Origin of the sequence: Streptomyces sp. NPDC051214 (assembly GCF_040682375.1) — a bacterium.
Lineage (GTDB): Bacteria > Actinomycetota > Actinomycetes > Streptomycetales > Streptomycetaceae > Streptomyces.
Genome location: NZ_JBFBAT010000003.1, coordinates 1 through 228,846 on the forward strand (window position 1 = coordinate 1; position 228,846 = coordinate 228,846).

At 71.4% G+C, this 228,846-nt stretch carries 197 protein-coding genes and 2 pseudogenes (1 of these 199 only partly in view); 119 read left to right on the forward strand and 80 right to left on the reverse strand.

Annotation, left to right across the window (positions count from 1 at the left end; all coding sequences use genetic code 11):
- Positions 1–600 precede the first annotated feature (600 nt).
- Positions 601–1,695: a DUF1152 domain-containing protein gene (locus AB0M70_RS08105; protein ID WP_365817631.1), complete on the reverse strand. Its 1,095-nt coding sequence runs from the start codon at positions 1,693–1,695 to the stop codon at positions 601–603.
- An 87-nt stretch (positions 1,696–1,782) separates the two neighbouring features.
- On the opposite strand from AB0M70_RS08105, the gene AB0M70_RS08110 reads away from it, so the two are divergent.
- The 3 genes and pseudogenes from AB0M70_RS08110 to AB0M70_RS08120 form a co-directional block, all read left to right on the forward strand.
- A complete protein-coding gene (locus AB0M70_RS08110; RefSeq protein ID WP_365817633.1) occupies positions 1,783–2,523 on the forward strand; it encodes a GntR family transcriptional regulator in 741 nt (246 codons plus the stop codon).
- Positions 2,524–2,620: 97 nt separating this feature from the next.
- The gene (locus AB0M70_RS08115; protein WP_365817635.1) at positions 2,621–3,064 is read left to right on the forward strand and encodes an ATP-binding protein; all 444 of its coding nucleotides are present in this window, start codon (positions 2,621–2,623) and stop codon (positions 3,062–3,064) included.
- A gap of 23 nt (positions 3,065–3,087) precedes the next feature.
- Positions 3,088–3,291: pseudogene (locus tag AB0M70_RS08120) on the forward strand (N-acetyltransferase); the annotation flags it as partial.
- Here AB0M70_RS08120 and AB0M70_RS08125 read toward each other — a convergent pair.
- Positions 3,288–4,268: a hypothetical protein gene (locus AB0M70_RS08125; protein WP_365817637.1), complete on the reverse strand. Its 981-nt coding sequence runs from the start codon at positions 4,266–4,268 to the stop codon at positions 3,288–3,290. The pseudogene AB0M70_RS08120 and the gene AB0M70_RS08125 overlap by 4 nt on opposite strands.
- A 276-nt stretch (positions 4,269–4,544) precedes the next feature.
- Between AB0M70_RS08125 and AB0M70_RS08130 the strand changes: the two genes are divergently transcribed.
- Entirely contained in the window at positions 4,545–5,723 is a 1,179-nt protein-coding gene (locus tag AB0M70_RS08130) for an acyl-CoA dehydrogenase family protein (protein ID WP_365817639.1), read from the forward strand.
- 16 nt (positions 5,724–5,739) lie between these two features.
- On the opposite strand, the gene AB0M70_RS08135 is transcribed toward AB0M70_RS08130, so the two are convergent.
- Positions 5,740–6,117: an ATP-binding protein gene (locus AB0M70_RS08135; protein WP_365817641.1), complete on the reverse strand. Its 378-nt coding sequence runs from the start codon at positions 6,115–6,117 to the stop codon at positions 5,740–5,742.
- A 385-nt stretch (positions 6,118–6,502) separates the two neighbouring features.
- Between AB0M70_RS08135 and AB0M70_RS08140 the strand changes: the two genes are divergently transcribed.
- Positions 6,503–6,880, forward strand: a complete 378-nt coding sequence (locus tag AB0M70_RS08140) for an STAS domain-containing protein (RefSeq protein ID WP_365817642.1) — start codon at positions 6,503–6,505, stop codon at positions 6,878–6,880.
- 29 nt (positions 6,881–6,909) lie between these two features.
- Here the strand turns inward: AB0M70_RS08140 and AB0M70_RS08145 are convergent, their stop codons facing one another.
- The 6 genes from AB0M70_RS08145 to AB0M70_RS08170 all read right to left on the reverse strand — a co-directional run bounded on the left by AB0M70_RS08145 (position 6,910) and on the right by AB0M70_RS08170 (position 12,686).
- Positions 6,910–8,517 (reverse strand): fused response regulator/phosphatase, encoded by a 1,608-nt coding sequence (locus AB0M70_RS08145; protein ID WP_365817644.1) that lies wholly within the window; start codon positions 8,515–8,517, stop codon positions 6,910–6,912.
- Positions 8,514–9,920 (reverse strand): HAMP domain-containing sensor histidine kinase, encoded by a 1,407-nt coding sequence (locus tag AB0M70_RS08150; RefSeq protein ID WP_365818733.1) that lies wholly within the window; start codon positions 9,918–9,920, stop codon positions 8,514–8,516. Before AB0M70_RS08150 ends, AB0M70_RS08145 begins: the two co-directional genes overlap by 4 nt.
- A 69-nt stretch (positions 9,921–9,989) precedes the next feature.
- On the reverse strand, positions 9,990–11,060 hold the full coding sequence (locus tag AB0M70_RS08155; protein ID WP_365817646.1) for an ATP-binding SpoIIE family protein phosphatase: 1,071 nt from the start codon (positions 11,058–11,060) through the stop codon (positions 9,990–9,992).
- Complete coding sequence (locus tag AB0M70_RS08160) at positions 11,048–11,470, reverse strand: ATP-binding protein (RefSeq protein WP_365817648.1); 423 nt, start codon at positions 11,468–11,470, stop codon at positions 11,048–11,050. Before AB0M70_RS08160 ends, AB0M70_RS08155 begins: the two co-directional genes overlap by 13 nt.
- Positions 11,467–11,838: an STAS domain-containing protein gene (locus tag AB0M70_RS08165; protein WP_365817650.1), complete on the reverse strand. Its 372-nt coding sequence runs from the start codon at positions 11,836–11,838 to the stop codon at positions 11,467–11,469. The genes AB0M70_RS08160 and AB0M70_RS08165 overlap by 4 nt, the downstream gene beginning before the upstream one ends.
- Positions 11,835–12,686: an STAS domain-containing protein gene (locus tag AB0M70_RS08170; protein WP_365817652.1), complete on the reverse strand. Its 852-nt coding sequence runs from the start codon at positions 12,684–12,686 to the stop codon at positions 11,835–11,837. The genes AB0M70_RS08165 and AB0M70_RS08170 overlap by 4 nt, the downstream gene beginning before the upstream one ends.
- A 267-nt stretch (positions 12,687–12,953) precedes the next feature.
- On the opposite strand from AB0M70_RS08170, the gene AB0M70_RS08175 reads away from it, so the two are divergent.
- The 4 genes from AB0M70_RS08175 to AB0M70_RS08190 all read left to right on the forward strand — a co-directional run bounded on the left by AB0M70_RS08175 (position 12,954) and on the right by AB0M70_RS08190 (position 17,787).
- Positions 12,954–14,327, forward strand: coding sequence for an MFS transporter (locus AB0M70_RS08175; RefSeq protein ID WP_365817654.1), 1,374 nt, complete (start codon positions 12,954–12,956; stop codon positions 14,325–14,327).
- 64 nt (positions 14,328–14,391) lie between these two features.
- Positions 14,392–15,252 carry a shikimate dehydrogenase gene (locus AB0M70_RS08180; RefSeq protein WP_365817656.1) on the forward strand — a complete coding sequence of 287 codons (861 nt, stop codon included), beginning with the start codon at positions 14,392–14,394 and terminating at the stop codon, positions 15,250–15,252.
- Positions 15,253–15,263: 11 nt separating this feature from the next.
- Entirely contained in the window at positions 15,264–17,072 is a 1,809-nt protein-coding gene (locus AB0M70_RS08185) for a TIM barrel protein (protein WP_365817658.1), read from the forward strand.
- Positions 17,073–17,109: 37 nt separating this feature from the next.
- Positions 17,110–17,787, forward strand: coding sequence for a TetR/AcrR family transcriptional regulator (locus AB0M70_RS08190; protein ID WP_365817660.1), 678 nt, complete (start codon positions 17,110–17,112; stop codon positions 17,785–17,787).
- 4 nt (positions 17,788–17,791) lie between these two features.
- Here the strand turns inward: AB0M70_RS08190 and AB0M70_RS08195 are convergent, their stop codons facing one another.
- Positions 17,792–18,577 (reverse strand): DeoR/GlpR family DNA-binding transcription regulator, encoded by a 786-nt coding sequence (locus AB0M70_RS08195; protein ID WP_365817662.1) that lies wholly within the window; start codon positions 18,575–18,577, stop codon positions 17,792–17,794.
- Positions 18,578–18,829: 252 nt separating this feature from the next.
- On the opposite strand from AB0M70_RS08195, the gene AB0M70_RS08200 reads away from it, so the two are divergent.
- The 8 genes from AB0M70_RS08200 to AB0M70_RS08235 all read left to right on the forward strand — a co-directional run bounded on the left by AB0M70_RS08200 (position 18,830) and on the right by AB0M70_RS08235 (position 29,819).
- Positions 18,830–20,164 (forward strand): MFS transporter, encoded by a 1,335-nt coding sequence (locus AB0M70_RS08200; protein ID WP_365817664.1) that lies wholly within the window; start codon positions 18,830–18,832, stop codon positions 20,162–20,164.
- Positions 20,165–20,177: 13 nt separating this feature from the next.
- Positions 20,178–21,740, forward strand: a complete 1,563-nt coding sequence (locus tag AB0M70_RS08205) for an FGGY-family carbohydrate kinase (protein WP_365817666.1) — start codon at positions 20,178–20,180, stop codon at positions 21,738–21,740.
- Positions 21,733–23,235: an FGGY family carbohydrate kinase gene (locus AB0M70_RS08210; RefSeq protein ID WP_365817668.1), complete on the forward strand. Its 1,503-nt coding sequence runs from the start codon at positions 21,733–21,735 to the stop codon at positions 23,233–23,235. The genes AB0M70_RS08205 and AB0M70_RS08210 overlap by 8 nt, the downstream gene beginning before the upstream one ends.
- On the forward strand, positions 23,232–23,840 hold the full coding sequence (locus AB0M70_RS08215) for a histidine phosphatase family protein (protein WP_365817670.1): 609 nt from the start codon (positions 23,232–23,234) through the stop codon (positions 23,838–23,840). The genes AB0M70_RS08210 and AB0M70_RS08215 overlap by 4 nt, the downstream gene beginning before the upstream one ends.
- Positions 23,841–23,890: 50 nt before the next feature.
- Positions 23,891–24,934, forward strand: a complete 1,044-nt coding sequence (locus tag AB0M70_RS08220; RefSeq protein WP_365817672.1) for a 2-hydroxyacid dehydrogenase — start codon at positions 23,891–23,893, stop codon at positions 24,932–24,934.
- A 42-nt stretch (positions 24,935–24,976) separates the two neighbouring features.
- Positions 24,977–25,933, forward strand: coding sequence for an oxygenase MpaB family protein (locus AB0M70_RS08225; protein WP_365817674.1), 957 nt, complete (start codon positions 24,977–24,979; stop codon positions 25,931–25,933).
- Entirely contained in the window at positions 25,915–28,152 is a 2,238-nt protein-coding gene (locus AB0M70_RS08230; protein WP_365817676.1) for a serine/threonine-protein kinase, read from the forward strand. Before AB0M70_RS08225 ends, AB0M70_RS08230 begins: the two co-directional genes overlap by 19 nt.
- A 116-nt stretch (positions 28,153–28,268) precedes the next feature.
- Positions 28,269–29,819, forward strand: a complete 1,551-nt coding sequence (locus AB0M70_RS08235; RefSeq protein ID WP_365817678.1) for an NAD(P)/FAD-dependent oxidoreductase — start codon at positions 28,269–28,271, stop codon at positions 29,817–29,819.
- Between the two features lie 25 nt (positions 29,820–29,844).
- Here AB0M70_RS08235 and AB0M70_RS08240 read toward each other — a convergent pair whose 3' ends face one another.
- Positions 29,845–31,653, reverse strand: a complete 1,809-nt coding sequence (locus AB0M70_RS08240) for a serine hydrolase (protein ID WP_365817680.1) — start codon at positions 31,651–31,653, stop codon at positions 29,845–29,847.
- A gap of 184 nt (positions 31,654–31,837) precedes the next feature.
- On the opposite strand from AB0M70_RS08240, the gene AB0M70_RS08245 reads away from it, so the two are divergent.
- Together AB0M70_RS08245 and AB0M70_RS08250 are read left to right on the forward strand one after the other, a co-directional pair.
- Positions 31,838–32,941, forward strand: a complete 1,104-nt coding sequence (locus AB0M70_RS08245) for a nitronate monooxygenase family protein (RefSeq protein ID WP_365817682.1) — start codon at positions 31,838–31,840, stop codon at positions 32,939–32,941.
- 51 nt (positions 32,942–32,992) lie between these two features.
- Complete coding sequence (locus tag AB0M70_RS08250) at positions 32,993–34,549, forward strand: acyl-CoA synthetase (RefSeq protein ID WP_365818735.1); 1,557 nt, start codon at positions 32,993–32,995, stop codon at positions 34,547–34,549.
- A gap of 54 nt (positions 34,550–34,603) precedes the next feature.
- Here the strand turns inward: AB0M70_RS08250 and AB0M70_RS08255 are convergent, their stop codons facing one another.
- Together AB0M70_RS08255 and AB0M70_RS08260 are read right to left on the reverse strand one after the other, a co-directional pair.
- Complete coding sequence (locus tag AB0M70_RS08255) at positions 34,604–35,170, reverse strand: EF-hand domain-containing protein (protein WP_365817683.1); 567 nt, start codon at positions 35,168–35,170, stop codon at positions 34,604–34,606.
- A gap of 119 nt (positions 35,171–35,289) precedes the next feature.
- Positions 35,290–37,710, reverse strand: coding sequence for a penicillin acylase family protein (locus tag AB0M70_RS08260; protein WP_365818737.1), 2,421 nt, complete (start codon positions 37,708–37,710; stop codon positions 35,290–35,292).
- A gap of 190 nt (positions 37,711–37,900) precedes the next feature.
- Here AB0M70_RS08260 and AB0M70_RS08265 point away from each other — a divergent pair, with 190 nt between their 5' ends.
- A complete protein-coding gene (locus AB0M70_RS08265; protein ID WP_365817685.1) occupies positions 37,901–39,418 on the forward strand; it encodes an acyl-CoA synthetase in 1,518 nt (505 codons plus the stop codon).
- Positions 39,419–39,436: 18 nt separating this feature from the next.
- Here the strand turns inward: AB0M70_RS08265 and paaK are convergent, their stop codons facing one another.
- Complete coding sequence (gene paaK, locus AB0M70_RS08270) at positions 39,437–40,723, reverse strand: phenylacetate--CoA ligase PaaK (RefSeq protein ID WP_365817687.1); 1,287 nt, start codon at positions 40,721–40,723, stop codon at positions 39,437–39,439.
- A gap of 228 nt (positions 40,724–40,951) precedes the next feature.
- Here paaK and AB0M70_RS08275 point away from each other — a divergent pair, with 228 nt between their 5' ends.
- On the forward strand, positions 40,952–41,542 hold the full coding sequence (locus AB0M70_RS08275) for a chorismate mutase (RefSeq protein WP_365818739.1): 591 nt from the start codon (positions 40,952–40,954) through the stop codon (positions 41,540–41,542).
- A 147-nt stretch (positions 41,543–41,689) separates the two neighbouring features.
- Here AB0M70_RS08275 and AB0M70_RS08280 read toward each other — a convergent pair whose 3' ends face one another.
- Positions 41,690–43,303, reverse strand: coding sequence for an acyl-CoA synthetase (locus AB0M70_RS08280; protein WP_365817689.1), 1,614 nt, complete (start codon positions 43,301–43,303; stop codon positions 41,690–41,692).
- A 205-nt stretch (positions 43,304–43,508) separates the two neighbouring features.
- On the opposite strand from AB0M70_RS08280, the gene AB0M70_RS08285 reads away from it, so the two are divergent.
- The 6 genes from AB0M70_RS08285 to AB0M70_RS08310 all read left to right on the forward strand — a co-directional run bounded on the left by AB0M70_RS08285 (position 43,509) and on the right by AB0M70_RS08310 (position 49,120).
- Entirely contained in the window at positions 43,509–44,309 is an 801-nt protein-coding gene (locus AB0M70_RS08285) for a crotonase/enoyl-CoA hydratase family protein (protein ID WP_365817691.1), read from the forward strand.
- A gap of 127 nt (positions 44,310–44,436) precedes the next feature.
- Complete coding sequence (locus AB0M70_RS08290) at positions 44,437–45,396, forward strand: OB-fold domain-containing protein (protein WP_365817693.1); 960 nt, start codon at positions 44,437–44,439, stop codon at positions 45,394–45,396.
- Entirely contained in the window at positions 45,397–46,476 is a 1,080-nt protein-coding gene (locus tag AB0M70_RS08295; protein WP_365817695.1) for a thiolase domain-containing protein, read from the forward strand. It abuts the gene before it with no gap.
- Between the two features lie 14 nt (positions 46,477–46,490).
- Entirely contained in the window at positions 46,491–47,657 is a 1,167-nt protein-coding gene (locus tag AB0M70_RS08300; RefSeq protein ID WP_365818741.1) for a thiolase domain-containing protein, read from the forward strand.
- Between the two features lie 107 nt (positions 47,658–47,764).
- Positions 47,765–48,028, forward strand: coding sequence for a DUF397 domain-containing protein (locus AB0M70_RS08305; protein ID WP_336605706.1), 264 nt, complete (start codon positions 47,765–47,767; stop codon positions 48,026–48,028).
- Positions 48,029–48,196: 168 nt separating this feature from the next.
- Positions 48,197–49,120, forward strand: coding sequence for a universal stress protein (locus AB0M70_RS08310; protein ID WP_365817697.1), 924 nt, complete (start codon positions 48,197–48,199; stop codon positions 49,118–49,120).
- A 61-nt stretch (positions 49,121–49,181) separates the two neighbouring features.
- Here AB0M70_RS08310 and AB0M70_RS08315 read toward each other — a convergent pair whose 3' ends face one another.
- Positions 49,182–49,913: a leucine-rich repeat domain-containing protein gene (locus AB0M70_RS08315; protein WP_365817699.1), complete on the reverse strand. Its 732-nt coding sequence runs from the start codon at positions 49,911–49,913 to the stop codon at positions 49,182–49,184.
- Positions 49,914–50,071: 158 nt separating this feature from the next.
- On the opposite strand from AB0M70_RS08315, the gene AB0M70_RS08320 reads away from it, so the two are divergent.
- The 3 genes from AB0M70_RS08320 (at position 50,072) to AB0M70_RS08330 (ending at position 56,037) form a co-directional block, all read left to right on the forward strand.
- Complete coding sequence (locus AB0M70_RS08320) at positions 50,072–52,963, forward strand: AAA family ATPase (protein ID WP_365817701.1); 2,892 nt, start codon at positions 50,072–50,074, stop codon at positions 52,961–52,963.
- A gap of 95 nt (positions 52,964–53,058) precedes the next feature.
- On the forward strand, positions 53,059–53,559 hold the full coding sequence (locus AB0M70_RS08325) for a hypothetical protein (protein ID WP_365817703.1): 501 nt from the start codon (positions 53,059–53,061) through the stop codon (positions 53,557–53,559).
- Positions 53,560–53,694: 135 nt separating this feature from the next.
- Positions 53,695–56,037, forward strand: coding sequence for a glycoside hydrolase family 95 protein (locus AB0M70_RS08330; RefSeq protein WP_365817705.1), 2,343 nt, complete (start codon positions 53,695–53,697; stop codon positions 56,035–56,037).
- Positions 56,038–56,111: 74 nt separating this feature from the next.
- On the opposite strand, the gene AB0M70_RS08335 is transcribed toward AB0M70_RS08330, so the two are convergent.
- Together AB0M70_RS08335 and AB0M70_RS08340 are read right to left on the reverse strand one after the other, a co-directional pair.
- The gene (locus AB0M70_RS08335; RefSeq protein WP_365817707.1) at positions 56,112–58,124 is read right to left on the reverse strand and encodes an N-acetylmuramoyl-L-alanine amidase; all 2,013 of its coding nucleotides are present in this window, start codon (positions 58,122–58,124) and stop codon (positions 56,112–56,114) included.
- A gap of 208 nt (positions 58,125–58,332) precedes the next feature.
- Complete coding sequence (locus AB0M70_RS08340; protein ID WP_365817709.1) at positions 58,333–59,526, reverse strand: ROK family transcriptional regulator; 1,194 nt, start codon at positions 59,524–59,526, stop codon at positions 58,333–58,335.
- 191 nt (positions 59,527–59,717) lie between these two features.
- On the opposite strand from AB0M70_RS08340, the gene AB0M70_RS08345 reads away from it, so the two are divergent.
- From AB0M70_RS08345 to AB0M70_RS08370, 6 genes are read left to right on the forward strand one after another with little or no spacing between them, the layout of a single operon-like run.
- Complete coding sequence (locus AB0M70_RS08345; RefSeq protein ID WP_365818743.1) at positions 59,718–61,226, forward strand: sugar ABC transporter ATP-binding protein; 1,509 nt, start codon at positions 59,718–59,720, stop codon at positions 61,224–61,226.
- A gap of 32 nt (positions 61,227–61,258) precedes the next feature.
- Positions 61,259–62,227: an ABC transporter permease gene (locus tag AB0M70_RS08350; RefSeq protein ID WP_365818745.1), complete on the forward strand. Its 969-nt coding sequence runs from the start codon at positions 61,259–61,261 to the stop codon at positions 62,225–62,227.
- Positions 62,224–63,234, forward strand: a complete 1,011-nt coding sequence (locus AB0M70_RS08355) for an ABC transporter permease (RefSeq protein WP_365817711.1) — start codon at positions 62,224–62,226, stop codon at positions 63,232–63,234. The genes AB0M70_RS08350 and AB0M70_RS08355 overlap by 4 nt, the downstream gene beginning before the upstream one ends.
- Complete coding sequence (locus tag AB0M70_RS08360; protein WP_365817713.1) at positions 63,234–64,457, forward strand: substrate-binding domain-containing protein; 1,224 nt, start codon at positions 63,234–63,236, stop codon at positions 64,455–64,457. Before AB0M70_RS08355 ends, AB0M70_RS08360 begins: the two co-directional genes overlap by 1 nt.
- On the forward strand, positions 64,454–65,326 hold the full coding sequence (locus AB0M70_RS08365) for a sugar phosphate isomerase/epimerase family protein (RefSeq protein WP_365817715.1): 873 nt from the start codon (positions 64,454–64,456) through the stop codon (positions 65,324–65,326). The genes AB0M70_RS08360 and AB0M70_RS08365 overlap by 4 nt, the downstream gene beginning before the upstream one ends.
- Before the next feature lie 53 nt (positions 65,327–65,379).
- Positions 65,380–68,523 carry a ThuA domain-containing protein gene (locus AB0M70_RS08370; RefSeq protein ID WP_365817717.1) on the forward strand — a complete coding sequence of 1,048 codons (3,144 nt, stop codon included), beginning with the start codon at positions 65,380–65,382 and terminating at the stop codon, positions 68,521–68,523.
- A gap of 106 nt (positions 68,524–68,629) precedes the next feature.
- Here AB0M70_RS08370 and AB0M70_RS08375 read toward each other — a convergent pair whose 3' ends face one another.
- The gene (locus AB0M70_RS08375) at positions 68,630–69,769 is read right to left on the reverse strand and encodes an aminoglycoside phosphotransferase family protein (RefSeq protein ID WP_365817719.1); all 1,140 of its coding nucleotides are present in this window, start codon (positions 69,767–69,769) and stop codon (positions 68,630–68,632) included.
- A 235-nt stretch (positions 69,770–70,004) separates the two neighbouring features.
- Between AB0M70_RS08375 and AB0M70_RS08380 the strand changes: the two genes are divergently transcribed.
- The gene (locus AB0M70_RS08380) at positions 70,005–71,504 is read left to right on the forward strand and encodes a hypothetical protein (RefSeq protein WP_365817721.1); all 1,500 of its coding nucleotides are present in this window, start codon (positions 70,005–70,007) and stop codon (positions 71,502–71,504) included.
- Between the two features lie 21 nt (positions 71,505–71,525).
- Here AB0M70_RS08380 and AB0M70_RS08385 read toward each other — a convergent pair whose 3' ends face one another.
- From AB0M70_RS08385 to AB0M70_RS08395, 3 genes are all read right to left on the reverse strand, one after another.
- Positions 71,526–72,950 (reverse strand): SpoIIE family protein phosphatase, encoded by a 1,425-nt coding sequence (locus AB0M70_RS08385; RefSeq protein ID WP_365817723.1) that lies wholly within the window; start codon positions 72,948–72,950, stop codon positions 71,526–71,528.
- A gap of 169 nt (positions 72,951–73,119) precedes the next feature.
- The gene (locus AB0M70_RS08390) at positions 73,120–73,764 is read right to left on the reverse strand and encodes a response regulator transcription factor (RefSeq protein WP_365817726.1); all 645 of its coding nucleotides are present in this window, start codon (positions 73,762–73,764) and stop codon (positions 73,120–73,122) included.
- Between the two features lie 12 nt (positions 73,765–73,776).
- Positions 73,777–75,114 carry a sensor domain-containing protein gene (locus AB0M70_RS08395; RefSeq protein ID WP_365817728.1) on the reverse strand — a complete coding sequence of 446 codons (1,338 nt, stop codon included), beginning with the start codon at positions 75,112–75,114 and terminating at the stop codon, positions 73,777–73,779.
- Between the two features lie 207 nt (positions 75,115–75,321).
- Here AB0M70_RS08395 and AB0M70_RS08400 point away from each other — a divergent pair, with 207 nt between their 5' ends.
- The 7 genes from AB0M70_RS08400 to AB0M70_RS08430 all read left to right on the forward strand — a co-directional run bounded on the left by AB0M70_RS08400 (position 75,322) and on the right by AB0M70_RS08430 (position 83,793).
- Entirely contained in the window at positions 75,322–76,191 is an 870-nt protein-coding gene (locus AB0M70_RS08400) for an AraC family transcriptional regulator (protein WP_365817730.1), read from the forward strand.
- 166 nt (positions 76,192–76,357) lie between these two features.
- Complete coding sequence (locus AB0M70_RS08405) at positions 76,358–77,260, forward strand: ABC transporter ATP-binding protein (RefSeq protein ID WP_365817732.1); 903 nt, start codon at positions 76,358–76,360, stop codon at positions 77,258–77,260.
- An 89-nt stretch (positions 77,261–77,349) separates the two neighbouring features.
- On the forward strand, positions 77,350–78,414 hold the full coding sequence (locus AB0M70_RS08410) for an iron-siderophore ABC transporter substrate-binding protein (protein WP_365817734.1): 1,065 nt from the start codon (positions 77,350–77,352) through the stop codon (positions 78,412–78,414).
- A complete protein-coding gene (locus tag AB0M70_RS08415; RefSeq protein WP_365817736.1) occupies positions 78,411–80,510 on the forward strand; it encodes an iron ABC transporter permease in 2,100 nt (699 codons plus the stop codon). The genes AB0M70_RS08410 and AB0M70_RS08415 overlap by 4 nt, the downstream gene beginning before the upstream one ends.
- Positions 80,511–80,612: 102 nt before the next feature.
- Positions 80,613–81,698, forward strand: coding sequence for a peptidase C39 family protein (locus AB0M70_RS08420; protein ID WP_365817738.1), 1,086 nt, complete (start codon positions 80,613–80,615; stop codon positions 81,696–81,698).
- 52 nt (positions 81,699–81,750) lie between these two features.
- Positions 81,751–82,989: a GNAT family N-acetyltransferase gene (locus tag AB0M70_RS08425; protein ID WP_365817740.1), complete on the forward strand. Its 1,239-nt coding sequence runs from the start codon at positions 81,751–81,753 to the stop codon at positions 82,987–82,989.
- Positions 82,990–83,310: 321 nt separating this feature from the next.
- Positions 83,311–83,793 (forward strand): hypothetical protein, encoded by a 483-nt coding sequence (locus AB0M70_RS08430; RefSeq protein WP_365817742.1) that lies wholly within the window; start codon positions 83,311–83,313, stop codon positions 83,791–83,793.
- Between the two features lie 21 nt (positions 83,794–83,814).
- On the opposite strand, the gene AB0M70_RS08435 is transcribed toward AB0M70_RS08430, so the two are convergent.
- From AB0M70_RS08435 to AB0M70_RS08480, 10 genes are all read right to left on the reverse strand, one after another.
- A complete protein-coding gene (locus AB0M70_RS08435) occupies positions 83,815–84,429 on the reverse strand; it encodes a hypothetical protein (protein ID WP_365817744.1) in 615 nt (204 codons plus the stop codon).
- Between the two features lie 69 nt (positions 84,430–84,498).
- Positions 84,499–85,068 (reverse strand): hypothetical protein, encoded by a 570-nt coding sequence (locus tag AB0M70_RS08440; protein WP_365817746.1) that lies wholly within the window; start codon positions 85,066–85,068, stop codon positions 84,499–84,501.
- A 227-nt stretch (positions 85,069–85,295) separates the two neighbouring features.
- Positions 85,296–86,150, reverse strand: a complete 855-nt coding sequence (locus AB0M70_RS08445) for an endo alpha-1,4 polygalactosaminidase (protein WP_365817748.1) — start codon at positions 86,148–86,150, stop codon at positions 85,296–85,298.
- 127 nt (positions 86,151–86,277) lie between these two features.
- Entirely contained in the window at positions 86,278–87,156 is an 879-nt protein-coding gene (locus tag AB0M70_RS08450) for an SIS domain-containing protein (protein WP_365817750.1), read from the reverse strand.
- Between the two features lie 60 nt (positions 87,157–87,216).
- Positions 87,217–88,527: an alpha-glucosidase/alpha-galactosidase gene (locus tag AB0M70_RS08455; protein ID WP_365817752.1), complete on the reverse strand. Its 1,311-nt coding sequence runs from the start codon at positions 88,525–88,527 to the stop codon at positions 87,217–87,219.
- Positions 88,524–89,483, reverse strand: a complete 960-nt coding sequence (locus tag AB0M70_RS08460; protein ID WP_365817754.1) for a carbohydrate kinase family protein — start codon at positions 89,481–89,483, stop codon at positions 88,524–88,526. Before AB0M70_RS08460 ends, AB0M70_RS08455 begins: the two co-directional genes overlap by 4 nt.
- 45 nt (positions 89,484–89,528) lie before the next feature.
- Entirely contained in the window at positions 89,529–90,419 is an 891-nt protein-coding gene (locus AB0M70_RS08465; protein WP_365817756.1) for a carbohydrate ABC transporter permease, read from the reverse strand.
- On the reverse strand, positions 90,419–91,381 hold the full coding sequence (locus AB0M70_RS08470) for a sugar ABC transporter permease (protein WP_365817759.1): 963 nt from the start codon (positions 91,379–91,381) through the stop codon (positions 90,419–90,421). Before AB0M70_RS08470 ends, AB0M70_RS08465 begins: the two co-directional genes overlap by 1 nt.
- Before the next feature lie 8 nt (positions 91,382–91,389).
- Positions 91,390–92,721, reverse strand: a complete 1,332-nt coding sequence (locus AB0M70_RS08475; RefSeq protein ID WP_365817761.1) for an ABC transporter substrate-binding protein — start codon at positions 92,719–92,721, stop codon at positions 91,390–91,392.
- A 115-nt stretch (positions 92,722–92,836) separates the two neighbouring features.
- On the reverse strand, positions 92,837–93,655 hold the full coding sequence (locus tag AB0M70_RS08480; protein ID WP_365817763.1) for an endo alpha-1,4 polygalactosaminidase: 819 nt from the start codon (positions 93,653–93,655) through the stop codon (positions 92,837–92,839).
- A 269-nt stretch (positions 93,656–93,924) separates the two neighbouring features.
- On the opposite strand from AB0M70_RS08480, the gene AB0M70_RS08485 reads away from it, so the two are divergent.
- Positions 93,925–94,683: a DeoR/GlpR family DNA-binding transcription regulator gene (locus AB0M70_RS08485; RefSeq protein WP_365817765.1), complete on the forward strand. Its 759-nt coding sequence runs from the start codon at positions 93,925–93,927 to the stop codon at positions 94,681–94,683.
- A gap of 20 nt (positions 94,684–94,703) precedes the next feature.
- On the opposite strand, the gene hemC is transcribed toward AB0M70_RS08485, so the two are convergent.
- Positions 94,704–95,639, reverse strand: coding sequence for a hydroxymethylbilane synthase (gene hemC, locus AB0M70_RS08490; RefSeq protein WP_365817767.1), 936 nt, complete (start codon positions 95,637–95,639; stop codon positions 94,704–94,706).
- Positions 95,640–95,828: 189 nt separating this feature from the next.
- Between hemC and AB0M70_RS08495 the strand changes: the two genes are divergently transcribed.
- Entirely contained in the window at positions 95,829–96,308 is a 480-nt protein-coding gene (locus AB0M70_RS08495; protein ID WP_365817770.1) for a GNAT family N-acetyltransferase, read from the forward strand.
- 29 nt (positions 96,309–96,337) lie between these two features.
- Here AB0M70_RS08495 and AB0M70_RS08500 read toward each other — a convergent pair whose 3' ends face one another.
- The 3 genes from AB0M70_RS08500 to AB0M70_RS08510 form a co-directional block, all read right to left on the reverse strand.
- Positions 96,338–97,855: an MFS transporter gene (locus tag AB0M70_RS08500; RefSeq protein ID WP_365817772.1), complete on the reverse strand. Its 1,518-nt coding sequence runs from the start codon at positions 97,853–97,855 to the stop codon at positions 96,338–96,340.
- 19 nt (positions 97,856–97,874) lie between these two features.
- Positions 97,875–99,401 (reverse strand): MFS transporter, encoded by a 1,527-nt coding sequence (locus AB0M70_RS08505; RefSeq protein ID WP_365817774.1) that lies wholly within the window; start codon positions 99,399–99,401, stop codon positions 97,875–97,877.
- Positions 99,402–99,528: 127 nt separating this feature from the next.
- Positions 99,529–99,942: a VOC family protein gene (locus AB0M70_RS08510; RefSeq protein ID WP_365817776.1), complete on the reverse strand. Its 414-nt coding sequence runs from the start codon at positions 99,940–99,942 to the stop codon at positions 99,529–99,531.
- Between the two features lie 326 nt (positions 99,943–100,268).
- Here AB0M70_RS08510 and AB0M70_RS08515 point away from each other — a divergent pair, with 326 nt between their 5' ends.
- The 6 genes from AB0M70_RS08515 to AB0M70_RS08540 are packed head-to-tail and all read left to right on the forward strand — an operon-like array spanning position 100,269 to position 107,691.
- Entirely contained in the window at positions 100,269–101,879 is a 1,611-nt protein-coding gene (locus tag AB0M70_RS08515; protein ID WP_365817778.1) for an ABC transporter substrate-binding protein, read from the forward strand.
- Between the two features lie 11 nt (positions 101,880–101,890).
- Positions 101,891–102,844 carry an ABC transporter permease gene (locus tag AB0M70_RS08520; protein ID WP_365817780.1) on the forward strand — a complete coding sequence of 318 codons (954 nt, stop codon included), beginning with the start codon at positions 101,891–101,893 and terminating at the stop codon, positions 102,842–102,844.
- Positions 102,845–102,852: 8 nt separating this feature from the next.
- Positions 102,853–103,731 carry an ABC transporter permease gene (locus AB0M70_RS08525; RefSeq protein WP_365818747.1) on the forward strand — a complete coding sequence of 293 codons (879 nt, stop codon included), beginning with the start codon at positions 102,853–102,855 and terminating at the stop codon, positions 103,729–103,731.
- Positions 103,728–104,765: an ABC transporter ATP-binding protein gene (locus tag AB0M70_RS08530; RefSeq protein ID WP_365817782.1), complete on the forward strand. Its 1,038-nt coding sequence runs from the start codon at positions 103,728–103,730 to the stop codon at positions 104,763–104,765. Before AB0M70_RS08525 ends, AB0M70_RS08530 begins: the two co-directional genes overlap by 4 nt.
- Positions 104,762–105,823: an oligopeptide/dipeptide ABC transporter ATP-binding protein gene (locus AB0M70_RS08535; RefSeq protein ID WP_365817784.1), complete on the forward strand. Its 1,062-nt coding sequence runs from the start codon at positions 104,762–104,764 to the stop codon at positions 105,821–105,823. Before AB0M70_RS08530 ends, AB0M70_RS08535 begins: the two co-directional genes overlap by 4 nt.
- Positions 105,824–105,834: 11 nt before the next feature.
- Positions 105,835–107,691 (forward strand): gamma-glutamyltransferase, encoded by a 1,857-nt coding sequence (locus AB0M70_RS08540; RefSeq protein WP_365817786.1) that lies wholly within the window; start codon positions 105,835–105,837, stop codon positions 107,689–107,691.
- Positions 107,692–107,828: 137 nt separating this feature from the next.
- On the opposite strand, the gene AB0M70_RS08545 is transcribed toward AB0M70_RS08540, so the two are convergent.
- The 3 genes from AB0M70_RS08545 to AB0M70_RS08555 form a co-directional block, all read right to left on the reverse strand.
- Positions 107,829–109,097, reverse strand: a complete 1,269-nt coding sequence (locus AB0M70_RS08545; RefSeq protein WP_365817788.1) for a cation:proton antiporter — start codon at positions 109,095–109,097, stop codon at positions 107,829–107,831.
- Between the two features lie 4 nt (positions 109,098–109,101).
- The gene (locus AB0M70_RS08550; RefSeq protein ID WP_365817790.1) at positions 109,102–109,587 is read right to left on the reverse strand and encodes a TrkA C-terminal domain-containing protein; all 486 of its coding nucleotides are present in this window, start codon (positions 109,585–109,587) and stop codon (positions 109,102–109,104) included.
- A 108-nt stretch (positions 109,588–109,695) separates the two neighbouring features.
- The gene (locus AB0M70_RS08555) at positions 109,696–111,237 is read right to left on the reverse strand and encodes an ATP-dependent DNA ligase (protein ID WP_365817792.1); all 1,542 of its coding nucleotides are present in this window, start codon (positions 111,235–111,237) and stop codon (positions 109,696–109,698) included.
- Positions 111,238–111,450: 213 nt separating this feature from the next.
- On the opposite strand from AB0M70_RS08555, the gene AB0M70_RS08560 reads away from it, so the two are divergent.
- Positions 111,451–111,864, forward strand: a complete 414-nt coding sequence (locus AB0M70_RS08560; protein ID WP_365817794.1) for an SsgA family sporulation/cell division regulator — start codon at positions 111,451–111,453, stop codon at positions 111,862–111,864.
- A gap of 14 nt (positions 111,865–111,878) precedes the next feature.
- Here AB0M70_RS08560 and AB0M70_RS08565 read toward each other — a convergent pair whose 3' ends face one another.
- Together AB0M70_RS08565 and AB0M70_RS08570 are read right to left on the reverse strand one after the other, a co-directional pair.
- Positions 111,879–113,066 carry a serine hydrolase gene (locus AB0M70_RS08565; RefSeq protein ID WP_365817796.1) on the reverse strand — a complete coding sequence of 396 codons (1,188 nt, stop codon included), beginning with the start codon at positions 113,064–113,066 and terminating at the stop codon, positions 111,879–111,881.
- A 98-nt stretch (positions 113,067–113,164) separates the two neighbouring features.
- Entirely contained in the window at positions 113,165–113,827 is a 663-nt protein-coding gene (locus tag AB0M70_RS08570; RefSeq protein WP_365817798.1) for a TetR/AcrR family transcriptional regulator, read from the reverse strand.
- A 157-nt stretch (positions 113,828–113,984) separates the two neighbouring features.
- Between AB0M70_RS08570 and AB0M70_RS08575 the strand changes: the two genes are divergently transcribed.
- Positions 113,985–114,626, forward strand: a complete 642-nt coding sequence (locus tag AB0M70_RS08575) for an SRPBCC family protein (RefSeq protein WP_365817800.1) — start codon at positions 113,985–113,987, stop codon at positions 114,624–114,626.
- Between the two features lie 64 nt (positions 114,627–114,690).
- On the opposite strand, the gene AB0M70_RS08580 is transcribed toward AB0M70_RS08575, so the two are convergent.
- From AB0M70_RS08580 to AB0M70_RS08590, 3 genes are read right to left on the reverse strand one after another with little or no spacing between them, the layout of a single operon-like run.
- Entirely contained in the window at positions 114,691–115,182 is a 492-nt protein-coding gene (locus AB0M70_RS08580) for a glutathione peroxidase (RefSeq protein ID WP_365817802.1), read from the reverse strand.
- Between the two features lie 58 nt (positions 115,183–115,240).
- On the reverse strand, positions 115,241–115,804 hold the full coding sequence (locus AB0M70_RS08585) for a hypothetical protein (protein ID WP_365817804.1): 564 nt from the start codon (positions 115,802–115,804) through the stop codon (positions 115,241–115,243).
- A gap of 13 nt (positions 115,805–115,817) precedes the next feature.
- Positions 115,818–116,606 (reverse strand): ABC transporter permease, encoded by a 789-nt coding sequence (locus tag AB0M70_RS08590; protein WP_365817806.1) that lies wholly within the window; start codon positions 116,604–116,606, stop codon positions 115,818–115,820.
- A gap of 168 nt (positions 116,607–116,774) precedes the next feature.
- Between AB0M70_RS08590 and AB0M70_RS08595 the strand changes: the two genes are divergently transcribed.
- From AB0M70_RS08595 to AB0M70_RS08605, 3 genes are all read left to right on the forward strand, one after another.
- On the forward strand, positions 116,775–117,860 hold the full coding sequence (locus AB0M70_RS08595; RefSeq protein ID WP_365817808.1) for an S-(hydroxymethyl)mycothiol dehydrogenase: 1,086 nt from the start codon (positions 116,775–116,777) through the stop codon (positions 117,858–117,860).
- Complete coding sequence (locus AB0M70_RS08600) at positions 117,860–118,489, forward strand: MBL fold metallo-hydrolase (RefSeq protein ID WP_365817810.1); 630 nt, start codon at positions 117,860–117,862, stop codon at positions 118,487–118,489. Before AB0M70_RS08595 ends, AB0M70_RS08600 begins: the two co-directional genes overlap by 1 nt.
- Before the next feature lie 118 nt (positions 118,490–118,607).
- Entirely contained in the window at positions 118,608–119,327 is a 720-nt protein-coding gene (locus AB0M70_RS08605; RefSeq protein ID WP_365817812.1) for a DUF2470 domain-containing protein, read from the forward strand.
- On the opposite strand, the gene AB0M70_RS08610 is transcribed toward AB0M70_RS08605, so the two are convergent.
- On the reverse strand, positions 119,298–119,588 hold the full coding sequence (locus tag AB0M70_RS08610) for a hypothetical protein (protein WP_365817814.1): 291 nt from the start codon (positions 119,586–119,588) through the stop codon (positions 119,298–119,300). The two genes, AB0M70_RS08605 and AB0M70_RS08610, sit on opposite strands and share 30 nt — an antisense overlap.
- A gap of 211 nt (positions 119,589–119,799) precedes the next feature.
- Between AB0M70_RS08610 and AB0M70_RS08615 the strand changes: the two genes are divergently transcribed.
- Both AB0M70_RS08615 and AB0M70_RS08620 read left to right on the forward strand, forming a co-directional pair.
- Entirely contained in the window at positions 119,800–120,990 is a 1,191-nt protein-coding gene (locus AB0M70_RS08615; RefSeq protein ID WP_365817816.1) for an amidohydrolase family protein, read from the forward strand.
- Positions 120,983–121,564, forward strand: a complete 582-nt coding sequence (locus AB0M70_RS08620; RefSeq protein ID WP_365817818.1) for an isochorismatase family protein — start codon at positions 120,983–120,985, stop codon at positions 121,562–121,564. The genes AB0M70_RS08615 and AB0M70_RS08620 overlap by 8 nt, the downstream gene beginning before the upstream one ends.
- Before the next feature lie 19 nt (positions 121,565–121,583).
- Here AB0M70_RS08620 and AB0M70_RS08625 read toward each other — a convergent pair whose 3' ends face one another.
- From AB0M70_RS08625 to AB0M70_RS08635, 3 genes are read right to left on the reverse strand one after another with little or no spacing between them, the layout of a single operon-like run.
- Positions 121,584–122,390, reverse strand: coding sequence for an SDR family NAD(P)-dependent oxidoreductase (locus tag AB0M70_RS08625; protein ID WP_365817820.1), 807 nt, complete (start codon positions 122,388–122,390; stop codon positions 121,584–121,586).
- A gap of 17 nt (positions 122,391–122,407) precedes the next feature.
- Positions 122,408–123,082, reverse strand: a complete 675-nt coding sequence (locus AB0M70_RS08630; protein WP_365817822.1) for a TetR/AcrR family transcriptional regulator — start codon at positions 123,080–123,082, stop codon at positions 122,408–122,410.
- A gap of 57 nt (positions 123,083–123,139) precedes the next feature.
- Entirely contained in the window at positions 123,140–124,327 is a 1,188-nt protein-coding gene (locus AB0M70_RS08635; protein ID WP_365817824.1) for a lactonase family protein, read from the reverse strand.
- Between the two features lie 781 nt (positions 124,328–125,108).
- Here AB0M70_RS08635 and AB0M70_RS08640 point away from each other — a divergent pair.
- The 3 genes from AB0M70_RS08640 (at position 125,109) to AB0M70_RS08650 (ending at position 126,601) form a co-directional block, all read left to right on the forward strand.
- Entirely contained in the window at positions 125,109–125,495 is a 387-nt protein-coding gene (locus tag AB0M70_RS08640; protein WP_365817826.1) for an STAS domain-containing protein, read from the forward strand.
- A gap of 144 nt (positions 125,496–125,639) precedes the next feature.
- Positions 125,640–126,329: a TNT domain-containing protein gene (locus AB0M70_RS08645; protein ID WP_365818749.1), complete on the forward strand. Its 690-nt coding sequence runs from the start codon at positions 125,640–125,642 to the stop codon at positions 126,327–126,329.
- A gap of 35 nt (positions 126,330–126,364) precedes the next feature.
- Positions 126,365–126,601, forward strand: coding sequence for a hypothetical protein (locus AB0M70_RS08650; protein WP_365817828.1), 237 nt, complete (start codon positions 126,365–126,367; stop codon positions 126,599–126,601).
- A gap of 28 nt (positions 126,602–126,629) precedes the next feature.
- Here AB0M70_RS08650 and rpmF read toward each other — a convergent pair whose 3' ends face one another.
- On the reverse strand, positions 126,630–126,800 hold the full coding sequence (gene rpmF, locus AB0M70_RS08655; protein ID WP_363206161.1) for a 50S ribosomal protein L32: 171 nt from the start codon (positions 126,798–126,800) through the stop codon (positions 126,630–126,632).
- Between the two features lie 121 nt (positions 126,801–126,921).
- On the opposite strand from rpmF, the gene AB0M70_RS08660 reads away from it, so the two are divergent.
- The 10 genes from AB0M70_RS08660 (at position 126,922) to AB0M70_RS08705 (ending at position 138,273) form a co-directional block, all read left to right on the forward strand.
- The gene (locus AB0M70_RS08660; protein ID WP_365817830.1) at positions 126,922–128,421 is read left to right on the forward strand and encodes a membrane-associated oxidoreductase; all 1,500 of its coding nucleotides are present in this window, start codon (positions 126,922–126,924) and stop codon (positions 128,419–128,421) included.
- Positions 128,422–128,522: 101 nt separating this feature from the next.
- A complete protein-coding gene (locus AB0M70_RS08665) occupies positions 128,523–129,617 on the forward strand; it encodes a substrate-binding domain-containing protein (protein WP_365817832.1) in 1,095 nt (364 codons plus the stop codon).
- A 91-nt stretch (positions 129,618–129,708) separates the two neighbouring features.
- Positions 129,709–131,040: an extracellular solute-binding protein gene (locus tag AB0M70_RS08670; protein ID WP_365817834.1), complete on the forward strand. Its 1,332-nt coding sequence runs from the start codon at positions 129,709–129,711 to the stop codon at positions 131,038–131,040.
- A 73-nt stretch (positions 131,041–131,113) separates the two neighbouring features.
- Positions 131,114–132,085: a sugar ABC transporter permease gene (locus AB0M70_RS08675; protein ID WP_365817836.1), complete on the forward strand. Its 972-nt coding sequence runs from the start codon at positions 131,114–131,116 to the stop codon at positions 132,083–132,085.
- Positions 132,082–132,945: a carbohydrate ABC transporter permease gene (locus AB0M70_RS08680; protein ID WP_363206156.1), complete on the forward strand. Its 864-nt coding sequence runs from the start codon at positions 132,082–132,084 to the stop codon at positions 132,943–132,945. Before AB0M70_RS08675 ends, AB0M70_RS08680 begins: the two co-directional genes overlap by 4 nt.
- Positions 132,946–133,022: 77 nt before the next feature.
- Positions 133,023–134,003: a hydroxyacid dehydrogenase gene (locus tag AB0M70_RS08685; RefSeq protein ID WP_365818751.1), complete on the forward strand. Its 981-nt coding sequence runs from the start codon at positions 133,023–133,025 to the stop codon at positions 134,001–134,003.
- On the forward strand, positions 134,000–135,883 hold the full coding sequence (locus tag AB0M70_RS08690; RefSeq protein WP_365817839.1) for a DUF2264 domain-containing protein: 1,884 nt from the start codon (positions 134,000–134,002) through the stop codon (positions 135,881–135,883). The genes AB0M70_RS08685 and AB0M70_RS08690 overlap by 4 nt, the downstream gene beginning before the upstream one ends.
- A 55-nt stretch (positions 135,884–135,938) precedes the next feature.
- The gene (locus AB0M70_RS08695) at positions 135,939–136,727 is read left to right on the forward strand and encodes a MerR family transcriptional regulator (protein ID WP_365817841.1); all 789 of its coding nucleotides are present in this window, start codon (positions 135,939–135,941) and stop codon (positions 136,725–136,727) included.
- A complete protein-coding gene (locus tag AB0M70_RS08700; protein ID WP_365817843.1) occupies positions 136,724–137,929 on the forward strand; it encodes a glycosyltransferase in 1,206 nt (401 codons plus the stop codon). Before AB0M70_RS08695 ends, AB0M70_RS08700 begins: the two co-directional genes overlap by 4 nt.
- 65 nt (positions 137,930–137,994) lie before the next feature.
- On the forward strand, positions 137,995–138,273 hold the full coding sequence (locus tag AB0M70_RS08705) for a hypothetical protein (RefSeq protein ID WP_365817845.1): 279 nt from the start codon (positions 137,995–137,997) through the stop codon (positions 138,271–138,273).
- A gap of 15 nt (positions 138,274–138,288) precedes the next feature.
- Here the strand turns inward: AB0M70_RS08705 and AB0M70_RS08710 are convergent, their stop codons facing one another.
- Together AB0M70_RS08710 and AB0M70_RS08715 are read right to left on the reverse strand one after the other, a co-directional pair.
- Positions 138,289–138,558 carry a hypothetical protein gene (locus AB0M70_RS08710; protein WP_365817847.1) on the reverse strand — a complete coding sequence of 90 codons (270 nt, stop codon included), beginning with the start codon at positions 138,556–138,558 and terminating at the stop codon, positions 138,289–138,291.
- A gap of 89 nt (positions 138,559–138,647) precedes the next feature.
- Positions 138,648–140,120 carry a cytochrome P450 gene (locus AB0M70_RS08715; RefSeq protein WP_365817849.1) on the reverse strand — a complete coding sequence of 491 codons (1,473 nt, stop codon included), beginning with the start codon at positions 140,118–140,120 and terminating at the stop codon, positions 138,648–138,650.
- A gap of 109 nt (positions 140,121–140,229) precedes the next feature.
- On the opposite strand from AB0M70_RS08715, the gene AB0M70_RS08720 reads away from it, so the two are divergent.
- A complete protein-coding gene (locus AB0M70_RS08720) occupies positions 140,230–140,841 on the forward strand; it encodes a helix-turn-helix domain-containing protein (protein ID WP_365817851.1) in 612 nt (203 codons plus the stop codon).
- A 12-nt stretch (positions 140,842–140,853) separates the two neighbouring features.
- Here the strand turns inward: AB0M70_RS08720 and AB0M70_RS08725 are convergent, their stop codons facing one another.
- The 5 genes from AB0M70_RS08725 to AB0M70_RS08745 form a co-directional block, all read right to left on the reverse strand.
- Positions 140,854–141,045, reverse strand: a complete 192-nt coding sequence (locus AB0M70_RS08725; protein WP_365817853.1) for a DUF5999 family protein — start codon at positions 141,043–141,045, stop codon at positions 140,854–140,856.
- 124 nt (positions 141,046–141,169) lie between these two features.
- Complete coding sequence (locus tag AB0M70_RS08730; protein WP_365817855.1) at positions 141,170–141,622, reverse strand: hypothetical protein; 453 nt, start codon at positions 141,620–141,622, stop codon at positions 141,170–141,172.
- Positions 141,623–141,635: 13 nt separating this feature from the next.
- A complete protein-coding gene (locus AB0M70_RS08735) occupies positions 141,636–142,283 on the reverse strand; it encodes a hypothetical protein (RefSeq protein ID WP_365817857.1) in 648 nt (215 codons plus the stop codon).
- Between the two features lie 142 nt (positions 142,284–142,425).
- Positions 142,426–143,703, reverse strand: coding sequence for a helix-turn-helix domain-containing protein (locus AB0M70_RS08740; RefSeq protein WP_365817859.1), 1,278 nt, complete (start codon positions 143,701–143,703; stop codon positions 142,426–142,428).
- A 139-nt stretch (positions 143,704–143,842) separates the two neighbouring features.
- A complete protein-coding gene (locus AB0M70_RS08745; RefSeq protein WP_365817861.1) occupies positions 143,843–145,156 on the reverse strand; it encodes a lipase family protein in 1,314 nt (437 codons plus the stop codon).
- Between the two features lie 177 nt (positions 145,157–145,333).
- Between AB0M70_RS08745 and AB0M70_RS08750 the strand changes: the two genes are divergently transcribed.
- Positions 145,334–146,659 (forward strand): AMP-binding protein, encoded by a 1,326-nt coding sequence (locus AB0M70_RS08750; RefSeq protein WP_365817863.1) that lies wholly within the window; start codon positions 145,334–145,336, stop codon positions 146,657–146,659.
- Here the strand turns inward: AB0M70_RS08750 and uvrA are convergent.
- Positions 146,630–149,209, reverse strand: a complete 2,580-nt coding sequence (gene uvrA, locus AB0M70_RS08755) for an excinuclease ABC subunit UvrA (protein ID WP_365817865.1) — start codon at positions 149,207–149,209, stop codon at positions 146,630–146,632. The two genes, AB0M70_RS08750 and uvrA, sit on opposite strands and share 30 nt — an antisense overlap.
- Before the next feature lie 123 nt (positions 149,210–149,332).
- On the opposite strand from uvrA, the gene AB0M70_RS08760 reads away from it, so the two are divergent.
- The gene (locus tag AB0M70_RS08760) at positions 149,333–150,106 is read left to right on the forward strand and encodes a MerR family transcriptional regulator (RefSeq protein ID WP_365817867.1); all 774 of its coding nucleotides are present in this window, start codon (positions 149,333–149,335) and stop codon (positions 150,104–150,106) included.
- Here AB0M70_RS08760 and AB0M70_RS08765 read toward each other — a convergent pair.
- A complete protein-coding gene (locus AB0M70_RS08765) occupies positions 150,075–151,523 on the reverse strand; it encodes an MFS transporter (protein WP_365817868.1) in 1,449 nt (482 codons plus the stop codon). The genes AB0M70_RS08760 and AB0M70_RS08765 overlap by 32 nt on opposite strands.
- A gap of 291 nt (positions 151,524–151,814) precedes the next feature.
- Here AB0M70_RS08765 and AB0M70_RS08770 point away from each other — a divergent pair, with 291 nt between their 5' ends.
- Genes AB0M70_RS08770 through AB0M70_RS08780 form a run of 3 tightly spaced genes read left to right on the forward strand, consistent with a single transcriptional unit; the run spans position 151,815 to position 158,762 of the window.
- Complete coding sequence (locus AB0M70_RS08770) at positions 151,815–153,617, forward strand: fatty acyl-AMP ligase (protein ID WP_365817870.1); 1,803 nt, start codon at positions 151,815–151,817, stop codon at positions 153,615–153,617.
- Positions 153,614–157,690 (forward strand): beta-ketoacyl synthase N-terminal-like domain-containing protein, encoded by a 4,077-nt coding sequence (locus tag AB0M70_RS08775; protein ID WP_365817872.1) that lies wholly within the window; start codon positions 153,614–153,616, stop codon positions 157,688–157,690. The genes AB0M70_RS08770 and AB0M70_RS08775 overlap by 4 nt, the downstream gene beginning before the upstream one ends.
- A gap of 49 nt (positions 157,691–157,739) precedes the next feature.
- A complete protein-coding gene (locus tag AB0M70_RS08780; protein WP_365817874.1) occupies positions 157,740–158,762 on the forward strand; it encodes an alpha/beta hydrolase family protein in 1,023 nt (340 codons plus the stop codon).
- On the opposite strand, the gene AB0M70_RS08785 is transcribed toward AB0M70_RS08780, so the two are convergent.
- The gene (locus tag AB0M70_RS08785) at positions 158,704–159,687 is read right to left on the reverse strand and encodes a fatty acid desaturase (protein WP_365817876.1); all 984 of its coding nucleotides are present in this window, start codon (positions 159,685–159,687) and stop codon (positions 158,704–158,706) included. The two genes, AB0M70_RS08780 and AB0M70_RS08785, sit on opposite strands and share 59 nt — an antisense overlap.
- A gap of 195 nt (positions 159,688–159,882) precedes the next feature.
- On the opposite strand from AB0M70_RS08785, the gene ccrA reads away from it, so the two are divergent.
- Entirely contained in the window at positions 159,883–161,163 is a 1,281-nt protein-coding gene (gene ccrA, locus AB0M70_RS08790) for a crotonyl-CoA carboxylase/reductase (RefSeq protein WP_365817878.1), read from the forward strand.
- Between the two features lie 54 nt (positions 161,164–161,217).
- Here the strand turns inward: ccrA and AB0M70_RS08795 are convergent, their stop codons facing one another.
- A complete protein-coding gene (locus tag AB0M70_RS08795; protein WP_365818753.1) occupies positions 161,218–161,646 on the reverse strand; it encodes a hypothetical protein in 429 nt (142 codons plus the stop codon).
- A gap of 162 nt (positions 161,647–161,808) precedes the next feature.
- A complete protein-coding gene (locus AB0M70_RS08800; RefSeq protein ID WP_365817880.1) occupies positions 161,809–163,809 on the reverse strand; it encodes an AAA family ATPase in 2,001 nt (666 codons plus the stop codon).
- Between the two features lie 186 nt (positions 163,810–163,995).
- Between AB0M70_RS08800 and AB0M70_RS08805 the strand changes: the two genes are divergently transcribed.
- The 3 genes from AB0M70_RS08805 (at position 163,996) to AB0M70_RS08815 (ending at position 167,076) form a co-directional block, all read left to right on the forward strand.
- Positions 163,996–165,777, forward strand: coding sequence for an ABC transporter ATP-binding protein (locus AB0M70_RS08805; RefSeq protein WP_365817882.1), 1,782 nt, complete (start codon positions 163,996–163,998; stop codon positions 165,775–165,777).
- 70 nt (positions 165,778–165,847) lie between these two features.
- Entirely contained in the window at positions 165,848–166,399 is a 552-nt protein-coding gene (locus AB0M70_RS08810; protein WP_365817884.1) for a DinB family protein, read from the forward strand.
- 20 nt (positions 166,400–166,419) lie between these two features.
- A complete protein-coding gene (locus AB0M70_RS08815; RefSeq protein ID WP_365818755.1) occupies positions 166,420–167,076 on the forward strand; it encodes a M15 family metallopeptidase in 657 nt (218 codons plus the stop codon).
- Here the strand turns inward: AB0M70_RS08815 and AB0M70_RS08820 are convergent.
- Positions 167,065–167,730: a TetR/AcrR family transcriptional regulator gene (locus AB0M70_RS08820; protein ID WP_365817886.1), complete on the reverse strand. Its 666-nt coding sequence runs from the start codon at positions 167,728–167,730 to the stop codon at positions 167,065–167,067. The genes AB0M70_RS08815 and AB0M70_RS08820 overlap by 12 nt on opposite strands.
- 133 nt (positions 167,731–167,863) lie before the next feature.
- Here AB0M70_RS08820 and AB0M70_RS08825 point away from each other — a divergent pair, with 133 nt between their 5' ends.
- Complete coding sequence (locus tag AB0M70_RS08825; RefSeq protein ID WP_365817888.1) at positions 167,864–168,424, forward strand: NAD(P)H-dependent oxidoreductase; 561 nt, start codon at positions 167,864–167,866, stop codon at positions 168,422–168,424.
- A gap of 51 nt (positions 168,425–168,475) precedes the next feature.
- Here the strand turns inward: AB0M70_RS08825 and AB0M70_RS08830 are convergent, their stop codons facing one another.
- Positions 168,476–169,297: a DUF1963 domain-containing protein gene (locus tag AB0M70_RS08830; RefSeq protein WP_365817890.1), complete on the reverse strand. Its 822-nt coding sequence runs from the start codon at positions 169,295–169,297 to the stop codon at positions 168,476–168,478.
- A 207-nt stretch (positions 169,298–169,504) separates the two neighbouring features.
- Here AB0M70_RS08830 and AB0M70_RS08835 point away from each other — a divergent pair, with 207 nt between their 5' ends.
- Entirely contained in the window at positions 169,505–170,827 is a 1,323-nt protein-coding gene (locus tag AB0M70_RS08835) for an MFS transporter (RefSeq protein WP_365817892.1), read from the forward strand.
- Positions 170,828–170,837: 10 nt separating this feature from the next.
- On the forward strand, positions 170,838–171,302 hold the full coding sequence (locus tag AB0M70_RS08840; protein WP_365817894.1) for an SRPBCC domain-containing protein: 465 nt from the start codon (positions 170,838–170,840) through the stop codon (positions 171,300–171,302).
- A 4-nt stretch (positions 171,303–171,306) separates the two neighbouring features.
- Here the strand turns inward: AB0M70_RS08840 and AB0M70_RS08845 are convergent, their stop codons facing one another.
- A complete protein-coding gene (locus AB0M70_RS08845) occupies positions 171,307–171,996 on the reverse strand; it encodes a YoaK family protein (RefSeq protein ID WP_365817896.1) in 690 nt (229 codons plus the stop codon).
- A gap of 117 nt (positions 171,997–172,113) precedes the next feature.
- On the opposite strand from AB0M70_RS08845, the pseudogene AB0M70_RS08850 reads away from it, so the two are divergent.
- A pseudogene (locus tag AB0M70_RS08850) lies at positions 172,114–172,476 on the forward strand (transcriptional regulator); the annotation flags it as partial.
- On the opposite strand, the gene AB0M70_RS08855 reads toward AB0M70_RS08850, so the two are convergent.
- Positions 172,473–173,777 carry an ROK family transcriptional regulator gene (locus AB0M70_RS08855; RefSeq protein WP_365817898.1) on the reverse strand — a complete coding sequence of 435 codons (1,305 nt, stop codon included), beginning with the start codon at positions 173,775–173,777 and terminating at the stop codon, positions 172,473–172,475. The pseudogene AB0M70_RS08850 and the gene AB0M70_RS08855 sit on opposite strands and share 4 nt — an antisense overlap.
- A 188-nt stretch (positions 173,778–173,965) precedes the next feature.
- Here AB0M70_RS08855 and AB0M70_RS08860 point away from each other — a divergent pair, with 188 nt between their 5' ends.
- From AB0M70_RS08860 to AB0M70_RS08875, 4 genes are read left to right on the forward strand one after another with little or no spacing between them, the layout of a single operon-like run.
- On the forward strand, positions 173,966–175,288 hold the full coding sequence (locus AB0M70_RS08860; RefSeq protein ID WP_365817900.1) for a sugar ABC transporter substrate-binding protein: 1,323 nt from the start codon (positions 173,966–173,968) through the stop codon (positions 175,286–175,288).
- A gap of 35 nt (positions 175,289–175,323) precedes the next feature.
- Positions 175,324–176,301 (forward strand): sugar ABC transporter permease, encoded by a 978-nt coding sequence (locus tag AB0M70_RS08865; RefSeq protein WP_365818757.1) that lies wholly within the window; start codon positions 175,324–175,326, stop codon positions 176,299–176,301.
- Positions 176,294–177,190 carry a carbohydrate ABC transporter permease gene (locus AB0M70_RS08870; RefSeq protein WP_365817902.1) on the forward strand — a complete coding sequence of 299 codons (897 nt, stop codon included), beginning with the start codon at positions 176,294–176,296 and terminating at the stop codon, positions 177,188–177,190. Before AB0M70_RS08865 ends, AB0M70_RS08870 begins: the two co-directional genes overlap by 8 nt.
- 44 nt (positions 177,191–177,234) lie before the next feature.
- The gene (locus tag AB0M70_RS08875; RefSeq protein WP_365817904.1) at positions 177,235–178,599 is read left to right on the forward strand and encodes a GH1 family beta-glucosidase; all 1,365 of its coding nucleotides are present in this window, start codon (positions 177,235–177,237) and stop codon (positions 178,597–178,599) included.
- A gap of 79 nt (positions 178,600–178,678) precedes the next feature.
- Here AB0M70_RS08875 and AB0M70_RS08880 read toward each other — a convergent pair whose 3' ends face one another.
- Positions 178,679–179,125 (reverse strand): SPW repeat protein, encoded by a 447-nt coding sequence (locus AB0M70_RS08880; RefSeq protein WP_365817906.1) that lies wholly within the window; start codon positions 179,123–179,125, stop codon positions 178,679–178,681.
- Positions 179,126–179,306: 181 nt separating this feature from the next.
- Here AB0M70_RS08880 and AB0M70_RS08885 point away from each other — a divergent pair, with 181 nt between their 5' ends.
- Genes AB0M70_RS08885 through AB0M70_RS08895 form a run of 3 tightly spaced genes read left to right on the forward strand, consistent with a single transcriptional unit; the run spans position 179,307 to position 181,611 of the window.
- Positions 179,307–179,987 carry an ABC transporter permease gene (locus tag AB0M70_RS08885; protein ID WP_249591883.1) on the forward strand — a complete coding sequence of 227 codons (681 nt, stop codon included), beginning with the start codon at positions 179,307–179,309 and terminating at the stop codon, positions 179,985–179,987.
- Positions 179,984–180,664 carry an ABC transporter permease gene (locus AB0M70_RS08890; protein WP_365818759.1) on the forward strand — a complete coding sequence of 227 codons (681 nt, stop codon included), beginning with the start codon at positions 179,984–179,986 and terminating at the stop codon, positions 180,662–180,664. The genes AB0M70_RS08885 and AB0M70_RS08890 overlap by 4 nt, the downstream gene beginning before the upstream one ends.
- Positions 180,661–181,611, forward strand: a complete 951-nt coding sequence (locus AB0M70_RS08895) for an ABC transporter substrate-binding protein (RefSeq protein WP_365817909.1) — start codon at positions 180,661–180,663, stop codon at positions 181,609–181,611. The genes AB0M70_RS08890 and AB0M70_RS08895 overlap by 4 nt, the downstream gene beginning before the upstream one ends.
- 39 nt (positions 181,612–181,650) lie before the next feature.
- Here AB0M70_RS08895 and AB0M70_RS08900 read toward each other — a convergent pair whose 3' ends face one another.
- The 8 genes from AB0M70_RS08900 to AB0M70_RS08935 all read right to left on the reverse strand — a co-directional run bounded on the left by AB0M70_RS08900 (position 181,651) and on the right by AB0M70_RS08935 (position 193,962).
- Entirely contained in the window at positions 181,651–182,814 is a 1,164-nt protein-coding gene (locus AB0M70_RS08900; RefSeq protein ID WP_365817911.1) for a betaine/proline/choline family ABC transporter ATP-binding protein, read from the reverse strand.
- Positions 182,815–182,836: 22 nt separating this feature from the next.
- Positions 182,837–183,475 carry a lactate utilization protein C gene (locus AB0M70_RS08905; protein WP_365817913.1) on the reverse strand — a complete coding sequence of 213 codons (639 nt, stop codon included), beginning with the start codon at positions 183,473–183,475 and terminating at the stop codon, positions 182,837–182,839.
- On the reverse strand, positions 183,472–185,004 hold the full coding sequence (locus AB0M70_RS08910; RefSeq protein ID WP_365817915.1) for a LutB/LldF family L-lactate oxidation iron-sulfur protein: 1,533 nt from the start codon (positions 185,002–185,004) through the stop codon (positions 183,472–183,474). The genes AB0M70_RS08905 and AB0M70_RS08910 overlap by 4 nt, the downstream gene beginning before the upstream one ends.
- Positions 185,001–185,762, reverse strand: coding sequence for a (Fe-S)-binding protein (locus tag AB0M70_RS08915; protein WP_363206114.1), 762 nt, complete (start codon positions 185,760–185,762; stop codon positions 185,001–185,003). The genes AB0M70_RS08910 and AB0M70_RS08915 overlap by 4 nt, the downstream gene beginning before the upstream one ends.
- A 101-nt stretch (positions 185,763–185,863) precedes the next feature.
- The gene (locus AB0M70_RS08920) at positions 185,864–187,369 is read right to left on the reverse strand and encodes a rhamnulokinase family protein (RefSeq protein WP_365817917.1); all 1,506 of its coding nucleotides are present in this window, start codon (positions 187,367–187,369) and stop codon (positions 185,864–185,866) included.
- A 147-nt stretch (positions 187,370–187,516) separates the two neighbouring features.
- Positions 187,517–189,556: a bifunctional aldolase/short-chain dehydrogenase gene (locus AB0M70_RS08925; RefSeq protein WP_365818761.1), complete on the reverse strand. Its 2,040-nt coding sequence runs from the start codon at positions 189,554–189,556 to the stop codon at positions 187,517–187,519.
- Between the two features lie 5 nt (positions 189,557–189,561).
- Entirely contained in the window at positions 189,562–190,731 is a 1,170-nt protein-coding gene (gene rhaI, locus AB0M70_RS08930; RefSeq protein ID WP_365817919.1) for an L-rhamnose isomerase, read from the reverse strand.
- A 33-nt stretch (positions 190,732–190,764) separates the two neighbouring features.
- Positions 190,765–193,962: an alpha-L-rhamnosidase gene (locus AB0M70_RS08935; protein ID WP_365817921.1), complete on the reverse strand. Its 3,198-nt coding sequence runs from the start codon at positions 193,960–193,962 to the stop codon at positions 190,765–190,767.
- Positions 193,963–194,260: 298 nt separating this feature from the next.
- On the opposite strand from AB0M70_RS08935, the gene AB0M70_RS08940 reads away from it, so the two are divergent.
- From AB0M70_RS08940 to AB0M70_RS08975, 8 genes are all read left to right on the forward strand, one after another.
- Positions 194,261–195,757 carry a sugar ABC transporter ATP-binding protein gene (locus AB0M70_RS08940; RefSeq protein WP_365817923.1) on the forward strand — a complete coding sequence of 499 codons (1,497 nt, stop codon included), beginning with the start codon at positions 194,261–194,263 and terminating at the stop codon, positions 195,755–195,757.
- Entirely contained in the window at positions 195,754–196,794 is a 1,041-nt protein-coding gene (locus AB0M70_RS08945) for an ABC transporter permease (protein ID WP_365817925.1), read from the forward strand. Before AB0M70_RS08940 ends, AB0M70_RS08945 begins: the two co-directional genes overlap by 4 nt.
- Positions 196,787–197,788 (forward strand): ABC transporter permease, encoded by a 1,002-nt coding sequence (locus AB0M70_RS08950; protein WP_365817927.1) that lies wholly within the window; start codon positions 196,787–196,789, stop codon positions 197,786–197,788. The genes AB0M70_RS08945 and AB0M70_RS08950 overlap by 8 nt, the downstream gene beginning before the upstream one ends.
- Positions 197,789–197,825: 37 nt before the next feature.
- Positions 197,826–198,953: a rhamnose ABC transporter substrate-binding protein gene (gene rhaS, locus AB0M70_RS08955; RefSeq protein ID WP_365817929.1), complete on the forward strand. Its 1,128-nt coding sequence runs from the start codon at positions 197,826–197,828 to the stop codon at positions 198,951–198,953.
- A 57-nt stretch (positions 198,954–199,010) separates the two neighbouring features.
- Positions 199,011–200,027: a LacI family DNA-binding transcriptional regulator gene (locus tag AB0M70_RS08960; RefSeq protein WP_365817931.1), complete on the forward strand. Its 1,017-nt coding sequence runs from the start codon at positions 199,011–199,013 to the stop codon at positions 200,025–200,027.
- Between the two features lie 67 nt (positions 200,028–200,094).
- Positions 200,095–201,420 carry an alpha/beta fold hydrolase gene (locus tag AB0M70_RS08965; RefSeq protein WP_365817933.1) on the forward strand — a complete coding sequence of 442 codons (1,326 nt, stop codon included), beginning with the start codon at positions 200,095–200,097 and terminating at the stop codon, positions 201,418–201,420.
- 39 nt (positions 201,421–201,459) lie between these two features.
- Positions 201,460–202,212 carry a PIG-L deacetylase family protein gene (locus AB0M70_RS08970; RefSeq protein WP_365817935.1) on the forward strand — a complete coding sequence of 251 codons (753 nt, stop codon included), beginning with the start codon at positions 201,460–201,462 and terminating at the stop codon, positions 202,210–202,212.
- Between the two features lie 93 nt (positions 202,213–202,305).
- A complete protein-coding gene (locus AB0M70_RS08975; protein WP_365817937.1) occupies positions 202,306–203,142 on the forward strand; it encodes an enoyl-CoA hydratase/isomerase family protein in 837 nt (278 codons plus the stop codon).
- A gap of 130 nt (positions 203,143–203,272) precedes the next feature.
- Here AB0M70_RS08975 and AB0M70_RS08980 read toward each other — a convergent pair whose 3' ends face one another.
- Positions 203,273–204,208, reverse strand: a complete 936-nt coding sequence (locus AB0M70_RS08980) for an SDR family oxidoreductase (protein WP_365817939.1) — start codon at positions 204,206–204,208, stop codon at positions 203,273–203,275.
- Positions 204,209–204,277: 69 nt separating this feature from the next.
- Positions 204,278–205,288: an NAD(P)/FAD-dependent oxidoreductase gene (locus tag AB0M70_RS08985; protein WP_365817941.1), complete on the reverse strand. Its 1,011-nt coding sequence runs from the start codon at positions 205,286–205,288 to the stop codon at positions 204,278–204,280.
- Positions 205,289–205,329: 41 nt separating this feature from the next.
- Here AB0M70_RS08985 and AB0M70_RS08990 point away from each other — a divergent pair, with 41 nt between their 5' ends.
- The 12 genes from AB0M70_RS08990 (at position 205,330) to AB0M70_RS09045 (ending at position 217,557) form a co-directional block, all read left to right on the forward strand.
- Positions 205,330–205,947, forward strand: coding sequence for an XRE family transcriptional regulator (locus AB0M70_RS08990; protein WP_365817943.1), 618 nt, complete (start codon positions 205,330–205,332; stop codon positions 205,945–205,947).
- Positions 205,948–206,026: 79 nt separating this feature from the next.
- Complete coding sequence (locus AB0M70_RS08995) at positions 206,027–206,995, forward strand: NADPH:quinone oxidoreductase family protein (RefSeq protein WP_365817945.1); 969 nt, start codon at positions 206,027–206,029, stop codon at positions 206,993–206,995.
- Positions 206,992–208,173 carry an acyl-CoA dehydrogenase family protein gene (locus tag AB0M70_RS09000; RefSeq protein WP_365817947.1) on the forward strand — a complete coding sequence of 394 codons (1,182 nt, stop codon included), beginning with the start codon at positions 206,992–206,994 and terminating at the stop codon, positions 208,171–208,173. Before AB0M70_RS08995 ends, AB0M70_RS09000 begins: the two co-directional genes overlap by 4 nt.
- Entirely contained in the window at positions 208,170–209,297 is a 1,128-nt protein-coding gene (locus AB0M70_RS09005) for an acyl-CoA dehydrogenase family protein (protein ID WP_365817949.1), read from the forward strand. The genes AB0M70_RS09000 and AB0M70_RS09005 overlap by 4 nt, the downstream gene beginning before the upstream one ends.
- Before the next feature lie 125 nt (positions 209,298–209,422).
- Positions 209,423–211,018 carry an ABC transporter substrate-binding protein gene (locus AB0M70_RS09010; RefSeq protein ID WP_365817951.1) on the forward strand — a complete coding sequence of 532 codons (1,596 nt, stop codon included), beginning with the start codon at positions 209,423–209,425 and terminating at the stop codon, positions 211,016–211,018.
- Between the two features lie 32 nt (positions 211,019–211,050).
- Positions 211,051–212,016, forward strand: a complete 966-nt coding sequence (locus AB0M70_RS09015; RefSeq protein ID WP_365817953.1) for an ABC transporter permease — start codon at positions 211,051–211,053, stop codon at positions 212,014–212,016.
- Positions 212,009–212,887: an ABC transporter permease gene (locus AB0M70_RS09020; protein ID WP_365817955.1), complete on the forward strand. Its 879-nt coding sequence runs from the start codon at positions 212,009–212,011 to the stop codon at positions 212,885–212,887. Before AB0M70_RS09015 ends, AB0M70_RS09020 begins: the two co-directional genes overlap by 8 nt.
- A 71-nt stretch (positions 212,888–212,958) precedes the next feature.
- Positions 212,959–213,873: an ABC transporter ATP-binding protein gene (locus tag AB0M70_RS09025; RefSeq protein WP_365818763.1), complete on the forward strand. Its 915-nt coding sequence runs from the start codon at positions 212,959–212,961 to the stop codon at positions 213,871–213,873.
- Positions 213,866–214,576 carry an ATP-binding cassette domain-containing protein gene (locus tag AB0M70_RS09030; protein WP_365817957.1) on the forward strand — a complete coding sequence of 237 codons (711 nt, stop codon included), beginning with the start codon at positions 213,866–213,868 and terminating at the stop codon, positions 214,574–214,576. The genes AB0M70_RS09025 and AB0M70_RS09030 overlap by 8 nt, the downstream gene beginning before the upstream one ends.
- Before the next feature lie 127 nt (positions 214,577–214,703).
- Positions 214,704–215,561: a phosphatidylinositol-specific phospholipase C/glycerophosphodiester phosphodiesterase family protein gene (locus AB0M70_RS09035; protein ID WP_365817959.1), complete on the forward strand. Its 858-nt coding sequence runs from the start codon at positions 214,704–214,706 to the stop codon at positions 215,559–215,561.
- A 135-nt stretch (positions 215,562–215,696) separates the two neighbouring features.
- Positions 215,697–215,891 (forward strand): hypothetical protein, encoded by a 195-nt coding sequence (locus tag AB0M70_RS09040; RefSeq protein WP_363206092.1) that lies wholly within the window; start codon positions 215,697–215,699, stop codon positions 215,889–215,891.
- 85 nt (positions 215,892–215,976) lie between these two features.
- Positions 215,977–217,557, forward strand: a complete 1,581-nt coding sequence (locus tag AB0M70_RS09045; RefSeq protein ID WP_365817961.1) for a hypothetical protein — start codon at positions 215,977–215,979, stop codon at positions 217,555–217,557.
- Positions 217,558–217,579: 22 nt separating this feature from the next.
- Here the strand turns inward: AB0M70_RS09045 and AB0M70_RS09050 are convergent, their stop codons facing one another.
- From AB0M70_RS09050 to AB0M70_RS09060, 3 genes are all read right to left on the reverse strand, one after another.
- Positions 217,580–218,797 (reverse strand): phosphodiester glycosidase family protein, encoded by a 1,218-nt coding sequence (locus AB0M70_RS09050; protein WP_365817963.1) that lies wholly within the window; start codon positions 218,795–218,797, stop codon positions 217,580–217,582.
- A 162-nt stretch (positions 218,798–218,959) separates the two neighbouring features.
- The gene (locus AB0M70_RS09055; protein WP_365817965.1) at positions 218,960–219,316 is read right to left on the reverse strand and encodes a DUF779 domain-containing protein; all 357 of its coding nucleotides are present in this window, start codon (positions 219,314–219,316) and stop codon (positions 218,960–218,962) included.
- A gap of 117 nt (positions 219,317–219,433) precedes the next feature.
- Positions 219,434–219,850, reverse strand: a complete 417-nt coding sequence (locus tag AB0M70_RS09060; protein ID WP_365817967.1) for an ATP-binding protein — start codon at positions 219,848–219,850, stop codon at positions 219,434–219,436.
- A gap of 238 nt (positions 219,851–220,088) precedes the next feature.
- Between AB0M70_RS09060 and AB0M70_RS09065 the strand changes: the two genes are divergently transcribed.
- Together AB0M70_RS09065 and AB0M70_RS09070 are read left to right on the forward strand one after the other, a co-directional pair.
- The gene (locus AB0M70_RS09065; protein ID WP_365817969.1) at positions 220,089–220,787 is read left to right on the forward strand and encodes a TetR/AcrR family transcriptional regulator C-terminal domain-containing protein; all 699 of its coding nucleotides are present in this window, start codon (positions 220,089–220,091) and stop codon (positions 220,785–220,787) included.
- A gap of 64 nt (positions 220,788–220,851) precedes the next feature.
- A complete protein-coding gene (locus AB0M70_RS09070; RefSeq protein WP_365817971.1) occupies positions 220,852–221,988 on the forward strand; it encodes an NAD(P)/FAD-dependent oxidoreductase in 1,137 nt (378 codons plus the stop codon).
- A 24-nt stretch (positions 221,989–222,012) separates the two neighbouring features.
- Here the strand turns inward: AB0M70_RS09070 and AB0M70_RS09075 are convergent, their stop codons facing one another.
- Positions 222,013–222,798 (reverse strand): SAM-dependent methyltransferase, encoded by a 786-nt coding sequence (locus AB0M70_RS09075; protein ID WP_365817973.1) that lies wholly within the window; start codon positions 222,796–222,798, stop codon positions 222,013–222,015.
- A gap of 477 nt (positions 222,799–223,275) precedes the next feature.
- On the opposite strand from AB0M70_RS09075, the gene AB0M70_RS09080 reads away from it, so the two are divergent.
- From AB0M70_RS09080 to aroF, 4 genes are all read left to right on the forward strand, one after another.
- Entirely contained in the window at positions 223,276–226,185 is a 2,910-nt protein-coding gene (locus tag AB0M70_RS09080; RefSeq protein WP_365817975.1) for an AAA family ATPase, read from the forward strand.
- Between the two features lie 346 nt (positions 226,186–226,531).
- The gene (locus AB0M70_RS09085) at positions 226,532–227,185 is read left to right on the forward strand and encodes a response regulator transcription factor (protein ID WP_365817977.1); all 654 of its coding nucleotides are present in this window, start codon (positions 226,532–226,534) and stop codon (positions 227,183–227,185) included.
- A 7-nt stretch (positions 227,186–227,192) separates the two neighbouring features.
- Positions 227,193–228,476: a HAMP domain-containing sensor histidine kinase gene (locus AB0M70_RS09090; protein WP_365817979.1), complete on the forward strand. Its 1,284-nt coding sequence runs from the start codon at positions 227,193–227,195 to the stop codon at positions 228,474–228,476.
- A 107-nt stretch (positions 228,477–228,583) separates the two neighbouring features.
- Positions 228,584–228,846, forward strand: partial view of a 3-deoxy-7-phosphoheptulonate synthase gene (gene aroF, locus AB0M70_RS09095; protein WP_365817981.1) — the beginning only. The gene runs 793 nt beyond the window's last position; only the first 263 of its 1,056 coding nucleotides appear in the window; its start codon is at positions 228,584–228,586; its stop codon lies off the right edge, out of view.

A 228,846-nucleotide genomic window follows, 5' to 3' on the forward strand; every position in this document is an offset into this window, starting at 1 on the left:
ACCGGCAACGTCACCTACACGATCACTATCTGCCGCAGAGACGAGACTCCCCGCGTCACACCCCAACCACCAGCCAAATAGCGACGCGACATTAGTCTGTGGACCTGCCCGTTGAAGCACGACGTTGGGGCCAAGATCTTAGAGGCTCGCCCCAAAGTGGCTGCGTAAAGCCGTGGAGCCGACCGCCCCAGCCACGATGTACCCATTCTCTGAGGTCGGCTGGCCGCCAGCTCTTGTCGCGCGGCCTGGTGGACCGGGCCGGAGCGGGGCGGAGACAGGAGCGGCGGCCCGGGGAGCCGGGCCGCGCGCGGGGAGCGCAGCGAGCCGCCTTGAACCAGTAGAGAAAGTTGTGACTCGGTCTGATTGGCATGCGTGCAGGCTGGGAGTTCGGCTGCCTGGACGGCTGTAGAGAAGGTTCAATCACTCAGATCGGCGATGATCGCCGTGGAGCCCTTCGCTGGTCGACGCAAGCAGGGCATGTCTTGCCCGTTCGGCCTTCCAGACGGGGTACCTGCCAGCCCGCCCGCTAGAGCGGTACCCCCTGGTGTCGGACTCCGTACAGGTCAGGACCTCCCTGGCCCTGCCTTCGCATCCTGCGAATCACCTGTGGTGAAGCTTCCATACCGATGCCGGGAGGTGGTTGGTGTGTGCGGCGTTGAGTTGGGTGAGGTGTGGGAGTGCTTCGTTGGTGAGGCCCAGGGCCTCGGCTAGGCGGCGGATCGTTGTGTGAGTGGAGCCTCGTGTGGTGGCGGCCTTTTCGAAGTTCTTGATTTGCGTCAGAAGGTCGCGCGGGGTGGTGGGGTTCTTCTGTTGTCGGAGCTGCAGGTCTCGTGCCTTCTTGCGTTCGTAGTCGATCTCGGAGGTGCCGCAGACGGTTCGGCAGGCTTCCTCTGCTTCGTCGAGTGTGGTTGTGGCGGTGATGGCCTGGGCTAGGCGGTTGGCGGCGAACGCCGTTGCCAGGTCGACCTCGTGGACGGTGGGGCCTTCGGCTGTGAGAGGAACCGGGAGTCCCGCGTCGCGGATCTCGCACAGTCCTCGGGCGCCCAGGGCTGTGGCGGTGAGGAGGGCCGTTGCTTCGGAGGGGTGCCAGGTGAGGATGGGCATGATTGCCTGGGTGTGTTCAGGGGTGAACGTCGTGATCCAAGGGCCTAGGCGTGGGCCGAGGGTGTCCACGGGGAGTTCGCCGTCGAGGCCTGGGCCTGCCACGAGGAGGCGTATCGGTGCCTCGGTCCGTGCGCAGGCGGCCAGGGTGAGGGCGTCGGCCAGGGGGCTGCGCAGGGTGGGTTCGTCGCCGTGGGCCAGGATGTCGCCGCCGACGTCCAGGAGGTCGATCGTCTCCGGGGTGAAGTGGGCGATGAGTTCGTTTAGTTGGCGGGTGATGCCTGCCGCTCCGGTGTACGGATCGATCAAGGCGAAAGTGTGGGGGAGTTCGGCCGCCAGGCGGGGGAGTGTCGCCGCGTGCGGTGGCCGTAGCGTTGCGGTGCCGGGGACTGCCCAGACGTGGGGGGTGAGGTGGCGTAGGTCGAGGAAGTCGGTGGGGGAGCGCGGGCCCGGGACCGGGTCGATGATCAGGCGGTCCCAGGAGTACGTCAGGATCAGCGCCGGCTCGTCATCGTCCCCGTACAGGGCGGCGTGCAGCATCGCTGCCGCTACCGCGTCGCCTCCGCCTCCGGCCGCCACAATGAGCCGTTTCACGAGAACAGGGTAGGGGTGCGTCCTTCCGCGCGCACCTATAGTGGCCACTGGTATTAGCCAGTTGGCAGTCGGTGAAGGGAAAGTTGCGTGCCCGAGATCGCTGAGGCCTTGCCCAAGTACCTGCAGATCGCCCAGTACCTGCGTGATCAGATCCTGCGTGGGGACCTTCAGGCAGGTGAAGAGGTGCCGTCCGAGCGGCAGTTGGCCGCCGAATGGAACGTTTCTCGGCCCACGAGCGCCCGCGCCTTGGAAGCGCTGCGGCATCAGGGGCTCGTCGAGAAGCGGCAGGGCTCGGGGACGTACGTACGTGATCAGCAAGTGCACCGGCGGGCGCGTGAGCGTTACGGGCGGGCACGGCAGACCGGGCGCATCTACGGGCCGGGGGAGTACGCGGTCATCGCGTCGGCCGGATACGCCGAGGCACCCGATCACGTGGCCGAGGCGCTCGAACTCGGCAAGGAGCGCGCGGCTGTTCAGCGGCGGCGCGTGACCAACTCGGCAGACGGGCCCGTCGAGGCGTCCACCTCCTGGTTTCCGGCCGAGGTGGGCCGCAGGGCGCCCCGGCTCCTGGAGCCCGAGCGGATCCGGGAGGGAACGGTCTCGTACGTCGAGGCGGCCACCGGGCGGCGCGGCAGCTACGGCGAAGACCGTGTCTGCGCCCGACTGGCCACCCCGGAGGAGGCAGACGAGCTTGGGCTCGAACTGCCCGTTGCTGTCCTGGTAGTTCACCATGTCGTCTACGACCTGCAGGATCGTCCGCTGGAGTTCGCGGAGGCCGTCTACCCGCCCGGGCGCTGGGCGTTCGAGCAGGGTTACCCGATGGGGTGAGCAGAGGCGCAGACTCTCCGGAATCCCTTGCCGCCCGAAGTGGCCAATGCCACTATCCGGTAAGTGGCCTTAGCCACTTACCGGAAGGGGAAGCGCGATGACGCGCACCGACGGCACGCGCGGCGATGACGCCCTACTCCAACCACTCGGCGGGATGGTCCTCTATCCCCTCCCGGAGTCGGTCGGGCGGGCCCGCCGCTGGTTCAAAAAGTTCACCGAGCCGCATCAACTCGGCTGCTCCATCGATGACTCCGTGCTTCTGGTCTCGGAGTTGGTCACCAACGCCATCCTCTACGGGGAAGCGGACGAGCCCTGGCGGGTGCGCGTGCGCTGGTACCGCCTGGGCGAAGCGCTGCGCGTGGACGTGCACAATCCCGGCTGTCCCGCCCACGTCCGCCTGCGCACACCCCAGGCCACGGAAGCCCATGGGCGCGGCCTGCTCCTCGTCGATTCGCTGGCCGATGAGTGGTGGTCCGGCCCGAGCCGGCACGGTGGGACGGTTGTCGTTTTCCTCATGCACCGTGCCTTCAAGCCTGACTAAGGCCTGCTAGGGCAAGGGCGGTTGGGGTACGGGGTGAGGCGGTCGCCGCCGCCGTCGCCTGGGTGTGTGAAGCGGCCACCCCCGGCGGTTCGGAGGTGGTCGCGGTCACGCACGAGGCCAATGTCCGGTCGCGTTGCCTGCTCGAGTCGATCGGCATGGAGCAGGCGGAGGCCTTCGTCGAATGGGGCGCGGCGCAGTTTCTGTACTCCGCGGGGCCACGGGCCTAGCCGAAGGTCACCGAGGCGATCCTGTTGTCGAAGCCGATGGTGGACAGGTCGGCCACGTCACCGTTGATGACCTTGGACGTGCCCTTGCAGTCGGGGGACGACCAGAGCTTCATCGAACCGCTCGCGGAGAGGGACGACGTCACCTTCGGGCGGGCGACGTTCTGGCAGTCCTTGCCCGCGACGCCCTGGGCGGGCCCGTTGTCCGAGAAATTGGCGTCGTCGAAGAGGATGGCGCTGCTCGCGGGCGCGGCCTGAGGCTGGTCCTGGTCCTGGTCCTGGTCCTGGCCCGGGGCCTCGGTCGGCTCGGCCCCGCCGCCCTGCGCGCCGGACTTCTGACCGTCGGGCTGGACGCCGAACCAGGTGCCGCCCACTCCCTGTCCGTTGGTGTCGCCGGGCTTGAGGTCCTTGCTGAAGCGGTAGACCGGCCAGCCGCCGATGGTGACCTGCCGGGTTCCGTCGTCCCGCTTGACCACACCCACGTCGGGCGCGTTCACGCCGTCAACGAAGATCTTGCTGCCCCGGTCCACGAGGACCGGCGGCCAGGTGGTGGCGCAGGCGCCGTTGCAGGTGGACTTGGAGGGCGAGGCGGTGTCCTTGTCGAAGCGGTAAAGGGTGAAGCCGGAGCCGTTGACGACGACCGGGTCCAGGTCGCCCGCCCTGGACGCCGAAAGCTGAACCCACTTGCGCTGCACAGGCTTTGACGCGGCCTTGCCGGGCGGGTTGGCCCAGTCCCCGGTCTTCTCGGGTGCGTTGTTCTGCTCAGCGGTGCCGGTCTTCAGCGCGAGGTTCATGGAGCCGGAGCCGGAGCCGGAGCCGGAGCCGGAGCCGGAGCCGGAGACGGCGGCGCCGTCGTCACTGTCCCCGCCACCGCAGGCGGAGAGCAGCAGGACTCCCGCCGCGGCGAAGGAGGCGAAGAGGGCGGTCTTCTTGCTGGGCGTGCGGGTGGTCGTGCGGGTATTGGTGTCCTTGCTGAGCATCGGAGGTCCCCCTAAATCGGTGTTCAGATCACTTCGGATTGCTTCGGATCACTTCAGGTCGCTTTGGTGCCTTCGCAGCGTGAGTACGGACGCCGCTCAGTCCCGCACTCATCGGTTTAGCGACTGAGACCAAACCGAGACAATGTCCAAAGTGGGATCTCATCCGGACGGCGCACGCGAGCGCATGTGTCACCGCCATTCCCTATTTCTGCAACGCGTTCTACTGTGTCCGCCGTCAAGCCCACGCCCGGGTAGCCAGCGGAAGCAGGAGGGGTCGTGCACCTCGAATACACGCCTGAGCAGCGGCAGTTGCGTACCGAGCTGCGGTCGTACTTCGCCGAGCTGGTGCCCGACAACGCGTACGCGCGCTACGCCGATCCCGCCACGCAGAAGCAGTTCTACCGCGAGACCATCCGGCGGCTGGGCGGTGACGGGTGGCTCGGTGTCGGGTGGCCCGAGGAGTACGGTGGCCGCGGGCTTTCGCCGATGGAGCAGTTCATCTTCTTCGACGAGGCCGCGCAGGCGGGTGTGCCGCTGCCGTTGATGGCATTGAATACGGTGGGGCCGACCTTGATGCAGTTCGGCACGGAGGAGCAGAAGGCGTACTTCCTGCCGAAGATCCTCTCCGGCGAACTCGACTTCGCGATCGGCTACAGCGAGCCGGACGCGGGCACCGACCTCGCGGCGCTCAAGACCAAGGCGGTCCGCGACGGCGATGAGTATGTCGTCAACGGGCAGAAGATCTGGACCACCAACGGCGACACCGCCGACTGGGTCTGGCTCGCCGTCCGCACCGACCCGGACGCCCCGCCCCACAAGGGCATCACCATGCTCCTCGTACCGACGAGCGACCCCGGCTACTCCTGCACCATCATCAACACCCTCGCCTCGCACGACACCACGGCGAGCTACTACGAGAACATCCGCGTCCCCGTCTCGCGCCGCGTGGGCGAGGAGAACAAGGGCTGGCGGCTCATCACCAACCAGCTCAACCACGAACGTGTCACGCTCGCCGCGCACGGCACCATGGCCATCCGCGCCTTCCACAACGTGCAGCGCTGGGCGGCCGACACCAAGCTCGCCGACGGGCGCCGCGTCATCGACCTGGGGTGGGTCCGCCAGCGCCTGGCCAGGACGCACACCAAGCTGGACGCGATGAAGCTCCTCAACTGGCAGATGGTGAACGCCGTCCAGGAGGGCACCCTCACCCCGCAGGACGCCTCCGCCGTGAAGGTGTACGGCTCCGAGGCGCGCAGGGACGCGTACGCCTGGCTCATGGAAGTGGTCGGCTCGGCGGGCTCGCTCAAGGAGGGCTCCGCGGGCGCCGTCCTCCATGGCGAGCTCGAACGCGGCTACCGCAGCGCTGTCATCTTCACCTTCGGCGGCGGCAACAACGAGATCCAGCGCGAGATCATCTCCTGGATCGGCCTGGGGATGCCGCGGGTGCGCCGCTGACACCCCGGCGCGAGGATCAAGTGCTGCTCAGGTCGTCGAGCAGCGCGATGGTGACGGTGATGCTCTTGCCCGACGCCTCCTGGCGCGCCTCGAAACGCTGGGCCACGGCCAGCACGATCTCCAGTCCGTGCTGGCCCACCCGGCCCGCGTCGGCGGGGTGGGCCCGCGGCAGGTCCGGCACGGAGTCGCGGACCACCACCTCGATCGCCCCGCCGGTGATCCGCAGGTTCACCAGGACGGGGCCGGGGGCGTACTTGAGGGAGTTGGTCACCAACTCGCTGATGACCAACTGCGTCAGATCCATCGCGCGCCGCGAGACGGGGAAACCGTGGTCGGCCCGCATCCGCGCGAGGAACCCGGCGGCCAGCTGCCGCGACCGGGCGATGCACGGCACGGTCCCGTCCAGCTTGAAGGCGAACGTCGTGGCTTTCGTGGACTCGGCAGTCCCTGCGGACCGTGCGGACTCAGCAGTCCCTGCAGTCCCTGCGGCCCCTGCGGTCCCTGTGGCCCCCGCGGCCTCAGCAGTCCGCGTGAACTCCACAGTCTCTGCCGCCGGTTCGTCCCGCCGCCTGCCGTCGTCACCCACGGCGTGCCTCGCAGATCATTCGTCCCATGGATCCGTTCCCGATCGTGCCGGCACATCCGTGCCCGCGATGTCGGCCCGACATGCCCCTTCCCCGCGACCTCTCCGGCCTACTGGCCTACTGGCCTACTGGCATCGGGTGTACGTTACCGTCGGCCCCGACACACGAGGCTCCAAATGTGCAAGCATCGTCAGCATGGCTGAGGAACGAATGGCTGGCAGCGAACGAGCCCAGCGGACCGGGCAGTTCTCGGTCGTCGCCACGCCTCTCGGTGACGTCACGGTCCTGGCGGTTGCCGGTGAGATCGATCTGGACACCAGTGCTGACGTACGCCGGGCGTTCGCAGCCGTCGCGGCGCCCCGTCCCCGCGTCGTGGTGGATCTGCGACGCGTCACCTTCATCGACTCCAGCGCCATCAACGTCTTTATCGCCGCCCACCGGGATCTCACCGGGGCCGGCGGCTGGCTGCGTCTTGCCGGCCCCGCGGAGTCCGTGATCCGGACCCTGGAGATCGTGGGCATCGACACCTTCATCGACATCCTCCCCACACTTGGCGAAGCCCTCGACAAGTGACCGGTCTCCCTGACCGGATCCTCTCCTGATCAGTGGAGATCCGCGGCGAGCAGCGCGATGTCGTCGTCCTTCCCTCTCCCGAACCTGTCCAGGAGATGGTCGCTGAGCTCCTGCAGCCCTGGCGGACCGGCCGTGACCGCCTCCATGAAGGCGGTGAGCGTGACGTTCAAGGAGATGTTGCGCACTTCGACCAGTCCGTCGGTGACGAGCAGCAGTCGGGTGCCCGGCGGTGTGGACAGGGCCGTCGGCGCCGGGTGGGGCGCACGCAGTCCGAGGATCGGACCGTGGGGAGTGTGGAACCGCGCCCGGCCGTCCGGGCCGACGACGAGCGGGGGGATGTGGCCGGCATTGGCGACCTGCAGACGCCGCCCCCCTGGTTCGACGAGGACGAGACAGAGAGTGGCCGTCACGGTCGGCTGCGAGTGGGCCAGAAGGGTCTCGAGGTGGCCGAGGATCTGCTGGGGCGGGTGGCCTTCGATGGCGTAGGCGCGCAGCGCGTGACGCAACTCGCCCATCACGGTCGCCGCCCTCAGCGAGTGGCCGAGCACATCGCCTATCGCCAGCAACAGGCCATCGGCGGTGGGGATCGCCTCGTAGAAATCCCCGCCGATCTCCGCGTTCTCGGAGGCGGGCAGATAGCGGAAGGCCAGGTCGATGCCATCGACCGTGGGCAGGTCGCTCGGCAGGAAGGAGCGCTGCAGCGCCAGGGCGAGCGTGTGTTCCTCGTTGTAGGTGCGCAGCGCCTCCAGTGCCAGCGCACAGGCGTGGGCCAGCTGTTGGAGGAGATGCTCGTCGTCCGTTCCGGTGAGTGCGTCGGAGGGGACGGCGAGGCAGACAGGGGGGCGTCCGCGCTTGGTCCGCGCCACCGCCATGGCGATGTTTCCGCCGTCGAGGTGGTCCGCGCGCAGCAACGCCTGCCACTGCCCCCGTGAGACCTGGGCGATCGCCGCGCCGGTCCCGTCGCCCAGGCTCTGCCGGAGCAGCCGGTCGAGCACGTCCGGCCGTGCCGCGTACGTTCGGGTCGCTTCGGCCGGGCCGTCGCTCGTGCTGTGGACCGCTTGCCCCTCGGGCGAGAGGAAGACCGCGCTGGCCGGGGACGACAGGAGCCGGGCGGTGCCCCCGGTGGCCGCCGAGGCGAAGGAGTGGAAGCCGATGGCGCTGTAGACGGACATGGTCGCTTCGTTGAGGGTGAGGAGCCGCCCGGCGAGTTGCTCCGCGCGGCGCCGTGCTCTGGCGTAGCGCAGCGTGGCCGTGACCGTGGCGAGCAACTCATCGGGATCGAGCGGCTGGTTGAGGTAGGTGTCCGCACCTCGCCGGAGCCCCTCGGCGTGATCCTCCGCGCTGACGGCCGACGCGGAGATGTGGATGACGGGCAGGGCGGCCGTGCCGGCGTTGCTCTTGATCTTCTCGCTCAGCTCGAAGCCGCTCATGTCCGGCAGGCGCACGTCCACGATGGCGATCTCCGGCAAGGGCTTGTCCGCCGCGGTGAGATGTCTGAGGCCCTCACCCGCGTTCTTCGCGCCGATCACTTCATGTCCCGCACGCTCCAGCCAGCTGGTGAGGAGATACAGGTTGGTCTCACTGTCCTCGACGACCAGGATGCTGGCGTGAGTGGCGTCCTGAGAGTTGTCGATCACTGTGCGCCTCCGCCGGCTTCCTCGCCGTATCTGTCGGGTGTGCGAACCGGGACGAGCACGTCCACCCGTGTGCCGGCCCCGAGCGTGCTGGTGAGCCCGAGCGTGCCCCCGAGGAGTTCGGTGAGGGTGCGGGCGTAGGGCAGTCCGAGCCCGGTGCCCGCATGCCCGCTCTGGTGGGGGCCGCGGACCTGGTAGAACTCCTCGAAGACGCGGCTGAGTTCTTCCGCCGGGATACCGACTCCCGTGTCCGTGATCGTGACGCGCAGCGACGGCGGCCGGTCATCGTTCACGCTGATGTCCAGCCGCACTTCACCCTCATCGGTGAACTTGCAGGCGTTGGACATCAGGTTGCGCAGGACGTGGGTGAGGAGTTTCTCGTCGGTGACCACCGTGGGCAGACCCTTCAGGTCCGACGTGACGACCGAGATGCCCTTCCCTCCGTAGGTGCCCTCGAACGTGGCGCTGAGCTGGGTCACGAGCAGACGCAGGTCGACCGGCGCGTGCTGGACGTCGAGCAGACCCGATTCGGCCTTGGCGACGTCCAGGAGGTCGCTGACGAGTGACAGGACCGTCTGCCCCGACGCCTCGATCAACGCGATCTGTCGGCGTTGCTCCGCCGTCAGCGGTTCCGAACCAGGGTCAAGGAGCAGGCGGACCAGGGCGACGACGGCATTGATCGGTGCGCGCAGTTCGTGGCTGATGTTGGTCCAGAACCGCGTCTTCGCCTCGCTGGCCTCGCGGAGCTGCCGGGATTTCTCGTCCAGCTCCGAGTGCAGGGCGAGAACACCGATGTTGGTGGTCTCGAGTTCCTTGGTGAGTTCCGTGTAGAGGGCGAGCACCCCCTGGTTGGTCTCCTCCAACTCCTGGTTGAGGCGGCGCAGTTCTTCGTTGAGACGGCGCAACTCCTCGCGCTGGGCCCGTGTCTCCTCCAGCGTCGTGATCAGATCGCGTGTCTGGGTCCTGAGGTGGTCGGTCTCCGTGGTCGGACCGGCCTGGCCCAGGGCCTGGGTCAGCCGCTCGTCCATCTCGGTGACGGTGAGGTGGTTCACCGGCAGCGGCTGTCGGACGATGACGCGGCCGCCCGTCTCATGGGGCGCGAACTCGCTCACGACGAGCCGGGAGACCAGTTGCAGGGTTTCCGGTGTCGGCTCCCGGCCAGGGCCCCACTCGAACGTCACGACGAGCATGGGCTGACCGCCGGACTCGGAACGGAAGGCGACGGTGCCGACACCGCCGCCGAGGCGGTCCCGGCCCAACTCGCTGAGGGCGGTGGCCAGTCGGACCTGGTCCTGGTGCTCGAGGCCGAGTGCCGCGGCAGCCCGCTGCGCGCCGCGCCTGAGCCGGAACACATCCTGCGCGGAGGCGAGGACGAGGCAGGCCGCCGTGTGCGGCCCGCGGCTCACGCCGTCGGCGCGACGTTCGGGGATGTGCCCGGGAGAGTCAGCAGGCACGTCCGTCCCGCCCTTCGCTGGTCACCAGACCCCCTTCACCACCACCACGCTGGCATCGTCGCGGCGTACGCCGGCTTCACGCAACAGCTGCCCGGCCACGACGAGCGGCGCTTGGTGCAGAAGACCGGGGAGAGCCGTGTGATCCCACCGCTCGGTGAGCCCGTCGGAGTGCATGGCCAGGGCCCCGCCTTCGGGCAGCTCCTCCTCGAACGTCCGCGGACGACGCATGTTCGCGCCGACGATGCCGGGCACCGAAAGGAGTGTCCTGCGGGTGGCGTGGCCGATGAGGAAGCCACTGATGTTGCCGATGCCGCAGTACCGCACCCGTCCTTCCGCCGGTTCGATCCGGGCGACCGCCGCCGCGCCGCCCCGGGTTCCCCGCAGCGCGTGGTGGACTGCGTTCATGATGTCTTCCGGTTCGGTGGCGGGAGTGTCGTGGAAGGCGTGCACGGCTGCCGCACTGGCGCGGGCCGCCAGTGGGCCGTGCCCCAGGCCGTCGCACATCATGACGAGAACGGCGGGGTGATGGGGGTCGGTTCCGGTGTCGAGTCGGGCGCTCCAGGCGTCGCCGCAGGTCATCTCGCTGCTGATGGGCCGAGTGATACCGGAGACGCACGGCCGCCCGGCCGACATGGCCGCCGTCACGCCCTGCTCGTCCGCCCGGCGCGACCAGAACTGTGCCGCAGTGACCGTTCCCTTGCCGGGCACGGAGTGGATGTCGAAGTGGTCGGCCAGCCTGACCACGGCGCCGAGCCCGATGCCGAGCGTGCCGGCGCTGGAGGCTCCGTCGGCCATCGCGGCGGTCACGTCGATCATGCCGGGCCCGGAGTCGACGGTGACGAACTCCACCGCTGCTTCCTCATCCGTGTGCAGCGTCCGGAGCAGGAGCGCACCGTCCGTGGCGTGACGCTGGATGTTGGTGGCGGCCTCGGTGACGGCAAGGGCGACCTCCGCGGCACGGTGCGTGTCGAGACCGATGCGCCGGGCCAGCGCGGCCGCCGCCCCGCGTGCCGAGGTCGACAGGGACGGGCCGTCCCGGAACCAGCTCATGTCCCGGCTGGCCAGTATGATCCGGCTCTTCACCGGGCCCACTTGATGATGGTCACCGTGGTGCCCACGCCGACCTCCGTCACGAGTTCGAACTCGTCGACGAGGCGCCGGGCACCGCTGAGCCCCAGGCCCAGACCCGCGCCCGATGTCCAGCCGTCCGTCATCGCCTGCGCCACGTCCGCGATGCCGGGCCCGTCGTCCTTGAAGAGCGCCGCGATTCCCCGGCGGCCGTCCTTCTCGACGATCCCCGCCGTGACGGACCCACCGCCCCCGTACACAAGGGTGTTGCGCGCCAGCTCGCTCGCAGCCGTGATCATCTTCGTCTGGTCCACGAGCGAGAGGCGGCACCGCTGTGCCAGGACGCGGACGCTCTGTCTGATGCCCACCACGTCCCTGTTGTGCGTGATGGGGTAGACCTGCGGCGCCTCGTCAGGCAGCCAGGGCGCTGTCACGCTTCGTCCGCAGAGGAGGAGCGCCGCAGCCGCGCCAGGCCTTTCTCGAGGTCGAGTGCCGTGCTCACTCCGCCGAGTGAGAGTCCGAGTTCGACGAGCGTGATGGCGACGGCGGGACGCATCCCGACCACCACGGTCCGGGCGTCGAGCATGCGGGAGATGTCCGCGATCGTCGCCAGCATGCGCCCGACGAAGGAGTCGACGATCTCCAGTGCGGTGATGTCGATGATGACGCCCTGAGCGGAGCGGTTCACGATCTGCTCGGCCAGATCCTCCTGCAACTGCAGCACGGTCTGGTCCTCCAGGTCGAACTGGATGGACACCACGAGCACGTCGCCGATCCGCAGGATCGGTACCCGTTCGGTCACAGCTGCGCGGCCTTGCGGGGGACCAGCTCGACGCCCGACCTCTTCAGGGCCAGCTTGAGCGCGTCCGCGAGGCTCGCCTTGGTGACGATGCCGTCGAACTCGATGCCCAGGGCCACGATCGTCTGCGCGATCTGCGGGCGGATGCCGGAGATGGTGCATTCGGCGCCCATGAGGCGGGCCGCGACGATGGTCTTCAGCAGATGCTGTGCCACCTGCGTGTCCACCGCGGGTACGCCGGTGATGTCGATGATGGCCTGCTCGGAACCGGTGTCCACCAGCGCCTGGAGCAGTTTCTCCATGACGACCTGGGTCCGTGCGGAGTCCAGCGTGCCCACCAGCGGCACGGCGATGACGCCGTCCCACAGCCGCACTACGGGCGTGGACAGCTCCATGAGTTGCTCGGACTGCGCGGAGATGAGTTCCTCTCGGGTCCGGGTGTACGTCTCGATCGTGAACAGGCCAAGGCTGTCCAGCACGCGACTGAGACGGCCGAAGGCGCGGATCTCCTCGACGGAGCCGTCCTGGAGCACGGGTTCGAGGACCTGCTTCAGTGCGAAGACGCTCACCGCTGTCTCCGTGGGCGAGAAACCCTGCCGGGCCCTGTTCCGCGACAACTCCATCAGGAGGGCGCGCACTTCCGACATCTGTTCGCCGTGTACATCGCTCGCGCCCTGGCCGAGTGCCTCCACCAGAGCTTCGTGCAACTCGTTCAGTTCACGGCTCAGTTCGGCGATGCTCACACGGCCTTTCAGCATGCCCGACACCTGCTGAACCCACTCGCCGGCCAGATCCCGGTCCTTGGCCGACAGCAACCCCACCAGCTCGACCGCACTGCCCTGTTCAGCCACGTGACAGCTCCCCATTTTCGTCATTTCGGCCTAGCGCCGCAGCGTACGGCACGGTGATAGCGCGGGTGAGCCGATCCGGCGAAGCTCACCGATCCGGGTTCAGGCGTGCCGGCCTCCGTTCACGCCAGACGTATTGACACGACCCGAGGAGCGGGCGAGCATCTCACCCGAGTTAATTAACTATCTAGTGCGTTAACTACATCCCCTCGTCGCCCTCGCAGCCTGCGTCCCCCTTCATGGCCAGGCCGCTCTCCCCGAGGAGTTCACGTGTCCGCTCACCCGCAGGCCGATCAGCCACCGGCCGCGCCGCCCCAGGGCAGGCCACGCAAGGCCGCCTTCGCCGCCTGGATCGGCAGTGCGCTGGAGTACTACGACTTCTTCATCTACGGCAGTGCCGCCGCCCTCGTCTTCCCCAAGGTCTTCTTCGACCCGGACGACCCGGCCACCGCCACCCTGATCTCCCTGGCCACCTTCGGCGTCGCGTACGCGGCCCGCCCGCTCGGAGCCCTCGTGCTCGGCCACTTCGGCGACCGGCTCGGCCGCCGGAAGATCATGGTCTGGACGCTGATCCTGATGGGCCTCTCCACCTTCCTCATCGGCTGCCTGCCCACGTACGCCCAGGTCGGCACCATCGCCCCGGTGCTCCTCGTCCTGATGCGGGTGTTCCAGGGCCTGTCCGCGGCCGGCGAGCAGGCCAGCGCCAACGCGATGACGCTGGAGCACGCGCCGGAAGGCCGGCGCGGCTACTACACGAGCTTCACCCTCAACGGCACCCAGGCCGGTCAGCTCCTGGCGACCCTGGTCTTCCTGCCGGTCGCCGCGCTGCCCGACGAGCAGCTCTACAGCTGGGGCTGGCGCATCCCGTTCCTGCTGAGCGCCCTGGTCGCCGTGGCCGGATACGTCATCCGCCGCACCCTCGACGAGACCCCCGTCTTCCAGCAGGTCTCCGCCGACCAGGAGGTGGCCAAGATGCCGCTGGCGGATCTGCTCAAAAACCACTGGGCCGACGTGCTGCGGGTGGTCGCCGCCGCGCTGATCGCGACGGTCAGCACGATCTTCTCCGTCTGGGCCCTCTCCTTCGCCACGAGCGACGCCGTCGGCCTCGACAAGACGGGCATGCTCTGGGTCGCGGGCAGCGCCAACGCCGTGGCCCTGCTCGCCATCCCCCTCTGGGCCAGGCTCTCGGACCGGATCGGCCGCAAGCCCGTCTTCCTCGTCGGAGCGATCGGCAGCGGAGTGATGATCTTCGTCTACCTGTGGGCGATCTCCACCGGCGACTATCCCCTGGTCTTCGTGACCGGCGTGCTCCTCTTCGGCGTCGTCTACAGCGCGGCCAACGGCATCTGGCCCTCGTTCTACGGCGAGATGTTCCCCGCCAGGGTCCGCCTCTCCGGCATGGCCATCGGCACCCAGATCGGCTTCGCCATCGCCGGATTCGCGGTGACCTTCGCGGCCCAGATCGACGGCCCCGACGGAGACGGCTGGGTCGGCGTCGCGATCTTCACCGCCGCCTTCTGCGCGATCTGCGCGATCGCCGTGGCCACCGGGCGCGAGACGCACCGCGTGCCCACCGCCGAACTGGGGCTGCGCGCCGGGGACGCGAAGGTGCCGACGGCGACACCCGAGGCCGCCGCCCTCTGAACCGGCCGAGCCTCCACCGCGCCCTCGTGAACGACCGTGCCAAGACGACTTACAGGAAGCATCGATGACCTCGTACCTCACCGGCCTGATCGGCTCCGGAATCGGCCCCTCCCTGAGCCCGGCCCTGCACGAACGCGAGGCGGACCGGCACGGTGTCCGCCTCGTGTACCGCACCCTCGACATCGATGTGCTGGGCGTCGCGCCCGAGGCCGTCGGGGAGCTGGTGCGTGCCGCCCGGCTCCTCGGCTTCGACGGCCTGAACATCACCCACCCCTGCAAGCAACTGGTCATCGAGCACCTGGACGAGCTCGCCCCCGACGCCGCCGAGCTCGGCGCCGTCAACACCGTTGTCTTCAGGGGCGGTCGCGCCATCGGGCACAACACCGATGCCACCGGCTTCGCCCAGTCCTTCGCCCGCGGCCTGGCCGACGCGCCGACCGGTGACGTCGTACAGCTCGGCGCGGGAGGCGCGGGCGCCGCGGTGGCGCACGCCCTGCTGAACCTCGGCGTCGACCGGGTCACCCTCATCGACACCGACCCGGCCCGCTCCGCCGCCCTCGCCACCGCGCTGACCTCACGCTTCGGCCCCGGCCGTGCGGCGTCCGCGCCCGCCGCGGCGACGGCCGAGCGCCTCGCCGCCGCGGACGGGCTCGTGCACGCCACCCCGACCGGCATGGTCGCGCACCCGGGCCTGCCCCTGCCGGCCGCACTGCTCAGGCCCGGCCTCTGGGTGGCCGAAGTCGTCTACCGGCCGCTGGAGACCGAGCTGTTGCGCGAGGCCCGCGCGATCGGCTGCCGCACCCTCGACGGCGGCGGCATGGCCGTGTTCCAGGCCGCCGACGCCTTCCGGCTCTTCACCGGGCTCGAACCGCACACCGGACCGATGCTCGCCGACCTCGGCGATCTGGCCGCCTTCCCGGCCTGACAGGAGACCCCATGCGTACATCGATCGCCACCGTCTCGCTCAGCGGCCCGCTCTCCGAGAAGCTCACCGCCATCGCCACCGCCGGATTCGACGGCGTGGAGATCTTCGAGAACGACCTGCTCGGCGCCCCCCTCAGTCCCGAGGACGTACGGCTGCGCTGTGCGGACCTCGGCCTGGGCATCGACCTCTACCAGCCGTTCCGCGACTTCGAGGCCGTCCCCGCCGACCTGCTCGCCCGCAATCTGCGGCGCGCGGAGCGCAAGTTCGAGGTCATGGAGCGCCTCGGCGCCGACCTGCTCCTCGTCTGCTCGAGCGTCGCCCCCGAGTCCGTCGACGACGACGCGCTCGCCGCCGAGCAACTGCGGCTCCTCGCCGACCGAGCGGCGGCCCACGGCATCCGCATCGCCTACGAGGCCCTGGCCTGGGGCCGGCACGTCAGCACGTACGACCACGCCTGGCGCATCGTCGAACAGGCGGATCACCCGGCTCTGGGCACCTGCCTCGACAGCTTCCACATCCTCTCCCGCGGCTCCGACCCCAAGGGCATCGCGGACCTCCCCGGCGAGAAGATCTTCTTCCTGCAGCTCGCGGACGCGCCCCTGATGGCGATGGACGTCCTCCAGTGGAGCAGGCACTACCGCTGCTTCCCCGGCCAGGGCGGCTTCGACGTCGCCGCCCTGGTGTCCGCCGCCGTGCGCGCCGGATATCAAGGGCCCCTGTCGCTCGAGGTGTTCAACGACGTCTTCCGGCAGGCGGGGGCCGCCTCCACCGCTGTCGACGCGCTGCGCTCGCTGCTCCTTCTGGAGGAGCAGGCAGGTCTGTCCGCGCTCCCCACCGCGGCCGTCCCCTCCGGCTTCGCCTTCGCCGAGCTGACCGCGGCCGACACCGAACCGCTGCGCGGAGTCCTCGAGGCGCTCGGCTTCGCCCACACCGCACGGCACCACTGGAAACCGGTCGAACTGTGGGAACAGGGTGAGGCCCGCATCCTGCTCAACACCGGTGTCAGCGGCCGCCGTCAGGACCCCGCGCTGACCGCCGTCGGCGTGGAGACCCCCGACCCCGGCCGGGCCGCACGGCGTGCCGAGGAAGTGCTCGCCCCCGTCGTCCCGAGGCGCAGGGCGCCACGGGACGCACCGCTCGACGCGGTCGCCGCACCCGACGGCACGGAGTTCTTCTTCTGCCGCACGGAGCAGTCCGACCACCCGAGTTGGACCGGTGACTTCACCGGCGTCGCGTCGCGCGCGCTGCCGGGGGAGGGGGCAGGTGAACAGGCCGGGGCCGTCCGGCGCATCGACCACATCGCCCTCACCCAGCCCTGGCACCAGTTCGACGAGGCATCGCTCTTCCACCGGGGGGTGCTGGGCCTGGAGGCGGACGACAGCCTCGATCTGGCCGACCCCTACGGGCTCGTGCGCAGCCGGGCCGTCGCGTCCCCCGACGGCGGTGTCCGCATCGTCCTCAACGTCGCGCCGGCACCGGACGCCGAGGGCGGCCGCCTGCAGCACATCGCCCTGGCCACCGATGACATCGTCCGCGCCGCCCGGCGCGTCCACGCGTCCGGCGCGAGCCTGCTCCCCATCCCCGCCAACTACTACGACGACCTCGCCGCCCGTCACGACCTGGAGCCAGGGTTCCTGGCCACCCTCGCGGAACTGGGCATCCTCTACGACCGTGACGAGAACGGGGAGTTCCTGCACTGCTACACCGCCACGGTCGGGCGGGTCTTCTTCGAGCTGGTGCAGCGCACGGGCGGCTACCGCGGCTACGGGGCCCAGAACGCGGCCGTCCGTCTCGCGGCCCAGTATCTGCACCAGCATTAGACTGACCGGCGCCGATGAGTCCGCCCTGAGGAGCCGCATGGCCGCCGCCGTCCCCCCGTCGCCCCCGCCCGTCAAACGCACCCGGGACGCGGCCCGTACGCAGGGGGAGATCCTGGACGTGGCCACCGAGGAGTTCGCCCGCATGGGCTACGCGGGGGCCAGGGTGGACGAGATCGCCGCCCGCATGCGGACCACGAAGCGGATGATCTACTACTACTTCGGCAGCAAGGACCAGCTGTTCACCGCGGTCCTGGAGCGGGCGTACAAGGTCATCCGGCACGAGGAGCAGCAGCTCGACGTCGGGCACCTGGATCCGGTGTCCGCGATCCGCCGCCTGGCCGAGCTCACCTTCGACCACCACGAGGCACACCCGGACTTCATCCGCCTCGTCAGCATCGAGAACATCCACGAGGCCAAGCACATCGGCGCCTCGCCCAGTCTCGGCTCCCTCAGCTCTCCGGCGATCGACGTCATCGCCTCGATCCTCGAAACCGGGCGCGAGCAGGGCGTGTTCAGCGCCGAGGTGGACGCCGTCGACCTGCACGCGATGATCAGTTCGTTCTGCTTCTTCCGTGTCTCCAACCGGCACACCTTCCGCACGCTGTTCGGTCGCGACCTCACCGAGGCCTCGCGCCGCGCGCACTACCGGACGATGCTGGGGGACATGGTCATCTCCTACCTGACCTCGGATCGGCCGCGCGCACAGGGGAGTTGAGGCCTCACTGGTCGCGGGTCGGCACCACCATCACCTCGGTCCCGGCAGCGCGCACCGCCCGTACCTGCTCCGCCGCCAGGCCGTCGTCCACGATCAGCAGATCGAAGTCGGTCAGCGGCGCGAGCGCGTACAGACCGTCCTTGGTGAATTTGGTGTGGTCCGCGACGAGCACCCGCCGTGCGGCGCACTCCATCATCGCCCGCTTGACCAGCACCGTCTCCGGCGAGGTGTGGTAGCAGCGGCCGTTGGTGACCGCCGTCGTGGACATGAAGAGGACATCGGCGCGAAAGGCACGGACCGCGTCCGCGGTGTGCAGGCCCATGAACGCGTCGTACGCGGGGAAGTACGCGCCGCCCAGCGTGATCAGCGAGATGCCGGGTTCCTTCGCGAGCGTGGTGATCGCCGGAAGCGAGTTGGTGAGGACGGTCAGCGGAGTGTGCTCGGTGACCTGGTGCGCGAGGAGCAGACACGTCGTGCTGTCGTCGAGCAGCACCGTCTGGCCCGGCACCAGGAGGGTCGCCGCGGCCCGCGCCAGGAGTTGTTTGGTCTGCGCCATGGTGGCCATGCGCTCCGCGACACTGCCGTGGAACTGGGCCGACGGCAGCCCGGTCGCACCACCGCGCACCTTGCGCAACCAGCCCTGCGCCTGAAGGGCGTCCAGGTCGCGGTGCGCGGTCATCAGGCTGATGCCGAACTCCTCGGCGAGATCCGCGGTGCGCACGAAACCGCGGCCGATGACGGCCTCACGCATCCGCCGTCGCCGCTCCTCCTGTGCCTCGACCCGGTCCATCGCGGCGCTCCCTCCGGTGTCCGCACCCGTCGTGACGAGGGGCGCGTGTGTGATCTCGCCGCGTTATGTTCGCACGAACTTAACGCACCGCCATCGAGGAGAGCGGCGTCCGGGCGCGGCTCCGGTACGACACAACACGGCAGGTCGACGCCCCGGCGGTAAGATTCCGGCCGCCATTGACTCGCCTTTCCGGCCGACTGTTCCATCAGCTCGTCCGTCCCTCCTGCCACCGCCGCAGAAAGGGGAGAGTCGATGACGACGCCCCCGTCACCTCCTCCGCGTTCGCTGATCACACGCCTGGGCATTCCGCCGACCCTCGCCTGGGGCTACCTCGGGCTGCTCCTCTTCATGATCGGAGACGGCGTCGAGTCCGGCTATCTCTCGCCGTACCTGATCGACGAGGGCATCCCGCAGCCCCGGGTCGCGCTCCTGTTCACCGTCTACGGAGGCGCCGCGGCCGTCGCCGCCTGGCTTTCCGGGGTGCTGTCCGATCTCTGGGGCCCGCGCCGCGTCATGTGGACCGGCCTTGGCATCTGGGGCGTCTTCCAGCTGCTCTTCCTCGTCCTGGCCATCCCCATGACCAGCTATCCGCTGATGATGCTCGGCTACGGCCTGCGCGGCCTCGGCTATCCGCTGTTCGCCTACGGGTTCCTCGTCTGGATCGCCTCGGTGGCGCCACGCGCCCGGCTCGGCACGGCCATGGGCTGGTTCTGGTTCGCCTTCACCGGCGGTCTGCCCACCCTGGGTTCCCTGGTCGCCAGCGGACTCATCCCGCAGATCGGCGCGTACGCCACGCTGTGGTCCGCCCTGGCCCTGGTGGCGGCGGGCGGACTCATCGCGCTGCTCCTCGTCCGCGACGACCGGGGCGCGAAGCGGCCGCGCGGCGAGGGTGAAGGGCCGCTCGCCACCCTCGTCGGCAGCGTCACGGTCCTGTGGCGCAACCCGCGGGTCGGCGCGGGATCGCTGGCCCGGGTCATCAACACGGCATCCCAGTTCGGCTTCTTCGTGATCATGCCGATCCACTTCACGAAGACCGTCGGCTTCAGCCTCACCGAGTGGCTGCATCTGCTCAGCGCCATGTTCGCGACCAACATCTTCGCCAACCTGCTGTTCGGGGTGGTGGGTGACCGCGTCGGGTGGCGCAGGACCATCGCCTGGTTCGGCGGCGCGGGCTGCACGGTCAGTACGCTGCTGCTCTTCTACGTCCCGAACGCGGCCGGCGACAACTTCCCGCTGGCGCTGGCCGCCGCCGCGCTCTACGGCGCTACGCTGGCCGGATATGTACCCCTTTCGGCGCTGGTGCCCTCGCTGGAGCCGCGGCACAAGGGGCAGGCGCTGGCCGCGCTCAACCTGGGCGCGGGCGCCAGCACCTTCGTCGGCCCCGCGGTCGTCACCGTCTTCGTCGGGCCACTCGGCGTCACGGGGGTGGTCTGGATTCTCGCGGGGATGCATGCGGTGAGCGCCGTGCTCGCCCTCTTCCTGAAGCTGCCGGACGACGCGGGTGCGGCGAAACCGGCCGGTGACGCGCCGGGCACGGCGACCGCCGCCTCGGACACCGCGCCCGCCACCGCCTCGGCCCCGGCGTGAAAGGACTCGACTGATGTCCGTACTGACCATCGACGTCGGCACCACGGTGATCAAGTCGGTCGTCTTCGACGACCAGGGCAAGGAGATCGCGGTCTCCCGGCTCGCCACCGAAGTGCTCCGGCCCCACCCCGGCTGGGCGGAGCAGGACATGGACGCCGTCTGGAACGCCGTCGTCCACACCGTCCGTAGTGTGCTGTCCGGGCTCGCCGATCCCGTCTGGCTGGTGTCCTTCACCGCCCAGGGCGACGGAGCCTGGCTCGTCGACGAGGACGGCCGCCCGACGGGGCCCGCGATCCTGTGGTCCGACGGCCGGGCCGGTGACCTGCTCACCGCCTGGCAGCGCGCGGGCGTCCTCGAAGCGGCCTTCCGCCGCAACGGCTCGCTGACCTGCGCCGGCATGCCCAACGCCCTCTTCAGCTGGCTCGCGCTGCACGACCCGGACCGCCTCGCGCGCTCCCGCACCTCGCTCACCGCCGCGGGCTGGCTCTTCCTGCGCCTCACCGGAGTGCGCGCCTGCGACGAGTCCGACGCCTCCGCCCCGTTCCTGGACCACTCCACCGGGGACTACGACCCGCAGATCCTCGACCTGTTCGGCCTGAGCGACTACCACCGGCTCCTGCCGACCGTCCTCGGCGAGTCGGAGCGCATCGCCGAGATCACCGGCGACGCGGCGGGCCAACTGGGGCTCCCCGCGGGGCTTCCGGTCGTGATGTCCCCGTACGACATCGCGGCCACCGCCCGCGGCGTCGGCGTGGTCAACCCCGGGCAGGCGTGCAGCATCCTCGGCACCACCCTGTGCACGGAGATCGTCCGCACGGACGTGGACACCAGCGGCGAACCCTCCGGCATCAACATCGCCTACCGCGGCCGCGAGCGCGTGCTGCGGGCCTTCCCGACCCTCAACGGCGCCGAGGTGCTCGGCTGGGCGGCCAGGACCCTGGGGCTGCCGGGCCCGCCGGAGCTGGCGCGCCTGGCCTTCGCATCGGAGCCGGGCGCCCGCGGGTTGCTGTTCCTCCCCTACCTCTCCCCGGCGGGCGAACGCGCGCCGTTCCTCGACCCGCACGCCCGCGGCTCCTTCTGGGGGCTGTCCCTCGAGCACACGCGCGCCGACCTGGCCCGCGCCGTCTTCGACGGCCTCTCGCTGGTCCTGCGCGACTCGCTGGCCGCCGCCCGTACGGACGTCAGCGAACTGAGGCTGTGCGGCGGCGGCGCCAACAGCGACGCGTGGTGCGCCCTGATCGCCGACGCGACGGGCGTGCCGACCGCCCGCTCCGGCGACACCGAACTGGGCGCCAAGGGGGCCTTCCTCACCGGCCTCGTCCGCTCCGGCGCGGAGAGCAGCATGCACACCGCAGCAGCCAAGTACGTACGGATGCAGAGCAGTTGGGAGCCCGACCCGGAACGCTCACAGTTCTACGCCGCCCTGTACGACGACTTCATCGACCGGCGGACCATCGCCCGCGAGGCCGGCTGGAACGGCCGCGCGGTCTGGCGGAAGAGCGGCGCGGCCGAGCGTGACGTGACCCCGCACGACGGCGACACCGACCACCGTGCCACGGGAGGCACACATGTCTGAGACCCCCTCCACCGCCCGGCTCCTCGACGGCATCTGGCTCGGCCTCGACCTCGGCACCCAGAGCGCCCGCTGTGTCGCCGTCGACGGCACCGGGCAGCTCATCGCCGCCGCCTCCCGGCCCTTGACCGGCAGCCGCGACGGCGTACGCCACGAGCAGGACCCCGAACAGTGGTGGACCGCGTTGTCCGGCGCCTGCCGCGAGGCCCTGGCGGGACTCGACGCGACGCGCATCCGAGGACTCGCGATCGACGGGACCTCCGGCACGATCCTGCTCGCCGACACCGAGGGACGCCCGCTCACGCCGGGCCTGATGTACGACGACGGGCGCGCCGCCGACCAGGCGGTGACCGTCAACGCGGTGGGCGCGGAGGTCTGGCGTGAGCTCGGCTACCGCAGCATGCAGCCGTCCTGGGCGCTGCCCAAACTGCGCTGGCTCCTGGAGCACGAGCCCGCCGCGTCAAGCGCGGGTGTCCGCCTCCTGCACCAGGTCGACCTGATCACCTGGCGGCTGGCCGGACAGCAGGTCGCCGCCGACGCGAGCCATGCCCTCAAGACCGGATACCACCTGGTCGAGGAGTGCTGGCCGGACAAGGCCATGGCCGAACTCGGCGTACCCGAAGGCCTGTTGCCCGACGTCGTGCGACCCGGCAGCGTGCTCGGCACCGTGTGCGCCGCCGCCGCACGAGCCACCGGCATCCCCGAGGGCACCACCCTCGTCGCCGGGATGACCGACGGCTGCGCCGCTCAGATCGGCGCCGGAGCCCTGCAGCCCGGCGCCTGGAACTCGGTGCTCGGCACCACCCTCGTCCTCAAGGGCAGCAGCCCGCATCTGGTCCGTGACCCGGCGGGCGTCGTGTACTGCCACCGCGGCCCCGGCGACAACTGGCTGCCGGGCGGTGCGTCCAGCAGCGGCGCGGGTGTCATCTCCCGGGACTTCCACGGCGAGGACCTGGACGCGCTGACCGCACAGGCCGCCGCGCTCGATTCGGACGCGGTGTCCTACCCCTTGGTCTCCACCGGCGAGCGCTTCCCCTTCCGCGCACCGGAGGCCACCCCCTTCACCCTCGGAGAAGTCCCCACCCGCGCCGCCGAGTTCCACGCCCAACTGCTCGGCGTCGCCTGCCTCGAGCGGCTCTGCCTCGACTACCTCGATCACCTCGGCGCCCCGGTCGACGGCCCCCTCACCCTCACCGGTGGCGGCGCCCGCAACCGCTACTGGTGCAGGCTGCGCGCCGAGGTCATCGGACGTCCCGTCCTTCTGCCGGAACAGGCCGAGGGCGCCATCGGCATGGCGGTGCTCGCCGCCACCTCATCCGGTGCGAGCCTCCAGGAGGCGGCCGCGGCCATGGTCCGCATCGGCGCGCGGATCCACCCCTCGCCGGCCCGCACCGCCCGCCACCTCCCCGTATACCTCCGCTTCATCGACGAACTCACCCGCCGCGGCTGGCTCGACCAGACCGTGGCCGACCACGCCCGCAGGAGGGCAGCGCAGTGACCGACTTCATCCTCGTACGCCACGGCGAAACCGTCTGGCACGCGGAGAACCGCTACGCGGGACGCACCGACGTACCCCTCACCGAGCACGGACGCGAGCAGGCCGCGGTGCTCGCCGAGTGGGCCACCACCGCAGGGCTCACGGCCGTCTGGAGCTCCCCGCTCTCCCGCGCCCGGCTCACCGCCGCCCCCGCCGCCGAAGCCTGCGGCCTCACCCCGCGCGTCGACGAGCGGCTCTGCGAACTCGACTTCGGTCAGGGCGACGGCCTGACCAGGGACGAGATGCGCCTGCGCTTCCCCGAACAGCTCGCGGCCTTCCTCGACGACCCGGTGGAGCACCATCTGCCCGGCGGCGAGGACCCGCGCAAGGCCGCCGCGCGCGCCGCGGACTGCCTGGCCGACATCGCCCGCGAACAGCCGCACGGCCGGGTCCTCCTCGTCGCACACTCCACCCTCGTCCGGGTCCTGCTCTGCCACCTCCTCGGCATCCCCCTCTCCGACTACCGCCGGGTCTTCCCCCAGCTGCTCAACGGCGCCCTCACGGAGATCCGCGTGGAGGACGGCCGGACGGCGCTGCTGCGTCTCAACACCCCGGCGCTCCACTGACCCGCCCCCCGGCCAGCATCGTCCGCACCGCTTTTCAGGAGACACCAGCCATGAGCACCACCGTCCTCGCCGCCGGCAACCACTTCATCCGCCCGAGCCTGTTCACCAAAGCCCTGCGCGCCGCCGTCGGAGAGCTGCCGCTGGACATCCGCGAGCTCCAGTTCCCGTGGCCGCACACGCCGTTCGGGCCCGTCGGCGAGGTCATCGAGGCATCCGGCAGCGAGGACGAGATGATCGAGGCACTCCAGGGCGTGCGGATCTGCCTCACCGAGCACGGCCCGCTCACCGAACGCATCCTCGCCGCCTGCCCCGACCTGAAGCTGTTCTGCACCAGCCGCGGCGGCCCGGTCAACGCCAACCTCGAAGCCGCCACCCGGCACGGCGTGGCCGTCTGCCACGCCCCCGGCCGCAACGCCACCGCCACCGCGGAACACACCCTCACCCTCCTGCTCGCCGCCGCCCGCGGCGTCGGCGACACCCACACCGACCTGCGCGCGGGCACCTGGCGCGGCGACTACTACGACTACGACAACTGCGGCATCGAGATCGACGGCGCGACCGTCGGCCTGATCGGCTACGGCGCCATCGGCAGCCGGGTCGCCCCCGTCCTGCGTGCCATGGGCGCCGAGGTGCTGGTGCACGACCCGTACGTACGGCCCGAAGCGCTGGCCGGCGTCGCCCGGCTTGTCTCCCTGGACGAACTGCTGCGCCGCTCGCGCGTCGTCTCCCTGCACGCCCGGGTCACCGACGAGACCAAGGGCATGATCGGCCGCGCGCAGATCGCCGCGATGCCCCGCGGATCGGTCCTGGTCAACTGCGCCCGAGGCGCACTGCTCGACTACGAGGCGGCTTGCGACGCGTTGGAGTCCGGTCACCTCTCCGGCGCGGGCTTCGACGTCTTCCCCGAGGAGCCCCTGCCCGCCGACTCCCGGCTGCTCACCGTCCCCGGTGTGGTCCTCACCCCGCACATCGCGGGCGGCAGCAGGCAGGTCGCGCACAAGGCCGCGGACATCGTGGCGGCCGACGCGGCCCGCTTCCTGCGCGGAGAGCCGCTGGAGCACTGCGCCAACCCCGAGGTGTTCAAGGCGGGTTGAGGCCGGCCCCGGAGGCGTAGCCTGCGGCCAGGAGGTGGTTGTATGCGCGAGGCATCCTCATCGGCGGGGCGCCCGGCGGCGCCGGACCCGGGGCTCTTCGGGCCCTCGTCCGTGACCTGGCAGATGCACGGCGACCCGATGATGTGGGTCGCCGGCATCCGCGCCCTGTATCTGCAGGCGCTGCACCCCCGCGCGGTCCGCGGCGTCATGCAGAACTCCGACTTCCGCAAGGACGCCTGGGGCCGCCTCATGCGGACCGCCAACTTCGTGGGAACCATCTCGTACGGCACCACCGAGGTCGCCGAGCACGCGGGCGCGCGCGTGCGGAAGATCCACACGATGATAAAAGCCACCGATCCCGACACGGGGGAGCATTACGGCGTCGACGAGCCCGAGCTGCTCCTGTGGGTGCACTGCGCCGAGATCGACTCCTATCTGCACGTCGCGCGCCGGTCGGGATTCCGTCTCACCGGCGAACTCGCCGACCGGTATGTCGCCGAACAACGCGAGAGCGCCCGGCTCGTCGGCCTCGACCCCGACGGCGTCCCGGCGTCGACCGCCGAGCTCGCCGCCTACTTCGAGCGGGTGCGGCCCGAACTGGCCGCCGGACCCGAGGCGCGCGACGTCGACGACTTCCTGCAACGGCCGCCGACCCACCCCCTGTTGATCCCGGCGCGCGCCCTGCTGTGGCGGCGCGTGGCGAACCTCGCGTACGCCTCGTTGCCGCCGTACGCCCACGAGCTGTACGGCAGGACGGCCCCGCCGCCCGCCACCGTGACCCGCCGGCTGGGCACCACCGGCACCATCCTGCGCACCGTTCCCGCACGTCTACGCTGGCAACTTCCCCCGAAGCACATTCTGCGGGCCATGGCCAGGCTCGGGCCCGGCGCCCGGCCTGCCCCGTACAAACTCGACAGTCGGACAGCCATACTGGACGAGCCGGGGAGGGCGACGCGAGGCAACGGGGGCGACGGACGGAGATGGCGGACACCAGGCTGATCCAGGGCCGGTACCGGCTACTGGACCTGATCGGGCGCGGCGGCATGGGCGAGGTGTGGCGTGCCCGCGACGAGTCACTCGGGCGCAGGGTCGCCGTGAAGTGCCTCAAGCCGATGGGGCCCCAGCACGACCAGTCCTTCACGCGCGTGCTGCGGGAGCGCTTCCGGCGCGAGGCGCGGGTCGCGGCGGCGCTCCAGCACCGCGGCGTCACCGTCGTCCACGACTTCGGGGAGCACGACGGCGTCCTGTATCTCGTCATGGAGCTCCTCGAAGGACGCAACCTCAGCCAGCTCCTCGAAGACAACAAACAGCACCCGCTGCCCGTCGCGGACGTCGTGGAGATCGCCGACCAGGTCTCCGCCGCGCTCGCGTACACCCATGAGCAGGGCATCGTGCACCGCGACCTGAAGCCCGCGAACATCATGCGGCTCACGGACGGCACGGTGAAGATCTGCGACTTCGGGATCGCCAGACTCGGCCACGACATCGGCTTCACCTCGCGCCTGACCGGCACGGGCATCGCGATGGGCACGCCGCACTACATGTCGCCCGAGCAGATCAGCGGCGCCCAGGTCGACCAGCGCAGCGACCTCTACTCCTTCGGGTGCGTGCTCTACGAGATCGCCACCGGGGCGCCGCCGTTCGACCTGGAGGACGCCTGGGCGGTGCTCGTCGGCCACCGTGACACGCCGCCCGAGCCGCCGCGCAGGCACCGCGACGAGCTGCCCGAATACTTCGAGAAGATCGTCCTCGACCTGCTCGCCAAGGAACCGGACGAGCGCCCCAGCGACGCACGCGAACTGGGACGCCGCATCGTCACCGGCCGCACGGTCCCCTCGTACGTCCCGACCGTCGTCACCCCGCCCGTGCGCCGCCCGGAGCAGCCGCCCTCGCGCGAGCCCCGGCTGCCCTCGTGGACCCGCGGCATGACCACCGGGCACAAGGCCAACGGCGCCTCCGAGCTGCGCACGACGCCGCCCGACGCGGCGGCGGGCCTGACCGGCGAGTGGATACCGCGCGCCGACGCGCGCCGCGCCGCCGCCCCGCGCCGGCCCGAGCGGCCCACCCCGTCACCCGAGGTGGTCGCCACCCTCGTCAGCCGGCACAACGCCGGCCTGAGCCTCGGGCGTCTCGGCCGCTGGGCGGAGGCGGGCGAGGTGCACCGCGCGGTGGCCGCCGAGCGGGAGCACGCCCTTGGCCCCGACCACCCGGACACGCTCGCCAGCCGGTACGAGGTGGGCTTCACGCTCAGCCGCACCGGCCGGGCCGCCGACGCCCTGCGCGAGTACGGCCGCGTCGCCCAGGGCAGGGAGCGCACGCTGGGCCCCGAGCACCCGGACACGCTGGCCGCGCGGCAGGAAATGGCGTACGTCATGGGGCAGTTGGGGCGGCACTTCGAGGCCCACCAGGTCTACACGTCGGTCCTCGCCGTCCGGGAGCGGACCGCGGGCGCCGATCACCCCGACACCCTGCGCTGCCGGCACAACCTGGCGTACAACCTCAGCAGGCTCGGCCGCCTGGAGGACTCCTACAAGCTGGCCCGCGACGTGGCGACGGCACGGGCGCGCGTCCTGGGAGCCACGCACCCCGACACCCTCGTCACGCGTTACGAAGTCGCCTACGCCCTCGGCCAGTTGGGGCGCTGGCCCGAGGCTCTGCAGACGTACCGCGAGGTCGCCGACGCGCGCGTGCGGGCGCTGGGCGCCGACCACCCCGACACCCTCGCCGCCCGCTACGAGGTGGGCATCAGCCTCGGCAGGCTCGGCCGCAGCGGCGAGGCCCTCGAGCTGTACCGCGACCTGATCGACGACCGCACCCGGGTGAACGGCCCCTCCGACCCCGAGACCCTCCGTGCCCGGCACGGCCTCGGCGTCAACCTCGGCCGTCAGGGCCGCTGGGAGGAAGCCCTCGCCGAGGCCCGCGACGTCTGCGCGATCCGCGAACGTGTCCTCGGCGGCGACCACCCGGACACCCTGGTGAGCCGCCGCGAGGTGGCCGTGGGCCTCGGCTGGCTCGGCCGCTGGGCCGACGCTCTGACCGAGTACCGCCGGGTCGCCGCCGCCCGCGAGCAGGTCCTGGGCGCCGACCACCCCGACGCCCTGGCCAGCCGCAACGACGAGGCGCACTGCCTGGAGCAGCTGGGCCGCGGCACGGAGGCGGTGGAGCTGTACCGCCGGGTGGCGGCTTTGCGGCAGCGGCGGGCTACGGGAGGGCACTGACGCGCGGGGGCGCGTTGTGCCCAGCGTCTTCGGTCCGCGGTCGACCGCCGGCACGCCGTGGCCGGTCGCGCAGTTCCCCGCGCCCCTTTGGGGCGCTCCACGTGTTACCAAGGGCTATGTCTCCTCGCGATCGATACGACGCCGTCATCGTCGGCGGTGGTCACAACGGACTGGTGGCCGCCGCCTATCTCGCCCGCGCCGGACGCTCCGTCCTGCTCCTGGAGCGGCTCTCCGGGACCGGAGGCGCCGCCGTGTCCAGCCGCCCCTTCGCCGGTGTCGACGCCCGGCTCTCGCGCTACTCGTACCTGGTCAGCCTGCTGCCGCGAAAGATCGTCAGGGACCTGGACCTGGACTTCCGGGTGCGCACCCGGACCGTCTCCTCCTACACCCCGACCGAGCGCGACGGCGCGCCGACGGGACTGCTCGTGGGCGGTGGCGAGGCGCGGACCCGGGACGCGTTCGAGCGGCTCACCGGCGGGCCGCGGGAGTACGAGGCCTGGCGGGAGTTCTACGCGATGACGGGGCACGTCGCCGAGCAGGTGTTCCCCACGCTCACCGAGCCCCTGCCCACCCGCGACGCCCTGCGCGAGCGGATCAGTGACGAGACCGCCTGGCGCGCGCTGTTCGAGGAGCCCATCGGCGCCGCCATCGAGGAGCGCTTCGCCGACGACCTGGTGCGCGGGGTGGTGCTCACCGACGCCCTCATCGGAACGTTCGCCGACGCCCACGACCCGTCCCTGCGGCAGAACCGCTGCTTCCTCTACCACGTCATCGGCGGCGGCACCGGCGACTGGAACGTGCCCGTCGGCGGCATGGGCGCCCTCACCGCGGCCCTCGCCGCCTCGGCCCGCGCGGCGGGCGCCGAGTTCGCCACCGGCCACGAGGTCACCCGCGTCGAGTCCGACGGACAGAGCGCCGAGGTCACGTACCGCACCCCCGAGCGCGAGGCCACCGTCGCCGCCCGGCACGTCCTGGTCAACGCCTCACCGCAGGAGCTCGCCGCCCTCGTCGGCGACGCCCCGCCCGCCCCGGCCGAAGGCGCCCAGCTCAAGGTCAACATGCTGCTCGAACGGCTGCCGAGGCTGCGCGACACATCGGTCGACCCGCACGAGGCCTTCGCCGGGACCTTCCACATCGGGGAGGGCTACGGCGAGTTGGGAGCCGCGTACGCCCAGGCCGCGGCCGGCCAGCTGCCCGCCGCGCTGCCCTCCGAGATCTACTGCCACTCCCTGACCGATCCCAGCATCCTCGCCCCCGAACTCGTGGAGCGCGGCTGCCAGACCCTCACCCTCTTCGGGCTGCACACCCCCGCCCGTCTCTTCGCCCAGGACAACGACGCCGTACGCGCCGAGCTCCTGAAGTCGACCCTGGCGCAGTTGGACGCGCACCTGGCCGAGCCGCTCGCCGACTGCCTGGCCACCGACGCCGAAGGCCGCCCCTGTATCGAGGCCAAGACCCCGCTGGACCTGGAACGCGACCTGCGCCTGCCCGGCGGCAACATCTTCCACCGCGACCTCGCCTTCCCCTACGCCCAGGAGGACACCGGCCGGTGGGGCGTGGAGACACGGCACGCGAACGTCCTGCTGTGCGGGGCGGGCGCCGTGCGCGGCGGCGGAGTCAGCGGCATCCCCGGGCACAATGCGGCGATGGCCGCGCTGGGGGAGTAGCGCCCGCCCCCGGCGTCGATCGTCGTCAGTCGGCGGACGGCGCCCATCCCACGGCCTCGATACGGGCCGCGTCGGCGGGCCGTGCCTCGTCGAAGACCGTGCGGGCGCCGTCCTCGACCCGCAGCCCGTCGGCGTACGCGCCGCGCCCCACGTACAGCTGGTCCGTCGCGTACCGCCAGCGCAGCTGGACCCGCTCGCCCCGCCACGGCGAGAGGTCCGCGGCGAGGCGGTGCCAGACGCGCCCCGACCAGCCGGACGCCGTGCCGTCGGGGTGCTGTCGAGGGGGCGTCCCCCGGTGCTCGGTGGTGAACGCGACCGGCTGCCATGTCGTGCCCTCGTCCCGCGAGGCCTCCAGGCGCAGTGCGTCCGAACCCGGCTCGGTGTCCCACCACAGCTCGCACCGCAGCTTCGCCCGGCTCGTGGTCAGGGTGAGGGGCGGCAGGGTCAGCGTGGCCGTCGCCGCGTTCGCCATGCCGGAGAACCACGCGGTGCGCCCGCGCGCGGGACGCACCGGGACGGCGCGTGCCATGTGGTTCGCCGCGGCCACCCGGGGGGCCGAACCGGAGCGCCAACTGCGCACCGGGTGGACCGAGTTGCCGAGAACGACGAGGAAGGAGTCGGTCGTCGGGTCGAGGACGAGGGAGGTGCCGGTGAACCCGGTGTGGCCCGCGGTGCGCGGCGTGGCCATCGCGCCCATGTACCAGTGCTGGTAGAGCTCGAAGCCCAGGCCGTGCTCGTCGCCGGGGAAGTCCGTGTTGAAGTCGGTGAACATCAGCTTCACGGACGCGTCCGAGAGGATGCGGGAGCGGCCGTACACCCCGCCGTTGAGCAGCGTGCGGCCGAGGATCGCGAGGTCCCAGGCGCAGGAGAAGACCCCCGCGTGCCCCGCGACGCCGCCGAGGCCGAAGGCGTTCTCGTCGTGCACCTCGCCCCACACCATGCCGCGGTCGAGGCCCGACCAGGGCAGGCGGGCGTCCTCGGTGGCGGCGGTCTTCGGCCGCCAGGACGCGGGCGGGTTGTAGCGGGTGCGGTGCATGCCGAGGGGAGCGGTGATCTCGTCGCGGAGCAGGGTGTCCAGGCGACGGCCGGTGATCTCTTCGAGGACCAGCTGGAGCGAGATCAGGTTCAGGTCCGAGTAGAGGTACTTGGTGCCCGGCGGGTTGAGCGGCGCCTCCTGCCAGATGAGACGCAACTGGCCCTCACGCGTGGGTTCCTTGAAGAGGGGGATCCAGGAACGGAACCCCGAGGTGTGGGTGAGGAGCTGGCGGACGGTGATGTCCTGCTTGCCGGCGCCCCCGAAATCGGGGAGGTACGAGGCCACCTTCGCCTCCAGCTCCAGCTTGCCCCGCTCGATCTGCTGCACCGCGAGCAGCGAGGTGAACAGCTTGGAGACGGAGGCGAGGTCGAAGACCGTGTCCTTGGCCATCGGGATCTGCCGGTCGGCCGGCAGCTCGACGCCGGTGTCGGTCTTCTCGTCGTACGCCGAGTAGCGCACCGCCTTGCCGATGGGCTGGTGCAGGGCGACCGTGCCGCCGCGGCCCGCGAGCAGGACGGCGCCCGCGTACCACGGGTGCTTGGGGGAGGGGTCGAGGAACCGCTCGGCGTCGGATACCAGTTGCCGCAGGTGCCCGGCGAGCAGCCCGGCGCGTTCGGGGGAGCCGGGCCGCAGCGTCGGACGCTTGGCCGCGGCCGCGGGTCCCGCCGCCGCGGCGGGTCCTGCGGGGAACGGCACCAGTGTCAGCGCGCCGCCCAATGCCACGGCCCGCGCGCCCAGTTGGCGTCTGCTCAGTCCGCCGCCCGCTCTGCCGGACGCCGCCCCGTTGCCCTCGGCCATGACCGTGCCCCCTCCTGGAACGCCTGGAGCGCTCCCGGGCTGAAATTATCTTTCGGGATCACAAGAGACTGCTGAAACTTTCATGTCAGCGCCGGGTCCTGTCAACCGCGCGCGCCCGTCAAAGATCTGACACTGCATCAGAAATTCTCTTCCGTCGTCCGGGCGGCTGCGGCATCCTGCGCCCATGCAGACAGACCTGAGCAGGAAACTGGGGATCGAGCACGCCATCTTCGGCTTCACGCCCTTCCCGGCGGTGGCCGCCGCCATCAGCAGGGCGGGCGGATTCGGCGTGCTCGGCGCGGTCCGCTACACGGCGCCCGACGAGCTGGCCCGGGATCTCGACTGGATGCAGGAGCACGTCGGCGACCGGCCCTACGGACTCGATGTCGTGATGCCCGCGAAGAAGGTCGAGGGGGTGAGCGAGGCCGACGTCGAGGCGATGATCCCCGAAGGCCACCGCCAGTTCGTCGAGGACACCCTCGCCAAGCACGGCGTACCCGAACTGGCCGAGGGAGAGGCGTCCGGCTGGCGCATCACCGGGTGGATGGAGCAGGTCGCCCGCAATCAGCTCGACGTCGCCTTCGACTACCCGATCAAGCTCCTCGCCAACGCCCTCGGCTCACCGCCCGCCGATGTCATCCAGCGCGCCCACGACCACGACGTACTCGTCGCCGCGCTCGCGGGCAGCGCCCGCCACGCCCGCAAGCACGCCGAGGCGGGCATCGACATCGTCGTCGCGCAGGGCTACGAGGCGGGCGGCCACACCGGCGAGATCGCCTCCATGGTCCTGACGCCGGAGGCCGTCGAGGCCGTCGCGCCGCTGCCGGTGCTCGCGGCGGGCGGCATCGGCAGCGGGGACCAGATCGCGGCCGCGTTCGCCCTCGGCGCGCAGGGCGTGTGGCTCGGCTCCCTCTGGCTCACCACGACGGAGGCCGACATGCACTCGCGGGCGCTCACCGAGAAACTCCTGGCGGCGGGCTCGGGCGACACGGTCCGCTCACGCGCCCTGACGGGCAAGCCCGCGCGGCAGCTGCGCACCGAGTGGACCGACGCCTGGGACGACCCGGACGGACCCGGCACGCTGCCCATGCCGCTGCAAGGGCTCCTGGTCGCCGAGGCGGTGTCGCGCATCCAGAAGTACGAGGTCCAGGCGCTGCTCGGCACCCCCGTCGGGCAGATCGTCGGCCGCATGAACAGCGAACGCGGTGTCCAGGCCGTTTTCGACGACCTGACCAGCGGGTTCGAGCGCGCCATCGACCGCGTGAACCGCGTCGCCGGACGCGACTGACACCTGACGACCGACGACCGACGAGACGGAGGAGAGGCCCTGATGAGCAGCATGCCGGGCAGCACGCCCCCCAACGGCTTCTGGGCGCAGGCCGAGGCGGACCCGGACCGCGTGGTCCTGACCGCACCCGACGGCGAGGAGTGGACCGCACGGCGCCTGCACGCGGCGACCAACCAACTCGTCCACGGGCTGCGCGCCGCCGGCCTGGAGCGCGGCGACGCCTTCGCCGTCGTGCTGCCCAACGGCGTCGAGTTCCTCACCGCGTATCTGGCGGCATCCCAGGCCGGTCTCTATCTCGTCCCGGTCAACCACCACCTGGTCGGGCCCGAGATCGCCTGGATCGTCGCCGACTCCGGGGCCAAGGTCCTGATCGCGCACGAGCGGTTCGCGCGGGCGGCGACCGACGCCGCCGACGAGGCGAGACTCCCGGCCACGCACCGGTACGCCGTCGGTGACGTGCCCGGCTTCCGCCCCTACCCCGAACTCCTCACGGGGCAGCCGGAGTCGGCGCCCGAGGACCGCACCCTCGGCTGGGTCATGAACTACACCTCGGGCACGACGGGACGCCCGCGCGGCATCCGGCGCCCCCTGTCCGGCAAACTCCCCGAGGAGTCCTACCTCGGCGGCTTCCTCGGCATCTTCGGCATCAAGCCCTTCGACGGCAACGTGCACCTCGTCTGCTCGCCGCTCTACCACACCGCGGTCCTCCAGTTCGCGGGCGCGGCCCTGCACATCGGCCATCCGCTGGTCCTGATGGACAAGTGGACGCCCGAGGAGATGCTGCGTCTCATCGACACCTGCAACTGCACGCACACCCACATGGTGCCCACCCAGTTCCACCGCCTCCTCGCACTGCCGGACGCGACGAAGGCGGCGTACGACGTGTCGTCGATGCGGCACGCCATCCACGGCGCCGCACCCTGCCCCGACCACGTCAAACGGGCGATGATCGAGTGGTGGGGCGAGTGCGTCGAGGAGTACTACGCGGCCAGCGAGGGCGGCGGCGCGTTCGCCACCGCGCAGGACTGGCTGAAGCGGCCGGGCACCGTCGGCAAGGCCTGGCCCATCAGCGAACTCGCCGTCTTCGACGACGACGGCAACCCGCTGCCGCCCGGTGAACTCGGCACCGTCTACATGAAGATGAGCACCGGCGGATTCTCGTACCACAAGGACGAGTCCAAGACGAAGAAGAACCGCATCGGCGACTTCTTCACCGTCGGCGACCTCGGCTATCTGGACGAGGACGGCTATCTCTACCTCCGCGACCGCAAGATCGACATGATCATCTCGGGTGGGGTCAACATCTACCCCGCCGAGATCGAGTCCGCGCTGCTCACGCACCCTGCCGTCGCGGACGCGGCCGCCTTCGGCATCCCGCACGACGAGTGGGGCGAGCAGGTCAAGGCCGTGGTGGAGGTGGCCGAAGGCCACGAGGCGGGCGACGCGCTCGCCGCCGAGATCCTCGACCACTGCGAACGCCAACTGGCCGGCTACAAACGCCCGAAGAGCGTCGACTTCATCGAGACCATGCCGCGCGACCCGAACGGCAAGCTCTACAAGCGAAGGCTGCGCGAGCCGTACTGGGAAGGGCGGGAGCGGGCGCTCTAGCCGCTCACCGCCCGGCCGGCACCACGCCGCGGTACCGGCCGGGCGGTGAATCGGTCAGAAGGCTTCGAGCGGGCCGAGGAGCCAGGACCCGGCCGAACGCGGGTCGTCGTCGAAGTAGAACTCCCGGATGGCTTCAAGGATCTCGTCCCGCTCGACCGCGCCGTCCGCGTCGCGGTCGAGTCGTCCGAAGACCTCGCGCGCGTCCGCCTCCGGCAGGTTCATCAGGGCCCCGGTCCAGCGCACCTGCTCGTCGCGGGTCAGTCTGCCGTCGCCGTCCGCGTCGGCGATGTCCATGATCGCGTCGAGGAACGGCACGTATCCCTCGTCGAAGGACTCGGGAGTCTCCAGGAGCCCCGCCGCGAACGCGGACTTGTACTCCGTCTCACTGATGCGGCTGTCCCTGTCCACGTCGGCGACCAGCGCGAGGTGCTCCCACAGCCCCAGGGAGAGCTCCCGCAGCCGCGCCACCGGCTTGGAGTCGGGGCCGTGGCCGAAGGCCTCGCCGAGCCGGGCCACGGACCTCTCGAAGTCCGCGCGCTCGATGAACCCGTCACCGTCGTCGTCGTACGTCGCGAACCTCCGGGACAGCTTGCGGTCCAGGAACGCGGAAGCCTTCACCATGGATCCTCCCCTGAGAGACGTCCCCACCTTTCTAACGGAGCCGGCCGGGTCCGCCCAGGGAGCGCGGAGCTCCTCGCAGGACGTACCCGGCCGGCTTCGGCGCGGTCAGGGACCAGGCCTCAGCGGCGCTCACGCACCTTGACCACCTTCAGCTTCGGATCCCGCATGATGTCCTTCTCGCAGAACCGCGACGTCACCCACCGCTCATCGGCGTACAGCCGCGTCTGATCGCGGTAGTGCGGCGAGTTCGGGTTCGACGACTGCGAGTAGGTGAGCAGCGTGCGCGCCTTCGGGCAACTGCTCTTGTCCCAGCCGACCGCCTGGATGTGGCTCGAACCGTGCGCCACCTCGGTGTAGCCGCCGCCCTTCGCGTCCCACACCGGCTCGACCTTGTTCCACACGCCGATCGACTCCGTGCCGCCATGGATCGGCAGCCGCTCCGAGCCGCGTACGACGAACTGGTTCCTGCCCAGCGGCGCGTCGAGCGCGATGCCCGCCCCGCGCAGCTCGGACACCGCGTCGGCCAGCGCGGTCGCGAAGCCCGGCGCGGCCGTGTCGAGGGTGTTCGGCGTGCGCACCGGATCAGCGGCCGAGAACGGCACCTTCCACAGCTGCGCGTTCGGCACCGCGGCGACCAGCTTGCGCCAGAACCGGTCGAAGAGCAGGGCGCCCCTGCTGTCCGTGTCCATGTCGTGGTCCCACGCCTTGAGGGCGGCGCACGCCTTGCGCACGTCAACAACCTTGCCGTCGCTGCCCGTTGCCTTGCCGCCCGGCAGCGCCGCACACGCGCGCGCCGCGTCGTCGGCGGCCAGATCGCCCGCGGGGGCACGGTTCGCGAACTGCTGCTTCTGAAGGTCCGCGACCGTCAGGCCGCCTTCCTTAGCCATCGCCGCGACATCTTCGATGGCGCCGCGCGTACGCATGGAGCGCTGCGTGCCGATCGTCCCGAAGACCCGCTCGTAGCCCGTGATCGGCCGGTCGGCGTTGCTCAGCCAGGCGCTGTCGTTGGAATTCTCCGCGTACGGCGCGTCCTTGATGGTCGGCATCTTCGACGGGCCGAAGATGCCGGGCTGGACGGCGTCCTTGTCCGAGCCGATGGCGCAGTCACCACGCGAACCGTCGAGCACGGCCACACCCGACGCCGGATACGTCACCTTGCCCAGGTCCGTGGAGCAGCGCTGGGCCAGGTCGTCGGTGATGCGGGGCAGCACCTGCGACTGGCTGAGCAGCGAGTGGCCCTTGCGGTCCGCGGCGACGGTGTTCACCCAGGGCAGGCCCTGCGTGTCACGCAGCGCCTTCAGGACCCCGTCGGTGGAGCGGGCCTTGCCGAAGCCGAGGTCGGTGTCGGTGCCGCGCAGGTTCACGGCGTTGGGGTCGTTCAGGGCGTACGCCGTCTTCGCCGACCAGGGCAGCGGAAGCTGGGCGCCGAGGCCGGTGGTGACCGGGCCGTACCGGGTCCACCACTGGGTGCGGGTCACCGGGGCGCCGTTCTTGACCGGCACCTCGACCGTCCGCTTCGTCATCTTCTCCGGCTTGCCGTCCACCAGATAGGTGGTCGGGTCGGTGGGATCCAGCGTGAGCTGATGCAGATTGAGGGTCACGCCGGTCGCCACCGTATGGCTCCACGCCACATCGCCGTTGAAGCCGATGTTGATGACGCTCGTGCCGAGCAGCGACCCGCCCGAGACGTTCAGCTCGCCGGGGATGGTCTGCTGCGACTGCCAGAAGCGCCGGCCGCCCTGCCAGGGGTAGTGCGGATTGCCGAGCAGCAGGCCCTTGCCGTTCGCGGTGGTCCTCCCGCTGAACGCGACGGCGTTGGAGCCCATCACGGCGTCCTCGGCCGAGAAGAGATCGCGTGCGGCCTTCGCCGTGCGCTCGGGGTCGGCCGTGCGGTCCGGGGCGTCGGCGCCGGGCGGCTGCGCGGCGGTGATGCCGTCGATGCCGCGCCCCTGACCGCCGAGCACCTGGACGGCGAAGCCCTGGCGGGCCACGTCGAGGGCGGTGATCGGGCGCAGCCACTTGGCGCCCTTGCAGGCGGGGTCGGTGACGCGGTTCTGCTTCAGCCAGGCGTTGTAGCCCGCCGCGAAGCCGCTCATCAGCTTCTTCGACGTGGCGCTCGGGCCCGCCGGGGCGGGCTGCCTGAGCAGCTTCTCCACGGTGCGTGTGTCCCGGACACCGCCGAAGTAGAGGTCGCTGGCGAGGTTCGTGGTCGCCGACGACAGTGAGCCGTCCGGCTTTCCGTCGGCGCCGAAGTGACGTGACCGTTCCCCGCGCACGGTCACATACCCCTCGGCGAGGGTGCACACCTGGTCGGCGGCCTGCGCCCAGCCGGTGCCGAAGCCGAGGTTCTCGTAATCCTTGGCGAGGATGTGCGGGATGCCGTACTGGGTGTAGCGGAGGGTGGCCGAAAGACCGCCGCCGGAGGGGCGGGCGTCACGGTCCTCCGCCGCACCGGCGGTGGCGGCGGAGGACGGCAGGAAGGCGGCGGCGGTCAACAGGCTGATGCCCAGGGCCGTGAAACGTCTGGTGCGGGTGCGCATACGCATGGTGCCTCCCAACAGAGGTGAGGGAAGGGGCGGTTGAGCGTACCAAGCGGTATGTCTCTTGATCGAGTAGTACGACGGGCCGGGTTCGCACGTCGTAGGGATCGGGTCCGTACCCCGTAGGGATCGGATCCGCACCCCGTACGGAGCCTTGACCGCCGCGACGCACGCGGCACAGGATCACGCCATGACGGGTGTACGCAGCAATACGGTCGACGATGTCCTGGGACGCAGTGCGCGGCGCGTGCCGGGGCGGGTGGCACTGCGCTACGGGGAGCGTGTCTGGACCTACCGCGAACTCGACGACGCCGTCACGCACGCGGCGGCGCACCTCCATCGGGAGGGGCTCAGGAACGGCGCCCGGGTCGGTGCCTACGGTCACAACTCCGACGCGTACGTCATCGGCTTCCTGGCCTGCGCCCGCGCGGGCCTGGTGCACGTGCCCATCAACCACAACCTCGAGGGCGAGGACCTCGCCTACATCATCGAGCAGTCGGGCAGCTCGGTGGTCCTGGTCGACCCGCACCTGCGGCACCGGCTGCCCGACGCCGTGCGCGCGATGCCGCTGCGGGACGCCGCGGGCTCGCTGCTCGAACACACCCAGGGGCGCGAGGGCGAAGCCGTCTTCCTCCTGGGCCCCGACCACAGCGGTGACCTGGCCCAACTGCTCTACACCTCCGGGACAACCGCACTGCCGAAGGGTGCGATGATGACCCACCGCGCCCTCGTGCACGAGTACGTCAGCGCCATCACCGCCCTGGACCTCAGGGAAACCGACAAGCCCGTGCACGCGCTGCCGCTCTACCACTCGGCGCAGATGCACGTCTTCCTGCTGCCCTATCTGGCGATCGGCGCGGAGAACACGATCATCGACGCGCCCGACGCCGAGCGGATCTTCGATCTCGTCGAGGCGGGACAGGCCGACAGCCTCTTCGCGCCGCCCACCGTATGGATCGGCCTCTCTCAGCACCCCGGCTTCGCCACGCGTGACCTCGGCGGCCTGCGCAAGGCCTACTACGGGGCGTCGATCATGCCCGTGCCCGTCCTGGAGCGCCTGCGCGAACGGCTGCCGTCGCTCGCCTTCTACAACTGCTTCGGGCAGAGCGAGATCGGCCCGCTCGCCACGGTCCTCGGGCCCGACGAGCACGAGGGGCGGATGGACTCCTGCGGGCGTCCCGTGCTCTTCGTTGAGGCGCGGATCGTGGACGAGCGAGGCCTTGAGGTGCCGGACGGCACACAGGGCGAAGTCGTCTACCACTCGCCGCAGTTGTGCGAGGGCTACTGGGACAAGCCGGAGGAGACGAAAGAGGCGTTCCGGGACGGGTGGTTCCACTCCGGGGACCTGGCGGTGCGGGACGCGGACGGGTACTTCACCGTCGTCGACCGGGTGAAGGACGTCATCAACTCCGGCGGTGTCCTCGTCGCGTCGCGCCAGGTCGAGGACGCGCTCTACACCCACGAAGGCGTCGCGGAGACCGCCGTGATCGGGCTGCCGGACGAGCGCTGGATCGAGGCGGTCACCGCGGTCGTCGTACGCAAGGGAGAGCGGGGCGAGGTCACCGAGGCGGAACTCATCGCGCACGCGCGCGAGAAGCTCGCCCACTTCAAGGCGCCCAAACGGGTGCTCTTCGTGGACGAGCTGCCACGCAACGCGAGCGGGAAGATCCTCAAGCGGGAGCTGCGGGACCGCTTCAGCGCGTCGTGACCGCCGCGGACCGCGTGACTACTTGTCGCGCAGGTCCACGATCCGCTTGAACTTGCCCACCGACCGCTCGATGGTCTCCGGGTCGACGATCTCGACCTTCACCGAGACGCCGATGCCGTCCTTCACCGCCGACGCGATCTCCCGGGCCGCCGCATCGCGCCGCTCGGGCGTCGTGTCCGCGCGGGACTCGGCCCGGACCGTCAGCGCGTCCATGCGGCCCTCGCGGGTCAGGCGCAGCTGGAAGTACGGCGCGACGCCCGGCGTCCGCAGGACGATCTCCTCCACCTGCGTGGGGAAGAGGTTCACCCCGCGCAGGATCACCATGTCGTCCGACCGGCCCGTGATCTTCTCCATCCGGCGGAAGACGCGTGCGGTGCCGGGCAGGAGCCGGGTCAGGTCGCGGGTGCGGTAGCGGATGACGGGCATGGCCTCCTTGGTGAGGGAGGTGAAGACCAGTTCGCCGCGCTCGCCGTCCGGCAGGACGTCGCCGGTGATCGGGTCCACCACCTCCGGATAGAAGTGGTCCTCCCAGATGTGCAGGCCGTCCTTGGTCTCCACGCACTCCTGGGCGACTCCGGGGCCGATGACCTCCGAGAGCCCGTATATGTCGACCGCGTCGATCGCGAACCGCTCCTCGATCTCGCGGCGCATCTCCTCCGTCCACGGCTCGGCGCCGAAGATGCCGACCTTCAGGGACGTCGTGCGCGGGTCGACTCCCTGGCGCTCGAACTCCTCCAGGAGCGTGAGCATGTAGGAGGGCGTGACCATGATGATCTCGGGGCGGAAGTCCTGGATCAGCTGGACCTGGCGCGCCGTCATGCCGCCGGACGCGGGAATGACCGTGCAGCCGAGGCGCTCTGCCCCGTAGTGCGCGCCGAGTCCGCCGGTGAACAGGCCGTATCCGTACGCCACATGGACTTTGTGGCCGGGGCGGCCGCCCGCCGCGCGGATCGAGCGGGCGACGACGTCCGCCCACATCGTCAGGTCCTGCTCGGTGTAGCCGACGACCGTGGGCCGGCCCGTGGTGCCACTGGACGCGTGCAGGCGGCGTACCTCGGACTGTTCGACCGCGAACATTCCGAAGGGGTAGTTGTCCCGCAGGTCGGTCTTGGCCGTGAAGGGGAAGCGGGACAGGTCGGCGAGTGTGCGGCAGTCGTCGGGGCGCAGGCCCGCCTTGTCGAACGCCGCCCGGTAGAAGGGCACGTTCTCGTACGCGTGCAGCAAGGTGTCCTGGAGGCGCTCCAGCTGCAGCGCCTCCAGCTCCTCGCGCCCGAGGCGCTCCGCCGCGTCCAGCATGGCCGTCATATGCGGTTTCTCCCGTCCCAAACGGGCGACCGATCATTCGGTCGTCGATCTTCCGTCAAGGTCAGTAATCCAGCCATGGAGGCGGCCGTCAAGAGATCGCGCAGGGCGGCCTTGAGCTGCGGCGCGATGGCCCTGCGGCATTGTCCGGGTGCGGCGTGGGATGTGATGATCGCCCCCATGCCGACATCCAGGGGAATCGCCGTGCGTCCTGTCCCGTCCGTGAGGCGTCTGCTTGCTGCCGGGGCCGTGACGGTGGCCCTGCTCGCCGGTGGCGGGGGCGGGGTGGCGGTCGCCTCCCCGACGCCGCAGTCGCAGCCTGCCGTGTCGTCGTACGCCCGGCTCCACCCCCTGGTCGATCTCGCCGCCCAGCGCCTGGCCACCGCCGATCTCGTCGCCGCCGCGAAGTACGGCACGGGGAGCCCCATCGACGACCCGGTCCGCGAGAAGCAGGTGCTCGACGACGTCGCGCGGCAGGCGCGGGAGCTCGGCGCCGATCCCGAGGCGACCGTGCGGATCTTCCGGGACCAGATCGAGGCCAACAAGGTGGTGCAGCGGGAGTTGCACCGTCGGTGGGACGCGGACCCCGCGCAGGCGCCGACGCCGGAGGAGCGGCCTGATCTGGCGGAGGTTCGCGAGGAGATCAACCGGGTGAACGGGGAGTTGGTGCGGGGGATCGCCGCGTCGCCCGCTGCTCGGACGGCGCCGTCCTGCCGGGGGTTTGTGGCGGTGGCGGGCGTACGGGTGCGGGGTGAACGGCACCTTGACGCGCTGCATGCCGTGGCTCTGGGGCGGGCGCTGCCGTCCGTCTGCTCGAACTGACGCTTTTCCTGTCCCGCCGCTTCGCGCCGGATTTTTTCCCGCCCACCCACCCGATTGCCCCGCGGTGACGAGGGGTGGGTGGGCAGCGGAGCGCTCGTGCCTGGCCGCCGCCATGCGGCCGGTCGCTGCAGCCAGCCCGCCCTGCCCTCAGCCCCCCGCCGCCACCGCCTTCGCCCACCGGTAGTCCGCCTTGCCGCTCGGGGAGCGTTGGATCTCGGGGGTGAAGACCACGGCGCGGGGGATCTTGTAGCCGGCGAGGTGGGTGCGGCAGTGGGTCTGGAGGGCTTCGAGGTCCAACGGGGGTGCCCCTTCCCGTAGTTGCACGACCGCGGCCACGCGGTTGCCCCAGCGTTCGTCGGGGACCCCGGCGACCAGCGCGTCGTACACGTCCGGATGGGACTTGAGCGCCTGCTCGACCTCCTCCGGGTACACCTTCTCGCCGCCGGTGTTGATGCACTGCGAGCCCCGGCCGAGGACGGTGACGATGCCCTCCTCGTCGACCGTGGCCATGTCGCCGAGCAGCACCCAGCGCTCCTCGCCCTTCTGGAAGAACGTCTCGGCGGTCTTCGCCGGGTCGTTGTAGTAGCCGAGGGGCACGTGGCCGCGCTGGGCCAGGCGGCCCACGACGCCCACCGGCACCGGCTCGTGGGTGGCCAGGTCCACCACCTGCGTACGTTCGTTGACCTCCAGACGGAAGCCCTTCTCCGGGCCCGAGTCGTCCGTCGCCTTGCCGTTGGAGCCGGACTCGGAGGACCCGAAGTTGTTCAGGAGCAGGACGTTGGGGGCCAGCTCCTGGAACTGGGCGCGCACCGTCTCCGACATGATCGCCCCGGAGGACGAGACGCTGAAGAGCGAGGACAGGTCGGTTCCCTTGAGCGGGCCGTGCAGGGCGTCGATGAGCGGCCTGAGCATCGCGTCGCCCACCAGCGACACGCTGGAGACCTTCTCCCGCTCGATCGTGCGGAGCAGCTCCTCGGGGACGTACTTGCGGTGGATGGCCACCCGCTGGCCGTAGTTGAAGGCGATGAACGACGTCAGCGTCGACGTGCCGTGCATCAGCGGGGGAGCGGGGAAGAACGTGATGCCGGGACCGCCCGCCGCGACACGCTCCGCCAGCTCCTCGGGCCGCTTCACCGGCTCACCCGCCGGCTCTCCGCCGAAGAGCCCGGCGAAGAACAGGTCCTCCTGGCGCCACATGACGCCCTTGGGCATGCCGGTGGTGCCGCCGGTGTAGATGATGAACAGGTCGTCCGCGGAGCGCGGACCGAAGCCGCGCTCCGGCGAACCCGCCGCCTCCGCCTCGGTGAAGGCCACCACGTCGAGCGCGGGCGCGTCGTCCGGCGGGGACCCCACCCGCACCAGATGCCGCAGCTTCTCCGTGCGCGGCAACGCGGCCGCGACCCGCTCGGTGAACTCCGCGTCGAAGACGAGCGCGGCGAGGTCGGCGTCGCGGTAGAGGTAGACCAACTCCTCTTCCACGTAGCGGTAGTTGACGTTGACGGGGACGAGGCGTGCCTTGAGGCAGGCGAGGACGGTCTGGAGGTACTCGACGCCGTTGTAGAGGTGCAGCCCCAGATGCTCGCTGGGCTTGAGGCCGCTGTCGATCAGGTGGTGCGCGATGCGGTTGGCGGCCCGGTCCAGCTCGGCGTACGTCAGCCTGCGTTCCTCCCCGGTGCCGGGGTGATCGATGTACACGAGCGCCTCGCGGTCGGGGACCACGTCGACGACCGACTCGAACAGGTCGGCAAGGTTGTACTCCACCGCTCCTCCTGACCCCGGCGTCATCTCTTCTTGTCTTCTGGTCTTCGTGTCTTCTGGCGGTCATCAGAGCAGAGGCGCCCACAAGTGTGAAGGGTCCCCGTGCAAGAAATCTGACTGACTGTCAGAAAACTATTGAACTGGCTCCCCGCCTACTGCAACCTGTTCCAGGTCCGAAGCCGACAGCAGGTGGAGAGGGAGCACGGCCATGGGTGGGACGGAACATCTCGCTGTGCGACGCGAAGGCGCCACACTGATACTCACGCTCAACCGGCCGGAGGCGAAGAACGCGCTGTCGCTGCCGATGCTGGTGGGCCTCTACGACGGCTGGGTGGCCGCCGACGAGGACGACGCGATCCGCTCCGTCGTGCTCACCGGAGCGGGCGGCGCGTTCTGCGCCGGCATGGACCTCAAGGCCCTCGCGGGCAAGGGCATGGACGGCGAGCAGTACCGGGACCGCATGAAGGCCGACCCCGATCTGCACTGGAAGGCGATGCTGCGCCATCACCGCCCCCGCAAGCCCGTCATCGCCGCCGTCGAGGGGTACTGCGTCGCGGGCGGCACGGAGATCCTTCAGGGCACCGACATCCGCGTCGCGGGCGAGTCCGCGACGTTCGGGCTCTTCGAGGTCAAGCGCGGGCTTTTCCCGATCGGCGGCTCGACCGTGCGGCTGCCTCGCCAGATTCCTCGTACGCACGCCCTGGAGATGCTCCTTACCGGGCGGCCCTACTCGGCGAGGGAGGCCGCCGGTATCGGGCTCATCGGGCATGTCGTGCCGGACGGCACCGCCCTGGAGAAGGCCCTCGCCATCGCCGAGCAGATCAACGCGTGCGGGCCACTGGCCGTGGAGGCGGTGAAGGCGTCCGTGTACGAGGCCGCCGAGATGTCCGAGGCGGACGGTCTCGCGGCGGAGCTGAAGCGGGGGTGGCCGATCTTTGACACCTCCGATGCGAAGGAGGGCTCCAGAGCCTTTGCCGAGAAACGGGCCCCGGAGTTTCGGCGGGCCTAGGTCGATTGCCACCTGCGGGCCGGTGGGGGCTGATCGCGCAGTTCCCCGCGCCCCTGACGGGCGCCCCTGACGGGCGCCCCCTGACGGGGCGCCCGCCCGCCCCTCGCCTAGAAACGGAGATCTGCTCATGGCATCCGCTCCCTCCCCCGAAGTGCTGCGTGCGCCTCTCGTTGTTGAGTTTCCGTTCACCCGGTCCCTCGGGCCCGTGCAGAGTGCCTTTCTGACCGGGTTGCGTGAGCGGACCGTGCTCGGGGTGAAGACCACCGACGGGCGCACGCTCGTCCCGCCCGTCGAGTACGACCCCGTGACCGCCGACGAGATACGCGATCTCGTCGAGGTCGCCGCCACCGGCACCGTCACCACCTGGGCCTGGAACCACGAACCCCGCAGGGGGCAGCCCCTGGACCGCCCCTTCGCCTGGGTCCTGGTGAAGCTCGACGGCGCCGACACCGCCCTGCTGCACGCCCTGGACGCGACGGGCCCCGACGCCGTCGAAACCGGCATGCGCGTCCGGATCCGCTGGGCCGGCGAACGCGTCGGCGCCATCACCGACATCGCCTGCTTCGAGCCGGACGACGCCCCGGCGGGAGAGGGACCCCGGCCGCACACCGGGGAGTTCAGTGACCCCGTCACCGGCATCGTCGCCGCCGCCCGCCTCGACTACACGTACGCGCCGGGCCGTGCCCAGACCGCCTACATCAAGGCGCTCTCCGAACAGAAGACCGTCGGCGAGCGCTGCCCCTCCTGCCGCAAGGTCTACGTACCGCCCCGCGGCGCCTGCCCCACCTGCGGCGTCGCCACGGCGGAGCGGGTCGAGGTCGGGCCCCGCGGCACCGTCACCACGTACTGCATCGTCAACATCAAGGCGAAGAACCTCGACATCGAAGTGCCCTACGTCTACGCGCACATCGCCCTCGACGGCGCCGACCTCGCCCTGCACGCACGGATCGCGGGCATCCCCTACGACCAGGTGCGGATGGGGCTCCGGGTCGAGCCGGTGTGGACCGAGGGCGCCCGCTTCCCCGATCACTACCGGCCCACGGGCGAGCCGGACGCCGACTACGACACGTACAAGGAGCTGGTGTAGATGCCGTCCGCCAAGCCGTCGGTGATGCGGCCCGTCCGGGACATCGCCGTCGTGGCCTTCGGGCAGACCGACCACCTGCGCTCGACCGACGAGCTCTCCGAGGTGGAGATGCTCATGCCGGTCCTGCACCAGGTCCTCGCCGCCACCGGCCTGAAGACCAGCGACATCGGCTTCACCTGCTCGGGCTCGTCGGACTATCTCGCGGGACGCGCCTTCTCCTTCACGATGGCGCTCGACGGGGTGGGGGCCTGGCCGCCGATCTCCGAGTCGCACGTCGAGATGGACGGGGCCTGGGCGCTGTACGAGGCGTGGACCAAGCTGCTCACCGGCGACGCCGACACCGCGCTCGTGTACTCCTACGGGAAGTCGTCCCCCGGATCGGTGCGCGACGTGCTGACCCGGCAGCTCGACCCGTACTACGTGGCGCCCCTCTGGCCCGACTCGGTCGCCCTCGCCGCACTCCAGGCGCAGGCCCTGATCGACGCGGGGGACGCCGACGAGCCCGCGCTCGCCGGGGTCGCGGCGCGCAGCCGCCGGGACGCGTCCGACAACCCGCACGCGCAGCTGCGCGGAGCGGTCCCGCAGGGTGACTATCTCGTACGTCCCCTGCGTACCGGCGACTGCCCGCCCATCGGGGACGGTGCCGCCGCAGTGATCCTCGCGGCGGGGGACCGGGCCCGTGAGCTCTGCGAACGGCCCGCGTGGATCCGCGGCATCGATCACCGCATGGAGGCGCACAGCCTGGGCGTGCGCGACCTCACCGACTCACCGTCCAGCCGCCTGGCCGCCGAGCGCGCCGGTGCCTTCGAACGGCCCGTGGACACCGCCGAGTTGCACGCCCCGTTCACCTCCCAGGAGCTCGTCCTGCGCAAGGCGCTGAAGCTGGGCGACGACGTCGCGGTGAACCCCTCAGGGGGCGCGCTCGCCGCGAACCCCGTCATGGCCGCCGGACTGATCCGGATCGGCGAGGCCGCCGCCCGCATCCACCGCGGTGCGTCGGACCGGGCCCTCGCGCACGCCACATCAGGCCCGTGCCTGCAGCAGAACCTGGTCGCCGTCCTCGAAGGAGAGTCGTCATGAGCGGGGTGAGCGGGGTGGGCAAGGAGCCCGTGGCCGTCGTCGGGATCGGCCAGACCAAGCACGTCGCCGCCCGGCGGGACGCGTCGATCGCCGGCCTCGTCCGGGAGGCCGCCCAACAGGCGCTCGCGGACGCCGAGTTGACGTGGGCCGACATCGACGCCGTGGTCATCGGCAAGGCGCCGGACTTCTTCGAGGGCGTCATGATGCCCGAGCTGTACCTCGCCGACGCGCTCGGCGCGGTGGGCAAACCCATGCTGCGCGTCCACACCGCGGGCTCCGTCGGCGGCTCCACGGCCCTGGTCGCCACGAACCTGGTCGCGGGCCGCGTCCACGGCACCGTGCTCACCCTCGCCTTCGAAAAACAGTCGGAATCCAACGCGATGTGGGGTCTCTCTCTCCCCATCCCCTTCCAGCAGCCGCTCCTCGCGGGCGCGGGCGGCTTCTTCGCCCCGCATGTGCGCGCCTACATGCGGCGCACCGGCGCACCCGACACGGTCGGCTCGCTCGTCGCCTACAAGGACCGCCGCAACGCCCTGAAGAACCCCTACGCCCACCTGCACGAACACGACATCACCCTGGAGAAGGTGCAGGCGTCGCCGATGCTCTGGGACCCGATCCGCTACTCCGAGACCTGCCCGTCGTCCGACGGGGCCTGCGCGATGATCCTCACCGACCGTGCGGGCGCCGCCCGTTCGCCCCGGCCGCCCGCGTGGATGCACGGCGGCGCGATGCGCAGCGAGCCGACCCTGCACGCGGGCAAGGACTTCGTGTCGCCGCAGGCGGGCAAGGACTGCGCCGCCGACGTCTACCGGCAGGCGGGCATCAGCGACCCGCGGCGCGAGATCGACGCCGTCGAGATGTACGTGCCGTTCTCCTGGTACGAGCCGATGTGGCTGGAGAACCTGGGCTTCGCCGAGGAGGGCGAGGGCTGGAAGCTGACCGAGTCGGGCGTGACGGAGCTGGACGGCGATCTGCCCGTCAACATGTCGGGCGGTGTCCTGTCCACCAATCCCATCGGCGCCTCGGGCATGATTCGCTTCGCCGAAGCGGCACTTCAGGTGCGCGGTCAGGCAGGCGAGCACCAGATCGACGGGGCCCGCAGGGCGCTCGGACACGCCTACGGAGGCGGCTCGCAGTTCTTCTCCATGTGGCTGGTCGGCGCGGAGCCGCCCACGACGTGACGGGTGTGCCGCGCCGGACGGAGGGGTGTCCTCCTGCCGCGGCCTGTCCGGCACCGGAACCGAAAGCTAGGCTGGCGGGCGGACGACGCATCGGGAGGAGCACGGACGTGGCCGAAGGCACCATTCAGCAGCATCCGCTCGCAGGTCAGCAGCGCCCGCTCGCGGGCTGGGACAAGCCGGAGCTCGACCTCAGCACAGCGGACTGGCAATCGAGCAGCGAGGGGCGGGGTGACGTGGAGATCGCCTTTGTCGAGGGCTTCATCGCGATGCGCAACGCAGGCCGTCCCGAGAGCCCGTCCCTCATCTTCACCCCGGCGGAGTGGGGAGCGTTCGTGCACGGCGCGCGTGCGGGGGAGTTCGACCTGACGTAGGCCGTGTGGGGCGTTGTGACCCCCGTCTCCGGCTGTCGCGGCCGCTCGCGGCTCATGCCGTGCTGACCTGGTGACCTCGGACATCCGCCGTCGGCCCGTCTCCCGAACGGGGCGGGGACCGGCAGCGGAGCCGGTCGACCCAGGCCTTGCGCCGGAGACGAGGAAGCCATGAGTGACGACGCCCCCGTTGAACCTGTCGCGGCCGACCGGCCCGTCGACGGACCTGTCGTCGTGGCCGTCGACGGGTCGGCAGGCAGTGACCACGCCCTGGAATGGGCCCTGACCGCGGCGCGCCTGCGGGACGCGCCGCTGCGGATCGTGCACGTGCGGCAGTACGCGATGCCGCTCGCCGACGGCCCGTACATGCCGGCCATCGACCACCGCCCGGACGCCGACCCGGTCGTCGACCGGGTGCGCGCGGCCCTGGAGGGCCGGGCACAGCTGCCCCCGTTGACTGTCGAGGTCATGGAGGGCACCCCGGGGCGGGACATCCCCCGGCTCGGCGACGCGGCGCGGCTCCTTGTCCTCGGGTCACGCGGGCGCGGCGGCTTCGCCAGCCTGCTGCTCGGCTCGAACGGCATCGCGTGTGCGCGCGAAGCGGCGTGCCCCGTGGTCGTGGTGAGGCCGGACAAGGAGCTCACGGCGGGGGCCGAGCCGTGCGTGGTGCTCGGCCTGGACGCGCTTTCCCCGCACGCGTACACGATCGGCTTCGCCTTCGCGGAAGCGGCGCTGCGCGGCGCGGTGCTCCGGGTCGTGTGCGCTTATCCCGGGCCCGTCCTCGTCTACACCGCTACCGGCGACTTCGTGACCTCGGCGGAGGCGGACGCGGCGACCGCGGCGCAGTACACGGAGCTGGCGGGCGAGCAGCTCGCGCCCTTCCAGGAGCGGTACCCGCACGTGCGCGTCGAGAGGGAGGTCCTGCCGGGGGACGCGGCGGGTCTCCTGGTGGACGCCTCGCGGGAGGCGGAGCTCATGGTGGTGGGAAGGCACCACAGCCGCAGGTCGCTGGGACGGCTGATGGGGTCGGTGACCAACGCGGTGCTGCTGCATGCGAAGGGTGCGGTGGCTGTGGTGCCTCCGGAACCCCACTAGGGGCGGCTCACCCTCCGGCCTGAAGCCCGAACCCCGAACCCCGATTGCCGATCCCTGAGCCTCACCGCAGCACCACGCACCCCCGCCCCTCCAGCCTCCGCAGCAGCTCCTCCGGCACGGTGACCTCGTTCCAGCGCAGGTCGAGTTTCTCCAGCGCGGGCAGGTCGCCGATCCAGGCCGGGAGTTCGCGCAGCCGGTTGGCCCGCAGATCGATCCTGCGCAGGAGGGGCAGGCCGCGCAGAGCATCCGGCACCCTCTCGAACGCGTTCTCGCGCAGCTCCAGTTCACGCAGCTCGTGCAGGCCGCCGAACGCGTCGGGCAGCGTCGTGAGGCGGTTGCCGCGCAGCCACAGCTCACGCAGGGACTTCAGGGCGCCCAGCGACGAAGGGACCGAGGCGAGGCGGTTGTGCTGGGCGCGCAGTTCCACCAGGGCGTCGAGTGAGCCCAGGGTGTCCGGCAGCGCTGTGAGCCGGTTCTCGCCCACGTTCAGATACGTCAGCCGCTTCAGGTTGCCCAGGGAGTGCGGCAGCGAGGTGAGGCGGTTGTCGTGGACGTAGAGGAAGCGGCTCAGGGCGGTCAGGTCCCCCAGCTCCGGCGGAAGTTCGGTCAGGGAGTTGTGGCCCAGGTCCAGGGTGTGCAGTGCGGTCAGGGTGCCGATCCGGGCGGGGAGCCGTGTGAGCGCGTTGTCGGGCAGGAGCAGCACCTCCAGGGACGGGTGGTGCCACACCTCGGCGGGGACGTCGCTCAGGCCGCCGTGCCAGTAGTTGAGTACGTTCTCGGTGCCGACCGTCATGTGAGGTCCTTTCGTCCTGAGTGGCTGACCATCGCACGTAGCACCGCTGTGGCCGAATCGGCTCCCGGCGGGCCCCACGGGCGCAACCTGAAGTGCCTGAAGTCCAGGGCCCGCGCCGCGAGAAGCGCCCGGCGCACCACCGTGGCGAGGGGTGTCCCATGGTGCAGCACGTCACCCACGGCAAACGGATCCTCTTCGAGCGTGAAAGCGAACTCGCCGCGGTCGACGAGGCGTTGAGCGAGCTGTGCGGCCTGGCGCAGGACGGCTCCGAGCCGCCGGACAGGCCCCGCGGCGCCCTCATCGCCTTCGCGGGGCGAGCGGGCCTCGGCAAGACCTCCCTGCTCGCCGAGGCGCGGCGCCGCGCCGTCGCCAAGGGCTGCACGGTGGCGCCGGCCCGCGGCGGCGACCAGGAGCAGCGGGTCGCCTTCCACGTGGCACGGCAACTGGTCCAGCCGCTGCTCGCCTCCGTCCCGGACGCGGAACTGCGGGAGGTGCTCGGCAGTTGGTACGCCATCGTCGGCCCCGCCCTCGGGCTGTGCGCGGCGCCGGACGACGCGCCGCCCGACCCGCAGGGTCTGCGGGACGGCCTCGACTGGGTGCTCACCCATCTCGCCGTGCAGCGCGCCCCGCTGGTCGTCGTGATCGATGACGCGCACTGGGCCGACGCGGAGTCGCTGAGCTGGCTCTCCGCCTTCGCGCCGCGCGCGGAAGCCCTGCCGTTGCTGCTGGTCGTCGCCTACCGGCCCGAGGAACTGCCCGCGCACGCCGAGGAGTTCAGAGGCCTGCCCGGACGTGCCGGACAGCGGCCCATCGGACTCGAACCGCTCAGCGCCACCGCCGTCGCCCGCCTCGTGCGCGACTCGCTCGGCGCCCGCGCCGACGACGCGTTCTGCCGCGAGTGCTGGGCGGTGACCGCGGGCAATCCGTTCGAGGCCGTGGAGCTCACCGCGAAGGTGCGCGACCGCGGTCTGACCCCCGACGAGGCCGGCGCGCATCTGCTGCGCGATCTCGCCGCGGCCGTCAAGGGCAGCGGCCTCGTCGCCCGACTCGAGCGCCTCGGCACCTCCACCGTCCGGTTCGCCTGGGCCTGCGCCGTCCTCGGCACCTCGATCTCCCCGGCACTGGCCGCGACCGTCGCGGGCATCGGCGAGCGCGAGGCCGCCGACTGCGCGGACCGGCTGCGCCGCGCCCGGGTCCTGACCGGCGCCCGCACCCTGGAGTTCGTGCACCCGCTGATCGCCACGGCCGTCTACCGCGCCATCCCCAGCGGCGTACGCGTCGCCCTGCACGGACAGGCAGCCATGACGGTCGTCAACGCGGGACTCGGGGCGTCCGCCGCCGCACGGCATCTCCTGGAGGTCCACCCCGACGGCGACACCTGGGTCGTGCAGCAACTGCGCGCCGCCGCCCGCGAGACCGTCCGCGCGGGCGCCCCCGACGCCGCACGGCGCTATCTGGCCCGCGCCCTGCGGGAACCCCCGCCCTGGGAGGACCGCGCCGCCGTCCTCTACGAACTCGGCTGCGCGTCCCTCCTGACCGAGCCGGCGACCACCGTCAACCACCTGCGCGCCGCGCTCGAGGAGCCCATCACCGATCCCGCCCTGCGCCACGGCATCGTCTACCGCCTCTCCCAGGTCCTCGCCCACTCCGACCGCCTGGGCGAGGCCTCCGACACCCTCGCCCGGGAGATCCGGCTGACCACCGAGCCACGGGTACGGATCCGGATGCAGGCCGAGCAGTTCATGTGGGACGCCTTCCGGGCCGACGAGCCGGACTCGCCCGCCCGCTCACGGCGCCTGGCCCGCCTCGCCGACCGGCTGCCGGGGCACGACCTCACCGAGCGGTACATCATCGGGCTGCGCGCCTGGGACGCGATGCTGCGCGCGGAACCCGCCGGGACGGCCGTGCGCAACGCGGAGCGCGCCCTGGTCGGCGGGCTCGGCTGGGCCGAGGAGGGCCGTGGCTTCGAGGTCCCCGTCCTCGTCGCGCTCACCTTCCTGTACGCGGACCGCCCTGGCCGGGCCGAGGAGCTGTTCGCCGCCGGGATCGCCGACTTCGAGCGGCAGGGCTGGCGCGGCGCCCATCTGTCGTTCGCGTACACGCTGCTCGGGTACGTGCGTTTCCGCCGGGGGCGCCTCGCCGAGGCCGAGGACTTCGTGCGCGCGGGGCTGCGGATGGCCGAACGGGTCGGGTCGGGGACTCCCGCCCACTGGTACGCCGTGGGCATCCTCGTCGAGATCCTGCTGGCCCGTGGCCGCGTCGCCGAAGCCACCCGCACCGCGGAGGAGTACGGCTTCGGGGCGCCGTTCCCCGCGGCCGTTGTCTTCCCCGACGCGCAGGCCGTGCACGGCGAACTGCTGCTCGCCCGCGGTCTCACCAAGGACGCGGCCGCCGAACTCGCCGCGACGGGGCGCCGCCTCGACCCGCGCGGCATGCGCAACCCCGCCTGGTGCCCCTGGCAGCTGCACCTCGCGCTCGCCGAGGCAGCGGACGCCCCCGAGCGCGCCCTCACCACCGCGTACGAGGCGGTCCGGCGCGCCCGCAGGTTCGCCACCGCTTCGGCGGTCGGGCAGGCGCTGCGGATCACCGCCGAGGTGGCGTCGGGCTCCGCGCGCATCAAGCTCCTGGAGGAGTCCGTCAGCCACCTGGAGCGGTCGCCCGCGGCGTACGAACTCGCGTGTGCGCTGGTCGCCCTCGGCGCCGAACTGCGACGCGCCGGCCGCTCCAAGGACGCCGCCGACCCCCTCTACCGGGGGTTGGAGGCGGCCGTCCAGTGCGGCGCGGACGGCCTGGTCGAGCTGGCCCGCGACGAACTGGCGGCGGCCGGCCTGCGCCCCCGCCTGCTGCACAGCACCGAGACCGACACGCTCACCGCACGCGAGCGGACCGCCGCGGTGCTCACCGCCCGGGGCGACTCGGCCGCCCGCGTCGCCGAGGAGCTGCACACCGACGAGCCGGCGGTCGTGCGGCTGCTGTCCGCCGTCTACCGGAAAGTGGGAACGGACCGCTCTGGTCTCGCTGCCGCACTCGCGCCCCACGACCCCCGCTGACCTCGCACTGAACACCGTCCCGCCCGCCGCGCGCCCCGTACGCGGCGCCGCCGCCCCCGCGCCGACAAGCACCGCGGGCCACGTACCATTGGCGCATGTCCTTCCTCCGCCGCCGCAGCTCCGCCACTCCCGCTGGCCCGGACTTCGATGTCCTCGCCATGGACCCGGGTGACTGGCCCGGCAATCTCGGCGCGGGCCTGCTGCCCGCCCCCGACGGCAGCTGCCAGGGCGTCTTCCTGCGCTACGACCTCTTCGGCGGGCGCGGCCCCGCGATGATCATCGGCAATCTGCCCGAGGGCTCCCCGGCGCGCGACACGGCCGACGACGAGGTGCCCTTCGAGGTGGCCCAGCTGCTGCTCGCGCTGGAGAACGACGAGGAGGTCACCGTCGTCACCACCGAGGACATGCCGGTGATGCAGGGCGACAACCTCCTCATCGTGCGCCGGCTCAAGCTCTCGGAAAGCCGTATCTCCTGCGTGCAGTTCGACCGCAGCGACGGCGTCCTGGTGACCATCGCCGCCTGGGACCGGCCGATCACCGACGATCTGTACGCCCTCCTGAAGCCGCTGCCCGCGGAGCTCTTCCAACAGGGCTGACACGCCCGGCACCGCGCAGGCCACTCGCCCACCCCTCCTGCCGGAGGGGTGGGTTTTGTCATGCGCCTTGCCAGGCCAGTCATCGGACTTTTAACGTGACCGGTCATGACTCCCGGGATCTCGCGAAGAACCACGATGAAGTCCGCCGTAGGCGGAGCAGCCGTACTGGCATCGGGTGGAGGCGTACTCGCCGGTACCGCGACCGCAGCCGACAGCAAACCCGACGGGCGCGATACCTCCGATGAATCGCTGCTCTGGTACACGGCGCCCGCCGCCGACTGGGAACGCGAGGCCCTTCCCGTCGGCAACGGCGCACTCGGTGCCATGATCTTCGGCACCCTCGCCTCCGAGCGACTCCAGTTCAACGAGAAGACCCTGTGGACCGGCGGCCCCGGCTCCCGCGAGGGCTACGACCACGGCAACTGGCGCGAGGCCAGACCCGGCGCCCTCGCCGCGGTGCAGAAGGACCTCGACGAGAACGGCAGGCTCGCCCCCGACGCGGTCGCCGCCGACCTCGGCCAGTCCCGCCGCGGCTACGGCGCCCACCAGACCTTCGGCGATCTGCACCTCGACGTGCCCGGCGCCCCGGCCGAGCCCGACGCCACGTACCGCCGCACCCTCGATCTCCGCACCGGCCTGGCGACCGTCACCTACACCCACCAAAAGGTGCGCCACGAACGGGAGTTCTTCGCCTCCTACCCCGACGGCGTGCTCGTCGGACGCCTCACCGCCGACCGCCCCGCGAGCGTCACCTGCACCCTGCGCCACACCTCGCCCCGCGCCGACTTCACCGTGAAGGCGGACGGTGGCCGGATGACCGTACGCGGTGAACTCGCCGACAACGGGCTGAAGTTCGAGGCTCAGCTGCGCGTCGTGCACCAGGGCGGCACGCGCACGGCGAACGCGGACGGCAGCATCACCGTCAGAGGCGCCGACCACGTCTGGTTCGCGCTCGCCGCCGGAACCGACTACGCCGACACCTACCCCGACTACCGCGGGGACGACCCGCACGCACACGTCACCGCCACCGTCGACAAGGCCGTCGCCCGCGGCCACGGCGCGCTGCGCGCCCGCCATCTGCGCGACCACCGCGACCTGTTCGGCCGCGTGTCCCTCGACATCGGCCAGGCCGCTCCCGCCGACGTCCCGACCGACCAGCTGCTCAAGGGGTACGGGTCAGGTGCGAGCGCCGCCGACCGGGCCCTCGAAGCCCTCTTCTTCCAGTACGGCCGCTACCTCCTCATCGCCTCCTCACGGCCGGGCTCGCTGCCCGCCAACCTCCAGGGCGTGTGGAACCACAGCACCACCCCGCCCTGGTCAGCGGACTACCACACCAACATCAACCTCCAGATGAACTACTGGCTCGCCGAGGCCGCCAACCTCGCCGAGACCACCGCCCCCTACGACCGCTTCGTCGAGGCGTTGCGCGCACCGGGGCGGCGTACGGCGAAGGAGATGTTCGGCTCACGGGGCTGGGTGGTGCACAACGAGACCAACCCCTACGGCTTCACCGGCGTCCACGACTGGTCGACCGCCTTCTGGTTCCCCGAGGCCGCCGCCTGGCTCACCGCGCAGCTCTACGAGCACTACCGCTTCGGCGGCTCCACCGCGTACCTGCGCACCACCGCCTATCCGGTGATGAAGGAGGCTGCCGAGTTCTGGCTCGACAACCTGCGCACCGATCCGCGTGACGGCACCCTCGTCGTCACCCCCAGCTATTCGCCCGAGCACGGCGATTTCACTGCGGGCGACTCCATGGCCCAGCAGATCGTGCACGACCTGCTCACCAACACCCTGGAGGCGGCCCGCGTGCTGGGCGACTCGGCCGCCTTCCGCGCCGAGCTCGAAAAGATCCTCGGCAAGCTCGATCCCGGCCTGCGCGTCGGTTCCTGGGGCCAGCTCCAGGAGTGGAAGGCCGACCTGGACTCAAGGACGGACGACCACCGGCACGTCTCCCACCTCTACGCCCTGCACCCCGGACGCCAGATCGAGCCGGGCAGCAAGTGGGCCGACGCCGCGAAGGTCTCCCTGACCGCGCGCGGCGACGGCGGCACCGGCTGGTCCAAGGCGTGGAAGGTCAACTTCTGGGCGCGGCTCCGCGACGGCGACCACGCGCACAAGATGCTCGGCGAGCAGCTCAAGACCTCGACGCTGCCCAACCTCTGGGACACCCATCCGCCGTTCCAGATCGACGGCAACTTCGGGGCGACCTCCGGCATCGTGGAGATGCTCCTGCAGAGCCAGTTCGACGTCATCGAGGTGCTGCCCGCGCTGCCCGCGAGCTGGCCCGACGGATCGGTGCGCGGCCTGCGGGCGCGCGGTGGGGCGCGCCTCGACGTCGAGTGGTCGGGCGGCCGGGCCACCCGCATCGTCCTCACGGCCACCCGCACCCGCGAACTCACCGTGCGCAGCGCCCTGTTGAAGGGCGGCGAGAAGACCTTCAAGGCGCGGGCCGGACAGCGATACGTCTTCGACTGAGCACCTGCCCACCGAGACGGCCGGGGCCGGGTCCGCCCCCACGCGAACCCGGCCCCGACCGTCCTCGGCCTGCTCTAGGCGCCCGAGCGCACCACCTTCACGTCGGCCGCCCTGACATACGCCACGCGATGCCCGAACTGCACCTCGTAGTACATGTCCTTGCCGCGCACCACCTTGTGCGGCGTCGTGTCGAACGTCGGCGCGTAGAAGTACTCGCCGGGCACCTTGCCGCCGATCGCGTACTTCTGTCCCGCGAGGAGCTTGTACGGCAGGGGCGTGACCGGCTGCACCGGGACGCCCGCCGGGTACGCCTCCTTCTCCGGGTAGGCGCGCCCGTACACCGGGACCTCCTGGGCGTCGCCCTTCGGCGTCACCACGAGGCCCTTCGCGTCGACGGCCGTCGGCTGCTTCCTCGGGTTCTTGAACCAGGCCTTCTGGCCCAGGTACCAGACGGCGGTCCAGTCGCCCTTGCGGTCGGCGACCGCGTACTGCTGGCCGGTGGAAAGGCGGGCGCCGGTGTCGTTCACGCCGATCGTCGAGTCGCCGCCGCCGGGCCGCAGGCCGATATCCTTGATGAGCGGCGCGTCGTCGCGGGGCTCGGTGTGGACGCGTACCGCGGCCGAGCCGTGCGGCACGCACGTCTCGCCCGGCTTGACGCAGCCGGTGTACTCCGGCCGGTTCTTGGAGTACTCGGGCGCCACCGTCACCAGGCCGCCGTTCGGGCCCGCCGTGCGCTTGAACGGCTTGCCCATCAGCGTGAAGTAGTGCTGCCAGTCCCAGTACGGGCCCGGGTCGGTGTGCATGCCCGCGATCGTCGACGGCAGCGTGCCCGGGACGTTGTCGTGGCCGATGATGTGCTGGCGGTCCAGCGGGATGTCGTACTTCTTGGCGAGGTACTTCACCAGGCGCGCCGACGAGCGGTACATCGCCTCCGTGTACCAGGTGTCGGGCGCCGTCAGGAAGCCCTCGTGCTCCAGGCCGATCGACTTGGAGTTCACGTACCAGTTGCCCGCGTGCCAGGCGACGTCCTTGGCCTTCACGTGCTGGGCGATGTGGCCGTCGGTGGAGCGCAGGGTGTACTGCCAGGAGACGTACGTGGGGTCCTGCACCATGTTGAGGACGCCTTCCCAGCGGCCCTCGGTGTCATGGACGACGATGGTGTCGATGCTCTGGCTCCTGGGCCGGTCCGCCAGGTCGTGGTTGCCGTAGTCGTCGTTGCCGTTGGGGTCCTTGAACTCCTCGTACGGAGCCGGGATCCACTCGCAGGACACGGTCGAGGGGCACTCGGTCTCGCCCTTCGGCGCCTTGCGCAGCCCCATGCCCCGCACCTGCGCGGCATCCGGCTTCAGGCCGGCGACCGGTGTGAGCGCCACCTGCTGGCCGGCGTCCGTGGTGCGCGACTGCCCGTCGTGGATGACGGCGAAGACGTCGTTGGCGTACGTCGCCGCGGTGGCCTGGTCGTCCGCACCGGAGAAGCGGGCGATCGCGCCGTACCAGTCGGCCGGGTCGTCGCTCAGCGGCTTGCCGAGCTTCTTCTGCGCGGCGGCGAGCAGGGCGGCCCCGCCGCGTACGTTGGCGGCGGGGTCGGTGCGCAGCCGCTCGGCGGAGAGACCGCTGACCTCGGCGGCGCGGCGCAAGGTCTTGAGCCGGGCGGGCAACTCGGAGTTCTCGGGGACCTTGGCCGTGAACTCCTCCGGCTTGAGGACTCCCCGTGACGCGTCGCCGCGCGGGTCCTCCTCGCCCTCGCTGTGGTGCGGGGCGGCGGCGACCGCGGTGCGCGCGTCGGTGAGGTGCATGGGGCCGTACCCGCCGGTCACGCTCGGCGCGCCGCCGTGGGCGTCCCAGCGGGACTGCAGATAGGACACCCCGAGCAGCACGCTCTGCGGTACGCGGTATTCGGCGGCCGCGGCCGCGAAGGTGCCCTGCAGCTCACCGCCCGCACCGGGAGCGCCCGGCGACGCGGTGGGCGAGGCGGACGGGGCGGCACCGAGCAGCGGAAGCAGCAGGCCGGCGGAGACAAGGGCGCACGCGGTCCTGACGGCGCGTCTGTGCGCGGCAGGGGTGCGGGCGGTGGCGGATCCTCGCAATGCAGCCTCCTGGGACGGTGAAGCGTGATGGGGCGTGCGGGGCCGGGCGTGCGTCAGTGGTACCGGCTCTCCGACGATCCGTCAATCATGCCCAGGGGAGCGAATTTCCCATGTCAACGCCCGTCCCGGCGGGTTTCGCCCCAGGAGGCCGCACGGCCTGCGGCGCGTCAGTGGAGTGGACCAATGAGGTCTGGTCCACCTGTTCGGATCAGCGCGCGGCGCCCGACAGGGCCCGGTCCACCTGCCGCGGGGACAGTGCGTGCTCGACGGCCAGGATGCCCGCGCCGATGGCCGCCGCGTTCTCGCCCGTACGGCTCGGCTCGATCCGCAGCACATGGGTGGCCAAGGGGTGCGACCTGCGGTACACCGCCTCCCGTACGCCCGCGAGGAGTTGGTCGTGCACGGCGGCCAGCGCCCCGCCGACCACCACCGTGTCGGGGTTGAAGAAGTTCACCAAACCCGCGAGCACCTCGCCCACCGCGCGGCCCGCCTCGCGCACCATGCGGACGGCGTCGCGGTTGCCGGACTTCACGAGCCGTACGACATCGCTGCCCGACGTCGCCGGCAGGCCGAGCTCGGACAGCTTGCGGGCGATGGCCGCACCGCCCGCCACCGCCTCCAGGCAGCCGGAGTTGCCGCACCGGCAGGGGTCCTCGATGTCACCCACCCGGATGTGCCCGATGTCGCCCGCGCTGCCCTGCGCGCCCCGGTGCAGCCGGCCGTCGGCGACGATGCCGCAGCCGATGCCCGTGCCCACCTTGATGTAGAGCAGATAGCGCGTGTCGGGGAAGGCGCGGCGCTGCTCGGCGAGCGCCATCACGTTCACGTCGTTGTCGACCAGGGCCCGGGGCCCGAACCGCTCGGCGAAGAACTCCGGGATGGGGAACTGGTGCCAGCCCGGCATGATCGGCGGATCCACCGGGCGGCCCGTCGAGAACTCCACGGGCCCCGGCACCCCGACCCCGATGGACTGGAGCGAGGCGGAATCGCGCGCGGTCTCCTTGAGCAGGGTGTGCAGCGTCCGCTCGACGTGGCCGAGCACCTCCTGCGGGCCGTCCGCGATGGAGATCGGGTCCTCGCGCAGGGCGAGCATCTCACCGCCGATGTCCAGGAGGGCGACCCGGCAGTGCGAGGCACCCAAGTCGACGCCCGCCACGGCGTGTTCCCGGGTGCGCAGGCGCAGCCGCCGCGGTGGCCGGCCGCCCGTGGAGCCGCCGTCCGCCTCCTCGGTGAGGAAGCCGTGCGCGATCAGCGCGTCCACCCGCTGGGACACCGTCGACCGCGCGAGCCCCGTCATCCGGGCGATGTCGGCGCGGGTCTCCACCGCCCCCGTGCGGAGCAGGGCGAGGACTTCGCCGGGTGTCGACGGTACGGAAACGGGGTGATCCGGCGCTCCAGACATGGCAGCAACCTTAGGGACGAGTTTGGCTGCTCACAAGGCTGATGCTGTTCGACGATCGACCTAAGTGCCCGTCAACTTGCTTGTGCAGAAAGGTGCTTGGGCCCTTGACAGGTCAAAGTTCCCTCATCACATTGCTCTGCAGACCGCTGCCGAAGGAGCCGAGGGTGCAGGCGATGCAGGCGACGCAACAGATGTTGGCGATGCGCGGGGTGTCCAAGAGCTTTCTCGGAGTGCGAGTGCTGCACGGAGTGTCGCTCGACCTCGCCGCCGGCGAGGTGCACGCCCTGGTCGGTGAGAACGGCGCCGGCAAGTCCACCTTGATGAAGGTCCTCGCGGGTGAGCACGTTCCCGACGAGGGCAGCATCGTGCTCGACGGAACGGAGCATGCCTTCAGCCACCCGGCGCAGGCCCAGGCCGCCGGGGTCGGCATCATCCACCAGGAGTTCGCGCTGCTCCCGCACCGGACGGTCGCGGAGAACGTCTTCCTGGGCCGCGAGCCGACCCGTCACGGCCTCGTCGACCGCCGCGCGATGGAGGCCCGCACGGCGGAGCTCCTCGCCGAGGTCGGCGTGGCGGGCATCACGCCCCGCACGTACATCCGGGACCTGTCCGTCGCCCGCCAGCAGACCGTCGAGATCGTCAAGGCGCTCGCCTCCGACGTCCGGGTCCTGGTCATGGACGAGCCGACCGCGCCGCTCGCCGACCACGAGGCGGGCCTCCTGCACGACCTCGTGCGCCGCCTCGCGGCCCGCGGTCTCGGCATCCTGTACATCTCGCACCGGCTGCGCGAGGTCTTCGAACTCTCGCAGCGCATCACGGTGTTGAAGGACGGCCGCCACGTCACGACGGTACGCACCCAGGACACCGACACCGACCAGGTCGTACGCGCCATGGTGGGCCGGGAGCTGAGCGCCTACTACCCGCCGCGCGCCCGCCCCGACGACATCGGCGAGGTACGCCTCACCGTCACGGGCGGCGGCAACGACCGGCTGAGCGGCATCGACCTGACGCTGCGCGCGGGCGAGATCACCGGCATCGCGGGCCTGGAGGGCTCGGGCCGTACGTCCCTGGCGCGGGCCCTGTTCGGGGCCGCCCCGTTCACCGGCGGGGCCATGACGGTGAACGGCGAAGCCCTGCGGCCCACGAGCCCGCGCCAGGCCATTCGCGCCGGGATCGCCCTGGTGACCGAGGACCGCAAGGCCGAGGGGCTCGCCCTGCGGCAATCCGTGCGCGACAACGCCCTGCTCGTCACGCGCGCCGTACCGGCCCGCGGGGAGCCGCCCGCCGCCCGCGAACTCACCGCACTCCTCGAACGGGTACGGCTCCAGGCGCGCGGCGAGGACCAGGAGGCCCGCTACCTCTCCGGCGGCAACCAGCAGAAGGTCGTCATCGCCAAGTGGCTCGCCGCCCGCCCCCGCGTCCTGCTCTTCGACGAACCGACCCGGGGTGTCGACGTGGGCGCCAAGGCCGCCATCCACACCCTGGTCCGCGAACTGGCCCGCGAGGGCATCGCGGTCCTGATCGTCTCCTCCGAACTGCCCGAACTCATCGGCATGAGCGACCGCGTCCTCGTCATGGCCGAGGGCCGCATCGCCGGTGAACTGCCGGCGGGAGCGTCCGAGGAGGACGTGATGCACCTGGCCACGAGCGCCCCCTCCGGCGACCCGAGCGCCCCGTCCGGAAAGGACTCCGTCGCGTGAGCGGTACCAGCCTCGCCCCACCGCCCGCCTCCCTGAAGGCCCGCGCCCCCAGCCGCAGCAGGCTCACCGATCCCGCCGTCGGCGTCTGGCTCGCCGCCGGGGCCGTCACCGCGCTCGGCTGGATCGTGGTCGCCGCACGCGGCGGCGACTTCCTCACGCTCGCGAACGTCGTCGGCATCCTGCAGAACTGCGTCGCCCTCGGTCTGGTCGCCGTCGGGCAGACTGCCGTCATCCTCACGGGCTCCCTCGACCTGTCGGTGGCGTACCTGATCAGCCTCGGCACCCTCGTGGCCGCCACCACCATGGAGGACGGCAGCGTCGTCACCGCGGTGCTCGCCGTCCTCGCCCTGTCGGCGGCCGTCGGACTCGCCAACGGCCTCATCGTGACCGGGCTCAAGGTCAACGCGTTCATCGCGACGCTCGGCACCGCGTTCATCCTGCGCGGCTGGATCGAGGACAACTACACGGGACCCGCGGGCAAGGTCCCCGCCTCCTTCCAGCACCTGGGCTACGACCGGATGGGGCCGATCCCCGTCTCGCTCTTCCTGCTCGCGGCCGTCGCCGCCGCGATGTGGGTGATCACCCGCCGCACCCGCTTCGGGCATCACCTGTACGCCACGGGCGGCGACGAACATGCGGCGCGGCTCTCCGGCGTCCGCACCCGCCGCACGGTCATCGCCGCGCACGTCCTGTGCTCGCTCTGTGTCGGCGCCGCCGCCCTCTTCCTCGCCTCACGGCTCGGCGCGGGCGCCCCCTGGGCCGGCACCGAGGCCCGCTACGACCTTGAGTCGATCGCCGCCGTCGTCCTCGGCGGCACCATCCTGGCGGGCGGGCGCGGGGGAGTGGCGGGCACCCTCGGCGGGGTCCTCGTGCTCGCCGTGCTCGACTCCGTCTTCAACCAGCTCGGCGTCGACCCGTTCTTCAAGAACGTCGTGCGCGGCGTCGTCATCATCGCCGCCGTCGCGATCTATGCCCGGCGCGGCAGCAGGAGGTCCGCATGAGCAGCGGCGCGGCGACCGTCGCCCCCCACAAGCGAGTCGTACGTTCCCTCGGCACCGGAGCACCCGTCTACGCGCTCCTCGTCGTCCTGCTCGTCGCGCTCGCCGCCACCGACCCGGGCTTCTACGAACCCGACCGCTTCCTCGCCTTCGTCAAGCGCGCCGCGCCCCTGGTGATCCTCGCCGCCGGGCAGTATCTGGTCATCGTCTGCGGCGAGTTCGACCTGTCGGTCGGCGCGATCGTCACCGCCGGAGTCGTCGCCGCGGCCGAAGTGTACGGCTCGTTCCCGGGCGCGCCCTGGCCGCTCATCACGGCGGGCCTGCTGCTCGCGGGCGCGGTCACCGGCCTCGTCAGCGGGCTGATCACCACCCGCCTGAGAGTGCCCTCGTTCATCACCACGCTCGGCATGATGCTGATCCTGGAGGGCGCCGTCTTCTTCTGGACGGGCGGTTCCCCGCACGGGCAACTCTCCGAAGGCTTCCGGCAGATGGGGCGCGGCACCGCCCTGGGCTGGCTGCCCTGGGCGGTCCTGGCCTGCCTCGTCGCGGGCATCGTCGCCGTCCTGCTCATGCGCTCCGACTTCGGCCGTACGTTGATCGCCACCGGGGACAGCGAACGCGCCGCCGCCCTCGCGGGAGTCCGCGTGCACCGCGCCCGCGTCATCGCCTTCGTCCTGTCCGGTGTGGCGGCGGCGCTCGCCGCGGTCCTCGTCGGCGGCTTCTCCGGGGTCTCCGCGCAGGCGGGCCGCGGCTACGAGTTCGAGGCGATCACCGCGGTGGTCCTGGGCGGAGTCGTGCTCGGCGGCGGCCGGGGCAGCGTGGTCGCCGCGATGGCGGGCGCCTTCTCGCTGCAGGCCCTGTTCACGCTGCTCAATCTGCAGGGCGTATCGGGCGCCCTAGAGTCCACCGTCCAGGGCGTCATCGTCATCGCCGCGGTCGGGCTCGGGGCCGCCGACTGGTCCCGGCTGCGCCGCCGTCGTATCCACTCCTCGGAAGGCAGACCCTCGTGATGAACCTCCGTGTGAACCGCGGGCGCGCGCTCACGCCCGCTGCCGCCGCTCTGCTCGCGGGCGCGCTGCTCACCTCCTGTTCCAGCGACACTCCCCCCGACTCACCCGCCGCCGCCTCGCAGTCCGCCGGATCGGACGAAGGCGGGGACAAGCCCTCCAAGTTCTTCGAACAGGCTGAGTACGAGCGCCAGTTGAAGCTCGGCAAGGAGACCCCCGAGGGCCCGGAGGCCAAGCCCTGGGAGCAGATGCTGGAACCGGAGATGACCGACACCGCCCGGTACAAGAAGAAGGGCTCGGGCGGCACCCACCTCTGCTTCTCCAACGCCGGAGTCTTCAACCCCTGGCGCCAGGTCGGCCTGAAGAACATGAAGGCCGAGGTGAAGCTGCACAAGGAGATCGACGACTTCACCGTCCTCGACGCCCAGGGCAAGGACGACAAGCAGATCTCCGACATCCAGGAGCTCGCGGGCAACAAGGACTGCGACGCGCTCATCGTCTCGCCGAACACGACCGCCACCCTCACCCCGGCGGTGAAGGAGGCATGCGGCAAACTCCCCGTGATCGTCTTCGACCGGGGTGTGGAGACCGACTGCGCCGTCACCTTCGTCAACCCCATCGGCGGCTACGGCTACGGCGCAGTCGCCGCCGACTTCCTCGTCGACAAGGTCAAGCCCAAGGGCAAGATCCTCGCCCTGCGCATCTCTCCCGGCGTGGACGTCCTGGAGACCCGCTGGTCGGCGGCGAAGCTCGCCTTCGACAAGAGCGAACTGGACGTCGTGGACGCCAAGTTCACCGACGGCGACCCCGCCAAGACGAAGTCGATCGTCTCCGACGCGATCTCCCGGCACGGCTCCATCGACGGCGTCTGGATGGACTCCGGCGCCACGGCCGTCGCCGCCGTCGAGGCCTTCGAGGACGCGGGCGTCGACGTCCCGCCGATCACCGGCGAGGACCAGCAGGACTTCCTCCAGGCGTGGAAGGACAAGAAACTCACCGCGATCGCCCCCACCTACCCGACCTTCCAGTGGCGCACGCCGGTCATCGCGGCCCTGCGCATCCTGGACGGAAAGGAGGTCCCCAAGGAGTGGAAGCTGCCGCAGCCCACGGTCACGCAGGCCAACCTCGACGAGTACCTCCAGGAGGGCATGCCGCCGCTGCACTACGCGATGTGCGGCTGCCAGGAGATGCCGGGCTTCCCCGGAGACTGGGGAGGCAAGAAGTGACGTATGCCGCCTGGCAGTTGGGCGCCAACCCGTGGATCTGGCACTCGCCGGTCACCACCGAGGTGCTGGGTGAGACGCTGCCCCGCCTCGCGGGCTGGGGCTTCGACTGCGTGGAGTTGCCCCTGGAGCAGCCCGACGACTGGGATCCCGCCGCGGTGGCCAAGCTCCTCGACGCCACGCGCTTGACGCCCGCGGCCGTCGTCGCCGTCATGCCCGACGAGCGCAACCTGGTCCGCGCGGACCAGGGCACGCTGCGCGCCACCCAGGACTACCTGCGCCGCTGCGTCGACGCGGCGCACGCGATCGGAGCCCCCGTGGTCGCCGGTCCCGTGTACGCGGCGGTCGGCCGGACCTGGCGGATGGACCGGGCGGCGCGGGCGGCGGCGTACGAGGAGTGGCGCGAGCACGTCGCGCCGGTCGTCGAGTACGCGGCACGCGCCGGTGTCCGTATCGCCGTCGAGCCCCTCAACCGCTACGAGACGAGCCTGTTCAACACCGTCGCCCAGACCGTGGAGGGCCTCGAAGGTCTGCCCGAGGAGTCGATCGGCGTCGCTCTGGACACCTACCACCAGAACATCGAGGAGCACTCCCTGCCCGAGGCGGTCCGCGCGGCGGCAGGGCGCATCGCCCACGTCCAGGTGTGCGCCAACGACCGCGGAGCCCCCGGCGCCGACCACCTCGACTGGCCCGGCTTCCTGCGCGCGCTGAGTGAGGCGGGCTACCGAGGGCCGCTCTGCATCGAGTCGTTCACGGCGCACAACGACGCCATCGCCGTCGCCGCCTCCGTCTGGCGGCCCCTCGCGCCCAGCCAGGACGCCCTTGCCACCGACGGGCTCGGCTTCCTGCGCCGGGCGGTGGCCGCCCTCTGACCTCCGGCCATCCCGCACAACCGTCCGTTCTTCCCCAGCAGAGAGGACCAGCCATGGGCTGTCATGTGCGTGACATAGGTACGCGCGATGCGAAAGGCTTACGAAGAACGCTGATCGCCTTCGTCGCGGCGCTGCTCCTCGCCGTCGGTTTCCTGCCCGCCACCTCCAGCGCCGCCGACAAGGCGCCCGCCTTCCGCGCGCTGCTCTTCACCAAGGCCGTCGGCTACGTCCACGACTCCATCCCGGCCGGCGTGCAGATGGTCAAGGAGCAGGCCGCGGCGAACAACTTCGAGGTCGTCGAGACCGCCGACGCCACCGTCTTCGACGAAGCGAAGCTCAAGGACTTCGACGTCATCATCATGCTGCAGAACTCCGGCATGGTCTGGGACACCGACGCCCAGCGCGACGCCATGAAGGCGTACGTGAAGAGCGGCAAGGGAGTCGTCGCCCTGCACAACACCCTCGACATGGGCGTCGAGGACTCCTTCCCCTGGTGGGACGACCTGATCAACGCCGGCGCCCACATGCCCGCCCACTCACCGGGCGTCCTGAAGGGCACCGCCAAGGTCGCCGACCGCGCGCACCCCTCCACCAAGGGCCTTCCCGAGCGCTGGGAGCGCCCGGAGGAGTGGTACAACTTCGACAAGAACCCCCGCGGTGACGTGCACGTCCTCGTCACCGCCGACGAGACCACGTACGACCCGGGCGGCTCCAAGATGGGCGCCGACCACCCCATCTCCTGGTGCCGCAACGCCGAGGGCGGCAAGGTCTGGGCCACCGCCATGGGCCACGACAAGGCGTCGTACAGCGAGCCCGCCTTCCGTGAGCACGTACTCGGCGGCATCCAGTGGGCCGCGGGCAACAAGCCCGGCGACTGCGGCGGCACGGTCTGGTCCGGCTACGAGAAGACCGCCCTGGACGACAACACCGCCGACCCGATGGAACTGGACGTCGACAAGGACGGCAAGGTCTTCTACGTCCAGCGCAGCGGCGAGGTGAAGATCTTCGACCCGAAGAGCCACTCCACCTCCACCGCGGGAAAGCTCGACGTCTACACCGGCGGTGAGGACGGCCTCGTGGGCATGGAACTCGACCCCAAGTTCGCCACCAACCGCTGGATCTACCTCTACTACGCCCCCGCCAAGGCGACGGACGACGTCAACCGCCTCTCCCGCTTCACGGTCAAGAAGGACAACACCCTCGACCTCGCCAGCGAGAAGAAGCTCCTGGACGTCCCCGCCTACCGCGACCGCACCTTCCCCGAGCCCGGCCACACCGGCGGCGCCGTCGAGTTCGGCCCGAACCGCACGCTCTATCTCGGCGTCGGCGACGACGTCCCGCCCAACCTCGACCCCAACTGGCAGGGCTACGCCCCACTCGACTGGCGCCCCGGCAAGCAGATGCTGGACGCCGCACGCACCGCCGGCAACACCAACGACCTGCGCGGCAAGATCCTGCGCATCAAGCCCACGGACAAGGGCGGCTACACCATCCCCCAGGGCAACCTCTTCGCCAAGGGCACCGCGAAGACCCGCCCCGAGATCTACGCCATGGGCTTCCGCAACCCCTTCCGCTTCACCGTCGACCCCAAGACGGGCTACGTGCACGCCTCCGACTACGGCCCCGACCGCGGCGCCCCGACCACTGACCGCGGACCCGAGGGCCTGGTCGAGTACAACGTCATCAAGAAGGCCGGCAACTTCGGCTGGCCCTTCTGCCACGGCAACAACCAGGCGTACGCCCCCTACAACCCCGACACCAAGGAAGTCGGCGCCAAGTTCGACTGCGCCAAGCCCACCAACCCCTCACCGAACAACACCGGCCTGAAGGATCTTCCGACGATCGCGCAGCCCGAGATCTGGTACGGCTACGGCGAGTCCAAGGAGTTCCCGGAGATGGGCGCGGGCGGCTCGGCGCCGATGAGCGGACCCGTCTACCACTACGACGCCAAGAACCCCTCCAAGACGAAGTTCCCCGCCTACTTCGAAGGCGCGAGCTTCTTCTACGAGTGGGCCCGCGACTCGGTCAAGGAGATCCGTTTCGACAAGGACGGCAAGCTCCTGAAGATCAACGACTTCCTGAAGTCGGCGAAGTTCGCCAAGCCGATGGACATGACCTTCGGGCCCGACGGCTCCCTGTACGTCCTGGAGTGGGGCAGCGAGTTCGGCGGCGGCAACAACGACTCCGGGCTCTACCGCATCGACTACGCCCAGGGCCAGCGCACCCCGCTCGCCCAGGCCAAGGCATCGGCCACCAACGGGCCGACCCCGCTGAAGGTCGACTTCTCCAGCGAGGGCAGCAAGGACCCCGACGGCGATCCGCTCACCTTCGCCTGGGACTTCGACGGCGACGGCACCTACGACTCCACCGAGGCCAACCCCTCCCACACCTACGACACCAAGGGAGACTTCAACGCCCAGCTGAAGGTCACCGACTCCACCGGCAAGTCCGGCTACGCCAACGTGCCCGTCACCGCGGGCAACACGGCACCCAAGGTGAAGGTCGAGACCCCGGTCGACGGCAAGCTCATCGAGTTCGGCGACAAGATCCCCTACAAGGTCACCGTCACCGACCCCGAGGACGGCACGATCGACTGCTCCAAGGTCACCGTCAACCCGGCCCTGGGCCACGACGACCACGAACACCCCACCACCGACATCCCCGGCTGCGAAGGCACCGTGGACACCGGTGACCTGGGCGGCCACCCCGAGGGCGCCGACCTCACGTACGTCCTCAACGCCAAGTACACCGACAAGGGCGGCGACGGCGTCAGCGCCCTCACCGGCTACGGCCGCTCCGTCATGCACCCCAAGCACAAGCAGGCGGAGTACCACGACGACCAGTCGGGGACCCGCATCGTCTCCCAGGAGGGCGCCGAGAACGGCAAGCGCATCGGCGACATCAGTGACGGCGACTGGATCGCGTACAGCCCGATGAGCGTGGAAGGCGTCAGCAAGGTCAGCTACAAGCTGTCCTCGCCCTACGGCGTCGGCTCGATCGAACTGCGCGCGGACGCCCCGGACGGCAAACTGCTCGCCACCACACCCGTCCCCAATACCGGGGGCTGGGACACCTATCAGGCCACACCCGACGTGCCGGTCGAAGCCCTGTCCGGCACCCACAAGCTGTACGTGGTCTTCAAGTCGCCACAGAACAACTCCTTCGACGTGGACGCGGTGCAGTTCACCACGTCATAGTCACCCGGAAGTAGCCGCCGGAAGTGGCCGCCGGAAGTCGCCGGGGGCATAGAAAAGTCCGCAGTGCGCCGCTGTCCAAGGCGCACTGCGGACCTTCTCCCCCCGGTCAGCGAGTGCCGACGGCCGCGCGCACGGCGCGGCGGGCCAGCTGGCAGTCGTCGTGCAACCGCCTCAGCAGCAGCCGCTGCTCCTCACCGGATGTCGCGGCGCCGGGGTGGGCCGCCCCCGGTGCCGCAGGCGACGTGTCGTGCATGGAACGCTGCACGGCCATCTCGTACGTACGGATCTCCCGGGTCAGCACCAGCATCAGGTTGACCAGGAACGCGTCACGCGCCGCCGGGCCCTGCTCCTGCGCCAGCTGACTGATCTCGCGCCGCGCGACCGGTGCGTCACCGAGCACCGACCACAGCGTCGCCAGGTCATAGCCCGGCAGATACCACCCCGCGTGCTCCCAGTCCACGAACACCGGACCGGCCGGGGAGAGCAGGATGTTGGAGAGCAGCGCGTCACCGTGGCAGAACTGCCACGTGCCGTGCTGTCCCGCCGAGTGCGCGATGCCGTGCAGCAGCTTCTGCAGGTCGCCCATGTCCCGGTCGGTCAGCAGCCCCAGCTCATGGAAGCGGTTGATCCGCTTGCCGTAGTCCATGGGCCTGCCGAACAGCTCCTGCGGGGGACGCCACCGATTGAGGTGGCGGATGGAGCCCAGCGCGAGGCGCACGTCCGCGCGCGGCGGCGGCTCCACGGGGTGGCGGGACAGCGCGGCGACGCGTCCCTGCATCCGCTCGATCACCAGCGTGCAGTCCTCGGGGTCCGCGGCGATGAGCCGCGGGGCCCTGACCGGAGGACGGTGCCGGACGAACGAGCGGTATGCCGCTATCTCGTGCCGGATCCGCTCGGCCCACGCGGGCGAGTGGTCCAGTAAACATTTGGCGATCGCGGTGCTGCGTCCTGTGGTTCCCACCAGCAGTACGGTGCGTCCGCTGCGGCGGAGCACCTGTACCGGGTTGAACTCCGGACAGATGCGGTGCACCGAGGCGATCGCGGTGCGCAGTTGCGCCCCCTGGGGGCCTGACAAGTCGAGTCTCCCGCTGAGCGGTTGCGTGCCGGGCCCCGGAACGCGTCGCGTCCGGCCGGCGCCGAGCGACCCGGCCGCGGGGCGCGCGGGCTCCAGATACGGGCCGCTGCCGGGCTGTCGGCTGTGCAGTGGCCGGGGCGGGGCGGACACGGAGGACGATGCTGTGTACATGGGCGATACAGATCCCTTCGTGTGCCTGCGAATTGCGGCGCCTCCCGTCCCCGGCCCCTTTGGGAGCACCCTGGGGAATGTCCCGCGGTGGGCCGGGTCGGGGTGGCGCATTCCTACCTGACACCCGGCGTCCCCTGGCACACCATGTGGCGCACCCTGGCGAACCCTGGCGAATAGTCGCCCAGCAACTGACAGAGGGTTACTGTCAACTCAGCCGAGAACCTGGGGGCTTGACGTGAACGGACAACCCAACACCCGACTGTCGGACCTTTTCGGCCTGGCAGGCTGGTCCAAAGGGGAACTCGCGAGACTGGTGAACCGGCAGGCGGCGGCCATGGGCCATCCGCAGCTGGCCACCGACACCTCGCGGGTACGGCGTTGGATCGACATGGGAGAAATTCCGCGCGATCCCGTGCCCCGGGTGCTGGCGGTTCTGTTCACCGAGCGTCTCGGCCGTGTCGTGACCATTGAGGATCTTGGTCTGGTCCGGCACGGGCGCGTGGGGAAGCAGCGTGGCGACGGGAGTGTGGAGCACCCCGACGGCATGCCGTGGGCGCCCGAACGGACAGCCGCGGTCCTCACCGAATTCACGGGAATGGACCTCATGCTCAACCGACGCGGCTTGGTGGGCGCGGGTGCCGCGCTCGCCGCCGGCTCCGCACTGACCGGCGCCATGCACGACTGGCTGCACACCGATCCGGCCCTTGCTGCCGACGCTCCCCGAACCGACCATCCCCTGCACGCCGACCCCGCTGGGTTCGACCGTTACGAGGCCGCCCCCATCGGGTCGCAGGAGATCGAGGAACTGGAGACCTCCGTCGAGGTGTTCCGGGCCTGGGACGCCTCCCGTGGCGGAGGGCTGCAGCGCAAGGCTGTGGTGGGGCAGCTCAACGAAGTGGGCGGCATGCTCGCCTACCGACACCCCGACCATCTCCAGCGCCGCCTGTGGGGCGTCGCTGCCAATCTCGCCGTCCTCGCGGGCTGGATGTCGCACGACGTCGGCCTGGAGCCCACGGCGCAGAAGTACTTCGTGATCGCCGCGCACGCGGCCCGCGAGGGCGGCGACCGGCCGCGCGCCGGCGAGGCCCTGTCCCGGGCCGCGCGCCAGATGGTGCATCTGGGGCGCCCCGACGACGCCCTGGACCTGATGAAACTCGCCCAGTCGGGTTCGGGCGAGGAGATGTTGCCGCGCACGCAGGCCATGCTCTACACCATCGAGGCCTGGGCACAGGCGTCGATGGGCAAGGGGCAGGCGATGCGCCGCACACTCGGCATCGCGGAGGACCTGTTCGTCTCCGACAAGGGGGACGTACCACCGCCCAGCTGGATGCAGATGTTCGACGAGGCGGACATGCACGGCATGCAGGCCCTGGCCTTCCGCACCCTCGCCGATCACGACGCGTCCGCCGCCAACACCGCCCAGCGCCATGCCCGGGAGGCCATCGAACTGCGGGCCAAGGGCCGCGACCGCTCGCAGATCTTCGACTACATCTCGCTGGCATCGGCATGCTTCATCGCCGACGACCCCGAACAGGCCGATCGGTACGCACGGTTGGCCCTGGTGTCGATGGGGTCGAACTCCTCGCTGCGCACCTGGGACCGGCTGCGCGAGATGTACCGCCTGACGGCTCAGTACTCGGGCTACCCGAAGATCGAGGACCTGCGCGAGGAGATCAAGCTGGCCCTGCCCAAGGCCTCGGCCAAGACCGGAGGTGGCAGCCGGGTCCGCGCATAGGACCCGGCACGGCTCGGGGGATCAGGAACCCACCCGGGCGACCAACAGGCAGGCGTCGTCCTCACGCGGGGCCACGCCGAACTCTTCGACGACCGTCCTCACACAGTCCTGCGCACCCCGTGTGTCCGTGAAACGTGGCGCGAGCGCGAGCAGCCGGCTCGTGGCCGCGTCCCTGGCGCGCCGGGGGACCAGCCCATCGGTGTGCAGCAACAGCAGGTCGCCGGGCGCGAGTTGCATCTCGGCCTGCTCGTACGTGGCTCCGGAGGTCGCCCCGAGGATCACTCCAGCCGGTGGCGTCAGCGCGCGCCCCGTCCCGTCGCGGAACAGCAGCGGGGCGGGGTGTCCCGCCTGCGCCCAGCTGAGGGTGCGGGTGGCGGGGGTGTACTGGCAGCAGACGGCGCTGCCGAGGGCCGGCTGCGCGGTGCTGTCCAGCAACTGATTCAGCCAGCCCATCAGTTGGGCGGGCCGGACTCCGGCGACGGCCATGCCGCGTACCGCGCCGAGCAGCATCGCCATGCCCGAGGTGACGGTGACGCCATGTCCCGTGAGGTCGCCGACGCTGAGCAGGAACTGGCCGTCGGGCAGCTCCATCGCGTCGTACCAGTCGCCGCCGATCAGTGCGCTCGTGGAGGAGGGGAGGTAGTGCGCGGCGAGGTCCAGTGTCGCGGGTCCGCCGTGCGGGAACCGCAGGGAGCCGCGCCACGGCGGCAGCACGGCCTCCTGCAGTTCGACCGCGAGCCGGTGCTCTGTCTGCGCGATGTGCCGCTGGCGCTGCAACGAGTCACGGGTCTCGCGCACCACTCGCTGGCTGCGGCGCAGCTCGCTGACGTCCCGCAAGACCGCCCACATCGAGGCGGTGCTGCCATCAGCGGCGAGCACGGGCTCGCCCATCATGTGCACCTGTCGGACGCCGCCGTCGGGGCGCACGACACGGAATTCGCCGTCGATCGGCTTCCCGTCGATCAGACAGTCCGTGACCATGGCCGTCAGCATCGGCTGGTCGTCGGCGTGCACCAGGGAGGGCAGCTCGTCGAGGGAGAGCGGGGGAGCTTCCGGGTCCCGCCCGAGGATCTGGTACAGCTCGCCCGACCAACTCGCCTCGTCGTTCAACAGGTTCCACTCCGCGCTGCCGACCCGGCTGAGCAGTGAGCCCTGCTGGGGTTCGAGCGGTGGAGGAACGGCCGGAGCGGTGGGCTCGACGGCCGGTTGCGCGGGTCCGTCCCGCAACTGTGCGAGATGGTCGTCCAGGTCGTTGAGCTGATGGACGGCCAGGTCGCACAGGGCGCGTTGCCAGCGCCCCTGCGGGTCGCTCTGGTCGGGCACGGCATCTCGGCGTACGGCGTCGACCTGGCCGCGGAGCCGACGTGTCTGCGTGATCAGCGCTTCGACCGAGCCGCGCTCGGGCGGCTGGGCGGAAGGGCGGTCCGCGAAGACATGGGACGGCATGAGGTGCTCCGTTGAGGATGCGGTGCGACCAAACGGGCGGGATGGACCGCTAATGACTTTCGCACAGCGGGGGGTGGCTCGTAAGGGATTTGGCAACACACGACGCGTGGTTGCTTATGGCATATGTCCGTGTCCTTCGGAACGATATGTTCCGGAGGCGCGATCCCGATCACCCGCGCAAGTAGCGGACAACGGCCAGGACGCGGCGGTTGTGGTCATGTGACGCGGGCAGCCCGAGCTTGTCGAAGACGGCGGCCACGTGCTTCTCCACCGTCCCCGCCGAGACGACGAGACTCTGCGCGATCGCCGCGTTGGACCGCCCCTCGGCCATCAGCGAGAGCACCTCGCGCTCCCGGTCGGTCAGCGGGGCGAGTTCCTCCGCGCGCCGCCCGGCCCCCGCCAGCTGCGTGACGACCTCGGGGTCCAGGGCCGTGCCCCCGGCGGCCACCCGCTCCAGGGCGTCGGTGAACTCCGCGACGTTGGCGACCCGGTCCTTGAGGAGGTATCCCACCCCCGCCGAACCCGCTGCGAGCAGCCGCGTGGCGTACTTCGTCTCCACGTACTGGGAGAAGAGCAGCACTCCCGTGCCGGGGTGGTCGCGGCGGATGTCGATGGCCGCGCGGAGCCCTTCGTCCGTGTGTGTCGGAGGCATCCGGATGTCGGTCACCGCGACGTCCGGACGGTGCTCGGCGACCGCGGCCCGCAGCATGTCCCCGTCGCTCACCGACGCACAGATCTCGTGCCCGCGCTCCTGGAGCATCTGACCCAGCAACTCCCGCAGGACGGCGGCATCCTCAGCGATCACGACGCGCATGGCGGCATGCTCTCACGCGTGCAGCGGCAGCTCGACGGTGACCGCCGTCGGCCCGCCCTCGGGACTTCTGACATCCATCCGCCCATCGACCGTACGTACGCGTTGCAAGAGTCCCGCGAGCCCGCTCCCCGCTCCGGCATCCGCGCCACCACCCCCGTCGTCCCCGACCTGCAGAAAAAGCCGCCCGTCCAACTGGGCCACCGTGATGGAGGCCCGCCGGGCCCCGCTGTGCTTGATGACGTTCGCCAGCAGCTCGGCCGCGCAGAAGTACGCGATGGTCTCGATGGCCGGGGTCGGCCGCTCCGGTATCTCCGTCACCAGGTCGACGGGGACGCTGCTGCGCGCGGTGAGCGTGGCGAGCGCGTCCGGCAGCCCGTCGTCGAGGACCGGGGGATGGATGCCGCGGGCCAGATCCCGCAGCTCGGTGAGGGCCTCGGTGGCGTGGTGATGGGCCCCGTCGACGAGTTGACGCAGGCGGGCGACATCCAGGGGCGCACTGCCTCGGCCGCCGCCCTGGCCGTCGTCGGCGGCCTCGCTCTCGGCGAGCCGCTGCCTGATCATGTCCAGGCTCATCGCCACCGCGACGAGGCGGACCTGGGCCCCGTCGTGCAGATCGCGCTCGACCCGGCGGAGCAGCGCCACCGAGTCGTCCACGGCGAGCGCCCGTGTCTCCTCCAAGTCGCGCACGCGATCGGCCAGTTGGCCCGGACCGAGCAGCGCGCCGATCAGCCACCGGTCGGCCTCGGTCACCAGACGGGTCACCCAGGGTGCGCCCAGCACAATCCCCGCACCGACGGCGACCGCGAGGAACGTGCCGCCGAAGGTGTCCGCGTCCGGGCCGCCGAAGAAGAACGGCGTGAGTACCGGCATGCCTTCGGGGGAACCGGGCTCGGGGCGTTGCCCGAAGAGCGCCCACCGCAGCGGCGCCGTGAGATTGATCAGCCCCACGAGCCACCACAGAACCGCGTACGCCCCCAGACACCCGACCGGCAGCTTCGCCAGGACATAAGCAGCCGCCCGCCAGCCGACCCCGTCCGACAGCCGGGCGTCGAGTCGATTGACCCACCGCCCCTCCGGACGCAGCGGCGGTGGCGCCGGCGTCCCGTCCCCGAGGAACAGGGCCGCGAGGCGACGATGCACGCCGCCCAGCGCACGGGCCAGGTGTAGCCCCGTGATGAACAGAAGCGCCCCGAGCACCGCGAACAGCACCGACACGGTGAAGCCCGCACCCAGGGCCAGCACCACCGCGAGAAGCACGCCGCCCACGAGAGCCGGCGGGAACCCGGTCAAGCAGTACGCCGCCTCGGCCCACGCCCGCCGCGTGAGCGGGGCGCGCCCCACGGCTCCCACGAGCGCGCGCGCTCCTCGCGCGCCCGTCGGTGTGGGCCCTCGAGCCTCCGTCATCACAACCCCCGCTGCGGACCTTGACCTGGTACGGCCGGACAACCTCACGTTAGGCCCCCGCCGCGGCCCGCCGGAACGCGGATTTCCTCCGTGTGGAGTGGGGGTTTTCCCCCAGGCGCAAGGGCGCGGACCAGCGCGGATAGACTCCTTTGCATGGTTCGAGCGTCCCGTGGTGAGGCGACCCCCGGGATGTGGCGGCGCGAGGCGGGCACCGTGCTGCGTCGGGCCGAGGCGCTGCCGGCGCAGGCGGCGGCAGGCGCCATCCTTGCCGGGTTCCGGGTCGTCCGCGCTCCCACGGAGTGGTCCCCGCACGCGCATCCCCTGCACGAGCTCGTCTGGGTGCGCGGGGGAACGCTGACGTCCCGTGTGGGGGACCGCGTCTTCACCGTGGTCGAGGGGCACGGGCTGTGGATGCCCGCCGGAGTGGTGCACGCGGGCCGGGCGACGGCGGGTGCGGAGTTCTCCGACGCCTTCTTCGCCCTCGACCGCACGCCGTTCGCGTTCACGGAACCGAAGGCGATCGCGATGACACCCTTGCTGGAGTCGCTCCTCACCCATCTCTCCCGTACGGATCTTGACGCGGAGGCCAGGGCGCGTGCGGAGTCGGTCGTCTTCGACGTCATCCAGCCCTCGGAGCGGCAGTTCTCCCTGCAGTTGCCGGGTGACCCCCGTATCGACGCCATAGCCGAAGCCCTGCTGGACGATCCCGCCGACAGCCGTTCGCTGGAGGAGTGGGCGCGGCGCCTCGGGACCAGCGACCGCACCGTCACCCGCGCCTTCCGCCAGACGACGGGGCTCTCCTTCGCGCAGTGGCGCCAGATGCTGCGCGTGCACCGGGCGCTGATGCTCCTCGCCGAGGGCTTCGACGTGACCACGGTCTCCGAGGTGCTCGGCTATGCGCAGCCCAGTTCCTTCATCGCCGCCTTCCGGCGGGTCATGGGCACCACGCCGGGCGCGTTCTTCGGTGCGGCCGGCGCACCCGGTGATGTCCGGAATTCCGTATCGCGTGACCAGAACTCCTGATTGTCGACACGGCAAGCGGAATATAACCTTCTCGGAGTTAGGTAACCCTTAGTTGTTGCTCGCCGTGCACGGCGCTGTCCGTGCGTGGGTGAGCGCGCGGCCTGGCCGGTGAAACCGGACGGAGGGGTGCCGCAGCCCTCGCCCCTCCGATCGTCCGGACCCCCTCATGTTCACCAGACCATTCCGGCCTGCCGCACAACCGGTGACCGGCCCCGCCGCTCCGGTGGCCGCCCTCCACGGGCACGACCTGGAGCTGCGCTACAGCGGCAAGCCGGTCGTCCACGGCGTCTCGGTCACCCTGGAACCCGGCCGTGCGACCGCCTTGGTGGGGCCGAACGGCAGTGGCAAGTCCACGCTGCTGCGCGCGCTGTCCCGCCTGCATCGAGTGGACGGCGGTCGGGTGACACTCGGCGCCCCCGACGGCCGGCAAGCCCCCGACGGCGAGCGCGGCGCCCCCGACGAACAGCCCGAGCGTGACGCGGCCCTGCTCAGCCCCCGTCAGTTCGCCCGTGAGGTCACGCTGTTCTCCCAGTCGCGGCCCGCTCCCCAAGGGCTGACGGTCGCGGAGGTCGTCGCGTTCGGACGCCATCCCCACCGGCGTGGCTTTGCCGGGCCGACCGCGGAGGACCGGACCGCCGTCGACCACGCCATGGGGGTCACCGGCGTACGGGACATGGCCGGCCGCCAGGTCGGAGAGCTCTCCGGCGGCGAGATGCAGCGCGTCTGGCTCGCGTCCTGCCTGGCCCAGGAGACCGGCGTCGTGCTCCTCGACGAGCCGACCAACCATCTCGACCTGCGCTACCAGTTCGAGACGCTCGACCTCGTACGGGATCTCGTCGAGGAACACGGCATCGCGGTCGGGATCGTGCTGCACGACCTCGACCAGGCATCGCGTGTCGCGGACACGCTCGTCCTCATGAGCTCGGGCCGTGTGTACGCGGCCGGCGCTCCCGCCGACGTCCTGACCGCCGAGAACATCGGCGAGGTCTACGACATCCGCGTCGAGGTGAGCACCGACCCCCGGACAGGCCGCCTCCGCATCGACCCCCTCGGGCGCCACCTGTCCTGAACAGGCCGACGCGCCCCCCGGAAACGCCGACGCAACGGGACATATCCCCTCCGCGTCGCTCCCGCATCCCTTGAGAAAAAGGACCCCTCATGAACCGTGCCCACCGCCTGGCGGCATCAGCCTCCACCGGGCTCGCCCTGCTCGCCGCAACGGCCTGCGGTACGACCGACGTCGACAAGGCCGCGGCCGGCGGCAGCGCCGACACGGCGCCCGCGTCGAAGAGCTGCTCCAAGGACACCACGACCACCTCGACGAAGCCGGTCTCCTTCAAGGACGGCGTCGGCCGCCAGGTGAAGCTCGACAAGCCCGCCAAGCGGATCGCCGTCCTGGAATGGCAGCAGGTCGAGGACGCGCTGACCCTGTGCGTCACCCCCACCGCCGTCTCCGACGCGAAGGGATACCGCACCTGGGTCAGCGCGGAGAAGCTGCCCAAGGGCGTGACGGACATCGGCACCCGTGAGGAGCCGGACCTCGACACCCTCTACGCGGCCAAGCCCGACCTCGTCGTCGTGGAGGCGTTCGACGCCAAGGACGAGATGGTCAAGAAGCTGGAGAAGCGGGGCGTCCCCGTGATGGTCACGCGAGGAGCGGACCCGAAGGACCCGATCGGGAACATGCGCAAGGTCTTCGGCATGATCGGCGAGGCGACGGGCCGCACCGAGCGGGCCGACCAGGTGCTCAAGGAGTTCGACCAGCACCTCGCGGCGGCGAAGAAGAAGGTCACCGACGCCGACCTGCCGACGAAGAAGTTCGTGTTCTTCGACGGATGGCTCGAGGGAGGCAACCTCACGGTCCGCCCCTACAGCGACGGCGCCCTGTTCACCGAGATAGGCAAGGAACTGGGACTGAAGCCCGCGTGGACCAACGACGTCAACAAGAAGCACGGTGACGGGGGCGTCGACCCCGCCTACGGCCTCGCGCAGACCGACGTCGAGGGCCTCACCGCCGTGGGCGACGCCAACCTCTTCTACGCCAACGACGAAGGCGCCGGTGGATACGTCGGGGCGCTGCGCAAGAACCCGATCTGGAAGACCCTCCCGGCCGTCAAGGAAGACCGCGCCCACGCGTTCCCGGCCCGGGTCTGGGGCGCCGGCGGCCCGCGCTCCAACGAGCAGGCGATCGACGCCTACGTCGACGTACTCGACAAGAAGTGAGCACAGTACGCACCGCCGCACCCGAAGCGGGACCGCTGCCGCGCGCCGAGCGCGGCGGCGGACCCGCCGGGGCGGCTGTTCTCGCACTCCTGGTCGCCGCGACCGTCCTGGTGGGCATGTGGCATCTGACCCAGGGGACTTCGGGAGTCGGCGTCGGCGATCTGCTGCGCCATCTCGCCGGGGAACCCGAGAACACCGGCGGCGCGCCGGTCGGTGAGATCCTCACCGGCTCACGACTGCCGCGTCTGCTCGCGGGCGTGGCGGTGGGCTTCGCCCTCGGCTGCGCCGGCACGCTGCTCCAGTCCGTCACGCACAACACGCTCGCCTCGCCCGACACCCTGGCCGTCACGGCCGGGGCCCACTTCTCCCTCACGCTCGTCGCCGCCTTCGGCCTCGCCGTCCCGCTGTGGGCGTCGGGCGCCGTCGCCTTCGCCGGTGGCCTGGTCGCGGCGGCACTCGTCCTGCTTCTCGCGGGCCGGGCCGCGGGCACCGCGGGCACCCGCCTCATCCTCGCCGGATCGGCGGCGGCGATGGCCCTGGACGCCGCGACCGGGATGCTCCTCATCCTGTTCGACCAGAACACGACCGGTCTCTTCGCCTGGGGGAGCGGCTCGCTCGCGCAGGTGAACATCGACGCGTCGATACGGGCCATCCCCCTCATCGGCGTCGTGCTGTTCGTCGCCCTGGCGCTGTCCAGGCGCCTTGACGTGATGAATCTCGGGGACGACACCGCGTCCACCCTCGGCGTACCCATCCGGAGCACCCGCGTGCTCGCCGTGGTCTCTGCGGTACTCCTGACCAGCACCGCGGTGACCCTCGCGGGCCCGATGGCCTTCGTCGGTCTCGGCGCCCCCGTGCTGGCCCGCCTGCTCGCGGGACGGGTCCGCGCGCTGCGCCGGCACCTGCTCCTGATCCCGGCGGCCGGTCTGCTCGGCGCGCTGCTCATCCTGCTCGCGGACGCGGTCCTGCGTGCGGTGCAGGGGGCGGACGGGGCCGCCTCCATCCCCACCGGCGTGCCGACCGCGCTGCTCGGCTCCGTCGTGATCGTGATCCTCGCGCTGCGGCTGCGTGACACCGGACAACTCCGCCAACCCCCGCGCGCACGCGTCGCCGTACGTTCCCGCGGCGCCTACCTCCTCGTCGTGTCCGGCGCCGTGGCACTGCTGGCCGTGACGGCCCTGCTGGCGGTCCTGGCCGGAAGCCTCTGGCTGCGGACGGGAGACCTCGGCCTCTGGGTGCAGGGCGCCGCTCCGGATCTGATCGGCGCGGCGCTCGACGACCGGGTCCCACGGGTGACCGCCGCGATCCTCGCCGGCGCGGCGCTCGGTCTGGCCGGCTGCGTCGTGCAGAGCACGGTACGCAACCCCCTCGCGGAGCCGGGAGTGCTCGGCATCACGGCGGGCGCCGGCCTCGGCGCGGCGAGCGTCGTCACGTCGGGCCTGCCCGGTGGACGGCCGGTGCTCATCGCGGTCGCCGTCGCGGCCGGGCTCGCCACCTTCGCTGTGATCGCCCTGCTGTCCTGGCGCGGCGGCTTCCTGCCCGACCGGTTCGTGCTGATCGGCATCGGCATGGGGTACGGCCTCAGCTCCGTCACCACCTTCCTCCTGCTGCGCGCCGACCCGTACAACACGCCGCGGATCTTCACCTGGCTCTCCGGCACGACCTACGGGCGCACCTTCCCCGACGTCGTCCCGGTCGCGGTGGCGCTTGCTCTCGCCCTTCCCGTACTGCTGGCCATGCGCGGCCGGCTCGACCTGCTCGCCGTCGACGAGGACACCCCGCGCATCGTGGGTGTCAGGGTGGAACGCACCCGCTTCACCGCCCTGGCGGTCGCCGCGGTACTCGCGGCGCTCAGCGTGATCGCCGTCGGCGTCGTCGGCTTCGTGGGGCTCGTCGCCCCGCATCTCGCCCGTTCCCTCGTGGGCGCCCGGCACGGTCGCGCGATCCCGGTCGCGATGCTGCTCGGCGGAGTCCTCGTGTGCGTGGCCGACGCCCTCGGCCGTACGCTCGTCGCCCCCGCCCAGGTGCCGGCCGGGCTCATGATCGCCCTGGTTGGCGCACCGTACTTCGTGTGGGTGCTCCGGAAGTCCCGTTGATCCGGAAGTCCCGTTGAAGAGCCGCCCCTCCCGCCCCGCCTCTCCTGTCCGCCCCTCCCGCCCCGCCCCTTCTTCTCCGTCCCGCCGCTAGGAGCACCCAGCATGTCGCCCCGTCAGGAAACGCCCGCGCGGCCCGCAGCGCCCGTGAAGAGCATCGTCGTTCCCTACGAGCGAGATGCCCCGGCGGCCCAGTTGGCGCGGCTCGCCGACCACGAGGTGGCGGAGCGCTGGCGAGCGGTCGACCGCTCCGCCCACGCCCCGCACCTCGTGGCCGTACCCGGCGACGACGGCGAGGGCTGGACCGCGGCCGCGCTCGTGACGGCGCGCCCGGACACGGCCTATCTGAAGATCGTGGATGCCGTCGGCGACGTACCGGCAGCCCTGGAGGCGGTCGTCGCCCACGCCCGCCGCCGGGAGGTCGTGCAGCTCAAGTGGGAAGGGTGGTCGGCGCGCCCCGAGGACGCCGCTGCCGCCGGCTTCGCCACGTTGGACTCTCCGCTCACGCAGTCGGAGGGGGCCGCGGGACCGGCCACCGGTTACGTGCGCTGGCTGTGCGACGGCCTGCCCGCCGAGCCTCCGTACTACGGGCAGAGCACGCACTTCACCTGCGGCGCCGTCACCGCCTTGGTCGCGCAGGCGCACGCGGGGAGGCTGCCGCGGGAATCCCTCGACCGGCAGGCGGAGTTGACGCTGTGGCGTGATGCCACCAACTTCTTCGCGTGCGAACCCGTCGGGCTCGGCGTCGCCGTGAGCCGGGCCTGGCCTGCGTCCCCGGTCACGGTGCACCTGGACACGGACCGGCCGGTCATGCTCGACCACTACCCGGAGAACGACCAGGAGTGGCGTGCCCTGCTCCAGCGCGCCTCGCGTGCGGACGCGGAGCGCATCGGTGTCCCGGTCGACCCGAGGCGCCTCTCCTTGACCGCGATCCGGGAGGCGATCGGCCGACGCGAGCACATCCTGCTCCTGCTCTCGCTCGACCGGATGCAGGGGTTCGAGGTGCCGCACTGGGTGCTCTGCCACGGTGTCGTACCCGGCGCCGTCGTGATCGACGATCCCTGGGCCAACGCGGCGACGGGGGACACTTGGGTCGACGCCCATCTCCTGCCTGTCCCCGACCCGTCGCTCGACGCGATGTCGGCCATCGCGCCGGAGGGCTTTCGCGGCGCGGTGACCATCGGCACCTGAAGTTCGGCACCTGAAGTTCGGCACCTGATATTTCGACGAGGAAGCGACAGCGATGCACATTCGTCCCACGACCGACGAGGACCTGGACGTCTTCGTCGACACGGTCCACGCGGCCTTCGGGCACTTCCCGGAAACCCCGGCCGCGGGAGGCGGGCGCTGGTGGTCGGCGCTCGAGATGGACCGCGGTCTGCTGGCCCTGGCAGCCGACGGCCGGCCCGTGGGAACCGCCGCCGCGTACTCCTTCGACCTCACCCTGCCCGGCCAGATCCCCGCCGCGGTCGCCGGGGTGAGCGCGGTCGGTGTCCTGCCCTCGCACCGGCGGCGTGGCGTGCTCAGCGCGATGATGCGGCACCAGCTCACCGAGGTGCGGGCCCGAGGTGAGTTCCTCTCGGTGCTCCTGGCCTCCGAGGCGCCGATCTACGGCAGGTTCGGCTACGGCCCGGCGACCTTCACCGCCCGGCTGACGGTGCCGCGCCACCAAGCCGTCCTCGCGGAACCCCGGGCGCGCGTGACGGCCGACGCACCGGAGACCGAGACCCGCACGGACGGCGGTTCGGTCGAGGTGCTGCGGCGTGCCGAGTGCGGCGAGATCCTCGAAGAGGTCTACGACCGGTACCGCCGCTCCCAGCCCGGCGCGCTGTCCCGGCCGCACCGCTGGTGGTCCCTGGGCGCGGGGCAGCCGCCGGTCTCGCCGGCGCCGCGCTACGTCGCCGTCCACCGGGACGCCGACGGCACGGCCGACGGGTACGCCAGCTACTCCATCGGCGAGCCCAACACCCTCACGGTCGACGAGACCATAGCCACCGACGACGCGGTCTTCACCGCCCTGGCCCGGTTCGTGCTCGGCCACGACCTGGTCTCGCAGGTCGTGTTCCGGCACGTCCCGCCCGAGCACCCGCTGCGCTGGCAGCTGGCCGACTTCCGGGCCGGAGCGGTCGGCGATCACACGGACTGGCTGTGGGTGCGTCTCCTCGATGTCCCGCGTGCTCTGACGGCACGCGGCTGGTTCACCGACGGTGAGCTGGTCCTCGACGTCGACGACCCGTTCCTCGGCGAGCACGGCCGCTACCTGCTCACGGTCCGCGACGGCAAGGCTGCCTGCGTCCCCACGGAGCGCCGGCCCGACCTGTCCCTGGACATACGTGACTTGAGCTCGCTCTACCTGGGTGGCACCGCCCCGAGCACGCTCGTGCGCGCGGGACACGTCCGGGCCCACCACCCGGACGCCACGGCTCTCGCGGACGCGCTTTTCCGCACGGAACGGGCTCCGCACTGCCTGCACTGGTTCTGACGTAAGGTCTGCGCGTTGCGAACGCGGAAGATCAAGGGGGCAGCGGCGATGTGGGCAGCGTGTCGTGAAGCAGCGTGTCGTGGAGCAGTGGGTGCGGTGGTGGCCGCTGGGGTGGTCGTGGCCGTCGCGGGGTGTTCGGCGCGGGATGATTCGACAGACGCTCCCGAGGCGAAGGCGTCGGCGTCCGCGTCTTCGTCTCCGTCTGCATCTCCGTCGTCATCGCCGAGCCCGGCCGCACCGCTGACAGCCCCGCAGTTGAAGGAACTTCTGCTGCGTGACGGGGATGTTCCGCGGATCGACAGCGCTCCTGTGCAGGGGCCTGTGCCCAAGTACGATCCGCGGGTCCTGGTGCCGGGGCCGGGCTGTCAGGACGTGTTCGACGCGCTCGTGGCGCATCACGCGTCCACGTCCGTGATCCAGGACTTCTGGTGGCGGAACAACCAATGGGGCGGCCGGACTTGGCTTGCCTCGTACGCCGGGGACGGCGCGTCGAGGGAGTTCCGCGGGCTCGTGGAGGGGCTCAAGACGTGCAAGACCCTGGTGGGGCAGACCCCGGAGGGGAAGCTCAACTCCCGTATAGCCGTGTCGAAGGCGCCCGGCAACCTCGGTGATGAAGCCGTCGCCTTCGACCTGAGCATGGACGGCCCCAAGGGCACCGTGCTGACCGACCACCACATCTGGGTGCGGGTGGGCGCCCTCACCGTGGAGTTCAGCGACCGGGGTGCACAGCGCACCCCCGGCTTCCCTCTCGATGTGGTGGCCGGCAAGCAGCTCGATCGGCTCAGACAAGGACCGCGTGGCTGAGGCGGCGGAGCCGGTGGCGCGTCAGCCGCAGTGTTCGGCCTTCTCCTGATCCGTCATGGGACGGGTGTGCTGCGTCTTGGTGCTCGGCGCGTCCGGCTTCGGGCCGGTCGCGTCGAAGGGCGCGTACCAGATGTAGTGGCCGTGGAACTTGTCCTCGAAGTGCAGCTCGTAGGTGCCCTTGACGCGCTGCATCTGCGACTCGCGCGTGACCCAGCCGACCTCGCCGGGGCGGACGTCGACATTGGTCGTGGCGGTCTCGGTGTGCGAGCTCTCCCAGGTGTGCCCGTACGAGGTCTCGATGCTCACCTTGAACACCTCGGCGAAGCCGTACTCCGCGCTGAGCGAGACTCCGACGCTGTTGGACTCGCCGGTGGTGTCAGCCCAGGAGATGCTGGAACGCTGCAGGTCGGGCGTGCAGTTGTAGGCGCTGTCGCCCACCTGGTGCGCCTCGCCCATCGAATCGGTGCCGGGTCCTTCGGGGTGGAAGACGCACGAGTCGGTGCCGTTGTCGCACTTGTCGAGCAGTTCCCGGATGGTGGGGGGCTCTTCGTCGGCCTGCGCGGCGGGCGCGAGGGCGAGGCCGCCCGCGGTGGTCATCGCCGCCAGGAGGACGGTCAGACGGGTACGGCTGATCATGTGTGATCTCCAGTGGGGGGAAGGTGACGCTGGTGGGGGGGTAGGCGCGCGCGAGCGCGCGGCAGGGATCTAGCTGAAGCCGATCGACTGGGTGCGGTCGTTCATCATCTGGCCGATGTCCGAGGTGTTCTCGTCGAACGGTCCGTCGCGGTCACCGCCGAGGTTGGGCTCGGGGTAGAGCCAGATCGCGCAGTTGCCCCAGGGCTGTACGGAGGAGATGCGGTTCTTCCAGTCGTCGCCGAGGTCGTACTGCCAGTTGACCCAGCCGTCCTTCTCGCACAGCGAGGGACCGCTGATGGTCAGCGAGTCACCCGAGAAGCCGGGATCGCTGAAGAACGTTCCCTGGATGACGTCCCCGGCCTGGGCGCGGAACGAGGACGAGTCCGCTGCGGCCCGTGGGGTGGCCGGTGCGTCCGTCACGCTGCCGTCGCCGGCTCGGACCATGGCCTCGGCGAACGTGCCGAAGCAGGCCTGCTTTCCGGTGGTCGCGTCCAGAACGCAGTGCCGGGCCGTCGGTTCGTCCGCTCCGGTCGGTTCGTCGGCACCTGCCGACTGGGCCGAGACGGTGCAGAGCAGGCCGGTGGTGACCGCGAGCGCGGCCCCCGTCAAACGATTGTGGCGCGTGTTCCGTATCGCCATACGGATACCTCCCTTTCTGGCGTGGGCACATCACCTTCCTGTGTAGTGGCTCCGGTCCCGTGTCCGCGGCTGGAATCTCGAATTCCTGTGCCTATAGGGGTGGTTGAGGTGACTCGGGCACCGTGAGAGGGTCCTTCGGGCACGACGAAGGGGGAAACGGTCAGAAGCGGATATCGTCCCGACCCGACGAGTGGACGTCAGGCGAGTGGACGCCGGACGAGCGGACGTCAGCACTGCGCGAAGACGTACCCCTTGGCTCCCTTGGGGCGGACATCGCGGTCGCGCAAGGTGATGGACAGGCGCGAGCCCCAGGCGTCACAGGCGTTGCGGTAGTCCTTGCGCGTGTACTCGACGGCGAAGACCTTGTCGTCGTAGGCGTCGGCGAAGTCGCCGCACTCCTTGTACGCCGCGCACTCCTCGACCACGGCGAAGTCGAAACCGACACGACGGCGCTCGGGGAGGAGGTCGGTGGTGTTCTTCTGGGCGATGGCCAGGCCACGGCTGTGCGCCCGCTCGGCGAGCAGCTCGGCGAAGGCGGCGGCGTGCTCGGTGGTGAGGAGATCGTCCGAACGCTCGTAGGAGTCGAGGTTGTCGGGCTCCACGGCGTCGTACCCCGCGTCGGCGCAGCCGTCGATCCACGGCCCGACGATGTCCATCAGCTCCCGGCGCTTGCCGGGCGTGGAGATGTCCAGGAGCGGCTCCTCCCAGTCCTCGTCGATCACCGGGGAACCTTCGTCGTCCTTCAGGAGCAGGCCCGGGTGGTTCTTCTTCCACCAGGTGATGGCCTTGCCCGGCTGGGTCTGGAAGGCGTTGACGTAGCACACGTTGTAGAGGCCGTCGGCCGGTTCGGCGGTGCGGTCGCGGGACAGCGCCTGTACCGCGTCGTCGGGCGGGTAGGCGCCACCGAGCTGGTAGTCGAAGACGGCGTCGGCCTTCGGTGCGCGTACGGCGTCCGACCGGTCGGCGGCCGGGGTGTCCTTGCCGTCGTCGGTGGTGCAGGCGGCAGTGGCCAGGAGGAGGGCGGCGGCGCAGGCGGCCAGCCGGGCAGGCCGCGAACGGTACGGGCGGTACGGGCTGTGCATCGGAGACTTTCGTTCGGGGCGGCTGCCGGTGTGGGTTCCGTGTGGCGAAATGTGACGCGATGTCGATCTTACGTACGTCAGCCATGGCCTCGGCGGCCAGGATGGCGTCACGCGGGCGCAGGGCGGTTCAGGACAGGACCACCGAGCGGGTCAGATGGGCCGGCCTGTCGGGGTCGCGCCCCGCGTCCTCGGCGAGACGCACGGCGAGACGCTGGGCGAGCACCAGTTCCGCGAGCGGGTCGAGCTCGGGGCGGTGAAGGTACGCGCCGGTGTCCTCGATGCGGGCGGCCAGTTCCGCGGGCAGCGGCGACAGGCTCCACACGGCTCGGCCGGGGCTGGCCACCGCGATGGGCCCGTGGCGGTACTCCATCACCGGGTAGGACTCGGTCCACCGGGCCGCCGCCTCACGCACCTTGAGCGCCGCCTCGTGCGCGAGCCCGGCGTGCCAGCCGTCGCCGAGGAAGGTGATCTGCTCGGCCGCCACCAGGCGTGGATCCAGCGGCGCGCTCAGGGCCGCGGTCACGTCGGTCAGCGCCCGGTCGACGTCGTGTCCCAAGTGGGCGAGCAGCAGCATCAGTTGAGTGGTCGGATAGCGGGTCTGTACGACGGACCGTTCGTCGGCGTGGTCGAGGATGATCACGTCGTCGGCGGCGCGCGCGGCGGGCGACCGGGGCACCGCCGTGAGCGTGGTGACGCGCGCGGAGGAGCGGGCCGCCCCGAGGGCGGTGAGGATCTCGGTGGTGGTGCCGGAACGGGAGAGGGCCAGGACACGGTCGTAGGGACGGTGCAGCCGGGCCGCGGACGCGGGGAACGCGTCGGTGGGGCCGTGCCCCAGGTCCTCCCGCAGGTGCGCGTAGGCCTGGGCCATGAACAGCGACGTACCGCAGCCGATCACGGCGACCCGCTCGCCCTTGGTGGGCAACGCCTGTGCGTATTCCGGGAGTTGTCTCAGTACGTACTGCCAGCACTGCGGCTGAGAGTCGATTTCCTGGCTCGTGAGGGACATGGGAGTGTGCTCTCTCCGTCAGGTCAGGTGGATGCGGTGGGATGGGTGCGATGGGCCGGGTCAGTGGCCCAGCAGCGGGCGCAAGGACGGCTGGAGGCGCTCCGCGTGGGCGCTGACCATGGCGTCGCACAGCCGCCAGATCTCTTCCACGGGCAGGGCCGCCGCGGTGGCCGGGTCGGTCATCGCGGCGTGCCGGATGTGGCGCGGCTCGTCGTCGAGGGCGGCACGCACGACCAGGTCGTTCATGCTGAGGTACGTGCGATTGAGCGCCGCCAGTTGCGGGGGCAGCGACCCCACGCGGGTCGGCTGGATGCCGGAGGCGTCGACGAGGCAGGGGACCTCGACCACCCCGTGGCCGGGGAGGTTGTCGATCAGGCCGTGGTTGGGGACGTTGCCGTAGACGGTGCGCGGGGTGCCGGTCACGATGCTGTGGATGATCTGCGGGGCGTACTCCAAGGTGCCCTCGACGGTGAGCGGTTCACCGGCGGCCAGGGCGGCACGGGTGTGGTGGTAGGCGGCGACGTTCTCCTCGACGATGCCGAGGTAGGCGCCGACCGGCAGGTGCAGGCGCTCGATCTCGCTGTCGTGGTGCAGGTACCAGGGGACGTATTCGGAGGAGTGCTCGCTGGTCTCGGTGGGGTAGAAGCCGAGCCGCCGGTACATGTCGACGCGGACGCGGCGCCGCAACTGCGCGTCGTCGGCGATGAGTTCGTCGAGCCGCGGGTAGAGGTCGCGCCCTTGGTGCTCGAACCGCAGCACCCACGCCTGGTGGTTGACGCCCGCCGCCCGGTAGGTGATCTCCTCGTACGGGACGTCGATCAGCTCGGCCAGGTCCCGCATGGTCCAGTACACGGAGTGGCACAGGCCCACCACCCGGGTCAGGCCGGTGGCCTGGGTGAGGTACTGGATGTTCATGGCCATGGGGTTGGTGTAGTTCAACAGCCATGCGTCGGGGCACAGTTCGGCGATGTCCTCGCCGAGCGCCTTCAGGAGCGGGAAGGTGCGCAGGGCGCGGAAGATGCCGCCGATGCCCAGGGTGTCGCCGATGGTCTGGCGCAGCCCGTGACGGGCCGGGATCTCGAAGTCGGTGCGGGTGGCCTCGCCCATGCCGACCTGCACGATGTTGATGACGAAGTCCGCGCCCGCCAGGGCCTCGCGGCGGTCGGCGTGGCTCGTGACGGTGGCGTGCGCGCCCAGGTGTTCTGCGATGTAGGAGGCCGCGGCCTGTGCGGTGGTCAGGCGTTCGGCGTCGATGTCGTGCAGGGCGATGTGGGCGCCCTTCAGTTCGGGGAAGGCGAAGAGGTCGGCGAGCAGGCCCTGGGTGAAGACGACGCTGCCGGCGCCGATGAAGGCGATCTTGGGGTGGGTCATGAGGCGTACGCTCCGCTCGGGGTGGTGTGGGCGAGGACTTCGTCCCGCGTGGGCTGGGCCGGGGTGCCGCCGTGGGCGCGGGTGGACAGCGACCCGCAGGCGACGGCGACCCGCAGTGCCTCGTGCGGGGGCCGTCCGTCGAGGAGCGCGGCGATGAATCCGGCGTCGAAGCTGTCCCCGGCGCCGACGGTGTCGACGGGGGTGAGGGGAAGGCCCGGTGCGGTCAGCAGGGTGTGGCCGTTGTGGCAGAGGGCGCCCGCGGCGCCGTTCTTGACGACGACCAACGGGACACGGGCGGCCAGGAGTTCGGCGGCGCGCTCCGGGCTGCCGCCGGTCGGTGTCCCCGCGAGGTGCAGGGCTTCTTGGGCGTTGGGCAGCAGGATGTCGGTCTCGGTGAGCACGGCGTCGAGGGCTGCCCGGTCCCACTGCCCCGACGGGTCGTCCTGGGTGTCCAGGGACGTGCTCGCGCCGTGCCATCGCGCGGTGCGCAGCAGCCGGGGCAGGTCGGCGGCCAGGCGGGGCTGCAGGAAGTAGGAGGCGGCGTGGACGTGCCGGGTGTCGGCCAGGAGTTCCTCGGGAACGTCGTCGCCGCTGACGGTGGTCAGGGTGCCCGGGGAGGTGAGGATGGCGCGGTCCTCGCCCTGGGTGAGCACGACGGTGAGCGGGGTCGGCCGGGTGGCGTCCGTCCGCAGGGCCCGGGTGTCGACGCCGCGTGCGGTGAGCGCGTCGCGCATATAGCGGCCGGCCTCGTCATCGCCGACGCGCCCGGCGAAGGCCACGCGTAGGCCCAGGCGGGCGGCCCCGCACGCCATGATCGCGGCCGAGCCGCCGAGGGTCAGGGACCCGGCGTCGACGAGTTGTTCGCGCTGGCCGAAGGCGAGCGGGCCGGTGAGCGGGCCGAAGATCACATCGGGGTTGGCGTCCCCGATGACGAGCAGATCGTACGAGGGGGGCATCGATTTCCTTCGGGTCGTACGGGGGAGGGGGCGGAATAGGGAAGGTCAGCCCTTCAGGCCGCTGGAGGTGACCGAGCGGATGAAGGCCTTCTGCGCGAAGAGGAACGCGAGCAGGACCGGCAGGACGGTGATCACGTTGCCCGCCATCACCGCGGACCAGCGGGTGTGGTGCTGCCCCTGGAAGGTGGTGAGGCCCAGTTGCAGCGTGTACTGGGTGTCGTGGTTGATCGCGATGAGCGGCCAGGTCAGGTCGTTCCACGTGGTGAGGAAGGTCAGTACGGCCACCGTGGCGAGCGCGGGCCGGGCGAGGGGCAGCACGATCGACCAGAGGACCCGCAGCCGCGAACAGCCGTCGATCCAGGCGGCCTCCTCCAGTTCCCTGGGCAGGGAGAGGAAGAACTGCCGCAGCAGGAACACCGCGAACGGCGTGACCAGGGAAGGCACGATCAGGGCGCCGAGGGTGTCGATGAGGCCCAGCTTCTTCATGACCAGGAAGGTGGGGATCATCGTCAGCTGGAAGGGCACCGCCATCGTCGCCAGCATCAGCACGAGCAGCGTCCGCGAGCCACGGAAGCGCATCCGGGCGAACGCGTAGCCGCCGAGGGCGCCGAAGACGAGGTTCGAGGTGACCGCGACGGCGGAGACGATCGCGGAGTTAAGGAGCCAGCGCGGGAACATCGCGTTGCCGAGGACGTAGCGGTAGCCGCCCAGATCGACGCTCGACGGCCACAGCGCGGGCGGGAAGCGGTTGATCTCGGCGTTGCTCATGACCGAGCTCAGGAGCAGCCAGATCAGCGGCACCGCGAAGAGCAGCGCCAGCGGTGCGAGCAGTGCGTGCCAGCCGCTGAACGGCAACCGGAGGCGGCGCTGACGCAGGGCGGCGGGCTCGGTGGCGCGGCGCGCGGTGGCCTCGGGTGCGGTCGTCGTCGCGGTCATCAGGCGGCTGCTTTCGTACGAAGGGCGCGCTCACGGCCGGGGCCACGGCCACGGAGCACGCGCAGCACGACGGCCACCACGAACAGGGCGAGCGCCAGGACGTAGGCGGCCGCGGCGCCGTACCCGGCGGTGAAGTTCTTGAAGGCCTGCTCCCAGATGAAGTAGACGATCACCGTGGTCGACCCGAGGGGCCCGCCCTTGGTGGTCACATAGACGAGGTCGAAGACCTGAAGGGACTGGATGGTCTGCCACAGCAGCAGGAAGACGCTGACCGGGGAGAGCGCGGGCAGCGTCACGTGCTGCAGCAGATGCCACCGCCCCGCGCCGTCGAGGCGGGCCGCCTCGATCAGTGACTGCTCGACGTCCTGCAGCGCGGCCAGGTAGATGACGGTGCACAGCCCGGTGCCGCTCCACAGCGTGATGGCGACCAGCACGAACAGCGCCTGCGAGGAGTCGGTGAGGAAGCCCTGCGGCGAGATCCCCAGGCGGTGAAGGACGGAGTTGGCCGCCCCGAACTCGGGGTCGAGGATGAACGAGAACAGCACGCCCTGGGCGGTGGCCGAGATGACGAACGGCACGAAGAACAGGGTGCGGTACAGGCCGACGAAGCGGATGCGCCGGTTCAGGGCCAGGGCGAGGACAAGGCCGACGGCGATGCTCAAGGGCACGTACAAGAGGGTGTAGAGCAGGGTGTTGCGCACGGCCTGGCTGAAGTGCGGGTCCTGGGCCAGCGCCCGGTAGTTGTCGAGGCCCACCCAACGGCTGGGCGTGACCAGGTCGTTGGCCTGGAAGGACAGCAGCAGCGACCACACGACCGGCAGGACGCTCAGTCCGAGGATGACGAGCACGGCGGGGGAGACGAAGGCCCAGGCCGTGGCGGTCTCGCCGCGGCGCCGGCGGCGCAGGGCGCGTCGGCCGGACGGGTCAGGCGGCAGGGTCAAGGGGCGGGGAAGTGGCGGCATGTCGGTCCTCAACGCGGGATCAGAAGGGCGGCGTTGGCCTCTTCGGCGCACGAGCGCACCGCGTCGGCGGGGCTCTTGCGGCCGAGCAGCACGGAGACGACCGCCTGCCCGAGGGACTGGGAGATGCGGGGGTAGGCGGCGTGCACGGGGCGGACCCGTGCCGATGTGACCGCCTCGGTGAACACCGGAAGGCCGGGCATGTCGGAGGCGTGCTCGCGCCAGGCGGGGCGGTCCTGGCTGAGTCGGCTCAGCGGGAGGCTGCCCGCCTCGACGGCCCAACGGCTGTCCTGGGCAGGCTGGTTGAGCCAGGTGACGAAGGTGCGGGCGGCGTTCGTCCGGGCCTCGCCGTTGTCGAAGACCGTCCAGGTGTCGGGGCCCGAGATGGTCATGGGGCGGCGGCTGAAGCTGGGCAGCGGCACGACGTGGTGGTCGATCTCGGCCTGGGTGATGTCCGGCAGCTGCCAGGGCCCGGTGGGCACCATGCCCATCCGTCCGGAGAGGAAGACCTGGTACATCTGCTCGCTGCCGGGCTTGGGGTCGACGTACACGCTCTTGTCGCGCACCAGGTCCCGTACGACCTCAAGGGCGCGTACGCCCTCCTCGGCGAAGCCGATGCTGTGCCCGTCGTCGGCGATCACGTCGCCGCCCAGGTCCCACACCATCGGCCAGATCCGCCACACGGTGTCCTCGTCGCCGGTGCCGGGCCAGCCGGTGCCGAAACGGCCGCGGGAGGCATCGGTCAGGCGGCGTGCCGTGTCGGTGAACTCCTGCCAGGTCCAGCCCGGTTCGGGCAGATCGAGTCCCGCCTGCGCGAACAGCTTCTTGTTGCAGACCACGGCGAGGCAGTCCAGGAGCGCGGGCACCGCGCGGACCCGGCCGTTGACGGTGACGGCCTGCCGGGCCGGCGCCCAGAAGGTGCGCCAGGGTGTCGGCCCCTCCCGCACCTGGGCGGTCAGGTCGACCACCTGGGGGCTGCGGGCGACGCTGGCCAGGTCGGAGCCGAAGACGTAGGCGACATCGGGGTAGGAGCCCGCGGCGAGCGCGGCGGTGATCTTCTGGAGCATGGCGTCGGCGAGGACACCGCCGCCCATGTCGACGCGGATGTCCGGGTGGGCGGCGTGGAAGCGGGCCACCAGACCTTTGAGGACCTTCGCCGCGGTGTCCGTCTGGCCGTGCCACAGCTGGATGGTCACCCGCCCGTCGGGCCCGACCCCGTCGGCGGCTCCCGTGCCGCAGCCGGCCAGGGCGCCCCCGCCCGCCGCCACCATCGCCGCCGCGCCGCCCACGCGCAGCACACCGCGCCGTGACGGCCTGCCCAGCGCTCGGGGTCCTGTGCTCATCACTGCCTCCAGGGGGATCGGGTGTGCCCGCGGCGCGAGAGGTCCATGGGCATGCGCACGCCATGGGCCGGAGCGTCCACGGCGGGGGAGGGCCGGGCCGAAAGGGCCGAGGGTTTCAGCAGGTCTCGCGGATGTGGCCGCCGCTGCCCGCGGGCGTCACGTCGACGTCGCGGCGCACGATGCCCAGCCGGTCGCCGTAGCCCGCGCAGGCCTTGCGCAGTCCGGCGTCCGTGTACTCGATGACCAGGAGGTCGTCGCCGAACGCGGAGGTGTAGTCCCCGCACTCGTCGTACGCGCCGCACTCCTCGGCGACGGCGAAGTCGAGCCCCGTCCGTTCCCGCTCACCGGCCAGCTGCGGCGTGTTCTTCTGCGCGACGGCCAGGCCCTGATCGTGGGCGTGCGCGGAGAGCAGCGCGATGTAGGACATGGCCTGATCGGCCGTCAGCAGGTCGGGGAAGCGGGTGAAGGTGTCGTAGTTGTCCGGCTCGACGGCCTGGAAACCCTTGTCGGCGCAGCCGTCGATCCAGCCGCCGACCTTCGCAGCGATACGCTCGCGCTTGCCCGGGGTGCGGATGTCCAGGACGGCCTCGCCCCATTCGCCGTCGTACACGACATCGCCGTTGCCGTCCCGGAGCAGCAGGTCGGCATCCCAGGTGTCCTCCGCCCCCGGCTGGGCCTGGAAGGCGTTGAGGTAGCAGATGTTGTAGAGGCCGGGCGCGGGGGCCGCCGCCGCGTCCCGGCTGACGGTCTCGACCCCGGCGGGCGGTGTGTACGCGCCGCCTATCTGGTAGTCGAACCCGGCGTGACGCGGCGGCAGCGGGGCGGCGGTCGCGCCCGCGGAGGCGGTCGACGGGGCGAGCAGGCAGGCCGCGGCGGTGGCCGTGAGGGCCGCGGACGCGGCGACACTCCTGCGCAGAACACGATTGAGGCTCATCTCAGAGCTCCAGATGTCTGGGGGCACGTCCCCGCCTCGGACACAAGAAGGGTCCTGGCGACTCAGTCCGGGCTCATGGCCGAGGCCAACTACCGGCTAGGCGTACCTCTGCGCCGAGTGCTCGGCATCGGCGTGCCAGGGAGTTAATCGAGCAGCTTCGGTCATGTCAAGAGATGAGGACTGAAGAGCACTTGGCCGACTCGCGCACAAACGCTCATGATTCCTGCGGGACTCTGCTCGGACGGGCGTCCGGGGTCTATGCTCGCCCCGTGCTGAGAAGCGACCGCCAGGCGCGGATACTTGAGCATGTCGCCGCCCGGGGCAGCGCCGACGTCATGCGGTTGGCCGGCCTGCTCGGGGTGTCGCAGGCCACCGTGCGCCGTGACCTGCGGCAGCTGAGCGAGCAGCGGCTCCTGGAGCGCACGCACGGCGGCGCGATCCTGGGCAATGTGAGCATCGAGGTGCCGCTGAAGCACCGGATCGACCAGCGCTCCCCGCAGAAGCAGGCCATCGCGCGGGCCGCCGCCCGGCTGGTCCCCGCCGGAGCGGTGGTGGGTCTGACCGGCGGCAGCACCACCACGGAGGTGGCCAGGCTGCTCGCCGACCGCGGCCCCGTCACGATCGTCACCAACGCCGTGAACATCGCGGCCGCCCTGGTCCTGCGACCGACCGTCACGCTGATCGTGGTCGGCGGCACCGCCCGCAGCGAGAGCTACGAACTGGTCGGCCCCATCGCGGAGAAGACCCTCGCCGACCACCACACGGACATCGCGTTCCTCGGCGTGGACGGCATCAGCGCCGCCCACGGGTGCACCACGCACGATCAGTTGGAGGCGGCCACCGACCGCGCCTTCGCGGGACACAGCAGCCGTACGGTCGTGGTCGCCGACCACACCAAGATCGGCAGGGCGACGTTCGCCAAGATCTGCCCGACGGCCGGGGTGCACACCCTCGTGACCGACACCGAAGCGGCCGGGGACGAACTGGAGGCCATCGCCGCCGACGGGGTGCGGGTCACCGTCGCCTGAGCACCCCCGGCCCAGGAAGGTCAGTGCGCGATCGAGTCGATCAGCTCGCGCGCGCCCTGGCGCAGCAGCGTGACCGCCACGGACGTGCCGAGCGTCGCCGGGTCGAGCGGCCCGGCCCACTCGTGGGCGTTGAGGACCGTCTTGCCGTCCGGGGTGAAGACCCGGGCGCGCAGCGAGAGCTCGCCGCCCCGCTCGCAGCGCGCGTACCCGGCGATGGGGGAGTTGCAGTGCCCCTGCAGGACGTGCAGGAACATGCGCTCGGCGGTGGCCTCCCGCCAGGCCTCCGGGTCGCCGAGGCCCGACACGGCGTCGATGGTCCGCGTGTCCTCCTCGCGGCACTGCAGCGCCAGGATGCCCGCGCCGATCGGCGGGCACATCGTCTCCACCGAGAGCACCTCGGTGACCACGTCCATGCGGTCGATGCGCTCGAGGCCCGACACCGCGAGCAGCAGCGCGTCCGCGTCGCCCGCGGCCAGCTTCTCCATCCGGCGACCGGCGTTCCCGCGCATCGGGACGCACTCCAACTCCGGGTGCGAGGCGGCCAGTTGCGCGATGCGACGCACGGACGACGTGCCGATGCGGGTTCCCGCGGGGAGCTCGTCCAGGGTGAGCCCGCCGGGGTGGATGAGCGCGTCACGGATGTCGTCGCGCTTGAGGAACGCGGCGAAGGTCGTGCCCGCCGGAAGCGGCCGGTCCGCCGGTACGTCCTTGACGCAGTGCACCGCGAGGTCCGCCTCGCCCGCGAGCAGCGCCGCGTCGACCTCCTTGGTGAACGCGCCCTTGCCGCCGAGCTTCGCGAGGTCCCCCATCCAGCGGTCCCCGGAGGTCGTGACCGGCACGACCTCCGTGCGGATCCCGGGGTGCAGAGCGGTGAGTTCGGCGCGTACGCGCTCCACCTGGGCCAGCGCCATGGGGGAGGAACGGGAGACGATGCGGATCAGCTCAGGAGCGGACATGCGCACCACGATAGGCGCTTCCCACGGCCACCTGTTAAAGGGCGCCGCACTTGCACCGCGGGTCCGCAGGGCCCGGCCGGCCCGCCCGGTCCTGGCGTGCGGGACGCCCTCAGCCCTCATAGCGTGAGAAGCAGCCGGTCACCGTCCTGCCCCCGCGCGGGTCCCGGCGTCCGTCACCTGGGAGGTTCCATGTCAGCCGCCGACGCTCACCAGCGGTCCCCGATCGTTCTCGAACGCATGGCCCCCACCCATCTGGCCGACGTCCTGGCCCTGGGACGTGAGCTGTACGACACCTCGGTGAAGCCGTACACCTCCTGGTCCCTCTCGGCGATCGCCCGGCATCTGGACGCCGACGCCTCCTCCTGCTGGGTGGCGCTCGACGGGGGTGAGCTCGCCGGGTTCGTCCTCGGCTCGATGGGGTTCGACCAGCGCGCGGACTGGGGGAACCTGGAGTGGATCGCCAGCGCCCCCGCCCATCAGGGCAAGGGCGTCGCCAGCCACCTGGTGCAGGCCTGTTGCGCGACGCTGACCGCCGCCGGAGCCACCGCCGTGGTGACCGACGTCGAGTCGCGCAACACGGCGTCCGCCATGCTGATGCGGCGCAACGGCTTCGAGGAGAGCGTGACCGTCACCCTCTTCGTGCGCGAGGCACCGGACGCCGCGGTCTGACGGACACCGCTGACGGACACCTCCGCCGGCTACCCCGCGCAGTCCTTGCCCGGCTCCAACGGCGGTGCGCTGACGCCCAGATGGGACTTGCAGCGTGGCGTGTTCCCCGCGTCCTCGTGCCAGGAGGCCGGATGCGGGCGGATGAAGACCGCCGCCGTTGCCGCCGCGAGGACGAACAGGCCCGCGCAGCCCACGGCCGCCTTCCCGAACGCCGAGTTCAGCGCGTCCGCGTCCGCGTACGCCGTGCCGGAAAGACCCACCGCCAGCGGCAGCGCGGCGACGACCAGCATCTGGGCCACCCGCGCCGCGGTGTTGTTGACGCCACTGGCCAGGCCCGCGCGCCCCGCGTCGACCGAGGCGAGGACCGTGGCGGTCAGCGGAGCCACGAACAGGCTCATCCCCAGGCCGAGGACCACCACCGCGGGGAGCACTTCCGTGACGTACGCGGCCCCGGGCTCGACGCGCAGCATCAAGAGCGCCCCGGCGGCCGCGGTCAACGGCCCCGCGACCAGCGGCAAGGTGGGCCCGACCCGCCGCGCCAGGTCACCCGCGGTCGCCGAGAGCAGCAGCATCAGGACCGTGATCGGCAGCGTCGCCGTGCCCGCCTGCAACGCGTCGTAGCCCAGCGTCGTCTGCAACTGCACCGGCAGCATGAACAAGAGCCCGCCGATGGCCGCGTACAGACACAGCGTCATGACGTTGGCCGCGCTGAACAGGCGGGAGCGGAAGAGGGAGAGCGGCAGCATCGGATTGCGGCGGCGGTGCTCGACGACGACGAAGGCGACACCCGCCGCGAGCCCGCCGAGCCCCGGCAGGAGCGCCGCCGTCGAGGAGTCTCCCGCGGCGCCGATCAGCGCGAAGCTGATGCCCGCGAGAAACAGGGCCGCCAGGCACGCCCCCGTCACGTCGAACGGCTTCTCCGCGGCGCCCTCGGCCCGGCTCTCCGGCACGTGCCGGACCGCGAAGAGGACGAGCGCCGCCAGCGGCACATTGATCAGGAAGATCCACCGCCAGCCGGGCCCGTCGATCAGCCAGCCGCCCAGGAACGGCCCGACCGCGCCCGCCACCCCGCCGAGCCCCGACCAGGCGCCCACCGCGCGTGCCTGGTCCTTCGGCCGGAACGACGTACGCACCAGGGCGAGCGAGCCCGGAGTGAGGAGCGCGCCGCCGATGCCCTGCAACGCCCGCGCCGCGACGAGCATCCCCCCGTTCTGCGCGAGCCCGCACAGGGCCGATGCGACGGCGAACCACACGACGCCGATGACCAGGGTGCGCCGCCGCCCGATCCGGTCGCCGAGCGCCCCGCCGAGCAGCAGCAGCGCGGAGAGCGTGAGCATGTAGGCGTTGACCACCCACTGCAGGGACGCGAGCGATGTGTCCAGGTCCCGGCCGAGGGTGGGCAGGGCGACGTTGACCACCGTGCCGTCCAGCATCGCCATGCCCGACGCGAGGACGGCACAGGCGAGCACCCAGCGGCCCCGCGCCGAGGCCAGCGCGACACCTGCGTCGGGGTCTTCCGTCGCTGAAGCCTCGGATGCGGTTGCCATCGCCCTCCGTCCGTCCTGCCTACATGTGCACCGCGCCGCCGCCTGCGTCCGAGTGGACCGGAGCTCCCCTGCGGTACAGCACGACCGTAACGATCAGCCCGACCGCGAAGAAGACCGCCGACCATGTGTACGCGGTCGAGTAACTCTCCATCGCGGACTGGGCCTTCACCTGGGGCGTCGGATCCTTGCCCACGAGGTAGTTGGCCGCGGCGCTCGTGGCCAGGGAGTTGAGCAGGGCCGTGCCGATCGAACCGCCCACCTGCTGGCTGGTGTTGACCATCGCCGACGCCACTCCCGCGTCGTGCGCGGCGACGCCCGCGGTGGCCATGCTCATCGCCGGGGCGAAGACCAGGCCGAGACCGAGACCGGCGACGAGCAGCGGCGGCAGGACGTGCGCCGCGTACCCGCTGTGCACGTCGAGTGCGGTGAGCCAGGCCATCGCGGCGGCCGCGAGGCCCATGCCGAGCGGCACGATCGGCTTCGCGCCGAAGCGCGGCACGAGCACGTTGGTCGTGACGACGGAGATCACCACCATCACGGCGACCATCGGCAGGAACGCGAGCCCCGTCTTGACCGGCGTGTAGCCGAGGATCTGCTGGAGGTAGTACGTCAGGAACAGGAAGACACCGAACATGCCGGCGCCGGAGATGAACATCGCGAGGAACGACGCCCCGCGGTCCCGGTCGAGCACCACCCGCAGCGGGAGCAGCGGGTGCGCGGCCCGCGTCTGCCACCAGGCGAAGGCCGCCACGAGGACGGCGCCGACCACGAGGAAGCCCCAGGTGTCCACGTCGCTCCAGGCGTGCGTCTCGGCGTTGGAGAAGCCGTAGACGATGCAGAAGAGGCCCGCGGAGACCAGCAGGGTGCCGGGGACGTCCAGCTTCGGCCGGTCGGCGGGCCTGCCGCCGTGCAGCAGCCGGGCGCCGCCCAGCATGGCGAGGACGGCGAAGATCAGGTTCACGTACAGGCACCAGCGCCAGTCCAGGTACTCGGTCAGGACGCCGCCGAGGAGCAGACCGACCGCGCCGCCCGCGCCCGCGATGGCGCCGTAGATGCCGAACGCCTTGGCGCGTTCCTTGGGGTCGGTGAACGTCGTGGTGAGCAGGGACAGCGCGGCGGGCGCCAGGAGCGCTCCGAACACGCCCTGCAGGGCGCGGGCCACCACCAGCATGGTGAAGCTGGACGCCGCGCCGCCGAGGGCCGAAGCGAGCGCGAATCCGCCGAGACCGGCGAGGAAGACCACCTTGCGGCCCACCAGGTCGGCGATGCGTCCGCCGAGGAGCAGCAGGCTGCCGAAGGCGAGCGCGTACGCGGTGACGATCCACTGGCGGTTGCCGTCGCTGAACCCGAGGTCCTGCTGGGCCGAGGGCAGCGCGATGTTCACGATCGTCGCGTCGAGGACCACCATGAGCTGGGCGATGCCGACGATGCCGAGGATGAGCCAGCGGTGCTCGTGGCTTCCGCCGCTGGGATGTGGGGGAGCGGAGGCGCTTGATCCTGCGGTCTGCCCCGTTTGGAAGGGCTCGGGCGCGGGCGAGCGGTTCATGGTGCCTCCAGACGTCCCCCGCCTCTCAAGACATCCCCGTCACACCGTAGACGCGCTGCTCAGAGCCCGCGACCGGGGCGTTGTGGGGCCCCGGTCGCGGAGCCGTCGAGGAGCGAGGAGGGGGCGGTCAGCTCTGCGGCTGGCTGATGTTGACCATCCAGGGGATGCCGAAGCGGTCCGTGCACATGCCGAACACGTCGCCCCACATCTGCTTCTCCAACGGCACGGCGACCGAGCCGCCGGCGGACAACTTCTCCCAGTAGCCGCGCAGCTCGGCCTCGTCGTCGCCGCTGAGGCTCACCGAGAAGTTGTTGCCCGGGGTGTGGTCCATGCCGGGAGGCGTGTCGGCGCCCATCAGGGTGAAGCCGTTGGGTGCCTCCAGCATGCCGTGCATGATCTTGTCGGCGGACGGGGTGTCCTGCTGGCCGGCTTCACCGAAGGTGTTGAGCGCGAGCTCGCCGCCGAAGACCTCCTTGTAGAACTCCAGGGCCTGGCGGGCGTCGCCACCGAAGCTCAGATACGGGTTGAGTCGCGAGACCATGAAAACCTCCCGGAACGGGGTGGAACGGTCAGTAGCGCGGAGACTAGCGCGGGCCACTGACAACGGCTCGGCGAGCGAGGGGCGCGTGGCCGGGCGCCGGGCACGCGGGGACGCGACGGGCATGCGACACGTCGTCCCCTGATGGACGGAAAGTCCGCTGCATGTAGCGTGCAGCCATTTGTCGCACCCGGTTATTCAATCTTCATCAAATACGGTCCGGCATCCGGACGGACCCCTTGTGTGCGGACTGTATGCGAAATACGTTCTGCCGTATTCCTTGATCGTCCACGATCAGCCCGGAACCACCCTGGCGGAGGTACCTACCCGTGCGCCGAAAAGCGGTTGCCCTCACGGCAGTTGCCCTGGTGATGTCCCTGACGGCGGGCTGCGGCTCCCTGCAGTCCTCGGCCACCGAGGTCGGCGGTGAGCGCATGACCGACGACCGCCCCGTGCGGGCCGGCGGCACCCTCACCGTCGCCCTCAACGCCGACCCGGACAAGCTCGACCCGACCCTCGCGCAGACCCTCGTGGGCCGCACCGTCTTCGCCGGGATGTGCGAGAAGCTCTACGACATCGACGAGCACGGGACCGTGATCCCGCAGCTGGCCAAAGCCCTGCCCAAGACGTCGAAGGACGGCCGCACCGTCACCTTCGCCCTGCGCGAGGGCCTCAGGTTCAGCGACGGGAGCAAGCTGGACGCGGACGCCGCCGTCACCTCACTGCTGCGCCACCGCGACCTCGCCGGCTCCGCGCGCGCCACCGAACTCGCCCCGCTCGCCGGGGCGAAGGCGACAGGCCCGTACACCGTGCGGCTCATGCTCAAGCAGGCCTACGTGCCGCTCACGGCCGTCCTCGCCGACCGCTCCGGCATGGTGATGTCGCCCGCTGCGCTCAAGAAGTACGGCAAGAACTTCACCAACCACCCTTCCTGCGTGGGCCCGTTCAAGTACGTGGAGCGGGTCGGCGGCGACCGCATCGTGCTCGCCAAGGACCCGAACTACTACGCGGCCGACCAGGTCCACCTCGACAAGGTGATCTACAAGCCGATACCCGACGGCAACGTACGCCTGGCCAACCTGCGCTCCGGAGACATCCAGGTGGGCGACCAGATGACACCCGTCGACGTACGCAGCGCGCTCACCGAGCCCGACCTCCAGCTCTTCAACTCGCCCTCGCTCGGCTATCAGGGCATCGGCTTCAACGTCGGAAACGTCAAGGGCCTGGGCGAGAAGCCCGGCCGCATCGACACACCCCTGGCGCGTGAGCCACGAGTACGAGAGGCCTTCGAGCTCGCCATCGACCGCGACCTCATCAACAAGGTCGTCTTCCAGGGCATGTACGAGCCCGCCTGCGGCCCCGTCTCGCCCAAGTCCGCCATCGCCCCCGGCGTCAAGGCGACGGCCTGCCCCAAGCGAAACGTCGCCAAAGCCAAGCGGCTCCTGAAGGAGGCCGGGGTGAAGACACCGGTCCGCATCGAGCTGAAGGTCTCCACCACGCCCGAATCCAGCCGCCTCGGACAGGTCGTCCAGGCCATGACCAAGGAGGCGGGGTTCGCGGTCACGCTGCGCCCCACCGAGTACGCCACGATGCTCGAGGAAACCGACTCCGGGCGCTACGACGCCTTCACCAGCGGCTGGTCGGGGCGGCTCGACCCGGACGGCAACATCGCCAGCTTCCTCCAGACACGCGGCGCGATGAACGCCTACGGGCTCTCGGACCCGGACATCGACCGCCTTGTCGAGCGCGGCCGCGCCGAGGCCGACCCGGAGGAACGCACCAAGATCTACGGGGAGTTGACCCGGCGCGCCCAGGAGCGACGCGGGCTCATCTACCTCTACCGCCAGAAGAACTACATCGTCGCCGGCAAGGACGTCGCCGGCGTGCGCGTCTACGGAGACGGTCTGGTCCGCCTCTCGACTGCGGGGTACACCCGATGAGCCTGAGCCCCATGACGTCCTATCTGCTCACCCGCGTCCGCCAGTCCCTCATCACGCTCGTCCTCGTCAGCATGGTCGTCTTCGCCGGCATCCGCGCCCTGCCGGGCGACCCGGCGCTCGCGCTCGCCGGTGAGGAGCGCAGCCCCGAGGCGCTCGCCGCCATCCGCGAGAGCTACGGCCTGAACGACAACATCGTCGTGCAGTACGGGCGGTTCATCGGCCATGCCGTCACCGGCGACCTGGGGACCTCCTCACGCACCGGCCTCCCCGTCTCCGAGGCGATCGCCGCCGCCCTGCCCATCACCCTCGAACTGGCCGCGCTGTCCCTGCTGCTTGCGGTCACGGTCGGCATCGGTGCGGGCATCGTCGCCGCCGTGCGGCGCGGAAAGCCGGAGGAGTGGCTCGCCAACGCCCTTGCCCTCCTCGGGCTCTCCGTCCCCACCTTCTGGCTCGGCATGGTCCTGGTCCTTGGCCTCGCCATCGCCGTGCCGGTCTTCTCGGCCTCCGGATACGTGCCCTTCGCCGCCGACCCGCTGGACAACCTGCGCCGCATGGTGCTGCCCGCGATCGTCCTCGGCTCGGGGCTCGCGGCCGTCGTGATGCGCCAGACACGCGCGGCGATGCTCGACTCCCTCTCCGCCGACTACGTCCGCACCGCGCGGGCCAAGGGCCTGTCCCGGCGCGAGGTCATCGGCGGGCACGCCCTGCGCAACTCCCTGGTCACCGTCGTGACCGTGCTCGGCCTCCAACTCGGGCACCTCATCTCGGGAGCCGTCGTCACCGAACAGATCTTCGTCCTGCCCGGCTTCGGCAAGCTCACCATCGACGCCGTCTTCACCCGCGACTACGCGACCCTGCAAGGCGTGGTGCTGTGCACCTCCGCCGCGTACATCCTCATCAACCTGCTGGTCGACGTGGCGTATTCGGTCATCGACCCGCGCATCCGGCTCGGAGGTGCCCGGTGACGACAGCGGTGCTCACACGATGGGGGCGGACACGTTCCGCCACAGCGGGCTCAGGCAGCGGCAAGCTGCGCGCCCTGCGCAGGAACCGGCTCGCCATGACCGGCGGCGTCATCGCCGCCGTGTTCGTCCTCGCGGCGCTCTTCGCGCCGCTGGTCGCGCCGTACGATCCCGCGCGACCCGACTTCGCCAACGCCCTTGCCGCGCCCGGCTGGTCGCACTGGCTCGGCACCGACGACCTCGGCCGCGACCAGCTGTCCCGGGTCGTGTACGGGGCGCGGGCCTCCATGCAGGTGGGCGTGGTCGCGGTGGCGCTCGCGTTCGCCGTCGGGGTGCCGCTGGGCCTGCTCGCCGGCTACTACGGCAAGCTCACCGACAGCGTGGTCTCGCGGCTCACCGACACGATGCTGGCCTTCCCCTTCCTGGTGCTCGCCGTCGGGCTCGCCGCCGTGCTCGGCCCCTCGCTGACCAACGCGACCATCGCGATCGGGATCTCGCAGATCCCGGCCGTCATCCGCATCACCCGCGCGGAGACCTTGCGGCTGCGGCACGTCGACTACGTGGCCGCCGCCGTCGCCAACGGAGGCGGTGACGCCACCGTCCTCTTCCGGCACATCCTGCCCAACGCCACCTCCGCGCTGACCGTCCAGGCGACCGTCGGCATCCCCGCTGCGATCATCGGGGAGGCGCTGCTCAGCTTCCTCGGCCTGGGAGTGCAGCCACCGGAGGCGTCGCTCGGCGTGATGCTCTCCGGCGCCCAGTCCTTCCTCGCGCCCGCGCCGTGGATGGCGGTCTTCCCCGGACTCGCGGTCGTCGCGGCCACCCTGGCGTTCAACCTGCTCGGCGACGGCCTGCGGGACGTCCTGGACCCCCGAGGAGCCACCCGATGAGTCACCCGATCACCGAGCCCGTACTGAGCGTGCGCGACCTGTCGGTCTCCTTCCGCTCCGACACCCGCACCGTGCACGCCGTCGACCACCTCTCGTACGACGTCGCGCCGGGCGAGGTGCTCGCGGTGGTCGGCGAGTCGGGCTGCGGCAAGTCCGTTACGGCGATGGCCGTGATGGGACTCCTGCCGCCCACCGCGCACATCGAAGGGTCGATCAGACTCGGCGGCGCCGAGATCGCCGGAGCGAGCGAGAAGGAGCTCGGGCGGGTCCGCGGCAAGGACATCGCGATGATCTTCCAGGAGCCGATGACCTCGCTCAATCCGGTCCTGACCATCGGCCGGCAGATAGGCGAGGTGCTCCGCCGCCACCAGGGCCTGTCGAAGAAGGAGGCACGCGCGCGTGCCGTCGACCTCCTCGACCTGGTGGGCATCCCCGCGCCCGCCCAGCGCGTCGAGGAGTATCCGCACCAGCTCAGCGGCGGCATGCGGCAGCGCGTCATGATCGCGATCGCCGTCGCCTGCGATCCGTCCGTCCTGATCGCCGACGAGCCGACCACCGCGCTCGACGTCACCGTCCAGGCGGGCATCCTCGAGGTCCTGCAGTCCCTGCGGGAACGGCTCGGCACCGCGATCGTGCTGATCACCCATGACCTGGGTGTGGTGGCCGACACCGCCGACCGCGTCCTGGTCATGTACGCGGGCCGCCCCGTCGAACAGGCCCCGGTGCACGAACTGTTCGCCGAGCCCCGCCACCCGTACACCCGCGGCCTCCTCGGCGCGGTCCTTCGCCCGGGCGGCGAGGGCAAGCGGCGGCTGCCCGAGATCCCCGGCCTCGTGCCGAGCCTCGACGCGCAGCCGGACGCCTGCACCTTCGCCCCGCGCTGCGCGCACGCCGACGACCGGTGCACGACGGGCAGGCCCGGCTTCAAGGCGGTCTCCCGCACCGCCGGTGCCGATGCCGCACACCGCGCGGCCTGCTGGCACCCGCAGGACGCCGCCGTTCTCACGCCCACCATTCAGGAGGCCGGACAGTGACCCTCACGCAGCCACGCACAGGCGAGACGGTGGCCCCGGTGCTCGAACTGGTCGACCTGGAGCGGCACTTCGCCTCGCCCGGCGGTTTCGTGCGCGCCGCCGACGGCGTCACCCTCACTGTCGGCAAGGGCGAAGTCGTCGGGCTCGTCGGTGAGTCGGGGAGCGGCAAGTCGACCGTGGGGCGCTGTGCCGTACGGCTCGACGAACCCACCGGCGGCACGGTCCGCATCAACGGCACGGATGTGACCCGCCTTTCCCGTCGCGCTCTGCGGCCCCTGCGGAAAGACTTCCACCTCGTCTTCCAGGACCCCTCCTCCTCGCTCGACCCGCGCATGACCGTCGGGCAGATCATCGCCGAGCCCCTGCGCCTGCACGGCATCGCCAAGAAGGAGGCGGCACGCGCGCGCGTGGCCGAACTCCTCGGCCAGGTAGGCCTGCGCCCCGAGCACGCCGACCGGCACCCGCACGAACTGTCCGGCGGACAGCGCCAGCGCATCTCCATCGCCCGCGCGCTCTCCGTCGACCCGGACCTCCTGGTGGCCGACGAACCCACCTCGGCTCTCGACGTCTCCGTGCAGGCCTCGGTCCTCAACCTCCTCGCCGACCTGCAGCGGGACCGCGGCTTCGGATGTCTGTTCATCACGCACGACCTGGCCGCCGTGGAGTTCCTCGCCGACCGCATCGCTGTCATGTACCTCGGCCAGATCGTCGAACAGGCGCCGACCGCCGAGCTGTTCGCCGACCCCAAGCACCCCTACACGCAGGCGCTCCTGTCCGCCGCGCCCGTGCCCGACCCGGTCCTCCAGCGCACCCGCGAGCGCATCGTCCTCAGCGGTGAACTGCCGAGCCCGCTCGCCCCGCCCCCGGGCTGCCGCTTCCACACACGCTGCCCGCTGGCCGTCGAGCGCTGCCGCACCGAGGTACCCGGGCTGCGCGACCTTCCCGGCGAGGGAGGGCGCCAGGTCTCCTGCCACCTGGTCGCGGACGACGGCACCGCTCCGGACGCGGCAGCCGCCCCGGCCCTCCGTACGATCCCCAGTACCCGCACCGCACGCTAGGAGCAGCACTCTTGTTCACCACTAGGCCGACCCTCCAAGGCACCTTCGGCATGGTGTCCTCCACCCACTGGCTCGCCTCGCAGTCCGCGATGGCCGTCCTGGAGGACGGCGGCAACGCCTACGACGCGGCGGTCGCCGCCGGTTTCGTCCTGCACGTCGTCGAGCCGCACCTCAACGGCCCGGCGGGCGAGGTGCCGATCATCCTGGCCCCCGCCGACGGTGAGGTGCGGGTCCTGTGCGGGCAGGGCGTCGCGCCCGCCGGGGCGAGCGTGGTCCACTACCGCTCGCTCGGCCTCGACCTGGTGCCGGGCACGGGTCCGCTCGCGGCCGCGGTGCCGGGCGCCTTCGACGCGTGGATGGTGCTCCTGCGCGACCACGGGACGAAGTCTTTGGCCGACGTCCTCAAGTACGCCATCGGGTACGCCGAGGACGGCCACGCACCCGTGGAGCGCGTCGGCGAGACCGTCGAGACGGTGCGCGAACTCTTCGAGAACGAATGGCCCTCGTCGGCCGAGATCTACCTGCCCGGCGGCCGCTCCCCGCAGCCCGGCGAGCTCCTGCGCAACCCCGCGCTCGCCGCGACCTGGCGCCGTGTGATCGAGGAGGCCGGGACCGGCACGCGCGTCGAACAGATCGAGGCCGCGCGCAAGATCTGGAGCGAGGGGTTCATAGCCGAGGCGCTGATACGGCAGTCCGGCCGCCCCACGCTGGACACCAGCGGATCCCGGCACACCGGAACGCTCACGGCAGCGGACCTCGCCGGATGGGAGGCCACCTACGAGGCCCCGGCGACGTACGACTGGAACGGCTGGACGCTGTGCAAGGCGGGCGGCTGGAGCCAGGGCCCGGCCTTCCTCCAGCAGCTCGCCGTGCTCCCCTCCGCTCGCGCGGACCTGCCCGCCTACGGCTCGGCCGACTACGTCCACCTGCTGATCGAGGGCTGCAAGCTGGCCATGGCCGACCGCGAGGCCTGGTACGGCGACGCGGACGGGGCGGGCACGGTGCCTGTCGCCGACCTGCTGTCCGAGGAGTACAACGAGGAGCGGCGCACGCTCATCGGCGAGAAAGCATCGCACGACCTGCGCCCCGGAAGCCCCGGCGGGCGCCCGGCGAAGATCTCCGCCCACGCGAGCGCGGTGGCCGCGGGCGAGCCCGGCTTCGACGCGCTCGGCCTGCCCGGAGCGGGCGCCGGTGAGCCGACCGTCGCCAAGAGCGGCACCTCACCCGTGCCCGGCGAACCGGCCGTCTCGGCGGACGGCGCCACCCGCGGCGACACCTGCCACCTGGACATCGTGGACCGCTGGGGCAACATGGTCGCGGCCACGCCCAGCGGCGGCTGGCTGCAGTCCAACCCGGTCGTCCCGGAGCTGGGCTTCCCGCTCGGCACCCGGCTGCAGATGGCCTGGCTGGAGGAGGGCCTGCCCAACTCCCTGACGCCCGGCCGCCGCCCGCGCACCACCCTGACACCGTCCCTCGCGCTCAAGGACGGCGTACCGGTGATGGCGTTCGGCACGCCCGGCGGGGACCAGCAGGACCAGTGGCAGCTGCACTTCTTCCTGGCGGTGGCGCTGCGCGACTCCGTCCGCGGCGGCCTCGACCTCCAGGGCGCCATCGACGCCCCCAACTGGCACAACGACAGCTTCCCCGGCTCTTTCTACCCGCGCGGCATGCGTCCGGGCAGCGTGACGGTCGAGTCCCGCATGGACGAGGCGGTCATCGAGGAGCTGCGGCGGCGCGGGCACGACGTGACGGTGGGCGAGCCCTGGTCGGAGGGCCGGCTGTGCGCGGTGGCACGGGACCCACGGACCGGGGTGCTCTCGGCGGCGGCCAACCCGCGGGGGATGCAGGGGTACGCGGTGGGGCGGTAGAAGCCCCGGAAGGGGCGCGGGGAACTGCGCGAGGACGGACCAGGACCCGCGGTCGGCAACGGCGCGAACCCGGCAGACGCAGATCCGAGGAGCCCCGGCCGGGTACGCGGCTCCGCGTACCCGGCCGAAGGCGGGCGTCAGGACCGGCCGCTCGTCTCGTGGCCGTCCAGCGAACCCTCCGTCTTCGTCGACTGCTCCGGCTCCCGCGGGGAGGGCACGGCCACCGCGGCCGTGGCTTCCCCGCGGCGCGAGACGGCGCCGCTCACCAGCGCCGCCACCGGCTGCGCGAAGCGCGCGGTCAGCGGGCCGACGATCACCAGGATCAGGACGTACGCCGTGGCCAGCGGGCCGAGCCGCGGCTCGATGCCCGCGGTGACGGCGAGACCCGCGATGACGATGGAGAACTCGCCGCGCGCCACGAGGGCGCCGCCCGCCCGCCACCGTCCCTTGACGGAGATCTTGGCGCGGCGGGCCGCCCAGTATCCCGTGGCGATCTTCGTGCACGCCGTCACGACGGCGAGCAGGAGCGCGGGGAGCAGCACCGGCGGGATGCTCGCCGGGTCGGTGTGCAGGCCGAAGAAGACGAAGAAGACGGCGGCGAACAAGTCCCGCAGGGGCGCGAGGAGGCTGTGCGCGCCCTCGGCGACCTCGCCGGACAGCGCGATGCCGACCAGGAAGGCGCCCACGGCCGCGGAGACCTGGAGCTGCTGCGCGATCCCGGCGACCAGGATCGTCAGGCCGAGGACGACCAGGAGCAGCTTCTCGGGGTCGTCGCTCGACACGAAGCGCGAGATGACGCGGCCGTAGCGCACGGCGAGGAACAGCACCAGACCGGCCGCTCCGAGCGCGATGCCCAGGGTGAGACTGCCCGCGGCCCAGCCGACACCGGCCAACAGGGCGGTGATGATGGGCAGATACACCGCCATCGCCAGGTCTTCGAGGACCAGGATGCTGAGGATGACGGGAGTCTCGCGGTTGCCCAGGCGGCCCAGGTCGTTCAGGACCTTGGCGATGACGCCGGACGAGGAGATCCACGTGACGCCCGCGAGCACGACGGCGGCCACCGGACCCCAGCCCATCAGGAGCGCGGCGATCGCGCCCGGCACGGCGTTGAGCCCCATGTCGACGAGACCGGCCGGGTACTGGGTCTTGAGGTTGCTGACCAGGTCGCTCGCGGTGTATTCGAGCCCCAGCATGAGCAGCAGCAGGATGACGCCGATCTCGGCGCCGATCGCGACGAACTCCTCGCTGGCGCCCAACGGAAGAAGGCCGCCCTCGCCGAACGCGAGCCCGGCGAGGAGATAGAGGGGGATCGGGGAGAAGCGGAACCGTCCGGCGAATCGGCCGAGCAGCCCGAGCGCGAGAATGATCGCGCCGAATTCGATCAGGAAGACAGCGGAGTGCATCGAATCACTCCCGCCCGAGTATCGCGGCGGCGCTCTCCACACCCTCGCGGGTGCCGATCACGATGAGCGTGTCCCCGCCCGCGAGACGGAAGTCGGGCGCGGGCGACGGGATGGCCTCGGCCCTGCGCAGCACCGCCACGATGGACGCGCCGGTCTCGGTGCGCATCTGGGTCTCGCCGAGCACCCGCCCGTTCCAGTGCGAGGAGCCGGCCACCTCGATGCGCTCGGCGACCAGACCGAGGTCGGTGGTGTGCAGGAGGTTGGGGCTGTGGTGCGAGGGCATCAGCGCGTCGATCAGCGCGTCCGCCTCACCCGAGCTCAGCCGCAGCGAGAGCGCGCACTCGTCGGGGTCGTCGGCACGGTACGCGCTGAGCGTTCGCGCGCCGTCCCGGTGCGCGACGACCGAGATCTGGCGATGTTCTCGGGTGGTCAGGTCGTACCGGATGCCGATGCCTGGGAGTGGCGTCTGGCTGAGACGTGAAGCGGACACAGCTCTTCCCCTAGTTGCTGATTGGCTGATGGGCGTCAATACGGCGTTAAGGTCACCCTATAGGCCCGTTCTTTGCCAGAACTTGGTGGTAGAGGTCCCGCTCCGGGTCTATGGCTGACGTTCCGCCAGTACCGTCTCGACGGAATCGGCCTCCGCGGGCGTCTTGTCCTCGCGGTAGCGGACGACGCGGGCGAAGCGGAGTGTGACGCCGGCCGGGTAGCGGGTGGACTTCTGCAGCCCGTCGTAGGCGATCTCGACGACGAGCTCCGGGCGTACGGTCACGACGAAGCCATCGTCGCCGACCGCGAGCTCACGCAGCCGCTCGGTCTGCCAGGCGAGCATCACGTCGGTCATGCCCTTGAAGGTCTTCCCGAGCATGGCGAACGTCCCGTCGTCGCGCCGGGCGCCCAGATGCAGGTTGGACAGCTTGCCGGTCCGCCGGCCGTGCCCCCACTCGGCGGCGAGCACGACGAGGTCCAGGGTGTGCACCGGCTTGACCTTCAGCCAGCTCGCACCGCGGCGCCCGGCGATGTACGGGGCATCGAGCGCCTTGAGCACGACGCCTTCGTGACCGCGGCGCAGCGTGTCGGCGAAGAACTCCTCGGCGGCGCCGATCTCCGCCGCGTCGGCGGGGTCGGCGACGACCGCGCGACGCACCCGCATCGGCTCCGGGACGAGCCGCGCCAGATGGGTGTGCCGTTCGGCGAACGGCAGGTCGAGCAGATCCTGCCCTCCCGCGTACAGGACGTCGAAGAAGACGGGGGACACGGGCAGCCCCGCGGCGGCGGTGGTGACGTCGATACGGGACCCGACGCGTCCGGCGATCTCCTGGAAGGGGCGGGGCCTGCCGTCACCGTCGAGCGCGATGACCTCGCCGTCGAGGATGAAGGGGTCGCCCTCCAGTTCCAGCGCGGCGGCGGTGAGTTCGGGCAGCCGGTCGGTGATGTCGTCGAGGGTGCGGGTGTAGACGCGTACGTCGTCCCCGTCCCGGTGGACCTGGACGCGGATGCCGTCCAGCTTCTCCTCGACGGCACATGGCCCGCCCAGCTTGCCGACGCCTTCGGTGACGGAGACGGCGCCGTGCGCGAGCATCGGCAGTACGGGTTGCCCGACGCTGAGCCGGAACTCCTCCACCGCGCCGGGCCCTCTCGCGAGCAGGGCCTCGGCGACGGGAGTCACCGCCCCCGCCAGCATCACCGCGCGGCGCACGGCGGCGGGCGGTGCCTCGGTGGCACGGGCGAGCCCCTCCACGGCGATGGCGTCCAGCGCGCCCTGCCGTACCTCGCCGGTCAGCAGCCCGACGAGGAACCGCTGCTCCTCCGCCGTCGCCGCGCCCATCAGTTCCGCCACCAGCCGCTTGCGCTCGGCCTGGGAGCCCTGACCGGAGACGGCGCCGATGGCGGTCAGGGCCTGGTCCGTGGCCTGCACGGTGAGGCTGGGCTCGACGGCCGCCGCGGGCGCCTCTTTCAGGAGACTCCACCCGATGCCCAGCCTCCCCTGGGGCAGCCGGCCCGCGAGGTAGGGGATGACGATGGGGGCGTCGGCGGGCGTGGCCGAACGGAAGAGATCGGCGAGCAGCGCGATCTTCTGGGACCGGGCGGGGGTGGTGGCCACGGTGGCGGATACGTGTGCGAGGCGGGCTAGGAGCATGCGTTCTCCTTTCCCCGGTCGCCGCCCTCCCTGAAACGCGGGTGCACCAGCCCGCCGACGTGGCAGCACGAACAGGTCGCATCGCACGGGAGTGGCACAGGTCACACATCTCGGCCCGTGTGTCGCGTAATGAAACACCGCTCACCGGACTCGAACAGACACGGAAGAAAGCAGTGCGAGCAGCGGCAGCTGCGCCAGAACAGGAGTCCGATCATGGCCGTCACCCTCGAGCAGCCCGCCCGCGCCCGCCTGATCACTCGCGAAGGCCGCGAGCGCGCGCTGCCCGTGACGCTGCGCTATGTGGCTGCCGACCCGCTGGCCGTGCAGATCGTCTTCCCTCCGGAGGCCTCCCTCGACGGCGCGGAAGTCACGTGGATCTTCGCCAGGCAGCTCCTGGAGGAGGGGCTCCGGGCACCCGCCGGCGGTGGTGACGTGCACATCTGGCCGTGCGGGCGGGCGCGCACGGTCCTCGAGTTCCACGCGCCGCAAGGTCTGGCCCTGGTGCAGTTCGACCGGGCCGTGCTGGGGCGGTTCCTGCTCCGTACGTATGCCGTCGTGGGGGCGGGGAGTGAAGCCGCGGGGCTCGGCCTCGACCAGGATCTCGCCCGGTTGCTGGGCGGGGTCTGAGCGGAGGCCCTCGGCTACGGGCCCTCGGAGAAGCGGCGGGCGCGCGCCGTTCGCCGCCGCCGGACCCCCAGCGTCGTACCCACCACCAGGGCGGCCGAGGCCGCGGCGAAGAAGAGCATCGTGGTCCACGCCGGCCCGTCCGAGCCGATCGTGTGGGCGGCCGGTTCGGCTGCGTGTGCGGGACCCTGCGCCGTGCCCCGCTTCTCGCTCTCGGACATCAGCGAACCCACCGGCCGCACATGCCCCGCCGCCTTGAACCCCCAGTCGAGGAGCGCCCTGGTCTCCTCGTACACGCGGTACCCGCCGCTCTCCTGCGGATTCATCACCGACACGACGAGGGTGCGGTCGCCGCGCTGCGCCGCGCTGATGAGGGTGTTGCCCGCGTGGCTGGTGTAGCCGTTCTTGATGCCGAGCAGGCCGGGGTAGCGGGTCACGCCGTCGGCCCCGGTGAGCAGCCGGTTGGTGTTCTGGATGGGGTAGGACCAGTTGCCGTGCGGGAACTTGGCGAACGACGTCGAGCAGTACTGGGCGAACTGCGGGTCCGCGAGCCCCGCCCGGCCGAAGACCGCCAGGTCGTACGCCGAGGAGACCTGACCCGCCGCGTCGTATCCGTCGGGCGAGACCACGTGGGTGTCGTGGGCGCCCAAGGCGCTTGCCTTGGCGCGCATCTGACGGACGGTCTGCTGCCAGCCGCCGTTGAGCTTGGCCAGCACGTGCACGGCGTCGTTGCCGGAGCTGAGGAACACCCCGCGCCACAGGTCGGCGACGGTGTAGCTGCGCCCCGCCTCGACCCCCACCAGGCTGCTGCCGTCCCCGACCTCGGAGAGCTCGCTCTCGGTGACCCGGTGCCGGGCGACGGCGTCCAGGTGGGGCAGGGCCGTCAGGGCGAAGAGCGACTTCAGGGTGGACGCGGGCGGCAGTTGACGGTGCGCGTTGTGGGCGGCGAGCACTTCGCCCGAACGGGCGTCGGCCACCAGCCAGGAGAGTGCGGAGACGTCGCTCGGCACGGCAGGGGCCCCGGCGTCGGGCCGCACCTGGACACCGGGCCGGTCCAGGAGGTTCGAGGAGTACACGGGGCCCGGCTTGGGCGGCGTGGGCTCTTCGGCGGCCGCGGTGGCGGGTGTGGACAGGAGGACCAGGGCGGCTGCCGCGAGGGCCGCGGTGCGGACGGATGAGGAGCGCGGGAGGTACCTGATGACCATTCAGTCACCGTACGAGCGCGGTCGGAAGCCCGCAGGTCAGCTTGGTCCTACTGGATGTACGGGGTGGTCGGGGGCGGGGAGGGCAGACGCGCGGCCGGTCAGGGCCTGGTCAAGGGCTCGGCGATGAGGTCGTCCAGCTCGGCCGCGAAGAGCTCGGCCGGGTCGAAGCCCATGCCGCTGAAGTGGCCCGAGAGTTCCAGGGACAGGACTCCGTGCATCCGGGTCCAGAAGGACACGGCCCGGTGCAGCGCGGCGGGCGGCGCGGGGTGCCCCTGGGCCCAGTCCCGGTGGTCCTGCAGATGGCTGCCGAAGGGTGTCGCGGGGCCGTCCGGCAGGAGTTCCGCGCAGGCGTCGAGCAGCGTGGCCATGATCTCGGACGAGATGCCGGTGATGTCGTTGGGTGCGTGATAGCCCGGGACCGGGGTGCCGTAGACGAGGAAGTAGCGCTGGGGGTGCGCGAGGGCCCAGTCGCGCAGGACGTGCGCGAGTCCGGCCAGGCCGGCGCCTTCGGCGGAGGCCGCGTGCACGGTGTCGGCGAGGCTTCGGTAGGCGTCCCGGACGAGTTCGGTGATCAGCTCGTCGCGGCCGGCGAAGTAGCGGTAGAGCGCGGGGCCGCTCATGCCCATCTGCTTGGCGATCGCGTTGAGGGAGAGCGCGGAGGCCCCTGCCGTGGCGATCTGCTCCCACGCGCGTTCCTTGACCTCGGCCCGCACCTGCGTGCGATAGCGCTCGCGCGGAGTGCTCGCCTCGCTCTTCCCCATGGCTGCTCCACTTCCCCTGCGGGCTACAAGCTCAAAATTTAGTTAGAGGTTATCACTCAACCCGTTGACCGCCGGTTCTCTGGTGCGTTATACCTTCTAACGAACAAGTGAGCTTCTAACTCCGAGCCTCTGACGCCGACGTCACCAGGAGATCGCCATGACCGGAACCCGCACCCTCGCCGCCCGCGCCGCACTGCTCGCCGTCCCGCTCACGGTCGCCGGTGTCCTCGGCACGGCGGCCGCCCCCGCCGGAGCCACCCCGCAGCCCGGCCACGGCAAGTCCGTCACCTGCCGCGGCGAGGGCGTCGACCCCGAGGCGCTCGTCCGCCACCGGACCGAGACCGTGATCCACGCGCCGCTGAGCACCATCTGGAAGCTGCAGACCGACGTGGAGCGCTGGCCGTCGTGGCAGACCCCCGTCACGTCGGCGGACCGGCTCGACCACGGCCCCTTGCGCAAGGGCTCGGCGTTCCGGTGGACGACCCCGATACCGCCCAACCCGGCGACCCCCGCCACCGCATTGGACATCACCTCGACCGTCGAGCAGCTCAAGCGCGGCGCGTGCATCCGCTGGACGGGTCCCGCCATCGGCGAGGGACTGCGCATCGACGGCGTGCACGTGTGGACGTTCACCAAGGTCAAGGGCGGCGTTCTCGTCCGCACCGAGGAGACCCACACCGGAGAGCAGGTCGAGGCGAACGTCCCCGCCGCGACCGAGATCCTCGGCCAGGGCCTCGAAGCGTGGCTGAGTGCCCTGAAGACCACGGCGGAGGCACGAGCCGGCCACCACGGCCACTGAACGACGAAGGCGCGGCACACCGGCGATGGCCGGTGTGCCGCGCCCTGTCGGTGCGCGCGTGACGCTACTTCGGCAGGTTCGCCTCGATTGCGGCGACGACCTCGGGGGCGTCCGGCTCGGTCTGCGGCGCGAACCGGGCCACCACCTCGCCGTCCGGGGAGAGGATGAACTTCTCGAAGTTCCAGCGGATGTCGCCGGTGTGGCCCTCGGCGTCCGCCGTGTCCACGAGCTTCTTGTACAGCGCGTGCCGGTTCTCGCCGTTCACGTCGACCTTCTCGGTCATCGGGAACGTCACGCCGTACGTCGCCGAACAGAACTCGGCGATCTCATCGGACGTACCGGGCTCCTGGCCCATGAACTGGTTGCAGGGCACGCCGAGCACCGTGAAGCCACGGCCCGCGTACTTCTCCTGCAGGCGCTCCAGGCCCGCGTACTGCGGGGTGAGCCCGCACTTGGAGGCGACATTGACGACCAGGACGACCTTGCCCAGGTACTGCTCCAGGTCCGCCGGGCCGCCCTGCAGGCTTTCGATCTTTACCGCGTCATAGACAGACATGGTCCGGAGCCTACGCTCCGGCCGGAGCACTCCCGCGGGGAGACCGGCACACGGCGTGCTACGGGCGCGGTTCCGTCCGCTCCGACAGCTCGGCGCGCCACTGGCGCGGCCATTCTCCCGAGGGCGGGGGAGCGCCACCGATGCCGAGGTCACCGCGCGCGCTCTGGTAGAAGTGATCGCGTGCGGCGCTGGCTATCTGATGGGCTCGGGCCCAGTCGGTCGACGCGCTGACGCCCTCCCGCACGAGAAGTTCTATGGTCCACACGGCCTCATGCCATTTCCGGGCCGCCGCGATCGTGGCCGCGTCCCCGACGAGCAGCATCGATTCCCACTCGGCCGCGCGATGGGACTCGGCCTCGGCCAGCTCGGTGAACCCGTGGCTCGGCTCCAGCGGATCGGTCACGTCCGTGTACCCCATGGCCGCACCGATGCGCTGGGCGATCCGCAGCTGCACTTTGAGGGCGTTTCCGTAGCGGATGTACGTCTCGAACCGCTTCTCGTCCCATCGTTCCAGCTTCTGGATCTTCCACTTGCGCCGCTCGGTCAGGCTCTGGGTCGCGTAGGACCCCACGGAGCCCACCACGACACCGATCAGTGCGGGCAGTTGGTCGGCAAGCGACATGGTCCCCCCCTCGTCACTCCGAGGTTATCTCCGTCCGGTTCAGGTGGCCCCGGGCGATCAGTTCGACGGTCGTGGCCAGCGCGAGGGTCTGGATCGCCATGAGGGCGATCAGGACGAACAGTTGCACCGCGCCCGCGAGGGCCGGGGACGCGCCGCCCAGGAGCATGCCGACGAAGGCTCCGGGCAGGGTGACGAGGCCTACCGTGCGGGTCTGGTCGAGGCCGGGGAGCAGGGCGTCCGACGCGGCGGGGCGGATCACCTCGAGGCGGGCGTCCCTCTCGAGCATGCCGAGGGCCAGGCCTGCCTCGAACTCGCCCTTGCGGGAGTGGAGTTCGTCCAGGGAGCGGCGCCCGCCGAGCACCGTCGCGGTCAGCGCGCCGCCGATCAGGATGCCCGTCACGGGGATCATGGCGATGCCCTTCACCGGCAGCAGACCGGCCAGGGTCAGTGCCGCCACCACCGGGACGACCGGGACCGCGACCGGCAGCGCCGCCCACCACCAGGTGCCGTTGGAGGTGACGCGGCGCCCCGCCGTGCGCGCGGCGACGGCGAACATCAGGAGCAGGAAGACGAAGAGCGCCACGACGTGGTGGATCACCCAGCCGATGACCAGGGACACCACGCCCAGCTGCACGGCCGCCCGCACCCCGGCCACCAGGATCTCCCGCGCCCTGCCGTAGGTGCCGTCGGGGGAGAGGCGGAACACGGCGGCGGCCGTGGCGGCGACGAGCAGCAGGACGAGGAGCACCACGCCGAGCGTCACGTTGACCGGCAGCAGGGCCCCAGCAGCGAGATCACGCACCCGCCCACCCTAGGACCCGTCTGGCCGCGCGCCGCGCCGGTGATCGGGACTTGTGGGTCCGGGGTCGTCGCGGGCGGGTCCGGTCTGTGAGGATGCGAGGAGATGCATGTGCTGCCGGGCTAGCAGGTGACGCCGGGAGCGAGACCGGAAGAAAGAAGGGCTGACCTCATGGCGCAGCAGGTACAGGGCGTGATCGCGCGCGCGAAGGGCGAGCCGGTACGGATCGAGACGATCGTCGTGCCGGACCCGGGGCCCGGGGAAGCCGTGGTGCGGGTGCAGGCCTGCGGGGTCTGCCATACCGACCTGCACTACCGCGAGGGCGGCATCAACGACGACTTCCCCTTCCTGCTCGGCCACGAGGCGGCGGGCGTCGTGGAGTCGGTCGGCGACGGCGTCACGGAGGTCGCGCCCGGCGACTTCGTGATCCTCAACTGGCGTGCGGTGTGCGGCCAGTGCCGCGCGTGCCTGCGGGGCCGCCCCCAGTACTGCTTCGACACGCACAACGCCAAGCAGAAGATGACCCTCCTGGACGGCACCGAGCTGTCGCCCGCGCTCGGCATCGGCGCCTTCGCGGAGAAGACGCTTGTCGCCGCGGGGCAGTGCACCAAGGTCGACCCGGCCGCCTCGCCCGCCGCGGCGGGACTCCTCGGCTGCGGGGTCATGGCCGGCATCGGCGCCGCCATCAACACCGGCAACGTGGGCCGCGGCGACTCGGTCGCCGTCATCGGCTGCGGCGGCGTCGGCAACGCGGCGGTCGTGGGCGCACGGCTCGCCGGAGCCGCGAAGATCATCGCCGTCGACATCGACGACAAGAAGCTCGAGACCGCGAAGAGCCTCGGCGCCACGCACACCGTCAACTCCCGCTCGGCGGACCCCGTCGAGGCGGTCCGTGAGCTGACCGACGGCAACGGAGCCGACGTCGTCATCGAGGCGGTCGGCCGCCCGGAGACGTATGAACAGGCCTTCTACGCGCGCGACTTGGCGGGCACGGTCGTCCTGGTCGGCGTGCCGACACCGGACATGCGCATCGACCTGCCCCTGCTCGACGTCTTCGGGCGCGGCGGCGCGCTCAAGTCGAGCTGGTACGGCGACTGCCTGCCCTCACGCGACTTCCCGATGCTCATCGACCTCTACCAGCAGGGGCGCCTCGACCTGGACGCGTTCGTCACGGAGACGATCGCCCTGGCCGACGTCGAGAAGGCGTTCGAGCGCATGCATCACGGGGACGTCCTGCGTTCGGTGGTGGTCTTCTGATGGCCGCGCGCATCGATCACCTGGTCACCTCGGGCACGTTCTCCCTCGACGGGGGCACCTGGGACGTCGACAACAACGTATGGATCGTGGGGGACGACCACGAGGTCGTCGTCATCGACGCGGCGCACGACGCGGACGCCATCGCGGCGGCGGTCGGCGAACGCCGGGTCGTCGCGATCGTGTGCACGCACGCCCACGACGACCACATCGACGCGGCCCCTGCGCTCGCCGCCCGCACCGGCGCGCCGATCCTGCTGCACCCGGCCGACGCGGAGCTGTGGAAGCAGACCCACCCCGACCGCGCCCCTGACGGTGAGCTGTCCGACGGGCAGGAACTCACGGTGGCAGGCGTGGAGTTGAAGGTCCTGCACACCCCGGGCCACTGCCTGGGCGCCGTCAGTCTCCACGCGCCCGCCCTTGCCACGGTCTTCACCGGTGACACGCTCTTCGCGGGCGGCCCCGGAGCGACGGGCCGGTCGTTCAGCGACTTCCCGACGATCGTCGACTCCATCAGGGACCGCCTCCTCACGCTGCCCCCGGAGACGGTGGTGCGGACCGGGCACGGCGACAGCACGACCGTCGGCGCCGAGGCACCGCACCTTCAGGAGTGGATCGCCCGCGGTCACTGACCACGCGACACGCATCTGTTCGGCCCCGCGCGGTGCACCGCGCGGGGCCTTTCGCGTACTGGCCCTGTCCCGCGATCTCCGATAAGTTAGGCAAGGCTTACCTAATGGAGGTTGAAGGATGGGTGTCCGTCACGCCAGCACGACCGTGCCCACTGCAGCGGCACGCGCTCGCTCACTGCTCACCACCGCCTGGTCCTGCGCGGTGACCACGGAGATCGGCAGGGATGAACTCGTCGGCGCGCACAGCGTCACGCCGGAGGGCGTCCTCCTGCTGTCACCGCCCCCGGACAGCGCGCTGGCCACCGCGATGATCTGCGCGCCGCGCGGCGAACCGTCCACGCTGGTCGAGTTCGCCGACGTCGCCCCCGTACCGGTCAGGGACCGGATCCGGGCCCGGCTGTGGCTCTCGGGGTCGCTGGTACCCGACGGGGAGGGCTTCATCTTCGCGCCGACCTGCGCCGTGCTGCACGACGCGGCGGGCGGTCGCGTCGGCATCGACCTCGACGAACTCGCCCTGGCCGCCCCCGACCCGCTGGCCGAGGCGGAGGCGCGGCTGCTCACCCACCTCGCCGACGCACACGAGGACGCCGTCGAGCAGCTGACCAGGCTCGTGTGCGCGGACAGCCTGCACGGCGTCGTACGCGTACGCCCGCTCGCCATCGACCGCTACGCCCTGACGCTGCGCCTGGAGAAGGCCCGCAGCCAGGCGGACGTCCGGCTCGACTTCGACGAGCCCGTCGAAGACCTCGCCCAGGTGACCGAACGCATGCACGTCCTGCTCACCAAAGCCCGCCACCTGCGCCGCCCCCTACTGCGTCCCACGCTCCCCGACGCCTGAATTCGCCGATTTCATGGAGCGCAGCGCGAGCACGAGCACACCGATGTCATCGAGGAACACCGGGTCCGGCAGCAGATCGGCCGGCAGGACGAGATAGGCCACCGCCCCCCAGAACACCCACTGGCGCTCGACCGGCAGCCCCGCGGCGCGCAGAGTGCGCCGCGTGCGGACCATGCGTACGAGCAGCGCAATCGCGACCGCGAGTGTCGCGGCCACCAGAATCGCGCCGCCGACAAGGAGGACCGTGACTTCCGTGCTCATCAGACCCTGACCTCCGTCCTGACACATCCTGCGACGTCCTGTGCGGGCACTCGGCCCAGGCTATGGGTACCCGCGGGGCGCCGCGCGAACATCCCGTGCCGCTTTCGCGTGACGGATCTTCTGCCCCTCCGGCGACGGACCAGGGAGACTGGCTGCACAGCATCACCGCCAGCTCCTCGAACTCCTTCCCGGAAAGGCAGAGATGAGCCAGATGAGCCAGACGCTGCTCACGGCAGGGCGGGTTCTGACAGGGCCGCGCGGCCAGTACGTCACGGACGGCGCCGTGCTGACGGAGGGCGCCGACATCGTCGCCGCGGGCACCCGGGCCGAGGTCGAGCCCCTGGCGCGCGGTGTGTCGCGGCGCTACGCACTGCCCGAGGCCACGGTCCTTCCCGGCCTCATCGACGCCCACGTCCACCTGGTCTTTGACGCGAGCAAGGATCCCGTGGCGGTCCTGGACGCGCACAGCGACACCACCCTCATGGCGGCGATGGAGGAGCGCGCACTGCAGTTCCTGCGCAGCGGCGTCACCACCGTGCGCGATCTGGGTGACCGAGGCCGCCTCACCCTGCGCCTGCGCGAGGAGATCACCGCCTCCCGGGTGCCCGGCCCGCGCATCGTCGCCGCCACGACACCGCTCACCACCAAGGGCGGCCACTGCTGGTTCCTCGGCGGTGAGGTCGAGGGCGAGAGCGAGATGCGTGCCCTGGTCCGGCGCAACGCCGAGCTCGGCGCGGACGTCATCAAGGTCATGGCCACCGGCGGCGGCCTCACCCAGGGCGGCCCCGCGACCTGGCAGGCACAGTTCGACGCTCCCGAGCTGCGCGTGATCGTCCGTGAGGCGCACCGGGCGGGACTGCCCGTCGCCGCCCATGCGCACGGCACCGCGGGGATCGTGGCCGCCGTGATGGCGGGCGTCGACACCATCGAGCACTGCACCTGGATGACGCACAAGGGCCTCGGCCTGCGCGAGGACGTCCTGGACGCCATCGTCGCCAAAGGCATCCGGATCTGCCCGACGATCAGCCCGAACTGGCGGATGCTGCCCATGTTCTTCGGCGCCGAACGGGCCAAGGCGATGTTCGACCAGGTCCGCACGATGGCGGAGCACGGCGCGCGGATCATCGCGGGCACGGACGCCGGGGTCCAGCGCGCGGGCTGCGACGGCCTGGCCCAGAGCCTCGGCTTCTACCAGCACCTGGGGATCGAGCCCCACCGTGTCATCGACATGGCGACCACGGAGGCCGCCGACGCCCTGGGCATCGCCGACCACGTCGGACGCCTGGCCGCGGGCTTTCGCGCCGACCTGATCGCGGTCCACGGCGACCCGCTCGCGGACGTGGCGGCCCTCGGGGATGTACGGCTGATCATGGTGAACGGCAAGATGGTGGACCATGAGTGAAAGAGCGTCACACCCCATACCCCCCGTCCAGGCGCTGATCGTGGTCGACATGCAGACCGCCTTCGTCACGGGCGACACCGCCGTCCCCGAGGCGGCCCGCGTCCTCGACCGGACGACCGACCTGATCACCCGGGCCCGAGCCGCCGGCGCCCTGGTGGTCCAGCTGCAGAACGACGGCGAACCGGGGACCGACGACGAACCGGGCACCCCCGGCTGGGAGATCTACCTTCCGGTGGACACCGACCGGGGCGAGGTGGTCGTCCGCAAGACCGTCGACGACGGCTTCGAGGGGACCGAGCTGCGTGAACTGCTCACCGAGTCCGGTGTGAGTGACCTGGCCATCTGCGGCGTGATGTCCGAGATGTGCGTGTCGGCGACCGCGCGTACGGCCCTCGAGCTGGACTTCCGTGTGGTCATCGCGCACGACGCGCACGCCACGCAGGACATCCCCGCCGCCGAGGGCATCAGCGACCTGATCCCGGCGGCGACGGTGTCCCGGGTCGCCGAATGGGCCCTCGGCGACGAGGTCGAGATCGTCGCGAGGGCCCAGGACGTCGCTTTCACCAATCCGTAGGCCGGGCGGCGAACGGGGATCAGCGGGCGGTGTACGCGCCGTCCACCAGGTGGTAGCTGCCGTGGATGAACGAGGCCCGCTCCGAGAGCAGGAACACGATCAGCTCGGCGACCTCCTCGGAGTGGCCGAGGCGGCCCGCCGGGTGCAGGGAGACGAGCGCGTCGTACGCCTCCTTGTCCATGTTCTGCAGGAGCGGCGTCTCGATGAAGCCGGGGCCGACCGCGTTCACCCGGATGCCCTTCGCGGCGTACTCGGCGGCGGCGGTCTTGGTGAGGCCGACGACGCCGTGCTTGGCGGCGACGTAGGCCGGGGAGCCCGCGAAGCCGACGGAGCCGAGGATCGAGGCGACGTTCACGATGGCGCCCGCTCCCGCGGCCTCCAGGACCGGGAGCTCGTAGCGCATCGAGTAGAAGACGCCGTCGAGGTTGGTGCGTATGACGCGGTTGTAGACATCGATGTCGTACGCGCCCGTCGGCTTGCTCTCCCCGCCGATGCCCGCGTTGTTGACCGCCAGGTCGAGCCCGCCGAACGTGTCCACGGCGAACCGCACCGCTGCCTCGACCGAAGCGGGCTCGGTGACGTCCACGGCCACCGCGGCGGCCTTGACGCCCTCCGCGAGAAGCTGGGCGGCGGCCTTCTCGGCGCCCTCGGCGTTGAAGTCGGCGATGACGACGGTCGCGCCGCCCGCGCCCAGGCGGCGGGCGGTGGCCAGGCCGATGCCGGAGGCGGCGCCCGTGACCAGGGCGGTCTTGCCGGCGAACTCGGTGGCGTAGTAGCTGACGGGGGCGGTCGCGGGAGTCGTGGGGGTGGTGGGGGTGGTGCTCATGGTGCTCTTCACTTTCCTCATCCGTTGTGGGGGGCGGCGCGTGCTGCCTCCCCGGTCAGGACGGCGTAGGCCTGCTCCACATGTGCGGCGAGGTCTGCGTCGTTGTCGTGCCCGCCGCGCGCCCAGCTGCGCAGGGCGGCGGTCAGCACTCCGGCGGCGGCACCGACGACGACGGCCGGGCGCTGGTCCCGGGCGGGGTCGGTGCCGAGCCGGTCGGCGATGATCCGGACGGACTCGTCCTGGGCGTCGACCCGGACGCGTTCGTACGCGGCGAACAAGGCGGGCTCCGTGTCGACGAGCGCCAGCAGCTCCCGCCGCCGGGCCCTGCGGTGCGGGCCGGGGGACTCCGGGTCGGCGAGCCAGTCCTGCACCGCCGCGCGATAGGCGGCCAGCGGGGGCTCGTCGGCGGGGCGGGTGCGCAGGGCCGCGTTGATGCGGTCACCGTCGGCACGGGTGAAGTCGAGCGCCGCCGCTTCCTTGCTGCCGAAGTGGCGGCTGAAGGTGCGGCGCGTGACGTCGGCGCGCTCGGCGACGGCCTCCACGGTGACGGCCGCGAGGCCGTGCTCCAGGATCAGGTCGATGGCCGCGTCGGCGAGCGCTTCCCGGGTCTGCCGGGCCTTGCGCTGCCTGCGGTCCTCGCTGCCCGGGTCGGTGGCCGGGGCTCCTGGACCGGACTCCTTCGCCTTGTTCATGCCTTCGACTGTACACCCGAGATGTCCCAATGGGACACCTGTCCCGACGGGACTCCATTAGAGCGGCAGTGCGCACACGGCGAGGGGTGCGGCGAACGGCTCACCGGTCAGGCGTAGTTGGCCGCCCTTGCTCACCTGGAAGACGCTCACCGAGCTCGATTTCTGGTTGGCCGCGAACAGCAGGCGCCCGGACGGCGAGAAGGCGATGTGCCGGGGGAAGTCCCCTCCGACGGGGACCGTGTCGAGCAGCCGCAGCCGAGCGCCGCCCGCTTCGATCGCGTAGCGCGTGAGGCTGTTGTGCCCGCGGTTGGCGAGGAAGGCGAAGGTGCCCTCGCGGGTGACGAGCAGCTGCGCCGGATAGCTGGTGCCTTCGCCGGTGCCGGTGGACTGCGGTGCACCGGGCGTGAGCCGTCCGCTCGCGGGGTCGTACGCGCAGACCACCACCGTGTTGTCGAGCTCGTTCGCCAGATAGGCGAAGCGCCCGGAGGGGTGGAAGGTGAGATGACGCGGGCCCGCGCCCGGTCGCAGGGCGGCGTACGAGGCCTGGGTGAGCTTCCCCTTCTTCGTGTCGAGGCGGTAGCTGTAGACGGTGTCGTTGCCCAGGTCGACGGCGAGGACATGCCCGCCGTCCGGGCTGGTCACGACCTGGTGGGCGTGCGGGCCCTCCTGCCCCGGGCCGGGAGGCGGGCTCGAGTGGGTGACCACGTCGCTCAACTCGCCCAGGGCGCCGGACGATTGGATCGGGTGGACGGCCACGCTCCCGGAGAGGTAGTTCGCGCTGAGCAGCCAGCGACCGCTCGGGTGCACGGACAGATGGCAGGGCCCGGCACCACCCGTGCCACGCGCTCCCAGGACCTCGGGCCCCGCGGGAGACAGCGCGACCGCGGTCACGCCGCCCTGCTCCCGCTCATTGACGGCATAGAGGGTTCTGCCCGAGGGGTGGAGGCAGAGATAGGAGGGGTCGGGTACGCCCGTCAGCGTGCCGGTGGCCGTGATCCGGCCCGTCGTCTCGTCGTACGTCGCGAGGCCGAGACCCTCGCCGCCCTCGGGCTGACTGGTGTAGGTGCCGAGGAACAGCTGCCGGTCGCGGCGCGGCGCTCGTACGGGGGACAGGGCGGACGCGGAGGCGGACCCGGGCGCGGCGACGACGGCAGCGGTGGCGGCGACGGCTCCGATGAACCCGCGCCGCCCCCATCCGTCCGCCTCGGGCCGACCGCCGGACCCGGTGTTCCTGCCTGCCGCCATGTCCGCTCCTCGTGTGTCCGTGGTGACGCGTGTGGCAGACAGAGTGATGCCCAGAATCCTCACGATCAAGAGGTGCCTCGTGGGTTGCGTTCCGTGCAACGCGGGGTGCCGGGTCCCTTCACCCGACGGGTTCACGCCGTTCTTCCCGCCGACCTCGATCCTCGGCACGGTTTTTCGCCGACGCCCTGACGGCGTGCGACGCGGGGTTCGCTCGGCATGCGGCAGCCGACTGGCTGATCCCGAACGGACTCGTGGTGTCCTGTTTCCCGCGCACCGCCGACGCGGTTCTCCGGCTCGCCGTCACCCCGCCCGGCCCCTGCGCGGCGAACCGAGCGACGGGCTTTCCGGCGCACCGGGGCTGCCGCGTCAGCCTCGCGCTGACGGGTGAAACCCCTGGTGGCGCCCACAAGTTGACCGCCGAGCCGACGGCGCCGGAGCGCCGGCTCGCACACCGGCGCATTCGCGGCTGTCGACAGGCCCTCCGCGTCGGCGTGGTCGTGGCGGCGAGGGTCCGTACCTCTGTGACGCGACGCGCGACCGGTCTTGCGCCCAGCGCGTGAATCACGGAGAGTAACTACGACGCGGTGGCCGTGAATATGCGCCGCAGGGTGGCCGGGGATGCCCCTCGGAGGTATGAACTGGCCCTGAGCGGGCAAGATGTAGGTGCCATTCGCGGTGCCGCCCCAGACCCCGGCGGCGTCCGGCGTCGGCTTCAGGGCCGGGCCGCTCGCGTTGTCGTTACTCTTCGTATGCGGGGTGTAGGGAAATTGGGGGGTGGACCATGGGCACGCCCGACCCGGGCTTTGGGCTGCACCACCGTGTGGTCGACGGATCGATCGTTCTGACGTTCCGAGGCGAACTGGACGCCTGGGCGGATCAGGAACTCTCGCCGCGCATAGCGGAGTTACTGGACCGGCCGGGCGCAGACGTGGTGGTGGACCTCAGGCAGGTCACGTTTCTGGATGCGGGCGGCCTGCGGCTGCTGGTGCGCATCAAAGGCCGAGCCGTCGCGAAGCGACGCAACTTGCGGGTGGTCCGCAGTAGTTCACGCGTCTGGCGGGTGCTGCGCATCACCCGCCTCGACCGCAGCTTCACCGTCTGGGACAGCATGCCCGCCGCCCTCGAGACGCCGGACGAGGAAGAGGGAAGCCTGAACAGGCCTGCCTAGAAGGACAGGCACGCCTGGACGAAATGGCCGGTTTCGGCTCGCAGGGGCGGGAGTTGACCACTGAGAGGCACTGCTCGGATACGGTGTGCGAGGTGTTGTCGTTGCCGTGGACACGCGAGGAGTTGCTGAGTGGACCGCAGTTCTGTGATCCGGATCCGGACGGTGCTGGCCGCGCTGGGCGTGGCGTCGGCGATGGCGGCCGCGCCCACCGCGACGGCGGCGGCCGAGCAGAAGCCGGCGGCGTCGGCGGGCGGGGTGTCGACATCGGCGCCGCACGAGCCGTGCACCGGAGAGTTCCACAAGGACGCCCGGCTCGGCCCGAAGTGGCTTCCCAAGAAGTGGCAGGAGCCGGTGGGCCCGCTGCTCAAGGGGTGGAAGCGCACGGGCGGCCTCTCGCCGTCGGCCTTCCTGAAGAAGTACTGGGAGGGCCCGGCCGAATCAGGCGGCTGGAAGTACCCGCCGAACGACGGCTTCGAGACGGTCAACGGCCAGGTCGACAAGCACCCCGAGGAGCTCGAGGAGGGTGACCTGCTCGACCGGTTCGGCTCGGAGTACGGATCGTTCCTGGCCCCCGCAGGTGACTCCTACGCCGAACGCGCGCTGCCCCCGCAGAACCTCAACACCCGTGACGCCGCCGTCGCCTGTGACTATCGCGTGTACGAGGTGAGCAAGCCGTTCTCCGTCTGGCAGGGCGGAATCGCCCCCTGGTTCGCACAGCCCGGCGGTGGTCAGCAGATCAAGCTCGACCCGGTGTTCCTCGACCCGGGCGAGGGGCAGCGTCTGAACGTGAAATGGCTGCTCGACCACGGGTATCTCGAGCCGGCGACCGACTAGCCGCGACGTACCGGACCGCAAGGAGCGCCTCGGCGATGGACGTTCGTCAACTGCCCGCCGCCCTGCGCGGTGCCGGGGTCGCCGACGGTTACTACTGGATCGAGGGCGTCCACGAACCGTCCCCGACGCCCCCCGACTTCGTCTATCTGCGGAGAACCGAGGACGGCGAGGCGTGGGAGAGCGGAACGTACGAACGCGGAACGCATCGCCCCCTCGCCCGGCACGCGGACGAGGGGGAAGCCTGCGCGCAGTTGCTGCGGCTGCTGCTGTGAGGCGGCGTGGCGTGGTGGGTGCGGGCGGTCAGCCCTCGGGGCGCAGCAGGCCGCGCTCGTAGGCCTTGGCCAGCCGCTGGGGCACCAGGTAGGCGGAGCCGTCGACGGTGATCGGCACGAGCTGCGGGGTGGTGGCCTTCCACTGCGCGCGGCGGTGACGGGTGTTGCTGCGGGACATCTTCCGCTTGGGTACGGCCATGGTTCGGGTCCTCTCTCGGCGGTGCGCTGCCGAGGCTATATGAAAATGGGTCCCATTTCGAATTGTGGACCGAGCCTGCCGTGGTTGACAGTCCGGACGCGCCCGCGACAGCATCCCGGCGATGGAGATCACCGACCTGACCCCGGCGGAGCACCGCGTCTGGCAGGCGTTCCCGCTCGGCGAGGGCGTCGACTTCCGCGAGAGCCCCGACGACGACCCCCGGGCCGGAGCCTCCTGGGGACCCGAACGGACCGTGCGCGCCGAGGTGTTGCGCGCACTGCTGCTCAACGGCCCGACGCAGGACGGCGAGATAGCTGGCATGAAGCTGACGGGAGCCCGCATCACCGGGCGCCTCGACCTCAGGTACGGAACGGTCGAGCACCCCGTACGCCTGCGGTCCTGCCACTTCGAGGACACGCCGAACCTGTACGGGGCCCAGGTCCGCGCCCTGGTGCTGAGCGATTCCGTCCTGCCGGGGCTGAGGGCGGGAACCCTGCGGGTGGAGCTGGTCCTGCGGATCACCTGCTGCCGCATCACGGGACCCGTGCGGCTCGCGGGAGCGCAGATCGCCGGGGCCTTCTTCGCCAACGGCGCGGAGCTCGGCATCCCACCCGGTCCTGACGAGCCGCCCGCACCGGCCCCCGCGGTGGCGGACGAAGCGGTGCTGCAGCTGAACCACGCGGACATCGGCACCGACCTGTGGGCCGTGGGCCTGGTGGCCCATGGCCAGGTCCGGCTGAACGGCGCCACCGTGGGAGGCCAGGTCAACCTCGACGACGCCGAGCTGAACGTCCCCGGTGACATCGCCCTGCACGCCGAGACCCTGTCCGTCGGCACCGATCTGCGTGCCATGCGGCTGCGCGCCCGCGGCATGCTCAACCTGAGCGGCGCCAGGATTCCGCGGCACGTCAACCTCGCCTACGCCCGCCTCTCTCACCCCGGCGGGTCGGCGCTGCGCGCCAGCAGCTGCGTCATCGGCGAGCTGTGGCTGCGGGAAGCCGCCCCGGTCCAGGGCACCGTGAACCTGCGTCGCTCCCAGCTAGACCTGCTGCACGTCCCTCCCGAGGTGTGGCCGGGCGAGGTGAAGCTGGACGGCCTCGCGTACCAGAGGCTCGCCCCGCACCTGCCCGCCGAGCAGCGGCTGCCGCTCCTGGAGCGCGAGGCGGGCGGCTATCTCCCGCAGGGCTACGAGCAGTTGGCCGCCGCCTACCGCACGGTGGGCGACGAGGCCGCCGCCCGCACCGTGCAACTGGCCAAGCTCCGCCGCCACCGGCGGACCCTGCCCCCGTACGCCAGGATCTGGGGGCACCTCCAGGACGTGACGGTGGGCTACGGGTTCCGGCCGATGCGCGCGGCCGGATGGCTACTGGTCCTGCTGCTCACCGGCGCGCTCGCCTTCGCCCTGCACCATCCGCCCGCCCTGAAGTCGGACGAGGCCCCCGACTTCAACCCCGTCTTCTACACCCTCGACCTGCTCATCCCGATCATCGGCTTCGGCCAGGAGCAGGCGTACGCGCCGGAGGGCTGGTACCAGTGGCTCTCGTACCTCCTGGTCGCCACGGGCTGGGTCCTGGTCACCACGGTCGCGGCCGGCATCACCCGCTCGCTCAGCCGCCAGTGACGAACATCGCCGACCTGGACACAGACGGGACGACGATCGATATCCTCCAGCGAAACGCTCAAACGAACACCTGACGGGTACGTCGTGAGGGGGCCGGCAGCATGCGGGAGCCGAGGGATGTCAGGCGGCAGCGGATACTCGCCGTCGTGGAGTCGCGTGGCGAGGCGCGGCTGAGCGATCTCGCCGACGACCTGGAGGTCTCGGTGATCACCGTGCGCCGGGACGTCGAAGAGCTGGCCCAGGAGGGCAGGCTGCGGCGCGGGCACGGGGTGGCGCGGTCCGTCGGCCCCGTGGAGCGCGGCGCCGCACCCGCCGAACCCGTGGCGAGCGGCGGCGCCGTGGCGCTGATGGTGCCCGAGCGGCACACCTACCTGTACGAGACGATGCACGGCGCCCGAGGTGCCCTGAGCGAGGCCGGCATCCGGGTCGCCCTGCACATTGCGCCGCAGGTGGAGGGTGCCGAACGGCCGCTGGCCGAGCGGGTGCTGGCCGAAGGCGTACGGGGTCTGCTCATCGCCCCGCGCTGGCGCACGGAGGCGGAGGAGGAGGCGGACTACGCCTGGCTTGCGGCTTCGGGCGTGCCCACGGTCCTGATGGAGCGGCGCCCCCGCGCGGGCAGTGCGCTGCACGCCATGGACTCCGTCTGCACCGACCACTGGTACGGCATCCACCTCGCCGTCGACCACCTCGTGCGGCTCGGCCACCGGCGGATCGTCCTGGCCGCGCGCGACGACAGCCCGACCGCCCGTGCCCTGCGCGCGGCCTTCGCCGACATCGCCGCCGCCAGGAGCGAGGTCGAGGACTGGAGCGTCATGCTGAGCGCCGAGGGCGCGGGACCCGGCCGGGCGCGCGAGCCGCTCGACCTGGCGGCGCGGCTGCGCGAGCGCGGGGCGACGGCCGCCGTGCTGCACGGTGACGTCGACGCCCTGATGCTCGTGCAACAGCTCATGGACCGCGGGGTGCGGGTGCCGCAGGACTGCTCGGTGGTGGCGTACGACGACGTGGTGGCCGCGCTCGGCAGCACGCCGCTGACCGCCGTGTCCCCGCCGAAGCACGAGGTGGGACGCACGGCGGCCGGGCTACTGCTGCGCAGGCTCGACGAGTTGGCGGGCCCCGGTGCCGGACCCGCGCAGCGCGTGCAGCTGCTGCCCGAGCTGAAGGTCCGCGGATCCGCCACCGACATCGAGATCGTTTGACCGCTTCAGTTTCTTTTGATCGGTCTATTGACCGGCACCGTTCACGCGATCAGGATTCCCGTGTCCCGAACAAGAGCCGCGGGAGGCACCCATGCCTGGTCGACCGAGCCGCCGGTCCCTGCTCGCCGTGACAGCCGCATTTCCCATGGCAGGTGCGCTCAGCGCCTGTTCGGGCAGCACTGGCCGTACACCGAGCAGCAAGGGCGGCACCACACGCATCACGTTCTGGTCCGCACTGCGCGGAAGCCAGGAAGTGGTCGACGCGTTCAACAGGACCCACGACCGCATCCAGGTCGAGTTCCAGCAGATCCCGTCCGGCGCCATGGGCGGGTACGCCAAGCTCAGCAACGCCGCCCGGGCCGGCAACGCCCCGGACGTCGCCACCCTCGAATACCCCCAGGTCCCCGGCTTCGCCATCGACGGCGTCGCCCGGGACATCACCTCACTCGTCAGCGACCGGTTGCGCGCCAAGCTGCTGCCGCAGGCCCTCGGCCTGACCACCTTCGAGAAGCGGATCTTCTCCGTGCCGCTCGACGTGGAACCGATGGTGCTGCACTACCGCTCCGACCTGTTCGACCGGTACGGGATCGAAGTCCCGCGCACCTGGGACGAGTTCACCGAGGCCGCACGCGTCGTACGGGACAAGGCACGCGACCGGCGCATCGCGCTCTTCCCCACCGACGGCGGCCCGCAGTTCGCCGCGTGGGCGTGGCAGGCGGGCGCCCAGTGGTTCGACACCCGCGCGGGCGCCTGGAACGTCTCCCTGACGGACCGCCCGACCCGGGAGGTCGCGGCGTACTGGCAGCGGCTCATCGACGAGGAACTGCTCTTCATCAACGCCAGCGAGAGCAGGCACTACGACTCCCAGCTCGGTGAGGGCCTGGTCCTGGCCAGGCTCAGCGGCGCCTGGGACGCGGGCTCGCAGATGAACGCACGGCCCGGCCAGAAGGGCCAGTGGGCCATCGCGCCGCTCCCGCAGTGGGACCCCGACAAGCCCGTCGTCGGCACCCACGGCGGCTCCACGTTCGCCGTCACCAAGGACTCCCGGCACCCCGAGGCCGCCATGGAGTTCATTGCATGGCAGGTCTCGCACCCCGACGCCCTGCGCGCCCGGCTCTCCAGCGGCGCCAGCAGCCAGTACCCGGCCGTCCCCGATCTGGTCTCCGTGGGCCGCAAGGCCTTCGACCGCTCCTACTACTCGGGCCAGGACATCTACCGCCTCTTCGAGGAGCAGGCGGAGACGATCCGCGACGGCTGGGTCTGGGGGCCGCGGATGACCGCCACCCAGAAGGTGATGCAGGACGGCTTCGCCCGCGCGGGCGGCGGCAAGGGCTCCCTGCTCGACGCGGTGCGCGCGGCGCACGACGGCACCATGCCGGACCTCAGGGCCCTCGGCCTCGCCACCACCGAGCACAGCACATGACCGGCCCCACGCCCCGGCGGCCCACGTATCCCGTCGAGCACCAGAGCACCAGCAGAAAGGCAGGTGAGCCCCGATGACCACGACCGCGCCCCCGGCCCGCGCCACCCGCACCGCCGACACCCCCGTCGCCGACCGCCGCGCCCCCGCGCGTGCGCGACGCCGCGAACATGTGGCGGCCGGCGTCCTGATGACCCCCTTCCTGATCCTGTTGGTGACGGTCTTCCTGATACCCGTCGGCACCGCGGTCTGGCTGAGCTTCTTCAGCGACGACCAGCCGGGCCTCGGCTTCGGCCCCGAACGCACGGTCTTCGTGGGCCTGCGCAGCTACACGGCCGTCCTCACCGACCCGACCTTCCTCGGCAGCCTCGGCCTGGTCGCGCTCTACTGCCTGATCTACATCCCGCTGATGGTGATCGGCGCCCTCGGTCTCGCCCTGCTGCTCGACTCGGGTGTCGTACGGCTGCGCGCCTGGGCGCAGTTGGGGCTCTTCCTGCCGCACGCGGTACCGGGCATCATCGCGGCGCTCATCTGGCTCTACCTCTACACGCCCGGTCTCAGCCCGGTCGTCGACGTGCTCTCCAAAGGCGACATCCACATCGACTTCCTCGGCGTGAACACCGTGCTCCCGTCGATCGTGAACATCGCCCTGTGGAGCAACCTCGGCTACAACATGGTCATCTTCTACGCCGCCCTGCAGGCCGTGCCCCGCGAGGTGATCGAAGCGGCCGTGGTCGACGGCGCGGGACCGGTGCGCACCGCACTGCAGGTCAAGGCGCCCCTGGTGCGCTCATCGATCGTCATGGTCGCGATGTTCACCCTGATCTGGGCGATGCAGCTGTTCACCGAACCGATGCTGCTCAGCCAGTCGTCCCCGATGGTCAACTCGCGCTTCTCGCCCAGCATGTACATCTACGACGCGGCCTTCACCCGCAACAACTACGGCCTGGCGGCCGCCGCCTCGGTGATCCTGCTCCTGTGCACGGTCGCCCTCTCCTACGGCGTCACCCGCTGGACCAACCGCTCCCAGAAGGAGGCCGCACGATGAGCGCCGACACCCTCAGCGCGCACCGCCCCCGCCTCCTGGGCCGCACCGTCGTGAACACCGTGGTCGGCATCGCGGTGCTCTACACGCTGCTGCCCGTCCTGTGGCTGGTGCTCGCCGCGTCCAAGAACCGCGACGCGCTGTTCAGCAGCAACTTCTTCTCGCTGACGGACTTCTCCTTCGTGCAGAACCTGCGCGACCTCTTCGCGATGGACGGCGGGCTCTACGGCCGCTGGTACACCAACAGCCTCCTCTACGCCGTCCTGGGCGCCGCGATCAGCGCCCTGGTGAGCGTCGCCTGCGGCTACGCCTTCGACAAGTACCGCTTCGCGCACAAGGAGAAGGTCTTCGGCCTGGTGCTCGCCGCGGTGATGGTGCCCCAGACGGTCCTCGCGCTGCCGCTCTACCTCATGGCCTCGGCCACGGGCGTGGTCGACACCTTCTGGGCGGTGTTCATCCCGGTCCTGTTCAACCCGTTCGGCGTCTATCTGGGGCGGATCTTCAGCCAGGGATATGTGCCCGACGAGGTGCTCGAAGCGGCCCGGGTGGACGGCGCGGGGGAGCTCACCACGTATGTGCGCGTCTCCCTGCGGATGCTGGGCCCCGGTCTGGTCACGGTGTTCCTCTTCCAGCTCACCGCCATCTGGAACAACTTCTTCCTGCCGATGGTGATGCTCTCGGACGAGAAGCTTTACCCGGTCAGCCTCGGCCTCTACACCTGGAACAGCTCGGCCACCGTCTCGCCCGAGTACTACCCCGTGGTGATCATTGGTTCGCTCCTCGCGGTGCTGCCGCTGATCCTCGCCTTCATCCTGCTGCAACGCTTCTGGAAGTCGGGTCTGACCGCGGGCTCGGTCAAGTGAGGCAGGTGAACCCTGTGCACCATGTGAAAGGGAATGTGTTGAAGAACGGCAGCCACCGTCCGCCCACCGCGCTCGCCATGGCCCCGGACGCGGCGAAGGCCGTGCTCGGCCCCGACGCCCTGGCCGCACTCGGCCGCGTCTGCGATCTGGTGCCGGACACCGTCCTGGACGACTTCACCACCGAGCGGGCGCACACGGTGCTCCGGGACGTGGAGGTCCTGGTCACCGGCTGGGGCTGTCCGCCGCTGGACGCCGCCGCGCTCGCGGCGGCGCCCCGGCTGCGGGCCGTCGTGCACACCGCGGGGTCGGTACGCGGTCACATCACCCCGGAGTGCTGGGAGCGCGGCATCGAGGTGTCATCGGCGGCCGCGGCCAACGCGCTGCCCGTCGCCGAGTACACCGTCGCCATGATCCTGCTCAGCGGCAAGCGCGTCCTGGAGCGGGCCCGGGAGTTCAAGGCCACCCGGCGCCGCGACGAATGGCTCGGCCTGTCGCACGGCGTGGGCAACTACGGCCGGACGGTCGGCGTGCTCTCCGCCTCGATGATCGGCCGCCGCGTCATCGAACTTCTCCGTCCCTATGACCTCCAGGTGCTGCTGCACGACCCGTACGTGTCCGACGAGGAAGCCCTGGCGCTCGGCGCACGGCCCGTCGGCATCCGGGAGTTGTTCGCGAGCAGCGACGTCGTCAGCGTCCACACCCCGCTGCTGCCCGCCACCCGCGGCCTCGTCGGCCGGGAGCTGATCGGCGCGATGCGCCCCGAGGCCGTGCTCATCAACACGGCCCGCGGCGCCGTCCTCGACCAGGACGCCCTCACGGAGGCCGCGCTGGCCAGCCGTGTCCGCGCCGTCCTGGACGTCACCGACCCCGAAGTCCTGCCCCACGACCACCCGTTGTGGGACTGCGACAACGTCACGATCACCCCCCACCTCGCGGGTTCCCAGGGCAACGAGTGGGGGCGCCTCGCCGATCTCGCCGTCGCCGAGGTGGGCCGCTGGGCCGCGGGCGACGGACTCGCCCATGCCGTACGACGTGAAAGGCTGGCCTACCTCGCATGAGGATCCCCGGACTGCCCCAGGAAAACCGGGAGTTGAGCCCCCGCACCGGCTACACGCGCGAGCACTGGGAGGCGGCCGCCGACGGTCTCCTGGCAGCCGCCTGGAAGTGGGCGACCCCGCGCGGCGCTCTGCTCGACCTGCCGGGACGGCCCTCCGCGTCCGGCGTACGGTCCGACGGCCTGGAGGGGTACGCCCGCACCCTCCTCGCCGCCGCGTTCCGTGTGGCGGGCGCCGAGGGCAAGGACCCGCACGGCTGGCTCGACCGGTACGCGGAAGGTCTCGCGGCAGGCACCCGCACGCCCGGCCGTGCCGACGCCGAGTCCTGGCCGGTGATCCTCGACCACCACGTCCAGGGCCAGCCGATGGTGGAGTCCGCGTCCGTGGCCCTCGGCCTGCGCCTGACCCGCCCCTGGCTGTGGGACCGGCTCGACACCGACGTACAGGACCGCGCCGAGCAGTGGCTGCGCGGTGCGATCCGCCATGTCCCCGCGCCCAACAACTGGTATCTCTTCCCCTACACCGTGGCCGGGTTCCTGGAGTCGGTGGGCCGCGGCGACGCGGAGACGGCCAGGGCACGTGAGCGAGCACTCGACCTCCTGGAGACCTGGTACCGAGGCCAGGGCTGGTACGCCGACGGAGACGGCCGGGCCTTCGACCACTACAACGGCTGGGCGCTGCACCTGTACCCGACGCTGGACGCTCAACTGTCGGGTGATCCAGCAGAGTTGAGGCGGCACGGCGCTCGCCTGCACGAGCACCTGGAGAGCTTCGGACTCCTCTTCGGCTCCGACGGCGCACCCATCCACTTCGGCCGCTCCCTGACCTACCGGTTCGCCGCGGGCGCGTCCGTGGCCCTCGGCGCGCTCACCGGCCACACGCCCTTGAGCCCCGGCACCTCGCGCAGGCTCCTGAGCGGATCACTGCGCTACTTCCTGGACCGCGGCTCCGTGGGCGCCGACGGACTGCTCGGCCTCGGCTGGCACGGCCCGCACGACGCGAGCCTTCAGCCCTACTCAGGACCCGCGTCGCCGTACTGGGCATCGAAGGCGTTCGTCGGCCTCCTGGCCCCGGCCACCCATCCTCTGTGGACCGCCACGGAGGAACCGGCCCCCAGCGAGCGCCGCGACACGGTCCGCGCGCTGCCCGCGCCCGGCCTCCTCATACAGAGCACCCGCGCCGACGGGATAGTACGGATGCACAACCACGGCAGCGACCACGCCCGCCCGCACGAGGCCGAGGTCGCGGCCCACGAGGACCCGCTCTACGCCCGCCACGCCTACTCCACGCGGACCGGTCCTACGGCACGCGGCAACACCCCGGACAACCACATCGCGGTGGAGGTGGCGGGAGTACGCAGTGCCCGCACCCGCATCCACCCGCTGGGCGCCGCTCAGGGCGACGGCTGGGGCTGGGCGGCGTCCCGGCACACCCCCGCCTTCGTGAGCGGCGCGCCCATGGTGCCGGGGCTGCGCGTGGAGAGCGTCACGGTGGCCAGGGGGCGGCACGAACTGCGCGTGCAGCGCGTGGTCGGCGCGCCGCACGGCGCACGCGTCACCCACACGGGCTGGGCGACGGGCCCCGAAGAGCCCCTGCACTCGGCGCTCCACCCCTTGCACGGCTGGACCGGCCACGACGAGCAACGCGCCCCCCAGGGCACGGCCTTCACCCGGTGGGCCCGCCTGCCGCGCCTCACGGCCGAAGCGGAGGCCACGGCGGTGTACGCGGCCCTGGCCACACTCACCGCGGAGCCGGAACCCACCCCCTTGGCGGACATCGCCACGCTGGTGAAGGCGACACGGGGCTCCGTCGAGGTGCGGTGGACGGACGACGGCACCGTGACCCGCGTCGCCTTCGCACCGCTGTCGGTGGAGCACGGCTGACTTGACCCTCACGTCGCGTCAGGCCGCAGGCTGTACGCGACGAAAGGCGAGGTCCATGAGTTACACGGTGGGGCAGGTCTCCGGGTTCGCGGGGGTCACGGTCCGCACGCTGCATCATTACGACCGGTCCGGGCTGCTCGTGCCCGGCGAGCGCAGTCCGGGCGGGTACCGCCTGTACGGCGAGGCCGACCTGGCACGCCTGCAGCAGATCCTCTTCTACCGCGAACTCGGCTTCGCCCTGGAAGAGATCGCGGAGATCCTCGCGGATCCGCAGGCCGACGCACTCGCTCTGCTGCGGGCCCGGCACAAGGCGTTGGTGGAGCAGATGGGCAAGTTGGGCCGCCTGGTGGAGGTCGCCGAGCGGGCCATGGAAGTGCAGCAGACCGGCGTGCGGCTCGACCCGCAGGAACGGTTCGAGGTGTTCGGCGAGATCACGTTCGACCTGAGCTACGCCACCGAGGCCGGCCTCAAGTGGGAGCACACTCCCGGGCACCAGGAGGCGATGAGCCGGGCCGCCTCCCACTCCAAGGAGGACTGGGTCCGGATCATGGGTGAGGCGGCGGCCTGGCGAACCGAACTCGTCAAGGCGTTCGACGAGGGCGAACCCGCTCAGGGGAAGCGCGCCACGGCCCTCGCCGAGGAACACCGGCAGCACCTCATCCGCTGGTTCACGCCCTGCCCGCCTGCCATGCACCTCCGGATCGCCGATGACTTCGCCGACGACCCCCGCGCCTTCGCCCTCGTCGTCCCGGCCTCGGAGCAGCGGCCGGGCCTTGCCGCGTTCCTGCACGCCGCGGTGCGGGCCAACGTCGAGCAGGGCGCGAGCGAGGGGGAGGACCGATGAGGATCTTGATGGCAGCTGCCGGGTCGTACGGCGATGTCGCCCCGTACACCGGCCTCGGTGCCCGGTTGCGGGAGGCCGGGCATGACGTCGCCCTTGCCACGCAGGAGTCCTTCGCGCCGCTCGTGCGGGGGGCCGGCCTCGACTTTCGTCCGTTGCCCGCCGACACGGGCGCCGGCGGTGGCGGAAATCGGCAGCTGATGCGCACCGCCGCCGCGTTCGTGCGGAAGCTGGGTGCCGGGCTCGTCGAGGCCGCGGAACCCGGCGCCGATGTGCTGCTGCTCTCGACGACCACGGCGCCCCTGGGCTGGCAGCTGGCCGAGGCCATGGATATCCCGTCCATCGGCGTCTACCTGCAACCCACGCACCCCACACGGGAGTTCGCGCCCGTGGTGTCCGGCGGCAGGTCGCTCGGTGGGCCAGGCAACAGGATGCTCGGCCGTTTCTCCTTGCGGATGGCCGACCGTGTCTACGCCGAAGCCGTTGCGGACCTGCGGGCGCGCCTCTCACTGCCGCGCGCCACACCGGGTGCCGTCCGGCGGCGTCAGGAAGAGGCGGGGTGGCCGGTCCTGCACGGTTTCAGCACTGCCGTGGTGCCCCGGCCCGCGGACTGGCGCGAGGGTCTCGACGTCGTCGGCAACTGGTGGCCGCACCACGACCCGGGCATCCCGCTGCCCGCCCTCTTCGAGGACTTCCTGCGGGCCGGGCAGCCGCCCGTGTTCATCGGGTTCGGGAGCATGGCCGCGGACGACGGCGCGCGGCTCGGCGAGTTGGCGGTGTCCGCGCTGCGCCGGGCCGGGCTGCGTGGAGTCCTTCAGGAGGGGCGGGCGGGGCTGATGGCGCACGGCGACGACATCCTGACCGTCGGCGAGGTGCCCCACGCGTCCCTGTTCCCGCGGATGGCTGCCGTGGTCCATCACGCGGGCGCGGGCACCACGGCGGCGGGGCTGCGGGCCGGGGTGCCCGCGATTCCCGTGCCCGTCATGGCGGACCAGCCCTTCTGGGCGGCGCGGCTCGCCGGCCTCGGCGCGGGCACCGCGCCCATCCCGTTCAAGGAGCTCACGGTGGAGCGCCTCGCCGAGCAGATGGGGCGTGCGGTGGGTGAGCCCGCGTACAAGGAAGCCGCCGGAGCCGTCGCCCGCCGGATGGAAGCGCAGGACGGTGCCGGACAAGTCCTCAAGGCCGTCGAGGCGGCCGGTCCGTAGCCCGAGCGGCCGAACGCGCAGGTCGTGATGGTCATGAGGCAGCCGGAGCGTGGAAGCCTCCACACATGACCGAAAGCGCATACCTCTACATGGCGAACCCTCGGATCACGGTCCTTGGCGTCAACCCGGGCCAACCGCCTTTTCGCATCGTCGAGCTCGACGGCGAGGTGGTCGGTGAGGCCAGGGAACTTGTCGACGTCCTGGAGGTGGCCGCTCAGGCGGGTCACGTCGTGCACGACGTGGACGACCCGGATCAGGTGCGCTGGGTGGGCGGCGACAAGTTCACCTGGAAACCGAAGGAGACGACGGGGCCCGAAGGAGTCGACGAGGCCCGGGGAGCCTGACGAGGCCCGGGGGACCTAGGAAACCGACGGAGCCGAGCCGGCCGAAGCGGGGCACGCCCGGGGATCGGGGCGGTCGGGCTCCAGGTCGTAGATCCTGTTCAGGAGCTCGGCCTCGTTGCCCGTCAGGCCCGCGCGGCGCAGCGCCTCGTCCGCCTCCGCCATCGGCCCGGCGAGCAGCGAGGCCGCCGCTGCCGGTGAGGGGCCGGACAGGGCGGCCCGTGCGGTGTGCAGCAGCCGCAAGCAGGCCTGGGCTGCGGCCAGTTCCGGGGTCGGCGTGCTGGTCATGTCGAGAGCTCCTCTGCGCGGGGTCACAAGGGCCGGTGGCTCGCACCGGTGGACCCTCCACTCTTGCGCACGGGTCTGACAATCGGGCTCTAGGCGGTCGCGGCGCGGCGGGTGAGGCGCAGCGTGAGGCCGTCCGGCATGAGTGTGAGGCGCTCCGCGACCCGCAGGCGGTAGGCGGGGTCGGCGTGCAGGTCGTAGCGGCGCAGGAGCAGGCCGAGCACCAACGTCGCCTCGTGCAGCGCGAACTGACGGCCGATACAGGCCCGCGCGCCCGTGCCGAACGGCTTGAAGACGTGGGCGGGCCGCGCGCGTACCGCCGAAGGGGCGAACCGGTCGGGGTCGAACTCCTCGGGCCGCTCGCCCCAGGCCGCCGGGTCGCGGTGCAGCAGCGTGGCGAGGACGAGCGCCCAGGCCCCCTCGCGCATCGGGTGCACACCGCCGAGCGTCGTGTCCTGGAGGGCCTGGCGCGAGAAGCCCGGCGCGGTCGGCCACAGCCGCAGTGACTCGTCCAGGACGCGCCGCAGGTAGCGCAGCTTGGCGACCTGCTCGTACGCGGGCTCCTCCGCGTCACCCCAGACCTCGTCGACCTCCGCCTGGGCGCGGGCCAGGACTTCGGGGGAGCGCGAGAGGTAGTGCAGGGCGAAGGACAGCGCGCCCGATGTCGTCTCGTGCCCCGCGACCAGGAAGGTGATGACCTGGCGGCGGATGTTCTCGGCGGAGAGCCGCTCACCGGTCTCGGGGTGCGCGACCTCCAGCATCCGGTCGAGCAGGTCCCCGTCGCCGGGGCCCGAAGCGGCGCGGCGGGCCGCGACCACGTCGTCGACGGTGCGGTTGAGGTAGGCCATGTCGGCGGCGTTGCGCCGGGTGGCGCCGCGCAGCAGGAGCGGGGCGAGCGCGGGCGGTACGACGTTGCGGCGCTGGGCGTAGGAGAGCGTGCCGACCATGGCCGACACGAAGGGGTGCGGCCGGGACCGCTCGAAGGAACCGAAGTCGTGCCCGAAGCCGGTGCGGGAGATCGTCTCCAGGGTCAGCTTCGTCATGTCGCCGGGCACGTCCACCGGCCTGCCGGACTCCTCGCGCGCGTCCCAGCGGGCGGTCAGCTGCCGGGCGACGTCCAGCATGAGCGGGTGGTATCCGGCCATCGCGTCACGGCTGAAGCCCGGCGCGAGGATGTCGTGCGCCAGCTGCCAGTTGGGCTCGTGGTTGTACGCGGTGAACAGGCCGTCACCGGCCACCGGCCGCAGGTTGGCCACGCCAAGGCCGACGTGCTTGGCGAACCGCGACTCGTCGGCCAGTTCGGCCGCGAGCCCGGCGCCCCAGACGAAGACGATCTCCTTGCCGAACGCCTTGCGCCGGAAGATGGGCCCGAGGCCGCTGCCGATGCGCATCGAATCCTGCACCGGCGTCCGGACGTGGGCGCCCAGGACGTCGCCGATCAGGGGCAGGCGGCGCGGCGGATGCGGTATGAGGTCGAGCCGCGGCCATCCGAGCTCGGCACTGCGGAACCCCTTGGGAGCCCCGGCACCCTTCGCCACCTGCGATGCCTGCGACACCTGCGCCATGTGTGCCATCTCCCCTGAGCCGCAGACCCGTTGAGCCTGTTGTACGCGGATTCAATAAGCGTCATCAGTCTGCTGCCGCTGTTGAATCCACGTCAAGTAAGGTGCTCCCATGGCCGCGAACCCGCAGGAGCGCACGCGCCGCAGGCTCAGCACCGAGGAGCGCAGGGAGCAGCTTCTCTCGGCAGGGGCGCGGCTCTTCGCCCAGAATCCGTACGACGACGTCTGGGTCGAGCGGGTGGCGGAGATCGCCGGAGTGTCGCGCGGCCTGCTGTACCACTACTTCCCGACCAAGAGCGACTTCTTCGCCGCCGTGGTGCAGCGCGAGAGCAGGCGCATGCTGCGGCTGACCGCGGCCGTGCCCGGAGTCCCCGTCCGCGATCAGATCTGCACGGGCCTCGACACGTTCCTCGCGTACGTCGAGTCGCACGCCGAGGGCTTCCGCGCCTTCCACCGGGCGGAGGAGACGGGCGACGCCACGGTCCGCAGGATCTACCGCGAAGGCCTGGCGGCCCACGAGGACCAGATCCTGCAGGCCCTCGCCGCGGACCCCGGGGCCGCGTCCACCCCGCACGAACTGCCCGCGCTGCGTCTGGCCGTGCGCGGCTGGCTCGCCTTCATGGTGACGGTCTGCCTGGAGTGGCTCGAGGAGCCGGAACTGCTGCCGCGCGCGCAGGTGCGGGATCTGTGCGCGCGGGCGCTGATGGGTGCGATCGCGCCCTGAGGGCGATCGTGGTCAGGCGGCCATGGCCAGGGGCCGCGCCGCGGCCACCACGCGGCCGTCGGGCAGCAGTTCACCGGCGTCGTCGAAGACGATCGTGCCGTTGCACAGCAGGCTCCAGCCCTGTTCGGGGTGGGCGGAGAGGATCCTGGCCGCGAGGTGGTCGGGGCTGTCGGCGGGCGGGCACTGGGGCTGGTGGGCGCACATGGCGTACCTCCGGGTGGGGGTCGCGAACCTTGCGCGCGGCCCGGTCTTTTCTCGGTTTTTCCTTGTATGGGTTAAGACTCAGTGGCCGGCCTCAACTCATCGCTCCGCGAGGCTACTTGTGCAGTCAGCTGGGGAGGAAACCGGCCCAGAAGTGCGCCAGGAGTGTGGTACGCGCCGACGTGTCCGCGGCCGTGTCGGCCAGGCGGCCCGAGGCCCAGAGGAAGAAGTCGTCGGCCTCCGCGTCCATCCAGTCGTACGTCGGGTCGAAGGGGCCGGGGTCCGGTGCGGGGTAGCGGAGTTCGAGGGCCGTGCCCCGCGCGTCCTCGACCGTGAAACGGCGGGAGGCGTCGGGGCCCGCGGACTGCCGGACGGTCACCGCGTCGCAGTCCCAGCGGCGCCGGCCGATCTGGAGCCAGAGCGTCGCCGCCTCGTCGGAAGGGTCCGCGTAGAGCGCCGCCGTCCCTGCCTCGCCCAGGTGGACGAAGCCGTGGCAGCGGCCGGACGCGGGGGCCAAGAGCCCCGTGCGGGGGTCGAGGTCCCACGTCCGGCCGTGGTGGTCGTAGTCCTGGAGCAGCATGGACGTCAGGTGATCACGAGCGCGGCGGGATGCCGAGCTCCCGGTCGACGGCGGCGCTGGTGCGGGTGGCCGCCTCGATGACCGCGGCCCAGCTGCCGTACTTGGCGAACTGCTGGTCGGCGGTAGGGCCCAGGGGATTGCCGTACTTCTTCATGTTCCGCTGCTCCAGGGCCTCCACCGCCTCGGGGGACATCCCGGCGCGGGTGATGTCCTTGGCCTCGTTGCGCATGTCGACGAGGGTGCGGGCGATCTCCTCGTCGGAGCGGCCTTCCTCGTGCATGCGGTCCGCCACGCGCTCCATGGTGTCCAGAAGCTGGTGGTAGCGCAGCCGCACCTCCCGTGCCCGCTCCCGCTCCTCCGGGCTCATCTGCCGGATCAGGCAGACCGCCGGGTCCTTGCTGGTGCACGCCTCCTCGGGCGCGGGGGGCGGGGCGAGCAGGCTGGTGGCGGAGGGGGAGTGCCGCACCAGGGCGTCCGCGTGGGCGTGCGCCGGGGCGAGCAGGGTGCCGCTGAGGGTGGTGAGGAGGGGGAGGAGGAAGAGGACGACGAGGCGGGGGAGGAGCCGCGGGGGGATCCGGCGGACCCGGGGAGTCCGCTTCGGCGGGACGGTTAGGTCACGGACGTCGGGTACATCGGGTACGGCCATGGGGTGGGCGCGCACGTAAGAACTCTCCTTCGCCTGGGAGTTGGGGCGAAGGGGACATTACGGTGCGATAACGGCCGGGGGCGGCCACCCTCGCGGCGCGTCCGGGTGACGTAGGAGATGACGCACGCGGCACACCGCCGCGCGCCGCGCGCCCGGTTCAGCGCGTCGCTGCCCTCTCGCCCGCGGCCGGCCGCAGGCTCAACGCGTGCAGGACCAACTGCATCTCGAACTGCGCCACCGGATCATGCAGCCGGTCGCCGAACACCTCGTCCAGCTGCCGCAGGCGGTAGCGGACCGTCTGTGGGTGCACGGCCAACCGCGTGGCGACCTCGCTCGCGTTGTGCCCGCACCGCAACCAGCACAGCAGGGTCTCGGCGAGACGCTCGCGCTGCGGTGAGCGCACTTCCTCCAGAGGCAGCAGATGCCGCTGCGCGAGCGCGTCGATCAGCGCCTCGTCCTGGAAGAGCAGCAGCGTCGCCAGGTGGTCGGCGCAGTGCAGCAGGCCCGCGCGGGGCAGGATGCCGCGCCGGGAGAGGTCGAGGGCGTCAAGCGCCCAGCGCAGCGAGCGCGCGCCCTCGTGCAGCGCGACCGTGGGGCCGATCACCGCGCGCAGGCCCTGTAACGCGGCGGCGATCGAGCGGGCCCGCCCCGGCCCTTCCGGGTCGGGCACCACGATGCGGCCGGGCTGCTCGGAGAAGCGCGCGAGGAACTCCGGGGGGACGATGGGGCTGACGGTCTCCGGGGCCAGGGTGTGGTCGATGACGACCACCGCCACCTCGCGCGGGATGGGCCACTGGGCGGCCTGCGCGAGATCGGCGATGGCTTCCGCCGACGCGGGAGGGTCGGCGGTCAGCAGGTCGATGAGACGGGCGCGGCGCTGCTGGAGTTCTCCCGCGGCGTGCAGCCTGGCCTCCGTGTAGCCCGCGGTCGTCGCCGCGGCCATCTCGTCCAGGTGCAGGAAGAGGGCCTCGCCGAAGGCCGCGAGCACGTGCCGCGGCAACAGGTCGGCGTCGACCAGGGCGTTGACCCGGCGCCAGGTGACGCGCGCGCCGAGGCGCAGCGCCGACTGGAAGGAGTCGAGGCTGCGGCCCTCGTCGGCCTCGCCCCTGCCGATGTTCTGGTAGGTGGCCTTCACCGAGACCCAGTCGGTGTCCGGGTGGGCCATCCGGGCCAGGAACCCCTCCAGGGCCTGCTCCACGCCCCGGTTCACGACATGCATGTACGTGTCGTCGGTCGGGCGTGCGTACTCCGGTATCTCCGTGCGGATCGCCCGCACCACCTCCGACGTGATGTCGGCCAGGAACGGCCGCATGTGATCGTGGAGACCAGAGGGGAAGGCCCTGAACGCGGCGTACGACTCCTCTGCCGGGGTGCCCGCCGGTGCGGGGACGCCTGCCGGAGGTGTGCCGGCGGGCAGTGCCGAACCGTTCACCATGGGGTGCTCCCTCTGTGCACGGGGGGACAAAGGTGTGGTGAAGACGCCGCCACGGGTCCGTGGCGGCCCGTCGAGGACGGACAGACATGATGCTGCCTCCTGTCACCCCCGTGACAAGAGGCAGCGCGTGCGAACTAGCTCACGTGAGAGGGCAGTTGCCGAACTCCGGTCTGCCCGCGAACCGGTCGCCGAGCCACTTGACCGTGTCGTCCTTCGCCAGTTGATCGGTCGTCAGGTGCTCACCCGGATAGACCTTCCACTGGGTGGTGATCCTCGCCTTGCAGTACGCCGCGCGCGTCGCGTCCTCCGTCTCGATCGGGACGACTTCCTCCAGCGCGCCGCGGTACTGCAGGACCGGGAAGTCGATCTCGTGCGTGGCTCCCGATCCCGGACGGCCGATGCCGACGCCGAGCTTCTGCGCGTCGACGACCTGGCCCCACGTCCTGCCGTCCGTGCCCTTGAGCGCGTAGAGCTGCTCGAAGCTGAGACCGCCCTTGGTGTTGTTCTCGAGCTTCTGGCCCGCGAGGGTCGAGATGGTGCCGACCAGGCAGTGCGACCTGGCCTTCTTGACGGTCTCCTTGCCCTGGTCGTTCAGGAGTTCCTCGAACGGCATCCGGGGGTGCGCGGACGACAGACCGAGGACGGCGTCGACCAGGAAACCCGCGAACGGGCCGCCGTTGAGCGACTTGGCGACCACCTTCAGGTCGCCGGGCACGCCACCGGACGCGTCGCCCACGATGTCGAGTTCAGGGGCGTACGAAGCCGCGAGCTGCGACGCCCACAGGCTGGCCGCACCGCCTTCGGAGTACCCCCACAGACCGATCTTCGTCTGCGGGTCGAGGCCGCTGCCGGGGATCGCGGGGGCGCTGCGCGCCATGTCGAGCAGCGCGTGCCCGGCGTCGGTCCCGGAGACGTACGGGTGGGTCTGGCCGTCCAGGTAGCCGGCGCCGTCCGTCGCGGCGACGGCGTAACCGGCCTTCAGGAGCGCCGCGATGTTCTCGCCCTCGTACTCGTCCTGGAAGGCGCCCGCGAGCTGCTTGGAGAAGGCGCACTGCGGACCGAGCCCCAGCGTCCCGGGGTTGAAGGCCACGACGGGGCGGCTGCCCCGCCCCTTCCACTCCGCCGTGGGCACGGCGACGGTCCCGGAGACCGCGACCGGCTTGCCCGTGTTGTCCTTCGAGCTGTACTGGACCTTCCAGGCACGCATCGGGATGTTGCCCGGCACGTGCGGGAGGGCGGTCGACCGGCAGGCGATGACGCTGCCGGGATCGCTCGGGACGGACCCCGGCACCTGGTAGATCCGCTCGTCCGTGGCGTCGCACGCCGCCGACGCGTCCGGGGCCGCGGCGGCGCCCGCCGTCAGCGTCGGCACGCCGAGGCCGAGGCCCGCGAGGGCGACGGCCGAGGTCAGCGCCAGCAGTCTCTTCCTACGTTTCGCTCTTGGCCTGCGCACGGGTGCTCCTTCGTTTCGAGTTCGTTCGAAAGGGGGTGGATGGGGGGACAGCTGTGCACGCCGAGAAGTTACGGAGCGGTAACCAGGCGCAGATAGTCAGCGGAGCCACAGCCCGCCGGAGCGGAACTGTGCGCCGGGGACAAGTGGCGGCAGGCCCTCCTGCGCGACGATCAGGGCATGACCGAGCCCCAGGTGACGGCCCAGGACCCACGACCGTGGCTGCGCTTCTACGCCGCCGGGGTGCCGCACCGCCTGCACGTCCCCGATGTCACGCTCCCCGAGCTGCTCGACGCCGCGGCCCGGCGCCACGGCGGCCGGTCCGGCTTCCGGGGGCTGCACCGTGCCGTGGGCGCATGCGCCGCCACGCTGCGGACGCTGGGCATCCGGCACGGCGACCGGGTGGCGCTGGTGTTGCCCAACTGCCCCTGGTTCGCCGTGGCGTGGCATGCGGTGCTGCGGCTCGGGGCGGTCGTGGTGGCCATCGACCCGGCGGCGCCCCGCGAAGTGCTCGGGCAGCAACTGGCCGACTCGGGAGCGGTGCTGGTCGTCGCCGGCGCTGCGGCGGGGGAGCGGCTCGACGCCGTGCGCGGTGACACGTTCGTACGGGAGGTCATCACCGTCCCGATCGACGGGGAGTGGCCGGGGCGATCCCTGATGCGCAGGATGCCCCGGCCGAAGACCCAAGGTGAGGCGCCGCGGGCCGACGATCTCGCCGTCCTCGCCCACGTCGCCGTCGGCGGGCCCGCGGCCATGCTCACGCACGCCAACCTGGTCGCTGCCGCCCACCAACAGGCGGCGTGGCACCCGCAGGTGCGCGGCGGGCGCGAGACCGCACTGGCCGTCACGCCCCTCTGGCGTCCGCACGGCCTGCTGTTCGGGCTGATCACCCCGCTGCTCACCGGGGCGCGTACGGTCCTTCTGCCGGACCCCGAACCAGAGGTACTGCTGCGTACGGCGCGCCGCCGGAAAGTGACCCTCCTGGCGGCCGAACCCGCCGACTGCCGACGTCTTCTCCGGCGCCCCGCCCACGAGTTGGAGGCCCTCGCCACGGTGCGGACCTGGCTGACCGCGACACTGGACGCCGGGACCGCCGACCGCGTCCGGGACTCGGTCGACGCGGTGCTCGTGGAGGGCTACGGCCTCCCGGAAGCCTCGGGTGCTCTCCTCGCCAACCCGCGCGGAGCCAACGCCCGCCCCGGCACCTCCGGTCTGCCCCTGCCCGGTACGGAGGTCCGCATCGCCCAGGAGGGCACCCCCGGCGTGGAGTTGCCCCCGGGGCAGGCCGGTGAACTCCTGGTCCGGGGGCCGCAGGTGTGCGCGGGCTATTGGGGCGACCCGGCACAGAGCGCGCGGCGGCTGTTGCCGGGCGGGTGGCTGCGTACGGGCGACATCGCCGTACTGGGCCCGGACGGATATGTGACCGTCATCGGCGGCCCGGCCGCCGGGGGCTTCGGGGACGTCCCGGCCCCCGCGTCACACCTCCAGGAACGCCCCCGTCCGTGAGCCGCTCGCCCGCGCGATCTCCTTCGGCGTCCCCTCGGCCACGATCTCACCGCCGGCTTCGCCGCCTTCCGGGCCCATGTCGATGATCCAGTCGGCGGCGCGGATGACGTCCAGGTTGTGCTCGATGGTGACGACGGTGTTGCCCGCGTCGACGAGGCGCTGCAGGACGCCGAGCAGACGGGCGGTGTCGGCGGCGTGCAGGCCGGTCGTGGGCTCGTCCAGGAGGTAGAGGGTGCGGCCCGTGGCGCGGCGCCCCAACTCCTTGGCGAGCTTGACGCGTTGCGCCTCGCCTCCGGAGAGTGTGGTCGCGGGCTGGCCGAGCTGGAGGTAGCCGAGGCCGACGTCGGACAGCCGCTGGAGCCGTGTCGCCGCCCCCGGCACCGCTTCGAAGACCGTCAGGGCTTCGTCGACGGTCATGTCGAGGACCTGGGCGATGTCGTGGCCGCCGTACCGCGCGGCGAGCACCTCGGGCGTGAAGCGACGGCCACGGCATGCGGGGCAGCGCACCTCCACGTCGGGCAGGAAGTGCATCTGCACCGTCAGGACCCCGGCGCCCGTGCACCGCTCGCAGCGGCCCCCCGCCACGTTGAAGGAGAAGTGCCCGGCGGTGAGCCCTCGTTGCCGGGAGCCGTCGCTCGCCGCGAACGCCTCGCGGATCGGCGTGAACGCGTCCGCGTACGTCGCCGCGTTCGACCGGGGCACCCGGCTGATCGCCTGCTGGTCGATGGTCACGACCTTGTCGACGTGCTCCCAGCCCTCGATCCCGTCGTGGGCGCCGGGGGTGTCGCTCGCCCCGTGGAAACGCTGCCGTGCGGCACGCCCCAGGATGTCGAGCACCAGTGACGACTTGCCCGAGCCCGAGGGGCCGCTCACGGCGACGAGCCGCCCGAGCGGCAGCCGCGCGGTGACGTTCTTGAGGTTGTGCGCCCGCGCCCCGCGGATGACGAGCCCGGCACCGGGCGCGGGCGACCTGAGCGCGGGAAGCGGCATCGCCAGGCGCCCGGAGAGATGGTCGCCGGTGACCGAACCGGTGGTCGCCGCCACCTCGTCGGGTGTACCTGCGGCCACGATGTGCCCGCCGGCGCGGCCCGCGCCGGGCCCGACGTCGACCACGTGGTCGGCCGCGCGCAGCACGTCGAGGTCGTGCTCGATGACCAGGACCGTGTTGCCCAGGTCCCGCAGGCGGCGCAGGACGTCGATCAGGCGGGCGGTGTCCGCGGGATGCAGCCCGATGGTCGGTTCGTCCAGGACGTACAGCACTCCGGTCAGGCCCGAGCCGAGCAGCGCGGACAGGCGCAGACGCTGGGTCTCGCCCGCCGAGAGGCTGGGGGCGGCGCGCTCCAGGGTCAGATAGCCGACGCCGACGTCGACGAGGCGGCGCACGCGTTCTCGCAGGTCGTCCACGATCGGCTCGGTGACGTGCCAGGCCTCGCTGTCCGTGATGTGCTCGCGCAGAGCAGCGATCCACCCGGCGAGTTCGTCGAGCGGCAGGCGCGAGGCCTCGACGATGGTCAGCCCGGCGACGGTGACCCGTCGGCTCTCCGGACGCAGACGGGTGCCCTCGCAGTCCGGGCAGACGTCGTTGACGAGGAACTTCTCCGTCTTCTCGCGGTAGGCGGGGTCATCGATGCGCTCGGCGTACCGGCGCAGCACGTTCGTGACCACGCCCTCGAAGCGGCCGCGGCCGACCGTCGCCGGTGGTGCCACGTCCGGGAAGTGGCGGCGGAACCGATCACTGTCCACCCCGTGAAGCAGCAAGTCCCTTTGCGTGTCGGTCAGTTCTCGTATGCGGGTCTCCGTGTCGAAGGCGAAGCCGTAGTGCTCACCGGCGGCGCGCAGGATCGTGGTGTTGCGCTCGGTCAGCGCGGGGAGCCAGCCGAGCACCGCGCCCCCGGCGACACTCAGGTCCTCGTCGACGAGGCGGCGCACATCGGCCTGGAAGACGGTGCCGATGCCGGTGCAGGTGGTGCAGGCACCGGCGGGCTTGTTGAAGGAGAACGTGCCCATCACCATGCCCGGCACGGGCGCCCCGCAGTGCGAGCAGGGGAGCGCGGGCCGGTCGTCGTCGGGCGAGGCGTCGGTGCCGGGTGCGGCGCCTGGTTCGGCCCCGGACGGCTCGTCGTCCCAGAGCTCGTCGCCGCTCACGTGGTAGGCGGGCGGGACGTCCTGACCGCACGCCGGGCACGGACGGTGGCCGATGCGCGCCCACAGCAGACGCAGATACGTGAAGACCTCGGTGACCGTGCCGACCGTCGACCGGGGGCTGCGGTTGGTCAGATGCTGGTCGACGCTGATGGACGGCGACAGACCGGTGATCGAGTCGACCGAGGGCTTTCCGGCGAAGGTGGTGACCAGGCCGAGCGACTCCAGATACTGCCGCTGGCCCTCCCGGTGCAGGGTGTCGAAGGCGAGCGTGGACTTGCCGGAGCCGGAGAGGCCGGTCAGGACGACGAGCTGGTTCTTGGGAAGGGTGAGCGAGACGTTCTTGAGGTTGTGCAGGCGTGCGCCCTTGACGCGGATCGCATCGGCCCTGGCTGTGATGGCATCCATGCCTTCAAGTGTTTCATTTAAGTGCTTGTTGAGACTTTTGCGAAAGGGACGCCGATTGCCCCGTGCCTCGGCTCGGATAACCTTCAACTCCGAGGTTCCGTCGGACGTCTGGGGAGGGCCTTCATGAGGGGAGCCGAGACCGCGCTGCGCCCCGTCGATCTGGCGCGTGCGGCCGGTGTCTCGACGCAGCAGATCCGCAACTACGCCGACGCGGGCATCCTGCCGCCGACGCCCCGCACGCCCGCCGGATACCGCAGGTTCGACGCACGCCACCGCGACGCCCTGCTCGTCTATCGCGCGCTCGTGCCCGGGTACGGTCTCGAGACCGCCCAGGCGGTCATGCGGGCCGTCCATGCGGCAGACCTTCCGCTGGCGCTGTCCCTAGTCGACGCCGGGCACGCCGACCTGCACCAGCAACGCCTCTCCCTGCGGGCGGCGGGCGAGGCCCTGGAAGCCGTCGCGAAGGAGACGCCGGACGCCCCCGCGCCGCCCGCGACGCCGCCGCACCTGCGCATCGGCGAAGTGGCCGCCCGCCTCGGCGTGCGCACCTCCGCGCTACGGGTGTGGGAGTCGGCGGGGCTGCTCAAGCCCCGGCGTGAACCGGGCACCCACTACCGCTGGTTCAGCCCCGTCGACGTACGCGACGCGCGCATCGTCAGCATCCTGCGGCAGGGCCACTACCCCCTGCCGCAGATCCACGCGGTGCTCGACGGGCTGCGCGAGACGGGCAGCCCCGACGCGCTCCGGGCGGCCATCGCCGGGCGCCTCGCGGGCCTCGCCACGCGCTCGACCGCCATGCTGGCCGCATCGGGCCTGCTGCATCAGTACGTCACCGACGACCGGCACCTGTCTGAAGATCAGCCCCTCACTGACGCACCGGGCGGCGGTCCCGCCTGACGCCGGAAGGTGCCCCCGGCCGTCGGTGCCGGGCGGGCCGCCGCAGGGTGACCGCGGTGACGACGGCGCCCAACAGGACGCACAGGGCCGCCAGTTGAAGCCCGCTGTCGTAGCCGTCCAGGAAGGCGCTGCGCGGATCGGCGCCGTCCCGCAACGCCGTGCGCTCCGTCCGCGTCAGGACCACGCCGACCAGGACGACCCCGAAGACCCCGGAGATCTCCCGGGCCGCGCTCACCAGGCCCGAAGCCATGCCGGTGCGCGTCGCGGGGACATCGGCGACGGAACGTACCGTCAGCGGAGTCGTCAGGGCCGAGCCCGCGCCGATCAGGAGCAGCCCCGGCTGCAGATCCCAGTACTGCGCGTGCAGCCCCGTCCCCGAGACCCACACGAGCCCGACCGCGACCAGGACGAGCCCGCCGGCGATCGACCAGTGCGCCCCCACCGCCTTCGCCGCACGCTCGGCGAACGGCGTCGTCACGAGCAGCGCGCCCGCCAGCGGCAGGAAGGCCAGACCCGCCTTGGTGGGGGAGAAGCCGAGCACGCGCTGGAGGTAGAGCGCGGTGAAGAAGAACACGCCGTTGACGCCGATGCCCCACAGGACCTGGGCCGCCGCGCCCCCGCCGAGTGAGCGGTTGCGCAGCAGACGCAGGTCCACCAGCGGCAGGAACGTACGCGACTCGACGACGAGGAACGCGATCCCGGTGGCCGCCGACAGCCACAGGCAGAGCGGCACGGGCGGCGTGCTGAAGCTGTGCTCTCCGCCCCTGACCAGGCCGTACGTGAGGAGGAAGAGCGAGGTCGTGGACAGTGCGACGCCCGGCAGATCGAGGAGCGGCAGCAGGCCGCGGCGCACGCGCGTGACGGTCCGGGGCACCGCGGGCACCAGCAGCAGGGCGAGCACTCCGAAGGGGACGTTGAGCAGGAACACCCAGCTCCAGTCCCACCGCTCGGTGACGAAGCCGCCCACCACCGGCCCAAGTGCGAGCGCGACAGCGAGCGCCGCCGTCCACAGGCCGACCGCCATGGCGCGTCTGCGGGCGGGCAGATCGGCGGCGACCACCGCGAGCGAGGCCGGGATGACGAGCGCGGCGCCCACACCCTGCACGGTGCGCGCCGCGATGAGCGTCCCGCCGCTGTCCGCGAGGGCGGCCGCCAGCGAGGCCACGGTGAACACGACGATCCCCGCCGCGAGGACCACCCGGCGGCCGAGCAGATCCGTGAGCCTGCCACCGGCCGGCAGGAGCGAGCCGAAGCTCAGCACGTAACTGGTGGCCACCCACTCCAAGTCGGTGACGCTCAGGCCGAGGTCGCGCTGCACGGTGGGCAGCGCGACATTGATGACGGTGTTGTCGAGCGTCGTGATGAAACCCGCGAGGGCGAGCATCGCCAGCAGAGCGGTCAGCCTGCCACGGCCCACGTGCGGCTCCCCTCGGTCGCGATGCCGTCCCGCTGGGGGATTCTCCGGGCCCGCGACGGCCGTCGCTGCTGCCCGCGACGCCGAATCGGGTGCGGCGGCTTGTCAGTGAAGTGACAGAGGTTGTCAGACGATCTGTCAGCAGCCCGTCTTACTCATGGGTCACATCCGGGCGGAACCTGGTGCACCGCTCGTCCCGGTCCTCACGACGCTCTCGTCCCGGTCCCTCACGATGCTCGTCCCGGTCCCCGCGAGGCCCGTCCCCGGCCCCCGCGCCGTCCAGTTGGAGCCGCCATGTCCACCACGCAGACCCGCCAGCCGCCCGAAGGCCCGCTGCTGACCGACCACTTGGCGCACTGGGCCGCCACCCGGCCGCACCAACGCGCCTTCACCCACGTGGACTTCCCCGAACCGGCGTCCCCCGGCCTGCACCACACCCTCGGCTGGCAAGGGCTCGACACGCGGGCCCGCGCGATCGCCGGGCGCGTCGCGGCGATCGCGGGCCCCGGCGAGCGGGCGGCCCTGCTGCTTCCGCAGGGTCTCGACTACGCGGCGGCGTTCCTCGGCTGTCTCCACGCGGGGGTGATCGCGGTACCGCTGTTCAGCCCCGAACTGCCCGGCCACGAAGGCAGGTTGGCGGCCGTCCTCGCGGACTGCGAGCCCGCGTGCGTGCTGGCCGAGGCGGCGTCGGCTCCCGGGGTCGAGCGGTTCATGACCGGGCAAGGGCTGCCGCCGGTTCCCGTGGTCCTCGTGGACCGGCCGGGCGAGCCGTCTCAGGCCGCCCTTCCCGAGCGGCTCGAACCGGACGACATCGCCTACCTCCAGTACACCTCGGGCTCCACACGCAGCCCGGCAGGCGTCGTGATCAGCCACGCCAACGTGGTGGCCAACGCCCGCCAGGCCATCGACGCCTTCACGGCCGACGCGGCGGCCAACACGACGGTCGGCTGGCTGCCCCTCTTCCACGACATGGGCCTCGTCCTGAGCGTGGCGGCGCCCGTCGTCGGCGGCTTCCCCTCGGTTCTCATGGACCCGGTCGCCTTCCTGGAGCACCCGGTGCGCTGGCTGCGGCTGCTCGCCGCGTATCCCGGGACGATCAGCGCGGCACCCAACTTCGCGTACGACTACTGCGCGAGCAGGGTCGACCGGGACGAGGCCGCCGAGCTGCGCCTCGACCGGGTCAAGGTCCTCATCAACGGCAGCGAACCCGTGCGCCCCGGCACCGTCGACCGCTTCCGCGACGCGTTCGCCGACGCGGGGCTCGCGCCCGAGGCGCACTGCCCGGCGTACGGCCTCGCCGAGGCCACCGTGTTCGTGACCACCGACACCTTCGACGCGCCGCCCACCGTCGTGGCCTGCGATCCGTCGGCGCTTTCCGAAGGGCGCCTGGAAGTCGCCGAGTCGACGGACCCGGAGGCGACGCGCCTGGTCGCCTGTGGCACCCCGGCAGGGCAGGAGCTGCGCATCGCGGACCCGGCCACCGGCGCCGGACTCCCGCCGGGCGAGGTCGGCGAGATCATGCTGCGCGGCCCCAACATCGGCCTCTGCTACTGGAAACGCAACGGTCTCTCGGAGGAGGTCTTCGGCTTCCGCCCACCCGGCGCGACCGGCCAGGAGGGCCAGGGCGGCGCAGACGGCGACGCGGGATGGCTGCGCACGGGCGATCTCGGCGCGCTTCACGACGGGCGGCTCTACGTCACCGGCCGGCTCAAGGACCTGATCATCGTGGACGGCCGCAACCACTACCCGCAGGACATCGAGGAGACCGTGCAGTCGGCCGTCGACCTCGTGCGCAGGGACCGGCTCGCCGCGTTCTGCGTCCCCTGGACGGGCACCGAGACCGAGGTTCTGGTCGTCGTCGCCGAGCACCGGCGCGGCGCCGCACCCACGGAACAGGAGGTGCTCGCCGCCCTGCGCACCGCCACGGCCGCCGTCTCGGCCCGGCACGGACTGCGTCTCGCCGAACTCCTCCTCATCGCGCCGGGTTCGCTGCCGAGGACGAGCAGCGGCAAGGTCGCCAGAGCCGCGGCCCGCGCACGCCATCTGCTCGGCGCCTTCGGCGAGGGCGGCAGGAGCGGCGCGGAGGACCCGCGATGAGGGAGGCGGGCCAGGCGGAGATCCGGGGCGAGATCGTCGAGAGCCTGAGCGCCTGGTACGGCCTCGCGGCCGAGGAGATCGCGGACGACCGCCCGCTGGCGGAACTGGGCCTCACCTCACGTGACGCGGTCGTCCTGACGGCCCGGCTGAGCGACCTGGTCGGCACCAGGCTGCCCGCGACGCTGCTCTGGGAGGCGTCCACCATCGGCGCGCTCACCGAGCGGGTGGCGCGCGGCGAACCGGAACACGGCGGGGCGCCGTCGAAGCAGGCGGGTGCGGGGGCTTCACCCACGCAGGGCGACACACCGGTGGCGGTCATCGGCATCGGCTGCCGGCTGCCCGGCGCGGTCACCTCGCCCGCCGCCTTCTGGCGGCTCCTGGGCGAGGGCCGCGACGCCGTGGGCACGGTCGGCGAGGACCGCTGGGCGCCCTTCGTCCGGGCGGGGAGGAGCCTGCCGGACGACCTCAGCAGGCACGGCGGTGTCCTCGGGGACGGAAGCGTCGAGGGCGTGGCGGGCTTCGACGCCGAGTTCTTCGGCATCGGCGCGGACGAGGCCACCGCCATGGACCCGCAGCAGCGCATGCTCCTGGAGGTCACCCGTGAGGCCGTCGACCACGCGGCCCTGCCCGCGCCGTCCCTCGCGGGCACCCGTACCGGGGTCTTCGTGGGTATCAGCGGCAACGAATACGCCCATCTCACCACCGCGGACCCGGCGTCCATCGGGGCCTGGACCCCGCCGGGCGCGGCCCTGAGCGTGGCCGCCAACCGCCTCTCCTACCTCCTGGATCTGCGCGGCCCGAGCATGGCCGTCGACACGGCGTGCTCCTCCTCGCTGGTCGCCGTGCACCACGCGGTACGCAGCCTCGGCGCGGGCGAGAGCGACGTGGCGCTCGCCGCCGGGGTGAACCTGCTGCTTTCCCCCGCGGTGACGCTCGGCTTCCAGCGGGCGGGAGCGCTGGCAGCCGACGGGCGGTGCAAGGCGTTCGACGCGTCGGCCGACGGCATGGTGCGCGGCGAGGGGTGCGGGGTCGTCGTCCTCAAGCGTCTCGCCGACGCCGAACGCGACGGGGACCGCGTCCTCGCGGTCATCGAGTCCACCGCAGTCAACTCGGACGGCCGTTCCAACGGACTCACGGCCCCCAGCGCCGACGCCCAGCGCACGCTCCTCGAGCAGTGCCATGCCGGGCTGCCCGGCCCCGTGGACTACGTCGAGGCGCACGGCACCGGCACGTCCCTGGGCGACCCGATCGAGGCGTCCGCGCTTTCGGCCGCGCTCGGCGCGGGGCAGGGGCGGGCCACCGACCAGCCGCTGCTCATCGGCTCGGTGAAGACGAACATCGGTCACCTGGAGGCGGCGGCGGGCATTGCCGGGTTCATCAAGACGGTGCTCGCCCTGCACCACGACGAGATACCGCCCCACCTGCACTTCACCGCCCCGGGCCCACACGCCGACCTCGACGCGCTCGGCCTGCGCGTCGTCACGGGCCCCGAGCCGTGGCCCCGCTACTCGGGCATCGCACGCGCGGGAGTCTCGGCGTTCGGCTTCGGCGGCACGAACGCGCATGTCGTCCTCGCCGAACATCGCGTGCCGCGCGGTCCGCGCTCAGCGGCCACCGCAGCGGCCGTGGCCCTGCTCGACGGCGTCACCGAGGACCGCGTCCGCGCGTACGCGGGCGAGCTCGCCCAGTGGCTGGCGGGGCCGGACAGCCGCTCCGTGCGTCCCGCGGACCTGGCCCGCACGCTGTCCGGACGTGTGGGGAGGGGCCGCCACAAGGCGGCGGTCGTCGCCCGCGACCGGGAGGAGCTGCGCACGGCACTGGAGCATCTGGCCGGGCGGGAGCCCGACGCGCGGGTGGTCCTGGGGGCACCCGCGCCCGGAGCGCCCCCGACCGGTGCCGGTCCCGGGGCCGTGTGGGTGTTCTCCGGGTACGGGTCGCAGTGGCCCGGCATGGGAAGCGAACTGCTCGCCACAGAGCCGGAGTTCGCAGCCGCCGTCGACCGCCTGGAACCGCTGCTGCGCGACCGGGCGGGCATCTCGCTGCGGGAGTGCATGGACCCCGGCGCCGATCTGTCCTCGCCCGCCGTCGTCATGCCCACCCTCTATGGAATGCAGGTCGCCCTCGCCGAGCTGTGGAGGTCCTACGGCTTCGAACCCGCCGCCGTGATCGGCCACTCGATGGGGGAGATCGCCGCGGCCGTCGCCTGCGGCGCCCTCGACGAGGCCACCGGAGCGCGCGTCGTCGCGATCCGCTCGCGGCTCCTCGCCGGGCTGACCGGGGGCGCGATGGCGGTGGTGGGCCGGCCGGGCGAGCACATCGAAGCCCTGGCCGCCGACTTCCGCACGCTCCAGGTCGCCGTGCACGCTTCCCCGGCGCAGAGCGTGGTCACCGGCTCCGCGGACGACGTGCGCGGCCTCATCGACCATGTCACGGCGGAGGGCGGGTTTGCCCGCTCCCTGCGCGTCACCGGGGCGGGACACTCGCCCCACGTGGACCCGCTGCTCGGCGAGTTCGCCAGGGAGCTCGGCACCGTACGCCACGCGCGGCCCGGCTGCCGTCGCTACTCCACCGTCCTCGCCGACCCGCGCGACCCGGCACCCTGTGATGCCGGCTACTGGGTCGCCAACCTGCGGCGTCCCGTCCGCTTCACGCAGGCGGTACGCGCCGCCGCCGACGACGGCCACCGCCTGTTCGTCGAAGTGGCCCCGCATCCCACGCAATTGCACCCGCTGACCGAGACGCTGCGCGAAGCGGGCGCCGAGGACCCGCTGATCCTGCCGACCCTGCGCCGGGGCACCGACGACGCGCTCACCTTCCGCACCTCGCTGGCCACGCTCCTCGTACGCGGTGTCGGCGGACCCGGGTCACTCCGAGCGCTGCATCCCGGCGCCCGCGTCGTCGACGTCCCCACGCCGCGCTGGCGGCACCGCCGATTCTGGGCGGGGGAGGCACCCGGCCCGCAGCACGAGCTGCCGCGCCACGCACCGACTTCCGCCCGCCTCACGGGCCCGCTCGACCGTCTCCGCGGCTGCGTCGCCGACGTCATGGGCTACACCCCGGACCGCATCGACGCCGACACCCCCCTCACCGACCTGGGGCTCGACTCGCTCAGCGCGGCGCGCATCCGGACCGCGGTGGAGCGGGAGTTCGGGGTGGAGCTGGAGCCAGGTGTGCTGCTGCGGCAGGCGACGCTGCGAGGGGTCGCGGAACTGCTGCCGGAGAACCGCGGCATCGGGGAGGTCCGGGCAGAACCCAGGCCAAGGCGAAGGGAAGGCCCCCTCCGTGTGCTGGCCGATACGGGGCCCGGCACCCCCCTCTTCCTGGCGCACGCGGCGGGCGGCACCTCCGAGGTGTACGCACGCCTCGCCGAGCGTCTGGCCGACTCCCGCCCCGTGTACGGCTTCGACCGGCTGACGACGCCGGAGGACGTCGAGCCCCGGGCGGCGGAGTTCGCGGAACGCATCCGTGCCGTGTGCCCCAACGGGCCGTGGCTCTTTGGAGGTTGGTCCTACGGCGGACTGCTGGCCCAGGAGGCGGCGAGGCTCCTCGCGCCGCACGGCACCGTCCCCGCCCTGGTGCTCCTCGACTCCGTGCTGCCGCTGCCCGTGCCCCCGGGCCTGACCCCGCTGGAGGAAGCGCACCGCCGTTACGCCGACTTCGCCGCGTACATCGAACGCACCTACCGCGCCCCACTCCCCTTGCCCTACGAAGAGCTGGCGCGCCGGGATGACGCCGAGCAGATCGCCCTGGTCATGAAACTCCTGGAACAGGCCGTCGACCTTCCCCAGGGGGTCCTCGACCATCAGCGCACCTCGGCCCTCGACCTCCGCAGCGGCGAACGCCACAGGCCCGGACCGTACGCGGGCCGCACCCTCCTCTACCGGGCGACCGAACCGGCCCCGCACACCGTGCGCGACGTCCGCTACGAGCGGGACGACGAGAGCCTCGGATGGGACGTCCACTGCGCCGACCTCACGGTGACCCCGCTGCCGGGACACCACCTCGCCCTGCTCGACCCGCCGGTCGTGGACACCCTCGCGGAGTTCTTGACCCGCGACCTGCGCGACACCTGACCCTTCGCACCCCCAAACCGTCCGCCCGTCCGAGAAGAGGACCGCGTCCATGCCGCAGAAACACCGCAGACCACGCAAGAAGCTGGCCGCCCTCGCCGCGGCCACCGCGCTCCTCGCCACCGGCGGAGCCCTGGGCACCTCCACCGCCCTGGGTGCGCCCACCGCGGCCCCGGCGGCAGCCCGAGCCGCCGACGGCCCGCGCGTCGTCGGCGAGAAGTGGATCGACTCCCGCACCGTCGACCTCACCGTGGACTCACCCGCCGTGGGCAAGCAGCTCCCCGTACGCGTCATCCTGCCGGCCCGCTTCGAGGAACAGCCGGACCGCACCTGGCCCGTGCTCTACCTCCTCCAGGGCGCCCACGACGACTACACGTCCTGGACCCGAGAGACGGACGTCGAGGAGTTCCTGGCCGACAAGGACGTCCTCACCGTGATCCCCGCGTCGGGCCCCACCGGCATCCCCACCGACTGGTGGAACCACGGCAGCCCCACCGCCCCCGACTACGAGACGTTCCAGGTCGAGGAGTTGACGGGACTTCTGCGCGCCACCTACCGGGCCAACGGCACCCGCGCCGTCGCCGGAGTGTCCACCGGGGGCTACGGCGCCATGGCGTTCGCTGCCCGGCACCCCGGTACCTTCGGCGCGGCGGCCTCCTACAGCGGCGTCCTGGACACCACGGCCCTCGGCATGCCGACGGTGATGAACGCCATCGTCGCCCGGGAGCTCCAGCTGCCCTCCGCCCTCTGGGGCAGCCCCTTCCTGCACCGCGAGAACTGGAACCGCCACAACCCCGCCGCCCTCGCCAAGAACTTGGCGGGCACCCGGCTCTATGTCTCGCAGGGCAGCGGCATCCCCAGCAGCGACTTCGGCAACCTCGAGGGCGCGATCCTGGAGGGCACGCTGTGGAGCCAGGCGCACGCGTTCGCCCGGCAGCTGGACCGCGCCGGCGTCCCGGCGACGGTCAACTTCTACCGCGGCGGCTCCCACGCCTGGCCGTCCTGGCAGCGGGAGTTCAAGGCCTCCTGGCCGACGCTGGCGGCGGGCCTTGGGCTTCCCGCGCAGGCGGCCTGACGTCGGCGGAGATGCGGGCCAGCCGCCGCTCGTCGGGCCAGCGCACCGCGCTCGCCCACGAGGCCAGCTCGAAGAGGCGGATCAGCCGGGCGCTGGAGTCGAGCTGACCGCGCAGCACCCCGTGGCGGGCGGACGTCGGGTCGGCGTGATGGAGGTTGTGCCAGGACTCGCCGCCGGAGAACGGCGCGAGCCACCAGACGTTCCCCGAACGGTCCCGGACCCGGAAGGGACGGTCCCCGCTGATGTGGCAGATCGAGTTGATCGACCAGGTGACGTGATGGAGCAGACCGATGCGGACGAGACCCGCCCAGAAGAAGGCGGACCAGGCGGCGCCGGAGTCCCAGGCGCCCTCACCCCACAGACCTCCCGCCACCGCGGGCGCGCCGAACGAGAACAGCACGATCAGCGGCTGCCAGCGCGCCACCAGGACCAGGTCACGGTCGGCGAGGAGGTCGGGGACGTACTTGCGCTGGTCCGTCTTGTCGTTGTTGAAGGTCCAGCCGACGTGCGCCCAGACCATGCCCTTGAGCAGGGCGCGTACGGAGGTCCCGAACCGCCAGGGGGAGTGCGGGTCCCCCGGCTGGTCCGCGAACCGGTGGTGGCGGCGGTGATCGGCGCACCACGTGATCGCGTCACCCTCGACGGCCATCGTCCCGGCCACCGCGAGAGCGATCTTGAGGGGGCGGGCGGCCTTGAACGCCTTGTGCGTGAACAGGCGGTGGTAGCCGACGGTGATGCCGTGCACGGCGATGGCGTACATCACCGCGCCGATCACCAGGTCGTGCCAGGTGACCCCCCACCCCCACAGCACGACGACGGACGCGATCACCGCGACAAAGGGAATTCCGACGAAAACCCCCACGACGATCCGGTCCGCTGTGCCCATGCGTTCGCCCGTAGCGGCGCTCACACTCGCATCTTCCATGAGATCTACTCACCTTCCAGTGCGGGTGAGCCGGACGTTAGCGACGGAATTAAGGAGGCCTCTACTCGGAAAGTGATGACAGGACCCTGGTTGGATTAGCGATCCCGGTGAATTGCGGCCGATCTGCTTGTGGAGAGCAGGTGTTCGACCGCACTGTATGGACCCGTTGGACAAGTGTGCCGAAGGAGGAACCTCATGGATGTGCTCGCAGAAGCGGTCGTCGCGGGAGCCGAGGCGGACGAGCTGCGCCGGCTTCCCGTACCCGCCGAATTCACCGCCGCGCATCTGCGGAGGGAGGACGTGGAGAGTTTCACGGGGGTCGCGGACAAAGATGTCCGAAAGACACTTCATGTCGGCCCGGTGCCGATGCCGGAACTCGCCCCGGACGAAGTCCTGGTGGCCGTCATGGCGAGCGGAATAAATTACAACACCGTGTGGTCGGCGATGTTCGAGCCGTTATCCACATTTTCCTTCCTGCGGCATTTCGGCGCGCAAGGGGGATGGGCGGAGCGGCACGACCGGCCCTTCCACGTGGTGGGTTCGGACGCGGCCGGTGTCATCGTCCGTACGGGGGCCGGGGTGCGCCGCTGGAACATCGGCGACGAGGTCGTGGTCAGCCCCGCCTACGTGGACGACGAGGAACCGGCGACCCACGCCGACGGCATGCTGGGCGACGCGCAGCTTGCCTGGGGCTTCGAGACCAACTTCGGCGGCCTCGCCCACTACTGCGTGGCCCGCGCCAGTCAACTCCTGCGCAAGTCGGACCGGTTGACCTGGGAGGAGGCGGCCGCGAGTCCGCTGTGCGCGGGCACCGCCTACCGCATGCTGGTCAGTGACCGCGGCGCGCGGATGACCCAGGGCGACGTCGTGCTGATCTGGGGCGCGGCGGGCGGCCTCGGCGCGTACGCGGCGCAGCTCGTCCGCAACGGCGGCGGCATCGCGGTGGGCGTGGTCGGCAGCGAGGAGAAGGCGGAGCGCGCCCGTGCCTTCGGCTGCCACGCGGTGATCAATCGCGCCGAGATCGGGCTGACCGGCACCGCTCCGGCCGATCCGGCGGCGGTCGGCAAGAAGCTCGGCAAGCGGATCCGTGCCGCGGTGGGGGAGGACCCGCACATCGTGTTCGAGCACGTCGGGCGTGCGACCTTCGGGGTCTCCGTCTTCGTGGTCCGCCGGGGCGGCGCCGTCGTCACCTGCGGATCGAGCACCGGCTATCTCCACGAGTTCGACAACCGCTACCTCTGGATGCGCCTCAAGCGCGTCATCGGCAGCCACGGCGCCAATCTCCAGGAACAGGCCGCGGTGGCCCGCCTCCTGGACCTCGGACACATCCGGCCCGCGCTTTCGGTGACGTACGACCTCCAGGACACCGCCGAGGCAGCCCGTCTCGTCCAGACGAACCGCCACACGGGAAAGGTCGGCGTGCTCGCGCTCGCGCCGAGAACGGGTCTGGGGAGGCGGAGTGCGACCCTGACCTGAGCGGAGACGGGCCCTCCCGTTCGATGGGAGGGCCCGTCTCGCGCGCGTCCGTGCTCAGCGCACCGTCACGAAGACGACGGGCGAGATGGCGCGGCCGCCCACGATGCGCAGGGCGTTGCGGCCCTTGAGGCCCAGCTTGACGCGCATCTTGTAGGTTCCGTTGCGCGCGGTGTAGACCGACGCGGGCAGCGACACCCAGCGCTTGCCCTGCTTCTGCTGCAGGGTGACGCGCGTACCGGCCTTCATGTTGCGGCCGACTCCGTAGATGTAGAAGTTCTGCCACGCGCGCACCTTGGCCGTGGTCGACTTCGCCGTCAGTGTCGGGCGCGGGGCCGCGGTCGTGGCGGCGCCGGCCACGGGAGAGATGTGCGGGCTCACGGCGCCGGCACCGGCCGCCGCGGGGCCCGCCAGGACGGCCAGGGCCGCGATGCCCGCCACTGACATGTACTTCACCGATGCGTACGTCGGCTTCCACCGGTTCACGGTCAACTTCTCGTCTCCATCTGTCCGTTGAATTCCCGCTCGGACCCGGCTGCGCGGGGGCTCGCTTCCTGGTCGAACCATGTGTAGACCGCCGCAAGATGAACGAATCAGATGAAGAGGCGTATTTTATGTAACTTGACCCGAGTGCCTCACGCGTCCGGGTCAATCCCACCCGCACGGCGGCGTCCACTCGACCGCGCCGGGCGCGGGGCCGCGCTCGATCGCGGTGATCAACTGATGGACCGAGGCGGCACCGAACGGCCCCGCGACGGAGACGACTCCGGCGAGTGCCTTGTGCGCCCGGCGCCAGGCACTGCTGTGCCGGCCGCGCAGATGCTCGACGAGGGCGTGGGCGTACTGCGTCATGGAGCGCGCCCATATGTCGTGCCGCGTCTGCGTGCCGGCCGACGCGCGGCGGACACTGTGCAGGGCGTCGGCCGGGCGGACGCGCGCCTGCGCCACGGCGAGCCCGGCCCAGCTGACCGCGGCGGGCGGGCCGTGGTCGGCGTGGACGGGGACGGTGTGGGCGGCCTCCCGCAAGTGCTCGATGGCGCGTTCCGTCTCGCCGTCGCGCAACGCGATGATGCCCTGTACGTGGGCGACCCGGCCGATGGTCGCGTCGTCCCCGGAGAGCATGGCGGCCCGCCAGGCCTGGCCGAGAAGCTCCTCGGCCTCCGGCGCGCCCGTGCAGGCCGCGAGCCAGCCGGCCAGCCACAGGGCCTGGCCGTGGCCCATGCTGTCCGCGGACCCGAGCGGCAGCAGCCGCCGCAGATGCTCGCGCCCCTCGGCGGCGTGTCCGCAGACCGCCCACCAGAACCACAGGTCCACGACCATGCCGAGGGCGGCCGCACTCCGGTCGGCGCTGTCCGGGCCCCGCTCGAGGGCGGTGCGGAGGTTCGGCTCCTCGTCGCGCAGCAGCAGGGTGGCCTGCTCGTGCCGTCCGGTGCTCCACAGCTGGTGGGCGGTGGAGGCGACGGTGCGGTACCAGTCGAGGTGGCGGGCTGCCGCGGCTGCGGACTCGCCCGCGGACTCCAGGCGTTCGGCGCCGAAGCCGCGGGCCGCCGCGGGCAGCCGGTAGCGGGGCTGCAGCACGCCGCCGGGGTCACGCACCGGTTCCAGGACCGAGGCCAGGACGAGGCGGGCCAGGCAGGACGCCACCCGCCGCTGGTCGAGTCCGCCGCCCGCGCACACGTGGACGGCGGCGTCCTCGTCGAACTCGCCGGGGAACACGCTGAGCCGCGCCCAGACGCTGCGCTCGTCCTGCCCGCACAGCGCGTAACTCGCGCCGACGGCGGCCCGCAGGGACCGGTGGCGCCGCACCGGCGCCTGCGGCCTGTCGAGCCAGCCCTGGGTGAGCCGCAGCATCTGCGCGAGCCGCGCCGGCGGATGCAGGGCGGTCTGCGCGGCGGCGAGTTCCACGGCGAGCGGTACGCCTTCGAGCCGTGCGCAGATGTCGCTCACGGCACGCAGTTCGGCTTCGTCGGGTGCGGCGGTCCCCGGGGCCGGCCCCGTGCCCGTCCGGCGCCGGACCCCACGCGCACGCTCCATGAACAACACCACCGCGGGCCCCGGTCCTTCCCCCGTACCGGGTGCGCCTACGCCGACGGGGAACGGCCTGAGGTGCAGCACCAACTCCTGTCCGAGGCCCAGCGGCTGCCGCCCCGTGGCGAGTACGCGCACGCCCGGCGCCAGCAGCAGCAACGACTGCACAAGCCGTAGACACTCCTCCCGTACGGGATCAAGGTCATCAAGCACGACAAGCACCCGCCGCCCACGAAGCCGCGCAACAAGCTCCCCCTCACCACCCGGTCCCCCCACCCCAACGCCGCGCCCGCCTTCACCAGAGGGCTCGCCGGACACATGTCTGGCGACTCCAGGCACCCCGCCCGACTCCCCGTCCATGGCCTCGAGCACCGCCCGTGCCACCGACTGCCCCCGTGCGGGGCCGCCGTCCCACCAGCGCACGATGACCACGCCGTCCGTCAGTTGGCTGCCCACCGCCGCCGCGGCGTGTGCGGCCAGGGTGCTCTTGCCGACGCCCGGGCCGCCCGTCACCGTCACCAGCCTGCTCCGGGCAAGGAGGCGGCGCAGCGCCGTCAGCTCATCGGTCCGGCCGAGCAGGCCACCCCCGCGCACACGCACTCGCCCTGCCATCTCCTTCATGCCGGGCCCTTCCATGCCGCAGGCCATGCCGCCCGCCCTACGCCACACTGCCCTGCAGAATCGTCTCTGCAATGAATTCGCCAGATCCTCTAACTCCGCGTCCCGATCTGGGTTACGGGGCGGATCGCGGGGTGAAGTTCCGGCCGGCCGCTCAGGCAGATCAGCCGCACCGGCGTCCTGTTCCACGTGACCAAGAACGAGCCGGAGCAGCCGGCCCACCAGAGACAGGAGCGGCTTTCCGCGGGGGAGACCTGGCGGGCGCTGTACCGCTACTTCCGCCCGCACCGCTGGGTCGTCGCGCTCGGCGCCCTGTGCACGCTGATCGGCGCCGCGACCGGCCTCGCCCAGCCGCTCGCCGCGAAAGCCCTGGTGGACCGGCTCGGCAGCGACGACTCGATCACGGGCATCATCGTCCTGCTCACCGCGCTCGTGGTCCTCGGCACCGCCATCGAGTCGATCGGCGCGTACGTCCTGGAACGCACCGCCGAATCCGTGGTGCTCGCGGCCCGGCGGACCCTGATCGGACGGCTCCTGCGTCTGCGTCTGCCGGAGGTGGAGCGCACCCAGCCCGGCGATCTGATGTCCCGGATCACCTCGGACACGACACTGCTGCGCGCGGTCACCACCCAGTCCGTGGTGTCCGCCGTCGCGGGCGGACTCACCTTCATCGCGACGGTCGTGATGATGGGTCTCATGGACGTCGTCCTGCTCGGCGTCACCCTCGGCGTGATCGTGCTCATCGGCGGCGCCGTGGCCCTGGTGATGCCGAAGATCGCGCGGGCGACCGAGCGGGCCCAGGAAGCGGTCGGCACGATCTCGACCGCGCTGGAGCGGGCGTTCGGCGCGTTCCGCACACTCAAGGCGTCCGGCGCCGAGGAGCGCGAGACCGCGGCCGTGCGCGCCGCCGCGCAGGAGGCCTGGCGGCACGGGGTGCGCTCCGCCAAGTGGCAGGCGGTGGCGTGGAGTTCGGTCGGCTTCGCGGTGCAGGTCTCCTTCCTCGCCGTCCTGGGCATCGGCGGCGCCCGCGTCGCCTCCGGCGCCATCTCGGTCTCGACGCTCGTGGCCTTCCTGCTCTTCCTCTTCTACCTGATCGACCCGGTCTCCCGGCTCGTCGAGGGCGTCTCGCAGTACCAGGTGGGCTCCGCGGCCATCGCGCGGATCGTACGGGCCGAACGCCTGGAGACGGAGGACGTCACCGAGCCCGCCGCGGACGCGGGGCGGCGCGGTCCCGCCGCGGTCGCCTTCGAGGACGTGACCTTCCGCTACCGGGAGACGCTTCCGTACGTCCATCACGGCGTCAGCTTCGACATCCCGGGCCCCGGCATGACCGCCTTCGTCGGCCCCTCGGGCGCGGGCAAGACCACCGTCTTCGGCCTCCTCGAGCGGTTCTACGACGTCACGGGCGGCCGCGTCCTGGTCGACGGCCGCGACGTGCGGGAGTGGCCGCTCGCCGAACTGCGCTCCGTCATCGGCTATGTGGAGCAGGACGCGCCCGTCCTGGCGGGCACCTTGCGCGAGAACCTCCTCTTCGGAGCGCCCGGCGCGACCGACGACGAGATACGGGACGTCCTCGTACGGGCGCGGCTCGACGCACTCGTCGACCGGCTGCCGGACGGTCTCGAGACGCTGGTCGGGCACCGTGGCTCCCAGCTGTCCGGCGGCGAACGCCAACGGGTGGCCATCGCGCGGGCGCTTCTGCGCAAGCCCCGCCTCCTGCTCCTCGACGAGGCCACCTCGCAGCTGGACGCGGTGAACGAACTGGCCCTGCGTGACGTGGTCGCCGAGGTGTCGCGTGAGGTGACGGTCCTCGTCGTGGCGCACCGCCTGTCGACGGTGACGCTGGCCGACCGGATCGTGGTGATGGACGCGGGGCGGGTCCGCGCGTCCGGCACCCACGAGGAGTTGGTGGCCGCCGACCCGCTGTACGGGGAGCTGGCGGCGACCCAGTTCCTCGCCACGTCGGCATGACCGCACCGCCGCCGCACGGGTGCCGAAAAGGGCTGGCCCCGGACGTCACACCCGGGATTGGATGGCGGGCATGACCAGCGGACGCAGACGTGCGGAACTGTTCGTGGACGAAGAGCGGGACGGCAGGCTGGCCGGACCCACCACCGGCGACGAGCGGCGCATGCTCGTCGAGGTCCTCGCGGCCCAGCGCACGACGCTGGAGCTGAAGTGCGCGGGCCTGGAGGCCGAGTTGGCCCTGCGGTCCGTGGAACCCTCCACGCTCTCGCTGCTCGGTCTCGTCCGGCACCTCGCGGATGTGGAGCGCCGATGGTTCCGGCGCGTGCTCGCAGGGCAGGAAGCGCCGCCCCTCTTCGGCTCCGACGAGAACCCTGACCAGGACTTCGACGGCGCCGTCCCCGATCCGGCAGTCGTCGCCGCCGCGTGGGAAGCCTGGCGTGCCGAGGTGGCGTTCGCCGACCGCCTGGTGGCCGAAGCGCCCGACCTCGACATCGAGGGCGACGACGGATGGCGCGGGACGGTGTCGCTGCGCTGGGTGCTCCTGCACATGGTCGAGGAGTACGCCCGGCACAACGGCCACGCCGACCTGCTCCGCGAGCGGATCGACGGCGCGATCGGCGTGTAGACGATGATCACTTCATGAATCTGAGCGAGATCACGTTGATGTCCGACCCGAGGGTGGCCGCCGTACCGGTCCGGGAGTGCGGGGAGCGCCTGGTGGACGTACGCCATGAGGGCACGCTCCTGGTCGACACCCGCGCCCAGGACCCCGAGGACGCCTTCGCCCGGCTGCGCGAAGGCGTCCTGGCCCGCCTTCTGCACGCCCAGACGCTGCTGCCCGACGGGCTGCGCCTGCTGTTCGTCGAGGGCTACCGGCCGCCGTGGCTGCAGCGCGGCTACTTCGAGGAGTACGAGGGTCAGCTCAGGGCCCTGCATCCCGGCTGGCCCGCCGCACGCCTGCACGCGGCGGCCAGCCGCTATGTCTCTCCGCCCGAGATAGCACCGCACAGCGCGGGTTGTGCCGTGGACCTCACCCTCGCCGGGGCCGACGGCCACGAACTCGACCTCGGGACCCGGATGAACGCGGACCCCGAGGAGAGCGAGGGCGCCTGCTACACCGACGCCGGCAACATCACCGCCGAGGCCCGGCGCAACCGGGACATCCTCGGGACGGCGCTGCGGCAGGCGGGCCTGGTCAACTACCCCACCGAGTGGTGGCACTGGTCGTACGGAGACCGCTACTGGGCCCTGGCCACGGGTGCGCCGCACGCCCTCTACGGGGCGGCGGGATCAGGCGGGTGAGGCCGGCGGTGTCACAAGGCGGGTGACGAGGTCGTGCCACCCGGCCTCCACGCGGTCGAGCGGCATGCCGCGCTCGACGGTGAGGTGGTGCACGAGGACGCCGTCGACCGACCCGAGCAGGGTGTGCGCCAGGAGTTCGGCGTCACCCGCGACGCCCGCCTGGCGCAGCAGCATCGTGACGTGCGTGAGCCGCAGCCGGTTCGCCGGGACGGCATAGGTGCGCAGTGGGTCGGTCCGTGAGGACAGGAGCAGTTCGTGGTGGTCGCGCTCGTGGCGGATGAGCGCGGGCCCGAACGCGTGCAGCCGCTCCAGGGGCGGGGCGTCGGGCCCCAGCGGGGCGGGTCCGGAGAGGAAGGCGGCCTGGAGCTGCTGCTCGCGGTGGTCGAGCAGGGCGACCAGAAGCCCGGTGCGGTCGCCGAAGCGCCGGAAGACGGTCCCCTTGCCGACCCCTGCCGCCGTGGCCACCGCGTCCATGGTCAGCTGCGCGGCGCCGCACCCCGCCATCAGCTGTGAGGCGGCTTCGAGGAGCCGCGTGCGGTTGCGCGCCGCGTCGGCCCTGAGCGACGGCGGCTCGCCCACCGCGGTGAGGGCGAGCTCGGTCGACCCGCCCGGTCTGTCGGGCGAGGGGAGAGGCGGGAGAACGGAGCCGGTCATGAATCCAGCGTAGCGCCCCGAGCCACTAAGTGGACCGCGGTCCGGATCGGTGGTACAACTTTAAACGGACCCCGGTCCGCTTGATTTGTCGTCCGTATGTGAGAGTCCCGCCCCACTTTTCAGGAGTTCCGCCATGTCTGTACGCATCGTCGCCCTCGTCGGCAGCCTCCGCGCCGGCTCGCACAACCGCCAGCTCGCCGAGGCCGCCGCCAAGCACGCGCCCGCAGGTGTGGACGTCGAGCTGTTCGAGGGCCTCGCGGACGTGCCCTTCTACAACGAGGACGTCGACGTCGAGGGCGGCGTCCCGGCCGCCGCCGCCCGCCTGCGCGAGGTCGCCGGGAGCGCCGACGCCTTCCTCCTCTTCTCGCCGGAGTACAACGGCACCATGCCCGCCGTGCTCAAGAACGCGATCGACTGGCTGTCCCGCCCGTACGGCGCCGGTGCGATCTCCGGCAAGCCGGTCGCCGTCGTCGGCACCGCCTTCGGCCAGTACGGCGGCGTGTGGGCGCAGGACGACGCGCGCAAGGCCGCGGGCATCGCGGGCGGCGTGGTCGTGGAGGACGTCAAGCTGTCCATCCCCGCCTCCCTGACCCGCTTCGCCGAGCTCCACCCGGCCGACGACACCGAGGTGGTCACGGCCCTCACCGAGGTCGTCGCCCGCCTCACCCAGCAGGCCACGCCTGCCGCTGCCTGACCTCTCCGCGTCTACCGCGCACAGCCCCGGCCGGGTCCGCTCCGGCCGGGGCTACGCGCAGTCGACGCGGTGCGTGTTCGGGCGGTCCGGGCAGGTGAGGCACTCGAAGAGATAGACCCCGCCCATGTCGCCGAACCTCATCCCCGCGTGTTCGACGTGCGCCTCGCGGTCCTCGACAGGAGTCCAGGCCCGCGCGGACTCGGCGTCACCCTCGGCGCTCTCGAACGTCAGCAGGTGCTCCATCGGCCGGCCGCACCGCGTGCAGGACGCGGGCTGCGGGTCCTGGCCCCAGCCGGGGAACCCGCCCAGCTTCGTGCCCGGCGCGGTGGACAGGTGGTACTGGTAGTCCCAGCCGGTCTCCTTCTCCACCTGCGCGAACCGCCCCTCCAGGGCATCCCAGATCGTGTCGTCGAGATCCCAGCTCGGGTACTCCGTCACCCGCTCCGGATGCACGACGCAGGGCCGGGGCACGTAGTTCTCGCGCCGCTGCGCCGGAAGCGGCGGAGCGGCGAGCACCTGGCGCACGTCGGCCGCCGCCCGCCAGTGGATGCGGGGGACGACCCACGGGCCGTCGTGGTGCCGCCGCGGACACCACAGGACCTGGAGCACGTCGCACCCCTCCGGGAAGGCGACGACGTCCGGGACGTCGCCACGGTAGATCTGCGCGACGGCCACCATCGGCGCCCCGCCGTGCTCGGCGCACACCGGCCATGGTTCCCGCGCGGGCCAGAGCAAGGGGCCCCCGATGGAACTCTCGCGGTACGTCGGGTCGCCCGCGCGCGGGTGCAGCCGCACCGCATCCTTCTTGAAGCGCACGACCTCGGGAAAGAGCCGCTCCACGTCCACGGGGCGCGGCGGCGTGCGGCGGGTCATGCGCCGAGAGTACGCGGAGCCCCGGGAAAAGCGTTTCCGGGGCGGCGTGGCCGACGGGTAGCCTGCCGACGCCGCCTACCCCTTGGAGAGTTGAGATGCCCGGTCGCCGAAGCGCGCGTTGACGTCGTGGGTCGTCATCGACCCGTCATCGCGCGCTGCCCGTGAGCTGCGGCACCGCGTCACCTTCTCCGCCTCAAGGGGCTTTCCGTGCCGTCCGCTTCTCGTGCCGTTTCCGCGCGCCCCCGGTCCAGCCTGTGGCGTGACGCCGACTTCCGCAGGCTCTGGTCGGGGCAGACCGCCTCGCAGCTCGGAGCGCAGGCCGGTCACGTGACGCTGCCGCTCGTCGCCGTGCTGGCCCTCGACGTCGGCGCCGGTCAGCTCGGCACCCTCCGCGCGGTGGAGCAGGCGCCGATCCTGCTCTTCTCGCTGTTCGCCGGGGCGTGGGTGGACCGGCGGCGCGCCCGCGACGTCATGGTCGTCGCCGACCTCGGGCGTGCCCTCGCGCTTGCCGCGATCCCCCTCGCGTACCTGCTCGGAGTGCTCGGGATGCCGGCGCTGCTCGTGGTCGCCTTCCTCGTCGGCGTCCTCGGCGTGTTCTTCGACGTGGCCTATCAGGCGTCGCTGGTACGGCTGTTGAGACGCGAACAGTTGCTGAGCGGCAACAGCGCGCTCGAAGGCAGCAGATCCGCCGCGCAGATCGGGGGCCCGGCGCTCGGCGGCGCCCTGGTGTCGCTGTTCTCCGCACCGCTCGCCACGCTGGCCGCCGCGTTCGCCTTCGCGGTGTCCTTCGTGTCGATCCGCCGCATCCGAGGCCAGGAGGTGCTGCCCTCGCGGACTCCGTCCGACGGGCCAGCGTCCGACAGGCCCGCGGGTGTGCGGCGACAGATCCAGGAAGGTCTCCGCTTCGTCGTCGGTAGTCCTTCGTTGCAGTCCGTGGGGCTTGCCTCCGCCCTCTTCCAGTTCTCGTTCGCGGCCGTGATGACCGTCTACCTGCTCTTCCTGCCGCGCGAACTGCACCTGTCGGGCCTGGCGGTCGGCCTGGCGCTCGCCGCCATGGGGCCGGGCGCGGTGGTGGGCTCGGTGCTCGCGGCGAGGCTTCCGGAGAGGTTCGGCTACGGCAGGGTCGTGGTGGCCTCGGCGGTGCTCGCCGACGGGGTGATGCTCTGCGTGCCTGCCCTGCACGGTTCGTCGGCCCTCACCATCGGCTCGCTCATGGCGATCAACTTCGTCTTCGGAGCCTTCGGCCAATTGGTCAACGTCACGCTCATGGCCGTACGACAGGCGATCACGCCCGTGCCCATGCAGGGACGCGTCGTCGCGACCATCAACTTCGCCGGCATGGGCCTGACGCCCGTCGGATCGCTCCTCGGCGGATTCCTGGCCGGGGCGTGGGGCCTGCGGACGAGTCTGCTCCTGACAGCCGTCTGTCTGGCGCTGTCCCCGCTGTTCATGGCCCTGTCCCCGCTGGCACGCCTGGGGCGGCGGCTTCCGGAGGAGGACGACCTGCCGCGCGAGCGGCCGGCGTCCTAGATTGGCCCGCATGTACTCGACACAGGTGTCCGGACACGTGAACGCCCCGCGTGCGGCCGTCTACCGGGCGCTCCTCGACGCGGACGCCATCGCGCGCTGGCGCGTCCCGGACGGCATGAGCAGTCACGTGCACGCTTTCGACGCCCGCGAAGGCGGACGCTTCCGCGTCTCGCTCACCTACGACGGGCAGTCGGGCACCGGTAAATCGGCCGCGCACACCGACACGTACCACGGCCACTTCGCGAGGCTCGTGCCGGACGAGCAGGTGGTCGAGGTGCTCGCATTCGAGACCGACGACCCCGGCCTGGGCGGCACCATGACGATGACGACCACGCTCACCGACGCGGCCGGCGGCGGAACCGCTGTCCTGGTCCTGCACGAGGGAATCCCCGACAGCGTTCCCGTCGCCGACAACGAGACGGGGACGCGCATGGCGCTGGCGAACCTCGCCCGGCTCGTCGAGAAGACGCGGTAGCGGCTCAGCCCCCACGCGGCGCCGTCGCACCGGGCAGGGCCGCCGCCAAGGTCACGGCGGCAAGCAGCGCGAGCGCGGGCGCAAGGGCGGCGACCGTGCCGTGGTGGATCTGCAGCAGCCCGCCCACGAGGGCGCCCGCGAACATCGCGGCGACGGACACGGACCTGCGTACCGACGCCGGGCCGAGCCGGTCGGAGGCCAGGCCGGTCAGGGTCCGCGTGAGGACCGTGGTGGTCAGGTCGGGTACGGCGAGCTTGCCGACCACGGCGTTCTGCAGCCCCATGCCGAGCGCGAGCAGCACGATCAGGGCGTGCCGCGCGTCGGCCGCGAGGTCGAGCAGCAGGGCCGCCGCCACCAGTACGGCATGCCCTCCGACGAGGAGCGCGAACAGCCGCAGCGGCCGCGCGACCCGCGGCGCGATCCGGCCGCCCGCCCACGCCCCCGCCACGAACGCGCCGACCGCGAGCAGCGACGCGGTCGCCGAGAGCTGCACGTCACCGGCGAGCGCAAAGCCGAGGAAGACCACATTGCCGGTCATGTTGGCGACGAAGACACGGTCGAGGCCCAGATAACTGACGGCGTCGACAAGCCCCGTGACGAAGGTCAGCACGACGAGGAGCGGGGGCAGCACGCCGTGGTGGCCCTCGGTGTCGGGAAAGAGGAAGACGGCGGCCCGGTCGAGCAATGAGTTCATACCGTCTCTTCGGCAGACACAGGCCCGCGCCGCACCCGCACGGGCCACCCGCTCACCGCCTCCAGGCCCGGCGGATGTCACCGCGCGGATCGTCGTGGACCGTCCAGCAGCGACTGGACGGCGAAGGCCGGGGCCGTCGTCGAGAATCTGCGGATGGTCGCGGGACGCCACCCCGACGACACGCTGCTGACCTCGCTCATCGGCGAACTCACCGTAAAGAGCCCGGAGTTCGCCGCCCTGTGGACCGGCCACCGGGTGCGCCCCTGCGATGTCGCACACTACGAGATGCGCCACCCCCTCGTCGGCACCCTCACCGTCACCCAGCAGAGCCTCAATCTCCCTCAGGCGCAGGACCAGCACCTGGTGCTCGCCGTGACCGAGCCGGGCTCGCCGTCGAGGGAGGCCGTGACTCTCCTCGGGCAGGGCGTGACCGCCGAGGATGCCCCGCGTGCTTCCCACATCCCCGGAGGGCGCCTCTAGGAGGGGGTACGTCCTTCCAACGCCGTCTGCCAGCCCGGCAGTTCGGCCTCTCGTGCCGGTGCGGCGCGGCGTCCGCCGCGGGCGAAGAAGTCGGCCAGCGGGAGCGTCGCGGCGCCGACGGTCACCGCGTCCGGGCCGAGGCGGCCCAGGTCGATGGCGACGCGCCCCGCCGGGTAGGACAGGGCGTAGGTCGGGATGTACCGCTTCACCGCGCTCAAGAAGCGCTGTCCGAGCTGGAGTCCGGCCCAGCCGCCGACGAGGATCCGCTCCGGCTGGAAGAGGTTGATCAGGTCGGCGAGGCCCGCGCCCAGGTACTCGGCGGTCTCTTCGAGCACCGCAAGGGCCGTCGGGTCGGCCGCGCCGCCGTCCTCGGGATAGGCGGCGTTGAGCATGGCGGTGAGCGCGCTCTCCTCGTCGGTGCCCCCGGGCGGGCGCCCGCCCGCCTCCTGCCACCGTTCGAGCAGCGCCTCCGCACCCGCGTACGCCTCCAGGCAGCCCAGGGCCCCGCACCGGCACCGTCTGCCCTGCACCCGTACCGTGAGATGGCCCCACTCAAGGGCGCGGCCCTGCTCCACGTCCTCGGTGACCACGCACGCGCCGACGCCGGAGCCGAACAGGACCACCACCGCGTTGCGTGTCCCGCGCCCCGCGCCGAACCACATCTCCGCCTGGCCGAGGGTCTTGGCGCCGTTGTCGATGAAGTACGGCACGGAGTCGGGGAGTTGGGACGCACCCGGGCCGGTCTCCCGCAGCAGGGATTCCAGCGGGACCGCGTTCCAGCCGATGGTCTGGCCGTGCACGACGGCGCCGAGTTCGCTGTCGCGTGCGACGATGCCGGGCACGCCGATCCCGACGCCGAGGAGTCCTTCCCCGGTGACGCCGCCGGCGCCGAGCACCTCTCCGATCCCGTCGCGGATGAGTTCCGTGATGCCGCCGACGTCGTGGCCCTTAAGGGTCAATGGGCGCTCGGCGCGGGCGAGTTCGGACAGGGAGAGGTCGAAGAGCTCGACGCGTACGCGGGTCTCGCCGACGTCCACGCCGATCAGCTGACCGCGGCCGGGCGCGACCCGCAGCAGCGTACGCGGGCGTCCGCCGTCGGACTCCACGCTGCCCGCCTCCTCCACCCACCCCTCCGTCACCAGTTCGGCCACGACATTGCTGATGGAACCTGAACTCAGTCCGGTGGCGGGGCCGAGCGTGAAGCGGCTCATGGGCCCCTCGAAGTACAGCCGCTGCAGTACGGCGGCGCGGTTCTCCCGCCGCAGGTCGTGCACCGTGCGCCCGTTGCGCTGCCCAGCCATGTGGTTCCTTCCGGCCTGCTCTGCCTCGAAGTTGGTTCTGTGTGACCCCTTGACGGTATCTTCCCTGCCGGTTTAACTCACGTCCTAAATTAAGTCATGAGGTCATTCAAGAGTTGAACACAGCGCCGGTTCGGTCCGGTGTTGGGCCATCCGCCCCATGACTCCCTCCGGAAGGGACACCTGGAGCCATGCGCAGATTCCGAGCCGCCGCCTCCGTCGGCGCCGTCACCCTCTCGCTCGCCCTCACCGCGACCGCCTGCGGAGGCGGTTCGACGACGGGTGGCGAGGGGTCCAACGACTCGCCGAAGACGCTGACCTACTGGGCGTCGAACCAAGGGCCCAACATCGAGGCGGACAAGAAGATCCTCAGGCCCGAACTCGACAAGTTCGAGAAGAAGACGGGCATCAAGGTGAAGCTCGAGGTCATCCCCTGGTCGGAGCTGCTCAACAAGATCCTGACCGCGACGACATCGGGTCAGGGGCCGGACGTCCTGAACATCGGCAACACCTGGAGCGCGTCCCTGCAGGCCAGCGGAGCCCTGCTGCCCTGGGACGAGAAGAACTTCGACAAGATCGGCGGCAAGGACCGCTTCGTGGAGTCCGCGCTCGGCTCGGCAGGGGCACCGGACAAGGACCCGGCCGCCGTACCGCTGTACTCCATGGCGTACGCCCTCTACTACAACAAAAAGATGTTCAAGGAGGCCGGCATAGACAAGCCGCCCGCCACCTGGGACGAGCTGGTCGAGGACGGCAAGAAGATCTCCAAGGGCGGCAAGTGGGCCCTGGGCGCGGAGGGGGCGAACCTCTCCAACAACATCCACCAGGTCTTCGCGCTCGGCAAGCAGCACGGCGCCGACTTCTTCACCGAGGACGGCAAGGCCGACTTCACCTCCGACGGCGCGGTCGCGGCCGTGAAGCAGTACGTCGACATGATGGGCAAGGACAAGATCATCGCGCCCGGCAACGCCGAGTACGCGCAGAACCAGTCCCTGAGCGACTTCGCCAAGGACAAGACGGCGATGGTGCTGTGGCAGGCGGCGGCCACCACCTTCAAGTCGCAGGGCATGAGCGACGACGAGTGGGGCGTGGCGCCCGTGCCCGTCGATTCCGGCGCGCCGGGCCAGGGCAAGGCCACCAACTCGATGGTCGCCGGCATCAACATGGCCGTCTTCAAGAACACCAAGAACATCGACGGCTCGCTGAAGTTCGTGAAGTTCATGACGAGCGACGCCGAGCAGAAGATCCTCTGCAAGTCCTACGGTTCCGTGCCGCCCGTCAAGGCAGCCCAGGAGGATCCCGCCTTCGACCGTCCCGAGCTGAAGGTCCTGCGCGACACCCTCGCCAAGAGCGCCGCGCCGCTGCCCCAGGTGGCCAACGAGTCGCAGTTCGAGACCGCGGTCGGCACCGCCGTGAAGAACCTCTTCGCGAAGGCCGCGGACGGCCGTGAGGTCACCACCGCGTCGGTGAAGGCCGAACTGGTCAAGGCTCAGCAGCAGATGTCCCAGCAGTGAGCGACACGTCCGTGACCACCACGAGCACGACCGTCGTGCAGGGCCCCAAGGAGCCGCCCGCGACCGCCCCGAAGACGGAGGGCGGCCCGCGCCGCCGTCCCGGGCGGCTCCGCCGCATCGGCCTGCCCTACCTCCTGCTGCTTCCGGCCCTCCTGCTCGAACTCCTCGTCCATCTGCTGCCGATCGTCATCGGCATCGTGATGAGCTTCAAGGAGCTCACCCAGTTCTTCATCCGCGACTGGGGCGCCGCGCCCTGGTCCGGCCTGGACAACTACAAGATCGCGGTGGACTTCGACGCGCCGGTGGGCGAGGCGCTGCTGCACTCGTTCCTCGTCACCTGCGCGTTCACGGTGCTCTCGGTCGGCCTGTGCTGGCTGATCGGGACGACCGCCGCGATCTATCTGCAGGAGACGTTCAAGGGGAGGGGCTTCCTCAGGGCGCTCTTCCTCGTCCCGTACGCACTGCCCGTGTACGCCGCCGTGATCACCTGGGGCTTCATGTTCCAGCGTGACAACGGGCTCATCAACCACGTGCTCCACGATCAGCTGGGCCTCACCGACAGCGCGCCCTTCTGGCTCATCGGCGACAACAGCTTCGTCGCACTGCTCACCGTCTCGGTGTGGAAGGGCTGGCCGTTCGCCTTCCTGATCCTGATGGCCGGGCTGCAGAACATCCCCAAGGACATGTACGAGGCCGCGGCACTCGACGGAGCCGGCATGTGGCAGCAGATCCGCCGCATCACGCTGCCGTCCCTGCGCCCCGTCAACCAGGTCCTCGTGCTCGTCCTGTTCCTGTGGACGTTCAACGACTTCAACACGCCGTACGTCCTGTTCGGCAGGTCGGCGCCCGAGGCCGCGGACCTGGTCTCGATCCACATCTACCAGTCCTCGTTCGTCACCTGGAACTTCGGCACCGGCTCGGCCATGTCCGTCCTGCTGCTCCTCTTCCTGCTCGTGGTGACGGGCGTCTACCTGCGGGTCACGTCACGCGAGAGGAAGTCCGCTCATGTCTAGCGCCCGCATGGCCGTGCGGCCGGGCGGGGCCGCGAAGCCCCGGTCGCCGATGGCGGCGCCCCGCTCGTTCCTCTGGTCTCGGCGGATCTTCCTGACGCTGCTCACGGGCTTCGTGCTGCTTCCGGTGTTCGTGATGGTGTCCAGCTCGCTCAAGCCCCTCGAAGACGTGTCGGGCAAGTTCCGCTGGATGCCGAGCGGGCTCACGATCCGCCCGTACATCGACATCTGGAACACCGTCCCGCTGGCCGACTACTTCATGAACTCGCTGATCGTGGCGGGCGCGGCCACCGTCTGCTCGGTGGTGATCGCCGTCTTCGCCGCCTATGCCGTCAGCCGCTACCAGTTCCGCGGCAAGCGCGTCTTCACGGTGACGGTCCTGTCCACCCAGATGTTCCCCGGCATCCTGTTCCTGCTCCCGCTGTTCCTGATGTACGTCAACATCGGCAACGCCACGGGGATCGCCCTGTTCGGCTCGCGGGCCGGGCTCATCCTCACCTATCTGACCTTCTCGCTGCCCTTCTCGATCTGGATGCTGATCGGGTACTTCGACTCCGTGCCGCGCGACCTGGACGAGGCGGCGCTCGTCGACGGCTGCGGGCCGATCGGCGCGCTCTTCAGGGTCGTGGTGCCCGCCGCGATCCCCGGCATCGTCGCGGTCGCCGTCTACGCGTTCATGACCGCGTGGGGAGAAGTGCTCTTCGCCTCCGTCATGACGAACGAGGCCACCCGCACCCTCGCCATCGGCCTGCAGGGCTACTCCACCCAGAACGACGTCTACTGGAACCAGATCATGGCCGCGTCGCTGGTCGTCAGCGTGCCGGTGGTCGCGGGCTTCCTCCTGCTCCAGCGCTATCTGGTCGCCGGCCTCACCGCCGGAGCCGTCAAGTGACCTTCTCCCTCACACCCGATCCCCTTACGTCTGAGAGGACGTCTGTGTCCGAGCTCATCGACCTTGCCGCACTTCCGCACGACTTCGCGTGGGGCACGGCCACATCGGCGTACCAGATCGAGGGAGCCGTCACCCAGGACGGCCGTTCCCCCTCGATCTGGGACACCTTCTCGCACACCCCCGGAAAGATCGACAACGACGACCACGGCGACGTGGCCTGCGACCACTACCACCGCTGGCGCGAGGACATCGCGCTGATGAAGCAACTGGGCACCAACGCCTACCGGTTGTCCCTCGCCTGGCCGCGCGTCGTGCCCGGCGGCGACGGACCGGCCAACGCCAAGGGCCTGGACTTCTACGACCAGGTGATCGACGGACTGCTCGACGCCGGCATCACCCCGTCGGTGACCCTCTACCACTGGGACCTGCCGCAGGTGCTCCAGGACCGCGGCGGCTGGCCCGAGCGGGAGACCGCCGAGCACTTCGCGGCGTACGCGTCCGTCGCCGCCGAGCGCTTCGGCGACCGCGTCACCCAGTGGGCCACGCTCAACGAACCCCTCTGCTCGGCCTGGATCGGTCACCTCGAAGGGCGGATGGCACCGGGCCTGACCGACCTGACCGCCGCCGTGCGCGCCTCGTACCACCTGTTGCTCGGGCACGGCCTCGCCACCCAGGCGATCCGCGCCGCCGCGCCCGGCGCGCAGATCGGCATCGTCAACAACCTCTCCACGGTCGAGCCCGCGAGCGACCGCCCCGAGGACGTCGCCGCCGCCCGCCGCGTGGACGGCCACACCAACCGCTGGTGGCTCGACCCGGTCCACGGCCGCGGCTTCCCCGCCGACATGCGGGAGGTCTACGGGGTCGAACTGCCGGAGAAGGCGGGCGACCTGGCGACCATCGCGCAGCCGCTCGACTGGCTGGGCCTGAACTACTACTTCCCGGCCGTGGTCTCCGACGACCCCGCGGGCCCCGCGCCCTACGCCCACCAGGTGCGCCGCGAGGGAGTCCCCCGCACCGGCATGGACTGGGAGATCGACGCGAACGGCATCGAGACGCTCCTGCTGCGCCTGACGGACGAGTACGGGGCACGCAAGCTGTACGTCACCGAGAACGGCTCGTCCTACCCCGACGTCGTACGCCCCGACGGAACGATCGACGACCAGGAGCGCACCGACTACCTGGTGCGCCATCTCGCCGCCTGCGCGAGCGCGGCCCGCAAGGGAGCGCCGCTGGCCGGCTACTACGCGTGGTCGCTGCTCGACAACTTCGAATGGGCCTACGGCTACGACAAGCGGTTCGGCCTGGTGCACGTCGACTACGAAACGCAGCGGCGCACCGTCAAGGGCAGCGGCCTGCGCTACGCCGACATCATCCGCGGTCACCAGGGGCGCGTGAACCGCGCCGCCTGACGCGCGCACGACCGGCGGCGGCTCCCGGCTCTCCGCCGGTCCGGGGGCCGCCGCGCTTGTGTGGCTCCGCCTTCCCGTGTCAGGTCGTGTTCACCTTGCGGCCCTCCTTCGCCGCCGCGCCGATGCACACGAGGCCGAGCAGGAGGGTGAGGCCGCCGATGATGATGTTGGTGAGGATGACGCCCGCGTCAGGACTCGTGCCGACGACCCACGGCGAGACGATCATCCATACGCCCATGGCGCACATGGCCCAGCTCAGGCCGTACATCCTGGCGGGCGCGACGGTGAAGCCGAGGCCCAGCAGGCCGATCGCGATGCCCATGATGAGGTTGTGCGTCGTGAGGACTGGCTGGCTGGTGGTGAAGTGGACCACCCAGGGGGAGATGGCACAGAAGAGACCCGTGAGGAACACAGGTCCGTCCACGAGCGCCACATCTTTGCCACCGAGTACGCGGGCGTACCGATCCCGCATCTCGGACACGTCAGGGTGAGCGGCTATGTCTCCCCTGTGTGAGACGTCGGCCATGAGACTCGTCTCCTCTGCTTGGAGCAGGCCTGATCACTTCGCGCGGCGGAATGTCGCACACATCCATTCTGCGCTTATTTTTTCTTTATGCGTAGTCGTGGGCGTTCTGTGACCAGGCGGGTGCCGCCCGTACGGGGGACCAGAACGCGCCGTCGCACGCCCCGCCCGCTGGAATGAACGAGTGACCGCGCCCCCGGACGACTGCCTCGCGCGCAACGAGTGGATCTGCGGCGAGTACCTGAGCACCCGCCGCCAGATCATCGTCGACGCGGTCCTCCAGCACCTGGAGCTGACCGCCGTCTCCGTCCTCATCGCGCTCGTCATCGCCGTGCCGCTCGCCGTCGTCGCCCGCCGCTGGGCCCTCGCCGCCGGTCCCGTCCTCGCGCTGACCACGGTCCTCTACACGATCCCCTCGCTCGCGATGTTCTCGCTGCTGCTTCCCGTGTACGGCCTCTCCGCGTCCCTGGTGGTCGCGGGACTCGTCCTGTACTCCCTCACGCTGCTCGTCCGCAACATCCTGGCCGGCCTGCGCGCCGTTCCCGAGGACACCCGGCAGGCCGCCCGCGGCATGGGCTACGGACCGATCCGCCTCCTCCTCACCGTGGAACTGCCGCTCGCGCTGCCCGCCGCCATGGCCGGCCTGCGCATCGCCACCGTCTCCGCGGTCTCCCTCGTCACGGTCGGCGCGATCGTCGGCTTCGGCGGGCTCGGCAACCTGATCTACGCGGGCATGAACACCTACTTCAAGGCGCAGGTCCTGACCGCGTCCGTGCTGTGCGTCGTCATCGCCGTACTGGCCGATCTGCTGCTCCTCGGCGTGCAGCGGATCCTCACCCCGTGGACGAGGGCGGTCCGCTCATGAACACCCTCAGCGATGCCTGGCAGTGGCTCACCGACTCGGCGCACTGGGCCGGCGACGACGGCATCTGGCACCGGCTCACCCAGCACCTCGTGCTCACCGTGGTGTGCCTGATCCTGAGCTGCCTGATCGCGCTGCCGGTCGCGCTCGTCCTCGGCCACCTCGGCAAGGGCGGCGCGCTCGCGGTCAACATCTCCAACGTCGGGCGCGCGGTGCCCACCTTCGCCGTCCTCGTTTTGCTGCTCCTCACCCCCATCGGACAGTGGGGCGAGGGCCCCACGGTGGTGGCGCTCGTCCTGTTCGCCGTGCCGCCCCTGCTCACCAACGCCTACGTCGGGATGCGCGGGGTCGACCGCAGCGTCGTCCAGGCCGCGCGCGGCATGGGGATGACGGGGCGGCAGATGCTGTGGCGGGTCGAACTGCCGCTCGCGATGCCGCTGGTCCTCAGCGGGGTGCGGATCGCGGCCGTGCAGCTCGTGGCCACCGCCACCATCGCGGCCCTGGCGGGAGGCGGGGGACTCGGCCGGATCATCACGGCCGGCTTCAACCTGGCGAGCACCCCGCAGGTGGTGGCGGGCGCCGTCCTTGTCGCCGTCTTCGCCCTGATCGTCGAGGGACTCTTCGAGATCGGCGAACGGCTCGCTCCCGGCTGGGCGCGGGGGAGAGGGCGGACGGGATGAGGCGGGGCGCGGTGCGTGGTGCGGCTGCCGCTGCCGGGGTCGCCCTGTTGCTGGCCGGGTGCTCATCCGGGCCGTCCCTGGAGACCCAGGGAGAGGTGACCGCGCCACCCGGCGACAGCCACCACCTGGTCGTCGGCTCCGCGGGCTTCACCGAGAGCGATCTGCTCGCCCAGATGTACTCCCTGCTCCTGCGGAAGGCCGGATACGGCGCGGAGATCCTCTCCGTGGCCAACCGCGAGCTGTACGAACCCGCCCTCGAGTCCGGCCAGATCGACGTCGTCCCCGAGTACGCGGCGACGTTCGCCGACTGGCTGAACGCCAAGAAGAACGGCGCGGACGCCACACCGGTCGGTTCGCCCGACCTGGACGCCACGATGAAGGCCCTGCGCGGCCTCGCCACCCCGCGCGGCCTCACCGTCCTCGACCCCGGGAAGGCCGTGGACCAGAACGCGTTCGCCGTCACCGCGTCCTTCGCGAAGGAGCACCACCTCAAGACCCTGAGCGACCTGGGCAAGTCCGGCCTGAAGGTGCGCCTGGCCGCGGGCGACGAATGCGTGCAACGCCCGTACTGCGAGCCCGGTCTGAAGAAGGTCTACGGCATCGACATCACCTCCGTCGACCCCAAGGGCGTGGGCACCACACAGGCCAAGAAGGCCGTGCAGAGCGGTCAGGACCAGATGGTCCTGACCACGTCCACGGACGCCACGCTCGACAACTTCGGCCTCGTCCTGCTGAAGGACGACAAGAAGCTCCAGAACGCCGACTACATCGTCCCGGTCGTCAACCGCTCCCGCGCGGGCAGCGAGGGCGTCGCGAAGGCGCTCGGCCGCCTCAACTCCGTGCTGACGACGGCGGACCTGGCCTCCATGAACGAACAGGTGGACAGCTGGCGCAGGCTGCCGGAAGACGTGGCGCGGACGTACTTGGAGGAGAAGGGGCTGTTGTGACGCATTGCCGGTCCGCGTGATGCCCGGCGCGCGGGGTGATCAGGCGTCGGCCACCGAGTCGAACTCCACCTGATCCCGGGGCACGCCCTGCGCGTCCGCGTCCACCGAGCGGCGCAGGGCCTCGTGCAGCTTCGCCGGGGTCAGTACGCCCAGGAAGCGGGCCGCGTCGAGGACCGCTACCCAGCCCGCGTCGTGCTGCAGCATCACACCGAACGCCTGCTTGAGCGGGGCGCCCACCGGGACCCACGCCTTCATGCGGTGGGCCAGGTCGCCGACCCTGCCGCCCTCGCCGGCCAGCGCCACCTCGTCGATGCCGACCCAGCCGTGCAGATCGCCGCCCGCGTCCAGGACGACGCCCCAGCGGGCGTCCTCCTCGCGCAGCCGTGCCGCGGCGTGCGCGGCAGCCTCCTCCAGCCGGACCACCGTCGGCTGCTCCAGGTCGTCCGGCTGGATCTCGGTGACCGAGAGCCGCTTCAGGCCCCGGTCGGCGCCCACGAATCCGGCGACGTACGGCGTCGCCGGGGTGCCGAGCACCGCACCGGGCGTGTCGTACTGCTCGATGCGCCCCTGCCCGTACACCGCGATCCGGTCACCGAGCCTGACCGCCTCCTCGATGTCGTGCGTGACCAGGAGAACCGTCTTGCGGACCGTCGCCTGCATCCGCAGGAACTCGTCCTGCAACTGCTCGCGCACCACCGGGTCGACCGCCCCGAACGGCTCATCCATCAGGAGTACGGGCGGATCCGCGGCCAGGGCGCGTGCCACACCGACCCGCTGGCGCTGCCCGCCCGACAGCTGCTCGGGGTAACGGGAGCCGTACGTCTTCGGGTCGAGGCCCACCAGGTCGAGCAGCTCGGCGGCCCGCGCCCGTGCCTTGGCCTTCTTCCAGCCGACCAGCGCGGGCACGGTCGCCGTGTTGTCGAGGATCGTCCGGTGCGGGAAAAGTCCCACCTGCTGGATGACATAGCCGATGCGGCGGCGCAGCCGGACCGGGTCGACGTCCGCGATGTTCTCGCCGTTCACGAAGATGCGACCCGCGGTCGGCTCGATGAGACGGTTCACCATCATCATCGTGGTCGTCTTGCCGCAGCCGGACGGTCCGACGAGGGTGACCAGCTGCCCCTCGGCGACCTCGAAGGACAGATCGTCCACAGCCATCGTGCCGTCCGGATAGCGCTTGCTCACCTGCTCGAACCGGATCATGCACTCACGCTAACCGCGGCCCTCACACTCCGCTCATCAGCACCACCTCCAGGGTGCGCGGGCCGTGCACGCCCTCCACCCGGTCCAGTTCGATGTCGCTGGTGGCGGACGGTCCCGAGATCCAGGTCAGCGGGCGGGCGGGGTCGAGCCGTTCGAGTGCCTGTGGCACCGAGGAGACGACTTGGTCGGGGACCCGTACGACACAGATGTGGTGATCGGGGACGAGCGTGATGCGCCGGCGGCCTTGGTCGGGGCTGCCGTCCAGGACGATCGTGCCCGTCTCGGCGACGGCGATCGCGCAGCCGGTGACGACGCTGTCGATCTCGTCGAGCTCGTGCGGAGTGCTCGCGGCACGGTCCTCGACACGGGTCGTGTCGGAGGACTGGAGCCAGTGCGGCGGGAGACCGGGCGGCACGAGCACGGTCCGCGCACCGCGCTCCGCGAGCAAACGCCCGAGCAGCTCCGGAAGCTCCTCGTTTCCGCAGCGATGCACCAGCGCGCGATAGTCGGCGAGGTTCTCCGCGAGCAGCTCTACGGTCTGCTCGGTGGAGCGGTGGCCGTGTTCGCGCAGGTAGTCACGGGGGACAGGTGTGGGGCCGGCATCGCGTACGTCGACCAGCGCCCGCCGGACGCGGCCCAGGATCTGGTCCCTGCTGCTCACTGCTCGCCGCCCTTCTGCGCCTTGTCCACCTGACCGCCGTTCGTACGCCGCCACCAGTCGCGGAACGGCTCCGCGGGCACCTTCGGCAGATCCCGTGTCCCGCTCCACGCCCGCCCCGGCCCGGGAAGCGTCCGCGGATGGACGCGCCGGGTCCCGGACGCAAGACGCTGTCCGGCCCGCAGCGCCCCGGGGCGGGCGAACGCCCAGCCCGCCGCGCGCATCGCCGCCCGCTCGGCGGCGTGTCCCTTCGCGGGCCGCAGCGTCACCTTGGAACCGTGCCGGGTCACTTCGCCGCCCTGGACCACCCGCTCCCGCAGATGGACGAGGACTTCGGGGATGTCGATGGCCACCGGACACACCTCGTAGCAGGCCCCGCAGAGGGACGACGCATACGGGAGTGAGGCGTCGATCTCGCTCTGGGTGCCCCGCAGTTGAGGGCTGAGGATCGCCCCGATGGGCCCGGGGTAGACCGAGCCGTACGCGTGGCCCCCCGCGCGTTCGTACACCGGGCAGACGTTGAGGCAGGCCGAGCAGCGGATGCAGCGCAGCGCCTGGCGGCCCACCTCGTCGGCGAGCGTGTCGCTGCGGCCGTTGTCGAGGAGCACGAGGTGGAAGGTGCTCGGGCCGTCCTCCTCGGACGTGCCGGTCCACATCGACGTGTACGGGTTCATCCGCTCGGCCGTCGAGGAGCGGGGGAGGGTCTGCAGGAAGACCTCCAGGTCCCGCCAGCTCGGCACGATCTTCTCGATGCCGACGACCGAGATCAGCGTCTCGGGGAGCGTCAGGCACATGCGGCCGTTGCCCTCGGATTCGACGACGACCAGGGTGCCCGTCTCGGCGACCATGAAGTTCGCTCCGGAGACGCCGACCTTGGCGCGCAGGAACTTCTCCCGGAGGTGAAGACGGGCCGCCTCGGCGAGTTCGGCCGGAGTGTCGGTGAGACCGTCCGGGGCGGGGCGGCCCCACTCGCTCATCTCGCGCGCGAAGATCTCGCGGATCTCACCGCGGTTGCGGTGGATGGCGGGCACCAGGATGTGCGAGGGGCGGTCCTTGCCCAGCTGCACGATGAGTTCGGCGAGGTCGGTCTCGTACGCGTGGATGCCCGCCTCTTCGAGCGCTTCGTTCAGGCCGATCTCCTGCGTGGCCATCGACTTGACCTTGACGACCTCCGACTCGCCGGTCTCCTGGACGAGACGGGTCACGATGCGGTTGGCCTCGTCGGCGTCGGCGGCCCAGTGCACGATGCCGCCCGCCGCCGTGACCGACTCCTCCAACTGGACCAGATAGTGGTCGAGGCGGGAGAGGGTGTGGTCCTTGATCTGCTTTCCGGCCTCGCGCAGCTGCGCCCAGTCGTCCAACTCCGTGACGGCACGCGCCCGTTTGTCGCGGATGGTGTGCGTGGCGTGCCGGAGATTGGCGCGCAGGGTCTTGTCCCCCACGGCCTCGCGGGCCGCGACGGGAAAGGCGGGCATGCCCACGAACGTGCCGCTTGTGCTGCTCAGGCCGGTCGTGCCGCTCATGCCGCTCATGAGAGGGGCTCCTCTTCCGTGCTCGCCAGGATCTCCGCGATGTGGACCGGGCGCAGGCCGCTCTTCAGGCGGGTCATGGTGCCCCCGATGTGCATCAGACAGGAGTTGTCCGCCGCGCACAGGGCGTCGGCGCCCGTCGACTCGGCGTTGCGCACCTTGTCCGTGCCCATCGCCGACGAGACATCGGAGTTCTTCATGGCGAAGGTGCCGCCGAATCCGCAGCACTCGTCCGCACCCGGCAGCGCCCGCAACTCCAGGCCCTTGACCGCCTGCAGCAAGCGCGTGGGGCGATCGCCGAGCCCCAGACTGCGCAGGCCGTGACAGGTCGGGTGGTACGTCACCGTGTGCGGGTAGTACGCCCCGACGTCCGTCACACCAAGGACATCCACCAGGAACTCGGTGAGTTCGTACGTCTTGGGCACGACGGGTGCCAGCGTCGCCGCCAGACCCCCACCGCGGCCCTCCGAACGGGCTCGTTCTCCCATGCGCGGGTACAGCTCGCGGACCATCGCCCCGCACGAACCCGACGGTGTCACGATCGCGTCGTACTCATCCGAGCCGAAGACATCGGAGAAATGGCGGGCGAGTGGCTCTGCCTGGTGGCGGTAGCCCGTGTTGTAGTGCGCCTGCCCGCAGCAGGTCTGCGCCATCGGGAAGTCGACCTCAACTCCCAGCCTGGTCAGCAGTTTCACCACCGCTCGGCCCGTGTCCGGATAGAGCGTGTCGTTGACACAGGTCAGGAACAGAGCGACACGCATCGCGGGTTCCTCCTCGTCGATCATCGGATGGATGCAGCGTAAGCGCTACGCGCGCTGTGCGGGAGTCATGAGGCCAGGACGCGTCGTGACGCCGGGATGCGTCATGAGGCCGGGACGCGTCGTGACGCCGCATCCCACGCCGCGCGGCTCGCCGGGTCACCGGCAGGCTCGTAGCGCGTCAGGTGCTGGGTGCGGGCAAGCAGGGCACGCATCGCGTGGCGGTCATCGCCCACCAGGCCGTGCGCCCTGGCCTGCACGAGTATGTTGCCCAGGGCCGCCGCTTCTGCCGGGCCCGCGACGACGGGCAGCCCGCAGGCGTCCGCGGTCAGTTGGCACAGGAGGGCGTTGCGTGCGCCGCCGCCAACTATGTGGATCACGTCCACGGCGCGGTCCGCGAGGCGCCGGGCGTCCCCGATGGCCCGGCGGTGGGCCAGGGCCAGGGAGTCGAGGATGCAGCGGGTCGTCTCGGCGGGGGTTTCGGGAGCCGGCTGTCCGGTGGCCCGGCAGGCGTCGGCGATGCGGCGCGGCATGTCGCCGGGAGGCAGGAAGGCGGGGTCCGCCGCGTCGACGAGTGAGCGCAGGGCGGGAACGGCGGCCGCTTCGCGCAGCAGCGCTTCCAGGCCGGGGGCGCTCGCGTCCGTGTTCCAGGTGCGCAGGCACTCCTGGAGCAGCCACAGGCCCATGATGTTGCGCAGGTAGCGGACCGTGCCGTCTATGCCCAGCTCATTGGTGAAGTTGGCCTTGCGGCTCTCCTCGGTGCGGATGGGCGCGGTCAGCTCCAGACCTGCGAGGGACCAGGTGCCGGTGCAGATGTAGGCGAAGTCGTCCGACGTGGCGGGTACGGCGGCGACGGCTGACGCGGTGTCGTGGGAGGCGACGGTGGTCACCGGGAGGGGCGAGGTGAGTCCGGTGTCCTGGAGAACCTGAGGGAGCAGGTGGCCTGCGGGGGAGCCCGGGTGCCGCAGTGGGGGGAACAGCGCCAGGTCGATGCCCAGGCGCGTCGCCACCTCCTGGGACCAGGTGCCCGTGCCGGGGTCCATGAGTTGGGTGGTGGAGGCGTTGGTCAGCTCGGTGCCGAGCTCGCCCGTCAGCCAGTACGTCAGCAGATCCGGGATCAGCAACAGGTGCGCGGCCGACGCCAGTTGGGCCGTCTCCTGTGCGGCGATCAGTTGGTACAGGGTGTTGAAGGGTGCGTACTGGATGCCCGTGGTGGCGTAGAGCTCGGTGGGTGGGACGGCCGACCACGCGGTGGCCGCGATGCCCTCGGTGCGGGTGTCGCGGTAGTGCACCGGGTTGCCCAGGAGAGTGCGGTCCGCGTCGAGGAGGCCGTAGTCGACTGCCCAGCTGTCGATCCCGATGGACGTCAGAGAGGCGGCGGAGCCTGCGACCCGCAGACCGTCGAGGATCCCGGCGTACAGGGACAGGACGTCCCAGTGCAGGGTGCCGGCGGTACGGACGGGGCGGTTGGGGAAGCGGTGCGCTTCCTGGAGGGTGAGGGTGTCGGGGCCCGCCTCGGCCACCATGACGCGTCCGCTGGAGGCGCCGAGGTCGACGGCGGCGAAGTGGTGGGGTGCGTGGGTGCGGGGACGCGGGCGGGAGCTGGGCATGATGGCTCGCAGGGTCGAGGGTCGGGTCCGGGTGTTCGGTGGCCGCGTGGTGCTCGCGCGGGCGGGGCCGCGCCGGCGTTCCGGTGGCTCGTCCCCTCCGGCCGTGGTGCCGGCCGGAGGGGACGGGGCTCACCTGAGGAACGCGGGCTACCTGAGGAAGGCTGCCGCGACGCCCGCGTCCACGGGTATGTGCAGACCCGTCGTGTGGGTCAGGTCGCCCGCCGTCAGGGCGAAGACCGCGTTGGCCACGTGCTCGGGGAGCACCTCGCGCTTGAGGAGGGTCCGCTGGGCGTAGAACGCGCCCAGGTTCTCCTCCTCGATCCCGTACGTCGCCGCGCGCTGCGCGCCCCAGCCGCCCGCGAAGATCCCCGAGCCGCGGACCACGCCGTCCGGGTTGATGCCGTTCACACGGATGCCGTGCTCGCCCAATTCGGCTGCGAGCAGACGCACTTGGTGGGCCTGGTCCGCCTTGGTGGCGGAGTACGCGATGTTGTTCGGGCCCGCGAACACCGCGTTCTTCGACGTGATGTAGATGATGTCGCCGCCCAGCGACTGGTCCCGCATGACGCGCGCCGCCTCGCGGGAGACGAGGAAGGATCCGCGGGCCATGATGTCGTGCTGGAGGTCCCAGTCCCGGGCGGTGGTGTCGAGCAGGGGCTTGGAGAGGGAGATGCCCGCGTTGTTCACCACCAGGTCGACTCCGCCGAAGGCCAGAACCGCCGACTTGAAGGCGGCCTTGATCTGCTCCTCGGACGTGACGTCCATGGGGATGGCCACGGCCTTGTCCGGGCCGCCCAGCTCGTCCGCCACGGCGGCCGCGTTCTCCGCGTCGAGGTCGGCAACCGCGACGCAGGCGCCCTCCGCCACCAGGCGGTGCGCGATCGCCTTGCCGATGCCGCTGCCCGCCCCGGTCACCAGGGCGACGCGGGTGGCCAGGGGCTTGGGCTTCGGGAGGCGCTGCAGCTTGGCCTCCTCCAACGGCCAGTACTCGATGCGGAACTTCTCCGACTCGTCGATCGGGGCGTACGTGGAGACCGCCTCGGCGCCCCGCATGACGTTGATGGCGTTCACGTAGAACTCGCCTGCCACCCGGGCCGTCTGCTTGTCCTTGCCGAAGGAGAACATGCCCACGCCCGGGACGAGGACGATGGCCGGGTCGGCGCCGCGCATGGCGGGAGAGGTTGGGTCGGCGTGGCGGGTGTAGTAGGCCGCGTACTCCTCGCGGTAGGCGGCGTGCAGCTCCTTGAGGCGGGTCACGGCCTCATCGAGCGGGGCGGTCGGCGGCAGGTCCAGGACCAGCGGCCGGATCTTCGTGCGCAGGAAGTGGTCGGGGCAGGAGGTGCCCAGGGCCGCAAGACGCGGGTGCTCGGCGGCGGACAGGAAGTCCAGGACGACGTCCGTGTCGGTGAAGTGGCCGACCTGGGGGCGGTCCTGCGAGGCCAGCGAGCGGATGTGCGGGGCCAGTTCGGCCGCGCGGTCGCGGCGTGCGGCCGTGGGGAGCGGGCCATGGCCTTCCAGGGCCGGGCCGAACGGGGCGGGCCTGCCGCGGTCGGCGAGAAACGCCTCCGCCGTGCGGATGATGTGCAGCGAGTTGCGCTCGCACTCGTCCGCCGTGGCTCCCCAGGCCGTGATGCCGTGCCCGCCCAGGACGCAGCCGATGGCGTCGGGGTGGGCCGCCTGCACCGCCGCGATGTCCAGGCCGAGCTGGAATCCGGGGCGCCGCCAGGGCACCCAGGCCACCGTGGGGCCAAAGCACTCGGCCGTCAGCTTCTCTCCGTCCGCGGCGCAGGCCAGGGCGATCCCCGAGTCCGGGTGCAGATGGTCCACGTGCGGGGCGTCCACCAAGGCGTGCATCGCGGTGTCGATGGAGGGGGCCGCGCCGCCCTTGCCGTGCAGGCAGTAGTCGAAGGCGCCGACCATCTCGTCCTCATGGTCCGGGCCCGCGTACACCTCCTTCAGTGCGTGCAGGCGGTCCAGGCGCAGGACCGCCAGGCCTTCCTCGGTGAGGGTGCCCAGGTCGCCTCCCGAGCCCTTGACCCACATCAGGTCCGTGTCCGCGCCCGTGACCGGGTCGGGGGCCGTGCCCTTCGCCGACGCGTTGCCGCCCGCGTAATTGGTGTTGCGCGGGTCGGCGCCCAAGCGGTGGGCGCGGTCGAGGAGTTCGGTGATGCGCTCGTGCTGTGTCATGTCGCTCATGCCCCCCATCCGGCCTGCTCGCCGCCCACGCGGTCCTTGACGATCTGCTCCTGCCAGCCTGACTCCCGATAGGCCCTCATGGGATCAGGGGCGAGCCCCGACTCCTCCCTGACTTCTGCCAGTAGGGGGCGGACGTCCGTGTTGAACGCGTCCATCAAGACCGCGTTGGCGGCGAGCACGTCGCCGGTCCGCTGGGCCTCGGCCAGCGCGTCGGCGTCGACGAGGAGGGCTTTCGCCGTGGCCTCCTGCACGTTCATCACCGAGCGGATGATGGCGGGGATCTTCGCCTCGATGTTGTGGCACTGGTCGAGCATGAACGCGATGTCCGAGTCCAGGCCGCCGCCCCGGACGACCTCGTACATGATCCGGAAGAGCTGGAAGGGGTCCGCGGCGCCCGCCATCAGGTCGTCGTCCGCGTAGAAGCGCGAGTTGAAGTCGAAGCCGCCCAGGCGGCCCTCGCGCAGGAGGGTCGCCACGATGAACTCGATGTTCGTGCCGGGCGCGTGGTGGCCGGTGTCGACGACCACCTGCGCCTTCGGGCCGAGCTTCAGGCAGTGCGCGTAGGCAGTGCCCCAGTCCGGGATGTCCGTCGCGTAGAAGGCGGGCTCGAAGAGCTTGTACTCGATGAGCATGCGCTGGTCGTCGCCGAGCCGGTCGTAGGTGGTCCGCAGGGCTTCCGAGAGCCGGTCCTGGCGGGCCCGGAGGTCGTCCTGGCCGGGGTAGTTGGTGCCGTCGGAGAACCACAGCTTCAGGTCGCGAGAGCCCGTCGCGTCCATGATGTCCACGCACTCGAGAAGATGGTCGAGCGCCTTGCGCCGGACCGTCGGGTCCGGGTTGGTGACCGAGCCGAGCTTGTAGTCGTCGTCCTGGAAGACGTTGGCGTTGATCGCGCCGAGCCGGACGCCGCGCTCGGCGGCGTAGTCCGCGAGCGTCGCGTAGTCGTCGACCTTGTCCCAGGGGATGTGCAGGGCCACCTTGGGCGCCACGCCCGTGTGGGCGTGCACGCGGGCGGCGTCGTCCAGCTTCTCCCGGGTCGTGCGGGGGACACCTGGCTGCGCGAAGACCTTGAAGCGCGTACCGGAGTTGCCGTACGCCCAGGACGGGGTCTCCAGGGCCTGGGTGGTGAGTGCCGCTTTCACGGCGTCCTTGCTGGTTCCGGCGGTCATCGCGCAGCCTTCCGAAAGAGCGGTCGAGGTGGGTCAGTTGGAGAATCGGTGCGTGCCGGAGGCGGCGGCGAAGACGGCGCAGCCGTCCTCCATCCGCAGGAACTCCGCCGCGCCATGCGTCACCTGCGTGCGCTTGTCGGCGGGGATCCACACCTCCGCCGTGGTGTTGGCGGGCAGGGTGAGGGTGAGACGGAACCCTTCGTCGTCCGTCTTCCAGTGGGTGCTGACCGGGCCGTAGAGCGCGTCGAAGCTGCTACGGGCCTCGGTCACGCCGCCGCCGGGCCGCGGACGGACGAGGATCTTGCGGAAGCCCGGAGCGGCCGGTGCGATGCCCGCGATGTTGGCGTACATCCACTCGCCCACCGAGCCGTAGGCGTAGTGGTTGAAGGAGTTCATGCCGGCGTCCTGGAAGCTCCCGTCCGGCCTGATGGAGTCCCAGCGCTCCCACATCGTCGTGGCGCCCTTGTCGATCTGGTAGCCCCAGCTGGGAAAGGACTTCTGGACGAGGAGGCGGTAGGCGACGTCCGTGTGACCGGTGGCCGTCAGGACGGGAAGCAGACGTGGTGTGCCGAGGAATCCCGTCGACAGATGCCAGTCCTTGGACTTGATGAGCTCCACCAGGCGGGCGGCCGCCGGTGCGCGGTCGCCGTCGGTGAGCAGGTCCATGGACAGGGCCAGGACGTACGCGGTCTGCGTGTCGCCCTTCACCCGCCCGCCGCCGGTCACGTACGCCGCACGGAAGGCGTCGCGGACGCTCCCGAAGAGCTTCTTGTACGGGGCGGGGTCCTTGCCCAGTGCTTCGGCCACCCGCGCCACGAGGTCGGCGCTGTGGGCGAAGTAGGCGGTGCCTATGACGTCCTTGGGGGTCTCGTCCTGGATGTTCAGCCAGTCCCCGTAGCCCTCGGCGGGACGCAGATATCCGGAGCTGTGCTTCTCCAGGTAGTCGAGCCACTTCAGCATCGAGGGCCAGGACTGCTCCAGGACGCGCGTGTCCCCGTAGGCCTGGTAGAGCGCCCAGGGCACGGTCACTCCCGCGTCGCCCCAGCCGGCCACGCCCTTGCCGACGGTGCCGACGAAGGGGGCCACGTCGGGGAACGCGCCGTCCTCGGGCTGCCCGTCCCGCAGGTCGTCGAGCCACTTCGTGAGGAAGCGCGCCGACTCCATCGTGTAGGCGGCGGTCGGCGCGAAGACGTTGATGTCGCCCGTCCAGCCGAGCCGCTCGTCGCGCGCGGGGGTGTCGGTCGGGACGGAGAGGAAGTTGCCGCGCTGACCCCAGGTGATGTTGCTGTGCAACTGGTCGAGCATGGGGACGTTCGTCCTGAAGTCCATCGTGAAGGGCGCCGACGTATGGATGACGCGACCCCGCACGGCGTCGAGCGGGGGCGTGCCCGGGTAGCCCGTCACCTCCACGTAGCGGAAACCGTGGAAGGTGAACCGCGGCTCGTACGTCTCCTTGCCGCCGCCCTTGAGCGTGTACGTGTCGGTGGCGCGCGCGGAGCGCAGATTGGCGGTGTAGAGCGTGCCGTCGGGGTTGAGGACCTCCGCGTGGCGCAACCGGACCTTCGTGCCGGCCTTACCGGAGACGGTCAGCCGGACGGCGCCGACCATGTTCTGGCCGAGGTCGAAGACGAAGACACCGGGCTTTGGTTCGCTCACCTTCCGGGCGGAGAGCTCGCTCTCCACGCGCGTGTGCCCGTCGATCTGGGCCACGAGGGCGGCCTTGACCTTGTCGACTGCGTCGGCGGCGACCCACTTCGAGTCGTCGAATCCGGCACGTGTCCAGCCCGCGGTCTCCAGGCGGGCGTCGTAGTCCTCGCCCGACAGGAGGTCCGCGGCGGTGACCGGGCCCGTGGCGGCGCGCCAGTCGGTGCCGGACAGCACACGGTCGGTGGAGCCGTCGGTGTACGTGACCTCCAACTGGGCGAGGAGAGCCGGGCGTTCGCCGTACTGGTGGGGGCCGAACATGCCGACGTTGCCCGCGTACCAGCCGACCGCGACCGTCACGCCGAGCGCGTTGGCGCCGGACTTGAGCTGCTGGGTGACGTCGTACGTCTGGTACTGGACCCGCTTGTTGTAGTCGGTCCAGCCGGGGGCCAGGCGGTCGTCGCCGACCCGTTCGCCGTTCAGCCAGGCGTCGTAGAGGCCGAGGGCCGTGGAGTACAGCCGGGCCCTGGCGACCTTCTTCCCCGGCCGCAGGCGGAACTCGTGGCGCAACTGGGCGGCGGGGCAGTGGTTCGGGGCGACCTTCCCCCAGGGGCCCGCACCCCAGGCCGCGGCGACCTTGGCCGCCGGCCATGCGGCGTCGTCGTATCCCGGCGCCTGCCAGTCGCCGGAGGGCTCCTTGTCGGTGGACTTCCAGGTGGCGTCGGTGGTGTAGGTGCGTACGCCGTCGGCGGTCGTCAGCTCCAGCACACCGAGCAGACCGGCGGGCCCGGTGGTGGCGTTCGTGGCGGACACGGCGATGACTGTCGTGCCCGCGCGGAGCCGGTCGGTCACGTCGACGACCGTGGGGCGGCGCCAGTTGTCGGCGGCGCTGTCCGCTTCGGTGTGCGCCACGCGCGTGCCGTCCACGTACGCGGTGTAGCCGTCGTCGGCCGTCATGACCAGCCGCGCGCGGGTCACCCCTGCGGGGACGTCGACGCGGCCGCGGAACCAGCGGGTGGCGGCGGGCGCGCTGGTCGCGGGGTCGCCCTCCGGGAACCAGATCCAGGAGGCGTCGTCCAGGGCGGGCGCGCCGACGAGGGAGGCGGGCGCGCCGATCCACCGCGCCGTCCAGTCCTTCGCCGCCACGAGGCCGGTCTCCCACCAGGAGGCCTCGCTCCAGCCGGAGACCTTCCCCTTGGTGTCCCAGACGCGGACCGACCAGTAGTAGCGCGTACGGGACGCGAGGTCGGGGCCCGCGTACGGGACCAGGACGGAGTCACCGGACGCGATCTTGCCGCTGTCCCAGACGTCGGGCTCGGCGAGGCGGCTCGCGGCGGTGGCCACGCGCACCTGGTAGGCGCTCTGCCCCTGGCCCTCCTGGGAGGACGTCAGGGGCCAACTCAGTCTGGGACGCGGCACGTCGAGACCGAGGGGGTGTCTCACGTACTCCACGGTCGGTCTGGTCACGCGCAGGGCCCGACCGCCCGGGGAGGGGGCGGCATGGGCCGTCGCAAGGGGTCCTGCGGCCATCGCCGTCCCCAGGGCGGCCGTGGCGGTGGTGCTGAGCAGTCGTCTTCTGCTGATCACAACTCGACTCCGTAACGACTCGACGATGAATCGTTTCACGAGAGGCGAAGCTAGGGAGCGCGCCGCCCGCTGTCAAGAGTCCCGAACCGCCTGCCCCTTGGCGCATCAAGTCACGACAGGATTTTCAAGTCCTGCCCATTGACGCCGTAGTTGGCGTGGGTTTAGCTTCCTCGAAAATTGGTTGAAACCTTTCACGCCATGTGTCCGGCGGGTGACTCCCGATGATCCCCGACCCCGCCCGACGCCTGAGCCCCCATGCCAGAAGCCGCATGCCCTTCGTGACCGATCGGTGCTACCTATGAGAGAGCCCCCCGTCCTTGCCGTGCAGGGCCTGAGCAAGTCCTTCGGGGCCGTGCGCGCCCTGCACGACGTCTCCCTGGAGCTGTACGCCGGTGAGGCGCACGCCCTCGCGGGCGAGAACGGCGCAGGGAAATCCACCCTCATCAAGACCCTCGCCGGGGTCCACCGGCCGGACGCGGGAGAGCTGACGCTCGACGGGTCCCCGGTCGTCTTCCACGGACCGGGAGACGCCAGGGACGCGGGCGTCGCCGTCATCTACCAGGAGCCGACGCTCTTTCCCGACCTCTCCGTCGCGGAGAACATCTTCATGGGGCGCCAGCCGCGCCGCTCCTTCGGCCGCGTCGACCACAAGGCCGTGCACGCCGCCGCCGACGCGCTCTTCAAGCGCCTGGCCGTGGACCTCGACCCCGAACAGCCCGCGCGCGGCCTGTCCATCGCCGACCAGCAGATCGTCGAGATCGCCAAGGCGCTCTCCTTCGACGCCCGCGTCCTGATCATGGACGAGCCGACCGCCGCGCTCACCGGCAGCGAAGTGGCCCGTCTCTTCGGCGTCGTCCGCACCCTGCGTGAACAGGGCGCCGCGGTCCTCTTCATCTCGCACCGCCTGGAGGAGATCTTCGAGCTGTGCCAGCGCGTCACCACGCTGCGCGACGGCGGTCTGATCGCGAGCGAGCCGCTCGAAGGCCTGACCGAGGACGATCTCGTGCGCCGCATGGTGGGCCGTGACCTCGACGAGCTCTACCCGAAGCAGGACACCCAGGTGGGCGACGTCGCCCTCAGCGTCCGCCGGCTGACCCGCGAGGGCGTCTTCACCGACGTCTCGTTCGACGTGCGGCGCGGAGAGATCGTCGGGCTCGCGGGGCTCGTCGGAGCCGGGCGCAGCGAGGTCGCTCGGGCCGTGTTCGGCGTCGACCGGTGGGACGCCGGCACGGTCGAGGTGCAGGGCAAGGAACTCGTCAACGGAGCCCCCAGCACCGCCATGGCGGCCGGGCTCGCGCTCGTCCCCGAGGACCGGCGCGCCCAGGGCCTCGTGATGGACATGTCGATCGAGCGCAACATCGGGCTCACGGGGCTGCGAACGACGGTGCGCGCGGGCCTGATGGACCGCGGCGCCGAGCGCAGCCGCTCCCTCGACTGGGCGGTGCGGCTCCAGGTGAAGTACGCGCGCATCGCCGACGCCGTAGGCACCCTGTCCGGCGGCAACCAGCAGAAGGTCGTCCTCGCCAAGTGGCTCGCCACCCGGCCCCAGGTGCTGATCGTGGACGAACCGACCCGCGGCATCGACGTCGGCACCAAGGCCGAGGTGCACCGCCTGCTGTCCGCACTCGCCGCCGACGGGGTCGCCGTCCTGATGATCTCCTCCGACCTGCCCGAGATCCTCGGCATGGCCGACCGGGTCCTCGTCATGCACGAAGGCCGGCTCACGGCCGAGATCCCGCGCGCGCGGGCCACCGAGGAGTCCGTGATGGCGGCCGCCACCGGGAGGACGGCATGAGCGTGACCACCCAGAGCCCGGCACCCGCCGTGGACCCCGAGAAGGCAGCGGGCACGCGCCTGGTCGACCGCGTCTTCAAGATGCGCGAACTCGCCACCCTGCTGGTCTTCCTGGTGATGATCGGCATCACGCAGGCGGGCAACAGCGAGTTCCTCTCCGAGCAGGGCATCAAGGACCTGCTCCTGAACGCGACCATCCTCGTCCTGGTCGCCACCGGCCAGGCCCTCGTCGTGATCACCCGCAACGTCGACCTGTCGGTCGGCTCGACGCTCGGGATCAGCGCCTTCGCCGCGGGCGACCACCTCCAGGGCGGCGGCGACCCGACGCTCGCGATCCTGCTCGCCGTCGCGCTCGGCGTCGGCTGCGGGCTGCTCAACGGGGCGCTCGTCAGCCTCGGCCAGGTGCCCGCGCTCGTCGTGACCCTCGGCACCCTCTACATCATCCGGGGCATCGACTCCATCTGGGTCGGCTCCCGGCAGATCACCGCGTCCGACCTGCCGGACGGCTTCGTCGACTTCGGCTCCGGCGGGATCTCGGCGGTGCCCTACCTGGGGCTGATCGCGCTCGTCGTCCTGGTCGTCGTCGCGTACTACCTGCGGCACTTCGGCGGGGGACGCGAGCTCTACGCCCTCGGCTCCAACCCCGAGGCCGCCCGGCTCGCCGGCATCCCGGTCCGCAAGCGCATCCTCGCCGCCTACACCGCGTGTGGGGCGCTCGCCGGGCTCGCGGGCGCGCTCTACCTGGCCCGCTTCGGCAACGTCGACTCCGCCACCGGAAACGGCTACGAACTCACCGTCGTCAGCGCCGTCGTGGTCGGCGGCGTCGTCTTCACCGGCGGATCGGGCAGCGTCTACGGAGCGGCGCTCGGCGCCCTGCTCCTGACGTCCATCAACAGCGTGCTCCCCGCCCTGGGCGTCAGCTCCGTGTGGGTGCTCGCCATCAACGGCGTGCTGCTCGTCCTGGCCATCGCCGTCGACCGGATCGTCGCCCTGCGCGTCGCCAAGGCCCTGAAGAAGAGGAACGCCCGCCATGGCTGACTCCAACCGGCTCACCGTCATGCGGGCCGTCCGCTGGGACACCGTGGTCGGCGCTCTCCTTGTCGTGCTGCTCCTGATGTCGTTCTCCTTCGTCGACGGTTTCGGGAACGCCCTCAACCTGTCGTTCCTCATCGGCAACACCCTGCCCATCGCGCTGATCGCCCTGCCGATGACGCTTCTCGTCGTCTCCGGAGAGATCGATCTGTCGGTGGCCTCGACGGCGGGGCTCTCCGGAGCCGTGATGGGCGCCCTGTGGAACGCCGGCATGGCCATCGAGACGATCATTCCGCTGGTGCTCCTCATCGGAGTCCTCTGCGGCCTGGTCAACGGCCTCCTGGTGACCCGTCTCGGACTGCCCTCGCTCGCCGTGACCATCGGCACCATGGCCGCCTATCGCGGCATCGCGCAGATCGTCCTCGGTTCCGACGCGGTGACCGACTTCCCCTCGCAGTACCTGGACTTCGCGGCCGGACGCGTCGGCGACACCTTCCTGCCGTACGCGTTCCTGCCCTTTCTCGCGCTGCTCGCGATCGCCGTCCTCGTCCTGCACGCCACCCCCTTCGGGCGCTCGCTCTTCGCCATCGGCGCCAACGAGGAAGCCGCGCGCTTCGCCGGGGTCCGCGTCAAGCGGCACAAGCTGTGGCTGTTCGTCGCCACCGGGCTCATGGCCTCCCTGACGGGCATCTTCTGGGCCCTGCACTACGCGAGCGCCCGCTACGACAACGCCACCGGCCTCGAACTGTCCGTCGTCGCCGCCGTTCTGCTCGGCGGCATCGACTTCGACGGCGGCAAGGGAACGCTCGGCGGCGCCGTCGCCGGAGTCTTCCTGCTCGGCGCGCTGCAGAACGCGATGAGCCTGCTGAACGTCTCCGCGCAGTCGCAGATCGTCGTCACCGGAGTGCTGCTCGTGGTGTCCGTGCTCGGGCCGCGCGTGGCCCGCCAGATCGCCGTCGCCAGAGCGGGCCGCCGCGCCGCCGCCGCTCCCGCCCGCTGACCCCTCGTACCGACCGCACGTCCGAAAGGGACCAACGATGCTCTCTCCCCGCCGAACCTCCCGCCGAACTTACCGTCGATCCGTCCGCCGCTCCGCCCTCACCCGCGCCTGCGTGACCCTGGCAGCCGTCACCTCGCTCGCCCTCACCGCAACCGCCTGCGGAGGCACCACCAAGGAGTCCTCGAAGGACGACGACGCGGCCAAGGCATCGAACGCCAAGGCCGACCCGAACGCGCCGACCAAGAAGGGCCTCACGGTCGCCTTCCTGCCCAAGCAGGTCAACAACCCGTACTTCACCGTCGCCGACAAGGGCGGCGAGAAGGCACTCAAGGACCTCGGCTCCTCGTACAAGGAGACAGGCCCCAACAGCGCCACCGACACCAGCGGGCAGGTCTCCTACGTCAACACGCTCACCCAGCAGCAGGTCGACGCCATGGCCGTCTCCGCGCAGGACCCCGGCGCCCTGTGCACCGCCCTCAAGCAGGCCATGAAGAACGACATCAAGGTCGTCACGTACGACTCGGACACCAACCCGGGGTGCCGTGACGTCTTCGTCTCGCAGTCCAGCGCCGAGGCGCTCGGCCGCACCCAGGTGGAGCTGCTCGGCAAGCAGCTCGGCTACAAGGGCGACATCGCGATCCTCTCCGCCGCCCAGACCGCGACGAACCAGAACACCTGGATCCGCTACATGAAGGACGAGCTGAGGAAGCCCAAGTACAAGAACATGAAGCTGGTGAAGACCGCCTACGGCAACGACGACGCCCAGCAGTCCTTCCAGCAGACCCAGGGACTTCTCCAGGAGCACCCGAAGCTCGCCGGGATCATCTCGCCCACGACCGTCGGCATCAAAGCCGCCGCCCAGTACCTTTCGGGATCGAAATACAAGGGCAAGGTGAAGCTCACCGGCCTCGGCACGCCCAACGACATGCGCCAGTACGTGAAGAACGGCACCGTCGAGGGCTTCGAGCTGTGGGACCCGGCCAAGCTCGGCGCGCTCGCCGCGCACACCGCCGTGGCCCTGAAGTCCGGCCAGATCACCGGCAAGAAGGGCGAGAAGTTCGAGGCCGGAGATCTCGGCAGCTTCACCATCGGCGACAAGGGAGTCGTCGATCTCGGCGAACCGACCGTTTTCGACAAGAAGAACATCGACCAGTACAAATTCTGAGGGGATCGCCCGCGGCGGTGCACAATGCACCGCACGCGCAACGGAACAAGGGGACGCATGGTCGGCATCAAAGACGTGGCGAAGCACGCCGGCGTGTCGGTGGGCACCGTGTCGAACGTGATCAACCGCCCGGACGTCGTCTCCGAAGAGACGCGCCACCGGGTGCAGTCCGTGATCGACCGGCTCGGCTACGTCCGCAGCGAGTCCGCACGGCAGCTGCGGGCGGGCCAGAGCCGCATCATGGCGCTGCTCGTGCTCGACATGGGCAACCCCTTCTTCGTGGACGTCGCGCGCGGCGCCGAGCGGGCCGCGCGCGACGCGGGGCTGCGCGTCATGATGTGCAACAGCGGACAGAGCCCCTCCGAAGAGGCCGAATATCTGGCGCTCTTCGCCGAACAGCGGGTACGTGGTGTTCTGCTGACCCCGGCCGACGCGACGGGCCGCAACATCGAGGCCTTCCGCAGGCACGACATTCCGTTCGTCCTGGTCGACCGGGTCGCCGAGGGCGCCACCGAGTGCTCCGTCTCCGTGGACGACGTCCTGGGCGGGGCCCTCGCGGTGCGCCATCTCCTCGACACGGGGCATCGCAGCATCGCGTACGTGAGCGGCCCGCCCGGACTCAACCAGGTCAAGGACCGCAGGGAAGGGGCGCTGCAAGCCCTCGCGGAGGCCGGTCTGCCCGCCTCGGCGCTGCGGGAACTGCCCACCGAGCGCCTCGACGTGGCCGCCGGACGTGACGCGGGCGCCCGCGTCCTCGGCCTCGCCGAGCGGCCGACCGCCGTCTTCTGCGCCAACGACCTGCTCGCCCTGGGGGTGCTGCAGGCGATGTACGCGGCCGGGGTGAGCGTGCCCGAGGACATCGCCATCGTCGGCTACGACGACATCGAGTTCGCCGCCGCGGCCGTCGTCCCGCTCACCTCGGTGCGCCAGCCCGCCGTCAAGATGGGCGCGATGGCCGCGGAACTCCTCCTGGAGGAGACCGAGTCGGACACCGACGCCGATGACCATGATCACCGGCGCGTGGTGCTCCAGCCGGAGCTGGTGGTGCGGCGCTCCAGCCTGGTGCCCCGCTGACGACCCCCGCGGCGGGTGTGCTGAACTGGGGCGAAGTGTCCCGTTCCGCGTCCGCCCAGGAGCCCTCTTGACCCCCGCCGCCAGCGTCACCGCCTCCTACCGCCAGCCCGGCGTCGTCCTCACCGACCACCGCTTCTTCGTGCCCCTCGACCACGACGACCCGGCGGGGGAGCGGATCGAGGTCTTCGCCCGCGAGGCCGTGGCGAGCGCCCACGGGGACCACGGGGCCGACCTGCCGTGGCTGGTGTACCTCCAGGGCGGCCCGGGATTCGGGGCCAACCGGTTCGTGGGCAAGGAGGCATGGCTGGGCAGGGCCCTGCAGGACTACCGGGTGCTGCTCCTCGACCAGCGCGGCACCGGCAGCTCCACGCCGGCGACGCGCCAGACGCTCCCGTTGCGCGGCGGACCCCGCGAGCAGGCCGACTACCTGACGCACTTTCGCGCCGACTCCATCGTCCGCGACTGCGAGCTGATCCGGCGCGAGCTGACCGGCGGCGCCCCCTGGACCGTCCTCGGCCAGAGCTTCGGCGGTTTCTGCGCGACCCACTACCTCTCGGCGGCCCCCGAAGGACTGCACACCGCCCTCATCACCGGCGGCCTGCCCGCACTCGACGGCCACGCGGACGACGTCTACCGCGCCGCCTATCCGCGCATGGAGCGCAAGACGGCCGCCCACTACGCCCGCTACCCCCAGGACATCGAGCGCGCCCGCCGCATCGCCGAACACCTCGCCGAGCACGAGACGGTGCTCGACGGCGGCTACCGGCTCACCGTCGAGGCGTTCCAGTCCCTCGGCATGCTGCTCGGCATGAGCGACGGCAGCCACCGCCTGCACTATCTCCTCGAGGACGCCTTCGTGCGGACCCCGTCCGGCCACACGCTCTCCGATGCCTTCCGGGAAGCCGTACAGGCCGCCCTCTCGCACCGCGCACACCCGCTCTTCGCCCTCCTGCACGAGACCATCTACGGCCAGGGCGAGCGCCCCACCGACTGGTCGGCCCAGCGGGTGCGCGGCGAGTTCCCGCAGTTCGACCCCGGCAAGGCGCTCGCCGGGGATGCCCCGCTTCTCTTCACCGGGGAAGCCGTCCAGCGCTGGCAGTTCGACTGCGACCCGGCCCTGCGGCCGCTGCGGGAGACCGCCGACATCCTTGCCGCGCGCACCGGTTGGGCGCCCCTGTACGACACGGCGCGCCTGGCCGCGAACGAGGTGCCGGCCGCCGCTGCGATCTACCACGACGACATGTACGTCGACACCGGCCACTCACTGCGCACCGCCCGCTCCATCCGCGGCCTGCGGACCTGGGTCACCGACGAGTACGAGCACGACGGGCTCCGGGTGGGTTCGCCGCGCGTCCTGGACCGGCTTCTCGCCCTCGCGAGGGGCGAGGCCTGAGCCCGCCGCGACGGGGTCCCGCGCGGTTAGGCTGCGGGCATGACAGAGCCGTTGAACGAGAACGACCAGCTCACGCCCATGCCCGAGGACTGGCAGCGGGCCCTTGCCGTCGTCGCCCACCCCGACGACCTGGAGTACGGCTGCTCGGCCGCGATCGCCGGATGGACGGACGGCGGGCGCGAGGTCGCCTACCTCCTGGCCAGTCGAGGTGAGGCGGGCATCGACACCCTCGATCCCGCCACGTGCGGCCCGCTGCGCGAGCGCGAGCAGCGGGCGAGCGCGGCCGTCGTGGGCGTGTCGGCCGTCGAGTTCCTCGACCACAAGGACGGCGTGATCGAGTACGGGATCGCGCTGCGCCGGGACATTGCCGCCGCGGTCCGCAGGCACCGGCCCGAACTCGTGATCACGCTCAACCACCGCGACACATGGGGCGGCGTCGCCTGGAACACCCCGGACCACGTCGCCGTCGGCCGCGCCACCCTGGACGCCGTGGCCGACGCGGGCAACCGCTGGATCTTCCCCGAGCTGATCGAGGAGGACGCGCTCGAACCCTGGAACGGTGTGCGCTGGGTGGCCGTCGCCGGTTCCTCGTCGCCCACGCACGCCGCGGACGCCACGGCAGGGCTCGAACGCTCGGTGCGCTCGCTGCTCGAACACCGCACGTACATCGAGGGGTTGACCCAGGAGGACCCCGAGAAGTACTGCCGGGAGTTCCTGACCGGCAACGCGCAGAGCGTGGCGCCGCGCTTCGGCGGGAAGCCCGCGGTGTCCTTCGAGGTCTTCGGCCGCTGACGAAGCCTTCTGGTGCTGAGCCCCCGCCACTAAGCTGACGGCGCGTCATGTCGCTGACGGATCGTCAGAAACATAGGCAGGAGCTGGTGCTGGATGATCGACACCATCGGCACGGACATCCCGGAGGGTGAGGAGCGGCTGCGCCTCGACATCGAGGACGGCCTCGGCATCCTCACCCTCTGCCGCCCGCAGAAGCTCAACGCGTGGAGCTGGGAGTCCACGCGCCAGTTGGGCCTCTTCGCCGACCGGATCCGTTTCGACGACTCGATCAGAGCGGTGCTGCTGCGGGCGGAGGGGCGGGCCTTCTGCGCGGGGATCGACGTCACCGCGCACAGCGGCGGCGCCGTCGAAGGCCGCTCGGGCTCCGAGCGCACGCGCAACTACTACGAGGCCCTGCGCTGGGTCCACGAACGCTTCCGCACCTTCGCCGGCCTTCCGCAGCCCGTCGTCGCCGCCGTGCAGGGGTACTGCCTCGGGTTCGGCTTCGAACTCGCGCTGATGGCGGACGTGCGGATCGCGTCCGACGACGCGGTGTTCGCGCTTCCCGAGGCGCAGATCGGTGTCGCGGTGGACGCGGGCGGCGATCTGCGCATCGCGCGCGAGGCCGGTGCGGGCTGGGCCAAGCTGCTCTCGCTCACCGGACGCCGCATCGACGCGGCCACGGCCGAACGCCTGCGGCTCGTCCAACTCGTCACGCCCGTGGATGAGTTGGCCAAGACGGCCCGGGATGTGGCCGCGGAGATCGCGGCGAACGGACCGCTGGCCGTCCAGGGCATCAAGCGGGGCATCGACGCCTACGCGGACGCGGGGATGGACGCGGCTCTCGACCGGGTCGCGATGAACGCGGCGATCACGCTGACGTCCGAGGACTCGCGTGCTGGGTACGCGGCGAAGAGGGAGCGGCGGACAGCGCGGTTCGAGGGCAAGTAGCCGCCACCGCTGCCGCGAGGGGAGCAGGGTCGCGCCGGGCGGCGCGGTCGGGGACGCTGGGATGCGAGGCGCCCCCATCCCCTCCCACGCGTCCGCTTCTCGTCTGCTCGCGCGGCGAGCAGGGGGCCCGCTATCCCCCGAACCGACCCCGCCCCATCTGCTCCCGCACCGTCACCACCTCCGGGCTCACCAACCCCCGCCGTTGCCAGTTCGCGCCGTCGACCACCAGCGTGTGCCCGGTGATGAAGCGGGCGTAGGGCGAGGCCAGGAAGGTCGCGGCCCAGCCCAGTTCGCGCGGGGCGCCGACACGCAGGGCGGGCTGGCGGGAGACCAGGTCCCGGCGATGCGCGCCCGGTTCGTACTCCTCCGTGGTCGCGGCCCGGTCGAGGTTGCCGCGGATGTCGGCGGTCATGTCCTCGTGCGGCATCAGACCCGGCACCAGGCCGTTGACCTGGATGCCGTACGGGCCCCACTCCACCGCCAGGCTCTCGACGAGGCTCTTCACGCCCGCCTTGGCCGCCGCGCTGTGCGCGAAGCCGGGGCCGCCCGTCCAGGCGTACGACGCCCCGATGTTGATGACGGAGCCGGGTGTGCCCGCCGCGAGATGGCGGCGGGCGAACTCCCGCGTCATGAAGAACGTTCCGTTCAGCGTGATGTCCACGACCGAGCGCCAGGCGTTCGGGGACATGTCCTCGGCGGGCACGGGGAAGTTCGCCGCCGCGTTGTTCACCAGGACGTCCGGCGGGCCGTACGCCTCCTGGGCCGCGTCGAAGACCTCGGCGACGCGATCGGGGTCCCGGATGTCGCACGGGGTGGCCGCCACCCGCCCGCCGAGGCCCGCGAGTTCGTCCCGCGCGGCCTTCAGGCGCTCCTCCTTGCGGCCGGCGATCACGAGATCCGCCCCGAGCCGTGCGAACTCCGTGGCGATCGCCTTGCCGAGGCCGCTGCCGCCGCCGGTCACGAGGACGACTGATCCGTCGTACGTCCCCTCGGGCAGGGCGCTCGTGCCCGGCGGGGCAGGGGCAGGGAGACCCGGCAGGACACCCTCGTTCGTGTCGTCCGTCATGGCCGCATCGATACCGCGTAACGCTTCAAAGCTCCATGCCCGCAGAGGACTTCCTGCCCGCAGGGGACGTCATACCCGCGAGGGGTTCATGTCGTCCTCCCTCCTTCGCGCCGCCACCCCCTCGTCGATGTCCGCGAGGACGAGCTCGTTGTTGATCATGAGTCCGGCCTGGTACCCCGCGGCGGCCGCGTTGATCACCTGCACCTTGGGTCCCGCCGCGTTGCCCACGGCCCACACCCCGGGAACGCTCGTGCGGCCGACCGGGTCCACGGACGGGTAGGGCCCGAAGGGGGTGTCCTGGATGGCCGCGCCGAGCTGGGCGGCCGGCTCGTTCCGCGGGACCGCCCCCGCCTCCACGAAGAGCACGGAGCGCGGGACCACCCGGCCGTCCGCCAGCCGCACCCCCGCCAGGCGGTCGTCCACCACGTCGAGTCCGGCCACCTCGCCCTCCACCACCGTGACCCCGGCGACGGCCAGCTTCTCCCGGTCCTCGGCGGACAGCTCCCCCGCGGTGTGCGCGAAGAGCGTCACGTCCTTGGACCACTGGGTGACGAGGAGGGCCTGGTGAATGCCCGTGACCGGCGACGCGATCACACCGAAGGGCTGGTCGCGCACCTCCCAGCCGTGGCAGTACGGGCAGTGAAGCACGTCGCGGCCCCAGCGTTCGGCGACGCCCGCCACGTCCGGCAGCGCGTCGACCAGGCCCGTGGCCAGGACGACCCGGCGAGCGTGCACGGAGCGGCCGCCCGCCAGGTCGGCCTCGAACCGACCGGAGCCGTCGGGCCGCACGGCCGTGACCCGGTCGTGGGCGAACTCCACGCCGTACGCCTCGACCTCCCGGCGCCCCACGGCGAGGAACTCGACGGGCGGCATGCCGTCCCGCGACAGGTAGCCCTGCATGTGCGCGGCGGGCGCGTTGCGCGGTTCGCCCGCGTCCACGATCAGTGTGCGGCGCCGAGACCGGCCGAGGACGAGCCCCGCGCTGAGCCCCGCCGCGCCGCCGCCGATGACGAGTACGTCGTACGTGCTGTTCCTGCTGTCCATCGAGACCACCTCCACGGAGACCGTCGCACCAGCCATGCGGGATTGACAATCAAGTTTGCCGATACTGCAATAGAGAGATGGCTGAGACAGAGAACGATGACGGCAGCGCGAACCTCGACGGTGTTCTCGCCGAGGTGGGCCCCCGCCTGCGGAGGATCCGCAAGGAGCGCGGCGCGACGCTCGCGGGCCTCGCCGACGTCACGGGGATCTCCGTGAGCACCCTCTCGCGCCTGGAGTCCGGCCGGCGCAAGCCCAGCCTCGAACTCCTGCTGCCCATCGCCCGCGCCCACCAGGTCCCTTTGGGCGAGCTGGTCGGCGCCCCGCCCGTCGGCGACCCGCGGGTCCGGGCCAAGCCGATCGTCCGGCACGGCCGCACGATGGTCCCGCTGACCCGCCAGCCCGGCGGTCTCCAGGCGTACAAGGTGTTCGAGCCCCAGCGTTCCCCGGAGCCCGACCTCAAGACCCATGAGGGATACGAGTGGCTGTACGTGCTGTCCGGCCGCCTGCGGCTCGTGCTCGCCGACCATGACGTGGTCCTCACGGCGGGCGAGGCCGCGGAGTTCGACACCCGGCTGCCGCACTGGTTCGGATCCACGGGGGAGGGGCCCGCGGAATTCCTCAGCCTGTTCGGGCCGCAGGGCGAGCGGATGCACGTACGGGCACGGCCTTCCCGGCAGCAGCGCGAAACGGAGTGACGAGACGGTTCCCCTGCCTGCAAGCGACCGCTTAGTATGCGACGGAGCCCGGTCTACGAAAGCCCCGTGGAGGCCCCGCATGCAGGCATGGCAAGTGCACCAGAACGGCGAGCCGAGCGCGGTGATGCGCCTCGAGAACGTGGACCGGCCGGTGCCCGGCGAGGGACAACTGCTCCTCAAGGTCCGCGCCGCCAACATCAACTTCCCGGACGCCCTGCTCTGCCGCGGGCAGTACCAGGTCACGCCCCCGCTGCCGTTCACGCCCGGCGTGGAGATCTGCGGCGAGACCGAGGACGGGCGGCGCGTGATCGCCAACCCCGCCCTCCCGTACGGCGGCTTCGCCGAGTACGCGCTCGCCGACGCCGCGGCCGTGCTGCCCGCGCCCGACGCCCTGGACGACGCAGAGGCCGCCGCGCTGCACATCGGCTACCAGACGGGCTGGTTCGGCCTGCACCGCCGGGCGCACCTCCAGGAGGGCGAGACCCTCCTGGTGCACGCGGCCGGCGGTGGTGTCGGCAGCGCCGCCGTCCAGCTCGGCAAGGCGGCGGGCGCCAAGGTCATCGGCGTCGTCGGCGGCGCGACGAAGGCCGAGGTCGCGCGGGAACTCGGCTGCGACCTGGTCATCGACCGGCGCACGGAGAACGTCATCGGCGCGGTCAAGGAAGCCACCGGCGGCCGCGGCGCCGATGTCATCTACGACCCCGTGGGCGGCGACGCGTACACGCAGTCCACGAAGTGCGTCGCCTTCGAGGGACGGATCATCGTCGTCGGCTTCGCGAGCGGCGTCATCCCGACGCCCGCGCTCAACCACGCCCTGGTGAAGAACTACGCGGTCCTCGGACTGCACTGGGGCCTCTACAACACCAAGGACCCGCAGGCGATCCTCCGCTGCCACGAGGAGCTCACCCAGCTCGCGGCCAAGGGCGCCATCAAGCCGCTGATCAGCGAGCGCGTGCCGCTGAGCGACGCGGCCGCCGCCGTCCAGCGGGTCGCGGACGGCGTCACCACGGGGCGGGTGGCCGTGATCCCCGAGGGAGCCGGCGCATGACGGATGCCGCCGAACTGCGCAGCCGCACCCAGGAGTTCCTCGCCGCGCACCCGCCGGCCACGACGGAACGCGCGGCCTTCCTGAAGGCACGCTTCGACGCCGGTCTCGCCTGGGTGCACTACCCCGAGGGGCTCGGCGGGATCGGTGCCCCGCGTTCCCTGCAGGCCGTCGTGGACGCCGAGTTGGAGGCCGCGGGCGCGCCCGACAACGACCCGCGCCGCATCGGCATCGGCCTCGGCATGGCCGCGCCGACCATCCTGCGCTTCGGCACCGAGGAGCAGAAGCGCAGCTTCCTGCGGCCGCTGTGGGTCGGCGACGAGGTGTGGTGCCAGCTCTTCAGCGAGCCCGGCGCCGGGTCCGACCTCGCCGCCTTGGGGACGCGAGCCGTCCGTGACGGGGACGTCTGGGTGGTCAACGGGCAGAAGGTGTGGACGTCCGGCGCGCACGCCGCCCGCTGGGCCATCCTCATCGCCCGCACCGACCCGGAGGTGCCCAAGCACCGCGGCATCACCTACTTCGTCTGCGACATGACCGACCCGGGTGTCGAGGTGCGGCCGCTGCGGCAGATCACCGGCGAGGCCGAGTTCAACGAGGTCTTCCTCACCGACGTACGCATCCCGGACGCGCACCGCCTGGGTGAGATCGGCGACGGCTGGAAGGTCGCGCAGACCACCCTCATGAACGAGCGCGTGTCCATCGGCGGCAGCCGCATCCCGCGGGAGGGCGGCATGATCGGCCCGGTCGTCGAGGCCTGGCGCGAGCGCCCCGAGCTGCGCACGCACGACCTGCACCAGCGGCTCCTCAAGCTGTGGGTGGAGGCCGAGGTCGCCCGGGTCACCGGAGAGCGCCTGCGGCAGCAGCTCGTCGCGGGGCATCCGGGTCCGGAGGGCTCGGGCATGAAGCTCGGGTTCGCCCGTTTGAACCAGGAGATCAGCGGCCTGGAGGTGGAACTCCTGGGCGAGGAAGGGCTGTTGTACGAGGACTGGACGATGCGGCGGCCCGCGAAGGTCGACTTCGTCGGCCGTGACGCGGGCTACCGCTATCTGCGAGCCAAGGGCAACAGCATCGAGGGCGGCACGAGCGAGGTGCTGCTCAACATCGTCGCCGAGCGCGTGCTCGGACTGCCCTCCGAGCCACGCACCGACAAGGACGTCGCCTGGAAGGACCTCGCCCGATGAGTACGCAGCCCCCACAGATCTCGCAGCCCGCCCAGCGCGACCTGCTGTACTCCGAAGAGGAGGAGGCGCTGCGCTCGGTGGTGCGCGGCCTGATGGCCGACCACTGCGACGCCACCGCCGTGCTCGCCCGCACCGAGACCGCCGAGCCGCACGACCGTGAGCTGTGGAAGGCGCTCACGGACGGCATGGGGCTCGCGGGCCTGCTCGTGCCCGAGGACCTCGGCGGTCAGGGCGCCACGCACCGCGAAGCCGCCGTCGTCCTGGAGGAGTTGGGCCGCGCGGTGGCGCCCGTGCCCTATCTGACCAGCGCCGTCATCGCGACCGAGACGTTGCTGGCCTGCGACGGCGACGCGGCGAGGGAACTCATCGGCGCGCTCGCGTCGGGACGCACGGTCGGCGTGCTCGCCGTGCCCCTGACCACCGCTCCTGGCGGCGCCCTGCCCGACGTACGCGCGGAGAGCGGCGCCCTGCACGGAAGCGTCACCGGGGTCGCCGACGCCGTCGCCGCCGATGTGTTCCTCGTGCCGACGGACGCCGGGCTGTACGCGGTGGACGCCGAGGACGCGGGCGTCAGCGTCGCGCCGCAGACCTCGCTCGACCTCACGCGGCCGCTCGCCACGGTCACCCTCGAGGGAGTACGCGCGCGTGCGGTCGGTCCCGAGGCCGAACCCGCCGTCCGGCAAGGCCTGCGCGCGGGGGCCGGTCTCCTGGCGTCCGAGCAACTGGGCCTCGCCGACTGGTGCTTGACCGAGACGGTCCGCCACACGAAGGAGCGGCACCAGTTCAACCGGCCCGTCGGGTCCTTCCAGGCGCTCAAGCACCGCCTGGCCCAGCTCTGGCTCGAGGTGGTCAACCTCCGCGCCGCCGCCCGCAACGCGGCCGACACCCTCGCCGCCAAGGACGAGGACGCCGATGTCGCGGCGGCTCTCGCGCAGGCCTACGCGTCACCGGCCACGGTGCACATCGCCGAGGAGGCGCTCCAACTGCACGGCGGCATCGGCATGACGTGGGAGCACCCCGTGCACCTCTACCTCAAGCGGGCCAAGGCCGACTCGATCGCGCTCGGCACGGTGGGGCGCCACCGGGAGGAGTTGGCCGTCCGCGTGCATCTGCCGGCTCCCTGACCCCTCACGGCAGCCCGAACGCCGTGATCCACTCGGTATGGACCACACGTTTTACCCACCCATTACATGAGGCATAATTGCGACCCGTTCGCAATAACGTTTGATCTTCAGTTGGGGTGTGGAGCATGAGGGCCCGATCGATACGGGGTACGGGCGCGGTAGCGGCGGCCGCCTCACTGGCGGTCGCCGCATCGGCCTGTTCGGCCCCGGGCGACGGCAAGAGCGCGGGTGGCGCCAAGGACTCCGCCGTCGTCGGCATCGCGTACGAGCCGGACACCCTGAGCCCGCTCCTCGGCTACGGCAAGGACGGCAACTCCAAGATCTTCGACGGTCTGCTCACGCACGACGTCGACATGAAGCTGAAGCCCGCCCTCGCGGCCGAGCTGCCCAAGGTCGGCGACGACGGCAAGAGCTACACCTTCAAGCTGCGCAAGGGCGTCAAGTTCAGCGACGGCAAGCCCTTCACGTCCAAGGACGTCGTCTTCACGTACGAGACGATCCTCGACAAGAAGACGAACAACGCCGCCAAGACCGAGCTCGACGCCGTCAAGAACGTCGAGGCGAAGGGCGACGACACCGTCGTCTTCCACCTCAAGTACCCCTACGCGCCGTTCGCCGAGCGCACCGTCCTGCCGATCGCGCCCGAGCACATAGCGGGCAAGCAGGACGTGAACACCGGTGAGTTCACCACCAAGCCGGTCGGCACGGGCCCATACAAGCTGGTGAAGTGGTCCAAGGGCGAGAAGCTCACCTTCCGGGCCAACCCCGGTTACTGGGGCGGCGCGCCGAAGGTCAAGAACTTTACCATGGCGATCATCAAGGACGACGACATCCGCGCCACCCGGCTCGACGCCGGTGAGCTCGACGGCGCGATCCTGCCGCCCAACCTCGCCAAGAAGTACGAGAGCGACGGCAACAAGAAGTCGTACGCCGCCACGACCTTCGACTACCGCGTGGTGACCCTGCCCACCGGCAACAAGGTCGCCGGGGACACCGACATCCGGCGCGCCCTGGACACCGGCGTCGACCGCAAGGCCATGGTCGACTCGATCCTGGACGGCGCGGGCAAGGAGGCCTACGGCCCGGTCCCGACCGACAGCCCCTGGTTCACCAGGGGCACCGAGCGCAAGCACGACCTGGCCCAGGCGAAGAAGATCCTCGACAAGGCGGGCTGGAAGCCGGGCAAGGACGGCATCCGCGAGAAGGACGGCGTCCAGGCGAAGTTCCCGCTCTGGTACCTCTCCGGCGACAAGCTCCGCCAGGACCACGCCCTCGCCTACGCCTCCGACGCCAAGAAGATCGGCATCAAGGTGGAGGTGCAGGCAGGCACGTGGGAGGTCATCGAGCCGCGCATGCCCAAGGACGCGGTCCTCGCGGGCGGCGGCTCCCCGGCCGACCCGGACTTCGACCAGTACACCCTCCTGAAGTCCTCGCTCGCGGGTGACGGCTTCAACAACATGGCCCACTACGACAACCCCAAGGTCGACAAGGCGCTCGACGAGGCCCGCGAGAGCGGCGACCACGCCAAGCGGCAGGCCGCGTACGACACCATCCAGCGCGAGCTGGTGAAGAACCCGGGCTACACCTTCCTCACCCACATCGACCACCTCTACGTCGTCGACAAGCGCTTCGGCGACCTGACCACCCAGATCGAGCCGCACGACCACGGCCTCGCGTCCGGGCCGTGGTGGAACGTCGAGGACTGGCAGCCGAAGAAGTGAGAACCGCGCTCCAAAAGCTCCCCTGGGGGCCGATGGCGCGCATGACGGGACGGCGGGCCCTGTTCGCCGTCCCGGTCCTGCTCGCCGTGACCTTCGGCGTCTTCGCCATCGCCGCCGCGTCGCCCTTCGACCCCGTCAAGGCGTACGCGGGCACGGCCGGGCTCACCGCGTCGCAGGAGAACCTCGACCAGCTGCGTCACAACCTCGGCGTCGACCAGCCGCTCACGCAGCGCTGGTGGGACTGGCTGACATCCGCCGTGCACGGCGACCTCGGGGATTCGAGCACCCTGCGCCAGCCCGTCTCCGACGTCATCGGCGAACGCATCGGCTGGTCCGTGCTGCTCGCCGCCACGGCGTTCCTGCTCGCGATCCTCGTCGGCACCACGCTCGGTGTGCTCGCCGCGCGCCGACCCGGCGGCTGGCTCGACCGTGCCGTGACCTCGCTCGCGTACACCCTCGAAGCCGCCCCGCCGTTCTGGATCGGCCTGCTCGCCGTCTGGCTGTTCGCCCTCAAGCTCGGGATATTGCCGTCCGGCGGGCTCACGGACACCGCCAGTTCGGCCGTGACCGCCGGACAGGTCGCCAGCCACCTGGTGCTGCCCGCCGCCGTCCTGGCGATCTCGCAGCTCCCGTGGTTCGTGCTCTACGTACGCCAAGGGGTCGGCGACGCACTCGGCGACGACCCCGTCCGCGGCGCACGCGCGCGTGGCCTCGCGGAACGCACGGTCCTGCTCGGGCACGCACTGCGCTCGGGCATGCTGCCGGTGCTCACGCTGATCGGCTCCCGCGTGCCCGAACTGATCACCGGGGCGCTCCTGGTGGAGACCGTCTTCAGCTGGCCCGGCATCGCCGCGGCCACCGTCTCCGCCGCGACCGCCGTGGACTTCCCGCTGCTCGCCGCGCTCACCGTCCTCGCCACGGCCGCGGTGCTCCTCGGCAACCTCCTGGCCGACCTGCTGTACGGCCTCGCCGACCCGAGGGTGGGATTCGATGGCTGAGACGACGACCTGGCGCGCCTCCCTGGGGAGCGCGTCGAAGACTCGCTCCACGCGTGCGTGGCGGGTGCGTTCCTCCGCGGTGATCGTTGCGGCGGTGGTCCTCGCCGTCCTCCTCGTGCCCCCGCTGGTCAACCTCGACGAACAGGCCGTCGACCTGGCGGCCAAGCTGCAACCGCCCTCCTGGGACCACCCCTTCGGCACCGACGACGTGGGACGCGGCCTGCTCCTGCGCTGCGTGTACGGGCTGCGGGTCTCGCTCCTCGTGGGCGTGGTGGCGGCCGTCGTCGCGACCGTTATCGGCACCGCCGTGGGCGCGCTCGCCGCCGCGTCGGGCGGCTGGGTCGACCGGATCGTGATGCGGCTCGTGGACGTCTTCTCGTCCGTGCCGCACCTGCTGCTCGGCATCTTCATCGTGGCGATGTTCCGGCCCGGTGTCTGGCCGGTGGTCGTCTCGGTGGCGCTCACGCACTGGCTGTCCACGGCCCGCATCGTGCGCGCCGAGGTGCTCTCGCTGCGGTCACGCCCCTACATCGACGCGGCCATCTCCGGCGGCGCCTCGCGGATGCGCGTGACCGTGCGCCACCTGCTGCCCGGCGTGCTCCCGCAGGCGGGCCTGGCCGCCGTCCTGATGGTGCCGCACGCCATCTGGCACGAGTCCGCGCTCTCCTTCCTCGGGCTCGGACTGCCCACCCACCAGGCGAGCCTCGGCACCCTCGTGCAGAGCGCGCGCGGCTCGCTCCTCGCCGGGGACTGGTGGCCGACCCTCTTCCCCGGCCTGTTCATCATCGTGCCCACCCTGGCCATCGCGGGCCTCGCGGGCGCCTGGCGGGAACGGATCAACCCCCGGCGCCGATCGGAGCTGATGCTGTGACCGAGCCACTGTCGTCCCCACCTCTCTCGTCCCCGGTGCTTTCCGTGCGAAATCTCTCCGTACGGTTCCGCATGCGCGGCGACACCTTCGTCTCCGCCGTCACCGACGCCCACTTCGACCTCGCGGCGGGGGAGTGCCTGGCCCTCGTCGGCGAGAGCGGCTGTGGCAAGTCCGTGCTCGCCTCCGCGCTGCTCGGGCTGCTTCCGCGGAACGCGGAGACCGCCGGGTCCGCGCTCATCGGCGACGTCGACCTGCTGACCGCCGACGAGCGCACCCTGGCCCGCACGGTCCGCGGACGGCGCGTCGGCCTCGTGCCGCAGAGCCCGGCCGCGCACCTCACCCCGGTGCGCACCGTCCGCGCCCAGCTGGAGGAGACCCTGCGGGAGCTGGCGGACGTACGCCGCCCGCAGCTGCGCAAGGCCGCCGAGGACGCCGCCGAGCGCGCCGCGTTCCCCGCCGGGCACCTGGACCGCTACCCGCACGAACTCTCCGGAGGGCTCGCCCAGCGCGCCGCCACCGCGCTCGCCCTCATCGGCGACGCGCCGCTGCTGCTCGCCGACGAGCCGACGACGGGCCTGGACCGTGACCTCGTCGACCGCACGGTGGACGAGCTGCGCAAGCACGTCGGCGAGGACCGGGCGCTGCTCCTGATCACCCACGACCTGGCCGCCGCCGAGCGCATCGCCGACCGCGTCGCCGTGATGTACGCGAGCCGCATCGTCGAACTGGCCGACGCCGCGGACTTCTTCGGCGCCCCCGGGCCCCGGCACCCCTACGCCCGCGGCCTCCTGAACGCCCTGCCCGAGCGTGAGTTCACGCCCATCCCCGGCATGCCGCCCGAACTCTCCGCGCTGCCGGCAGGATGCGCGTTCGCCGCGCGCTGCGCCGGCGCGGACGAGACCTGCGAAACCGTGCCGCGCACCGTGGACGGGGTCGCCTGCCACCACCCTCGGACGGCGGCCGTGCTGGAGGCACCCCGTGCTTGAACTCCTGTCGATCACCGCCGGATACGACCGCCGCGCCCCCGTCATGCGCGGCGTGGACCTCACCCTCGCGCCCGGCGCCTCGGTCGGCCTCCTCGGGCCCAGCGGCTGCGGCAAGTCGACCCTGGCCCGGGTCGCCGCGCTGCTGCACAAGCCCGACGCGGGCCGCGTCGTCATCGACGGCGAGCGGGCCCGCGGCTGGCGGCACCGCGCCCCCCGCGCCCAGCGCACCGCCTTCGGCGTCGTCTTCCAGCAGCCCCGCCTCTCCGCCGACCCGCGCCTCACCCTCACGGACCTGATCGCCGAGCCGCTGCGCGCGACCGGGCGTGGCAGCGAAGCCGCCGCGCGGGTACGGGGGTTGGCGGCCACGGTCGGCCTCGGCGAGGACCTCCTGGGCCGCAGGCCGCACGAGGTCAGCGACGGTCAGTTGCAGCGCGCCTGCCTGGCCCGCGCCCTCGTGCTCCGCCCCCGCTGGCTGATCTGCGACGAGATGACGGCGATGCTCGACGCCTCGACGACGGCGGCACTCGTGCACGCCGTGGAGGAGTACCGGCGCCAGAACGGCGCCGGTCTGCTCGCGGTGGGCCATGACCGGGTGCTTCTCGAGCGGTGGTGCGAGCGGACGGTCCACTGGAGCGAGCTGGTGGGGGAGACCCCACGGGAGACCCCGCTCAAGACCCCACTTGAGACCCCCCGGGTCGCGTGAGGCGTCCGCGGTGAACGCGGGGCGTCGATAGTTCCAACTCCCGTCGCCAAGGGGTTTCTTGACGCGTGCATGGCCTCATACTCACTGAGGCCCGCCCGTCGTCCTCATGCCCTTTCCGGGAGTCTTCGTGGCACTCATCACCCGTCGTAGAGCCCTCACCATCGGTGCCGCACTCGCCGGCACCGCCGCCGTCCCCGCGTACGCCCAGGCAAGCGAGCGAGGACACCACCCCCGCCCTCTCATCCGCGCGCACGCGCACAACGACTACGAGCACCCCCGGCCGCTGTTCGACGCGCTCGACCACCGCTTCGGCAGCGTCGAGGCCGACATCTACCTCGTCGACGGGCAGCTCCTGGTCGCGCACGACCCGATCGACCTCGACCCCGCCCGCACCCTCGAATCGCTCTACCTTGGCCCCCTGGCGGCCCGCGTCCGCGCCCACCACGGCTCCGTGTACCGCGGGTACCACCGCACCCCCTTCCAGCTCCTGATCGACATCAAGACCGAGGGCGCGGCGACCTACCTGGAACTGGACCGGCATCTGCGGCGCTACCGGCACCTGTTCACCACGTACTCCCACGGCAAGGTGCGCCGCGGCGCCGTGACCGCGGTGATATCCGGCGACCGGGCCGCCCGCGCGCCCATGGAGGCCCAGCGCGTGCGCCGCGCCTTCTACGACGGCCGCCTCGCCGACCTGGGCAGCGCGGCACCCGCCTCGCTCATCCCGCTGATCAGCGACAACTGGACGCTCAACTTCAGCTGGCAGGGCGTGGGCGCGATGCCCGCCGCCGAGCGCGACAAGCTGCGCGGCATCGTCTCGACCGCGCACAAGCGTGGGCAGCGCGTCCGTTTCTGGGCGACGCCCGATCTGGCGGGTCCGGCGCGCGACGCGGTGTGGGGCGAGCTCCTCGCCGCCGGCGTCGACCACTTGAACACGGACGACCTGGCGGGGCTCGAGGCCTTCCTCGACGCCCACGGGCAGTAGGCCCCGGCCCGGCCGAAGCAACCTCCCGGCACATAACACCCGTTCGGAGGACATGCCGGTCGCCCGGACGGTCCCTCCGCTGCGCCACACTCGGCCCAAAGCCGCGCTGTTGACGTGGCGGAGGAGGTTGTCCCCATGGCCGTCTCGGTCTCTGTGGTGCTGCTGCTCGTGATCCTGGCAGTGGTCTTTCTGCGCAACGGCGCGCTGAAGTTCTCGCACGCGGTGGTCTGTGCGCTGCTCGGCTTCTATCTGGCGAGTTCGAGCATGGCGCCGACCATCCACAACGGGGTCACGGCAGCCGCGGACATCGTCAGCGGCCTGCAGCCCTGATGCGTCCCGCCATGGTCATTGCGTGTTCATGAACAACTGTCACGTTTCCATGGACACTTCAAGGCGCTGCCCCTAGCTTCGGCCCATGCCGCGTCGCAGAACCCTCAGCAGCGCCCTCGCCCTGACCGCACTCACGGTCTTCGCCGCGTCCTTCGCGCCCGCCGCCCAGGCGGACGACATACCGAAGGCGCCGGGCCACCGGCTCGTCGACCAGTACACCGGCGCACCCGCCGACGCCCGCCCGCTGCCCGGCGAACAGCCGCCCCAGCACCCCTATCTGGCCGCCAACGGCCGCAGCGGGATGCACGCGGACGCGGCGGGCAGCGGAACGTACCCCTGGAACGGGCCCCTGGGGGAGAAGCCCCAGGTCAGCAGCGAGAAGATGGCGGCGCTCGGGGGTGAGTGCGCCACGGTCACCTTCGACAAGGCGGGCCGTATCGTCACCGTCTGCGGCACGTTCACCGGTTTCCTGGTCAAGCTGCTCGACCCGGACACGATGGCCACGCTCGCCGAGTACAAGCTCCCGCAGCGCCCCTCCACCGTCGAGGCCATCACCCGCCTGGACTTCTCCAAGATCTTCAAGGACACCTCGGGCGGCGCCTACTCCTACCTCGACAACGAGGACCGGCTGGTCCTCGCAGACTCCCGCCAGCACATCGTCAGGCTCGCGCACGAGCAGACGGCGGACGGCAGTTGGCGCTTCGTCGTCGACAAGGACTGGGACCTGACGGCGCACGTCCCACACGACTGCGTGACCTGGTCGAATCTCTACCCGAGCGGCGAATGTGACCCGGTCACGTCGGTGATGCCCGACTGGGACGGCCGTATCTGGTGGGTGACCCGGCAGGGCCGCGTCGGCACCGTCGACCCCGCATCCGGTGCCGTCCGCTCCGTCCGCCTCGACGGCGAGGAGATCCAGAACTCCTTCTCCGTCGCCGAGGACGGCGTGTCGATCGTCTCCGACCACGCGCTCTACAGCTTCCGCGCCGCCGCGGACGGCACCCCGAAGGCCGTCTGGCGCCAGACGTACGACCGGGGGACGGGCACCAAGCCCGGCTCGGTGAACCAGGGTTCGGGCACCACCCCCGACCTCTTCGGCCAGGGTGACGACGACTACGTGGCGATCACCGACAACGCCGACGACCGCATGAACGTCCTCGTCTACCGCCGGGGCGAGGACATCGCCGACGACAAGCGGCTCGTCTGCAAGGTCCCCGTCTTCCGCTCCGGCGCGTCCACCACCGACAACTCGCTGATCACCTGGGGCAACAGCCTCGTCGTCGAGAACAACTACGGCTACGAGAACATCACCTCGCTCACCCTCGGGCGCAGCGTCGTCGGCGGCGTCAGCAGGATCGACGTACGCGAGGACGGCAGCGGCTGCGACACGGTGTGGGAGAGCGACGTCCGCGCCCCGTCGAACGTGCCCAAACTGTCCACCGCCAACGGACTCCTCTACTTCTACACGAAGGAGCCGAACAGCCTCGGCATCGATGCCTGGTACCTGACGGCCGTCGACTTCCGGACCGGCGAGACCAAGTGGAAGCGCCTCGCCGGCACGGGCATCGCGTACGACAACAACTGGGCCCCGGTGACCCTGGGCCCGGACGGCACGGCGTACGTGGGCGTGTTCAACGGCCTGGTGGCGGTGCGGGACACCGAGTGAACACTGCGGGCCCCGGCGCCGGTCAGCCCGAGAACACACCGATGCCGTTCGGGACCGGGCGTTCCACGCCGCCGCTGGGGTTGTTGCGTACGGTCACGGACTCCGCGCCCGGGAGCTTGGCGACCAGGGTGGCGGAGGAGACCAGGGTGGAGGAACCGCCGCCGTCCAGGCTGAAGCCGTCCTGTGCGCCCAACGCCCGCAAAGTGTCCGCGACTTCGGCGATGGTCAGACCCGTTCGGAACTCGGGGGAGCCGTCCAGGGACAGGAGCAGGAGGCGCCGGCCGTCGTCGGAGATGCCGGCGGCCGTCCGCACGGCCGAGGTGGCGGCGTCCAGGCCGGGCAGCGGGGCCCCGTCGCGCAGGACGGGGAAGCCGCCGAGCGCGAAACGGAACCGGCTGCGTGACTCGGCCGCCACCAGCCGGTGCTTGACGCCGACCCGTTCGCCGACGGAGAGCTTGCGCAGCTCCTGGGCGCCCGCCTCGCGTCCGACGAGGACCGTGGTGCCGCGGGCCACCGGACCGCTGCCGGGCGTCGCCGCGGACGCCACCACACGGCCGTCGCGCACCGTCACCTCATGGGTGTCCGTGCTGCAGGGAGCGCCGCGGTTGGTGTCGGTTCCGCAGGTGGAGCGCACGCGTGAGGTGCTGCCCCAGTCGCTGGTGAACGCGCCGACGGAACCCACCGGCAGGGCGTACTGATTGAGCCCGCCGAGCGGCAGCCGGGTCTGCTGGGTGCGTACTTCACCGTCGAGGCGGAGGCTGTCCAGGCGGGCCCGCCGGTCGTAGCCCACGCCGAGCACGGCCTCGGTGGTCACACCGGGAGGCATCGCGGGGCCGAAGCGCTGCCCGTTCGGCACCGCCGCCTTGAGGGCCCGGCCGTGTGCGACCGCGGGGCCGACGGGCGCGCCGGTGGCCTCGACGCCCGGATGCTGGGTCTCGGAGATGTTGAAGAAGTCGCCGTTGATCCCGCCGACCGCCCCCGCGCCGTCCGCGAGCGCGGAGACGACGGAGCGGGCGCCCACCGCGCCCGGATAGAGCAGGCCGACGTTTGTGCTCTTGTTGCTCAGATCGACGTCCAGGACGTGCGCGCGTGCCTTGCCGTGCGAGGCCGCGATGTCGAACTGCCGGTACTCCACGCCCGGTGCGATCCGCGAGGCGGCCGTCTTCCCGTCCGCCTCCGCGCCGCCGGCCGGTGCCGCTCCCAGCAGAGCCGCACCGGCCAGCGTGCCGAGTGCCGTCATGGCCGAGAGCGTCGCTCTCGCCGTTCTGAACCGTCCCAAGATGTGCCGGTGTCGTGCTGCCACCCATGCCCCCTGAAGTCTCCTGCCGACCAATCGCACCAGTCTGAGGGTCGGTCAGAAAGTGCACCAGAGGGCAGCGCCGGACGGGTGCAGGGCCGGTGGCTAGGTGCCGACCAAACGGGAACGGATGAGGAAACGTACGCCTTCGGGGGCTTCGAGGGAGAAGCCGCTGCCACGGCCGGGCACGACGTCCACGATCAGCCGAGTGTGGCTCCACACGTCGTACTGACTTTTCGACATCCAGAAGGCGACCGGTTCCGCCACGCCCTCGACGGCCAGCGAGGCCAGGCACACATCGGAGCCGCCGGTGCGGAACTCGCCCTCCGGATAGCACATGGGCGCACTGCCGTCGCAGCATCCGCCGGACTGATGGAACATCAGCGGACCGTGCAGGTCCCGCAGCCGCCGCACCAGATCGGCGGCGGCAGGGGTCAGCTCCACGCGTGGAGTATCGGTCATGGGCTGCCGCTCCTTGTCGCCGTCACCGTCACTGCCGCCCAGTCAACTCCGGGCGACGTTGCGAGGACGTTGCGGTCGCGGATGCGGTCGCAGATGCGGCCGGCGCGCAGGGCGCCGTCAGGCGAGGACCGCCCGGACGGCCTTGCCGCTCCTGCCGCTGCCGACGACCTCGAGGTGAGCGGCGAGGTGACGCACCATCGCGAGGCCACGCCCGCTGTCCCGTTCGGTGCTCGGCGCGAGCACGCGGGGGCCCTCGGGGCTCCCGTCGTGCACCTCGACGGTCACATGGTCGTCGGAGACCTCGAGGCGCAGCCGGCACGGACTGCGTCCGTGCTCGGTGGCGTTGGCGACGAGTTCGGACACGATCAGCGTGGCATCGTCCACCCGTTCGGCATCCACTTCCGTCAGCTGCCGGCGGGGCCTGGTGAGGAACGCGGACGTCAGCTTCCGCGCCCGGCCGGCCGATGCGGCTTCCTGTGGCAATGCGTACTCAACGCGGGCGACATGCCGATGGGCGCGCTGGTGCGCACGCATGGCAACTCACTTCCCTCCCCTGGGACAACCGGCGTACTCGCGGCGTCTTCCGCTCGCCGGGGCCACGCCCTGTCATGCGCGGCCGGTGCTGTCCACGGTCATGCCCGCCTCTGCTGATCGCCAACCAAGTGCCTGGGAGTGGGGCTGGTAACGGGCCCTCAAAGGCTGTCGCGCCCCAGTCGGCGAACGCGTTCGCTCCGAACGTGCTCGTCACGAACATGTTCGTTACACTGGTCGTATGACAGCTCATCCCGACGCCCCGCGCAGCCGCCGCGAACGCCCCGCGAAGCCCGCCCTCACCCGGGCCGGGATCGTGGCGACCGCCGTGGAGATCATGCGCGTCGAGGGCCTGGGCAAGGTGACCATGCGCCGCCTCGCCCAGGAGCTCGACACCGGGCCCGCCTCCCTGTACGTGTACGTCCGCAACACCGCCGAGCTGCACGCGGCGATCCTGGACGAACTCCTCGGAGCGGTCGAGGCGCCGCCGGCCGGGGGCGACTGGCGCGAGCGTCTCGAAGGCGTGCTCACCTCCTACACCGCGGTGCTCTTCCGCCATCGCGGCCTCGCGAAGGCCGCGCTCGTGGCACGGCCCCGAGGCGAGCACTACCTGCGCCTCATCGAAACCCTGCTCGCTCTGCTCGACGAGGGCGGGGTCCCGCCCGGACAGGCCGCCTGGGGTGTCGACCTGCTGCTGCAGTACGCCACCGCGACCGCCGCCGAGCACTCCCCGGCCGACGAGGCAGCCGACGCCCGGGAGGAGTGGGACGCGCTCGCCGGAGCCCTGCGGGACGCGTCGGACCGGACGCACCCGCACGTCGCCCGGCTCGCCGGAGAGCTCGTGTCGGGCCGGCCTGAGGAGCGGATCTCCTGGGGCTTCCGGACGCTGATCAACGGCATCCTCGGCACGCCCGTCCCGGTCGACGGCGCCCAGGGCTGAGCCCTCCCGCGGTCGACAGCCGCCAGCACGACCACCGCCCGCACCCCGTACAAGGAGCACCGCCATGACCGCACACCACCCCATCGCCATCATCGGCGCGGGCCTGGGAGGACTCACTCTCGCCCGCGTCCTGCACGTCAACGGCATCGAGGCCGCTCTGTTCGAGCTGGAGGCCTCACCGGCCGCCCGCGGCCAGGGCGGCATGCTCGACATCCATGAGGAGTCCGGGCAGGCCGCCCTGCGCGCCGCCGGTCTGTACGAGGAGTTCCGCGCACTCGTCCACCCGGGCGGCGAGGCCATGCGCGTCCTGGACAAGGACGCCGTCGTCCGCATGGAGGAGGCTGACGACGGCGACGGCGGCCGCCCCGAGGTCGACCGCGGCCACCTGCGTGACCTGCTGCTCGGTTCGCTGCCCGACAGCGCCGTGCGCTGGGGCGCGAAGATCACCGGGGCGCGTCCGCTCGGCGGCGGGCGCCACGAGGTGACACTCGCCGACGGCTCCGCCTTCACCACCGACCTGCTGATCGGGGCGGACGGCGCCTGGTCCCGGATCCGCCCGCTGGTCTCGGACGCCGTGCCCGCCTACACCGGCATCTCCTTCGTCGAGGTCGACCTCCTCGACGCCGACGTACGCCACCCGGACAGCGCCGCGGTCGTGGGCGGGGGCATGCTCTTCGCGCTCGGCGAGGACAAGGGCTTCCTCGGCCACCGCGAGTCCGACGGCAGCCTGCACATCTACACCGCGCTCAGGGCCCCCGAGGAGTGGATTTCCACCATCGACTTCACCGCCGAGGACACGAGCCTGGCCAAGGCCTGCGTGCTGGAGCACTTCACCGACTGGGACAAGAGCCTGCAGGCGCTGGTCGCCGACGCCGACGGAGCGCTGATCCCCCGCCGCATCCACGCCCTGCCGATCGGCCACCGCTGGGACCGCGTCCCGGGCGTCACGCTGCTCGGCGACGCGGCGCACCTCATGTCCCCCTTCGCGGGGGAGGGTGCCAACCTCGCCATGCTCGACGGAGCCGAACTCGCCGCGGCCCTCGCGGCACGCCCGGGAGACGTGGAAGCGGCACTGGCCGCCTACGAAGAGGCGCTGTTCCCGCGCAGCGAGAAGACCGCCGCCGAGTCCGCCGACGGTCTGGTCCGCTGCTTCCGCCAGGACGCCCCCCAGGGCCTGCTCGACCTGTTCGCCGGCGACTAGAAGCCCTGGGGCCCGTCCCGGCGGTCAGCGGACGCGTGCCACCGCCGCGTAGATTCCGCTGTCCTCGGCCTCGGGGCGTGCGTCACCCCTGAACCACTCCGTGGCCGTCACCAGGCCGGGGTCGACGAGGTCGAGACCGTCGAAGAAGCGGGCCACCTCGGCCCGGTCGCGGAAGCCGAGCTTGATGCCGCCCTTCGCGTACTCGGCGGTGACCTGCGCGGCCAGCTCCGGGAAGATGTCCGACGAGGCGTGCGAGAGCACCAGGTGGCTGCCCGAGGGCAGGGCGTCCACCAGCGTGCGCACGATGCCGTACGGGTCCTGGTCGTCGGGCAGGAAATGCATGAGCGCGATCAGGGAGAGGGCGATCGGACGGTCGAAGTCGAGGAGCCCGCGGGCGTGTCCGAGGATCTCCAGCGGTTCGCGGACGTCCGCCTGGATGTAGTCGGTCATCCCCTCGGGGCTGCTGACCAGCAGGGCTTCCGCATGGGCCAGCACGATGGGGTCGTTGTCGGTGTAGACGACCCGGGCCGAGGGCACCGCCCTCTGGACGATCTGGTGCAGGTTCGGCGCGGTGGGGATACCGGTGCCGATGTCCAGGAACTGGTCCACGCCCTCGGCGGCGAGCCAGGCGGTCGCACGGTTCATGAACGCGCGGTTCTGCCGCGCGGCGTCCTTCGCCTCGGGCGGCAGCTTCTCGCCCACGGCCTCGTCGACGGGGTAGTTGTCCTTGCCGCCGAGCAACCAGTCGTAGACACGCGCGGGATGCGGCTTGCTGGTGTCGATCGTCGGCTTGGGCGCACCTGCGGTCATGACGTACTCCGTTGCTGCGAGACGCTTGGATCGCCCGAGTCTGCCACAGCAACATCACCTTGAGCATGGGGTGTTGGGGTCGGGCGCGTGAGGGCGATGAATCAGTCACACCCCGCGCGGCCGAGCCGTGCCGTTCGCGCCATTCGTCCCGTCGGTTCAGCTGTCACGGGTGTTCGCTGCCGCCTCTGCCGCCTCTTTGCGGGGACCCGGAAGAACCTTCCGAAATTCCATTGGTTTCCGCATCATCGGCAATATCGTGCGCGTTTCCCGGAGATATGGAACTGGGAAGTCCGGTCTTCGGTCAAGTGGCGCGTTCGCGACGGTTATTCGACATCATTGAGTCAAATGACGCTGGTGGTTGATTTTCAGATATGGCAGAGTATTCAAGCAAGTGGCCGGGCAAGTCGAAAGGTGCGATCCGGCTGACCGTCCGGCCGCTCTAGGATCAGCCGTCAGGCGCGGGGGAGAAGTCGGCTCATGAACTTGGTGGACCGTAGGGAAGAATTCACGATCATGGACGGCATGCTCAACGCCTCTTTGGCGGGGCATGGCGGAGTGCTATTGGTGAGCGGCGCGGTGGCCAGCGGGAAAACCGCCCTGCTGCAGGCTTTCGGGGAACGGGCAACCGTCGCCGGGGCATTGTTTCTGCAGGCCACGGCGTCGGAGGCGGAGAGTGATCTGCCGCTCGGCGTGATGGGGCAGTTGCTGCTCGGCGCGGATCTGCCGGGGGCCGACGCCAAGCGGGCGGCCCGCCTTGTGGACCTGATGGCGGTGGCCGCGCAGATTCGGCGGGCCGAGGGGGTGCTGCCCGCCGTCGTGATGAATGAGGTTCCCAAGCTCTGCGGGATTGTCCTGGAACAGGCCAGGGAAAGGCCGGTGGTTCTCAGCATCGACGACGTGCACCACGCCGACGGTCACTCCCTGGAATGCGTCCTGTACCTGGCGCGCCGGCTCGACGCCAGCCGCATTCTGGTGGTCCTGGGCGAGAACAGCGGATTTCTGGCCGGTAATCCGCGATTACACGTTGATTTGCTGCGCCTGCCGGGCTGCCGCAATATCAGGCTCGGACCGCTCGAGCGGCACGGAGTGGCCGAGATGATCTTCGGTTTCGGTGGCGAGGGGTGGGGGACGCGCCGGCTCGTCTCCCAGCTCCACCGAGTGGGCGGCGGGAACCCCCTCCTGACCCGGGCGTTGATCGAGGACCACCGTGCGTCGCAGGACGGCGGGTTCGACTCCGCGGATCTGGTGCCGGGCGAAGCCTTCGCCCAGGCCGTCGCCACGGGCCTGTACCGCAGCGACGTGTCGACGCGGCACACCGCGTGGGCGCTGGCCGTGGTCGGCCAGGACGTGCCGCTCGCCGAGCTGGTGGAAGTCCTGGGAACCAGCCGGGAGTCGGTCCACCGCAGCCTGCGCGCCCTGAACGACGCGGGGCTGCTCGACTCCGGCTGGTTCCGCCACGAAGCGGGCAGGGCCGCGGTCCTGCGGAGCATGGAGCCCGCACATCGCGCCCGCCTCGAGGCCCGCGTCGCCCAAGTGCTGCACGAGCACGGCGAAGCGGCGACCGTGGTGGTCCAGCATCTGATCGCGGCCGAACCCATCGACGCCCCGTGGGCGCTCGGCACGCTCCTGGAGGCCGCCGAGCGGGCGCTCGCCGACGACGAGGCCGAACTGGCCCTCACCTGCCTGCGCGCCGCCCGCGACACCTGCACCGACCCCCGCCGGGCCACGGCGATCAGGGAGGCTCTGACCCGGGCCGGCTGGCGGCTCAACCCGGCCAGCGTCGCCCGGCACCTGGCGGAGCTCACCGCCGACGCGCTCGACGGCGGACTCGGCGACCGGCAGACCGCCGAACTCGTCGGCCACCTGCTCTGGTTCGGTCAGACCGGCCCGGCCCTTGAAATACTCGACGCCGCCGAGCGGGACGGCACGGGCACCGAGGCCTGCGGGCAGCCGGCCGTGGAGGCCGCGCGTCCGATCGACTGCGTCCGGTCCTGGATGGCGTACGAATATCCGGGGCTCCCCGGCTCCGCACGCGCCCGTGCACGGCACGGCGACGCCGAGCGGAGCGCGCGAACGCCCGCGCGCAGTCCCCATCAGCGTGCGGCCACCCTGATGAGAGCGGTGCTCGACGGGGCGGGCGACGACGTCGTGGTCCGGGCGGAGCAGATCCTGCAGAGCACACGCCTGGACGACAACACGCTGACCGCGCTCGTCGTCGCCCTCAACTCCCTCGTCCTCGCCGACCGGCTGGACACCGCGGCCCTCTGGTGCGAGACCCTGTGCGCGGAAGCCGCCGAACGGCACGCGCCCATGTGGCAGGCCCTGCTCACCGCGACCAAGGCACGCGTCGAGCTCAGGCTCGGCGCGCTCGCCGCCGCGCAGGAGTCGGCGCACTCGGCCCTCACGATGGTCCCGCCCGAGGGCTGGGGTGTCGCGGTCGCCTCGCCGCTCGCCACCTCGGTGTACGCCAAGACCGCAATGGGCCGTCTCGACGAGGCGGCGGCCGGGCTCGCAGTCCCGGTACCGGAGCCGGCGTTCCACACCCCCGACGGACTGCTCTACCTCCGGGCGCGCGGCCACTACTACCTCGCCGCCGGGCGCCCCTACGCCGCGCTCGACGACTTCCACACGTGCGGCGACCTCATGACCCGGTGGGGGTTCGATCTGCCCGCCCTCGTTCCGTGGCGTACGGACGCGGCCGAGGCCCATCTGCTGCTCGGTGACGACGAACGGGCAAGGACGCTCGCCCAGGAGCAACTGGCCCTCGTCGACGGCACGAGCGCGGGGCACGCCTGGACGCGCGGCGTCTCGCTGCGGGTCCTCGCGAGCGCGCTCCGTCCCGGACGCCGCCTCGTGCTCCTGGGTGAGGCCATCGAGATCCTGCGGGAACGCGGCCACCGCGTGGAGCTGGCCCGCGCGACGGACGAACTGGCCCGCGCCCACCGCGAGCTCGGCAACAGTGGCCAGGCACGGTCCCTGGCCCGCAAGGCGCAGCAACTGGGACGGGAGTGCGGGGTGCCCGTGCCCAGGGTGCTGCCGGTGGCCGACACCACGGGATCGCTCCCCGCCGATCAGCCGTGGCCGTCCGGCGCCCGCCGCAAGGCCGACGACCTCAGCGACGCGGAGCTGCGCGTGGCGACGCTCGCGGCCCGCGGCCACACCAACCGGCAGATCGCCGACAAGCTGTTCATCACGATCAGCACCGTCGAGCAGCACCTGACGCGCGCCTACCGCAAGCTCGCCGTCCAGCGCCGGGCCGACCTGGCGGCGAAACTCAGCCCCGTTCCCGTACCGGTCGCGGGCCCCGGCAGGCGGGAGGGAAGGCGGGAAGGGCGCCGGGAGGGCCAGGACGACAGCGGGGCCCGCAGCCGTCTGCGCGTGGTGTAGACGGTGCCAGAGGTGCAGGTCGTCGCGCGGGCTAATGACCACGGCCTGCATCTCCTCTCCCGGACCCTGTGCTCCGCATGCGCTTCATGCGCTTTCCGTTTCTACGCGGCGGCCGGTCACACTGCGGTCCGTGAAGCTGTGACCCCAAGGATCCGCCACCGCGGCGGTACGCTTTTCGGCAGCAGCAGGTCGGACACGAAAGCGCGTCGACGGGGGGTCGTCGCCGGAGCTGTGACCGGTGCGTGACGTGGGATCGGGCAACGTGGTGCCGCATGATCAGCCTCTGCCGCGGCCCGGCCCGCGCTCCCTCCCCTCCGTTCGTGACGCGCCCTGCGAGGGGTGGGCGATGAGGGTACTGGTGGTCGAGGACCACGCCGAGTTGGCACATTCGGTGGCGCGCGTGCTCCGCCGCGAGGGCATGGCGGTCGACGTCGTCTACGACGGCTCGGACGCGCTGGAACGCACCACGGTCGTCGAGTACGACGTGGTCGTGCTCGACCGGGACCTCCCCGGAGTCCACGGGGACCAGGTCTGCATCGCGCTGGCCGCCCAGCCGATGCACGCCCGGGTGCTGATGCTCACCGCGTCAGGCACGATCGCCCACCGGGTGGAGGGGTTCAGCCTCGGCGCGGACGACTACCTCCCCAAGCCCTTCGCGTACGCCGAACTGGTCGCCCGCATCCGGGCGCTCGCCCGGCGCTCGCAACCCGCGCTGCCGCCGGTCCTCGTCCAGGGGGACCTGCGGCTGGACCCGGCGCAGCGGATCGCCTCCCGCGACGGAGTGCGGCTTGCGCTGACTCCCAAGGAATTCGCGGTACTCGAGTACCTGCTCGCCGCCCAGGGCCGCGTGGTGTCGGCCGAAGAACTCCTGGAACGGGTGTGGGACGAGGCGGCCGATCCGTTCACCACGACGGTCAAGGCCACGATCAACCGTCTGCGCCCGAAGCTCGGCGACCCGCCCGTGATCGAGACCGTTCCCCGTGGCGGCTACCGGATTTGAGATGCCCATGCGCCTGCTCACGCCCTTCGCCCTGGCACCGGGACTCACCCGCCGACTGCTGCCGCGCCGGGTACGCGTCCGCCTGACGCTCCTGTACGGAGTGCTGTTCGTCGCCTCGGGCGTGGTCCTGCTCGCCATCACCAATCTGCTCGTGGCCCGCTCACCGACGAACCTCGTCCTCGTCAAGAACCGGGGCGGCGAGCCCGTCCTCGAACCGGGCGCCGACGGCCGCCTCTACCTCGGCTACCCCGAGTCCAACTCCTCCGTCCAGCTCAACGACATCACCCAGCAGTTGCGCGCCCAGGCGATCCGGCAGCACGAGATCGAGATGGACCACCTGCTGGTCCAGTCGGGCATCGCGCTGGCCATCATGGCCGTGATCGCGATCGGCCTCGGCTGGGTGGTCGCCGGGCGCGTCCTGCGCCCGCTGCGCACCATGACGGGCTCCATCCAGCGCATCTCGGCCCGCAACATGCACGAGCGTCTCGCCGTGGTCGGGCCCGCCGACGAACTGAAGGACCTGGCCGACACCGTCGACGGCCTGCTCGGCCGCCTGGAGACGGCCCTCGACTCCCACAAACGTTTCGTCGCCAACGCGGCGCACGAACTGCGCACCCCGCTCACCCTGGAGCACGCGCTCCTGGAGGAGTCCCTCATCGACCGCGACGCCACCCGTGAGTCGTTCCGCTCCAACTTCGAGCGGCTCCTGGAGATCAGCAAGCAGCAGGCCCGGCTCCTCGAATCGCTGCTCACCCTCTCCAGCAGCGAGCGGGGCCTGGACCATCGCGAGCCGCTCGACCTCGCGGTCATCGCCGAGGAGGCCGTGGAGTCCTCGCGCACGGAGACGGGGCGGCGGGAGCTGCGCGTCGAGACCACGATCGGGCCCGCCGACGCCTGGGGCGACTCCGCGCTCGTCCAACGCCTGGTGGCCAACCTCATCGACAACGCCACCGACTACAACACCCCCGGCGGCCACGTGGAGGTCATCACCCGCACCGACGCCGGGCGGGCCGTCGTCGCCGTGGCCAACACCGGACCCGAGGTGCCGCCCCAGCAGGTGGAGCAGCTCTTCGAACCGTTCCAGCGTCTCGGGCGCACCGCCGGCGACGGCCATCACGGGCTCGGCCTCTCCATCGTCCGCGCCATCGCCGTCGCCCACGATGCCGTGATCACCGCGCACGCCCGCCCCGGGGGCGGCCTCGTCGTGGAGGTCTCCTTCCCGCCCCGGTCGAAAGCCCCCCGACCCGCCCCGGATCCTGCGCAGTTGGACGATGCCCCGGCCATCCGTTGAGGGGCGGGCCGTGAGCTCCTACCGTTGTTGCGGCGCCTGCTGGATCCCCCCGTCCGCATGAGCCGCCGGACATGGCGAAGCCGTCCCCAGCAACGGGAGGAAACCCAATGGTCGTCGTGATGGCCCCCGGGGCCACACAGCAGGACGTGGACACGGTCGTCGAACTGGTGAGGGCGGCGGGCGGTGACGCGTTCGTCAGCCGCGGCGTGACCCGCACCATCGTCGGCCTGGTGGGAGACGTGGAGGCGTTCGACGCCCTCAACCTGTCCGACCGGCGGGGCGTCCTCGACGTCGTACGGATCTCAGTGCCGTACAAGCTGGTCAGCCGCGAGCACCACCCCGACCGGTCCGTGATCAGGGTGGGCGGCGT

Bases quoted from the DNA above. Each gene is read 5' to 3' on its own strand.
- AB0M70_RS08115 (WP_365817635.1), top strand. From the start codon at position 2,621: ATGACGCGCACCGACGGCACGCGCGGCGATGACGCCCTACTCCAACCA.
- AB0M70_RS08125 (WP_365817637.1), bottom strand. From the start codon at position 4,268: ATGCTCAGCAAGGACACCAATACCCGCACGACCACCCGCACGCCCAGC.
- AB0M70_RS08140 (WP_365817642.1), top strand. From the start codon at position 6,503: ATGGCTGAGGAACGAATGGCTGGCAGCGAACGAGCCCAGCGGACCGGG.
- AB0M70_RS08180 (WP_365817656.1), top strand. From the start codon at position 14,392: ATGACCTCGTACCTCACCGGCCTGATCGGCTCCGGAATCGGCCCCTCC.
- AB0M70_RS08185 (WP_365817658.1), top strand. From the start codon at position 15,264: ATGCGTACATCGATCGCCACCGTCTCGCTCAGCGGCCCGCTCTCCGAG.
- AB0M70_RS08190 (WP_365817660.1), top strand. From the start codon at position 17,110: ATGGCCGCCGCCGTCCCCCCGTCGCCCCCGCCCGTCAAACGCACCCGG.
- AB0M70_RS08195 (WP_365817662.1), bottom strand. From the start codon at position 18,577: ATGGACCGGGTCGAGGCACAGGAGGAGCGGCGACGGCGGATGCGTGAG.
- AB0M70_RS08200 (WP_365817664.1), top strand. From the start codon at position 18,830: ATGACGACGCCCCCGTCACCTCCTCCGCGTTCGCTGATCACACGCCTG.
- AB0M70_RS08205 (WP_365817666.1), top strand. From the start codon at position 20,178: ATGTCCGTACTGACCATCGACGTCGGCACCACGGTGATCAAGTCGGTC.
- AB0M70_RS08210 (WP_365817668.1), top strand. From the start codon at position 21,733: ATGTCTGAGACCCCCTCCACCGCCCGGCTCCTCGACGGCATCTGGCTC.
- AB0M70_RS08220 (WP_365817672.1), top strand. From the start codon at position 23,891: ATGAGCACCACCGTCCTCGCCGCCGGCAACCACTTCATCCGCCCGAGC.
- AB0M70_RS08225 (WP_365817674.1), top strand. From the start codon at position 24,977: ATGCGCGAGGCATCCTCATCGGCGGGGCGCCCGGCGGCGCCGGACCCG.
- AB0M70_RS08230 (WP_365817676.1), top strand. From the start codon at position 25,915: ATGGCGGACACCAGGCTGATCCAGGGCCGGTACCGGCTACTGGACCTG.
- AB0M70_RS08235 (WP_365817678.1), top strand. From the start codon at position 28,269: ATGTCTCCTCGCGATCGATACGACGCCGTCATCGTCGGCGGTGGTCAC.
- AB0M70_RS08240 (WP_365817680.1), bottom strand. From the start codon at position 31,653: ATGGCCGAGGGCAACGGGGCGGCGTCCGGCAGAGCGGGCGGCGGACTG.
- AB0M70_RS08245 (WP_365817682.1), top strand. From the start codon at position 31,838: ATGCAGACAGACCTGAGCAGGAAACTGGGGATCGAGCACGCCATCTTC.
- AB0M70_RS08250 (WP_365818735.1), top strand. From the start codon at position 32,993: ATGCCGGGCAGCACGCCCCCCAACGGCTTCTGGGCGCAGGCCGAGGCG.
- AB0M70_RS08255 (WP_365817683.1), bottom strand. From the start codon at position 35,170: ATGGTGAAGGCTTCCGCGTTCCTGGACCGCAAGCTGTCCCGGAGGTTC.
- AB0M70_RS08260 (WP_365818737.1), bottom strand. From the start codon at position 37,710: ATGCGCACCCGCACCAGACGTTTCACGGCCCTGGGCATCAGCCTGTTG.
- AB0M70_RS08265 (WP_365817685.1), top strand. From the start codon at position 37,901: ATGACGGGTGTACGCAGCAATACGGTCGACGATGTCCTGGGACGCAGT.
- paaK (WP_365817687.1), bottom strand. From the start codon at position 40,723: ATGACGGCCATGCTGGACGCGGCGGAGCGCCTCGGGCGCGAGGAGCTG.
- AB0M70_RS08285 (WP_365817691.1), top strand. From the start codon at position 43,509: ATGGGTGGGACGGAACATCTCGCTGTGCGACGCGAAGGCGCCACACTG.
- AB0M70_RS08290 (WP_365817693.1), top strand. From the start codon at position 44,437: ATGGCATCCGCTCCCTCCCCCGAAGTGCTGCGTGCGCCTCTCGTTGTT.
- AB0M70_RS08295 (WP_365817695.1), top strand. From the start codon at position 45,397: ATGCCGTCCGCCAAGCCGTCGGTGATGCGGCCCGTCCGGGACATCGCC.
- AB0M70_RS08310 (WP_365817697.1), top strand. From the start codon at position 48,197: ATGAGTGACGACGCCCCCGTTGAACCTGTCGCGGCCGACCGGCCCGTC.
- AB0M70_RS08315 (WP_365817699.1), bottom strand. From the start codon at position 49,913: ATGACGGTCGGCACCGAGAACGTACTCAACTACTGGCACGGCGGCCTG.
- AB0M70_RS08320 (WP_365817701.1), top strand. From the start codon at position 50,072: ATGGTGCAGCACGTCACCCACGGCAAACGGATCCTCTTCGAGCGTGAA.
- AB0M70_RS08325 (WP_365817703.1), top strand. From the start codon at position 53,059: ATGTCCTTCCTCCGCCGCCGCAGCTCCGCCACTCCCGCTGGCCCGGAC.
- AB0M70_RS08330 (WP_365817705.1), top strand. From the start codon at position 53,695: ATGAAGTCCGCCGTAGGCGGAGCAGCCGTACTGGCATCGGGTGGAGGC.
- AB0M70_RS08340 (WP_365817709.1), bottom strand. From the start codon at position 59,526: ATGTCTGGAGCGCCGGATCACCCCGTTTCCGTACCGTCGACACCCGGC.
- AB0M70_RS08345 (WP_365818743.1), top strand. From the start codon at position 59,718: ATGTTGGCGATGCGCGGGGTGTCCAAGAGCTTTCTCGGAGTGCGAGTG.
- AB0M70_RS08355 (WP_365817711.1), top strand. From the start codon at position 62,224: ATGAGCAGCGGCGCGGCGACCGTCGCCCCCCACAAGCGAGTCGTACGT.
- AB0M70_RS08360 (WP_365817713.1), top strand. From the start codon at position 63,234: ATGAACCTCCGTGTGAACCGCGGGCGCGCGCTCACGCCCGCTGCCGCC.
- AB0M70_RS08370 (WP_365817717.1), top strand. From the start codon at position 65,380: ATGGGCTGTCATGTGCGTGACATAGGTACGCGCGATGCGAAAGGCTTA.
- AB0M70_RS08375 (WP_365817719.1), bottom strand. From the start codon at position 69,769: ATGTACACAGCATCGTCCTCCGTGTCCGCCCCGCCCCGGCCACTGCAC.
- AB0M70_RS08385 (WP_365817723.1), bottom strand. From the start codon at position 72,950: ATGCCGTCCCATGTCTTCGCGGACCGCCCTTCCGCCCAGCCGCCCGAG.
- AB0M70_RS08390 (WP_365817726.1), bottom strand. From the start codon at position 73,764: ATGCGCGTCGTGATCGCTGAGGATGCCGCCGTCCTGCGGGAGTTGCTG.
- AB0M70_RS08400 (WP_365817730.1), top strand. From the start codon at position 75,322: ATGGTTCGAGCGTCCCGTGGTGAGGCGACCCCCGGGATGTGGCGGCGC.
- AB0M70_RS08405 (WP_365817732.1), top strand. From the start codon at position 76,358: ATGTTCACCAGACCATTCCGGCCTGCCGCACAACCGGTGACCGGCCCC.
- AB0M70_RS08410 (WP_365817734.1), top strand. From the start codon at position 77,350: ATGAACCGTGCCCACCGCCTGGCGGCATCAGCCTCCACCGGGCTCGCC.
- AB0M70_RS08420 (WP_365817738.1), top strand. From the start codon at position 80,613: ATGTCGCCCCGTCAGGAAACGCCCGCGCGGCCCGCAGCGCCCGTGAAG.
- AB0M70_RS08425 (WP_365817740.1), top strand. From the start codon at position 81,751: ATGCACATTCGTCCCACGACCGACGAGGACCTGGACGTCTTCGTCGAC.
- AB0M70_RS08435 (WP_365817744.1), bottom strand. From the start codon at position 84,429: ATGATCAGCCGTACCCGTCTGACCGTCCTCCTGGCGGCGATGACCACC.
- AB0M70_RS08440 (WP_365817746.1), bottom strand. From the start codon at position 85,068: ATGGCGATACGGAACACGCGCCACAATCGTTTGACGGGGGCCGCGCTC.
- AB0M70_RS08445 (WP_365817748.1), bottom strand. From the start codon at position 86,150: ATGCACAGCCCGTACCGCCCGTACCGTTCGCGGCCTGCCCGGCTGGCC.
- AB0M70_RS08450 (WP_365817750.1), bottom strand. From the start codon at position 87,156: ATGTCCCTCACGAGCCAGGAAATCGACTCTCAGCCGCAGTGCTGGCAG.
- AB0M70_RS08455 (WP_365817752.1), bottom strand. From the start codon at position 88,527: ATGACCCACCCCAAGATCGCCTTCATCGGCGCCGGCAGCGTCGTCTTC.
- AB0M70_RS08460 (WP_365817754.1), bottom strand. From the start codon at position 89,483: ATGCCCCCCTCGTACGATCTGCTCGTCATCGGGGACGCCAACCCCGAT.
- AB0M70_RS08465 (WP_365817756.1), bottom strand. From the start codon at position 90,419: ATGACCGCGACGACGACCGCACCCGAGGCCACCGCGCGCCGCGCCACC.
- AB0M70_RS08470 (WP_365817759.1), bottom strand. From the start codon at position 91,381: ATGCCGCCACTTCCCCGCCCCTTGACCCTGCCGCCTGACCCGTCCGGC.
- AB0M70_RS08475 (WP_365817761.1), bottom strand. From the start codon at position 92,721: ATGAGCACAGGACCCCGAGCGCTGGGCAGGCCGTCACGGCGCGGTGTG.
- AB0M70_RS08480 (WP_365817763.1), bottom strand. From the start codon at position 93,655: ATGAGCCTCAATCGTGTTCTGCGCAGGAGTGTCGCCGCGTCCGCGGCC.
- hemC (WP_365817767.1), bottom strand. From the start codon at position 95,639: ATGTCCGCTCCTGAGCTGATCCGCATCGTCTCCCGTTCCTCCCCCATG.
- AB0M70_RS08495 (WP_365817770.1), top strand. From the start codon at position 95,829: ATGTCAGCCGCCGACGCTCACCAGCGGTCCCCGATCGTTCTCGAACGC.
- AB0M70_RS08500 (WP_365817772.1), bottom strand. From the start codon at position 97,855: ATGGCAACCGCATCCGAGGCTTCAGCGACGGAAGACCCCGACGCAGGT.
- AB0M70_RS08505 (WP_365817774.1), bottom strand. From the start codon at position 99,401: ATGAACCGCTCGCCCGCGCCCGAGCCCTTCCAAACGGGGCAGACCGCA.
- AB0M70_RS08510 (WP_365817776.1), bottom strand. From the start codon at position 99,942: ATGGTCTCGCGACTCAACCCGTATCTGAGCTTCGGTGGCGACGCCCGC.
- AB0M70_RS08520 (WP_365817780.1), top strand. From the start codon at position 101,891: ATGACGTCCTATCTGCTCACCCGCGTCCGCCAGTCCCTCATCACGCTC.
- AB0M70_RS08530 (WP_365817782.1), top strand. From the start codon at position 103,728: ATGAGTCACCCGATCACCGAGCCCGTACTGAGCGTGCGCGACCTGTCG.
- AB0M70_RS08545 (WP_365817788.1), bottom strand. From the start codon at position 109,097: ATGCACTCCGCTGTCTTCCTGATCGAATTCGGCGCGATCATTCTCGCG.
- AB0M70_RS08555 (WP_365817792.1), bottom strand. From the start codon at position 111,237: ATGCTCCTAGCCCGCCTCGCACACGTATCCGCCACCGTGGCCACCACC.
- AB0M70_RS08560 (WP_365817794.1), top strand. From the start codon at position 111,451: ATGGCCGTCACCCTCGAGCAGCCCGCCCGCGCCCGCCTGATCACTCGC.
- AB0M70_RS08565 (WP_365817796.1), bottom strand. From the start codon at position 113,066: ATGGTCATCAGGTACCTCCCGCGCTCCTCATCCGTCCGCACCGCGGCC.
- AB0M70_RS08570 (WP_365817798.1), bottom strand. From the start codon at position 113,827: ATGGGGAAGAGCGAGGCGAGCACTCCGCGCGAGCGCTATCGCACGCAG.
- AB0M70_RS08575 (WP_365817800.1), top strand. From the start codon at position 113,985: ATGACCGGAACCCGCACCCTCGCCGCCCGCGCCGCACTGCTCGCCGTC.
- AB0M70_RS08580 (WP_365817802.1), bottom strand. From the start codon at position 115,182: ATGTCTGTCTATGACGCGGTAAAGATCGAAAGCCTGCAGGGCGGCCCG.
- AB0M70_RS08585 (WP_365817804.1), bottom strand. From the start codon at position 115,804: ATGTCGCTTGCCGACCAACTGCCCGCACTGATCGGTGTCGTGGTGGGC.
- AB0M70_RS08595 (WP_365817808.1), top strand. From the start codon at position 116,775: ATGGCGCAGCAGGTACAGGGCGTGATCGCGCGCGCGAAGGGCGAGCCG.
- AB0M70_RS08600 (WP_365817810.1), top strand. From the start codon at position 117,860: ATGGCCGCGCGCATCGATCACCTGGTCACCTCGGGCACGTTCTCCCTC.
- AB0M70_RS08605 (WP_365817812.1), top strand. From the start codon at position 118,608: ATGGGTGTCCGTCACGCCAGCACGACCGTGCCCACTGCAGCGGCACGC.
- AB0M70_RS08610 (WP_365817814.1), bottom strand. From the start codon at position 119,588: ATGAGCACGGAAGTCACGGTCCTCCTTGTCGGCGGCGCGATTCTGGTG.
- AB0M70_RS08615 (WP_365817816.1), top strand. From the start codon at position 119,800: ATGAGCCAGACGCTGCTCACGGCAGGGCGGGTTCTGACAGGGCCGCGC.
- AB0M70_RS08620 (WP_365817818.1), top strand. From the start codon at position 120,983: ATGAGTGAAAGAGCGTCACACCCCATACCCCCCGTCCAGGCGCTGATC.
- AB0M70_RS08625 (WP_365817820.1), bottom strand. From the start codon at position 122,390: ATGAGCACCACCCCCACCACCCCCACGACTCCCGCGACCGCCCCCGTC.
- AB0M70_RS08630 (WP_365817822.1), bottom strand. From the start codon at position 123,082: ATGAACAAGGCGAAGGAGTCCGGTCCAGGAGCCCCGGCCACCGACCCG.
- AB0M70_RS08635 (WP_365817824.1), bottom strand. From the start codon at position 124,327: ATGGCGGCAGGCAGGAACACCGGGTCCGGCGGTCGGCCCGAGGCGGAC.
- AB0M70_RS08640 (WP_365817826.1), top strand. From the start codon at position 125,109: ATGGGCACGCCCGACCCGGGCTTTGGGCTGCACCACCGTGTGGTCGAC.
- AB0M70_RS08650 (WP_365817828.1), top strand. From the start codon at position 126,365: ATGGACGTTCGTCAACTGCCCGCCGCCCTGCGCGGTGCCGGGGTCGCC.
- rpmF (WP_363206161.1), bottom strand. From the start codon at position 126,800: ATGGCCGTACCCAAGCGGAAGATGTCCCGCAGCAACACCCGTCACCGC.
- AB0M70_RS08660 (WP_365817830.1), top strand. From the start codon at position 126,922: ATGGAGATCACCGACCTGACCCCGGCGGAGCACCGCGTCTGGCAGGCG.
- AB0M70_RS08665 (WP_365817832.1), top strand. From the start codon at position 128,523: ATGCGGGAGCCGAGGGATGTCAGGCGGCAGCGGATACTCGCCGTCGTG.
- AB0M70_RS08670 (WP_365817834.1), top strand. From the start codon at position 129,709: ATGCCTGGTCGACCGAGCCGCCGGTCCCTGCTCGCCGTGACAGCCGCA.
- AB0M70_RS08675 (WP_365817836.1), top strand. From the start codon at position 131,114: ATGACCACGACCGCGCCCCCGGCCCGCGCCACCCGCACCGCCGACACC.
- AB0M70_RS08680 (WP_363206156.1), top strand. From the start codon at position 132,082: ATGAGCGCCGACACCCTCAGCGCGCACCGCCCCCGCCTCCTGGGCCGC.
- AB0M70_RS08685 (WP_365818751.1), top strand. From the start codon at position 133,023: ATGGCCCCGGACGCGGCGAAGGCCGTGCTCGGCCCCGACGCCCTGGCC.
- AB0M70_RS08690 (WP_365817839.1), top strand. From the start codon at position 134,000: ATGAGGATCCCCGGACTGCCCCAGGAAAACCGGGAGTTGAGCCCCCGC.
- AB0M70_RS08695 (WP_365817841.1), top strand. From the start codon at position 135,939: ATGAGTTACACGGTGGGGCAGGTCTCCGGGTTCGCGGGGGTCACGGTC.
- AB0M70_RS08700 (WP_365817843.1), top strand. From the start codon at position 136,724: ATGAGGATCTTGATGGCAGCTGCCGGGTCGTACGGCGATGTCGCCCCG.
- AB0M70_RS08705 (WP_365817845.1), top strand. From the start codon at position 137,995: ATGACCGAAAGCGCATACCTCTACATGGCGAACCCTCGGATCACGGTC.
- AB0M70_RS08710 (WP_365817847.1), bottom strand. From the start codon at position 138,558: ATGACCAGCACGCCGACCCCGGAACTGGCCGCAGCCCAGGCCTGCTTG.
- AB0M70_RS08715 (WP_365817849.1), bottom strand. From the start codon at position 140,120: ATGGCGCAGGTGTCGCAGGCATCGCAGGTGGCGAAGGGTGCCGGGGCT.
- AB0M70_RS08720 (WP_365817851.1), top strand. From the start codon at position 140,230: ATGGCCGCGAACCCGCAGGAGCGCACGCGCCGCAGGCTCAGCACCGAG.
- AB0M70_RS08725 (WP_365817853.1), bottom strand. From the start codon at position 141,045: ATGTGCGCCCACCAGCCCCAGTGCCCGCCCGCCGACAGCCCCGACCAC.
- AB0M70_RS08730 (WP_365817855.1), bottom strand. From the start codon at position 141,622: ATGCTGCTCCAGGACTACGACCACCACGGCCGGACGTGGGACCTCGAC.
- AB0M70_RS08740 (WP_365817859.1), bottom strand. From the start codon at position 143,703: ATGGTGAACGGTTCGGCACTGCCCGCCGGCACACCTCCGGCAGGCGTC.
- AB0M70_RS08750 (WP_365817863.1), top strand. From the start codon at position 145,334: ATGACCGAGCCCCAGGTGACGGCCCAGGACCCACGACCGTGGCTGCGC.
- uvrA (WP_365817865.1), bottom strand. From the start codon at position 149,209: ATGGATGCCATCACAGCCAGGGCCGATGCGATCCGCGTCAAGGGCGCA.
- AB0M70_RS08760 (WP_365817867.1), top strand. From the start codon at position 149,333: ATGAGGGGAGCCGAGACCGCGCTGCGCCCCGTCGATCTGGCGCGTGCG.
- AB0M70_RS08770 (WP_365817870.1), top strand. From the start codon at position 151,815: ATGTCCACCACGCAGACCCGCCAGCCGCCCGAAGGCCCGCTGCTGACC.
- AB0M70_RS08775 (WP_365817872.1), top strand. From the start codon at position 153,614: ATGAGGGAGGCGGGCCAGGCGGAGATCCGGGGCGAGATCGTCGAGAGC.
- AB0M70_RS08780 (WP_365817874.1), top strand. From the start codon at position 157,740: ATGCCGCAGAAACACCGCAGACCACGCAAGAAGCTGGCCGCCCTCGCC.
- AB0M70_RS08785 (WP_365817876.1), bottom strand. From the start codon at position 159,687: ATGGAAGATGCGAGTGTGAGCGCCGCTACGGGCGAACGCATGGGCACA.
- ccrA (WP_365817878.1), top strand. From the start codon at position 159,883: ATGGATGTGCTCGCAGAAGCGGTCGTCGCGGGAGCCGAGGCGGACGAG.
- AB0M70_RS08800 (WP_365817880.1), bottom strand. From the start codon at position 163,809: ATGAAGGAGATGGCAGGGCGAGTGCGTGTGCGCGGGGGTGGCCTGCTC.
- AB0M70_RS08810 (WP_365817884.1), top strand. From the start codon at position 165,848: ATGACCAGCGGACGCAGACGTGCGGAACTGTTCGTGGACGAAGAGCGG.
- AB0M70_RS08820 (WP_365817886.1), bottom strand. From the start codon at position 167,730: ATGACCGGCTCCGTTCTCCCGCCTCTCCCCTCGCCCGACAGACCGGGC.
- AB0M70_RS08825 (WP_365817888.1), top strand. From the start codon at position 167,864: ATGTCTGTACGCATCGTCGCCCTCGTCGGCAGCCTCCGCGCCGGCTCG.
- AB0M70_RS08830 (WP_365817890.1), bottom strand. From the start codon at position 169,297: ATGACCCGCCGCACGCCGCCGCGCCCCGTGGACGTGGAGCGGCTCTTT.
- AB0M70_RS08840 (WP_365817894.1), top strand. From the start codon at position 170,838: ATGTACTCGACACAGGTGTCCGGACACGTGAACGCCCCGCGTGCGGCC.
- AB0M70_RS08845 (WP_365817896.1), bottom strand. From the start codon at position 171,996: ATGAACTCATTGCTCGACCGGGCCGCCGTCTTCCTCTTTCCCGACACC.
- AB0M70_RS08855 (WP_365817898.1), bottom strand. From the start codon at position 173,777: ATGGCTGGGCAGCGCAACGGGCGCACGGTGCACGACCTGCGGCGGGAG.
- AB0M70_RS08860 (WP_365817900.1), top strand. From the start codon at position 173,966: ATGCGCAGATTCCGAGCCGCCGCCTCCGTCGGCGCCGTCACCCTCTCG.
- AB0M70_RS08870 (WP_365817902.1), top strand. From the start codon at position 176,294: ATGTCTAGCGCCCGCATGGCCGTGCGGCCGGGCGGGGCCGCGAAGCCC.
- AB0M70_RS08880 (WP_365817906.1), bottom strand. From the start codon at position 179,125: ATGGCCGACGTCTCACACAGGGGAGACATAGCCGCTCACCCTGACGTG.
- AB0M70_RS08890 (WP_365818759.1), top strand. From the start codon at position 179,984: ATGAACACCCTCAGCGATGCCTGGCAGTGGCTCACCGACTCGGCGCAC.
- AB0M70_RS08895 (WP_365817909.1), top strand. From the start codon at position 180,661: ATGAGGCGGGGCGCGGTGCGTGGTGCGGCTGCCGCTGCCGGGGTCGCC.
- AB0M70_RS08900 (WP_365817911.1), bottom strand. From the start codon at position 182,814: ATGATCCGGTTCGAGCAGGTGAGCAAGCGCTATCCGGACGGCACGATG.
- AB0M70_RS08910 (WP_365817915.1), bottom strand. From the start codon at position 185,004: ATGAGCGGCATGAGCGGCACGACCGGCCTGAGCAGCACAAGCGGCACG.
- AB0M70_RS08915 (WP_363206114.1), bottom strand. From the start codon at position 185,762: ATGCGTGTCGCTCTGTTCCTGACCTGTGTCAACGACACGCTCTATCCG.
- AB0M70_RS08920 (WP_365817917.1), bottom strand. From the start codon at position 187,369: ATGCCCAGCTCCCGCCCGCGTCCCCGCACCCACGCACCCCACCACTTC.
- AB0M70_RS08925 (WP_365818761.1), bottom strand. From the start codon at position 189,556: ATGACACAGCACGAGCGCATCACCGAACTCCTCGACCGCGCCCACCGC.
- rhaI (WP_365817919.1), bottom strand. From the start codon at position 190,731: ATGACCGCCGGAACCAGCAAGGACGCCGTGAAAGCGGCACTCACCACC.
- AB0M70_RS08940 (WP_365817923.1), top strand. From the start codon at position 194,261: ATGAGAGAGCCCCCCGTCCTTGCCGTGCAGGGCCTGAGCAAGTCCTTC.
- AB0M70_RS08945 (WP_365817925.1), top strand. From the start codon at position 195,754: ATGAGCGTGACCACCCAGAGCCCGGCACCCGCCGTGGACCCCGAGAAG.
- AB0M70_RS08950 (WP_365817927.1), top strand. From the start codon at position 196,787: ATGGCTGACTCCAACCGGCTCACCGTCATGCGGGCCGTCCGCTGGGAC.
- rhaS (WP_365817929.1), top strand. From the start codon at position 197,826: ATGCTCTCTCCCCGCCGAACCTCCCGCCGAACTTACCGTCGATCCGTC.
- AB0M70_RS08960 (WP_365817931.1), top strand. From the start codon at position 199,011: ATGGTCGGCATCAAAGACGTGGCGAAGCACGCCGGCGTGTCGGTGGGC.
- AB0M70_RS08970 (WP_365817935.1), top strand. From the start codon at position 201,460: ATGACAGAGCCGTTGAACGAGAACGACCAGCTCACGCCCATGCCCGAG.
- AB0M70_RS08975 (WP_365817937.1), top strand. From the start codon at position 202,306: ATGATCGACACCATCGGCACGGACATCCCGGAGGGTGAGGAGCGGCTG.
- AB0M70_RS08980 (WP_365817939.1), bottom strand. From the start codon at position 204,208: ATGACGGACGACACGAACGAGGGTGTCCTGCCGGGTCTCCCTGCCCCT.
- AB0M70_RS08985 (WP_365817941.1), bottom strand. From the start codon at position 205,288: ATGGCTGGTGCGACGGTCTCCGTGGAGGTGGTCTCGATGGACAGCAGG.
- AB0M70_RS08990 (WP_365817943.1), top strand. From the start codon at position 205,330: ATGGCTGAGACAGAGAACGATGACGGCAGCGCGAACCTCGACGGTGTT.
- AB0M70_RS08995 (WP_365817945.1), top strand. From the start codon at position 206,027: ATGCAGGCATGGCAAGTGCACCAGAACGGCGAGCCGAGCGCGGTGATG.
- AB0M70_RS09000 (WP_365817947.1), top strand. From the start codon at position 206,992: ATGACGGATGCCGCCGAACTGCGCAGCCGCACCCAGGAGTTCCTCGCC.
- AB0M70_RS09005 (WP_365817949.1), top strand. From the start codon at position 208,170: ATGAGTACGCAGCCCCCACAGATCTCGCAGCCCGCCCAGCGCGACCTG.
- AB0M70_RS09010 (WP_365817951.1), top strand. From the start codon at position 209,423: ATGAGGGCCCGATCGATACGGGGTACGGGCGCGGTAGCGGCGGCCGCC.
- AB0M70_RS09015 (WP_365817953.1), top strand. From the start codon at position 211,051: ATGGCGCGCATGACGGGACGGCGGGCCCTGTTCGCCGTCCCGGTCCTG.
- AB0M70_RS09020 (WP_365817955.1), top strand. From the start codon at position 212,009: ATGGCTGAGACGACGACCTGGCGCGCCTCCCTGGGGAGCGCGTCGAAG.
- AB0M70_RS09025 (WP_365818763.1), top strand. From the start codon at position 212,959: ATGCGCGGCGACACCTTCGTCTCCGCCGTCACCGACGCCCACTTCGAC.
- AB0M70_RS09040 (WP_363206092.1), top strand. From the start codon at position 215,697: ATGGCCGTCTCGGTCTCTGTGGTGCTGCTGCTCGTGATCCTGGCAGTG.
- AB0M70_RS09045 (WP_365817961.1), top strand. From the start codon at position 215,977: ATGCCGCGTCGCAGAACCCTCAGCAGCGCCCTCGCCCTGACCGCACTC.
- AB0M70_RS09050 (WP_365817963.1), bottom strand. From the start codon at position 218,797: ATGACGGCACTCGGCACGCTGGCCGGTGCGGCTCTGCTGGGAGCGGCA.
- AB0M70_RS09055 (WP_365817965.1), bottom strand. From the start codon at position 219,316: ATGACCGATACTCCACGCGTGGAGCTGACCCCTGCCGCCGCCGATCTG.
- AB0M70_RS09060 (WP_365817967.1), bottom strand. From the start codon at position 219,850: ATGCGTGCGCACCAGCGCGCCCATCGGCATGTCGCCCGCGTTGAGTAC.
- AB0M70_RS09065 (WP_365817969.1), top strand. From the start codon at position 220,089: ATGACAGCTCATCCCGACGCCCCGCGCAGCCGCCGCGAACGCCCCGCG.
- AB0M70_RS09070 (WP_365817971.1), top strand. From the start codon at position 220,852: ATGACCGCACACCACCCCATCGCCATCATCGGCGCGGGCCTGGGAGGA.
- AB0M70_RS09075 (WP_365817973.1), bottom strand. From the start codon at position 222,798: ATGACCGCAGGTGCGCCCAAGCCGACGATCGACACCAGCAAGCCGCAT.
- AB0M70_RS09080 (WP_365817975.1), top strand. From the start codon at position 223,276: ATGAACTTGGTGGACCGTAGGGAAGAATTCACGATCATGGACGGCATG.
- AB0M70_RS09085 (WP_365817977.1), top strand. From the start codon at position 226,532: ATGAGGGTACTGGTGGTCGAGGACCACGCCGAGTTGGCACATTCGGTG.
- AB0M70_RS09090 (WP_365817979.1), top strand. From the start codon at position 227,193: ATGCGCCTGCTCACGCCCTTCGCCCTGGCACCGGGACTCACCCGCCGA.